The organism is Rhodococcus sp. D-6, assembly GCF_040256695.1.
Taxonomy (GTDB): Bacteria; Actinomycetota; Actinomycetes; order Mycobacteriales; family Mycobacteriaceae; genus Rhodococcus; species Rhodococcus pyridinivorans.
In genome coordinates this window covers 171,555-401,012 of sequence record NZ_CP132970.1, presented here as the reverse complement: position 1 = coordinate 401,012, position 229,458 = coordinate 171,555, and the positions used below count along the sequence as shown (strand labels likewise).

Here is a 229,458-nt window from a genome sequence, read left to right as displayed (position 1 = left end):
GGCGATGTACGTGTGCCGTGGCCTCCGGATCTCGTCGGGATGTTGCTTCGACGTTTCTCGATACCGAGCCGGGGATCGCACATCGCCGCGCCCTGGAAGTGTGTGCGCTCGCCCGGGTGACCACCGAGGCCCTGCTGCGTGACGCCCTCGAGCTCACCGATGCACACGCCGAGTTCGAATGGCTCCGTGAGCTGTCGTTCGTCGAAGCAGGGCCGGACGGATTGTTTCCCCACGATCTGGCACGCGATGTCCTCGACGCCGATCTGCGCTGGCGCGATCCCGATGCCTACCGGTACACCTTCCACCGCGTGTGGAAGGGCATTCGCCGCGGTCTCGATTCTGCAGGAGAATGCGAACAGCAGCAGGCCATCGTGGACCTGAAATTCGTGTTCCGCAATCTCCCCGGTGTGCTGTCGCCGGTGGATTGGCAGTCGTGGGGAAGCGCGCAACCCGAACGTGCGGAGCAGGCCGATCACTCCGCGATCGTCGATCTCGTGCGGACGTCGGAGGGAGACGAATCCGCGGTGCACGCGCGACGATGGCTCGAGCGACAACCCGAGGGTTTCTTCGTGTTGCGCGACACCGACGGATCGATACGTGGTGTGCTCGGTCTGTTGGAACTCTCGCGAGCGTCACCCGAGGATGTCCGTGCCGACCCGGCGACGCGAGCCGCGTGGGATTTCGCCCGGCGGACAGCGCCTTCCCGTCCCGGCGAGTGTGTCGCGATCACACGCATCGTCATCGACCGCGCTGACTACCAGAATCCTTCTCCGACAATGAACTCGGTTCCGGTGCTCACCTTCCAGCGCTATTTCACCCTGCCGCATCTGTCGTGGGACTTCCTGGCGCTGGCGGAGCCCGACCGGTGGAACGAGTACTTCGCGGTCGCAGATCTCCCCCGTGCCGAAGGAGCGGATTTCACGGTCGGCGATCGTCACTACGGACTGTTCGCTCACGACTTCCGCCGTCGGGATGTCGACGAGTGGCTCACCGTCGTAACCGATCGTGCTCTGGCTCAGGGGCACAGCGGTCCCGAGCCCACGATGTCCCTGCCTCTCGCGCTGTCGGAGAGAGAATTCGCGGAGGCGGTCCGAAATGCGCTGCACGACCTCCGTCGGCCCGATCTCCTCTCTCGTAATCCCCTGTTGCACACGAGGGTCCTCCACAAACGGTCCTCTCCCGACGATCCCGATCCGGTGGTGCTGCGCGCGCTCCTTCGTGAGGCGATCGATTCCTTGGCGAGCGACCCTCGGGACGACAAGCTCTTCCGCGCGGTGGACCGCACGTACGTGCGCGGCGCAGCAACACAGGAAGCAGCGGCAGCCAGACTCGGGCTGCCGTTCAGTACGTACCGCCGACATCTGACCCGCGGCGTCACCCGCGTCGTCGGATGGCTGTGGGATCTGGAGGTGTACGGCGAGGCACCGTCCGGCCGTGAGCACATGTGAGCAGGTTCCGGCCTGTCGACCGAGCACCTTCCGCAGCGACGATCGATTCCGAGGAGGAGGTGTGATCATGTCGATCGGAGAGCGCGCCGTGGTTCTCGGCGCGAGCATGAGCGGATTGTCGGCGGCCCGTGTCCTGTCGGACAGGTTCGCCGAGGTGACGGTGATCGATCGTGACCGGCTGCCGTCCACGGACGAACCACGCCGTGGGGTGCCCCAGGGACGGCACATCCACGTGCTGATCTCACGGGGACAGCAACTCCTCGAGGAGATGTTCCCCGGGTTGTCACAGGAGCTGACCGCTGCAGGCGTTCCCACCCTCGACCACCTGGGCGACGTACGGTGGATTCTCAGTGGTCACCGGATTCGTCAGGGGCCGAGCGGTCTTCGAGTACTGGCAGCCGGCCGTTCGCTGCTGGAGCGCCGGATTCGTGACCGTGTGGCCGCGTTGGCGAACGTCGAGATCGTCGAACGGTGTGATGCCGCGGGTCTCGTCGCGACCGCGGACCGCAGCCGGGTGGTCGGTGCGCGGATCATCCGCCATGCCGACGGAAGCGCCGAGCAGGTGCTCGATGCCGACCTCGTCGTCGATGCGACCGGACGCGGATCCCGCGCCTCCGAATGGCTCGGGAGACAGGGCTGCCCGCAGCCCCGGGTCGACACCGTCGAACTCGATGTCGGCTACGCCACCGCGGTGTTCCGTGCGTCTTCGGTTGCACTCGGCAGCGACCGGGGCATCGTCATGGCGCCCACGCCCGAACATCCACGCGGTGCCGCCCTGCTCACCCTCGAATCAGATCGGTGCATGGTGGCCCTGATCGGGGTCCGCGGCGAAACCGTGCCGGCGACCCGGAGGGACTATCTCGAATTCGCACGGTCCCTGAGGTACCCGGACGTGTACGACGCGATCGCGGATGCCGAATGGGTCGAGGATGTCGTCCGGTATCGCTTCCGGGCGAGCACGTGGCATCGCTACGACCTTCTCGACCGATTTCCCGACGGATTCCTCGTCCTCGGCGACGCGTTCTGCAGTTTCGATCCGATCTATGCCCAGGGGATGACGGTCGCCGCCCTCGAAGCCACCGCAATGGGCCGCCTCCTCAACGACCACGGGCCGTCCGCTGCCGTTCAGCGGAAGCTCGCACGTGTCGTCGACGATGCCTGGGCGATGTCCACCGGTGGCGATCTCGCGTTCCCCGGTGTCGAGGGCCGGCGGGATCCGAAGACGAGGATCGGCAATGCATACGTACCGATGGTGCACGCGGCAGCCGCATACGACACGAAGGTGGGCACAGCGTTCGCCCGGGTGTCCGGACTGCTGGATCCCCCATCGGCATTGATGCGCCCAGGAATCATGGCACGTGTTGTCCGACAGAACATTTCGCATTCGGTCGCGTGGCCGTGGCGCCGAGCCGACGGATCCGCGATGCCGCCTCGCCGGTCGTCTCCGGGACCCGCCGGTCCGGCGGCACGATCTTCGTCCCTCTCGCGGGCCGGGCGCATGCACACGTAGTCGTCGGAGTGGGTATGCATCGTCCGTGACGAAGAAGACGCGCGATCGCAGGAAACCGGGGCGGCAACGGCACCGGCCGCCGAGCACCGCGCCCCCACCGCCGGCGCGATACGTCGAGGATCCGACGCTGCCGGCGGCCTGGCTCGTCGACATCGACGGAACGCTCGCGCACATGAGCGACCGGAGTCCCTTCCACTGGCACAGGGTGGGCGAGGACACCGTCTCCCCGGCGGTCGAGGCCGCGGTGCGCGCGTTCGCCGCCGCACCCGACAGGGCTGTGATCGTGCTGCTCTCGGGACGCGACGGCGTGTGCCGACCGGAAACCGAGGAGTGGCTCGCCCGGCACGACATCCCCTACGACGAGCTGTACATGCGTCCGGCCGGCGACAACCGGAAGGATTCGATCGTCAAGGCCGAGCTGTTCGACCGTCACATCCGGCACCGCTATCGCATCATCGCGGTGCTCGACGATCGCGATCAGGTGGTGCGCATGTGGCGACGGATGGGACTGGTGTGCTTCCAGGTCGCCGAGGGCGACTTCTGACGAGCACCGGCGCATACCCGGTTCTCGAACGATGTTTCAATCATGCTGGGACACTTCGGCACTCAGCGTGGACGGTGGAACGAACGGGGCCGCGCCGAGATCGACACGCCGAGTCCCGCACCCGACACAGCGCACGTACAGCACCTGTCCGATCGACGTGGCGTGGCTCGACTCCACACTCCATGCGTGTTCGTGAGGACGGGTCGAGGTCGGGCATTCCTGTGGGTTCCGAGCTTCGATGGCGGCCATGCCCACCACCATGATGTAATGCCCTTATGCATCTCAACCCTTACGGCGAGTATGCGGTCCTCCTCGCGGCCTCACTGGCCGGCGACTGGCCCGACGATCGGGCCGGCATCATGGCCCGTACCCGCGAGGTGGGCATGACCATGGACTTCCCGACCGCGCCCGACGACCATCCACGCACCCGTGAGGTCATAGACGACTGGCTCGCCGTCGTCGACGCGTCCGACCCCAGGGAACGTGCGCGCCTGCTCAACGAGCAGATGGCCGCCGCAGCGGCTTATCCCCGGCTGACCGATCACGACGGCGAGGGGTGGCACCTGCACTACCGCGACGAGGTCCAACCGCTCCCCGACGTACTGCGCGCGGTGATCAGCGTCGGCACGGCACTGCACCTCACCACTCGTGGAATGCACCGCCTCCACCGGTGCGCCGCAGCGGACATCCCGACCAACCCGTGCTCGGCCGTGGTCGTCGACATCACCCGCAACGGCCGCCAGCAGTACTGCTCCGTGCGCTGCGCGAACCGCGCTGCAGTGCGCCGGCACCGAGCGCGAGCGGCCCACCAGCGTCGACCCGCATAGCCCGAGTAGCACATCGCAATCGGGAACGGGCCTGTCCCCCACGTTCCCGCGAACCCGACGGGTTGGGAAGCTGGACCGCAGACACCCCACCGATCCGGAGGCCCCGAGAACCATGGCTGCTCGTTCCACCACCCGCCCGCCGAGGATCGACGCCCCGGACCTCGGCGTCCTCACCGACGCGGACGGCGACGAGTTGCTCGCGCACGGAATCTTCGAGAACAGCCGCTACACCGACACCGACCTGACGGGTCGTGATCTGGCCGGGATCATCCTGTCCGAATGTTCGCTCGTCGCACCGATCGTCGCCGACAGCGACCTCACGAGCGCACGCCTGCGAGATACTCTGGTCGAGCGCATGCAGGCACCGAATCTGTTCGCGCCGCGCAGCGGCCTGCACCGCGTGCACATCCGGGACAACCGGCTCGGTGCGCTGGACCTCCTCGACGCGGATCTGCGCAGCGTCACGATCGCGGATTCGAAACTCGGCCTGGTCAATCTGCGGGCCGCCACGGGACGCGACGTGCTCTTCCGCGGCTGCATCCTCGACGAACTGGATCTGGGAAGCGGCACGTTCACCCGCGTCGCCTTCGAGGACTGTTCCGTCGGCGTCCTCGACGTCGACCGCGCAACCCTCGACCAGGTGGATCTGCGCGCCTGCGGATCGACACGATCCGCAACATGGGCGGGATGAAGGGCGCGACGATCGACGCCCACCAGGCCGTAGCCCTGGCAGGGCAGTTCGCCTCCCACCTGGGCCTGCGCATCGAGGACCTCCCCTGAGCACTGCGTCTCAGCGGTCGGTCAGATCCCGCACCTCCGCGTAACGCTCCCGCACGTGCGGGGCCGGGTCGGCTTCGTAGTGGCGGCTCGGTTCGGGTTCCCAGGTGGGAGGCTCGTCGCCTCCGCGCAGCACCCACGCCGCCTGCCTGGCGGCGCCCCGCGCCACATACTCCCCCGGTTCGGGAACGTCGACAGGCATGCCCAGCACCGCCGGCGCCATCTCGCACACCGCCTGCGAGCGCGCCCCACCGCCGACGAGCAGCACCCGCCGGACCTCGGTGCCCTGCGCCCGGATGTGGTCGATGCCGTCGGCCAGCGAACACAGCAGGCCCTCGAACGCCGCGCGGGCGACATGCGCGGGCGTCGCCGTTCCGAGCCGCAGCCCGTGCAGGGCGCCCGTCGCGCCGGGACGGTTCGGGGTACGCTCCCCTTCCAGATACGGGACCAGCACGAGTCCGTCGCTGCCCGCCGGCGCCGAGAATGCGAGCCGCGTGAGCTCGGTGTGGTCGACCCCGAGCATCGTCGCGGTGGCGTCCAGTACCCGGGCCCCGTTGAGCGTGCACACCAGTGGCAGATGCCGGCCGGTCGCGTCGGCGAATCCCGCGACGTAACCGTCCGCATCGCGTGCCGGTGTCGTGGACACGGCGCACACCACGCCCGACGTGCCGATCGAGACGACCACGTCGCCCTCACGGACGTCGAGGGCCAGCGCACTCGCCGCATTGTCGCCGGCTCCCGGACCGAGCAGGGCACCGGCGACCGTCTCCCCGACACTCTCGGCCGGCCCGGCGACCCGAGGGAGGAATGGGCTCGGCCGGCGCAGGGCCTGTTCGAGCAGATCGTGTCGGTAGGTGTCGGTGGATGCGTCGAAGTAGCCGGTGCCGCTCGCGTCACTGCGATCGGTGGCGAGCCGGTCGAGGTCGCGGTCGGTGCGCATCGTCCACGTCAGCCAGTCGTGCGGCAGGCACAACGCCGCCGTGCGGTCGGCATTGCCGGGTTCGTGGTCGGCGAGCCAGCGTGCCTTCGCGACGGTGATCGCGGCGAGCGGGACCACCCCCACGGCCTCGGCCCACGCGCCCGCGCCACCGGCCTCGTCGACGAGATCGGTCGCTGCCGCTGCGGATCTCGTGTCGTTCCACAACAACGCGTCGCGGACCACGTCGCCGCGCTCGTCGAGGCACACCATGCCGTGCTGCTGCGCTCCCACCGAGATCGCCGAGACGTCGTCGAGTCCGCCCGCTTCCGAACACGCCCGCTCGAAGGCAGCACGCCACTCCAGCGGGTCGACCGCGGTGCCGGACGGATGGGGAGCGCGACCCTCGCGCACGACGGCCCCGGTGTCGGCGTCGCACACGACGACCTTGCAGGACTGGGTGGACGAATCGATCCCGGCGACGAGCGTCATCGCGCCGCCTCCCGGGCCGCGGTGCGGTCGGCCAGCGTGGGCAGGTCGGCACCGGCGCGGGCCACCGTCAGACCGGACGTCCACGCGGCGATGTCGAACACATCGCGCACATCGTCGATCCCAATGCCACGCAGCCGTTCCCGACGGTCGGCCCCGAGGAGACCGCAGGTCCACAATCCGTCGAGCAGACCGGTGGTGAAGGCGTCGCCGGCGCCGACCGTGTCGACCACCTCGACCCGCACGGCGGGTACCTCGACAGTCCCGGCCGCGCACAGCGCCACCGCACCTTGTTCTCCACGGGTCACCGCAACGATCGCCGGCCCTCGCGAGAGCCAATCCCGCGCGGTGTCGAGGGGATCACGATCGGGCGCGAACCACGTCAGGTCCTCGTCGCTGGCCTTGACCACGTCGGCGAGCGAGACCAGACGTTCGATCCGTTCCCGTCCGCGCGCCGGGTCGTCGATCAGCGCCGGTCGGACGTTCGGATCGAAGCTCACCGTGGATGTTCCCGCCTGCTGCGCAACGAGTTCGGCGACGAGATCGCAGCCGGGTTCGAGCACCGTCGCGATGGACCCGGTGTGCACGAGCACGGCGTCCACCGACGGCGGCGGCTCGACAGGATCCCAGACGATGTCGAATTCGTACGTCGCGGAACCCTTCTCGTCGATCTCTGCCTGCGCGGTCGCCGTGCGCTCGGCTGCTGCGCTCCCCGGCGTCAGCGACACCCCGGAGGCCGCGAGGTGATCGACGATCCGCCGTCCGCGGGCGTCGGTGCCGACGCGTGTCGTGAACTGCACGGGCCGGCCGAGCCGGCCCAGACCGAGCGCGACGTTGAGCGGACTCCCGCCCACGTGCTCGACGGGTTCGGCGCCGCCGCGGTGGACGATGTCGACGAGGGCTTCTCCGACGACGAGGGCGTGGCCGTTCATTCCGGCTCCCCCGGAATTTCCTTCAGGGTGGCGCGTGCGCCGTCGCTGTGCAGGGCGTTGAGCGCCCAGGTGTAGGCGTCGACGAAACGGTGGTTCTGCGCGAGATCACCGAAGACCTCGGCGTTCTCGATGAAGGCGGTGGGATGCGTGAGTTGTCCTCGCGCGATCGGGACGAGCGTGTCGGCGAGCCGGTCGACCACCTCGATCGGTTGTCCCTGTTCGTCGATACCTTCGGCATAGCGCGCCCACGAAGCGACGATCGCCGCGGACAACCGCACGTGCCCATTGGCGGCAAGGTTCTCCCGGATCACGGGCACCAGCCACTTCGGAATGCGATCGGACGACTCGGCGCACAGGCGTGCGATCGTGTCCCGGATCTCGGGGTTCGCGAACCTCTCGATCAGGGTGGTCTTGTACTCGTCGAGATCGATGCCCGGCACCGGTTTCAGGGTCGGTGTCGCTTCGGTGTCCATGTACGCACGGACGAATCCGGCGAGGAGCGGATCCTGCGCGGCCTCGTGGACGAGGCGGTATCCCATGAGATACGCGAAATAGCAGAGTCCCTGGTGACCGGCGTTGAGCAGACGCAACTTCATCAGCTCGTAGGGAGCGACGTCGTCGACGATCTGGACTCCCGCATCCTCGAAGGGCGGTCGCCCGTCGGCGAAGTCCTCCTCGAGCACCCAGGAGGTGAAGGGTTCGGCGGCGACCGGCCAGCGGTCCTGCACGTCGAAGCGTTCGGAGAGCGCCGAGACCACCTCGTCGGTGGTCACCGGGGTGATCCGGTCGACCATCGAGTTGGGGAAACGGACGTGCTCGGTGATCCATTCTGCGAGATCAGGATTCAGAAGGCGCGCGTATTCGGTGAAGACGCGACGCGCGACGGTTCCGTTGCCCTCGATGTTGTCGCACGACATCACCGTCGGAGCGCGCAGCCCCCGCTCCCGGCGCCGGGCGAGAGCCTCGGTGACGAGACCGAAGACGGTGGCCGGGGGTTCGCCGGACCGCAGATCGTGTTGCACGGCCGGATCGTCGACGTCGAACTCACCGGTGTCGTGACGGATGTTGTAACCGCCCTCGGTGACGGTCAGCGAGATGATCCGGGTGGTCGGGGCCGCGAGGAGCTCGATGACCGCCTCGGGATCGTCTGGGGCGTAACGATAGTCGACGATGGAGCCGATCACCCGCGGCTCCCAGGTGCCGTCGGGGTGGGTGAGCACCAGCGTGTACAGGTGGTCCTGGACGGCGAGCGCCTCCTGCATACGGCGATCACCGGGGAGCACCCCGACGCCGCAGATACCCCATTCCTTTGCCTTCCCCTGTTCGAGGAGCCGGTCTACGTACATCGCCTGGTGCGCGCGGTGGAATCCGCCCACACCGAAGTGCACGATGCCGACGGAGACGTCGTCCCGACGGTAGGTCGGGACGGGCACACCCAACTCGGGAAGCGTCTGCTCGTTCACGTGCATGGATCTTCAGTCCTTTCCCGCCGGATCGGTCACGTCCACGACGGCCTTGATGTTTCCGGGTGTCCGATCGGATTCGAGTGCGTCGGCGGTCTTGTCGAGGGGGAACCGGGCGGTGACCATCGAGTCGAGATCGACCCGTCCCGCCCCGAGGAGCGCGAGCGCGGTCGGCCACGTGTTCGCGTAGCGGAACACGCCGGTCAGGATCAGTTCGCGGTTCTGGACCCACTGCACCGGCAGGGTCATCGTCTCGGCGCCGGATCCGACGAGGACGACAGTGCCGCCGGGACGGACCGCGCGGATGCCCGAATCGACGGCGGAGGGGGCGCCGGACGCGTCGACGTAGGCGTCCACACGCAGGGCCGACGGGTCGTCGACGCGGGGATCGAGCGCAGCGCTCGCCCCGAACGACAGTGCGGTCTCGCGTCGTCGCTCGTCGAGGTCGGTGACGACGACCTCGACCGCACCGAAGGCGCGCGCGACCTGTGCGACGACGATGCCGACGGGCCCGGCACCGGTGACGAGGACTCGTGAGCCGGCGGTGACACGGGCCTTCCGGACGGCCGCGATACCGACCGACAGCGGCTCGCACAGGGCGGCGGCATCGTCGGACACCATGTCCGGAACGGGATGCGCGAAGGCCGCCCCGATGGTGACGTACTCGCACAGCGCGCCGTCGACGGGCGGTGTGGCGTAGAAGCGCATGTGCGGGCACAGGTTGTAGTCGCCGCGGCGCGTCTCCTCGGTGAGCGGGTCGGGGCGTTGCGGTTCGATCGAGACCCGCTCGCCGATCCGGCTCTGCGGAACACCGTCCCCGACCGCGACCACGACCCCGGACGCCTCGTGGCCGAGCACGATCGGATCGGTCACGACGAACTCGCCGATACGTCCTTCGCGGTAGTAGTGCGCGTCCGAACCGCACACCCCTACGGTGGTCACCCGGACGAGGACGTCGCCGGGCTCCGGTGCAGGTAGTGGCCTTTCCTGCATCTCGATGCGGCCCGGTTCGAGAAGTACGGCGGCACGCATCGTGTCCGGGAGCGGCGGGCGAACTGTTGTGTGGGTCACACTGTGATGCTAACGTACTGAGCAGATGCACGCACCCCTGAGCAGATGCTCACGAAGCGTCCGAATACTGCTCACACCAAGGAGAGCTCGTGACCGCCCCCGGCCCCACCAACATCCCCGACACGGAGAGCCCGGTATCCACCGATGATCTCCGTCTCGCCGTGCGGGCCGCGACGCTCTACTACCTCGACGGACTCACGCAGGCCGAGGTGGCGCAGCGTCTCGGCGTCTCCCGTCCCACCGCCGGCCGGCTCGTCGCGCGCGCTCGCGCCCAGGGCCTGGTGCGCATCGAGGTCACCGTGCCACCCGCCTGGCGCGACGACCTGCACGCCGAGACCGAACGGGCACTCGAGGAGCGCTACGGGCTCGTCGAGGCCGTGGTGGTCGGGCGCCGGGTCGACGACGCGGGTCCGATCGAGGACTCCGCAAGCTTCACCGCCCTCGGGCGCGCCGCCGCCGGCCTGCTCACCCGCCGTCTCCGCCCCTCCGACACCCTCGGATTCACGTGGGGTCCGGAGACCGTCGCCGTGGCACAGGCCATCCCGTCGGGTGTCGCCAGTTGCGCCACGATCGTCCAACTCGACGGCTCCCTCTCCACGAGCACCTACCAGACCGGCACCGAGTTCGTCCTCGGCCGCTGCGCCGAACAGCTTCGGGCGCAACCGCTCCGGCTTCCCACACCGCTGTACGCCGATCCGTCCACGGTCGCGTCGATGCGCGCCGACTCGTTGATCTCCCGCACGCTCGAGGTCGGGCGCCGCGCGGAGGCGATGATCTTCGGTGTGGGCGCCGTGTCGACCTCGACCACCCTGTTCGAGGGCAGCTTCCTCGACACCACGATGCTCCACGAACTCGACGGCCTCGGTGCGGTCGGTGAGATCGGCGGCCGGTTCTTCCGTGCCGACGGCACCGCCGTGCACGGCGAACTCGAAAGCCGCACCATGTCGGTACCTCTCGACGACGTCCGCGACTGCCCCGCCACGATTCTCGTCACCGGCGGACAGTCCAAGCACCGCGCTGTACTCGGCGCTCTCCGAGGCGGTCTCGCGAACATGCTCGTCTGCGACATCGCGTGCGCCCAGTACCTGCTCGACCATCCCGACCAACGCCCTCGAGAACGGCACCCCGAAGGACGAGGCACCACCGAAATGAGGTAGACCATCGTGCCTACAGCAAGAAGATCCATCCGCGCGGCCGCGGCAGGAGCCGTGGCCCTGAGCGTCGCACTGACCGGTTGTGCCGGTGCAGGATCAATCGGTACGTCCGGCCGCACCGTCACCATCGCGATGGTGTCGAACTCCCAGATGCAGGACGCACAGCAACTCGCGTCGCAGTTCGAGGCCGAGAACCCGGAGATCGACCTGAAGTTCGTCACCCTCTCCGAGAACCAGGCCCGCGCCAAGATCACCGCGTCCACGGCGATGGGCGGTGGCGAGTTCGACGTCGTGATGATCAGCAACTACGAGACTCCCCAGTGGGCGGAGTACGGCTGGCTCACGAATCTGTCACCGTACATCGAGCAGACCGACGGCTACGACGCCGACGACATCATTCCCTCGCTGCGCGAAGCACTCTCGTACGAGGGCGATCTGTACTCGGTGCCCTTCTACGGCGAATCGTCGTTCCTCATGTATCGCAAGGACCTGTTCGAACAGGCCGGCATCACGCTGTCCGACCCGCCGACCTGGACCGAGGTCGCCGAGGCCGCAGCGCAACTCGACAGCCCCGACATCAACGGCATCTGCCTGCGCGGCAAGCCCGGCTGGGGTGAGCTGCTCGCACCGCTCGACACCGTCATCAACACCTTCGGCGGACGGTGGTTCGACGAGAACTGGAACGCACAGCTGAACAGTCCCGAGGTACGCGAAGCGGTGCAGTTCTATGTCGACCTCGTCCGCGAGTACGGTCAGCCCGGTGCCGCGACGAGCGGATTCAGCGAGTGCGCCACGCAACTCGCGCAGGGCCGGGTCGCCATGTGGTACGACTCCACCTCCGCCGTCTCGACCCTCGAGGATCCCGCGTCGAGCAACGTCGTCGGGAAGATCGGCTACGCGGCCGCGCCCGTCCAGGAGAAGGGCCCCTCGGGCTGGCTCTACACCTGGTCGCTCGGCATCCCCGCGAGCAGCGAACACACCGAGGACGCCTGGAAGTTCATCTCGTGGATGACCGACCAGCAGTACCTGCGCACCGTCGGCGAGCAACTCGGCTGGGAGCGGGTGCCGCCGGGCAGCCGACTGTCGACCTACGAGATCCCCGAATACGCCGAGGCTGCCGCGGCCTACGGCCCGATCACCCTCGAATCCATCGAGGGAGCCGACCAGCAGAACCCCACGGTCGACCCCGTCCCGTACACGGGCATCCAGTTCGTGGCCATCCCCGAGTTCCAGGATCTCGGCACCCGGGTCAGCCAGCAGATCAGCGCCGCCATCGCCGGACGGCAGAGCGTCGAGGACGCCCTCGACCAGGCACAGAAGTACGCCGAGGCCGTCGGCGCGACCTACCGGGAGAAGACGTCATGACCGCACCTGCAGCGCAGCGTCCCGCACCGGACGCCGACGAGCGCATCCGCGCCGTACGGGAAGCGAAGGAGGAGCAGATCTCCCGCGCCGAGGGATGGCGCCGGCGCGGCCCCCTGCTCCCGGCCCTGATCTTCACGATCGTTGTCACACAGATCCCGTTCCTGTTCACGCTGTACTACTCGACCCAGTCCTGGAACCTCGTCAGCCCCGGCTCCCGCCGGTTCGTCGGACTCCAGAACTACGTCGACGTCTTCCAGGACAGCCAGTTCTGGCAGGTCACCCTGAACACGGTGATCCTCATCGTCGGCACGGTCCTGATCTCCGTGATACTCGGGCTGCTTCTTGCGCTCCTGCTCGACCGGGCGTTCCTCGGCCGCGGTATCGCACGGACCCTGCTCATCACGCCGTTCCTCGTCACCCCGGTCGCCAGTGCACTGATCTGGAAGACGTCGATGTTCGATCCCGTTTTCGGCATCGTCAACTTCGTTCTCTCCCCCTTCGAATTGGGAGAGGTGGACTGGATCAGCCGGTTCCCGCTCCCGGCCGTGATGGTCGCGCTGGTGTGGCAGTGGACGCCGTTCATGATGCTGCTCATCCTCGCCGGCCTGCAGTCGATGCCCCGCGACATCCTCGAGGCCGGCCGCGTCGACGGCGCCGGAGCCTTCGCACTGTTCCGCGAACTGACGCTGCCGCATCTGCGCCGGTTCATCGAACTCGGCACCGTTCTCGGCGCGATCTACCTGGTGAACACGTTCGACGCGATCTACATGATGACCCAGGGCGGACCCGGCACGGCCAGCTCCAACCTGCCGTTCTACATCTACCAGCGCGCGTTCCTCGGCTTCGACATCGGCCAGGCCGCGGCAATGGGTGTCGTGGTCGTCATCGGCACGATCGTCATCGCCACCTTCGCGCTGCGCCTGATCTTCACATCGTTCACCGGCAAGGAGGAAGCGGCATGAGCACCACGGCCACGCAGCCGCAGGCTTCGGACACCACGGCACCCACCGGCCGTGTCATGCGCACGGCCCGGAAGCGCAAGAACCGCAAGTTCAATCCCTGGGGTGTGGTCGCGTGGATCGCCGCCATCGGATTCTTCTTCCCGGTCTTCTGGATGGTGCTCACCGCCTTCAAGCAGGAGGCCGACGCCTACTCCGACCCACCGAAGTTCTTCTTCACTCCCACCCTCGACCAGTTCCGGGCGGTGTTCGAGACCGGAGTGGGCACGGCCCTGCTCAACTCGGCCTTCGCCACGATCGTCTCGACGGTGCTGGTCCTGCTGCTCGGCGTGCCGGCGGCCTTCGCGCTGTCGCTGCGGCCGGTGAAGAAGACCAAGGACGTGCTGTTCTTCTTCATCAGCACGAAGATGCTGCCCATCGTCGCGGCGATCATCCCGCTGTACGTGATCGTCGCGAACGTCGGCCTGCTCGACAACATCTGGGCCCTGATCATCCTGTACACGGCGATGAACCTGCCCATCGCGGTGTGGATGATGCGGTCGTTCTTCCTCGAGGTCCCCGGCGAGCTGCTCGAGGCGGCGAGCATGGACGGCGCGAGCCTGTGGACGGCGGTGCGCGAGCTGATCCTGCCGCTCGTCTCCCCCGGCATCGCTGCGACCGCCCTGATCTGCGTGATCTTCTCGTGGAACGAGTTCTTCTTCGCCGTCAACCTGACCGCTGTTCAGGCGCAGACAATTCCCGTCTTCCTCGTCGGCTTCATCACCGGTGAGGGCCTGTACTGGGCCCGGCTGTCCGCCGCCGCGACGATGGCGGCGCTGCCCGTCGTGCTCGCGGGCTGGCTCGCCCAGAACAAGCTCGTGCGCGGCCTGTCGTTCGGCGCCATCAAGTAGACCCGATTCCTTTTACCAGCAAGGACTTCCATCATGGCCGACATCACCTACCGCAACGCCTCGTGCATCTACGAGAACTCCGACACCTTTGCGGTCGATTCGCTGAACCTCGACATCGAGGACGGTGAGTTCGTGGTCCTCGTCGGACCGTCCGGATCCGGCAAGAGCACCGCGCTGCGCATGCTCGCCGGGCTCGAGGACATCGACGAGGGGTCGATCTCCATCGGCGGCAAGGACATGACCGGTGTGCCGTCGAAGGACCGCGACATCGCGATGGTCTTCCAGAACTACGCGCTGTACCCGAACAAGACGGTCGCCGAGAACATGGGCTTCGCTCTGAAGATGCGCGGTGTGAGCGCTGACGAGCGGCGCCGCAAGGTCGAGGAAGCGGCGAAGATCCTGGACCTGACCCAGTTCCTCGACCGCAAGCCCGCCAAGCTGTCCGGTGGTCAGCGCCAGCGCGTCGCGATGGGACGCGCGATCGTGCGCGAGCCACAGGTGTTCTGCATGGACGAGCCGTTGTCGAACCTCGATGCGAAGCTGCGCGTGCAGACTCGCACCGAGATCGCGGCGCTGCAACGCCGTCTCGGCACCACCACCGTCTACGTCACCCACGACCAGGTCGAGGCGATGACGATGGGCGATCGCGTCGCCGTCCTGAAGAACGGAGTGCTGCAGCAGTTCTCCAGCCCCACCGAACTCTACGACCGTCCCGCCAACGCGTTCGTCGCCGGTTTCATCGGCTCACCGTCGATGAACCTGCTCCGCGCGAAGGTCGTCGACGACGGAGTCGTCGTGGGCAGCACCGTCATCCCCGTCGAACGCGACCGCATCGCGCGACTGCACTCCGCAGGCATCGAGGAGGTCACCGCCGGGATCCGGCCGGAGGACTTCGAGATCGCCGACGAGGGCGTCGAAGCCGTCGTCGAACTCGTCGAGGAACTCGGCAGCGAGTCGTACCTGTACACGCGGGTGCCCGGCACCGGCAATCAGGTGGTCGCGCGGGCCCTCGTCCGCACCCCCGCACGCCTCGCCGACACCGTGCACCTGCGCAAGCGCGAAGGTACGGTGCACCTGTTCCACGTCGACACCGGAGAGCGAGTGGGCGACTGACCCGGCGACGGAAGGATCCTCAGTGGGCGAGCAGAAGGAACGGATGCTGGCCGGCGAACTCTACATCGCCGACGACCCCGAACTCGCCGCCGACGCGCTGCGGGCGGCGCTGCTGACCGAGAAGTACAACGCGTCGAGTGCAGCGGATACGGATGCGCGTCGCGCACTCCTCGAGGAGTTGTTCGACTCGATCGGTGACGACGTGGAGATCCGGCCGCCACTGCAGGTGGACTACGGGTATCGGATCACCGTGGGGGACGGCACATTCGTCAACTTCGGCGCGATCATGCTCGACGTCGCGCCGATCACGATCGGCTCGGACGTGCAGCTCGGCCCGAACGTGCAACTCCTCACCCCCACTCATCCCCTCGATCCCGATCTCCGCCGCGCGAAGTGGGAATCGGCGCAACCCATCACGATCGGCGACAACGTGTGGCTCGGCGGTGGCGCAATCGTCGGACCGGGCGTCACGATCGGCGAGAACACGGTCGTGGGAGCCGGCGCGGTGGTTACCCGCGACCTGCCGCCGAACGTCGTGGCGACGGGCGTACCTGCTCGGGTGACGCGCCGGCTCTGAGCCGATCGAAGCCACCGCCTCCGAGTCGATCGGAGCGGAACTTGCGTCGATCCCGACGCTCGCTATGCTGCCCCGCATGATCAGTCGCCGCGCACGCCTCGTCAGCTTCGTCGTCGTCGCGGGTGCGGCACTCGTCACGGCAGGGTGTTCGCGCAGCGTTGAGGGTGAGGCCACCGCATCCGAAGCACCCCCCGAGCCGTCGAGCACCACGGCGACCTCGTCGGCGCCGACCACGACCGCGACCACCACGGCCGCACCGAAGCCGGTCGACCCCGACGACTACGCGGCGACCAGCGAGGGCGTGTACTACTTCGCCTCGCCGGGCGGGCAGTTCGGATGCGCCATCCTCGTCCACACCGCCCCCCTGACGGGCTGCCAGGGCACGATGCCGGCGAGTGCACCCCGGGTCCCCGGCAGCGGCGCGCCCGACGTGCTGGTGCCCGCGAACGCCCTGATGCTCGAAGGGGACGGCCCCGGAGAGTGGGTCAACATCGGCGACATCGCGTTCACGGATCTCGGAGGTGCCCCGAATACACTGCCCCACGGCAGCACTCTCACCGTTGATCCGTTCACGTGCACCGTCGACGAGAAGACCGCTGTCACGTGCGAGACGGACACCCATGGCTTCACCGTGTCGGAGACCGGTGGCGAGGTGTGGTGACCGCATCGGCGATCAAGGAGCGCGGTCAGGGCAGGTCGTCCCGCGCCATCGGCATCATGAAATCGCCGATCTCGTCCCGCATCCACCACTGGCGCGTCGCGCGTCGTTCGGCGCGCGTGGCGAAGCGGTAGCGGAACAGGCGGGCCCGCACCAGACGGGGCGGTTCGTCCGGGAACGGGTTGTGCCGGAGCAACTTCACGGTGGCCGGATCGTTCTCCAGCAGTTTTCCCGCGAACCGCGGGAACCACCCCGCGGCGTAGTCGCGCGAGATCCCCGCGAACCACATCAACCAGTCCAGACGCAGGTGGTACGGCGCGTACTGACGAGGCCTGCGATACACGTCGCCCGGTTTGCCCTTGAACTCGTACTCGCGCCACTCCGTCGCCGGTGTCACCACCGCATCGGTGGTGCCTTCGACGATCACTTCCCGCCGGGTGCGTGTGACGGTGCCGAACGCGCCGTAGGTGTTCACGAAGTGCCACTTGTTGAACGAGGCGTTCATCGCCTGCCGATGCGACATCAGATTCGACACCGGCCAGTAGCTGAGCACCGCGACCAGCACGGTCAGCGCCACCACGGCGACGGTGAACGCGATCGGTGTCGGACCGTAGGTCGTGGTGGAGTCGATCAGCAACCCGTAGAAGCTGTCGGGCACCACCGACAGCGCGATGACGATGGTGATCCAGTTGAGCCACGCGAAATTGCCGCTCGTCACCAGCCACAACTGCGTGACGATCATGATCAGTGCGGCGATCCCGGCGACCGGTTGCGGCAGGAACAATCCGAACGGCACGACGAGCTGGGTGAAGTGGTTACCCGCCACCTCCACCTTGTGCAGCGGCCGCGGGATCAGGTGGAAGTAGCGGCTGAGCGGGCCGGGCATCGGCTGGGTTTCGTGGTGGTAGTACAGGCACGTCAGATCGCGCCAGCACCGGTCGCCACGCATCTTGATCAGTCCGGCACCGAACTCCAGGCGAAACAGCAACCAGCGCAGCAGGATCAGCACGAGCAGCGGGGGCGCGGTATCGGCGTTGCCCAGGAAGATCGCGAGCACACCGCCCTCGAGCAGCAGCGACTCCCAGCCGAACGAGTACCAGACCTGGCCGACGTTGACGATCGACAGGTACAGCAGCCACATCACGAACCACACGAGCATGCAGACCACGAGCGGCAACTGCTCGGTGACACCGAGCACCGTCACCACCGACAACACGAGACCCACCGCGGCAACCGCGGTGAACAGAGCGTCGGAGTATCTCCAGTGGAACAGGCTCGGCGACTGCCGGAACGATGTGAGCGCCAGGAAGCGCGGGGCGGGAAGGATGCCGCGTTCGCCGATCAGCGCCCGGAACTGCAGCAGGGCCGCGAGGAAAGCCACGGCGTACAGCACCGCGAGTCCACGGGTGACCAGCAGCCGCCCGATCGTGTACCCGTCCGCGTCCAACCAGTCCATCGCTCGGCTCGTTCGTCGTCTGTCGTGCGCGCCATCTCGAGCATGCCACGTCCGGTTCGCCGACGGAGACAGTGTTGCGACGATGGGTCGACGGGATCGGGCCTCGTCCTCACTCGATACAGGTGCGGAGACCGACCGGCTACACGCGGATCTCCCGCCGCAGCCCACTCGCTCGGAGCACCTGCCGTGCCACGCCCGCGCGTACCGCATCCTCGGTCCCGATGATCCGCACGTGCGACCGCGCACGCGTGATCGCGGTGTACAGCAGTTCGCGGGTGAGCAGCGCCGATCCGGAATCGGGCAGCACCACCGAGACGGTGCCGTACTGACTGCCCTGGCTGCGGTGGATCGTCATCGCGTAGACGGTGCTCACCGCCGGGAGCTGACTCGGGCGCAGTTCGAACGGCGTCTCGCCGCGTGCGAACGCCGCGACGAGTTCGTCGCCGCGCCGCACGACCACGCCGGTGTCGCCGTTGTAGATCTGCATGTCGTGGTCGTTCGCGGTGACGAGCAACGGTCGGCCCGGATACCAGCTCTCGGGATCGAGTCGCTGCCCCGCGGCCTCCCCGATCCACTCGGCGGCCTGCCGCGCCCACCACTGCACGCCGGCCGGGCCGTCGCGGTGCGCGCACAGCAACCGATGTTCCTCGAACCGCTTCAGCGCCGTCTCGACGTCCCCCGTCTCGGCGGACTTGGTGACCTCGGCGGCGGAGCGGACGATGTCGTCGCGTAGGGCGTCGAGGTCGGAGGGGGCCACGAACGAGACCTCCGGGTCGCCCCTGCGCAGGATGTCGAGCACCTCGTCGCCGGCGCCCTTACGGACGGCCACCGCCAGCTCGGCGATCGCACCACCGAAGCGGCGGCCGCGACTCAGCCGCACGACACCGCCACCGAGCCGGGCGCGTTGGGCCGGAGTGAAGGCCGCCTCGGCGGGGTCGTCGGCGGCCGCCACATCGCGGGCGACGACCCGTTCGAAGACCGGATCGAGGGTGCCGCTGACCGGGCGCCCCACGAGGTCGGCAAGCACCGCACCGGCGTCGACCGAGGCGAGCTGGTCGGGGTCGCCCACGAGGACGAGCCGGGTGTCGGGCCGCACCGCCTCGAGCAGGCGGCACATCATCGTCAGCGACACCATCGACGTCTCGTCGACGACGATCACGTCGTACGGCAGGTGGTTGCCCGCGTGGTAGCGGAAGCGGGTGCGGCCGCGCTGCCAGCCGAGCATCCGGTGCACGGTCATGGCGGTGAGATTCGGCGGCAGACCCAGCTCGGTCTCCTGCTCGCGCACCGATTCCTGGAGGCGCGCAGCGGCCTTGCCGGTGGGAGCGGCCAGGCCGATGCGCAGTTCGTGTCCGTACAGGCGGGTGAGCAGCGCGAGGATCCGCGCCACGGTGTGGGTCTTGCCGGTGCCCGGCCCGCCCGCGATCACCGTGGTCGGTCGGGTGGCGGCGAGTGCCGCCGCGACGCGCTGACGATCGGGTGCCGGCGCGGGCCGGGAGGGATCGTCGGGATGGTGGAACAGCTCGTCGAGTGTCGTCGCGATGCGCTCCTCGTCGAGGTCGGGGAACGTCGCCGTGCGCTCGGCGAGCACCCGGCGGATCGTCTGCTCCTGCCGGAAGTACCGGTCGAGATACAGCAGCGGACCTTCCGCGGTATCGACGAGACGCAGCGGACGCAGAGGTCCGCGGTCGCCACCGACCACGAGGGGGCTGCGACGCAGCGCCGCGAGCACGTCCTCGTCGCGAGGCCACGGCAGGCTCGCGGGGTCGACGACGGGATGGCCGTCCGCGTCCTCGTCGACCGTGACCTCGCGGAAACGGGTGAGGTCGAGGCACACCGACCCGGATCGCACGGCACGCACTGCCAGCGCGGTGGCGAGATGCACGTGCGGGTCGTCCTCGCCGCCGAGCGCCGCGAGTCGCAGGGCGACGTGCACGTCGGCGGCGGAGAGTGCGCCCACCTCGTTGAACTGCCGCAGAGCGCCCTTGCCGCGCTGGGCGATCCGAACGTCGGTCATGGACTCGATCACGAAATCATGGCCTTTCCGGCGAGGAGGTCGGACAGGTCGGTGACGAGATCGGCCGGCGGATGCCAGTCGAACACGCCGCTGCCGGGTGGACTGTCCGGTCCGGCCATGCCGCGGACGAACAGGTACTGCACACCACCGAGGTGGACGTGCGGGTCGTAGTCGCGCATCCGCCACCGCAGATAACGGTGCAGGGCAACGGAATAGAGCAGAGCCTGCATCGGATAGTGCGCGCGGAGCATCTCCGCCGCCATCGACTCGCGGGTGTAGTGGGCGGTGGTCAGTTCGTCGACGGGCGCGAGCCGGTTGGTCTTGTAGTCGACGACGACGAATCGCGGACCGTCGGTGCGCAGCACGGCGTCGATACTGCCGTTGAGGTAACCCCGCAGCGGCACGGACTCGAGGGTGCGCACCAGATCGGCGTAGGTCGCCATCGGATCGTCGGCGGGCAGGTGCCGGCGCAGCAACCCACCGACCGCGTCGAGGGTGACGGTGACGGGCACCGGGCTGTCGCCTCCGGTGAGCGGCAACTCGAAGTCGAGTTCGGAGAGCCGGTCGGACGGCGTGAAGTCGGCGAGGGTCCGGCCGAGTGGCCCGAGCGGGGTGCGCATCACCGGGAGCAACGCCGCCGCGAGCTGGACGGGGTCGATCGGCGACATCTGGCGTCGCACCGTCTCGTGGCAGCAGTCGAGCAGTTCGGCCTCGAGGTCGGCGGCGGAGGTGTCGACGACCTCGAGGACGGCGTGCACCAGCGTGCCGAAGATCGTGCCGCCGGGCAGTCCGTTCATCGGTGACGGAATGCCTTCGCGCGCCGCTTCCGGTGCGCTCAGCGGAGGCTCGGCAGGCTCGTCGGTCGTCACCGGTTCCTCCACCTCACCGCTCACCACGGGCGCATCGTGCACCGAGGCGGTGAGCGCCGAATAGGAGGTCCTGCGCCAGTTCTCGTCGACGACCCGATCGAAGCGCGCGGCGGCGAGTGGGCCGGTCTCCACGCGGGGGCGGGTCCAGCGCAACACCGGAATCGGGTGCGGCCCGACCGCTTCGGCGGCGATGACCCCGTCGGCGCGCGCGGCCCACCGGTCGAATTCCTCGGCCATGGCCTCGTCGTGGCCGATCCGGCCTTCCGCGGAGACCTCTGCCGAACCGGGATCGCGGGCGAACAGCAACCGGTGCAGCGGAGACCGCGAGGTGGGGGTGGACGGCGCCCACCAGAGGGTGAGCGCACACTGCGCGCGCGTCACCGCCACGTACAGCAGGCGCAGTTCCTCTCCCGCCTCCTCGAGTTCGTGCTGACGCCGCCGCGCGACATAACCGGGACCGCTCTTGCCGCCCACATCGAGGATGCGTCGGCCGTTCTCGTGCAGCAGCAGCTTGTCGGGCTCGGGGTTCTTCGCGGCATCCCACCCGTACGGGACGTGGACGACGGGGAATTCGAGTCCCTTGCTGCCGTGCACGGTGAGGATCTGGACCGCCGCGGCGTCGCTGTCGAGGCGCCGGATCCGGTCGGCTCCACCTCGGTCGGGGTCGTTGATGCGATCCTCGAGCCAGCGGGTGAGTGCGGCCAGCCCCAGCGACTGTGCCGAGGCGACGTCCTCGAGCAGCTGTGCGACGTGCCGGATGTCTGTGAGGGTGCGTTCCCCGGACGGCTGATCGAGGAGGCGGGCCTCGACCGAACCGAAGGACGCGAGGCGTTCGAAGACGGCGGCGAAGCCGGTGCGGGCGTAGACGTCGTTCAGTTCGCGGAGCAGTCCGCCGACCTCCACGACCAGCGCTTCGCCCTCCGAATCGATGTCGGTCATCGTGCGGCCGAGCAGCGGGGTGAGCGCGGCGAGCCGGACGCGATCGGCGCGATGGGGCTGCTCGAGCGCATAGAGAACCCACAGCCAGTGCTGTGCGGACGGTGTGGCGAACACACTCGTGCCCCCGGCGACCACGCACGGCACGTTCGCCTTCGTCAGCGCGTCGTGGACGAGCGTCACCTGTTTGTGTTTGCGCACGAGGACCGCGATGTGCCCGGGTTGCACACGCTCGGGCCCGGAACCGAGGTCGACGGTGACGTTCTCGTCGTCGAGCAGGCGCACGATGTCGGCCGCCACGTCGCGAGCGACCCGCCCACGTAAGCCGTCGAGGTTCTGCGGGAAACCCCAGTCGTTGAGCGGACCGGCACCGGCGCGGGGCAGGTGACGCACCCGCAGGGACGCGATACCCGAAAGCCGGGAATCGGCGGCTGCCGCCTTCACCGGGTTCACCACGATGCGGGGATCACCGAGAGCCGCACCGAGATGGACGTGTTCGAGCGCCCGGACGAGATCGCCGTCGCTACGCCAATTGGTGGTCAGCTCGCAGTAGGTGTCGGATTCGGAGACGGCGTCGAGATAGCTGAGCACCTCCGCGCCGCGGAAGGCGTAGATCGCCTGTTTCGGGTCGCCGACGAGCACGAGCGTGCTGTGCCCGTGGAACGCCCGGCGCAGGATCTCCCACTGCTTGGGGTCGGTGTCCTGGAACTCGTCGACGAGGACGACGGAGAAGCGCGCACGCATCCGCCGGCAGGCGGCGTCGCCGTGCTCCGGATCGCCGAGCACCGCGTGCAGTAGGGACAACTGGTCGTCGAAGTCGCGCAGTCCGAGCCGGCGCTTGCGCCGTTCGACCTCCTCGCGGACCGCACGCGCGAATTCCACACGCTCGCCTGCCGCGGTGCCGTCGGCGTCGTTCGGTGCGAGTTCGGCCTGCGGGTCGAAGATCGCCTCCTTCGCGGCGACGGCCGCCTCGGCGTAGGTGATGGGGGCCTGTCCCCTGCCGTAGCGCCGCAGGTAGAGATCGTCGACGACCTCCACCCGCAGGTCGTCGACGTCCTCGACGACCGTGACGTCGGGTTCGCGTTCACCGGCGATCCCGAGTTCGTCGAGCATGCGGCGGCAGAAGCCGTGCGTGGTGGAAATGGTGCCGGAGTCGAAGTCGGACAACGCCTGTCGTAGGCGGGCCCGCCGCGCGTCGACGTCCTCGCTCGCGAGATGACGGACGAGCATGTCGGTGCTCGCCCGCGCACTCTCGGGATCGGCGAGGGCGGTGGCGACCTGCGCGAACCGGTTCCGGGTACGTTCGCGCAGTTCCTGCGTCGCAGCCCGGCTGAAGGTGACGAGCAGCAGATCCGACAGGTGGGCGCGCCCTTCGGCGACGAACCGGGTGGCGAGCCCGACGATCGCGTACGTCTTCCCCGTTCCCGCGCTGGCCTCGAGAACGGTGGTGCCGCTCGGGAGCCGGCCGAGCAGATCGAAGCCTGCCGGCGGCGGACCGCCCGCGGCGCGCGGATCGGTGATGGCGGTATCGGGCACGCTGCGTCCTTCTCTCACGGGCGTCCCTGGTTCTCGGAGGCGAGCAGGGGTTCCCACAACCGTCGGGCGAGCACACCGAAACGGGTGGGGTCGTCGAACCAGCCGGCCTCGACACCCTCCGGTGCGTCGGCGGTGAGCTGCCCGAACGTGACGTCGGGCCCGTACAGATACTGCACGTGACGGTCCTTGCCGTCGCCGAACGCGCCACCGAACGCCTTCCCGGCGGCCGACAGTGCCATCTCCACGGAATCACCGCGGTGGCGGCGATCGGCGTACTCGGCCGACGCGTCCGTCACGAGCGGCAGCGGCCGGCACAGTCCACGATCGCGCAGATCGACGAGTGCGGCGAGCAGCGCGACGGGATCGGCGGGAGCCAGAAGGGTCGAGCGCCAGGCCGGATACGAGCGCGAACGGCTGCGCCCGGTGGTCACCGCACGCCACTGTCCGGGATGACCCGAGGCGACGACGGCGAGCAACCGGATCCATGCTTCAAGCCGGTGTTTCGGGGACAGCTTGGAATAGGTGCTGCGGGCCAGTACCTCGCCGTGTACACCTCCGACGGTGCCGGTGAGCCGACGACCGTCGCCGAGATCGACGCGGATGTCGACGGTGCGGGCCTGCCCGGTGTGCACACCGGCGCAGGCGTGCACGAGGCGGTCGACGTTGTCGCTCACCGCGTCGAGGGTCCTGCGGCCGAGCGCGAACGGCGGGAGCGTGCCGCGACGCCATTCCGCGTCCTGGAAGGCACCCGCGGACATGCCCGCCAATCGCGCTTCGAGCATGCGGTCGCCCAGTTGCCACTGAGCGAGACCGTCGAGTTCGACGTCGAGTGCGTCGGCGATGCCCTCGTCGGTGTCGGGGATCCGCAGACCGAGTCGCTGCCGGAGGAATCCCTGCGTCGGATGTGTCAGGAAGGAAACGAGTTCGTCGAGATCGACATCGGTGCGTGCCGGGGCCGGAAGGTCGTCGACGAGGAGCGCACCCGACCGGTCGCGCTCCACCGAACCTCCTTGTCCGGCACGGGCTCCCGCGAGTGCGGTGACACCGAACCCGAACGGGTCGTCGGCCCGGAAATTGCGCGGATCGAAGGGCTGCAGGGGATGTCGCCGCACGATGCGCTCGTCGTCGACGTCGACTCCCGTCATCGTCGACACCACGTCGCGCACCTCGGTGAGCGGAATCGCCGGTGGGCGCAGTGCTCCGGTGACGGCGTCGGCGCCGGTGTGGAACAACAGCACACGCTCCTCCGCGGCCATCAGCGCGTCGAGCAGCAGCTGCCGGTCCTCGCTGCGCGGATCACGCTCTCCCACACAGGGATTCTGGGTCAGGACATCGTCGCCGTCGATGTGGGCCGTGCGAGGGAAGACGTCGTCGTCGAGACCGAGGAGAACTACCACGCGATGGGGCACCGAGCGCATCGGCACCATCGTGCACACGGTCAGTTCGCCGGTACGGAAGTTCGAGCGCGACGGACGCCCGGCGAGCCGGGAGGAGAGCATGGACCGGACGTCGCTCAGGGACAACTGCGTGTCGCCGGCGTGCTCGACGGCGTCGCCGATCTCGCGCCGCGCGCGGGTGAGCTGCCATGTATCGGCGGCGGGAACGTCGGCGAGCAGATCGATGCCGTAACCGAGTTCGTCCGACCACCGCCCCGCCGGGTGCGGGCCGCGCAGCCGGAGCAGCACCACCGTCAGCCGGTCGATGAACTCGGCGAACCGCCCGGCGAGGTCGATGTCGTTGCTGTCGACGTCGTCGAGGGGCAGCGACAGGGACAGCCACTCCCCGTCCGCGCCGTCTGCGGCGACACCGAGCAGGATACGGTCGAGTGCCGCACCGAAAGTGTTCTGCATGAAGTCGCCGAGGCCGAAACTCTTGCGCTGCCACGGGCCGAGACCCCAACGGGCACCGGTCTCGGTGGTCCACTCCTGCATGCGCTCGAGTTGATCGTCGTCGAATCCGAACTTGCGGCGCACCGGGGCGGAGGCGGCGAGATCGAGGACTTCGCTGGCGGTGACCCGGCCGTCGGCGAGCGCGAGCAGTTCGGACACCACCGCAAGGATCGGATCGGTGCGGCGCAGGCCGCGATCGGCGAGACGGACCCGCAGCGTGTGGCCGGGATGCTCGCCGACCCCGGCACCGAAGGCGGCATGGACGAGCGGCGCGTACGTCTCGACGTCGGGGCACATGACGACGACGTCGCGCGGTTCGAGCGTGGGGTCATCGCGGAACAGGTGCAGCAGGCACTCTCGGAGCACCTCGACCTGCCGGGTGGGGCCGTGGCAGGCATGGATCATCACGGTCCCGTCGGGCGCGGCCGATCCGTTTGCGGGGGCGCGGTCGTCGCGGAGATCGGCCTGCAACCGGCCGAGGAGCGTCGCCGGCGGCCGGGGTGAGGGATGCGGAAGGTCGGTGCACTCGAGGCCGGAGAGCCGGCTCTGAAGTTCGCGCACGTCGCGGCCGAGCGCGGCCAGCAGCGGGTGCTGCACCCCGAGAGCGCTGTGGTCGTCGGCGCGACGCATCGACTCCGGACGCCGGGTCAGTCCGTCCCACATCACCGGGCTCGGATGCGGAAGCCAGATGTGCACGTCGCGGTGGTGCCCGAGCGCGGTCAGCACCTCGACGAGGACGGTGTCGAGGCGGGTGGGACCGAAGATCGAGAGTCGTTCGGGCAGGTCGACGACGTCGGGGTCGTCTCGCAGCCGGCCGCACAGTTCGTCGAGTCGCTGCGACGGGCTGTCGACGCCGATGCGGGCGCGCAGCCGTCGCCACACCTCGGCTTGCCAACGCAGATGGTCGTCGAGAGGCGCACCCGTGCCGTCGGTGTCGTTCCCCGCCGCCCACTGGGAGATCATCCCGGGGCGCTGGAGTCCGTAACTGCGGAGAAGGCCGGTGAGATGCGCTGCGGTGGCGTACCGGCGTCCGGCCCGGTGGTCGTCGGCGCCGTGACCGAGATGCCGCGCGAGGGTGGCGCACCACGGTTCGCCGACGCACTCGTCGATCACCCCGAGCAGCGACCACAACATGCGGGAGGGATGCCACGGATCGTCGTCGGCGGTGATGCCGGAGGCCGCGGCGAGCGCTTCGTCGACGAGGCGGGACGGGGACGGGAAATCGATGTTGGCGGCCACCCCGTCGCCGGCGGAGGAACCGAGCATTCCCGACAACCGCTGGGTGAGCCATCTTTCGACACCGCGTGCGGGCACCGCGACGACCTCCCGCGCGAACGGATCGTCGAGGGGCTCGGCGAGCACCTCGGCCAGCGCATCCGCCAGGATGCCGGTGCGCTCGGCACGGTGCAGTATCAGCACGCGTCGCTCCCCCTCGTCGTCGCTCGTTCCCGTCCGGTACGGCTTATCACACCGCCCGGACAGGCGACTGCGTCGCAGGTCGCGAGTGCTCCGTGCCGGAGGTTGCGGGCGCTGCGTGCGACGGACGAGCTACAGGACGGGACGAACCCCGCCGGGAGAGACGCCGAAGACCGCCATCGATCGCGTACCCGCGATCGAGACGACGTCCCCGGCACGAAGTGGAGTACGGGGACTGCGGACCTGGCGATGATTGACGCGGACGAGACCTTCCATGAGCAGCGCCGCCGCTTCACCGCCCGAGCCGGCCAGTCCGCTCTCCTGGAGGAAACCGAACAGGGAGTCGCGCACGAGTGCCTCCATGACACCTACGGTCCCCTCCGGAGGCGACGATGCCTCCTCACACGGGGTCCGTGCGGGTGCACATCCGATGAACACACGGCGAACACCGGCGGCCGGGATTCAGGTCTCGGTCGAGATGTCGAACAACGACAACTGGTTCCTCGTCATCTCGGCAGTGATATCCGCGCGGTAGCGCTCCCCCAGATTCTGTGCGACATGGGCAGGGCAACCGAGTTCGCTGCCGATCTGCTCCCAGGTGTATCCGGCCTCGCGGCGTTCCCACGCGTAGCCGCCGTCCTCGTCCCACGGCATCGACATGATCCGATGGTGTCCTGGGTCACACCCCTCTTCAACGACCTGACCCGGTGTGTCGCCGACGAATCCGGCGGGAACGACGATGCCGCCGTACCTCGGAAGAGGAACGACGGCATCAGACCAGATGATCCGTCGATCGGAAGCCGATCGATCGGGCGCCCCTGCGAATCAGTTCTCCGTGAGCCACTTGTCGAGGTCGGTCCGATCGTTCTGGACGATGTTCTCGACGAGCTGGACGATCAGGCCCTCGATCTGCCCACCGACGACGGGAACCTTGACGGTGGCCTCGCCACGCACCTCGATCTCGGTACCGCCGTCCGCGTTGCCACGAAGCTCCGAACGGGCCGCGATCGTGATCGGCAGCCCCGACGTGCTGCCGGCGAGGGTTCCCTGCGCCGTACCGTCCCCGAGTCCGCCCCATTCGTCGGTGCGCTCGATGATCAGAGGTCCTCGCACCACGCCCCGGACGACCGCGGGCAGCGCGGAGGTGTCGATCTGGTCGGAGACCTTCGCGCGGAAGGTCCCGGGACCGGAGCCGACCTCGAGCTGCGCCACGCCGGTCTGGCTCGCAGCCAGTCGGCTGTTCCAGAAGTCCTCGCTGGTCAAAGCGCCGTGGACGCGTTCGACGCTGTGGTCGAGCGTGGACGTGAAAACGAATTCCTTGGACATGACCGGAGACGATATCCTCCCGCTCGGATCTGGACGAAACGGGCCTACCGGTGTCGTTCTGCCACGTCAGAGAACAGCGACGAGGGTCGCCGCCGCTCCTCCGACGACACCCGCCAGAGCGAGCCCGGCCGCCAGGGATCCTGCGACCACCGCGGCGGCTGCGAATCCGCAGACGGCGAGGACGACGAACATCAGCATGCCCGCGATCGGGTGCTCGAGCAGGGCCGGCATCTCCTCTGTCGCCGGAGGTTCCACCTCCCTCGACGCCGCGGCGGCCGACGGCGGGGCCTCGACGGACCGCGCGCCGATCGTCTGCGCCGGAATGTCGGCCGACTGCGACGGAGCAACCGTCGCCGGAGCGGTGATCACGTCCGTGGGCATGACGGGTGCTGCCGTGGTCATCGTGTCGTCCCCGCTTTCCTTTGTGCTGCTTGCGGCCGTCTCACGGTCGCCGATCACCTGAGGAGTCAGGCGGACCGCGTCTCGTCCCGGCCTCGATCTCTCACGTCAAGGTGTGCTCCGAAGTTTCCCCGCGAGTCACCGGCTCAAACCGAGACCCCGTGCGACTCGCGTGCGCCGAGTGGTCACTGCAGCAACGAACCCGACCAGAGGGTGTGTTATGGATCACATAGACGTTAGCAGTTACGGGGGTCGGGTAGCCGACAGTTGTCACGTCATTTCTCGATGGATGTGAATTCGTCGGTAGATCACCGACTCTTCCAGTGCGAAGGAGGCGAACGCACGATGACCGAGAACCGAACTCCCGCGTTGCTCACCCAGTTGCGCACTCTCCACGAACTGACCCATGCAGAGACCCAGGTCGCCGAAACGCGTGTCGCGCAGGCCCGAACCGAAGCGGTACGCAAGGAGCTGACCGAGAACGCCGAGAACTGCCGCATCCGTGCGGTGGCGATCGAAGAGGCGATCCGCGATCTGGGCGGACTTCCCGATGTGGTCGGGCCGTTCATCGGCCGCGCCGCCATCATGGTGAAGACCCTCACCGAGCAGGCGCAGCCGTTCGACGAAGCACTGCTGTCGGACCTCGCCCTCGAACATCAGCTCCTCGACCGTGCCCGCTACGTGAAGGCACTGGCCATCGCGGGCGGACACAAGTCGATCGTGTCGCTGGCGGACCGTCTGATCACGGCTCACACGGCGACGGTCGAGTGGCTCACCACCGTCATCGCGGAGGAGGCGCTCGGTGGTCCTGCCGCTCTGCGTCGCACTCCCCTGCAGGCCGCGGCCGGCGCAGCGGTGCGCCTGGTCAACACGCCGGTCACCTGGTCGGCGCGCAGCATCGATCGAGCGATCGATGTCGCCCGCTCGACGCGTCCCCGCATCGAGTCGCTGCTCTCGCGCGGCGCGCATGCCGGTGACGTCGCAGCCAAGACCATCGGTGCCTCGCGCGATGCGGCTCTCGAGACGGCCGAGCGCGTGAGCCGTCGTGAAGGCGCCGACGGCACCGCCGACGCTCTACACAAGGCACGCAGCGCCTCGGGTGTCCTCACCGAGGAGGAGTTGCCGATCCGGAACTACGACGATCTCACCGTCCCGAAGGCCGTGGCGGCGGTCAAGGAACTGACCGAGCCCGCGGACATCCGGGCGATCGTCGCCTACGAGGAAGCGCACAAGGCACGACACGGTGTTATCTCCGCGGCCCAGACCCGTCTGGCCGCCATCGCGCAGGAGGTGGTCGGCATCTGATCCGCCGCACCCCAGTCACGTCACACGATCGCCGGGTCCCTCGTGGGCCCGGCGATCGTCGTCACTGTCGCGGGCCCGGCGACCCATCGTCACTGTCGCGGGCCCGGCGACCCATCGTCACTGTCGCGGGCCCGGCGACCCATCGTCACTGTCGCGGACCCGGCGACCGCCGTCACTGTCGCGGACCCGGCGACCCATCGTCACCGCCGGTGTCGGTCCCGCTCACAGCGGGTACCCGGCCTCTGCGTTCATCAGAGAGGACACACCATGACCCGCATCCTGTTCGTCGTCAGCTCCGCCGATCATTGGACATTGCAGGACGGCACCCGCCATCCCACGGGCTTCTGGGCGGAGGAACTCGTCGAGCCGTACACCGTCTTCGACGAAGCCGGCTACGACATCACCGTTGCCACTCCGGGCGGCCGCACGCCCGTCGTGGACCAGGCCAGCCTCGAACCCGACGCCGCAGGCGGTGAGGACCGCGTGGCCGAGTTGAAGTCGTCGCTCGAGAAGCTGCAGCCGGTGCTCACCGGTGCGGCGGTGCTCGAGGACCAGCGGGCCGAGGACTTCGACCTGCTGTTCGTGCCCGGTGGCCACGCCCCGATGGAGGATCTGGCCGTCGACGAGCGGTTCGGTGAACTCGTCCGGCACTTCGTCGAGGCCGACAAAGTGGTCGCGATGGTGTGCCACGCCCCGGCTGCCCTGCTTCCCGCCCACGAGTCCGGCGGTCGCTGGTTGTTCGAGGGTTACAGCCTGACGGCGTTCACGAACGTCGAGGAGGTCCAGGCGGGACTGGCCGACAAGGCACCCTGGTTGCTGCAGGACCGCCTGCAGGAGGCCGGGGCCGTCTTCTCGTCCACGGACGCCTGGCAGCCGCACGTGGTGGTCGACCGCGTCCTGTACACGGGCCAGAACCCGGCCTCCTCGCGGCCGCTCGCCGAACGCGTCGTCGCCGAGATCCCCGCGCGCGCTACGTCGTGACCTTGCGGACGAAATCGATCGTCCGCTCGAGCGCGGCACGCGCATCCGGTGTCGACAGATCGAACTGGTACTCGTGTGCCAGTTCCGGTGTGTGGTCGTCCGGATAGAACATCGCATCCACCTGCACACCCAGTCCGGTGAGCCGCTGCGCGAGCCTCTCGGACTGGGTGGCGGTGAGCGGATCGGCGTTGCCACCGGAGATGTAGGTGGCCGGGAAGTTCTCGGTGACCGAGTTCAATACCGACATCTGGCCCGCCGCATCCGAAGTGGCGAACTCCCGGGCGCCGGTGTAGGCCCACATCGCCTGCTCCACGCCCCATCCGGTCAGCCCGCCGCTCCCACCGATCGCGGACAGGTCGTAGATGCCGCAGTTGAGCACGACACCGCGAACGTTCTCCCGAGTGAACGCCGGGTCGACACCGAGGGTCGCGGCGTAGTCGGGGTCGGTGATCGCCGCGGCGATCTGCGCGGACAGTTGCGCCCCGGCCGAGTCACCGGCGAGCACGATCCGCTCGGTGTCGATGTGCAGTTCGTCGGCGTGCTCGAGCAGGTAGCGCTGTGCATCGACGAGTTGCCGCACCGGGGTCGGATAGCGGTGGCCCGGTGCGAGCGAGTAGCCGACCGACACCACGGTGAATCCGGCGGCCGCGAGACGCCTGTAGTAGCCCGCGTAGTTGGTGCGGTTACCCGACAACCACGCGCCACCGTGCGTCCACACGATCGTCGGCAGCGCCTCGGTGGTCCCCGGCGGTGTGTACACGTCGAGATAGGCGTCCGGGTCGTCCTCCCGATAGTGGAGGTCGGCGACGAAGTCCGTCTCCGGAGCGTGCACCGCGAGCTTCGCGGTCTGCTCCCGCGCGTCGCGTTCGAACACCTTCCGCACCACCAGTGATCCCGGCACGGGGGTGAGGACGAACGCCGCCGCCACGACGACGAGCACCACGACGAAGACGATCAGGATCCATCGACCGACGCGCCGACGCGGCGCTCTGTCCGTACTGCCCTCCGACACCTGTCACTCCTACCCGGGTCACGACGCGCCCGGGCGGATCCGGACCGAACGATCATGTCAAACAGTGCGGCGGGATGCGGGTTCTCGGGCGGGGCGTCCGCGCCGCGGACCGTCAGGGTTGTTCGCTCAGCGCCTGCAATCGGGTCTCCTTGAGGTCGAGGCGGCGCTGGGCCGCACCGAGCGTCTGCGAACTGTAGGTACCGCGCGCCCGGCCCTCGAGCAGGGCCCCGCGTTCGGCCGCGATGGTGAGCAGCCGCAGTGGTCACGACGACGAGAAGGACCCCGAGTCCGCTGATGGCCTTGAAGTTCCGGCGGAAGTCCTGGGCCGGCATGCTCAGCGCGGCCGAGTACAGCCGCGATGCTCACGGTGCCGGCGATGCCGACCACTGCCATGAGGGCCAGTTCCATTCGGATCATTGTGCTCGCTCATGTCCCTTCGGCCGCGGAGCGGTGCACGTGGTGTTCGTCGTGCGTAGACGGATATCGCGGGCTTTCTCGTTGAATGAGAAGAATCGATCCTACGAGCCGTCATCGCTCCCACACTCGTGGAACACATCGGTGTCCCACGCGCGCGGGACGGCGACGACCACGCTGAGGAGAACCCTATGGCCTTGCTCGACGAAGCCCTGTGGACGGGAAAGATCCATCTCGACGGCTGGCGCCCCGGCAACGGCGGCACCACGAAGGTCACCAACCCCGCGACCGGGGAACAGATCGCCGAGATCGGCCTGGCCGACCCCGATGACGTCTACGCCGCCGCCCGCGCCGCCGCCGCCGCGCAGAAGTCCTGGGCCGCCACGGCGCCGTCCGAGCGTGCGGAGATCCTTCGTCGCGCCGGCGAGAAGTTCCGTGAGCACGCCGACGAACTCATCGGCTGGGGACTCCGCGAGGCCGGGTCCATTCCGGACAAGGCCGCCATGGAGGTGTTCGGTTCCGCCACCGAGTGCTTCGAGGCGTCGGCGCTGCCCACCCATCCGCACGGTGAGTACCTGCCCTCGGACAACGGTCACTGGTCCATCGCGCGCCGCCTGCCCGCCGGCGTCGTCTCGGTGATCGCGCCGTTCAACTTCCCGTTGCTGCTCGCGATGCGCTCGGTTGCCCCGGCTCTCGCCCTCGGCAATGCGGTGCTGCTCAAGCCGGATCCGCGGACCACCGTCATCGGTGGTGTCGCCGTGGCCCGGATCTTCGAGGAGGCCGGACTACCCGCCGGTGTGCTGCAGGTGCTACCCGGTGGGGGTGACGTCGGCGCCGCGACCGTCGATGCTCCCGAGGTGCGGGTGGTCTCGTTCACCGGATCCACCGCCGCCGGACGCCACGTCGGCAAGGCCGGCGCGGAACATCTCAAGCGCACCCACCTCGAACTCGGCGGCAACAACGCGATGATCGTGCTCCCCGGCGCCGACGTCGATCTCGCTGCCGGTGTCGGAGCGATGGGATCGTTCTTCCACCAGGGCCAGATCTGCATGACCACCGGCCGGCACCTGGTGCACGAGTCCGTCTACGACGACTACGTGCGCGCCCTCGCCGCGAAGGCGGATGCGCTCGTCGTCGGCGATCCCGCAGGCGGCCCGGTTCACCTGGGCCCGATCATCGACGAGCGTCAGCTGGCGAACATCGACACGATCGTGCAGGACACCGTCGCCGCGGGCGGCACTCTCGCTGCCGGAGGCACGCACGAGGGGTTGTTCTACCGGCCCACCGTCCTGACCGATCTGACCACCGAGATGCCCGCCTGGGGCCAGGAGATCTTCGGTCCCGTCGCGCCGGTGCTGAAGTTCTCCGACTCGGACGAGGCCGTCGAACTGGCCAATGCGTCCGAGTACGGCCTGTCGGTGAGCATCGTCGGCGACGTGGGACAAGCGATGAAGATCGCCGACCGGATCCACTCGGGCAAGATCCACATCAACGAGATGACCGTCGCCGACGAGGCCAACGCTCCCTTCGGCGGGGTCGGGGCATCCGGTACCGGTTCCCGTTTCGGCGGTCCGGCCGCGAACATCGAGGCGTTCACCGAGACCCAGTGGGTCACGGTGCGTCCCGACATCGCGCCCTACCCGTTCTGACGCAGATCGCGAATCGGCCGGGCGAGCGTGTGCTCGCCCGGCCGTTCTCGTATGCCCGACAGGACTATTCGGCGAAGGTGAGTCCGCGGGCGGCTCGTTCCTCCACCGCCGCGGCCGTCTCCTCCGCGATCAGGTCGGCGTTCACGGCCGCCCCTGTCATCACGCCGGCGCCTGCAGCGACCACGACCACCGCGGAGAGATCGGCGGAGTTGCCCGCCGCCCACACGCCGGGCAGAGCGGTCTTCCCCGTCGGATCGGTCTCGATGAGGGTCCCCACGGGATGGTCGGTGACCGTTCCGCCGAGCTGCTCGTACAGGTCGGCGCGGGCGACGAAACGCGGTGCGACCACCACGGCGTCGACCTCGACCTCGGTGCCGTCCTCGAGCACCACGGCACGGACCTCCTCGCCGGCCGCTCGCAGTTCCGCGACGGTGCCGTCGACGATCCGCACGTCGCGCGCCTCGAGCTGGTCGCGGGCCTCGCTCTCCAGGGCGGGCGCCGAGTGGGTGAAGAAGGCGACGTCGTCGCTGAGCTGACGGAACAACAGGGTCTGGTGCACGCTCATCGGCCCCGACGAGATCACGCCGACGCGCCGGTCCCGAACCTCCCAGCCGTGACAGTACGGGCAGTGCAGGACACTCTTCCCCCACAGTTCGCGGACTCCGGGCAGGTCGTGCAGCTCGTCGACCAGTCCCGTCGCGAGGATCAGTCGACGTGCCTGCACGGTGGTGCCGCCGGAGAGACCGATCTCGAATCCCGTGTCGCTGCGACGAGCGGATTCTGCTCGTGCGGACAGGATTTCGGCGCCGTATCCGGCGGCCTCCTTCCGTCCGAGAGCCAGCAGTTCGGTCGGCGCGATGCCTTCGTGTCCGATCACGTTGTGCGCGGCCGCGGCAGGGGCGTTGCGCGGTTCTCCGGCATCGACGACAAGCACCGAGCGGCGTGAGCGTGCCAGCGCTGTGGCGGCACTCAGTCCGGCGGAGCCGCCGCCGATCACGACGACGTCGTAACCGTCCTGTGTGGGGTTCTCCTGGGTGTTCATCGGTTCTCCTCCTTGATTGCCTGTGCGATCCACACGGTTCGGGATCCACGCACCACCAGATCTGCCCGGTGCAGCACCGAGTCGGGACCGTCGCCGACGAGTCGATCGAGCGTGTCGAGATCCTCGTCGGACACGGCGTTGTCGAGGCCGGTCCGCATCCGGCTCAGCACCGCGTGGGCGTATCGGCGTGCGGTGTCGTCGACGTCGGCACCGAGTTCGTCGCGGCGCATCTCGACCATCCCGAACCCGGCGCGACGCAGGTTGTCGCTCCAGTCGGGCCACCTGTTCCACCCTCGGGACGCCGCGGCCTCGTGACATCTCGCTTCGAGTCCCGGTGTACCGATACCGATGTCGTCGGGCAGGAATCGTGGTTGCGACTCCATCTCGGTGACGACCACCGTCCCCCCGGGTGCCATCGCCTCGGCGAGTTGCCGGAGCGTTGCATCCGGATCCTCGATGTGGTGCAGGGACAGCGCCGCCCAGGCGAGGTCGATCGCACCGACTGCCGGAAGTCCTGCATCGAGGTCGGCCTCGACGGTCCGGATCCGATCACCGAACCCGTTGTACGCGGCGGTCTTCCGGAGTCGTTCGAGCATCCCGGCGGACCGGTCGAGAGCGACGAGCTGCGCGTGGGGGAACCGGCGCGCCAGGGCGAGTGTGCCTGTTCCTGTGCCGGCGCCGATGTCGACGACGGTGCGCGGTTCGCGCTCGAGCTGTCCGGCGACCCGGTCGAGCAACGACTCGAAGTAGGGCCGGTTCATCGCGGCGTCGAGGTCGAGCACCTCGGCCATCGACTCGTCGTGCGCGTGGTCGTGCGGTGCGTGGTGGGCGTGGTGGTGCATGACTCCACGTTAGGACGCGTCATCCAGTTTCGGCATACACTATTGCCTATGGAGCAAGAATCGTCCGATCTGGACCAACTCATCCGTCAGCGCATCCGCAGCCTGCGGCTCGCGCGGGGGTGGACCCTCGACACTCTCGCAGGCCGGTGCCACATCAGCCCGTCCAACCTGAGCCGCATCGAGACGGGCCGTCGCAGGATCGCACTCGACCAGCTCGTTCCCATCGCGCGGGCACTCGACACCACGATCGACCAGCTCGTCGAATCCGGCGAGGACCAGGACGTGGTGATCAGGCCCCAGGCGTGCGACACCCCGGGGTACACGACCTGGCTGTTGTCGCGGGAACGATCACTGGGCGGCGTCACCATCGCCAAGATGCGGATCACGAAGCAGGAGCCGGTGCCGGCCGACACGCTCCCCGTGCACCCGGGGCACGAATGGTTCACCGTCCTGACCGGCACCGCCCGGCTCCAACTCGGCGAACGGACGATCCTCATCCAGGAGGGCAACGCCGCCGAGTTCTCGACGATGACACCGCACGCCATCAGCGCGCACGACGGACCGGTGGAGATCCTCACGATCCTCGATCAGAACGGGGAGCGTGCGCACCTGCGCAACCCCGCATCGCACTGAAAGGGCCGGGTTCGCCCGTCAGGCGTACAGGCGATCGACGAACGCGCCGAGATTCTCGCGGACGCGCTCGGCCTTCTCCTCCGGCTCGAGATCCTCGCGGTACCGGCTGCCCAGTGCGGGCTTCTTCTTGCCGCGCGCGTACAGCGAGCACTGCAGGTCGATGCACATGTAGGTTCCGACCGCGTTGCCCGCTCGACCCGCATCGCCGACCTTGTTCGCCGTCATCAAAGCGATGCCACCCCGGGTGTGGGTGGTGAGGCAGATCGTGCACATCTGCGTCTTGCCCGAGCCCTGCTGTTCGAACCGCATGGCGACACCCACGAGTTCGCCGTCGCGGGGGACCACGATGTAGCCGCGACCGGGGAACGACGGGTCGGTCCAGCCGAGGAAGTCGAGTTCGTCCCACGGCCGGTCGTCGAGATCGCGCGGCACCGGAAGCCGCTTCGCATCACCCTTGGAGCAGTTGACGAAGGATGTTCGAATGTCCCGTTCGGTGAGCGGGTCCATGGCGGGGACCACCTTTCGTTCGCATATGTACCGATCCGAGGACGGTACGCGCACCGCTCACACCGGGCAAACGATTTTCGCGGCCCTCACGCCGACGAACGCGGTGCTCCGATACCCGGATCGATCGTCACCGGACCGGATGCGGTGGGCGCGACCGGGAAGTCGAAGATCGCCGTCGGAAGATACACCGTGGCACACGAATTCGGGATGTCCACGACACCCGACAAACGTCCCTCGATGGGTGCAGCCCCGAGCAGGAGATACGCCTGCTCGGGGCTGTAGCCGAATTTCGTCAGATAGTCGATGGCGTGCAGACACGCCCGCTGGTACGCCAATTGCGAATCCAGATACCGCTGTTCGCCGTCGAGCGTCACGGACGTGCCGGAGAACGCGAGCCACTCGGAATACTGCGGGTCGGTGTTGCCCGGCATGAAGATGGCGTTCTCGCTCACCCCATAGGTCTCCATACCGCCGGGGATCAGATCGACGCGCAGGTCGATGAACCCGCCCATTTCGATGGCACCGCAGAAGGTGATCTCGCCGTCACCCTGCGAGAAGTGCAGGTCGCCGACCGACAGATTCGCGCCGTCGACGAAGACCGGATAGAAGATCCGGCTTCCCTTCGTGAGGTTCTTGATGTCCTGGTTGCCGCCGTTCTCCCGCGGTGGAGCGGTGCGCGCCGCTTCGGCCGCGACCCGGTCGAAATCGGCGCCCGACAGGCTGCCGAGAATCGCGCCGTTCGGCTCGGGCGGCAGCGCCAGCGCCGGCTCGCGGTCGGGATCCGTCGCGATCAAAGCAGCTTCCCGAGTGTTCCACGTCGACAGCAGTTCGTGCGACGGCGCCGTCCCCATCAGGCCGGGATGCACGATGCCGGTGAACGACACGTGGGGCACGTGGCGGCTCGTCGTCTTCTGCCCGGAGAAGTCCCAGATCGCCTTGTAGGCGTCGGGGAACTGGTCGGTGAGGAATCCCCCGCCGTTCGTCTTCGCGAAGATGCCCGTGTAGCCCCAGCCCTGCCCGGCGAGCGGACCCGAGTCCTCCTGCGGAATCGGGCCGAGGTCGAGGATGTCGACGATCAGCAGGTCGCCGGGCTTGGCACCCTCCACCGCGAACGGTCCCGACAACGCGTGCACGATGTGCAGCGGGGCATTGCGGATGTCGTCGGCGGAGTCGTCGTTGTGGATCTCGCCGTCGAACCATTCGCGGCGGTGCACGCGGAAGGAATCCCCCGGTTTCAGCATCGCGACGGGCGGGATGTCCGGGTGCCAACGGTTGTGGCCGATCTTGTCCTGATCGGTGAACCGGCGGGTCGAATCGAGCGGGAACACGACGTCGGGCACGGGACCTCCTGGAGCGGTGTCTGATTACGGGCGGTGTCGGATCACGGGCGGGGCAACGTTCGATGTCGGGGATCGGTCGTGACCGGCCGCGACGGACGCCTCGACACGCCTGGGAGGGAACCCGAGACGACGTCGGGCTCGGAAGCGGTACGGGCCGTCGCGTCGTGCAGGCGCATCGCTGCCGAATCTCCCCGACCGAGACGCGGTGGGGTGAGAGAGCGACGAGACTGTTGCTCGCACCGCGGGCACGGAGCCGATGCGGAGACTTCGCTCATGGGAACGGAGACGTCGAAGGGCCCGCAGTCGGCACATCGGAACTCGTACAGCGGCATCTGCATCGCCTCTCGCGCGTCGGTGCACCGACCATAACGGACCGAGCGGAAACCCGCGTGTCTACTCCGAATCTTCCTGCAGTCCGGATCTATTCGGTGACGCGCTCCCGTTTCGTCAGCACCAGCGGTTCACCTTCGGTGATCGCGATCGTGTGTTCGCTGTGCGCGGTACGCGAGCCGTCGGCGGAGCGGATGGTCCAGCCGTCCGGGTCGTAGACGATCTTGTCCGTCCCCGCCGCGAACCACGGTTCGAGGGCGAGCGTCAAGCCGGGACGCAGCACGAGCCCACGCCCCTTACGCCCGGCGTTCGCCACGTGCGGATCCTCGTGCATGGTGCGGCCGAGACCGTGACCACCGAATTCGGTGTTGACGGGGTAGCCGTACTCGGCGGCGACGGCGCCGATCGCCGCGGAGATGTCGCCCAGGCGGTTGCCGGGGAGCGCGACGGCGATACCCGCGGCCAGCGCCACCTCGGTCGCCTCGACGAGATGCCGGTCCTCGGGACGCTCCGCGCCGACGATGATGCTGCGCGCCGAATCGGCGACCCAGCCGTCGATCGAGACCGCGATGTCCATGCTGAGCAGGTCGCCGTCCCGGAGCACGTAGTCGTGCGGGAGTCCGTGCAGCACTGCGTCGTTGACGGACAGGCAGATGACGTTGCGGAACGGTCCGCTCCCGAACGACGGCGCGTAATCCCAGTAGCACGAGACCGCGCCACGTTCCTCGATCATGTCCCGTGCGCGCTGTTCGAGGTCGAGCAGGTTCACGCCGGGACGGGCGCGGCCCGTCAGGTCGTCGAGCAACTCGGCGATGAACGTACCGGTCACATCCATTGCCGCGATCTCACCGGGGGTCTTCAGTTCCAACACGTGGGCACTCCTCAGGATCACGAGACGGTATTTAAATACCACCCTATCGCGACGATCGGTATTTTCATACCGACGCGGTTAGACTGCGGGTCATGGTGCGACTCCCCCTGACCCCGGAACAGCTGGCCGCCGGCAAACGCCTGGGTGGACGGCTGCGCGATGCCCGAGGCAGCAGGACGCTCACCGAGGTGGCTCAGGCCGCCGACATCTCGCCGGAGACCCTTCGGAAGATCGAGACCGGACGACTGGCGACGCCGGCCTTCGCGACGATCGCCGCCCTCGCACGGGTGCTGCCCGTCTCCCTCGACGATCTGGCCGAACTGACCCTTCCCTGTGACGACCTGCAGCAAACCGGGTGATCCCACCCCGCATGACGTAACAGCAGCAGACATCGGCAGCGATATCAGGAGGCGTAACACCGCGACAGCGAAGGGACCCGAATGTCGATGCAGCCTCCGCCGGACGGATACGGCTACGGCTACGGCGCTCCCCCGCCACCCTGGCCCACCCCGACCCCGCCGCGACGACCGAAGTGGCCGTGGCTCGTGGGCGGTGCCCTGCTCGTCGCCGTCGTCGCCGCAGTCGCCGCCCTGGTCGTCGTCCTGACCCGCTCGTCCGATCCGGGATCGGAGAGCGCCGTCGCCGCGAGCCCGTCCCCGTCGACCGTGACGGTCACCGTGTCGCCGTCCGCAGCCCCGCAGACCGAGGCGGATCCGCCCACCCCGCGAGCGCAGACGAGCCGGCCTGCCACCCCGAGCGGCTTCCCGACCAACGGCACCCTGAAGGTCGGAGTCGACATCACCCCCGGCGAATACGCGCTACGCCCGACGGATTCGCTCGGCGGCTACTGGGAACGGCTGTCGTGCCTCACGGGCGACTTCGAGTGCATCACGGCCAACAGCATCGTGCAGGGCAACAGCTACGTCACCGTGCTGCCGGGCGACCTGGCCCTGCGGATCGAGGATCTCGAACTCACAGCAACCGGCAATCCCGCGCCCGCGACCGGACCCGCACGTCCACTACCGCCCGTGTCGGCCTCCGAGGACACCGACCCCCAGGGTTTCGTCGGCATCCCCGAGGCGCGGTGCAACCACACGAATCCCGCCGTCGCCATCGGCCAGACGGCCGACTCGCTCGTCGTGGTGTGCGAGACCGGGGCCGGCCGGTACTACTACAAGGGCGTTCGTACGAACGACGGTGCGGCGATCGAGATCGACGACCCCGTGCCCTCGGGCGACGGTTTCACCGCCACGAACGCCGGTGTGCAGTACAGCATCTCGTCGCGTGCTCTCGTCATCTCCGAGGGGTCGACGGTGCTCGCCGAGGAGCCGATGCTGCAGTACTGGTCGCAGTGATCGGCGGTACCGGTGATCACCGGGGACGCGAGGCCGCCCGCCCCGCGCCGCTCTGCCACACACCGTGCACCCCGCTCGGCCCGATGCCTCGATCAAGAGCGAGCAGCAGGACGGCACATCCGATTCCCGACAGCACCAGGCTCGTGCCGAACAGCGCGGGATAACCGAACACGTCTCCGACCACACCGGCGGTGAAGCCCGCGATGCCCTGCACCACGACGATCGCGCACGCGAGCAGGGTGTAGTCGCTGCCGGCGTGGTCCCTGTCCGCGGCGTCCATCATGAGCGTGAACACCGCGACCGTCGCGGCGCCGCCGAGGACGTGTTCGGCCAGGCTCGCGGAGACGATGAGCCCGAACCCGCCGTAGCCGAGCGACGCGACGACGTACAAGGCGAGGCTCGCCGTCTGGGTCACGCCACCGATCAGCAGGGCTTGCCGACGACCGCGACGGATGCACAGCCACCCACCGAGGGCGGCACCGCCGAGAGCGCCTGCCGAGGACAGCACACCCTTGACCAGCGCGATCTGCCCGAGGGTGAGTCCCGAGTCGGACATGAACGGACCGACCATCGCCGAGCCCATCGAGTCACCGAACTTGAAGCCGCCGATGAGCAGGATGAACGCGAGCATCCCGGGGCGGCGCAGACGCGTCCACCACGCGACCGTCATGCGGGTCGCGCTTCGCGGTTCCCGATCCGTCGTGGCCGGTCGCTCCGTGCGCGGCAGTCGCCACACCGGGATCGTCGTCAGCACCAGCAGGAATGCCATCGCGAGGAACAGGCTGCGCCAACCGGCGAGGGAGAACACCCACAGCAGCGCTCCCCCGCCGACGATCATGCCGATGCGATACGCGCCGACCTGGATGCCGTTCCCCAGCCCGCGCTGTGTCGGTCCGAGCAGTTGCACGGCCAGACCGTCGGTCGCGACGTCCTGCGTTGCCGAGAGGGCGTTGACCACCGCGATGCCGACGAGCAGCCACCGCAGCGTCGACGACAGGTCGAGGCACGCCAGGATCAACGACACCGCCGACGCCGCGAGCTGGAGCGAGAGCAACCACTGCCGCCGGGTCCCGTAGTGGTCGACGTACGGCGCCCACAGGAACTTCAGCCCCCACGGCGCGAAGAGCACACCCGTCGCGCTGATCGCGATCAGCGAGAAACCGGACTCGCGGAGCACCACCGGAAGCGCTTGGGTGAAGAACCCGTACGGCAGACCCTGCGCGAAGTACAGGGCGGCCAGCAGCGCGAGCGTGCCGGTCGGGATGCCGAGCCGGGCCGGTGCAGTCATGCGGACATGGTGGCAGAACGGTGTCGGCCGTCCCCGACGAGCATCTGTGAACCGCGCCTCGCTCTCCGATCGCGCCACCGCCGATCACCCGAGGCGCAGCTCACGTTGCAGCCGATGGGAGGATGGTGCCCGTGCCGATGCCCTCACCCTTGCCCGTCAGGAACGGGGTCGGGCCCACGCGACTGCGTGTTCCGACCTCCGGTCCGTGGTCGACGGTCGCCGAGTACGTCGTCGCACGCTTCGACCATCTCGACGCCGACGATCTCTACCGCCGCTTCGACGACGGCGAGATCGTGGGCATCGACGGAGAACCGATCGGTCGCAGCACCGAACTCCGAGAGCACCGGTTCGTCTGGTACTACCGCGATCTGCCCGTCGAGGAACCGGTGCCGTTCCACGAGGAGATCCTGTATGCCGACGACGACCTCGTCGTGGTCGACAAACCGCACTTCCTCCCGACCACTCCGGGCGGGCGCTACCTGCGCGAGTCGGCGCTCGTCCGGTTGCGCACCCGCCTCGACAACCCGGATCTGACACCGATCCACCGGCTCGACCGGGCGACCGCCGGACTCGTGATGTTCTCGGCCCGGCCCGAGACACGCGGCGCCTACCAGTCGCTGTTCGAGAAGCGCCGGGTCTCCAAGGTGTACGAGGCGGTGTCCGCACTGCCGGCGGAGTGGGATCCGGCAGCGCCGGAGATCGCCGGACGTCCGGTACCTGTGCTGTACCGCAATCACATCGAGGCGCGGCGCGGTGAGTTGCGCGTCGTCGTCGACGACACCCGCGAACCCAACTCGGAGACGCTGATCGAGGTGCTCGGATCCGGGATGAGTAGGTCGGGACGGGCCGTTCTGCACACCCTGCTGCGCCCGCATACGGGTCGGATGCATCAGCTGCGAGTACACCTGGCGGCGCTCGGTATCGGGATCCGCGGCGACCACTGGTATCCCGTCCTGCTGCCCGAGACACCGGACGACCATTCGCTCCCCCTCCAATTGCTCGCGCGGGAACTCGAATTCGTCGACCCCTTGTCGGGGGCTGAGCGTCGCTTCTCCACCCGACGCACCCTGGCCGAAGCACCGACCTCGCAGGACTGAGTGCGCCCGAGTGGATCCTGCTCGATCCTCCGAAAACTCCGACATGCCCGGCTTCACGAAATACGCTGGTAGGCATGACCAAGGTCGTCGACGGTTACCTCCGGTCGCCACTGTCGGGCATCGCACCGTGGATCCTCATGTCCGTCCTGTCGGCCCCGGGACGGTTCGAGGAAGCGGTGTGTTTCGCTCTCGGTCTCGTCCTGCTGACGATGTGGGTGGGCACGCGACGCGGCGTCAAGGTCCACGCCATCGACGTGTTCGGCGCGGCGTTCTTCGTCGTGCTGGCCGCGGTGGGCCTCATCGCGTCGGACGGGGTCATCGACTGGATGGAGATCTGGGCCGGTGAACTCACCAACATCGCGCTCGCGGTGTTCGTCTTCGCCACCCTGATCGCGCGCAGGCCGTTCACACTCCCCTACGCGAAAGAGGAAACGCCCCAGGAATACTGGACGTCTCCTCTGTTCATGAAGATCAATTACCTGATCTCCGCGGTCTGGGCCGGTGCGTTCACCTTCTCCGCCATCGTCGGATTCATCGGCGACGCCGTGATGCGCGACCCGGGCAACTTCTGGACCGGCTGGGTGCTCCAGCTCGCGGCGACCATCTTCGCGGTTTCCTTCACCGAGTTCTATCCGGACTACGCCGGTGCGAAGTTCGCGGCGGCGCAGGGCGAGTCCGAACCCGCCCCGTCGCTCCTGAAACTGATCGACTGGATACCGACGTTCGTGCTGGTCGCGGGCATCTTCGGGTGGGTCACCGACTCCATACCGGACGCGGTCGGGATCGGCATGATCGTCGTCGGCATCATCGGAAGCACCGTGATCGGCAGACTCTCGTCGAAGACCGAGAAGGCCTCGAAGACATAGCGGACTCGGGAGCAGCAATTCGGTCGATCGGCGGACGGGGCCATTCGAGCCGGTGAGAATGGGGCGAACCCGACCGGCACCCGAAGGAGACCCTTGCGGCGCCCTCGAACGGCTGCGGCGATCCGGCAGGCGCTGGCGTGACCTCGGCGCACCCTACGAACGTGCCCGGGTACGAGTGCTGCAGGGTCGATGCTGCGCCGCACTCGGCGACGACGATGAGGCCCGCCTCGAATTCGACTCGGCAGCATCGATATTCCACGGCCTGCACGCGTTGCCGGATCTACGTGAGCTCCGCGTTCCCGAACTCGCCGACGCACCGAACGGACTGACGCCCCGGGAGGTCCAAGTGTTGCGCGCCGTCGCCACCGGCAGGACGAAATCGAGCCATCGCCCACGAGTTCGTCATCAGCGAAAAGACGGTAGCCCGGCACCCGAGCAACATATTCACCAAGCTCGACGTGTCCTCACGAGCAGCGGCGACGGCCTATGCGTACGAGCATCGCCTGCTCTGACTGGTAGAACCGCCCATACGCCGCCACCTTCGATTGCACGCTCCTCCCGACGCGGCCGACGGACCGCAGTAGCTAACGTCGTCGGTGTAGTTCCCTCACTTCGGGGAGTCGTCATGACCGTCCACAGCGCACCCCAACAGATCGACACCGTCGTCATCGGCGCAGGTCAGGCGGGCCTGTCCGCCGACTACCATCTGGCTCGTCGCGGCCGTCCGTTCCTCATCGTCGACACGAACCGACGCATCGGCGACAACTGGCGCTGCCATTGGAACTCGCTGCGCCTGTACAGTCCCGCCGGCTACGACGGACTGCCCAGCATGCCGTTCCCGGGCGACCCCACACCGCTCCCCCACCAAGGACGAGCTCGCTGACTACCTGGAGTCCTACGCCTCCCGATTCGACCTGCCCGTATTCGGTACAGGACACGCTACACGTCGAAGCGGAACTCCACCGCGTCGCCGTCGGCCACGACGTAGTCCTCGGCCATCGAGTCGGCCGACGTCAGAGCGCCCGCTCGAGTCCAGCCTGGGTGCAGCCGTAGCCGAGCCGCGCGCCGAACGCTCGGGCCTGCTCGTCGGCCGGGTCTATGGCGATCTGTGCGAGCGTGGCACCCCGGTTCCGGCCGTGATCGTGGGCCCACTCGAGCATGGCTGTGCCGATGCCTCGGGAACGTTCGGACGAGGCGACCCGGATTCCTTCGACGAGCAGGCGGGTGGCACCGCCACGGAACAGACCCGGCACGATCGTCAATTGCATTGTGCCGACGATCCGGCCGACCTCGTCGCGTACCACCGCAAGATAGTGCGAAGGGTCGCGAGCGACGGCGTCGTAGGCCTCTTCGTAACGGGCGAGTTCCACACCGTCGCAGGCGCTCTGCTCGTCGCCGGAGAGCAACCCGACGATCGCCGGTACGTCGGGTCGGCCGGCACGTTGCACCCGATAAGTCCTGTCGCCCAAGCGGATCAGCCCACCGACCGATTCACGGGCGCGTGCCTGCAGCCGGGCGACGAGCAGGTCCAGCCAGCCACCGACGTGCCGCCGGGCCTCGACGGTGTCGGGATAGCGGCACCGCAGGTGCAGTCCCGAGTCGTCGAGGATGAACCACAACATCACCCCATCGGTGCGGATGGTCGCGCCGACGTACTGTGCCTCGAGGCCCGTGGCGTCGACCCGGACAGGAAGCCTGCGCAGGTCCAGCCAGGAGATCGCGAACATGCCCGGGGCTTCCGGCATCCCACCCCACGGGCGCAGGATGTCCTCGAGCGGCCAGGATCCGAGCCGGACCGCCTCCTTGACCGCGTCCGCGGCCGCACGAGGTTCGGGGACGGACGATTCGAGCACCGAGTTGGTGATGAACCAGCCGACGGAGTCGTGCCAGGTGGCGTCGTACCGGCTGTGCACCGGGAACACCGCCCGTAACGGGGATCCGGCCAGTTCGAGGGTCACCTCGGTCATGGCCACGACCACCAACGCGAGAGTGGAGACCCCGTCGTCCTTGGCCTGGGCGGAGAAGGCGGCGCTGTCGTCGACGTCGAGCACGTCGCGCACCTCCACGCGTTCGCGTTGGAGGCTCGCCACTCCGAGGGAGAGCGGGAAGCGCGGCATCACGTCGCCGCTGGCAGCGAGCACCTCTGCCCAGCGCTCGTGGACCTCGGCGGGTGCGGCCGGACGGTCCTGCAGTGCCCGGGTGTGTTCCGCGAAGGCCGGTGTCGGCGGCAGGGACGGTTCCCGTCCCGCGCGCACGGCGGCGAGGGCGGCGAGCAGGTCGCGGGCGATCACCAGCATGGACCACATGTCGACGTGCGAGTGATCGGCGGCGACCACGACGGTCGGTTCCGTGGCGGTCTCGAGCACGCACAACCGGTGCGACGGCCGGTTGTAGGGCGAACATGCGCTGTCGAGGACGTCCCGGAGGGCGTCGTTGACGGCCTGACCGGGGCCGATCGGATGTTCGACCCAGCCGCCCGGGCGGATCTCGGCCTCGTGCAGGCGCGGCTCACCGTCGTCGCCGTGGGTGAACACCGAGCGTAGAGTGCCGTGCCGCGCGATCACGGCCAGCCATGCGGTCGCGAGGTCGTCGGGCGAGACCGGCTCGAACAGACGGAAGGACAGAGCCATCCAGGAGCCGGGACGATCACCCGCGCCGACGTGCCGCCGCTGGTCGAACGACACGGGAAGCGCCCGGCCGAGCCCCGCGACGGTGACGTCGTAACCGAGCAGTCGGCCGAACGGCAGGCGCAGGTGCGCCACATTTGTCAGCCGCATGCCGGGTATCCTAGGCGCCTTCTCCAGCAACTGCTTTCCGACATCGGGAGACGACGTGCCGACCTTCAGTGTGCCGGGGGCCGAACTCGACGTGGAGCTGAGCGACGAGGGTGGCCACCCGGTCGTCCAGCTCCACGGACTGACCTCGAGCCGCCACCGCGACCGCCTCATGGACCTCGACCTGGGCCGCGGGCTCAGCGGCACCCGGCTGCTGCGCTACGACGCGCGGGGGCACGGCCACTCGACCGGGCGTGCGGTGCCGGAGGACTACCGCTGGCCGGTGCTCGCCGACGACCTGCTGCAGCTGCTCGACCACTACTTCCCCGGCGAACGGGTCCACGGGGTCGGACCGTCGATGGGCACCGGGACCCTGTTGCACGCGGCGGTGAAAGATCCGGAGCGCTTCAGCAGCCTCACACTGCTGGTGCCGGCGACCGCTTGGGCCACCCGCGCCGCGAAGGCCGCCGAGTACCGGGCCGCCGCCGATCTCATCGAGCAGCAGGGACTGGCGGCGTTCCTCACACGTGACCTGAATGCACCACGACCACCGGCCACCGTCGACGCGCCCGACACAGTCCCCGACGTCACCGAGGAACTGCTGCCTTCGTTGTTCCGGGGCGCCGCACTGAGCGACCTGCCCGATCCGGAGGCCGTGTCCGGCATCGACATTCCGGTGACGGTGCTGGCATGGATCGACGACCCCGCCCATCCGATGTCCACAGCGGAGGCGCTGATGGGTCTGCTCCCCCACGCGAATCTGGAGATCGCGTACACCCCGGCCGATCTCGCGCAGTGGCCGAGCATCCTCTGCGAGGACGTCGCCCGGCACGGTTGATTCCGTCGGCAGGCCGGACAGTTCCTACCGCGGCTACGGAATGGGGAGCGCCGAAACGATTTCGGTGTTCCCGACCTCGATATACGGGGTCGAGAACACCGAAATGCGGATGGCTACGGAGGACCGCCCCGATGTCGTCCGTCAGACGTTGAAGCGGAACTCCACCACGTCGCCGTCAGCCATGACATAGTCCTTGCCCTCCATGCGGACCTTGCCCTTGGCCTTCGCCTCGGCCATCGAACCGGCCGCGTCGAGGTCGGCGAACGAGACGATCTCGGCCTTGATGAAGCCGCGCTCGAAGTCGGTGTGGATCACGCCGGCCGCCTTGGGAGCGGTGTCGCCCTTTCGGATGGTCCAGGCTCGCGATTCCTTCGGACCCGCCGTCAGGTAGGTCTGCAGACCGAGAGTGTGGAAACCGGCGCGCGCGAGTTGCTTCAGACCGGCCTCGGTCTGACCGATGGATTCGAGCAGCTCCATCGCCTCGTCCTCGTCGAGCTCGAGGAGCTCGGACTCGACCTTGGCGTCGAGGAAGACGGCGTCGGCCGGTGCGACGGCCTTGCGCAGCTCTTCCTTACGCTCCTCGTTGGTGAGGACGGCTTCGTCGGCGTTGAAGACGTACAGGAACGGCTTGGCGGTGAGCAGGTGCAGGTCGCGCAGCAGCTCGCCCTTCACCTCGGCTTGGGCGGAGAAGATGGTGCGGCCGTCCTCGAGGATCGCCTGCGCCTTCTTCGTCTCCTCCAGCTGGGCGACGAGTTCCTTGTTCTTCCGGGACTCCTTCTCGAGCCGCGGCAGCGCCCGCTCGATCGTCTCCAGGTCGGCGAGGATCAGCTCGGTCGCGATGACCTCGATGTCGGCCATCGGGTCGACCTTGCCCTCGACGTGGACCACGTCGGGATCGTCGAACACGCGCACGACCTGGCAGATGGCGTCCGCCTCACGGATGTTGGCGAGGAACTTGTTGCCCATGCCCTCACCGGCGGAGGCCCCCTTGACGATGCCGGCGATGTCGACGAACGACACCGTGGCCGGGAGGATGCGCTCGGAACCGAAGATCTCGGCGAGCCGGTTCAGTCGCGGATCGGGCAGTTCGACGACGCCGACATTGGGCTCGATGGTGGCGAACGGATAGTTCGCTGCCAGCACATCGTTCTTGGTCAGCGCATTGAACAGCGTCGACTTGCCGACGTTGGGAAGACCGACGATTCCGAGGGTAAGGCTCACGGAATCGGTATTCTACGCGGCCGTCCGCCGCTCATTTCACCCGCACGCCACCCGCACCAGTTGCGCGATGCGCGCTGCCTGGTCCTCGTCGGGCACGGTCGATCCGTTGGCCGCGACTTCCTGAACCTTCGCGTTCACTTCCTGGTCGGATGCACCATCGTCGAGGAGAGGGCAGGTCTCGGTGACGATGGACTCGATGTCCTGCGTCTCCCGGTCGGCCGACAGCTGCGGGTAACCGGTGCGGAAGGCCGCGACGAAGACATCGAGCTTCGCCTTGTCGAAGATGTCGCCGGCCCGCTCGGCCGCGCTGGACGCGACGCTCTGCACCGACGAGATGGCGCCCTCTGCCTGCTCCTGAACGCTCGTGACCGCGACATCCGCCGAGGAGCGCACGTCCTCGTCGCTGGGAGTGTCGTCGGAGCTGCACGCGGTGAGCGCGAAGGCGGCGGCGATCGCCACAGTCGCAGCGGACACACGCAGGCGTCGGGTCGTGCTCGTTCGGTTCGTCACGTTTCGAGAATGCCACGGCAGGGGACCCTTCAGCGCCGTTTCCGGCGTGTCGTCCGGACCACGCGCGGCGCTCGGTGACCGTAGATTGGCGACTGTCGATCGGTATCGAGCTCGATACATGTCGGAAGGACCGTCGTTGACCGAATCGAAGACCGCGCCCAGCGCAAACAGCAGTGGGAAGCCGTCGGCTGAACCCGACCGCGGGAGCCTGCTGGGCACGGGCGGAATCTGGCTCGCCAAGTGGTCGGCCTGCCTGGTCGTCATCGCCGCCGGTGCGGTGGTGATCGGCTGGATCATCGAGAAGATGTGGGTGATCGTGCTGCCGGTCGCCCTCGCGATCGTCGTCTCCACCATCCTGTGGCCCCCCACCCGCTTCATGACCAAACGCGGCGTTCCTCCGGCTGCTGCGGCCGGCCTGACCCTCGTGATGTTCTTCGCGATCGTCGGCGGCATCATCGCCGGCATCGTCCCGTCGGTGGTCTCCCAGATGCCCGACCTGGCCAACAAGGCCACCGAAGGCATCAACACCGTGCAGGAATGGGTGAAGGGACCCCCGATCAACCTGCGCGACGAACAACTCGACAACGCCGTCCACGCGGTGGTCGAACGAGTGCAGGGCAGTGCTGCCACCATCGCGGGCGGTGTCTTCTCCGGTGTGAGCACGGCGGGCTCGCTGCTCGTCACACTCGCTCTCGTCCTCGTGCTGACCTTCTTCTTCATCAAGGACGGCCCGCGCTTCGTGCCGTGGCTGCACCGCGTGAGCGGTGGCCGCGCCGGACGTCACCTCGAAGCGGTACTCGGCCGCATGTGGGACACGCTGGGCGGGTTCATCCGCACGCAGGCCCTCGTGAGCTTCATCGACGCCCTCTTCATCGGTATCGGCCTGCTGATCCTCGGAGTCCCGCTCGCACCCGTCCTGGCGATCCTCACCTTCATCGGCGGGTTCATTCCCATCGTCGGTGCGTTCGTCGCGGGTGCGTTGGCAGTCCTCGTGGCGCTGGTCGCCAACGGTTTCACGACCGCGATCATCGTGCTGGTCCTCATCATCGCGGTGCAGCAGATCGAGGGGAACGTGCTGCAACCGGTGCTGCAGTCGCGGTCGATGAACCTGCATGCGGCCGTGGTGCTGCTCGCGGTGACGGCCGGCTCGTCGCTGTTCGGGATCGTCGGTGCGTTCCTGGCGGTGCCGGTCGCGGCGGTGGCCGCGGTGGTCATCCGCTACATCGGCGAACAGATCGACGAGCGCGCCAGTGAAGGCGAGGACGACGAGACGAAGGCACTCCCGGCTCCGGGCGACACCTCGGTGCCCGATCCGAAGCCGGCCTCTCCGGCACCGGCCGCCTCCGAGGACTGAGGGGCGGTCAGCTCGCGACGCGGACGGTCGATCCCGAGCGACCACGGATGACGTGTAGCCTGCTCGGGATCCGCTGCCGCATCTCGTCGACGTGACTGACCACGCCCACCACGCGGCCTCCCGCGCGCAGTTCGTCGAGCACCCCCATGACCGCTTCGAGGGCGTCGGCGTCGAGTGAACCGAACCCTTCGTCGATGAACATCGTGTCGAGCACGAGCCCGCCGGCCTCGGCGGCGACGACGTCGGCGAGGCCGAGGGCAAGGGCGAGGGACGCCTGGAAGGACTCGCCGCCCGACAGTGTCTTCGTCGATCGCACGGCGCCGGTGTACTCGTCGTGGATGTCGAGACCGAGACCGCCGCGACGCCCCCTGCTTTCGGCCGCGTCGGAGTGCACGAACTCGTAGCGACCGCCGGACATCCTGCGCAGGCGTTCGGAGGCGGCGTCGGCGACCTCCTCGAGTCGCGCCGCGAGCACGTACGAGCGCAACGACATCTTCTTGTCGTTCGACCCCATTCCGGCGACGACGTCGGCGAGCGCGGAGAGTTCGGCGTGTTCGTCGAGCAGCGGGACGAGTTCGGCGCAGGCACGCTCGAGTCGCCGGGAGTAGTTCTCGATGTCGAGGTGCCGGCGCTCGGCCTCGGTGGCCGCGCTCAGGGCGGCCTCGACCGCCGCGGCACCGTCGTCCACCGCTGCGCGCGCGGCCGTCACGTCAGCGACCTCGTCGCCGGTGAGGGCCGCGATCGCCGGGTCGTTCAGCGTGGAGGTAGCCACCGCGCGTTCGTCGTCGGCGGCGCGCAGGACGCGGTCGATCTCGGCGAGCCGCTCGGGTGTCCGGACAGCTGCGCGGGCGCTGTCGAGGTCGGTGAAGCCCGCCTCCGCGGCTGCGGTGCGGGCGGCGGCGGCGCGTTCGTCGGCGGCCGTGCGCGCCTGCAGGGCGGCGGTGCGGGCGTCGAGCAGCGCGGTGGCGGCGGCGGACAGTGCCGCGACCGTCCTCCGTCGCGGGGCGAGCAGGTCGAGGTCGCCGACGGCCTCGACGATGCGCTCGCGGATCTCCGTGATCTCGGCCGCGCGGACCGCGTCCTCGCGGGCGAGTTCGGACAGTTCGGCGTCGAGCCGCTTCTCCTGTTCGGCCAGCACCGTGTCGAGTTTGCGCAGGTCCTCGACTGTCGCGCGCAGATGGTCGAGCCGACCGGCGACGGTGGCGGCCTCGTTGTGGGCGCGGACCGCCTCGGCGTGGGCGGTGGTGAGTTCGGCGAGTTCGGCGTCGCCGCAACGCTGTCGGAGGACGGCGACGATCCCGGAGAGTTCGGTGACGGCCTCGCGTGCTTCGCTCAGCGCGGTGGCGGCGCGTTGCTCGGCGGCGTGGGCGCGTTCCTCGTCTGCCTTCGTCGCAGTGTCGGGAGCCGGGCGCGCGGGCTCGGGATGTTCGGTGGAACCGCAGACCATGCACGGTTCGCCGTCGGTGAGACGCGCGGCGAGTTCGGCTGCCATTCCGTCGATCCGGCGCTGCCGGACGTCGAGGTGCGCGTCGCGTGCGTCGTTGTATTCGGAGTGCAGTTGCAGTACCCGGGCTTCGAGCCGTTCGAGTTCGTTTCGGCGCGAAGCGAGTTCGGTGGCGGCGTCGAGCGCGTCGGCGGCACGGTCGCGTGCGGTGGACAGGCCGGGGAGCATCGCGGCTGCGCGTTCGGCCTCGGCGACCGCATCAGCAGCGGCGGTCGATCGTTCGGGCAGCGCGGCGCGCTCGTCGATCACCTGCCGACGCTCGTCGGTGAGGGCACGGCGACGTCCGGCGAACTTCTCGCGTTCGTTCTCGAGCTCGGTGAGACGACGACGGCGATCGAGTAGGACGTCGAGTCGCGCTGCCTCCGAGGACCATTCCTCGCATCGAGGTCGGATGATGTCGCGGTCGGCGGCGGACGACATCGGCCCGACAGCCTGGAGGAGTTCGCGTCCTTCGTCGTCGTTGCGGAGCGGCGCGGCGGCCGTCTCGGCGCGCGCCACGGCGGCATCGGCCTCGCGCGCGAGGCGGGCGGCCTCCCGATCGACGACCGCGACGCTCACCGCGCGATGCGCGGCGTCGCGTTCGGCTGTCACGGCGACGCGCTGCGTCTGCGTCTGCTCGAGTTCGGCAAGGATGTTCAGGGCGTCGCGGCGGCGGCGGAGTCGGTCGGCGAGAGCGACGGTCTCGTCGAGCCTGCGCCGGTTGACCTCGTCGACGGCGCGGACTCGTGCAAGCGCTGCGGCGGCGTCGTCGCGGCTCTCGGCGGCCTCGGCGAGCAGGCGGCCCGCCCATTCCACCGGATCGGCGTCGGCTCCCGCCTCGATCCCGGCCGACGCGGCCACCTTCGCCGCGAGCACTTCGACCTTCTTCTGTTGCTCGGCAAGCAGTTTCGTTCCGGCACCGCGCCGATCGCGGAACCACTGCTCGACGTCGCCGAAACGGGTGGTGTCGAACAGACGTTCGAGCAGCCTGCCGCGCTCCTCGCTGTTCGCACGCAGGAACCGGGCGAAGTCGCCCTGCGGAAGGAGCACCACCTGGAAGAACTGTTCGGCGCTCATCCCGAGCAACGACTTGACGACGTCGCCGATCTCCTGGGCGCGGGACAGGTTCTCCCCCGACCCGTCGAGCCAGGTGAGATTCGCCTTGGCCTGCTGCTTGATCGTGCCGGTGCCGCGCTTCTTCGGGCGTTCGAACTCGGGGCTGCGTTCGATGGCCAGACGGCGACCCGCGATGGTCGCCTCGAGCCGGACCGTCGGCACAGCACCCACCCGTGCGTGGTCGGACAGCAACCGGCGCCCCTCGGAGCGAGCACCGGGGACGGTGCCGTAGAGCGCGAACGCGACCGCGTCGAGGATCGACGTCTTGCCCGCGCCCGTCTGCCCGTGCAGTAGGAACAACCCATCGGCGCCGAGCTCGTCGAAGTCGATCTCGACGGTGTCGGCGAACGGACCGAAGGCCGTGATCTCGAGGTGGTGCAGTCTCATGCCGGCACGTCCGTCCGCCACTGCGTGTCGGTCTCGTCGCCGATGCCACGACGACGGTCGACCTCCCTCAACGCTTCGTCGATCCAGCCGCACTCGCGTTCGGACGGCTCGGAACGCACATCGGTGAGGAACGACGCGGCGATGTCGCGATCACTGCGCCCGCGCACCTTGTCGCGGTAGCTGCCCTCCGTGGACCCGGCCGGTCGCTGCCATTCGACGTGCACGGCGTACGGGAACCGCTCCTGCAGGCGACGCATGGCGTCGAGCGGGCGGATCGCGTCGGTCAGCACCGCGGAGACGTAGTGCTCCTCGACGGCGGCATGCGCCGGATCGGCGAGCAGATCGTCCAGTTCGCCTTCGAGACGAGTCAATTCGCGGATCACCGGGAGATCGACCCGCTCGACGGACGCCGCACCCGAGGCGTCGAGGTCGACGACGAAGACCGCCTTGCGGTGCGAGCGCTCACCGAAGGAGTACGGCAACGGCGATCCCGAGTACCGGACCGTCTCGCTCACCGTCTGCGGGGAATGCAGGTGACCGAGCGCGACGTAGTCGACACCGTCGAACGACGACGCGGCGACCGTCTCGACCCCGCCGACGGAGATGGACCGCTCGGAGTCGCTGGGCTCGCCACCGACGACGAAGGCGTGCGCCAGGACGACCGTGCGGCCGTGCCGATCCGCGACATCGGCGCGCACGCGTTCCATCGCCGCGTCGAGGATCTGCTGGTGCGAACGGGCCTCGGGCACGCCGAGCTCGGCGCGGGTGATCTCGGGTTCGAGATACGGGATGCCGTAGAAGCGGACCGGGCCGTGCTCGTCGTGCAGGACGACAGGGCTGTCGATCTGAGATACGCGGGTGATCAGGTGCAGACCCCCGTGCGCGGCGAAGGCAGCGCCGGCACCGAGCCGGACCGGCGAGTCGTGGTTGCCGGAGGTGGCGACGATGATCGCCCCTGCCTCACGGATGGCCTCGAGGCCGGCGTTGCACACGGCGACCGCGTCGGAACTCGGGATCGACCGGTCGTACACGTCGCCCGGCACGACCACCACGTCGATCCGGCGTTCGGCCACCAGATCGGCGATGGCCCGCAGCGCACGCGCCTGGTCGGCGAGCAGGTCGACACCGTGGAAGGTGCGGCCGATGTGCCAGTCGGAGGTGTGCAGGATCCGCATGGGACAGACGGTAGAGGAGAGGACCGACATCCCCGGATGTCGGGTGGATGTCGCATCGATGAGGCATCATCCGCCACATGACAGCACTCACGGCACTCGGCCTGCTCGTCGCGCTCGGTCTCGGGGTGGTGCTCGGCTGGCTGTTGCGGGCCACCCGCGACGGCGAACGCGCAGCCCGTGCCGAGGCGCAGCTGGCAGCCCTGCGGGACAACGAGGAGCAGCTGCGTCAGTCGCTGGCAGCGGTGAGCGAGGATGCCGCGCGCCGGCAGTCCGGTGCCATCGGCGACCAGGTCTCGCGGCTCGTCGGCCCGTTGAACGAGGCCGTGGGTGCGCTGGCCCGGCAGGTCGAACACGTCGAACGCAACCGCGTGCACGCCTACGCCGGGCTGAGCGAGCAGGTCGAGGGCATGCACCGCGCGTCGCAGCTGCTGTCCACGCGCACCCAGCAGCTGGTCACCGCGCTGCGTGCGCCGCAGATCCGCGGACGATGGGGCGAGATCCAGCTCGAACGCGTCGTCGAGCTCGCCGGGATGGTCCGGCACTGCGACTTCGACACCCAGGTGAGCAAGGACGGGGTGCGCCCCGACCTGCTCGTCTACCTCGCCGGTGGCAAACAGATCGTCGTCGACGCGAAGGTGCCCTTCGCCGCCTATCTGGATGCCGCCGAGGCCGAGGAGCCCGACCAGCGCGACCGGCACCTCACGCGCCACGCACGCCAACTGCGCACCCACATCGACCAACTGGCGGCGAAGGCCTACTGGGAGTCGTTCGACCCGACGCCCGAGTTCGTCGTGTTGTTCGTCCCCGGCGATCCGTTCCTCGATGCCGCGCTCGGCGCCGATCCCGATCTGCTCGAGCACGCCTTCGCCCGGAACGTCATCCTCGCCACACCGACCACGCTCGTCGCGCTGCTGCGCACGATCGCGCACACCTGGCGGCAGGAGGCGCTCTCCCGCGACGCCGCGACCATCCACCGATTGGGCCGTGAACTGTACCAACGGCTCGGTGTGGTCGGTTCCCACCTCGATCGGCTCGGCAACCAGCTCGGCAAGGCCGTCGATTCGTTCAACATGACGGTCTCGTCGATGGACACCCGGGTGGGCGTGACGGCCCGCAAGCTCCACGACCTGGAAATATTCGACGGTGAGGTGCCCGAGGTGCAGCGTGTCGACGCTTGGCCGCGACGCAGCACTCTGGCAGAAAGAGCAGTGGCGGACGGTCCTGTCGACGAAGCGAGCTGACATCGCCACGCTAATGTCTACGTTGTGTCTGCAACCCAACGTGCACGTTCGGCGGTGCCGCTCGACATGCGGTCGTTGGTGCCTACGGTGCCCGGTGTGCCCTGGTGGGGTGCCGTGGCGATCGCAGCCGGAACGACGCTTCTCGGGGTGCTGCTCGACAGCGCACGCGGGAACGAGCTGACCTCTGCGTTCACTGTCTTCTACGTGCTCGGCTGCGTCGCGGCCGTGGTGGCGGTGCGCTATCGCGGACTGTTCACGGCCATGGCCCAGCCGCCTCTGCTGCTGGTCCTCGCGGTGCCGATCGGTCAGGAGATCGTCTCCTCCGCCAGCACCGGCGGATTGAAGGATCTCGCGCTCAACGTCGCCTATCCGCTGGTGAACCGCTTCCCGGCGATGCTGGTGGCGACACTCCTGGCACTGGCCATCGGCGGTTTCCGGATCTTCGTGACCCGACAGAACACGGGAGTACGTGCCCGTGCGCCGCGAGAGCGGTCGAAGCCGCGGGCAGCGAAGACCGGAACCGCGAAGGACCGCCCCGCTCGCGCCGCGGGCGACCGGCCGACCCGCGCTGCGAACGACCGGCCGACCAGGCGTGCGGGCCGGGGGCGACCGGCGACGGCCACCCCTGCGGATGCACCTCGCACCGCTTCGGGCCGCGGGACGCCGGCCGCGAAGGCGTCGGTCCGGGAGGTCGCCGACACCCGATCCCGTCGCCGCGTCCGTCCCGAATCCCCGGCCGCCGAGCAGCCCGCTCCCCGGCGTGCCCGCGCTCCCCGACCTGCGGACCCGGTGCAGCCGGAGGTCCGCGAGCCGCGGCGCCGTCCGGCACCCGAGCCGGACACCGGTCGACCGGCGCCCTCCCCCGCACCCACGCAGGGCTACGAGCCGCCGCGCGTGCGGTACCGCGACCGCTACGAGGACTGACCCACACGACGAAGACGACCGGTCACGTGCCGATTCACGGCGGTGACCGGTCGTCTTCGCTCTACGGAACTACCCGGTTCAGCGACGCGACGCGCGCAGTTCGCGCGGCAGAGCGAACACCAGGGTCTCGTTGGCGGTCGTCACCGACTGCACGTCGTGGAAACCGCGCTCGTCGAGGAACTGGACGACGCCCTGAACGAGGATCTCGGGGACCGACGCGCCGGAGGTGATGCCGACGGTCTCGACACCCTCGAGCCAGGCCGGATCGATCTCCTTGGCGTAGTCGACCAGGTGCGCTGCCCGGGCACCCGCACCGAGGGCGACCTCGACGAGCCGCACGGAGTTCGACGAGTTCCGCGACCCCACGACGATCACCAGATCGCACTCGGGCGCCATCGCCTTCACCGCGACCTGGCGGTTCTGCGTGGCGTAGCAGATGTCGTCGCTCGGCGGATCCTGCAGCTGTGGGAACTTCTGGCGCAGACGCTGCACGGTCTGCATCGTCTCGTCGACGCTCAGGGTGGTCTGGGACAGCCAGATGACCTTCGACGGATCGCGCACGGTCACCGAATCGACGGCGTCGGGACCGTCGACGAGCTGCACATGGTCGGGGGCCTCACCTGCGGTGCCCTCGACCTCCTCGTGGCCCTCGTGACCGATGAGCAGGATGTCGAAGTCGTCGCGGGCGAAGCGCTTGGCCTCCTGGTGGACCTTCGTCACCAGCGGGCAGGTCGCGTCGATGGTGCGCAGCTGCCGGGCAGCGGCCGATTCGTGGACCGCGGGCGACACACCGTGCGCCGAGAACACGAGCACGGCACCCTCGGGCACCTCGTCGGTCTCGTCGACGAACACCACGCCGCGGTCGGCGAGCGTGTCGACGACGTGGCGGTTGTGCACGATCTCCTTGCGGACGTAGATCGGCGCACCGTACTTGTCGAGCGCCTTCTCGACGGTCTCGACGGCGCGGTCGACGCCGGCGCAGTAGCCGCGCGGCTCGGCGAGCAGGACGCGCTTTCCGGAGGTGGAGAGACCGGCGGACCGTGTGATCCCGACTTCGAGAGGAACAGGCGCAGACATACCTCCAGAGTACGGGGCGCGTCGGAGTGTGGCTTTCCAGCTCGCAGCCGACGTGCTCCCCGGCTACCAATCACGCCGATCATCGGGCAGTCTTGGGGCATGATCCGTCCACCGTTCCTGGCACGGGTGGCTGCCGGCGTTGCTGTCACCGCGTACGAAGAGACCCTCAAGCTGCCGAGCACAGCCGTTTCGTTGCCGATGACGACGGTGAGCCAGATCCTGCAGACGACGATGCGAGTGCAGCAGGTCATGACCTCGTTCGCCATCAAGGGCGACCAGTTCTTCGAGATCTTCGGAGCGGAGCCCGCCGAGACCGCGCAGTGGGCGACCTTCGACGACGACGGCTCGACCCCTTCGGACGAGACCGCGACCTCGACGAACAGCGCCGCGAACGGCGCTCCCGGCCGGTTCGCCCTGTACTCGATCCCGCCGGCCACCGAAGCCGACGCACCCGTGGCCGAGCAGGCCGCACCGGTAAAGGCCGGCACCGCGACGACGAAGGGGCCCGCGAAGAAGACGGCAGCCGAGAAGTCTGCTCCGAAGAAGGCCGCCGCGAAGTCCGCAGACGCCGAGGTCACGAAGATCGGCGAGACCACGGACACGAAGGTCGCCTCCGACGATCGTTCCGAGATCGTCGAATACCTCGACTACGACTCGCTGACCCTCGCCCAACTGCGTGCCCGCCTGCGCGCACTGTCGGTGGACGAGCTCACAGCGGTGCTCGAATACGAGAATGCTCACGCCGCGCGTACTCCGTTCGTGACGATGCTGTCGAACCGGATCACGAGCGCGCGTAACAAGTGACGGCCGGACAGAACGCGGCACGCCCGAACTCCGCGGAGCAGCCCTGGCCCGTCCGCACCGTGGCGCAGAAGGTCGCCGGGTGGATCGACAAGCTCGGCACCATCTGGGTCGAAGGGCAGATCACGCAGATCAACGCCCGCCCCGGGACGCGGACGGCGTTTTTGACCCTGCGCGACCCGTCGGTGGACATGTCCCTGCAGGTGACCTGTTCACCCCAGTTGTTGCAGCAATCGGGGGTGCCGCTCACCGAGGGCAGCCGCGTGATCATGTTCGGGAAGATGACCTTCTGGCCCGGCCGCGGCAGCCTGGCGCTGCGAGTCACGGAGATCCGGGCCGTCGGTATCGGTGAACTGCTCGCGCGGCTCGAACGACTGCGTGCGTTGCTCGCGGCCGAGGGACTGTTCGACCCGCGGTTGAAGCGCCCCCTCCCCTTCCTGCCGCGCCGCGTCGGTCTGGTCACCAGCCGCGGCAGCGCGGCCGAACGCGACGTGCTGTCGGTCGCGCAGCGTCGCTGGCCGGCCGTGCAGTTCGACGTCCGCCACGCGACGGTGCAGGGCCCGACCGCGGTCACGCAACTCATCGACGCCATCGAAGCACTCGACAAGGACCCGGACGTCGACGTGATCGTCCTCGCCCGCGGCGGCGGCAGCGTCGAGGATCTGCTGCCCTTCTCCGACGAGGCGCTGTGCCGCGCGATCGCCGCGTGTACGACGCCCGTGGTCAGCGCGATCGGCCACGAGCCCGACAGTCCGCTCTGTGATCACGTCGCCGACCTGCGGGCCGCGACCCCGACCGACGCCGCGAAGCGCGTCGTACCCGATGCGGTTGCCGAACTCGATCTCGTCGACGAACTGAGAGCACGGTCGGCGGCGGCGCTGCGCAACTGGGTCCGGCGCGAGGAACACGTGATCGCACAGTTGCGCGACCGTCCCGTCCTGGCCGATCCGTTCCGCGATCTCGACCGGCGGAACGAGGAGATCGAGCGGTTGCAGCACGCGGCACGACGCGACGTCACGCGATTGATCTCGTCGCAATCGTCGACGCTCGAACACCTGCGGGCACGGTTGGCGACCCTCGGGCCCGCGGCGACCCTGGCGCGTGGCTACGCCGTGGTCCAGCGGATCGTGCCGGACAGCGCCCCCGAAGTGGTACGCACACTCGACGAGATGCCCATCGGCACCCAGCTGCGAGTGCGCGTGGCGGACGGCGCGGCCCGCGCCGCCGTCATGGGACACGAACGACAAGGAAGATCAGGACAGTGACGAACGCGGGAACCGACGACGCCAACGCCGATGTGCGGGAGTTCGGCTACGAGCGAGCTCGGGACGAACTCGTCAACGTCGTGAAGATGCTCGAGCAGGGCGGACTCGACCTCGACGACTCGTTGCAGCTGTGGGAGCGCGGCGAGGCACTCGCGCAGCGCTGCGAGGAACATCTTGCCGGCGCCCGCGAACGTGTCGAGCAGGCGCTCTCCCTCGCGGACGACGAGGACGAAGACGACGAGTACGAGGACGAGGACGAGGACGAGGACTGACCTCGACCGAGCTCACGATCAGGGCTCGGTCGCTCCGACCCGGATCAGGGTTCGAGGGGCTCGGCCCTGCCCGCGGCGGTGGCCAGGGTCGTGAACTCGGCCTCGTCGCCGGAGCCACCGATCAGGATGCGCACGTCGCCGAAGTCCGACACCCAGAGCGCTTCGACGCCCTCGCCGCCGTAGACCACCCAGTCGTGGCCCTCGACGGACCTGGTGTCGGTGGCGGTGCGGGCACCTCCGGCGACGAATCGCACCAGTTCGTCCTCACCGGCATCCGATTGGGTGAAGCGCACGTAGCGACCTGCGGGAGTGATGAAACCGACGGTGCTCGAATCGCCGCCCTGGTTACCGGAAACGATGCTGCGGCTACCGGAGTTGGGCTGCCAGTCCTCGGGCACCTCGGGGTGGCGGATCGGGAATCCGAGTTCCGCCGCGTCGTATTTCAGGCCGGCATCGATGTCGAAGCTCGGCACGGGACCCGCCGTGGGTCCGCCGGGCTTGAACTCGCACTGGCTGGCGATCGCCGCGATGAAGAGGATCAGCACGAGCAGCGGGATCAGCGACCACGCCATATCTCGACCGTCTTGCAGGATGCGAGGTTTCTTGGATGCCACCCGTCCAGTCTGACAGCTACGAAACGGGCAGGTTCAGGCCGGGCGGGTCCGACAGCCCACACCATCGGCCGTGATGAGACAATAGCCACGCGACACACACGGATCGTGCGGGCGCCCTCGGCGCCCGCTCCCTCTGCCGGCGCAACCCGCGTCGACCGAAAAGTCTCCAGGAGGCAGTAGCCCATGACGGCCAGCACCCCACGCCGCGAAGCTCCGGACCGCAACCTCGCGCTCGAACTGGTCCGCGTCACCGAGGCCGCGGCGATGGCGGCCGGCCGGTGGGTCGGACGCGGCGACAAGGAAGGTGGCGACGGCGCCGCCGTCGACGCGATGCGGCACATGGTCAGCTCCGTGTCGATGCAGGGTGTCGTCGTGATCGGTGAGGGCGAGAAGGACGAAGCGCCCATGCTGTACAACGGCGAGGAGGTCGGCAACGGCGACGGTCCGCTGTGCGACGTCGCGGTCGACCCGATCGACGGCACGACCCTCATGTCGAAGGGCGCTCCCGGCGCGATCGCGGTGCTCGCCGTGGCCGAGCGGGGCGCGATGTTCGATCCGTCCGCCGTGTTCTACATGGAGAAGATCGCCGTCGGTCCCGAGGCCGCCGACGTCATCGACATCACCGCCCCGATCGCGGAGAACATCCGCCGTGTCGCGAAGGCGAAGAACATCGCGCACGCCGACCTGACCGTGACGATCCTCGACCGTCCGCGCCACGCGCAGATCATCAGGGAGGTGCGCGAGGCGGGTGCCCGCATCCGTTTGATCTCCGACGGCGACGTCGCCGGCGCGATTGCCGCTGCACGTCCGGGTTCGGGTGTCGACATGCTGCTCGGCATCGGCGGTACCCCCGAGGGCATCATCGCCGCGGCCGCGATGCGCTGCATGGGTGGTGCGCTGCAGGGTCGCCTGGCACCGAAGGACGACGCCGAGCGCCAGAAGGCGATCGACGCCGGACACGATCTCGACCGTGTCCTCACCACCACCGATCTCGTCACCGGCGAGAACATCTTCTTCTGCGCGACCGGCGTCACCGACGGTGAGCTGCTCCGCGGCGTCCGCTACTCCGCCGGGGGCGCGGAGACGCAGTCGATCGTGATGCGCAGCAAGTCGGGCACGGTCCGCATGATCGAGGCGTACCACCGCCTGCAGAAGCTCAGCGAGTTCTCGTCCATCGACTTCCACGGTGTCGCCGGCTCCCCGCCGCCCATGCCCTGATCATCACTGCCCTGATCATCACTGCCCTGATCATCACTGCCCTGATCGTCACCGATCCTTCCGAGGAGGGGCACTGCACCGAGTTCTGGTGCAGTGCCCCTCCTCGTTCGTTCCGGCGGCATAACGTGGAGGACATGACCGACACCGAACAGTCTTCTCAGCAGTTCCGTATCGAACGCGACACGATGGGCGAGGTCCAGGTTCCGGTCGACGCCTTGTGGCGCGCCCAGACGCAGCGCGCCGTGGAGAACTTCCCGATCTCGGGCCGTGGACTCGAACGCGCACAGATCCGAGCGCTGGGTCTGCTCAAGAGCGCCTGCGCCCGGGTGAACAAGGACCTGGGTCTGCTCGACCCCGACAAGGCCGACGCGATCGTCGCGGCCGCCGATGCCATCGCCGCGGGTGAGTACGACGACCAGTTCCCGATCGACGTCTTCCAGACCGGTTCGGGCACGAGCTCGAACATGAACACCAACGAGGTCATCGCGTCGCTCGCCGCGAAGGCCGGCGTCACGGTCCACCCCAACGACGACGTCAACATGTCGCAGTCGTCGAACGACACTTTCCCCACCGCGACGCATGTCGCCGCGACCGAGGCGACGGTGAAGGATCTGATCCCCGCCCTCGAGCACCTGCACGGTGCCCTCGACGAGAAGGCGAAGGAGTGGCGCACGGTCGTCAAGTCGGGTCGTACGCACCTGATGGATGCGGTCCCGGTGACCCTGGGCCAGGAGTTCGGTGGGTACGCCCGCCAGATCGAGGCCGGGATCGAACGTCTCCGCGCAACCCTCCCCCGCCTCGGCGAACTGCCGATCGGCGGTACCGCGGTGGGCACGGGCCTCAACGCACCGGCGGATTTCGGGGCGCGTGTCGTGGCCGTGCTCGTCGAGACCACGGGGCTCGACGAGTTGCAGGGGGCCCGCAACAGTTTCGAGGCTCAGGCCGCGCGTGACGCTCTGGTCGAGGTGTCCGGGGCGCTGCGCACCGTCGCCGTGTCGCTGACGAAGATCGCCAACGACATCCGCTGGATGGGGTCCGGTCCGCTCACGGGTCTGGCCGAGATCCAGCTCCCCGATCTGCAGCCCGGTAGTTCGATCATGCCGGGCAAGGTCAATCCCGTTCTTCCCGAAGCGGTTACGCAGGTCGCCGCACAGGTGGTGGGCAACGACACCACTGTGGCGTGGAGCGGCGCGGCCGGGGCGTTCGAACTCAACGTCTACATCCCGGTGATGGCCCGCAACGTCCTCGAGTCGATTCGTTTGCTCGCCAACGTCTCCCGACTGTTCGCCGATCGCTGCATCACCGGGCTGGTCGCGAACGTCGAACATCTGCGCACACTGGCGGAGTCGTCGCCGTCGATCGTCACTCCCCTCAACTCCGCGATCGGATACGAGGAGGCGGCCGCCGTCGCCAAGGAGGCGCTGAAGGAGAAGAAGACGATCCGTCAGACCGTCGTGGACCGCGGCCTCGTCGGCGACCGCCTGAGCGAGGAGGAACTGGACCGCCGCCTCGACGTCCTGGCGATGACGCGGGTGGACGAGGAGTCCTGACCCGCAGGGTCCCGGCCGGCCCCCGCCTGCAGCCGCTACGAATTTCACCATCCGCTACAGCAACTCGGAATGTGCTGTAGCGGATGGTGAAAACGTGAGCGGATAGCGAGGGCTCAGCGAGTCGGGGAGTCACCTCATTCCTGGACCACCTCGGTCCCGGTGCCGGGCGCCCACGTGATGTAACCGAACTGGAAGTTGCTTCGCGCACCGTCGGGGGTCTGTTCCTCGTCGGTGATCGGGAAGCCCAGGTCGCCACCGGCACCACCCGCGGCCTCCCAGGCCGTGCGGATCTCACCCCACACGATGTGGGAATCGGTGTCGGGGCTCCACGCGATGATGCCGCCCTCGAACTCCGCGACGTAACCGTCGCCGACTTCCTCCTGCTGGCCGGTCGCGGCGCCGAGCGGGCTGGACGCACCGCCGACCTCGTCGTACTTCTGCAGGATCGGTCCGCTGAGTTCGACCTGCTCGCCGTCCGGTCCCGGCACCGCACTGGACCGATCCGCCGCGGGCTCGTCGGCCTCGGGCGAATCGTCGCCCTGCGTGATCGATTCGACGGCGCTCTCCGCCCCGGATGCCACGCTCTCCGCGGCGGACTGGACCGCGCTGGTCGCGCTGCCCACCGTGTCCTCCGCGGATTGGTCGTCGCTGCAACCGGCGACCACCAGTCCGATCGCCGCTGCGGCCGCCACCAACGCTGCTCTGCGTCGGGGAATTCGATTCATCGGTTCGCTCCTGTCACTGAGAGGACGGGTACCTGATTTCAGGGTGCCCGACTCCTCGGCGACACAACCCGGTTTCCGGTGATTCCGTGCCGTGCACCAATCCGCCCCACCCCCGGCATCCTGCCGTTACCATGCGACGCAGCCGACGCCGAGGAGAACGATGAGCACACAGACCGCCACCGCGCAGGACGCCGTCGCCACGGTGACCGACTTCCTGGAGGCAACGGCCGCGGAGGACATCGACCGCGCCGCCTCGCTGATCACCGACGACATCGCGTGGCACAACACCTGGCTCCCCACCATCCGCGGCGGTTCCCGGGTCCGGAAGATCCTCGCCGGTCTCGCGCGACCTTCGGTGGGCTTCGGCGTCGTCGTCCACCACATCGCGGCCGACGGCGACATCGTGCTCACCGAACGCACCGACATCCTGCGCTTCGGGCCGGTGAGCATCGAGTTCTGGGTGTGCGGCACCTTCGAGTTGCGCGACGGACGGATCGCCGTGTGGGACGACCACTTCGACGTCCTCACCTTCCTTCGCGGAACCGTCGTGGGCGTCCTGCGTGCCGTCCTGCGTCGCTCCTGACGATCCTCACCCCACCGCTCCCCCCAGGGCGCCCGCATAGAATCCGTTCGTCGCCGAACCGTTCGGCGACGGATCAGCAGGGAGCGATGACATGTCCGACGCCGAGCACACTCCGGGATTCACGACGGGTCTGGAGATCCGGCGCGAAGTGATGGGTGACGACTTCGTCGAGCGGGCGTTCGAACGTTCCCGCGGCACCGACTCCGAGGCGATGCAGGAGTTCGTGACCGAGCACGCCTGGGGTGCCGTGTGGTCGCGTCCCGGCCTGGACCGGCGCAGCCGCAGCCTGCTCAACCTCGGCATGCTCATCGCGCTGCGCGCCGAGAACGAGCTGCGCGGACACGTCCGCGGTGCCCTGCGAAACGGGCTCGGCCGCACGGAGATCGTCGAATCCGTCATCCACTGCTCGGCGTACTGCGGCGCTCCCGCCGGACTCGCTGCGATGCGCGTGGTCCAGGAAGTGCTCGAGGCCGAACTCGGCCCCCTCTCCGAGGGCACCGATGCCTCCGACGAGGTCTGACGACGACGGCGCGCCCGGCGGATGCCGGACGCGCCGTTCGATCATGCTCGGGTGTCAGGCGCCCGGAGCGAACTCCTCGAGCATCTCCGTCACGAGTGCTGCGATCGGCGACCGTTCACTGCGGGTGAGCGTGACGTGCGCGAACAGCGGATGTCCCTTGAGCTTCTCGATGACCGCCGCGACACCGTCGTGCCGGCCGACACGCAGGTTGTCGCGCTGGGCGACGTCGTGGGTGAGCACGACGCGCGATCCCGCACCGAGCCGCGACAGGACGGTGAGCAGCACGTTGCGTTCGAGCGACTGCGCCTCGTCGACGACGACGAACGAATCGTGCAGCGACCGGCCGCGAATGTGCGTGAGCGGCAGCACTTCCAGCATTCCGCGGCTGAGCACCTCCTCGAGCACCGCCGGGCTGGCGAGTCCTTCGAGGGTGTCGAAGACCGCTTGGCCCCACGGATTCATCTTCTCGGCCTCGGTACCCGGCAGGTAGCCGAGTTCCTGCCCGCCCACCGCGTAGAGCGGCCGGAAGACGACCACCTTGCGGTGGGTTCGTCTTTCCAGGACGGCCTCGAGTCCCGCCGTCAGTGCCAGCGCGGACTTTCCGGTTCCGGCCTTGCCGCCGAGGGAGACGATGCCGACGGATTCGTCGAGCAGCAGGTCGAGGGCGACGCGCTGTTCGGCGGAGCGCCCGTGCAGTCCGAACGCCTCCCGGTCGCCGCGGACGAGCTGCACCCGCTTGTCGGCGGTGACCCGGCCGAGTGCGCTGGACGAACCACCGAGGAGTCTGATCCCCGTGTGGCACGGCAGATCCCGCGCGTCGTCGATGTCGACGATGCCCTCGGTGAACATCTCGTCGATGAGGGTCCGGTCGACCTCGAGTTCGGTCATGCCCGTCCATCCCGAGATCACCACGTCCTGGGCGTGGTACTCGTCGGCGTCGAGGCCGACGGCACCGGCCTTGACGCGCAACGGGATGTCCTTGCTGACGAGCACCACGTCGCGTCCCTCGGTGGCCAGGTTCAGGGCGCACGCGAGGATGCGGGAGTCGTTGGTGTCGGTGCGGAATCCCGCGGGCAGGACCATGGGGTCGGTGTGATTGAGCTCCACGTGGAGGGTGCCACCCTCGTCCCCGATAGGGATGGGCTGGTCGAGGCGTCCGTGCCGCTGCCGCAGGTCGTCGAGCAGGCGCAGCGATTCGCGAGCGAACCAGCCGAGTTCGTGGTGGTGCCGTTTCCCTTCGAGTTCGCCGATCACGACCAGCGGAAGGACGACTTCGTGCTCGGCGAACCTGGTGACCGCCCAAGGGTCGGAGAGCAACACTGAAGTGTCCAGCACGTAGGTGCGTACAGCGGATTCTTTCGCAGCGGCGGTACCGGAGGCGTGGCCGGAGCGGGTGGGGACGGAGCGTGTTGCGTTCACGTGGGGCTCCTCGGCCCGGACGGCACCGTCCGGACGTATTCGGTGGGCCGGTGGGTCCCCGGTGTCGTCACGACCACGGAGGCCCGGTGCCGGCCCCCTCGCTCGGACTGTGTCAGCCACACGATCAGGGACCTCCCGTGTAGACGGCACCTGCGCCGCCTACACCCCCGACGCTAACCCCGATACGGACGATTCGCTCGATGGTGGAGCATGCGTGTCGGTGAAGTTTGCGTAAACGTCGTCTCGGGAGTGTTTGTGCGCCTCAGAGGTATGCACGAACGTCGTGGATCCGACCCCGCTCGACGGGTCCGATCCACCGAAATTCTGATTCGGGTCAGCGCAGCGACGCGGTGAGTTCTTCGGTCTCGCGGTCGCGGCGACGCGCTGACGCGGTGATCGACTCGATCAGCGCGTCCGTGGTCTCGACCCGGCCGACCCGCTTGGCGACGTACTGGAGCGCCATGAGGTGCTCGTCGCGGGAGAAGTCGGCGGTGGCGTCGAGGGCCATGAACGGCGCGACGTCGCTCATGAAGGCGTCGGCGGCGCTGAGCATACAGCCCATGTGTGCGTAGACGCCGGTGACGATGAGCTGGTCGCGGCCGTTGTGCGCGAGCAGCTGACGGAAGTCGGTGCGCTGGAACGCCGAGTAGCGCCACTTGGTGACCTGGATGTCGTCCGGGCCGGGGGTCAGTTCGTCGATGACCTCGGTGTCGCGGCCGGTGCTCAGCCCGACGCCCCAGAAGTCGGCAAGGATGCCGCGACGCGACGGATGCTGGTCGCCGGGCTGCATCGTGTAGACGACGGGGATACCGGCGGCCAGGCACGCCTCGCGGAGGCGGACGATGTTGGGCACCACGGTCGCGAGGGGTTCGGCATCGCGCCGGTAGGCGTCGATGAAGTACTTCTGCATGTCGTGGATCAGCAGTGCACAGCGGGACGTGTCGATCGTCCAGTCCACCCGAGCGGCGGGAATCTCGTCGCTGGTAGGCAACTCGTACGGATCGATGCTCGGGATGGCCATGCGACTTCCTTCTGCTGTTCGGGGTACGCGTGCGGGCACCGACAGTGTCGGCATGCGTAGGCTACCCTAACCAGCCCTACGGTGGGATGTCTCGACCCCTGATACGCCGACCGGCCCGCACCGGAGATCGGTGCGGGCCGGTCGGCGACAGCAGGAAGCCGTCAGATCAGACGCCAGTCCTCGAGGCCCTCGTACAGCGGCACGGACTGTGCCAGGGCGCTCACGCGGGTCCGCAGCGACTCGGCGTCGGCGCCACCGACGAGCGTCTGCGCGATGATCTCGGCGACCTCGGTGAACTGCTCGTCGCCGAAACCGCGGGTCGCGAGCGCCGGGGTGCCGATGCGCAGGCCCGAGGTGACCATCGGGGGACGCGGATCGAACGGCACGGCGTTGCGGTTGACGGTGATGCCGACCTCGTGGAGGGCGTCCTCACCCTGCTGGCCGTCGAGCTGCGAGTTGCGCAGGTCGACCAGGACCAGGTGCACGTCGGTGCCACCGGTGAGCACCGAGATGCCCTTGTCGGCGACGTCGGACTGCGACAGGCGGTCGGCGATGATCCGGGCACCGGAGAGGGTGCGCCGCTGGCGGTCCTTGAACTCGTCGCTCGCGGCGATCTTCAGCGCGACGGCCTTCGCGGCGATCGCGTGCATGAGCGGTCCGCCCTGCTGGCCGGGGAAGACGGCCGAGTTGATCTTCTTCGCCCATTCCTGCTTGGCGAGGATCAGGCCGGAACGCGGGCCACCGAGGGTCTTGTGCACGGTGGTGGAGACGACGTCGGCGTAGGGCACCGGCGACGGGTGCAGGCCTGCGGCGACCAGACCGGCGAAGTGCGCCATGTCGACCCACAGGTAGGCACCGACCTCGTCGGCGATGGAGCGGAAGGCGGCGAAGTCCTCGTGGCGCGGGTAGGCGGACCAGCCGGCGACGATGACCTTCGGCTTCTCGCGCAGCGCGATGTCGCGGACCTCGTCCATGTCGATGCGGTGGTCGTCCTTGCTGACCCCGTAGGACGCGACGTCGTACAGCTTGCCGGAGAAGTTGAGCTTCATGCCGTGCGTGAGGTGGCCGCCGTGCGCGAGGTCGAGACCGAGCAGCTTCTCGCCGGGGGTCATCAGCGCCATGAGCACCGCCGCGTTCGCCTGCGCACCCGAGTGCGGCTGCACGTTCGCGAAATCGGCGCCGAAGAGCTCCTTGGCGCGGTTACGGGCGAGGTCCTCGACGACGTCGACGTTCTCGCAGCCGCCGTAGTAGCGACGACCGGGGTAACCCTCGGCGTACTTGTTGGTCAGGACGCTGCCCTGGGCCTGGAGGACGGCGCGCGGCACGAAGTTCTCCGACGCGATCATCTCGAGCGTGTCGCGCTGACGCGACAACTCGCCGGCCATGGCCTCGGCGACCTCGGGATCGAGGTCGTTCAGTGCGGCAGTGTTCACGTCGGCGCCGGGCGCAGCGGTCATCGAGGTTTCTCCAAGCAGAGGACGTCAGGGATACGTCCTCCAGTCTACGAAGGCCGTCCACCGCTCCGGAAGCCGGTCCCCGAGCGACCTGCGGTTCACCGCAGGCTGCTGGGCACCAGGGGTTCGTCGAGCAGGCGCCGGAAACGGTCGGCGCGCTCGGCTCCGGCCGGAACCTGCCCGAGCCAGCTGCCGAGGAGCCGGTAGCCCTCCACATAGGTGCTGATATAGGCGCGCCACAACGGCGACGACAGGAACCGCAGCGACTGCCGGGCACGTTCGGGGCTCGACAGCGACCAGCGCTGCAGGAATTCGACCACGTCGTCGTGACTGCGCCTGCGGTCGTGGAGCAGCAACGCGGCGTCCTGACGCACCGGCAGCAACTGCTCGGACGCCTCGGCCAGTTCCTCGGCGAGTTCGCCGTCGAACCGGAGCCCGAGATCGGCGTAGATCTCCTGCGCCCACTTCCCCCAGCCCGGGCCGACGATCGCTTCGAGCGCGAGATCGGCGAGGCCTTCGGCCATGAGGCACTGCGGGGTGTTGACGAGGAACAGCGTCTGCTCGGCCTGCCCGGCGGCGACGAGACCGGCCTCCTTGCGGCAATGCTCGGTGTGGTGCCCCGGATACGCCTCGTGCGCGATGAGCCGCGGCAGGTGCGCCATGGTCTGTTCGAGATCGGAGTTGATCGCGACCCGCGAACGGTAGTCACCGAGGTAGTAGTTGAAACCCGACCACGGCTTGTCGCCGACGACCTCGTACTCGACACGTTCGGTGTCGGGCAACGGGTAGACCGCCCGCACCTTCTCCCGTAGAGCGCTCGAGAACGCGTCGACGCATTCGGCGAGACGATCGGCGGGGATCACATCGGACCTGCGGTGGGCCTGCATCCGTTCGGTGAGCGATCCGGTGCCGGGCAGCAACGCATCGAGGCGACGGTGCGCGTCGCGGTAGGTGTCCTCGTCGCCGGGCGCGATGCGGACGTCGAAGTACGCCTCGACCTCGTCGACGAAACCGATCTCCTCCCCCGCGAACTTGCGGGCCGAGCAGTCGAGGGCGCGCAGATGCACGTCGAGGAAACGGGTGCGCTCGTCGGACAGTGCCGCACCGGGAAGTTCGTCCCGCAGGCGTCGCGCGGTGTGTGATAGATCACGGGGATCGGGGGTCGGAGCGTTCTCGACCTTCCGCCGCAGCGCGGGATCGCCGGTGTAGGCGTCGACGAACCCGTCCTCGAGCCGATCGAAAGCCAGGCCCAGCAGCAGATATTCGTTCACGAAGTCGTCGGCTCCCATACCGGCCGAGCGTAGTCGCTCGTCGGCGACCCGACACGGGAGAACCCGCCGGGGCGGGGACCCCGGGGAGGCATCCGCCTGTGTCAGCGAGCACAATCCGTTACATGGACATGCAACGCCGCATCCGCCGCGCCACCGGGAAGCCGTGCCGATGGCTCGTCTGAACGAACCGAGCCCGTATGTCGAGTTCGACCGCAAGCAGTGGCGGACGCTGCGGAAGTCGACTCCCCTCGTCCTCACCGAGGACGAACTCATCGGGCTTCGGGGCCTGGGCGAGCAGATCGACCTCGCGGAGGTCGCGGAGGTGTATCTCCCCCTCGCCCGGTTGATCCACCTGCAGGTCGCAGCGAAGCAGCGGTTGTTCGCCGCGACCGCGACCTTCCTCGGGGAGAAGCATCCCGACCAGCAGGTGCCGTTCGTGATCGGTGTGGCCGGTTCGGTGGCGGTCGGCAAGTCCACCACGGCCCGTGTGCTGCAGGCGTTGCTGGCACGCTGGGACCATCACCCGCGGGTGGATCTCGTGACCACCGACGGGTTCCTCTACCCCACCAAGGAACTGGTGCGGCGCAACATCATGCACCGCAAGGGTTTTCCCGAGAGCTACGACCGGCGCAAACTGCTGCGGTTCGTCACCGAGGTCAAGTCGGGAGCGAAAGAGGTTGCGGCGCCGATCTACTCCCACATCTCGTACGACATCATCCCGGGTCAGTACCACATCGTGCGGCAGCCGGACATCCTCATCATCGAGGGCCTGAACGTGCTGCAGACCGGTCCGCGGTTGATGGTCTCCGACCTGTTCGACTTCTCGATCTACGTCGACGCGCGTATCGAGGACATCGAGAAGTGGTACGTGGAACGCTTTCTCGCGCTGCGTAAGACGTCCTTCGCGGATCCCGAGGCGCACTTCCACCACTACGCGAACCTGTCGGACCGGGACGCGATGAGTGCCGCGAAGGAGATCTGGCACTCGATCAACCTGCCGAACCTGGTGGAGAACATCCTGCCGACGCGTCCCCGCGCGACCCTGGTCCTGCGCAAGGACTCGGATCACGCCATCAACCGGCTCCGGTTGCGCAAGCTCTGACGCGCCCCGCCGCTCGGCCCTGTTCCAGGCGCCGAACCGGCGGGTGCCGTCAGGCGCCGAACCGGCGGTGCCGTCAGGCGCCGAACCGGCGGTGCCGGGCGGCGTAGTCGCGCAGCGCGCGCAGGAAGTCGACCCGGCGGAACTCGGGCCAGTACGCCTCGGTGAACCAGATCTCCGAGTAGGCGGACTGCCAGAGCAGGAATCCGGACAGTCGCTGCTCGCCGGAGGTACGGATCACGAGGTCCGGATCGGGTTGACCGGACGTGTAGAGGTGGCTGTCGACACCGTCGACCGTCACGGACTCGACGAGCTCTTCGCCACGCAACCCCTGCGCGTAGCGCACCCGCAGGAGCGACTGCACCGCGTCGACGATCTCCTGGCGACCGCCGTACCCGACGGCGACGTTGACGTGCGTGCCCGTCCGGCCCGCGGTGCCGGCCGCGGCCTCGTGCAGCCGCTTGGCGTGGTCGGCCGGGAGCAGGTCGGTGGTGCCGACGATCTTCACGCCCCAGTTCTGGCCGGGCGCGGAGATCTCCTCCACCACGTCGGAGATGATCTCGAGCAGAGCATCGAGTTCCTCCGGGTCGCGACGGAGGTTCTCGGTGGACAGCAGGTAGATCGTCGCCGTCTCGATACCGGCCGCGTCGCACCAGCTCAGCAGCTCGGCGATCTTCTTGGCACCTTCGCGGTGACCGTGACTGACGTCGGTGAAGCCGTTCTCGCGCGCCCAACGCCGATTGCCGTCGCACATGACCGCGACGTGTCGCGGATGCCGTGCTCCGTCGAGTTCCTTCAGCAGCCTGCGCTCGTAGAGCCGGTACAGCAGTCCGCGGACGCTCACCCCGTCATCACCACGCGAGTCACATTACGCCCAGGCGTACGGACGGTCGCGTCGGTGGTCACAGAGTCTCCCGGAGCGCCCTCACGGGCTGTAACGTGACGACGGAACAAACCTACGGGTGCGTAGGTTACTGATCGGTACCGAGAGGAGCGCACGCATGACGGCATTCGGCCTCGAGGAACTACCCGTCAAACCGCGGATGCGCGGATGGATCCACGCCTGGGCCTTCGGTGTGGCCGTCATCGCCGGCGTCGCCCTCGTCTCGGCCGCCGCCTTCCTCGCCGACCGCCCGGACGCAGTACTCCCCGCGACGATCTACAGCCTCACCGTGTGCGGTGTGTTCGGCGTCAGCGCGCTCTACCACCGCCTGAACTGGGGGCCCCGGTCCCGCGTGTGGATGAAGCGCGCCGACCATTCGATGATCTTCGTGTTCATCGCCGGCAGCTACACCCCGTTCGCGACACTCGCCCTGCCCCCGGAGTCCGGGCGACCGCTGCTGATCGTCGTGTGGGCGGGCGCGCTGGCGGGCGTGGCCCTGAAGATGCTGTGGCCTACGGCGCCGCGCTGGGTCGGTGTGCCGCTGTATCTGCTGCTCGGATGGGCCATCGTGCCCGTTGCCGGACAGCTGGTCGCCGAGGTCGGTCTCGCTCCCATGCTGCTCCTGCTGGTCGGAGGGCTGTTCTACAGCGGAGGAGCGATCCTCTACGCGACCCGCTGGCCCGATCCGTGGCCCGCGACCTTCGGGCACCACGAGTTCTTCCACGCGGCCACGGTCATCGCGGCACTGTGTCACGCGATAGCGGTGTGGCTCGTGATTCTCGGTTGAAACCTCACCGACCGCTTCGTGCAACTTCTCACACCACCTGAAGCATCCGGCACCCGTTTGTAGACTCGCGGGGGATGTCTATTCCGTTGCTCGCCTTCGAACTGACCGAGACCAACAGGGACTGGCTGATCCACCGGCCGCTCGCGATCGTGAGTTACATCGTCGTCGCGATCGTGCTCCGCTTCGTCCTCCACCGACTGATCGACCGCATGACGAAGCCGCGTGAGAAATCCGGCAAGCCCCGCCGATCGTTCCTCGCACCGCTGCAGGAACGCGCCGAACGCGCCATCGGTGATCCCTACGCGCGCGAACGCCGGATCCAGCGTGCCCAGACGATCGGCTCGGTATTCAAGTCCGGTGTGTCGGTCGTCGTGCTCGTCTGGGTGGTGCTGCAGACGCTCGACACGCTCGGCTTCAACGTCGCGCCGTTCATCGCCTCGGCCGGTATCGCCGGCGTTGCTCTTGGTTTCGGTGCGCAGAACCTCGTGCGGGACTTCATCTCGGGCATGTTCATGCTGCTCGAGGACCAGTACGGTGTGGGCGACGTGGTGGACCTCGGCGACGCGGTGGGCACCGTCGAGTCGGTCGGCCTGCGCGTGACGACCGTCCGCGACATCGACGGCACCCTGTGGTTCTGCCGCAACGGCGAGATCCTGCGCGTCGGCAACATGAGCCAGGGCCACGCGGTCTCCGTGATCGACGTACCCATCGCACCGACCTCCAATGTCGACCGCGCCTGCCAGATCGCCCTGCGGGCCGTACTCGACGGCGTCGAACGCGAGGACATCGCACCCGACATCCTGGAGAAGCCCGAACTGCTCGGGGTCAACTCCGTGACGGCGGGTACGGTGACGCTGCGGCTGACCGTGCGCGTGCGCGCCGGCAAGCAGTGGGCGATCCGCCGCAGTCTCACCCGCGCGGTGCTCGAGGCGTTCGATCAGAACGGCATCGAGTCGCCGAACGTCGCGGTCGCAGCCGCCGTGAGCAGCTAGACCCTCGAAGTAGAGGACCGAGCGCACCGATTCACCGCCCCTGGCACCGCCTGGCCCCGACGAGTCAGAGCGCGGCGAGCACCTCGCGCAGATCCGTCTCCGTCGTCACCGGCCGATCGCACACGAAGCCCCGGCACACGTAGGCCGCGGATGCTCCGTCGACGAGCGGCCGACCATCGAGCAGCGGCGACGAGTCGGGTTCGCCGCCCACCACGATCGCTCCCCCCGGTGCGAGCCGGCGCGCGAGGTCGAGGAGTGCGCCGCCACCCGCGACGGCGACCTGCAGCGGACCGCGCACCGACGCCTCGGCCACGGTCAGCCAGTGCCCTCCGGCACGCGGCGCTTTCTCGAGCAGGATCGAGGCCGCCGACAGCGACAGCGCGGCGGCATCGGCGTAGCGCGGGTCGTCGTGCACCAGCGCGGACAGACCGAGCAACGCCTCGGCGATCAGCGACGCCCCCGACGGCGTCGCCCCGTCGACCGGATCGCGCGGCCGGGCGACCAGCGATTCGGCGTCGTGCGCGGTGTCGAACCAGCTCCCGGGACGTTCCGGATCCGCGAACTGCGTGAGCGCGACGTCGGCGAGTTCTCGCGCGCGCTCGACCCAGCTCCGATCCCCGGTCCCCTGATGGACGGCGAGCAGCGCGGTGACGAGTGCTCCGTAGTCCTCGAGCACGCCCACCGGAGATCCGACGACACCTCCGAGCGACGCGCGGCGCAGTCGTCCATCGACGAGGTGCCGGTCGAGCAGGAACCGCGCGCACCTCGCCGCCGCGTCGATCCAGGCGGGTTCGCCCAGTGCGATGCCGGCCTCTGCCAGTGCAGTGATCGCGAAGCCGTTCCACGCGGTGACGACCTTGTCGTCGCGTCCGGGTTGCGCGCGATCCTGCCGGGCCGCGAACAGGCGTGCCCGCACGTCGGCGAGACGGGCCGGATCGTCGGGCTCGTCGAGCAGCTGCAACACCGAGGTGCCGTGTTCGAAGGTGCCGCCGGGAGTGACGGTGAAGGCCTCCGCGGCCCACCGGCCGTCGTCCGCGCCGAGCACCTCGACGAGCTGATCGGGGGTCCACACGTAGGTCAGGCCCTCGACCCCGTCCGTGTCGGCGTCGAGCGCCGAGGCGAATCCGCCGTCGGTGGTGAGCAGGTCGCGCAGCAGGAATTCGGCGGTCTCCCGGGTGACCCGCGTCGGCAGTTCCGCGCCGGTCACCCGCGCGAGGTGCGCGTACAGCCGTAGGAGCAGCGCGTTGTCGTAGAGCATCTTCTCGAAGTGCGGCACCGTCCAGGCGGCGTCGACGCTGTAGCGGGCGAAACCGCCACCGAGCTGGTCGTAGATCCCACCTCGCGCCATCGCGTCGGTCGTGCGCTCGACGAGACCGAGCGTGTCGGCGGAGCGCGTGCGCTCGTATCCGCGCAGCAGGCCCTCGAGCAGGTTGGACGGCGGGAACTTGGGTGCGCCCCCGAAGCCGCCGTGTTCGCGATCCTCGTCGGTGGCGATCGCAGCGGCCGCCGCGTCGAGCAGGACCGCCTCGACAGCGGCCTCCCCGACGGGCAGTCCCCCGCTGCTGCGACGGAGTTCGGTGGCCACGGCGTCGGCGGCCTGCGAGACCTCATCGCGCCGGTTGTGCCAGGTCTGGGTGATGGCCTCGAGAAGTTGGACGAAGGACGGCATGCCGCCGCGCGGCGTGTTCGGGTAATACGTGCCGCAGTAGAAAGGCGAGCCGTCGGGGGTGAGGAAGCAGGTCATCGGCCATCCGCCCTGACCGGCCATGGCGACGGTCGCGTTCATGTAGACCGCGTCGATGTCCGGCCGTTCCTCACGGTCGACCTTGATGCACACGAAGTTCTCGTTCATGACAGCGGCCGTGGCCTCGTCCTCGAACGACTCGTGTGCCATGACGTGACACCAGTGGCAGGCCGCGTACCCGATCGACAGCAGGATCGGCACGTCGCGCTCGCGCGCCTCCGCGAGCGCGTCGTCGCCCCATTCCTGCCAGTGGACCGGATTGTCGGCGTGCTGCCTCAGATAAGGGCTCAGGGCGTCGGCCAGTCGGTTCGCCATGCCCCCACGCTACGGAAGGAGCACCGCCGGTGACGGCCGGTCGTCAGCTTCCCTTGGTGGGTTCCGGACGTTCCGGACCGGTGGCCTTCGTGCCGCCGGCCTTCTCCTCGGCTCCGCCGGGCATCGCACCCGGCAGCGTGCCGTCGTCCACGGCCTGGTCGGGTTCGGGATGCTCCGGCTGGAAGTTCTCGGGCAGCTTCTTCAGCCGCTTGTTCATGTTCCAGATCAGCAGAGCGGTCGCGACCAGCAGGACCACCACGATGGCCAGTCCGAGCGGAGACGCCTTGCCGAACTCGGGGCCGGTCGGCTCCTGGGCCAGAATCTCGACGGCCAGAACATCGACCGCGAGCGTGCCTATCGTCATTCGCCCTGTCCGTCCTCGATGCCCGCGAACAGATCCGTCTCGGGAAGTACCGTGCTCACGCGGGTCTTGGCCAACTCGAACTCCTCGGTCGGCCACACCTTCTGCTGGATGTCCAACGGCACCGCGAAGAAGGATCCGTTGGGGTCGATCTGGGTGGCGTGGGCCCGCAGCGCGTCGTCGCGCTTCGGGAAGTAGTCGCCACAGGTGATCTGGGTGGTCACGCGCCCCATGATGTCGCCCTGCTCGGTGCGCCACTTGTTGAGCCACTGCTCCATCGGGAACGGCTCCCCGCGACGCTCGTACTCCTCGCGGAACAGCTCGAGCCGCTTACGGATGAAACCGTGCGAGTAGTAGAGCTTGCTCACCGCCCAGGGCTCGCCCAGCTCGGGATGGAAATCCGGATCCGCGGCCGCTTCGTAGGCCGCGACCGACACCTCGTGGCACCGGATGTGGTCGGGATGCGGGTAGCCACCGTTCTCGTCGTAGGTGGTCATGACGTGGGGGCGGAACTCGCGCACCGACTGCACGAGCCGGCGGACCGGTTCGTCGAGCGGGATCGCAGCGAAGCAGCCCTCCGGCAGCGGAGGCTTGGGGTCGCCCTCGGGCAGTCCGGAGTCGACGAAGCCGAGCCACTGGTGCCGCACCCCGAGGATGCGGGCGGCCTCGGCCATCTCCTCCTGACGCACCTCGCTCATGCGTTCGCGAATGCCGGGCACATCCATGGCGGGGTTCAGGATGTCGCCGCGCTCTCCGCCCGTGAGCGTGACCACCAGAACCTCGTGCCCCTCGGCCGAGTACCGGGCCATCGTGGCCGCGCCCTTGCTCGACTCGTCGTCGGGATGGGCGTGCACGGCCATGAGCCGTAGTCCGCTCACGTGTATTCCTCCACCTCACGTCGTCTGCTTCGCCGGAACCGACCCTGCGCCCGCGTCGCGGTCGCTACGGATCCGTCCTCTATAGTTCCACCTGATAATTCCGACGTCAGCCGTGACCCTGCGGCGACGCCCGATCCATCGTTCCGCTGTGAAAGCAAAGTGATGAGCAACACCCTGCCCACCGACCGGTACCCCTCCTCCCGGTACCCCGGGCCCCGCGTGTCGACACGCGGCAAGCGCTGGGGTTTCACCATCGCCGGTCTGCTCGCCGGGCTCGTCGTGGCGTTCGTGCTGTTCCAGAACAACTCGGCTCCGATCGAGTCGGAGGTCCTCGCCTTCGAGATCATCGACGACAGCACCATCGACATCCAGCTCAAGGTCACGCGGGACGATCCGTCCGAGGATGCCGTCTGCATCATCCGGGCGCGGTCGAAGGACGGCAGCGAGACCGGACGGCGCGAGGTCCTCATCCCGGCGTCCGATTCGCAGACGGTCGTGCTGACATCCACGGTCAAGACGTCACAACGCCCCGGAATGGGCGATACCTACGGCTGCAGCACCGAAGCTCCCGACTACCTCCGCGCACCCTAGGAATCTACCGCGACCAGCGGCTTCCTGCGCTTTTCCGGAGCAGCGACGATAGTGATGCTAAAATAGCCGGATACACGGTTCCACCCTTTGGGGCCGTGTATTGCTGCATAAGAGCATCAACAGACAGTACGACTTCCGTTCAGCCTGACAACCAGGGGGGACGACGGGGGTCGTGCTGTCGCGGTCGTTGCATGTGCACGACTTGTCCACGGAGCCGGGGGCTCCAACCCGAAGGAAGTGATCGAGGATGACCGAGACCCAGGTGACCTGGCTGACGCAGGAGTCGTACGACCGACTCAAGGCCGAGCTGGACCAGCTCATCGCGAATCGTCCTGTCATCGCCGCCGAGATCAACGAGCGTCGCGAGGAAGGCGACCTCAAGGAGAACGGCGGCTACCACGCGGCCCGCGAGGAGCAGGGCCAGCAGGAAGCCCGTATCCGTCAGCTCCAGGAGCTGCTGGGCACCGCCAAGGTCGGCGTCGCTCCGACCGAGTCGGGCGTGGCCCTCCCCGGTTCCGTCGTCACCGTCTACTACGCCGGCGACGAGACCGACACGGAGACGTTCTTGATCGCGACCCGCGAAGAAGGTGCCCGCAACAGCGAGCTCGAGACCTACTCCCCCAGCTCGCCCCTCGGTGGCGCCCTGATCGACGCGAAGGTCGGCGAAACCCGCGAGTACACGCTGCCCAACGGCAACACCATGAAGGTGACACTGGTGAGCGCGGAACCTTACCGCGGCTGATCGCCGAGTGCCGCACCGCGGCAGTCCCCTCCGCAGCCGAAAGGCCCGACCGGATTCTCTCGGTCGGGCCTTTCGCGTGTTCACGGCAGGTGTCAGAAGATGCGCCGCGCCTTCATGTCGGGGAAGACCGGCCCCACCCGCACGACGTCGCCGGTGGTGGGTGCGTGCACCATCTGCCCGCCACCGATGTAGATGGCGACGTGACCGGGTCCGCCGGCCTGCCAGTTGCCGAACAGCAGGTCGCCGGGGCGCGCCGCGTACAGCGGCACCTCGGTGCCGATGTGCCACTGTGTCTCGGACGTGCGCGGCAGCGTGATGCCCGTCGCGGCGAAGACCGCGTACGACGTCAGGCCGGAGCAGTCGAAACCGCCGCCGGACGGCCCGTTGATATTGCCGCCACCCCATACGTACGGCAGGCCGAGGTACTTGAAGGCAAGGTCGACGATGCGATTACCGACGTCGCCGGCTCCGCCTCCGATGCCCAGACCCAGGAACGGCGAGAGCATGCGGGCGAAGACGTGCTCGGTCGCGCGGATCTTCGCGACGTAGGGCTTCGTCTGGTTCTCGTAGTCGGGATGACCGGACGGCATGCCACCCGAGCGCTTCACCGCGCCGACGCCGGCGTTGTAGGCCGCGAGGGTCAGATCGAGGGTGTCGCCCTCGACCAGTCCGCGCTTCTTCCAGTCGTCGATGAGCTTGTAGTTGTCGCACAGGAGGTTGCCCGACGCCATGACCGGGTCGGCGATGCCGAGGACGTCGGCCTTGCCGTCACCGTCGGCGTCCTTGCCGTACTGGTCCCATGTGCCGGGCATGAACTGTCCCGGGCCGCGGGCGCCGACCGGCGAGACCGGCGCGGTCGGGCCGTACCGGAAACCGTTCTCGGCGGAGTAGAGGGCCGCGAGGACCGGCGCGGAGACCCCTTCGCACAGTTCGCCGGCCTTCTTCAGCCACGGCGCGAACACTGCGATCGCACCGATGGGTGCGAGTCGCGTTCCGGGAAGGATCGCCGGGATCGACGGCAACGTGATCCCGGTGCCCGGGATCGTGGGACCGGGTTGCGGGTTCCCGACCACACCGGTCGCCGGGGGTTGGACCGGTATTCCGAAGGGCCCGGGACGCGCGGCCGGCGGTTCGGGCGCCAGAGCGGGCGGAGCTGCTTGCGGATCGGCGGGGTGCAGGGCCGCGGCCGCATCCTCGGGCAGATGCGGCTCGATCGCTCCCGCGACCGCCGTCGTCGCATCCGCGACTGCCTGTTGTGCTCCCTGCTGCATCGGTTCCGGCAAGGACGCGACGAGATTCGCCACATCCGTGTCGGCGTTCTCGGCAGTTGCCTCGAACGACTCGATCGCCCCGTTGATCTGATCCTTGATCTCTGCTGGTAGGTCCACGCCCTGAACGAGCGCACTTGCTGCCGTAGCCACTGCCACGATGACCGCAGACGGGTCCACCGACATCCGCTACCCCCACATCCATCCATCAACCGCTCTCACCGTAACTGTGAGGTCGATCACCAGTGCGGCTTCCGGATGTTCTTATCACATATATTCAGGAACACGTTCTAGTACTGGGACCAGTGGGACCGGTGCTTCCTGAGGGTCCGGAGTTACGGTTCCGGATAGAAGTCTGCGGCGTCCGGCTGGGTCAGGACGTCCATGATGTCCACCGGATCGACCGCGTCCTCGTCCAGCAGCGTGACGAGCGTGTCCCGCTGATCCTTCGTCACCGGTTCGCAGCCGCCGGGCATCACCCACCGGTCCTCCCCCACCGGCATCACACGGGCGCACAGCAACGTCCCGGCGGGCACCTCACCCGCGAGCCAGGGCGCGGACACCTCCACCACCCGATCGCTACGGACGTCGCGCAGCGTGAGCGACTCCTCCGGCGCACTCGCCTCGACCTCGAAGACCGAACGCTCGACCGCCAGCCACGAGCGGGCGAGCTCGGCCTCGTCCTCGGGCAGCAACTCACCGCGACGCTCGACGAAATCCGCGAAGGCGCCGGCATCGAAGAGCAGGACGTCCTCGACGAGAGGATCGGCGACGGCCTCGGCCACCGCGTCGTCGTCCCCGTAGCCGGAACGCGCCTCCGCCAGCGCGACCCGCTGTTCGGCCCATCCGGGTTCGAGGGCGTGCATGGCCGCCTTCATGTACAGCCAGTCGGAGCGTTCCTCGAGCGAGTGCTCGGCGCGCCCGAGATGGCACGCCTTGTACTTGCGGCCCGACCCGCACCAGCAGCGGTCGTTGCGGCCGAGTCCCGGGACCTCCTTCGGCCGGTACCGTTCGAGCACTTCGTGGAGGGGATGTTCGTCGCCGCCCGGCACCCGGGCGAGCAGAGACAGCCCCCGTATCGCGTCCCCGCGATCGGAAGCGAAGCGCGCGAGGTCGAACAACGGGAGGTCGAAGGCGGAGTCGAGGTCGGCCGAGCGCTCGTAGTGCCGTTCGGCTTCCGTGAGGCGTCCGGTCGATTCGGCCGCGCGACCGGCGATCCAGTGCGCTGCCCCCGCCGCACGTCGCGGCGCATGGTCGAGCAGCCACAGCGCGGCCTGTTCGATCGCCTCGGGCGCGAGCTTCTCCCCCACCAGTTCGTCGTAGACGGTCTCGGCGATCTCGGGATCGGACAGCACCGAGTACAGACCGGATTTTCCCACGGCGAAACGCTCGTCGAGTTCGGCGTCGTCGCCGCGTTCGAGGGCTTCGACCAGCGACGCGAACAGGGCCACGCCGGGCACGGCGTCGACGGGGATCCCGAGCTGTTCGGCATAGATCTCGAACATTGCCCGGTCGGAGTATCCGTCGAAGTCGAAACCGTTCGGTGCCACCAGGTCTCCGCTGCGGACCAGACCGGCTCCGGCGAGCAAGTCCCCGAGCGGCAGGGACGGCGCGGAGAACGCGTCCGGTACATCGGCGAGCACGTCGAGGAAGGCGCCCCCGAGGCTCGCCACCTGCTGGCGGGCGATGGTCTGTTCGAGCGCGTGCACGAATTCGGCCTCACTACTTCGGACTTCGTCGTCGACCGGAGCGAACGACAAGCGACCGTCCCGCACGGTGAGTGCGAGCAGGTCTCCCGCCTCGTGACCCGACAGGGCTCCTTCGGGAAAGACGATCGTCTCCTTGCGGACGATCTCATCCGAATCCGGATCGTTTTGCGTGGCAGCAGCTTCGAATCCACCGGGCTGCACGAGATCGAACTCGTCGTCCTCGGAGACGAGCAGCAGGAGCGGTTCGATGTCGTCGACCGGGATCGCGTGCCGGTCGAGTTCGTCCGCGGTGAGGCGGTGTGTGAGCATCCTGCCCTCGAACAGCGCATCCGTCGCCGCGACACGGTCGTCGGACAACCACATCAACAGCGGATGCGGTTCCGACTGTTCGAGATCGATCATCACTTGCTCGGCCGAGCCGAATCCGTGCTCCTCGAGATGATCGGCCACCTCGTCGATCGTCATGGGTCCATGGCGCCGTACCGTGTCGAGCACGGTGTCCCACAGGGCGGATTCGGGATGTTCGCTGTCCGTCACCACGTGATCGTACGGCGCCCGGCAGTGCTTCCGGGGGCTATGCGGTTCCTTCCGCACGTCGCCGTCGATGTTTTCCCGATCGACACGAGAAGAAGGCGTCCTTCGGGACGCCTTCTTCTCCTGTCTTCTACGACCGGTGTGTCAGCCGAGCGCCTGTTCGACGTCGGCGAGCAGGTCGGCGGCATCCTCGATACCCACCGACAGCCGGACGAGATCCTCGGGGACCTCGAGCAGCGACCCGGCGGTGGAGGCGTGGGTCATCGCACCCGGATGCTCGATGAGCGACTCCACACCACCGAGCGACTCGGCGAGGGTGAAGATCTCGGTGCGCTTGCAGAAGTCCAGCGCGGCCTGGCGGCCACCGGCGAGGCGCACGGAAATCATGCCACCGAAGCGACGCATCTGCTTGGCCGCGTACTCGTGGCCCGGATGCGATTCGAGACCCGGGTACAGCACCTTGGTCACGGCGGAATGTCCCGACAGGAAGTCGACGAGCTTCTCGGCGTTGTCGGAGTGCTTCTCCATCCGCACCGCGAGCGTCTTGATGCCGCGCAGCGTGAGGAAGGCGTCGAACGGGCCCGGCACGGCGCCCGCACCGTTCTGCAGGAACGCGAAGGCGGCGTCGAGCTCTTCGTCGTTCGTCACCAGCGCGCCACCGACGACGTCGGAGTGACCACCGATGTACTTGGTGGTCGAATGCAGCACGACGTCGGCACCGAAGGTGAGCGGCTGCTGCAGGTACGGCGACGCGAAGGTGTTGTCGACGACGAGCTTGGCACCACCCTCGTGCGCGATGTCGGCGAGCGCCGAGATGTCGCCGATGTTGAGCAGCGGGTTGGTGGGCGTCTCCACCCACACGAGCTTGGTGTTCGGGCGCACGGCCGCGCGCACCTCGTCGGCGTCGTTGATCGCGGCCGGGGTGTACTCGATCCCCCACTGCGTGAACACCTTGTCGATGAGACGGAAGGTGCCGCCGTACGCGTCGTTGGGGATGACGAGGTGGTCGCCCGGACGCAGCACCGAACGGAGCAGGCAGTCGGTAGCGGCCATGCCCGAGCCGAACGCCCGGCCGTAGGTGCCGTTCTCGAGCGCGGCGAGGTTCGCCTCGAGGGGACGACGGGTGGGGTTGCCGGTGCGGGCGTACTCGAAGCCGTTGCGCATCTCGCCGACGCCGTCCTGGGCGAAGGTCGACGACGCGTAGATCGGCACGTTGACGGCACCGGTCTGGGGGTCGGGCTCGTACCCGGCGTGGATGGCGCGGGTCGCGAAACCGTGCTGGTTCTGGTCTGTCATGAAGATCTGTGTCCTATCGGCCTTGAGAGATGAATCCGAGCAGGTCGTGGCGGGTGATGACACCGACGGGCTTGCCGTCGTCGATCACCATGAGCGCGTCGGTGTCGCCGAACGCCTTCGTGGCGGAGTCGATCGACTCGCCCACGCCGATGTTCGGCAGCGGCGGGCTCATGTGCTTCTCGACCGGATCGGCGAGATTCGCGCGACCTTCGAAGACGGCGCTGAGCAGTTCGCGCTCGCTGACCGAACCAGCCACCTCACCTGCGGTGACGGGCGGTTCGGCACCCACGACCGGCATCTGCGAGACGCCGTACTCCCGAAGGATCTCGATGGCGTCGCGCACCGTCTCGGACGGGTGGGTGTGCACGAGGTCGGGCAGGTCGCCGCTCTTGCCGCGCAGCACGTCGCCGACGGTGGAGTCGTCGGGCTTGCCGTCGAGCGGCGCGCGGAGGAAGCCGTAGCTGGCCATCCACTTGTCGTTGAAGATCTTCGACATGTAGCCGCGACCACCGTCGGGCAGCAGCACGACAACGACCGCGTCGGGACCCTCGCGCTCGGCAACCTGCAGTGCGGCGACGACGGCCATGCCGCAGGAGCCACCGACGAGCAGGCCTTCCTCGCGGGCGAGGCGACGGGTCATCTCGAACGAGTCGGCGTCGGAGACGGCGATGATCTCGTCGGGGATCGACGGGTCGTAGGCCGAGGGCCAGAAGTCCTCACCGACACCTTCGACGAGGTACGGCCGGCCGGTGCCGCCCGAGTACACCGAGCCCTCGGGGTCGACGCCGACGACCTTCACCGCACCGTTGGAGACCTCCTTGAGGTACCGGCCGGTACCCGAGATGGTGCCGCCGGTGCCGACGCCAGCGACGAAGTGCGTGATCTTGCCGTCGGTGTCGTTCCAGATCTCCGGGCCGGTGGTCTCGTAGTGGCTCGCCGGGCCCCCCGGATTGGAGTACTGGTTGGGCTTCCAGCCACCGGGGAGCTCACGGGCGAGACGGTCGGAGACGCTGTAGTAGCTGTCGGGGTGCTCCGGCGGGACCGCGGTCGGGCACACGACCACCTCGGCACCGTAGGCCCGCAGCACGTTGCGCTTGTCCTCGCCGACCTTGTCGGGGCACACGAACACGCACTTGTAGCCGCGCTGCTGCGCGACCAGGGCCAGGCCGATGCCGGTGTTGCCGGAGGTGGGCTCGACGATCGTCCCGCCCGGCTTCAGTTCGCCCGACGCTTCGGCCGCATCGATCATCTTCACCGCGATACGGTCCTTGGAGCTGCCGCCGGGATTGAGGTATTCGATCTTCGCCGCTACGAGCCCCGATCCGGGTTTCACCACCGTGTTGAGCTTGACGAGGGGGGTGTTTCCGATGAGGTCGATGACGGAATCCGCAATGCGCATGACTCCATGTTCCCACGTCGTGGCTTTCCGACAGGGTGAAGGTGTACACCCCTGGGAAAACACCCCCTGGGAAACGACGAAGACCCCGGACCGTGGTCCGGGGTCTTCATGGCGTACTGCTAGTCGTTCTGGAAGTAGCTGAGCAGTCGCAGGATCTCTACGTACAGCCACACCAGGGTGACGGTCAGGCCGAGGGCGACGCCCCAGGCGGCCTTCTCGGGGGCCTGTGCGCGGATCAGCTGATCGGCGGAGTCGAAGTCCAGCAGGAAGCTGAACGCCGCGATGCCGATGCACACGAGGCTGAAGATGATGGCGATCGGGCCGCCGTCGCGCAGGCCCAGGCCACCGTCGATGAAGAAGCCGGCGACGAGGTTGCCCAGCGCCAGGACCAGGACACCGACGAGGGCGCCGACGATCATGCGGGTCAGGCGCGGCGTGACGCGGATGGCGCCGGTGCGGTACACGACGAGCATGCCGAAGAACACGCCGAAGGTACCGAGGACGGCCTGCGCGATCAGAGTCGCGCCGCCGGCGCCACCGAACGTGATGTCGGTGAACATGAACGACAGCGCGCCGAGGAAGAAGCCTTCCGCCACCGCGTAGGCGAGGACGATCGCCGGGTTGTCCATCTTGCGGCCGAACGTCGCGACCAGCACCAGGACGAGGCCGATCAGACCGCCGCCGATGACGAACGGAGCTGCCAGGCCGACGTTGGAGTTGACCAGGACGTAGGAGATGAGTGCCGAGACGGCGAGCACGCCGAGCGTGATGCCGGTCTTGGTGACGACGTCGTCGATCGTCATGGTCCGCTGGTCGGTGGGACGTGCCCACGGATCCGTCTGGGGCTGACCGAATTGCTGGGTGGCCTGCGCGGCGCCCGCCGTCGCAGAGCCGAACGTGGCGTATCCGCCGCCCTCTTGCTTGGGCAGGTTGCGGAACACCGGGTTACTGGTGGTGCGCACCGTGCACTTCCCTTCTCGTGGTCGCTTCTGTCCGTTCAACGAGGCAGTAACCTCACGAGTTCCCGTTTCGTCGAGAAAGCTCGGACTAATCGGACTCTACCGGCTCCGTACCGACCTGGTCACCGTGAACTTGCGGTTGCGGCCCTCGACGCGGGTCGACCCGACGATGCCCGACAGCGCGGGGCGGTAGTCGAGGTGGCGGTTGTAGACCGTCCACATCTGTCCTCCCGGGCGGAGGATCCGGGCTGCGGCGTCGAACATCTTGTGGGCCGCGCCGGTGTGCACGGCGGCGCCGATGTGGAAGGGCGGATTACACACCACGAGGTCGACCGACCCGGCGGCGATCGAACTCGCGGCGTCGTCGCGGAGCGTGTCGATCCGGTCGGCGAGCCCGTTCGCGGCGGCCGTCTCCGCGGCGGAGGCGACGGCGGCGGCGGAGTGATCGGTCGCGATCACGCGAACGTCGGGCAGTTGCCGGGCGAGCATCGCGGCGAGGATGCCGGTGCCGCAGCCGAGGTCCACCGCGATCTGCTCGTCCGTGTCGTTACGGGGGAAGTCGAGACGGGGGAAGAAGTCGAGGAGGAAACGGGTACCGATGTCGAGGCGCGGGCCGGCGAAGGCGGCCCCGTGCGCGACGACGGTGAGGCCGAGTTCGTCGAGCCTCTCACGGACGGGATACGAGGCCGGTCCGGGCGTTGCTCGGCGCGCGGTGAGCACACGCGACTTCTGCCGTCCCCGCGACGCGCGGACCTCTGCGAAGGACGCAGCGAGGACGTCGTTCATCGCAAGGCTGATGTGCTTGTCGCGGCCACCGGCGAATACGACGACCTCGGGGTCGGCGTGGCGGGCCACGGTCTCGGCGATCTCGGTGAGCGCCGACAGCGAACGGGGAAGACGCAGCAGTACCACTCGGGCACCGGCGAGCAGGTCCGCGTCGAGTCCGCAGGAACGGTAGCGGTCGGTGAGATCCTCACGCTCGGCGTTCGCAGCCAGGGCGCGTTCGGCCACCACCGAGTCCTGATGCACCCGGATCCGCTCCGCGCCGAACCGGACGGCCGCACCCAGGGTCAGGGCGCCGTACTGGTCGTCGACGACCACGATCGTGCCCGGCGCTGCGGATTCCAGTGCGGGCGCGGCTTCGTCGAGGAGCAGGCGATCGGCCCCGTCGACGGCGAACAGGTTGGGCGCTTCCACATCCGGGAAGCGCCTCAACCTGTCGTACAACTCGTCGATCACCACTCGACCGTCAGCACTCGCCCTTTCCGGCGTTCTCGATGGCACGCAGGGTGTCGGCCTGCTCCTCTTCGCTGAGATCCTGCCAGGCCGGGAGCTGCTGCTGGGCGTCGGCGACGGCCTGGGCCGCTGCCGCGCGGTCCTGGCCCCACTCCTCGAGCTCGTCGAGGTAGGGCAGCAGAGCCTCGCAGTTCTCCTCGTAGCTCTTACCGAGTTCGACGCTGGTGCCCGAGGTGCCGGCCTCCGCCGAAGCCGAGGTGCTCGTCGTGGTGGTGGTCTCCTCGGCCGAGTCGGATCCGTCCGAGGATCCACACGCCGCCGCAAGCAGGACCACACCTGCACCGAACAGCGCCGCGAGAGTCTTCTTCATCTATGTCCCACTTCTGGTCGCAGTGTCGTTTCGTCCGTTCCCGGTGAGGCACCGTGGTCCGGCCGGACCACGTTAGAACAGGGGCGACGCACGATCTGCGGCGGGCGTGCACATTTCGAGACTATCCTGGGGAAACGGCTTCCCGAGGTGATTGCGCCGATGACCGAGAACGATCCGGCCGCCACTCAGCGCGCGCCGATTGTCGACGTCGCAGAGACGGACATCGTGCGCGCGCTGCACGATGCCGGTTTCACCGACGCCGTGGAGATCGGCCGCGGCGGCTTCGGTGTGGTCTACCGCTGCCGGCAGGCCGAACTCGACCGCGACGTCGCGGTGAAAGTGCTGCGCCGCTCCCCCGAACCCGCCGATCTCGAACGCTTCCTACGCGAGCAACGCGCGATGGGGCGGCTCTCCGGCCACCCCAACATCGTCACCGTGCTGCAGGCCGGCGCGACGGACACGGGCCTGCCCTATCTGGTGATGCACTATCACCCGCACGACTCTCTCGACACCCGCATCCGGCGGCACGGACCGATCGCCTGGCCGGAGGCGGTCCGGATCGGGGTGAAGGTCGCCGGTGCACTCGAGACGGCGCATCGTTCCGACGTCCTGCACCGCGACATCAAGCCCGGCAACATCCTGCTCACCGAGTACGGCGAACCGCAGCTGACGGATTTCGGTATCGCCCGCGTCGGCGGCGGCTTCCGCACCACTGCCGGTGAGATCACCGGTTCCCCCGCGTTCACGGCACCGGAGGTGCTGCGCGGTCATGCCCCGACTCCGGCCGCCGACGTCTACGGCCTCTCCGCGACCCTGTTCGCGGCGATCACCGGTCACGCCGCCTTCGAGCGGAAGGAGGGCGAGAAGATCGTCGCGCAGTTCGTGCGCATCACCTCCGAGCCCGTCCCCGACCTGCGCGGCGAGGGCATCCCCGACGATGTGTGCGAGGCCCTCGAGCGCGGCATGGCGACCGATGCCGAGGACCGGCCGCAGACGGCCGCCGAGTTCGGCGATCTGCTCCGCGACGTCCAGCGCGCCCACAACCTGCCCATCGACGAGATGGCGCTGCCCGGGTCACCGCCGTCCGGCCCGCTCCCGCCGCGTTCGGCGCCACCGCTCACCGGACCGGCCTCGACGGTCTCCGGCCGGTCGTCCACGGTCTCGGGACGCACCGGTCCGTCCACCGCACCGTCGACCAGGTTCCGGCCGCCCTCGACCTCACGTCCCCTGATCGAACGCAGCCGTCTGATCTCGTTCCTGCGGGCAGGCGGACGACGCCGTCTCGTCGCCATCCACGCCCCCACCGGCTTCGGTAAGTCCACCCTCGCGACGCAGTGGCGCAACGTACTCGCCGCCGAGGGAGTGCTGGTCGCGTGGTTGACGGTGGACAGCGACGACAACAACGTCCTGTGGTTCCTCGCGCACCTCGTCGAGGCCATGAAGCAGATCCGGCCGGTCCTCGCGCGCGAACTGGGCCAGATCCTCGACGCGCACGGCGACGAGGCCGAACGGTACGTACTGTGCACGCTCATCGACGAGTTGCACCGCACCGACACCGCGGCGACGCTGGTGATCGACGACTGGCACCGCGTCACGTCGACGGAGACCGTCGCTGCCCTCGAGTTCCTGCTCGACCGCGGATGCCATCACCTGCAGCTCGTGGTGACGAGCCGCAACCGATCCGGACTTCCGCTCAGCCGCATGCGTGTTCGCGACGAGCTGGTCGAGATCGATTCGACGGCATTGCGGTTCGGGGTGGACGAATCGAACGCCTTCTTGCGCGACATCGGCGGGATAGACCTCGGCCCCGAGGACGTGGAGGATCTCACCCACACCACGGAGGGCTGGGCCGCAGCCCTGCAGCTTGCGTCGTTGTCGTTGCGCGACAGCGACGATCCGTCGTGGCTCATCGAGAACATCACCGGTCGGCACCACGCGATCGGTGAGTTCCTCGCCGACAACGTGCTGGCCGGTCTCGAACCCCGGATGTACGAATTCCTCCTCGCGACGAGCATCACCGAATCGATCAGCGGCAGCCTCGCCGCGGCGCTCACGGGCGATCCGCGCAGCCAGGCGATGCTCGAGGAGGCGGAGGAACGCGACCTGTTCCTGCGGCACGTCGACGACGAACGCGTGTGGTTCCGCTATCACCACCTGTTCCTCGACTTCCTGCGTCGACGTCTCGAACGCGACCATCCCGAGAAGGTCGCGGACCTGAATCGCACCGCCGCCGACTGGTTCGCCCGCAACCGCATGCTGCAGGAGGCCGTCGACCACGCCCTCGCCGCCAACGACACCGACTTCGCCGTCGACCTGCTCGCCGACGACGGCATGTACCTGATGGAGCACGGGCACATCGCCACGCTGCTCGCCCTGATCGACAAACTGCCGCCGCGGGCCGTCGCAAACGATCCGCGCCTGCTGCTCACGCAGGCCTGGGCGAACAGTGCGCTGCTGCGGTTGGACCGATGCCGCAGAACCCTCGCGGCAGTACGGGAACTGCTCGACCGTGGGGTGACGGACAGCTACGACGTCGAAGCACTCCACATCGAGGCGGATGCCGTCGAGGCGTCGATCCTGATGAACTCCGACCGCATCGACGGCATCTACGAACTCATCGCGCCGTGCCTGGAGAATCCGACCTCCGTGCACCCGTGGGTGGTGGCGGCCGCAGCCGACTTCGCCTCGTACGCCGACATCTTCCGCTTCGACTTCACCTCAGCGATCCGGCGGCAGGAATGGGCGGAGCCCTACCACCGCGAGACCCGCGGACCGTTCGCGTCGATCTACGGTCAGTGCCTGTGCGGCATCGCCGCGAACGAACGACTCGATGTCGCCTCGGCCGAGAAGTACTTCCGCACAGCGCTGCGCCGAGCGCGACGAAACGGCGGAATCCACACCCACGGAGGGCGTCTCGCCGCTGCCATGCTCGGAGAGCTGCTCTACGAACAGGGACGGACCGCCGAGGCCGAAGCACTGCTCGACGAGAGCAACCTGCTCGGAATAGAAGGCGGTGGAACGGATTTCCTCATCGCTCGCTTCGGTATCGCTGCGCGCCTGAAGATGTTGCAGGGCAACCGGGAGGAAGCCGTCGCCCTGCTCGCCGAAGGACTGCGGGTCGCGGCGCTGCACGACCTGCCGCGCCTGCGGGCACGCATCGAGAACGAACGGGTCCGGCTCGGAATCGCCACTCCAGGCCACTCGACGCGCACGATGCCGGAGAACACCACACCCCACCCCGACGGAACCGTCGAGATCACCCTCCAGATCGAGGACTCCACCGCGATCCGGCTGCTCAGCGAGAACGGGGAGCCCGAGGCGGCGGAACAGGCCGTCGAATGGGCGCGGATGTGGGTACAGCGCACCACCTCGCGTCCCCGCGCCCACCTGCAGGCCCACCGTCTGCTCGCCTCCTGCCTGCACGCGGCCGGACGCATCGAGGAGGCCGAGGAGACCCTGGCCGTCGTGGTCGACGCGTGCGCGGCGCGCGGAATGGTGCGCTATCTGACCGACGGCGGGCCACACGTGATCGCCACGCTCACCTCGATGCGGGTACGGATCGAACAGGGTCTGCGGCCTGACGATCGGCCACGGATCGACCTCGGGTTCGTCGACGAGGTGCTGCGATTGGTGGACACCGAGCATCGTCCTGTCGTGTGAGCCCGGTCGTGACGGGAACGTGGTGTGAAGCCCGCCGATTTCGGGGACACTGCCGAGGTGACGGACCGATACGACAACTCCATCCGGACCCGGCGGTGGGCCCACGGGAAACTCGTCGACGAAGGTTTCCCGCTCTCAGCCGTCTCGGAGCATCTCGCCGATCCCGAGGCCCTCGTCTGGGTGGATCTGTGGAATCCCGAGCACACGGCTCTGCTCGAACTCGCCGAGGAATGGAACCTCGACCCGCACGCCGTCGAGGATTCGCTCGCACACGGCGAGCGCACGAAGGCCACCCGCTACGCCACCCATACCTTCCTCACGGTCTACGCGACACACCTGTTTCCGGATTCCGAGGACGAGAATCAGGCGCACGAGTCCCGGCTCCGCACCACCCGGATCTCCGCCTTCGTCCTGCCCCGCGGCGTCGTCACCGTTCGCCGCGGCACTCCGTTCGACATCGACGAGGCGGTGCGCAGGTGGGACGAGAACACCGACCTGCTGCAGTACGGACCGGGTGCGCTGATCCACGGCCTGCTCGACACGGTCGTCGACGGGCAGTTCGAGACCATCCAGGAACTCGACGACGCCGCCGAGGACCTCGAGGACTGCCTCTTCGAGGACGGCGCCTCCACCCGGCAGATCCAGCGACGCGTCTACCGGCTCCGCAAGGAACTCGTGCAGCTCCGGCGGGTCGTGCTGCCGATGCGCGAGGTCGTCAATGCCGTCCTGCGGACCCGCGCCGAGAGCAACCACCACCCCGAACTCGACAGTTCCTACAACGACCTCTACGACCACGTGATGCGTGCTGCGGAGTGGACCGATTCACTGCGCGAGATGGTGAACACCGTCTTCGAGACGAACCTGTCGCTGCAGGACGCGCGCCTGAACATCGTCATGAAGAAACTGACGGGATGGGCCGCGATCATCGCCGTCCCCACGGCCGTCACCGGTTGGTACGGCATGAACGTGCCCTATCCCGGGGTAGGCGAGGCCTGGGGACTGATGAGTGGGGTCGGGATCATGGTCGTGTCGGCGATCGTGCTCTACGTGCTCTTCAAGCGCCGCGACTGGTTGTGAACCCCGCGTTGCTCGGTGAACGACTCTGTTCAGAGGAAAACTACGAGCAGCACGACGATCACGACGACCACCGCGACGGCTGCGATCACCGCACTCGCCGAACGCCGGCGCTGCACCGGCCCGTCGCGGACGAGTTCGGGATCGGCGTCGGGCGCGTCCCCGATCGGGTCGTTGTTCTCGGGACCGGAGTTGGTGGGATGCGACATCGGTCTCCTCCTGGCTGCCTGTGTCGAAGTCTGACACGGACGAGCCGGTCGTGTTCGGTTTCAGGCTGTTCGGGTGGGGTACTCCGTCAGAGCAACGTTCGATGACACAGGAGGACCCCATGGCCGACTTCGTCGACAAGGCAAAGCACAAGGCAGAAGAAGCGGGCGGCAAGATCAAGGAGAACACCGGTCAGGCGACCGGCGATCGTGATCTCGAAGCCGAGGGTCGCGGTGACCAGGCCTCCAGCGGTCTGAAGCAGGCAGGCGACAAGGTCTCGGATGCCGTCGAGAACGTCAAGGACGCTTTCAAGAAGTAGCCCTTGAACTGCGCGGTGCCGGTAGTTACGACTACCGGCACCGCGCTGTCGAGGTGCTCGGCACCGCACTGTCGAGGTGCTCGGCACCGCGCTGTGTCGGTGCGTGCAGCACCCCGCTCTCACGGGGTGCTGCCGGGACTACTTCGAGGAGGTGCCTTCGGTGTCGTCGAAGAAGTGCCAGGTACCGTCCTGCTCGTTCTGCGCCTCCATACGCCAGCCGAGTTCGCTGTTGTCGGCGCGCTGGTCGACGAACCAGGCGTGCGCGTCGTCCGCGCTCTCGATTTCCTTGGTATCCACGACGTTCCCGGTCGGGTCGATCACTCTGTAGGTAGCCATGCCGAGTGTCTTCCCACGCGACTCGCCGGTCAAACGTCGCGCGAACCTTCTGGTGTAGGGTGGAGACATCGTTCGGCTCGCACATGATGAGCAACCTCGCACCACAGTGCCCGAAGGTTCCGAACCGGACGTGAGAGTTCCCCGCCGCGTGTACCGCGGCCCCTCTTCTTCGCACTGCCCCACGGCCGGGGTCTACCCGGCCGCACCCGAAAGGACGGCCATGAGCCAGAACAAAGAATTCGACGGACCCCTCTTCCTCGCGCCCACCACTCCGGAGACCGACGCCGAGACCGAACCCGTCACCGCTGTTGCCGAGGTGAGCGGCCCCCACGACTACACCTCGATCTTCTCCGCGCGCGGCGCCTGATCCCGCCTCATCCGACTGTGAAGCTACCGACTCGGTCGGCTGCGAAGTCGGCGAGCGTCTGCGATACCTGCTCGGGCCGCCCGTCGTTCTGATCAGCGGCCGCAGTGAGTACATCGATGTGCTTGTATCCGGGCAGCACCCACCTGCGTTCGTTCGGATGATCCTTCTCCGGCAACGGGATCCCGCCGCTCGCCACCAGCGTCACCACAGGATTGCGCGCGACACCGTCGCGGTGGAGATGCCCTTCGAAGCGGGTCGCCGATGCGAGGTCGAACGGAAGCCTCGACGGGAAGTACCACTCGGTGAAATCCAGTGGTGGCTCCGACAGATTCCGCGCCAGCTCCGCGATCGACGTCACCTCGCTCCCCCGATCGGTGTACCGCGCCTCGTCGGGTGACGACGCCCCAGTGCCCACCTCGTCGTAGTCGAGCCACCGGTAGACGACTCCCGGATCCGCGAACACCGCCGGCGACGCCTTGAGCGCATCGCCGAAGAATCCCGACCCGAGCACCTCCGGCGTGGCGGGAACAGGAAACAGCTTGTCGCGCACGGGCGCCCCGGTAATGAATCCGACGCTCACCTGCAGGAACCCCAGCGGTTGCGAATTGTCGTCGAGGATCGCGCCGAGCACCGCCTCGTTGGTCGCGTTCAACGTCCGCACATCCGGGTCGCCCGTCGCGAACATCGCGTAGTCCCCAGACAACAGAGTGCGCAACGTCCAGTCGATGTTCGGGTTGTCGGGCATGCGCGGGACAATGCCGTCGGTGCTGTCCGGGTCCAGTCGCGCGGCGAGTCCGGTGAGTGCGAGCAGATTCGTCGTCTCGGGATTGATGACCGTGGGAAGTGCCAGCACCGGCGATGCCGTCGAGATGGAGCCGAAGAACGCATCGAGTGGCGCCGAGACCGCTTCGGGCAGATCCGGGAGGGCACTCTGCCCGGGGGAGGGCGCTCCCGCCTCGATCACCGTATCGAGCGCAAAGTACCCGCCGCACTGGTTGTAACCGGCGTCGCCCGTGGTGGCGGGATCTCCGTCGAAGTCCCATTCCGCGAAGTAGCCGGTGATGAAACCACCGAGAGAATGTCCGCCGCACAACACTTTCCGTTTCCGCAGTTCCGGGTCGGAGAGTTCGTGACGCAGCAGGTCGTACTGGTCGCGCAGCGTCTGCTCGATGCCGACATGCGAGAGCCACGCGACGTCGGCGCCGCTCGCGTGGCCGGCGAATCGTCGCCCGTCCACTTCGGCACCGCGGAAGTAGTAGTCGGTCGCGGTGTCGAGCGAACCCGTCCGCAGTGCCGCCCGGGTACCGGTGTGGTCCTCGAGGCAGTTCGATCGCCGGTCGAGTGCCCAGAACTCGACGTGGGCACCACGGGCCGCGGCCGCGACGACGGTGTTGCGCGCGACGCTCTCGAATGCACCCGCTCCCTCGAAGATCCCGGGCTGGGCGACGAGGATCCGGTCGGCGTCGGCCGAACTCTCCGGTCCGTCGGCCGACCGCCACCGCAGATACGACAACCGGTCGCACGCGGCGGGTCGCGGTCCCGCTTCCGCCGGCAGCGGTGCGGGTATCGACACTACGGACCCGAGCACCTCGCCGGCCAGCGGCGCCGACGAGTCATACGGCATTTCGGTGCGTCCGCTCGTCTCCGCCGACACCACCGATGCCGTCAGGACACTTCCCATCACCGCCGCAGCCATCGCGGCGCCCATCATTGCGCGCATCCCATCCCCCGATCGGTTCGTGCGTATTGAACACCGTTGCGGGAGTCGGGTCTACGGAAACAACAGAAGAACGGACCCGTCGGAGTTCACCGACGGCCCTTCATCGTCCGCGCAAGGGAGAGACATGCGCAGAGCGACGGTCCCTGCCGTTCGGGGGAGGTGGCAGGGACCATCACTCGAAGAGTCGCGATCTTCGATCCTTCCGTTGCGGGTGAAATGTGAGGGTGACATCCTGACCTGGGCATTTCCGTAACTTCGGGTCACATCTTCCGTTCTGCTCCCGTCCCGGCGGCCCCAGGAGGGCATGGTGCTAGGGTCGCCCGTGACACGGGGTGCTCCGCACGAGCGGGGCTGAGATCACACCCGTCGAACCTGACCAGGTAATGCTGACGAAGGGATGTCCCGACATGACCACGCCTGTACCCACATCGATCCGTCCCCTGCCCGCGCAGTGAAGGCGCGGCGGACTCTCGCCGGACTGCTCACTCTCGTCGCCGCACTCTCCGCGGTCGTCGGGTGCTCGTCCGATTCCGGGAGCGACACCATCCGATTCGCGTTGGACTGGACGCCCAACACCAATCACACCGGCCTGTACGTGGCGCAGCAGGAAGGTCTGTTCGCCGATGCGGGTCTCGACGTCGAGATCCTGCCATACAACAACGCGACCCCCGACACCCTCGTCGACGCGGGTAGCGCCGAGTTCGGAATCTCCACGCACGCCACATCGACCATCGCCAGAGCCGCCGGGTCCCGGACCGTCGCGGTCCTCGCACCGCTGCAGCACTGGGCGACGGGGATCGCCGTGCGGGCCGACAACGCCGAGATCACGCGGCCGGCGGATCTCGACGGCAAGATCTTCGCGGGCTTCGCCAACCCTGGTGAGGACGAGATGCTCGCCGAAGTGATCCGCAACGACGGTGGCCGCGGTGAGTTCGAGAACGTGACGCTCGGGACGTCGTCGTACGAGGCCGTCTACTCGTCGACCGCCGACTTCACCGTGTCGTACCTGGCATGGGAGGGTCTCGAGGCCGAGCACCGCGGCCTGCCCATGCGGTACTTCGGCTTCACCGACTACGGCTTCCCCGACGCGTACGCGATCGTCGTCGACGGCAACGAGGACTGGATGACGGAGAACCCGGAGCAGGCACGCGCTTTCGTGCAGGCGCTGCACCAGGGTTACCGGATCGCCGCCGACGACCCCGATCGTGGAGCCCGGGCTCTGCTCGAGGCGAACCCCGGGGCCTTCCCCGACGAGGAACTCGTCTACGAGAGCCAGCGCATGCTCGCCGCCGAGTACATGCGTGACGCCTCCGGCGCCGTCGGAGTCCTCGACGCCGGGAAATGGTCGGGCTATGCCCGGTTCCTGTACGAGAACGGCGTGCTGTCCGGACCCGACGGCAGCCCGTTGACGACCGAGCCGGACTGGTCGACCTATGTCACCGATGACTACCTCGAAGACCGATAGCATCGGCCGCGCACGTCGGCTCCTTCCCGCGCTGCTCATCGCCGGGGCTCTGGTCGCGATCTGGCAGTCGTACGTCGTGGTGAGCGGTGTCCGCCCGCAGGTGTTGCCCTCCCCCGCACGCGTTCTCACGCAGGGGTGGTCTCATCGCGTCGACATCGCCGGGCACGCCTGGTCCACTCTGCAGGTCACGATGGTCGGGTTCGCCGTGTCGCTGGCACTGGCGTGGGCCCTCGCGATCGTCGTAGACTTCTCGCCTTGGTTGCGGCGGGCCCTCGTGCCGTTGTTCGTGGTGTCGCAGACCCTGCCGATCATCGCGATCGCGCCGTTGATGATCATCTGGTTCGGTTTCGGACTGCTACCGAAGATCCTCGTCATCGCGCTGGTGACGTTCTTCCCCGTCGCGATCGGGCTGCTCGAAGGGTTCGCGGCGGCCGACCGGGAGGCGGGCGCGTTGCTACGCAGTATGGGCGCGTCGCGGTGGCAGCAGTTCCGTTACGTGCGCCTGCCATCCGCGCTCCCCCGCTTCTTCACCGCCCTGCGGATCGGCATCACCTACGCCGTCGTGGGTGCGGTGTTCGCCGAATACGTCGGCGCGACATCCGGTCTGGGCATCTACATGAGCACGCAGAAGAACTCGTTCCGCACCGATCTCGTGCTCGCTGCCGTAGTGGTGACCGCTGCTCTGTCACTCCTGCTGTACGCGCTGACGTTCGTCGTCGAACGGATGGTCGCGCCGTGGGCGCTCACGAGGGGTGAGAGATGAATGCGGTGACGGTGGCCTCGGTCCACAAGTCGTACGGCGACCGGGCGGTGATCGACGGCATCGACTGTGCTGTGGAGCCCGGCGAGTTCGTGTCCCTCATCGGGCCGAGTGGGTGCGGCAAGTCGACGCTGTTCTCGATCGTCGCGGGACTCGAGCAACCCGACACCGGAGAGGTTCTCGTCGGCGACTCCCCCGCGGCACCCGGGCAGGTCGCGCTGATGCCGCAGAAGGACCTGCTGTTCCCGTGGCGGACGGTGCTCGACAACTGCACACTCGGGCTCGAGGTGCACGGTGTACAGCGATCCGACGCTCGTGCCCGCGCCCGCGAACTGCTGCCGACCTTCGGCCTGGCCGGCTTCGAGGACGCTGCGCCGCACCAACTGTCGGGCGGTATGCGTCAACGCGCGTCGCTCGCACGCACGGTGCTGCAGGGACGCGACGTGCTCCTGCTCGACGAACCGTTCGGCGCACTGGATTCGCTCACCCGCACCGAGATGCAACTGTGGTTGCAGCAGGTGTGGCAGCAGCATCGGTGGACGGTGCTGATGGTGACGCACGACGTCCGCGAGGCAGTGTTGCTGTCCGATCGGGTCGTCGTCCTCGGTCCGCGACCGACGCGGGTGCAGCACGAGGTGCGTGTGCACCTGCCCCGACCTCGAACCCTGGAGACGTGCGTGTCGAGCGAGTTCGTGGCGCTCGAACACGAGCTCATGGAGGTCCTGCACCGGTCACGACACGAGGAGCAGCAGAGGTTGCCCTCGGGATAGTCGCCGGTCGCTCTGCCCACCGGCGGTGCATCCGCTACAAAGTTCGCCGTCCGCTACAGAAATTGCCGTAGCGGATGGCGAGAACCGTAGCGGATGTGTCCGACGAGGCGGGGTCTGGCTGTCACCGGCGGGGGTTCGGGCGTCGGGGAAGGACTCGCCCGCTACGGCGCGTCGCATCCGGAACCGACGCGATCGCGGTGCACACCGACGTACGCGACGCCGACTCCGTCGACGCGTTCTTCGCGACCGTCTACGACACCCTCGGCCCGGCCACCCTGGCGATCAACAACGTGGGCGTCGACCAGTTCGGCTACCTGTGGGAGGTTCCCGCCGAGGATTGGCAGCGCGTTCTCGACATCAACGTCACGGGTGTGTTCAACGGCGTGCGGGCCGTCGTCCCGCGCATGGCGGAGGCCGGGGTTCCGGCACACATCTGGAATCTGTCGTCCATCGGCGGGATCGGAGCAGCCCCGCGTCAGGCCCCCTACATCGTGTCGAAGCACTCGACGCTCGCCCTGACCGAGTGCCTGAAGCTGGAGGCCGAGGCGGCGGGATACGACATCACCGTCGCGGCGGTTCTGCCCGGCGCGGTGGTCAGCAGGATCTTCGAGCGGGCCGGCGGGGATTCGGAAGCCGGTGCGCTCGAACGCGAGGCGATTTTCAAGGTCGGCGAGACCGCCATGCCCGCGCTCGAGGCAGCGGAGCGGATCTTCGCGCAGGCGGCCGACGGTGCGTTCTACCTGTCGACGCATCCGGAGATGACCGGCTACCTGATGAACGGCCGCGCCGAGCAGCTCCAGGCCCGGAGCGCTCCGCAATTACCTGCGGAGGCGTAGCGCACCTCCGAGCTGTGGTCATCCATCCGCTACAAGAATCGCCATCCGCTACGGCAATTGCTGTAGCGGATGGCAAGCGATGTAGCGAATGGATCGGGACGATCCCGGACCTGTGCCCCCAGTGGGACTCGAACCCACACTTGGCGGATTTTAAGTCCGCTGCCTCTGCCAATTGGGCTATAGGGGCGTGGGGATCACATTAGCGTTCACGACTGTCCACCACCGCGCCGGGGCGCGAGGTTCTTGAAGTACCGTGCGACGGGACGGCGTTCGTATCCTGTCCCCTCGTAGACGGAGGCCGGTACAGCCCGAGGACGGGACGCCACGCCCGGAGGGAGAGATCGAGTACGTCACTTCGTCGTTCGGCCGTGCAAGGTTCGATCCTCATTGCTCCTCGACCTCCTCGGATCCGACTTCGAATGTGCTCCTCGCCCGGGCTGTAACGCACCTCGATTTCCGGCCGACATCCTGCGGGGAGACAAGTACACAGCGGACAGCCGGGTGGTGAACCGGGCACGAAGAGAAGGACCATGGATGCGCTTCACGACCGCACGCCCACTGACCGGGCGACTCGCCACCGCAGTAGCCGCCATGGCCCTGGCAGCGACGCCGAGCCTGGTGGCCGCACCCTCCGCACAGGCCGAAGGCATCGTCTACCCCGCGTCCGTGAACGACTCCTTCTACAGCACCCCCGACGACATCGCCGATCGGCAGCCCGGTGACGTCCTTGCCACGCGCGTCCTTCCGCCGCCGCTCGGATTTCCCGGCACCGACGCCGTCCAGTTGAAGTTCCGGTCGACGAACTCCGCCGGCGAACCGATCTCCGCAGTGACCACCGTGCTGTCCCCTCAGGGTGGGGCGCCGGGTCGTCCGCTCGTCTCGTACCAAGCCATCATCAACGCACTCGGGCTCGAATGCGCGCCGTCGACGGCGCTGTACGCACCGAACCCGCTGCGAGGGATCCGGGAGTCTCCCGGCCTGCTCATCGCGATCCAGCGCGGCTGGTCGCTGGCCGTTCCCGATCATCTCGGACCGAACAGCGCCTACGGCGCCGCGAAGGTCGGCGGGCAGATCACCCTCGACGGCATCCGGGCCGCGCAACGCTACGCACCGCTCGAACTCGCCGACAGCCCGGTCGGCATCGCCGGCTACTCCGGCGGCGGGATGGCGACAGCGATGGCCGCAGCACTCGCCCCGACCTACGCGCCCGAGATCCCGATCGTCGGCTCCGCCTACGGTGGCGTCCCGATGGACATCGGCGAGATGGCCCGGGAACTCGGCGAATCCGCGCATCCCGCCTTCGGATTGGCGATGGCGGCCGCCCTCGGCCTCGAACGTGAGTACCCGGACCGCATGCCGGTCAGCGAGCAGCTCAACGGTGCGGGGCGGGAACTGCGCGACCGCATCGCCAACGCGTGCACCAACGAAATCCTGCTCGCCGGTGCCGGTCGCAGCATGGCCGACGTCGCCGACGCGGCAGCGGGCCTTGCCCTGCTCGACAGCCCGACCGTGCAGGAGGTGCTGATGGAGAACAGCGTCGAGAAGGTCCCGACGGTGCCGAATGCCCCGGTGTACGAGTGGCATTCACCGACCGACGTGCTGATTCCTCTCGATGCGATCTCCACGACGCTGCGCAGGTACTGCGACGCCGGGGTGGCGGTGCGGACCGAACTCGTGCCGAGCCCGGATCACATCACTGCCGCCGTGATCGGCTTGCCGGGTGCGCTGGACTTCCTCGACGGCCGATTCGCCGGCGTTGCGCCGTCGTCAGATTGCGGGACGGTATGAACACCGCTCGGAGCGTGACTGGACGACAATTCCGTCGGACGTTCGCGGTCGGCGGCATGTCGCTTGCCCTGCTCGCGGTTCTTCCGGGCACGGCGTCCGCGCACCACCAGGAGTTCGTTCCCCTGCCGACCACATACTCGTTGGGGCGGGACCACTCGGTACCGTGCAGCGGGCAGCTGACCGGCCACGTGTTCGCCCCGCACCATCGACCGGGAACGATCCTCATCGATCTGTCCTGGTCGACGTTCTTCGGCGGTTCGTGCACCATCACCGCATTCGTCAACCACTGGGGAAGCAAGAGGAACGGCGTACGCGCCCTCGAGCTGACGTCGGCTCCCGGCGAACCCGCGCACGCTCCCAGCGGACAGATCAGTATCGACATCGGTTCCGGCGATGCGGGAATGACAGTGACCACGGACGGCCTCAACACGACCTATCTCGACCCCGCCCGGTTCACCACTCGTTTCACGGTGCCCTGACGGGATTTCCGGTCGTCACAATCGTTTCCGCTCGATCCGGCCAGGACATGCATCAGGCCCGCCTCGAATGACGAGGCGGGCCTGATGGTGTCTCGGATCCCCTGGGGGGACGGGAGATCGAATCAGATCACGGTGATACCGGTGGCCTGGGGACCCTTGGCATCCTGGCCGATCTCGAAGCGCACGCGCTGGTTCTCGTCGAGGCTGCGGTAGCCGCCCGACTGGATCTCCGAGTAGTGCGGATCAAAGAACTAGCGGGCGACGGACAGGGCGATGCCGTCGAGGATGTCGTGCTCGCTCACCACCAGCTCGGTGATGCCGGCTCGGCGGCCGAGTTCCTCGGCGAGGACCGTGGTGATGATCGAGCCGCCGCCGATGACGTCGACGCGGCCGGGATGCATCGGGCCGAGCGCCGCGCGCTTCTCGCGGGTCGCGGCGACGAGACCGTCGCACACCTCGCGCAGACGGTCGAACGGCACCGACGACAGGTGGATCTTCTCGGAGTCGTACTCGTCGAGTTCGAGGGCGAGCGCCGCAAGGGTGGTCATGGTGCCCGCGACACCCACCCAGGTGCGGGCCTGCTCGACCGGCACCCGCTCGAGCGCTTCGCGGATCTTGTCCGCCGCGACCTCCCGTGCCGCAGCGACCTGCTCGGCGGTCGGTGGGTCGTCGTGCAGGCACCGCTCGGTCAGCCGGACGCAGCCGATGTCGGTGGAGTAGGCGGCGTGCACACCGTCGGCGTCGCCGAGAACTACCTCGGTGGATCCGCCACCGAGATCGACGACGACGAACGGCCCACGCGCGGAGTCGAGTTCGCCGACAGCGCCGGCGAAGGACAGACGCGCCTCCTCGTCGCCGGTGATGACCTCTGCCTCGGCTCCGGGGATCACGGCACCGAGCACCTCGCGGGTCATCGCGAAGAAGTCCTCACGGTTGCTGGCGTCGCGCGTGGCCGAGGTGGCGACCATGCGGACCGCGGTGGCGCCGGTCTCGCGGATCAGGTCGGCGTACTCCACCAGCGCGACCCGCGTGCGTTCGATCGCCTCGGGTGCGAGACGCCCGGTGGCGTCGACGCCCTGCCCGAGCCGCACGACCTTCATGAGGCGGGTGACGTCGGTGAGCGTGCCGTCCTCCGCGATGTCGGCGATCAGAAGACGGATGGAGTTGGTGCCGCAGTCGATTCCCGCGACCCTCACTGTTCTTCTCCACGCAGCTCGGCGTAGGTGGGCCAGTCGGCGGGGATCGCCGTGCCACGCAGACCGGCGTCGGCGGCGAGTGCGACGGATTCGTCGCCGAGCGGGTTGACGCCCGGTCCCTTCGCGAGCGAATGAGCGATCAGCACGTGCAGGCACTTGACGCGCTCGGGCATGCCGCCGCCGGTGAAGTCGGTGCCGAGCGACTCGATCGCGTCGCGTTCGGCCAGGTACGACTCGTGGGCGCGCAGGTAGCCCGCAGCCAGTTCCTCGTCGGTGCCGAGACGCTCGGTCATCTCCTTCATGACCCCGGCCGATTCCTGCCGGCTCGCTTCGGCTGTGAGTCGCGGGTCGGTGAGGTAGTACAGCGTCGGGAAGGGCGTGCCGTCGGGCAGCTTGGGCGCGGTCTTCACCACTCCGGGCGCACCGTCGGGGCAACGGTAGGCGATGGCCAGGACGCCGCGGGGTTCGCGCCCGAGCTGGGCGGCGACGGCGTCGAGGTCTTCTTGCGTGACGTGATCGGTCACCCGGGGACATCTCCTGGTTCTGGGGGTGCCACAGGCATCTGCTGCGGCACGGGTTCGGGCTCGGGTTCGGGTGCCGGTTCTGAGACCGACAACCACAGGTCGCTGTACCAGGCGCCGGTCGTCGGCCGCTCGGGTTCGCGCTCCTCGCGTTCGGGCGGGGCGTCGCCCGGGAGTTGCACCTGGTAGGGAATATCGCCGGGGACGACGAACCGCAGTCGCTCGCGGGCCTGGGCGCGGACCCAGGCCGGGTCCTCCATGCGGGCCTTCTGCTCTTCGAGGGCCGCGATCTCCTGTTCGAGCTGCACGCGTTCAGCGGCGAGCTGCTCGGCTTCGGAACGCTGGCTCACGTAGGTGCGCAGCGGCACCGCGAGGGTGAGGGCGAGACCGCACACGACGAGGGCGAGCACCACGGCGCGGCCGGTGGACAGGCCCAGGACGGTGCGTTCGGTGCGGGGGCGGCGGGAGTCGCGGGGCGCGCCGACCCGGGTGGGGCGGGCTCGCCCCGAACCACCGGGGCGGCCGCGACCGGGCGACGAATGAACGGGGTCCTCGCGGCCGGCCGGCCGCGCACCCGCGTTCTCGGCCGAGTGTTCGGCCGGGGCGGTAGATCCCGTGGGCCGGACCCGGCCCGGACGCCGGACGCCCGACACACCCTCGGTGCGGGTGCGCCTCGCTCCGGGACGGGATCTACCGCGCTGACTCATGCCGGCGATCAGCCCTCGACGGAGAACCGCGGGAAGGCGAGCTCGCCGGCGTAGCGAGCGACGTCACCGAGGGACTCCTCGATGCGCAGCAGCTGGTTGTACTTGGCGACACGCTCGGAGCGGGCGGGCGCGCCGGTCTTGATCTGTCCGCTACCGACGGCGACGGCGAGATCGGCGATGGTGGTGTCCTCGGTCTCGCCGGACCGGTGGCTCATCATCGTCTTGTAGCCGTTACGGTGCGCGAGATCGACGGCGTCGAGCGTCTCGGTGAGGGTGCCGATCTGGTTGACCTTCACGAGCAGCGCGTTCGCGGCGCCCTTGACGATGCCGTCCTCGAGGCGCTCGGGGTTGGTGACGAACAGGTCGTCGCCGACGAGCTGGATCCTGTCGCCGATCTCCTCGGTGAGCGCGACCCAGCCCTCCCAGTCGTCCTCGCTGAGCGGATCCTCGATGGAGACCAGCGGGTACTGGCCGAGCAGCTCGGCGTAGAAGGCGCCCATCTCGGCGGCCGTCCGGTTCTGGCCCTCGAACTTGTAGCCGGTGCCCTCGGTGTAGAACTCGGTGGCCGCGACGTCCAGCGCGAGCGCGACATCGCTGCCCAGCTTCAGGCCGGTCTTACCGATGGCCTCGCTGATCAGGTCGAGCGCGGCCTTGGTGCCCGCGACGTCGGGGGCGAAGCCGCCCTCGTCGCCGAGGCCGGTGGCCAAGCCCTTGCTCTTGAGCACGGACTTGAGGGAGTGGTAGACCTCGGCACCCCAGCGGAGGGATTCCTTGAAGGTCGGGGCGCCGATCGGGGCGACCATGAACTCCTGGACGTCGACGCCCGTGTCGGCGTGGGCGCCACCGTTGAGGATGTTCATCATCGGAACGGGAAGGATGTGGGCGTTCGGGCCTCCGACGTAACGGAACAGCTCGAGTCCGGACGACTCCGCACCGGCCTTCGCCACGGCGAGCGACGCGCCGAGCAGGGCGTTCGCGCCGAGGCGGCCCTTGTCGGGGGTGCCGTCGGCGTCGAGGAGGGCCTGGTCGACGGTGCGCTGCTCGGTGGCGTCGAGGCCGATGATGGCCGGGCCGATCTCGGCGAGGACGGCCTCGACGGCCTTCTCGACGCCCTTGCCGAGGTAACGGTCGCCGCCGTCACGCAGCTCGACGGCCTCGTGCTCGCCGGTGGAGGCGCCCGACGGCACTGCAGCGCGGGCGAAACTTCCGTCCTCGAGCAGCACTTCGACCTCGACCGTGGGGTTGCCACGGGAGTCGAGGATTTCGCGGGCTCCTACCTGCTCAATGATGGCCACTGGCTGATTCTCCTTCGATGGACTGTCACGCTGCGGTGTCTGCACGCTGGGGACAGCCTAACGGTCGCGACCTGCGTGTGAGGTACAGGCGCGCTCGAGGCCCGGCGCGGTACTGCCTACGGCCGCACTCCCACGCCGTAGGCGGCGGCGCGGTCGCGGACGAGCATCAGGTATTCGGTGGAGCGGTTGTAAGCCATCAGGGCGTTCGTCCAGCCCTCCGCGGTGGTCAGGTCGCCTCCGCGGTCGCACAGATAGCGGCCTGCGGTCAGGGCCGCGTCGTCGATGTTGTCGGGGTCGGCGATGCCGTCGCCGTTCGCGTCGACGCCCCACCGTTCCCAGGTCTCGGGGATGAACTGCATCGGCCCGACCGCCCGGTCGAGCACCGGGTCGCCGTCGAGGCGGCCACCGTCGGTGTCGCGGATCTCGGCGTTGCCCCGGGTGCCGTCGAGCGGGACACCCCGGATGGGCGGTGAGACGCTGCCGTCGGATCCGAGGGAGGCGCCGCCGAACCGTCCGTGGCTGCTCTCCACGTTGCCGATGCCGGCGAGGGTCGTCCACGACAGGCCGCAGTCGGGGGTGCCGACGGCCAGGACGGCCGCCGCGTGCCCGTACGCCTCGAGTGCGGTGGTGGGGATGCCCAGTTCGCGGGACTGTGATTCGGCCCAGTCGGCGAGCTGTGCTGCTGTGCGGCCGGGACCGTTCACGTCGATGGGCGGAACGGGCAGACCGGGTGCCGGCGGGACGCCGTCGGGGATCTCGACGGACGGTCGCCGGGGTGAGTGCAGAGCGGACTCGACCGCCACGAAGACGACGGCGACGAGTGCACTGAGCAGGACCACCGGCCACAGCCAGCGTCGGGGTTCTCGATCGGACGGCACCCTTCCATCTTCCACACGGGAGGAAGAGCAGGCCGGCGCCGACAGTCCCCCGAAGACCGCCGGCACCGGTCGGGAAGGTGGAGTCCGCGAGGGGACGGACTCCCCCGGAGATTCCCGAGACGCACCGTTGCGCTCAGCACGAGTCGACGAGAACCCTGCGTCGGAGCCCGGAGCATCCTGCCGTCAAAAACATACCTTAAGATTTTTTATAGCACAATAACCAACTTTTAGAACGGTTCCCGGCATCGCCGTGCCATGGACCTTCTTGCCCCTACCCCACCTTCCGGACTCCAGGACAGCCGGATCCTGCCGGCACGGAGCATCCCCACGAGTCGATCCGGGGTCGCGGGCCGACTCAGCAAAAATCCTTGAGCGCGCACACAACCCAGATCCAGAAGTTCTCTCACCGCTCCTGTCGACTCGACTCCTTCCGCAACGACTCGAAGTCCGAACGACGAGGCCAGACCCACTATCGAATCGACGATGACCCGATCTTCCTCGCTGTGATCGAGATTCTGCACGAAGCCCCGGTCGATCTTCAGAGTGTCCACGGGGAGGGACTTCAGATGCCCCAGCGAACTGTATCCCGTACCGAAATCGTCGATCGCGACCCGGACTCCGAGCCTCTCGAGCCGTCGCAGGGTGTCCCTCGTCCGTTGGAGGTCACCGACAACGACGTTCTCGGTGATCTCCAAGCACAACTCCGAACCTTCCAGATCGTAGCGTCGAAGGACGGACTTCACCGTCGCATCGAAATCCAGCGACACCAATTGGACCGGTGAAACGTTGACGCTCATGGTGATTCGCAGTCCCGGAATCTCACGTTTCCATCCCGCCAGTTGCGCGCATGCACGCGTGATGACCCATTCGCCGAGTTCGCCGGCAAGATTCGTGGATTCGGCGACCTCGACGAACTCTCCCGGCTGGAGAAGCCCCAGCGGCGAGTGGTTCCACCTCACCAAAGCTTCGACGCCGAGAATCATGCCCGTACGGAGGTCGATCTCCGGCTGATACTCCAAGGTCAGGTGATCATCGTCGATCGATGTCCGCAGGTTCATCTCGATGATGGTGCGCCGGTCCCCTTTCTCGTTCATGTCGTCGGTGAACACGCCGACACCGTTGCCACCCTGGCGCTTGACCACCATCATCGCCTGGTCGGCACGGCTGAGCAGGGTCGCCGAACCTACCTGCCCCGGAGTTCCGAGTGCCACGCCGACACTGACACCTCGGCCGACGGTCTGACCGCCGAGCGCGACGGATGCCCCCACCACCTCCTGCAGCACTTCCGCCCGTTTCGTCGCCTCCGCCGGCGACGAAGGACCGGACAGTACGACCACGAACTCGTCGCCACCGAGCCTGGCGACGAGATCGTCGGACTCACTTCCCTCGGAGAGGCGATCGGCGATACGGCAGAGATACGAATCGGCGGCCTTGTGCCCGAGGAAATCGTTCAACGCCTTGAGCCTGTCGAGGTCGAGGAACAACACTCCCACGGGACCGGGAGCGCCGTCCTCCAGCCGTTTGTCGAGATACTCGAACAATGCGCGCCGGCTCGCCAGGCCGGTGAGCGAGTCATGGTAGGCCGCCCGCCGGAGATCCTCCTCTGCACGGATGCGTGCCTGTACCTGAGCGAGCAGCGCCGCGATGAGCGTCAGGGCGTTGACCTCTTCCTCGCTCCACGGCCGCGTCGTCTGTTTCACCAGCCCCAATGTGCCTGTCGTGATCCGGCCGGACACGAGCGGGACCGCCGCCAACGACACACCGGACATCCCGGAGGCGGCGAACACCCGGTCGGCATAACCCTGCGTGTCCTTCCCCGCCTGCAGACCGTTCGTATCGTTCCCCTCGGTCAACAACGGTTCCTTCATGTCCTGGGCTGCGGCCATGACGGGGTCTGCACTGTGGAAGTAGACCACTCCCAAAGGATCCGGATCCGGTACGTGTTCGCGGGGTGGCCACTCCGCCACCAGAATCGTCGCGCCGATGTCATGGTCGTTGTAGCGGAGGAAGCACGTATCGACGCCGAGGAACTCGACCAGATCGCGCAGCACGAGACGGACGACCCGGTCGTGGGATGCAGCATCTGCGGGCATGAGCCGCGCCGCAATCCGGGTGACCAGACTTTCGAGGGTCCTCTTGCCATCGGGCATGATGTCTCCGTCGTCGGGTCACCGCAGGAGAAGTCCGTCGGCGCGCAGGACACGATCGGCGCGACGCCTGCTACGGACCGGGCCCGCAGTCGTCCGACCGATACGCAACAAGAGGGCGATCCCATCGTCCTCGTCCACCTGCAGCATATCGGCGAAGTTCCGCTGCAACGTCTGTAGAACGTCGGAATGGTCACGGCTCAATCGCTCGAGGTCGGCTCGCGTATCGGCATACAGGAAGATCGGAGATACGGGCTGAACGGCCAAGCCGACCGCCTGGGCCGCGATCCACACACTCTCGACGGTCGCACCGGCACGGATGTAGTCCGCCCCCGAGCGCCTGTCGGTGAACACTGCGACGAGTCCCGCGCTTCCCAGCACTCGGTCGCGGGTCATCTTCCCGAGACCGCCCCCGAGCCCCCACTCGCCGAGCCGGTCGAGAGCATCGTGCCGCAGTACGACCTCGAGCATGGCCGACTCCGCTGTGTCGAGTCCGAGAGAGACCACCTCGATTCCGCTTTCCGGGTGGGAGTCGCCCGGCCATCGCAGTTCGCCGATCATCTCGGTCCGGAGCGGCCTGTCCAGATACCGCACGCGGTCCGACTCCGACAAGATCTCTGCGATCGCGGCGAGATCGTTGCTGCCTGTGAGGATCCGGATGCGTCCGTCGACGAGATCGGCGGCTGCGTGCATCGCTTCGAGCTCGCCGTGCGTGATCGTGTGATCATCACTGGGGAATCTGTTGGTGGCGCGGGCGAGCATCGGTCCGTAGAACGCCGCGAATTCGTGATCCGAACCGGTTCCCAGCTCCAGCCGGGCGAGCGGAATGCCCGGCCGAGCTTCGTCAGGACCATCGACCACCGTATGCGGACCCAGAATCCCGTGGGCGGCTGCGGCCACTCGAGCATTATGGAGGGCGGCTCCGAGCGCAACGCAACTGCCTCGGCGATACAGATCCATCAGTACCGGTTCGGGTTCGGTGGCGAGCGCGAAGGTCAGCCGTGTCGGTTCGACGACGATCGTCCACGGCTGCGAATTTCCTCCGGACGGTGCCCGGGTCGCGGCGTCGACGACGGCAGCGACCGAGTCCGACCAGGTGTTCTCGTTCGGCTGTGTTGTCTCCGGCTCCGTTGGGACCGGAAACTGTGGCTCGGGCACAGTGAGACGAAGGTCGAGGTCGACTCGGCACCGACCGGAAGCGACGGAACCGCCGAGGACGATCCCGCGCACCGCAGTCGCGACAGTGACGCCACCGAGGCCGACGTCTGCACCGAGTTGCGGCCACGCTTCCAGCGATTCCCCTACCTCGAGAAGTGAGGCTGCAAGCCGTTCGGAGATCTGCTTCGCGTCGAGCAATCTCAGTACGTACGGGACTTTGTCCCGATTCGACAGCGTTCTCAACGTCTCCGGATCGAGGTCGCCGAGCAACCCGTGAAACGGTTGCTGTTCGCCATCGAGATCGAACCGCTCGACGTCGAGCAGCCCACGATCGCTGGTGTGCATCACGACGGGAACTCGTCGTCGTGCCGCGCACGTCCGGATCGACAACTTCACATCGAACGAATCGCACTCGTCGATCACCAGGTCGAGTCCTTCGAAGAAGTCCTCGACCGACTCGGGCGTCACCCCCTCCGTCCACACCTCGACCGGCAGGTAGGGGTCCAGCTCTGCGATGCGCCGCGCGGCGATCACAGCCTTGTTCACCCCGAGGTCCAGGACCGAGGCGGGAATCCTGTTCAGGTTGGACAGTTCCAGGATGTCGTGGTCGGCGAGCCGCAGTACACCGCAGGCACCTTCCAACGCCAAGGTGTACGCCACCGTGTGCCCTACACTCAGTCCGACCACCCCGACGGCGGCGGATCGGAGACGTGCCTGTTCCTCCGCCGTGATCTTGTTGCGGTTACGGTCGAGCCGGAGACGGTCGAAACCGGCAGGACCGAGGACCCGGACCGCTACCTCGCGCCAGGGGTAGTAGGCCCACCGAGCGGCTTCGTCGTGGATATATTCGCCTGGCGCGCCGTCGTTATCGACGCCGGACCCGAGCGCCGCCAGACCCGCGAGCTGTTCGTCGAGTCGATCCTCCAGGGTGATTCCCCGGCCCTGCAGTCGTTCGAACTCGACCATGTCCTCGTCGCAATCCTCCGCCAGGAGAACTGCCTCGAAACGCGGTTCGCGGACGTTCACGGCACCCCCCCCGTTCGATTCTCTCCGATCGTCGATCCTCCGATGCGACCGTGAGAGGTTCCACCACCCCGGGATCGTGCGGGAAGACAGGAGTTTCTCGATTTCTCTGCTCCTTCTGGACGCATCGCAACACGCGAGATCCCACAACAACATCCGTGTGCGATAACGGTCATCCGGATACGGAGTGGGAGGAACGTCATCCACGACGCAAGCCTCCGCACGCCGCCACATCCCCAACGCGTTGTCCGCAGCTGTCCCGAGGAGGAACCTGGCGCCGAGCAGTTCCATGAAGTAGGTCGCCGTGCGCGCCACTCCCGCACTCAGTTCGTGACGCCGCGGAACGTCGTCGGCCACCCAACCCGTCTTGGCCTCGACGAGACCATGGGGAATACAAGGCTCGAGGATGCGGGCGATCTCCGCCCGAGCGGCCGGATCCGTCCATTCGACGAACGGATGCGACTCGGTCACGCTCGTATACGGACCGAGAGCGCGTGATCCGCCGTGCACGGTGCCGTCGACAGCGACCGCAACGAAGAACAACGCTGTCGACGTTCCGTCGCGGATCAGGTCGTATTCGAGAGCGACTTCGACGTCGAAACGCCGGTAGGCGTCATATGCACCATCGAGGAACTGCGACCACAAACCCGGTTCACTCTCCGGTGAGGCGGCGACGAAGTGATATCCCGAGTCTTCGTCCCAGAAATGGAGCGTGTGGTGCGCGAACAACGGTTGGGGATCCACGACGACCTTTCCCCCCGGCGTCCCACCGAGCGCCCCCGACACGGATGCGCGCTCGGTGGCCGGGCGTTCTCAGAACACCGAGATGTACAACTCGGGTTCGCCCCGCTCCGGTATGTAGGCCACTTCCTGGTCGTATGTGCGTGAGATGGCGCCTTCTTTCTCCGCCATCTCCACTTGGCGCCAGAGATCCTTGTAGGGATCCGGCGACGGACCGTCGGGCACGAAGCGGGCGGCGTACCGCTCTCCGAGCCGGACCATCGAATCTCCGATCACAAGATCGTCCGGATCATCCAGGCGATACCCGAAGACCGCGGACCACCCTGCCCGCGGATGGCAGACGAATACGGCGACGAGGTCTCGGATCTTCCGGGAACGCAACCGTTCCAGCGTGAAATCGGTCAAACTGCCCGATTCCCCGAAGACACCCGGTTCGGCGCCTGGGACCACCAGCCCACCCATGAGGCAGGGCCCCACCTTCACGACGGTGAAAGTCATCACTCCTCCCCGCGTCCCGGAACGACGATCGCGACGTACAGGTCGATTCCGAATGCGTGGGGATAGGACTCGAAATCCCCGGTGAAGGCTCGGATGATCCTCCCCTCCGCTTCGGCATCCCATATCTGCCGCCACAGGTCGTCGAAGATATCGGTGAAGCGGCTCCCCACCACCGAGAACTTCGCATAGGTGCCGGCAGGGACACGGGAGATGACGTAGCCGGGGGGTACGTCATCGATCGACTCGCAGCAGAACCCTACTGTCTGTGTGTAGTAGGACCCTATGTCCTCCGCGTGATCGGTGTACGCGGTCGCGAACGGTCCGGACGTGTCTCCGTTGAGCACAGCCGACCACGCGATTTCGAGGTGTGGATCACGAAGTTTGCCGAGGGCTCGCCGCGGACTTCGAACGGGCACACCGGCCACCAGAGTTTCGCGACGTTCCACGATTTGAAACGACATCGGGCAGAACCTCCAAACGCGACTACATCGTCCCCCCCTGCTTCGCGTGCACTGCCCGACACCGGCACATCGAATGGGACGAGTACGAGCCTAAGGGGTGAAACGGATGGTTTCAAAGGTTCTGCAAAACCAACATAAGGTCTTTTTTTAGCTTGTTTCCCTTCTCCAGGTATGGTTTATTTGGGGCATCGATTTCGGGGCTCGAGATCGGACACGCTCTTCCCACCGAGGGGGCACCTGCATGAAGTGCCGTCTGTGCAGTTCGGACCGCCTGACCAGCATCCTGGACCTCGGAGCCACTCCCCCGTGTGAACGATTCCTCACGGCCGAGCAGCTCGACCTCCCGGAATGCACATATCCACTCCACCTGCGCCTGTGCGAGGACTGCCTACTGCTGCAGATACCCGCGTTGATCACGCCGGAGGACACCTTCACCGAGTACGCCTACTTCTCCTCGTTCTCGCAGTCGTGGGTCGATCACGCTCGAAGCTTCGTGCACGACGCACTGGGAAGCGGACGGCTCCGGCCCGACTCGACCCTCGTCGAGGTCGCGAGCAACGACGGTTACCTCCTCCGTCACGCGGTGGACGCCGGCATCCGGTGCCTGGGCATCGAACCGTCGGTCAATGTCGGGGAGGCCGCCAAGGCAGCCGGCGTACCGACCCACACCGGTTTCCTCGATATCGAACTGGCCGAACATATTCGGACGGAACACGGCCCGGCGGATCTCGTCGTCGCGAACAACGTCTACGCTCACGTACCCGACCTCGTCGGATTCACGCGTGCGCTGCGCCTGCTCATGGCCGAGGACGGCTGGCTCAGCGTCGAGGTCCACCACGCCCTGAACCTGGTGGCACTCGGGCAGTTCGACACGATCTATCACGAGCACTTCCAGTACTACACGGTGCTGTCGGCCGCGCGAGCGCTGGCGTCCGGGGGCCTCCGGATCGTCGACGTGGAACTGCTCGACACCCACGGGGGTTCGATCCGTGTGTGGGCGCGGCCCGAACGGGCAGCACAGGACCCGAGTCCGCGCGTCGCCGAGGTTCTCGAGATCGAAAGGCGCGCAGGGCTACACGATCCCACCGGATACTTCCGGCTCGAACCGCTCGCACGCACCTCACGCCTCGATCTGCTGCGCTTCCTCCTCCAGTGCCGGAACGAAGGCCTCTCGGTCGTCGGCTACGGAGCACCCGGCAAGGGCAACACGCTGCTCAACTACTGTGGCATCCGACCGGATCTCTTGTCCTATACCGTCGATCGGAATCCGTACAAGCACGGACGTTTCACGCCGGGGACGCGGATCCCGATCGAGCCCGTCGAGCGGATCGCCCAGGACCGGCCGGACGTCGTCCTCGCGTTGCCCTGGAACCTCGAGCCCGAACTGACCCGCCAGCTCGCGTATATCGCGGAGTGGAAGGGACGCCTCGTCCTGCCACTCCCCACCATTCACACGACCATCGGCGAACCCGAACTGTCCTGGAGGACAACATCATGAAGGTTGTACTGTTCTGCGGTGGCTACGGCATGCGCATGCGTAACGATCGGAACGACCAGATTCCCAAGCCCATGCAGATGGTAGGCCCCCGGCCGATCCTGTGGCATATCATGCGGTACTACGCGCACTTCGGTCACAAGGAGTTCATCCTGTGCCTGGGGTACGGAGCGTCCGAGATCAAGAATTTCTTCCTCGACTACCACGAGGAGCAATCGAACGATTTCATCCTCCACGACAACACCGTCGACTGCCTCAGCACCGACATCAGCGACTGGCGGATCACTTTCGTCGACACCGGACTCGAGTCGGCGATCGGTGAACGTCTCCGCCGTGTCCGCCGGCACCTCGAGGGAGACGAGTACTTCCTCGCCAACTACGCGGACGTCCTCACCGACGCCCCGCTCGACGAGATGATCGATCGTTACCATCGGTCGGGCGCTACGGCCTCGATGTTGGTCGTACCTCCGCAGTCGTCGTTCCATTGCGTCGACGTAGCGGAGAACGGCGAGATCAAGGAAATCGTTCCTGTGAGCAGGTTCCCCATCTGGGAGAACGGCGGGTACTTCGTCCTGAGCCAGGCGATCTTCGATCTCCTTCCCCCCGGCGGCGATCTGGTGGCCGACGTCTGCGGCGCACTCGCCGGTCAGGGCCGGTTGTACGGCTATCGGCACAGTGGGTTCTGGAAACCGGCGGACACGTTCAAGGAACGTGCGGAACTGGACGACAACTACGCTCGTGGCATCCACCCCTGGACCGTATGGGAGTCGGCCCGCCCGGCGGTGACCCCGTGATCGAGTTGCACACGGGCGACATCCGGGAGATTGCGGTCCTGGGGGCGCACTGTGACGACATCGCGATCGGCCTCGGGGGCACGCTGCTGACCCTCGCCGCCCAGGCACCCGGTTCCGTGCGCGTTCACGCGTTCGTGCTCTCCGGCGAGGATTCGGCACGCGAGATCGAGGAGCGGCACGCGCTGAAGGCGCTCTGTCCCGGAGCCGAGCTCGAGATCACCGTCCTCGACATCCCCGACGGTCGCGCACCCGGCTACTGGGAGGCGATCAAGTTCGCCCTCGAGGCCTTCCGGCACACGTGCACGCCGGACGTGGTTTTCGCACCGCACCGAGGGGACGCCCACCAGGATCATCGACTGCTTGCCGAGTTGGTTCCCACCGTGTTCCGCGACCATCTCATTCTCGGTTACGAAATCATCAAGTGGGAGAACGACACTCCTCGGCCCGCGATCTACCATGCGCTCCCCCGCAAGGTCGCGGAAGAGAAAACACGAATCCTGCTCAAGTACTACCCGTCCCAGATCGAGCACGACTGGTTCGACGAACAGGCGTTCCTCGGCCTGTCCCGGCTTCGCGGCGTGCAGTGCCGGCGCCCACACGCCGAGGCGTTCGTGCTGGAGAAGGCCGTCGTCCATTTCGGAAAGGCGTGACATGCGCGTACTCGTCACCGGCCATCAGGGCTACCTCGGATCGGTCATGGTTCCTGTGCTCCGCTCGTACGGCCACCACGTGACCGGGCTGGACTCCGGCCTGTTCGCCGATTGCCTCCTCGGCCCCGCTCCCGACGATCCACCCACCTTGCGCCTCGACCTGCGCGACGTCGACGTCTCTCAGCTCGCGGGTTTCGACGCGGTAATCCATCTCGCGGCGCTGTCGAACGATCCGCTCGGCTTCCTCGAACCGCGAATCACCTACGAAATCAACCATCAGGCCTCCGTTCGGCTTGCTCGGTGTGCCAAGGCAGCAGGCGTACGCCGGTTCCTCTATGCCTCGACGTGTTCGGTCTACGGTTCGGCCGGCGACGAACTTGTCGACGAGAGCGCCCCTTTGCGCCCTGTCACTCCGTATGCGGAGAGCAAAGTGCGCGTCGAAGACGACGTCGCTGCCATGGCCGACTCCGGTTTCTCCCCTGTATTCCTGCGCAATGCGACAGCATTCGGGTACTCACCGCGCCTTCGCGCCGACATCGTCCTGAACAACCTTGTCGGATCGGCGTTTCTCACCGGCGAGGTCCGCGTCCTGTCGGACGGAACGCCATGGCGTCCCCTCGTGCACGCACAGGACATCGCTGAGGCTTTCGCCCATGCTCTCGTCGCACCCGCCGACCGGATCCACTGCTCGGCCTTCAACATCGGCAGTGAGGTCAACAACGTCACGGTCGCTCGAATCGCCCAGGCCGTGGCAGAGATCGTTCCCGGCTCCACAGTCACCGTCACCGGCGAGAGCGGCCCGGACCCGCGGTCCTACCGCGTCGACTTCTCCAGGGTTCGCCACGTCTTCGAAGGGTACGAGGCCAGGTGGACGGTACGCGACGGCGCCGCCGAGTTGTACGACGCTTATCGGAGGTACGGCCTGACCGGCGACGCATTCGCTACGCGCTTCACGCGGCTCGCCCGCCTGAATCGACTCCAGGAGATCGGTGAACTGGACTCGACGATGCGCTTCCAGCGGATCGGAGTCCCGGATGCCTGAAGTACTCGCACACGAATCACAGTGCCGCAAGAAGATCACGCCAACTTCCCGCTGCGGCATCGCGTGCGCTGAGCACGGTGAGCGGCAGCGGCCACGCGATCGCGAGATCCGGGTCGTCATAACGCACCGCGATATCCTCCGCGGGATCGTGCTCCCGATCGATGCGATAACACACATCCGCGGTGTCCGTGAGTACTTGGAATCCGTGGAGGAAACCCGGCGGGACGAACAGGTGCGCAAACTCGACGTCATCGAGCCGGAACACCTGCTGACGACCGAACGTGGGCGAATCGCGACGAACGTCGACAAGCACGTCGTGCACGGCTCCGTGAGCACATCGCACCAGTTTCGCCTCCCCACGGCCGGTGCGGCCGTGCATGCCTCGCACCACCCCTCGTACCGATCGCGACTGGGAATCCTGGAGAAGATCGCACGACCGCACGCCGGTCGGCCCGACCTCCGCGTCGAAGAGCCGTGCGTCGAACGTGCGGGTGAACAGACCCCGATCGTCCCGGAAGGGTTCGGGACGGAACACCCGTACGTCGCACAAGTCGGCGGTGTCGGCACGCATCAGTCGATTGTCGCGCATCGTGTCCCCGGACGATGCCCGAATCGCCTGCGCGAGGTACCGACATGACAGCCTGTCGCGGCTGCGGCGGAACGGGCCTCGAGCGAGTTCTCGATCTCGGCGTGATGCCCGCAGCAGACCATTTCCCTCCGGACCGTACCCCTGTCACCGCCGCCGAGACGTCGCACCCGTTGGCAATGGCCATGTGCAGCGACTGTGGCCTCTCCCAGCTCGTCGACGACGACACCGTCCCGGACGAACCGCGCGGTGTCGAGCCACAGGCATTGCGCGACCAGGCCGCCGACGCCGTCCGGAAGGTCGCCGATGCCGGTTGGCTCACCGGCGGGACCGTCACCGAGTTCGGTAGTCCGCATGGCGGCACCTGGCTGCCTCTGCTCGCCGATCGGGGCTACGAAATTGTTCCCGCCGGGCAGCGAGCGTCTCTTGCGGTGGACAGCTTCGGGATCATGCACGCCCCGGACCAGAGGGCCGCCTTCCGGCAGCGCGCTGCCGCTCTCACCGCGGACGGCGTTCTGCTGCTTCAGTTCCACACGTTCACAGCGATACTCGCGCACCGGCAGTGGACTGCCCTACGGCACGGTCATTTCGCCTACTACTCGCTGACCACTGCACGGCGCCTTCTCGCCCACGCCGGCCTGCATGTGGCCGACGCGTGGACGTTCGATCTCTACGGTGGCACCGTCCTCGTCGCCGCGACTCCCACCGTGCCCCGGACACTGCCGCTCTCGGTACGACAGATTCTCGCCCACGAGAGGGAGGCCGGCATCACCGACCCCACCGCCGCGCGTGCACTGCAGGACACGGCTGACGGCCAGTCCGTCGCGCTGAGAACATTGCTCACAACGATGAATCGTCGCGGATGCAGCGTGTACGCCTACGGTGCCGCATCCCGAGCAGTCTCATTGTTCGCCCGCGCTCGCCTGAACCGGCGTCTCGTCGCAGGCGTCGCGGACGCGTCTCCCGCAAAGCAAGGGCGACGCATGCCGGGTACCGATATTCCGATCATTTCACCGGAACAACTTCTGCGTCGTCGACCCGATCATGTGCTTCTGACTCTGCCCGACCTGCTGATCGAGGTGCAGGAACACTATCCGGAACTGGAAGGTCGATGGAGCACGCTCGGCGATCTGATGGGGACGAGCACCCTTCCCCCCTCGGGACCTGCACGGATGAGCATCGGATTCGGGAGACCGTCGTGACCACCAACACGCGTCGTGCCCGACAGGTCGCGCCTCTCCGGCCCTCACCGGTCTTCGACGAGGCCACCCTCTCTATTTCCCAGTCGCCTACTCCGACACCACATCCGCGGCGCCATCTCGGCTCACGGATTCGGGCGCACATCACTCTGTCCACACCGATCTCGGATCTCGCCGTCCTTTCGGGGACGCTTGCGCTCACCGGGGCCGACAGGCCACTCCCCACCGCGACGACCCTCGTCCTGCTCATGGCGATGATGGGAGCCTATCGCTCCCACCTGACCCTTTCGGTGCTCGACGATCTGCCCCGGATACTCGCCGCAGTCACCTTGGCCGGGGTGATCACAGCACTCATGTTCCAGCCATATGGTTCGTCTTTCGGAGCCGTCAGGCTGACTGCGCTCGCGTTCACCGCGTCGACGGTGTCCCGAATCGGCACGTACGCAATGGAACGGCACGTACGACGCAATTCACGACGACGTCGACGGACAGTGATCGTGGGGGGTGGCGACATCGCCGGGATGCTGGCGGAGGAGATAGTCGGCGAACCGGCCTGCGGCCTCGAGTTGGTCGGTCTGCTCGACGACGACCCCAGGCCCGACACCGTGCGCCGGGTCGACGTGCCGGTCCTGCCGTTGAGCGGAAGGCTACGGGAGTTTCTCAGCGCCAACAGGATCGAAACAGCCATTCTCGCCTTCTCGTTCACTCGCGACTGCGATATGTTGAAGATCGTCCGCAAGTGCGACCGTCTCGATTGCGAGATATACCTCGTCCCCCGGCTGTGGGAGATCACGGCGGTGAGCGGCGACATGGAACGCATCGGGGCGATGCCCCTCATGCGGGTGCGCCGAGCGGCTCACCGTTCCCTGAGGTGGAAGATCAAGCTGTGGACGAGTCGGGTCTTCAGCGCCGTCATCCTGGTAGCGCTGACACCACTGCTGGTACTCACCGCGGTGGCGGTGTGGTTCTCGGATCGGTCGGCTCCGATACTGTTTCGACAACGGCGAGTGGGCTTGGACGGACGAGAGTTCGACCTGTTGAAGTTCCGCACGCTGAAACCGTTGGACGAGAACGAATCCGCAACGAACTGGTGTATCGCACAGGATGCCCGGCTCGGTCGCCTCGGCAAGATCCTGCGCGCGACGTCGTTCGACGAACTACCACAGCTGTGGAACATCGTCCGCGGTGACATGACTCTTGTCGGACCGAGACCGGAGCGACCGCACTTCGTTCACCGGTTCGGTGAGACTATTCCGAACTATTCTGCGCGACATCGTGTTCCGTCCGGACTGACCGGATGGGCGGCAGTGAACGGGCTACGTGGCGACACCTCGATCGCTGCTCGCGCCCGCTACGACAATTTCTACATAGAGAACTGGGGATTGTGGTTCGACATCAAGATCCTGTTGCGCACCGTGTCCGCGGTGATCACGATGAAGGGGCGATGATGCACACAGCCGGTTCAGCGCACCGTACCGGTCGCCGAGTGGTCAGCCACGCAGCACCGCGAGCAGCCCACGGGACCGTACCGACACACGTTCCAGCGCTGCGCGCGCCAGACGAGCGTCGCCGGCGATCACGTCTCCGAAGGAAACCAAGTCCGGGTAATCCCTTGCGATTCGGTGATGGAAGCGCATCATGTCCGTCAACTTGCTGAACGACGACGTTCGACTGCACAGGTTGAACGTCGAGTCCCGCCATGCAGCCACCCGTTCCGGCATACCGAAGAACATTCCGAATGTCGCAACGCGAGCGAACAGGTCCACGTCCATGGGGAACACCAGGTCACCACGGAAGCCCCCTACCCGGTCGAAGTGCTCACGACGAAATATCGCGGCCGCCGTGGGACCGAAGTCGGCCGGTCCGCGCCGCACGATTGTGCCGATCAGGGCGCGAGGCGTGTGCAGGCCCTCCAGTCCCGGTATGCCCAAGCCGCTCTCCCGGATCTCGCCGGCCTCGTCGATGACATCGAATCGGGCCGACGTGAGGGCGATCGTGGGGTCGACCATCACCTTCTCCTGCGCCTCGATCGATCCCGGACGGAGCACATCGTCTGCGCACACGATCTTCACGAGCTCGCCGGTGGACAGGGCGACCGCCTTGTTCCAGTTGTCACCGATCGACAGCACCTCGTCGTTACGGACCACCCGGAGGCGCGGGTCGTCGAAGGAACGTGCGATATCTGCGGTACCGTCCCGGGTCGCATTGTCGAGCACCAGGACGTCGAGGTCGGCATCCTGCTCGAGGATCGAATGCAGAGTCGCCTCGAGCGTCCGGGCAGCGTTGTACGCCGGGACACAGATCGAGATCGTGGCGGACATGAGAACCCTCCGTGACGTTCGAGTTCCGTCGCCGGAGGGGTTCCACCACCCGGACGACCGATCGCGGGAAGTACCGACTCGAGCCTGTGTGGGAGAGTACCCGCATTTCGGCAGGGACCGCAGCGCATCCTCACGGGGTCGGCTGCTGGACGAGAACACCGGCACGGAGCAGTCGACGACAGCGGTCGGGCCGTGACTTCCCCCGCCTGCGGTCCCGCCGACGCACTCCGTGTCCATATGACCGGATCCGAGTGGTTCACTGCGGTTCCGGGCGGATTGAACCGGTATTTCACCGATCTCTACCGAACCCTGCGCCGGCGTCCGGACGTCGACGTCTCGGCGGCTGCCTTCGGCAACCCCGAAGTCGATGGGCACAGCTGGGGACCCATCGGCGGATCCACCCTTCGTCGTGCCTGGACCGCCTTCCGGGACCACACCGTGTTGCCACGGGAGGCGATCATCGATCGCCACTTCGGCCTCTACGGTCGCCCCGCTCGCGGTCGCCAGGGCCGACATCCACTCGTGGTGCATTTTCACGGCCCCTGGGCAGCCGAGAGCCTGATGGCAGGTTCGGGGAGGACAGCCGCATACTCGAAGTACCTGATCGAGCGGATCCGATACGCGGACGCGGACCGATATGTTGTGCTGTCGAAACACTTTCGGGATGTGCTCACGCATTCGTATCGTGTTCCGGAAGAACGCATCCGGATCGTTCCCCCCGGAGTCGATCTCGATCGTTTCCGAACTTCGGAGGTCCCCGCCTCGTCGGGTGCTGTGCTGTGCGTTCGGCGCCTCGAACGGCGAATGGGTGTGCACCTCCTGCTCCGTGCCTGGCCTGACGTTCTTGCTGCGCATCCCGACGCGCGCCTCGTGATCGTCGGCACCGGCAGCGAGGAAGCGGCGCTGCGCACGCAAGCCGCCGGCTCCGGAGTGGGCAGTTCCGTCACCTTCGAAGGTCACGTCGACGACGTCCGGCTGAGCCGCCTGTACGAAGAGGCGGCGGTGACGGTCGTCCCTTCGGTAGCACTCGAAGGCTTCGGGCTGATCGCGCTCGAATCGCTGGCGGCCGGTCGCGTGCCGGTCGTCACGGACTGTGGCGGACTACCCGACGCAGTGCGGGGACTCGATCCGTCACTGATCGTTCCCGCCGGCGATCCCGAAGCGCTGGCAGACCGGATCGCAACGGCTCTCTCGGGGCGGGCGCCGGGGCGGCAGCAGTGCCGTGCGCACGCAGAGACGTTCTCGTGGGGTACGGCGGCAGAACGACACGTCGCGTTGTACAAGGAGCTGACGTCGTGACCAAGATCCTTTTCGTCACCCACACGGCCGCTCCGTCCGGCGCGGAGATCGCTACGGCCCGACTGGCACTCGCGTTGCGGGATCTCGGCATCGACGTCGCCGTAGCGTACGCGCAGGACGGTCCGATGGCCCAGCGGATGCGCGCGGACGGATTCGACACTCGGATCCTGTCCCGCACGTTCGACAGCAGGAAGATGACGATCACCGACCCCCGCCTCACCCGATTGTTCGCGGGGGCGTTCCGCTTGGTCCGAGTCGGCTGGGATCTCGGTGACGTCGCTACGAACACCGGGGCCACGGTGCTCATCGCCGAGAGCTCCAAGGCCTTGATCATGGGGGCCGTGGCAGCGTGGCGGGCGAAGCTCCCCCTCGTCTGGCACGTGCACGACCGGGTCTCCACGGAATACTTCGGACGCGTACTCGCTCCGGTCGTACGCATCCTGGGACGAGTCCTCAGCCGGGGCTACATCGCCAACAGCAGATCCACGATGTCGTCGCTCTTCCCCCGCCGGCGCGCCCTCGTGGCATATCCCGGAGTAGACCTCACACCGGCCACCCCTCATCCCGAGCAACACGATCCGGCGGGGACGATCGTCACGGTTGTCGGACGACTCACGCCGTGGAAGGGTCAGGACGTATTCCTGCGGGCCGCGGCGGATACGACGGTGCGGCCCTCGCGCATCTATCTCGTCGGCGGCACCTTCTTCGGTGAAGAGTCCTACCGCGAGCATCTCGAACGACTTTCCGCAGAGCTCGATCTTCCGGTGACCTTCACGGGCCACGTCGAAGACCCCGAAGAATACATGCGACGTGCCGATATCCTCGTGCACTGCTCAGTCCTTGCCGAACCGTTCGGTCAGGTCGTCGTGGAGGGCATGCGGGCCGGATGCGCGGTGATCGCTTCTCGGCCGGGCGGCCCTGCCGAGATCGTCGAGTCGGGCGTGAACGGACTGCTCGTGGACGCCGGCAACCGACGCGCACTCACCGCGGCGTTGGACACGCTCATTCGTGACCGCGAACTTCGCTGTCGCCTCGCTGCTGCCGGCAGGCAGCGGGCCGGATGCTTCGATATCACCGAGTCCGCGCGGGCGGTCGCACGTTTCCTGGGTACGGTCGGTGCGCCCTCCGCGAGGAGGTGAGCACCTCGTGAGCGAAGAACGCCGGATGACGCGTGCTGTCACTCTCGTACGGGACATCGGATTGGTCAGCTTCGGTAAGTACGGCCAGTATCTCGTCACGGCTGTGACCCTGCCCTTGATCGCCCGCGTCCTCGGTCCCGAGGGTCTGGGCCTGCTGGCGATCGGGATGTCGGCCTACTTCATCGGATCACTGCTCGTCGATCTGGGAATCACTCAATTCCTGGCAGCGAAGGTTCCCACCAGCGATGTCAATCAGATCCGCGGCGACTACCTCGCCATTCGTGTGACGGTGCTCGTCACGCTGGGCGCCGCACTCCTCGCCGGATCGACGGTCGAAGTCGATCCTCACATCCACATGATCCTGCTCGGTCTGTTCGCGGGCGGCTTCTGGTCGATCTCCGAGGACTGGATCCTCATCGGACAGGGCCGATTCGTGGCCTCCACGCTCTACCAGGGGGTCGGCCGACTCGCCTATCTTGCCTTGTTGTTGCTGGTATTGCCTCGTTATCCGAGCGCATCCGTCGCCATGCTGTGCATGCTCACATCGTCGATCCTCACCGTCGCGCTCACCTGGTGGGATTCGCTCCACAAGTACGGGCGTCCGGCCCGGCCGTGCCGGGTCGTGCCCACCGTGCGCATGGCCGCCCCCGTATTCACGTCTCGCCTCCTGGTGGTCAGTTACGGTCAGGGAGCTGCAGCCATCTACTCTTCCGTGCTCGACGCCGCGTCCCTGGGTTTGTATTCGGCCGGTGACCGACTCGTGCGCGCCGTGCAGTCCATGCTCGATCCGATCGGCTTCGCTCTGCTGCCACGGATGGCGCGCAGCAGTGACGACGAACGATTCTGGCGGCGCGCAGGCCTCGCCATGCTTGTCTGCGTGGGCATCGCTGTCGTCGCGACCGCGGCGCTGTGGGTCGCCGCGCCGCTCATCGTGCGGCTCGTGTTCGGAAGCGAATTCGTTCATGCCGTCCCACTCCTGCGCGTAGAGGCACTCATACTTCCCGCCACGGCTCTGAGTTCGCTCGTCACCACAGCTGTCCTGCCGGTACGCGAAGACACCTCCGGTGTACTGATCGGCTCCATCGTCGGTACCTGCGTCGCTGCTCTTGCGCTCTACGTGGCGTTCCGGACCCACTCCGTGTGGGCGCTCGTCTACGGCACTGTGGCATGCGAGTTCAGCGTTGCGTTGTGGTACCTCCTCCGGACCAGGCATCTCGTGCTGCAGGAGAGGCGTACCCGGCCCTCCGACGAGAACGTCGACGAGATCGGCGTCCCCACCTGCAAGGGAGAGAAACGATGAGGATCCTCTTCGTCGGCGACGACTGGGTGGGTAGCAACGCCCGCTCGCTGGCCGACGGATTCCGTCAGGCGGGGCACGACGTGGTCGTCGTGGACACCACTGCCGTGACCCTACCCACCCGATTCTCGCCACCGTGGTTCTACTCGAAGGTGCGCCGGCAACGCGCTCCGTGGGACCTCGGGTCCGTACATCGCCGGATCGAATCGGTTGCTACCACCCTGTCTCCCGATGTGCTGTTCTGTTTCCGGACAGTGCATCTCGACCAGATCCGATTGCTCGATACGCCTGCCCGTCTGCACGTGCACTACAGCCCCGACGACGCGTCGAACCCGTACAACACGACGCCGGATTATCTTCGGCACGAACACGAGTGGGATCTCGTGGTCACCACCAAACGGCACAACGTCCCGGAACTCGCCACCCGAGGAGCCGCCGTGAAATTCGTGCTGAGCGCCTATGATCCCGCCTGGCACCGCCTTTCGGCACGTCGGGACCCACAGCGGTACCTACTCGGTTTCGTCGGCAACTGCCGTCCCGATCGCCGTTCCGCCGTTCTCGCCCTGGCCGGACGTTACGGGGAGAGGATGCTCGTCCATGGCCCCGGTTGGAGACGCGTGCCCGAATTGCGTCACACCCACGCCATGGTGCGTGGCCCGGTGTACGGGGAACATTTCTCCACCGCGATCGCATCGGTGACGGCGAATCTGGTTCTCCTCAACTCCGACAATCGGGACACGCACACCTGCCGCACCTTCGAGGTGCCGGCCGCGGGCGGATTGTTCGTCGGGCAACGCACCGACGAGCATGCCGCCCTTCTCACCGAGGGCCGGGAATGTCTGCTGTTCTCCGCGGTGGACGAGCTGCACGAGATCCTCCGGTGGTGTGACCGTCGTCCTGAGCGTGCGCGAGCCGTCGCCGAGGCCGGACACCGCCGCATCGTGACCGGCAACCATCGGTACGTCGACCGCGCACGCGAGATCGTCGCCGCACTCGAGGGCAGGGACGCGCAGGGATCGTCGACGTCGGGCACGGTCGGATCCGGGACAGGGAAGGGTACGCCGTGAACTCTCCCGACATCCAGCTCGCCCTGGTGAGCACGGCTCTGATCGCGATCGTCGTAGCGGCCGCCTTCATCCCCGGCGTCGCGAGGGTGTTCTTGATCGCGCAGGCCGTCTATTGGGCCCTGTCCTACGTCGCACGCCCTCTGGTGCTGTTGACAGTGCAGCCGCAACCGCGATACGCGGACAACATCGCCGATCCGCGCCTCGCTGCGATCGGCTACGACCGCGGCATCTCGGAAGTTCTGCAGCCGGTGGCATTCGGCCTGTGGGTATACGCCGGTGCCGTAGTGGCCTATGTGATCTGGACTCACCGCCGCCCCCGGACCACTCCCTCCCGGCAATCCACCGCCGACTTCGTTCCCACTCTTGCAACCGTGTACGCGATAGGCATCGTCGGGCGCGCTGTCATGTACCTCACGGGATCGACCGGTCAAGCCGGAGACGTTCAGAGCGCCGATCCTGTTCTCGGCTTCGTCGCACAACTCGCCACGGTCGGCGCGGTCGGGCTGATCATCTTCATCCGGCCCACGGACCGAAGAACGACATTCGTCCTGCTCGCTGCGCTGCTCACGATCGAGTTGTTGTGGACGGTGGCAGTCGAGTCGAAGACACCCGTCATGAGTGCCGCCATGGCCGTGGCCGTCCGGTTCGCCTTACACGGCTGGTCCCGTCTGCGAGTCGTGGGCATCGTCCTGATCTCGGCTGTGGGTATCGGCGCGTTCGGGTGGCTGCAGTCGATCAAACAACCCGACTACGTACGAGCAGAGGCGTTGCCACGGGATTCGGCCTATCCTCCGTCGGTACAGCCGTATCTGAGCATCCTGCGGCGATTCGATCTGCTCGAAGCTGCTACGGACAGTTATTACATGGTCATGCGTCCGTGGATGACTCCTCTGGAAGTCGCCCAGCACGGTCTCCAGAGCTTGATTCCCGCACAGCTCCTCGGCGCCGAGAAGCTACGATCCGGGACCGCCTGGGCCGTCGAGGTGCGGGGGTCGTCCATGGATATGAGCCGGATCTCGGTTTCCCTCGCCGACGGAAACATCAACGAGGGATTCGTCATCGCCGGATACCCGGGTGTCGCCGTCGGTGTGCTGTTCACCCTCGGGTTGCTCCTGCTCGGCGTGCGGGCGTTGCAGGCCCGACACATCGTCGTGGTGGCCCTGGGACTGGCGATTACGGCATCCCCGATCCTTTTCGAACGGGGGTTCCTCGGCAGCATGGAGGTGATCGGCAAATCCCTCCAGCTCGTCGTGTTGGTCTGGCTCGTCGACATGACCGTTCGCGAATACCGCAAACGCACCACCTCCACGGCAGCCACAGCTCCGTCAACACACACGTCCAGCGCAGTCGTCGGGGAATGAGAAGAGGGGTGCAACCATGGCATTGAGTGACTACTTGGGAATCGTGCGCCGCAGGTGGCACATCATTCTCGCGACGGCCCTCGCCTGCGCGGCCCTTGCCTGGGCATACACGTCCACAATCCCGACCGTCTACGTGTCGACGACCCGCATGTATGTATCGATGGCGACCGGCACATCGGTCAACGACTCCTATCAGGGCGGCCTCGCAGCGCAACAGCGCATCACGTCGTATCCGTATGTCGCGACGGGGGCCACCGTCGCCGAGCGAGTCGCCGACCGGCTCGGCTCGACCATCTCACCGAGCGAACTGCAGGGCAAGGTGTCGGCGACGTTCCCGCCGGCCACCACCCTGCTCGAGATCTCGGTGACCGACTCCACTCCCGAAACGGCACGTCAGCTTTCCCGTGCCGTTTCGGACGAATTCGCGCAGCTCGTCGCAGAGATGGAAACGACCGTGGTCGGTGCGGCGCCGGCCGCCCGCGTGTCTGTCGTCGATCCGGCCACATTGCCCACCGAACCCATCGGCCCGAACGCGAAACGCAATCTCGCACTCGGCATCATCGCCGGACTCGGCCTCGGCTTCCTGCTCGCCTTCTTCCGGGACAAGCTCGATCCGACGGTCCGCACCCCGGATCAGCTCGCCCGTTCCGCGGGCGTGCCGGTCCTGGGTACGATCTCATCTCACAGCATCGACGCGACGAGAGATGTGGGGCGGCTGCGCGCACACATCACCGCAGCACGCCAGGGCCGGGATCGGCTGGTGGTCATGTTCACGAGTTTCACCGAGGAGTCCGACCCGCGCGTCGCCACGCGGCTCGCCAAGGCATTGGCGGACACGGGCGCTCGGGTCGCTCTGATCGATGCCGACACGTCCGGCGAGGGCGTCACTCGACTTCTCGATATGCAGTCGGTACCCGGAGTCGCCGAATGGCTGCGGGACGAGTACCCGCCACTGACCGAATTTCCCGTCCGGTCGGAGTCGGGGGTTTCGATCGTCCCACTCGGCGCCGCCGACGAGCGCACGTCGGACCTGCTGACAACGGATCGGTTCGCCGGCCTTCTCTCGGCGCTGGAGGATCGCTTCGACTACATTCTCGTGGTCGCCGCTCCGGTGCTCACGGACTCTGCCGCGCTCGATATCTCGACGCATTGCGACGCATCGATCGCCGTGGTTCGACTCGGCACCACGAAAGCGCCCCGGGTGCAAGCCGCTGCGGATGTCTTCGGCGCGTCCGGAGCAAGACTCCTCGGGGCCGTTACGACCGACACGGCACGTACTCGCCGATCCGTTCGAGCCAGAAAGCGCCGGAGTTCCCGGTCGGCAGCGGATCTCGGACTCGCGTATTCCCCCTAGCGTCCCTCCAGGCGGACGAGAATGGCCGATATGGTGTTCAACCGGCGAAAAATGCTCGCCGCGTCGTTCGGCGCCGCGGCAGCACTTCCCCTGGCCTGCTCGCCGCGGGCACCGGTCCCCGATGTCGAACGGGAGGTTCCCGAGGTGTCGAGCGTGTCGCAGCGACGCAACGTCCGTGACTTCGGTGCTGTGGGTGACGGTACGGCAGACGACACCGAAGCAATCGCCCGTGCGGCCTCCGCGGGCGACGGGCCCGCTGTCCTGTACCTCCCGGCCGGCTACTACCGCGTCACCGCCTGGCCCGATCTGCCGGACTTCTCCACGGTGACCGGGGACGGCGGCGACGTCACCATCGTGTTCTACGAAGGGGGCGGACCGCTGATCTCGCTTCGTGATCGGCACCGTGTCCGCTTCGCACGTCTCGGTGTCTATCTGACGGGTCCGGAAGCCGTCGCCGTGTCACTGTCCGGTTCGTTCCGGTGTTCGTTCGATTCGGTGGTCCTGCGAGGAAGCCATCTCAGTGAGAACTTCCCGCTCTACCGCGCCCAGCAGGGCGTGGTCCTGGAAGGGAACACGGGCGGAACCACCTTCGTCGACTGCGACATCAACAATTTCGGAATCGGGATGGTCACCTCGTGTATCCAGAACTATCTGACGGCCTCGAAACTGACGAACAATTACATCGGGGTCCTGGGCACCGGAAACGATCACAACGCCGGGTTGTCCCTGACCGATGTCGAATTCGTGTCCGACAACGATCCGAGGACGACCGACCGGCACATCCGCATCGACGGTGCCGCCAACAACTGGTGGCTGACCAACGTGTGGTTCGAAGGGGCGGACACCGCTCTGTCCGTCGGTGAACGCGGCCGCGGCGGGCCCTCCCAACTGGGCTTGGTCAACTGCAAGATCGCAGCCCGGAGCGTGTGTCTGGATCTGATCTACTGCCGCCAGCCCTATCTCGCCAACGTGCGCTTCGATCCGGACACCGAGGTGTTTCCGACCGAACTGCGCATCGACCCGGAAGGGTGCCCGGAAGGCACCGCGGTCAATCTCGTTTCGAGCGCGTCCACCGACATCGACCTCGCCACTTTCCCCGAGGATTGGAACGTCGTCGGGCGCGGCGTCCTCTCGGGTGGGACCTTCGTAGGGCCCGTGGTGACCCGCGCGGTCGACGACGGAGATCTGTTGCGAGCCGAGAACAGCGACGGCGAAACGCTGTCCGCGATCCTCGCCGACGGATCGTGGCTGTCGGATCGGCCCGGGTCGGGTCCGATCCTCCGGGACGACGACGGACGGTACTGGCGATTGCGGGTCACCACGAAGGGCACGGTGGAAACGGAACCACTCGGTGATCGGCGCCCCGCCGGATGACACCTCCGGTCGACCGTGTCATCTCGTCACCTGATCGACGACATCTCGCATCCGTTCCCGGAACATGCGCCGGGAGAAGGTCTCCGCCTGCGATCGGATCCTCCCGGGATCGTAATTCCTCCCGTCGAAATCCCTCATCGCGGTGGCGAAGTTGTCGACCAGTTCCGCATCGGTGCCGCCGGACACGTGCAGCCCGGTCGATCCGGGTAGAACGGTGTCGAGAGCTCCGCCCGCGCCCAGGGCGATCACCGGTGTGCCGCAGGCCATCGCCTCGACAGGCACGATCCCGAAGTCCTCGAGACCGGGCATCACCACTGCACGACAGCGTCGGTACATGTCGACCAGCTGCCTGTGCGGAACGCGTCCGAGGAAGGCCACCGTCTCCCCTGCGATCTTCCGGCAGTGCTCCGTACTGCGACCGTCACCCACGACCACGAGACGCGTCCCCGCAGTGTTCGCCGCCCGAATCGCCAGGTCCGGCCGCTTGTACGGAACGAGGCGTCCCGCGAGCAGGAAGAAGTCCTCCCGCGGCACACCGCTGTCGGGGGTGAATGCTTCGGTGTCGACCGGTGGGTGGACGACCACGGAGTCGCGGTTCCACCACCGGCGGATGCGGTCGGCGACGGTGGTGGAGTTCGCCACGATACGAGACAACCGGGGCGCGGCAGCAAGTTCGGCACGCCGCGCGGATACGGCGAGCAACCCGAGTGCGACTCCTCCCGGACGACCACCGCCCTCGCCCTCACGCAACGATGCGTCCCATGCCCACCGTGCCGGACTGTGCACATATGCGATCGTCGGTGCCGTCGTGGCGAAGACCGCCTGGCTTGCGAAGGCATGGTGGCTGATGACGACGATATCGGCGCGGTCGAGCTTCATGCTTCGAAAGCTTCTCGCCATCAAGGGAAGAAGAGGGGCGTACGAACGTTCCCCCGATAGGTGGTAGAGCCCGTCGAGCCACGTCGTGTCGATCCGTGTGCGCAGCCGGGACGGGATACCGGACGGTCGGGCGATCGGGACGTGGACCCTCGCCTGCGGCCACTGCACCGCCATTTGTTCGACGACCTGCTCCGAGCCTGCGATCTCGGTGAACCGTTCGTGGACCAGGGCGACGCGACGCGCGCTCACGGCACTCGACGGTGGGTAGCGGGCGGCGGTGGAATGTCGCTGTCGGGCCGGATCATGTGTCGCCTCTTTCGATTCGGTCCCCGTCCCTTGTACGGACGCTATCACCGGAGGACGCGACCGGACGGATGTTCGGACCGTCGTGCGGCGTTCGTCCCGTTCGGTCCGGTTCCCGTCCGGCCGATTCGGCCGTTCCGACCGAATCCTTCCCGTCCCGGCGAGTACGCTGGATCCACACCCTCCACCGCCGGTGGTCGCCGTTTCATTGTCCGCCCCGTCGGAGTCGCCCAGCAGAGGTGAACGCATGAAGCGTCCCAGGCCGTTCGTGGTGCTCACCACGGCGGGAAGACTGTATACCCGCCCCCTGCGCCACCGGCTCCGGTGCAAGCAGGGTTACAGCCTGTGTGTGCGACTGGGTCCCGTCGAGGTGTCGGGGCATCGCCTCGTCCTCCGGTCACCCCGTCTGTCGGACTGGTCTCGCTGGCAAGCACTCCGGATCCGCGACCGGCGGTTCATCGAACCGTTCTGGACCTCGTCCTCGCTTCCCTGGGAGGAACGCCACAGCGAGCAGGCATGGGTCGACGAGTACCTGCACGCCCGCAGCGAGGCCCGGGCAGGACGTGCCCTGCCCTTGGTCATCGAGGTGGACGGCCTGTTCGCCGGACAGTTCAATCTCGAACATATCGACCGGTGGGCGGGTCTGGCAGAGGCGGGGGTATGGATCGATTCGACCCTCGCCGGCAAGGGTGTCGCCCTGGCCGCCGCCCGGATGCTCGCCGACTACGGGTTCGGTCCCCTCGGGCTGCACCGCATCACCGCACCCGTGTGCGTGGGAAACGTTCCTGCGGCGCACTGTGCCGAGCAGACCGGGATGCGCCGGGAGGGCACCATGGTCGGCTATCTCGATGTGGGCGGCTCCCGGAAGGATCACCACCTCTGGGCCATCACCGCGGAGATGTGGGCGGCGGAGAAGGATCGGATTGCGGATCGCGCCGCGCGCTGACCGGCAGCTCCACGAGGTCGCCGATGCGGTCGAAGACCGCACGGCTCGCGCGGATCTGCCGCTCCGCGCGCGTGAGCAGCTCACTACGCATGTCCGGCGCGTCGGCCCAGACCTTTCCGATCACCGCACGGAGGCGGTCCGGCATTCCGTCCTCGTCCAGCCGGACGGTCTCGATTCCGGTACCGAACATGGAGCTCAATCCGGCGAACTTGTCGTCGTAGTAACGCGATGTCGAGAGCCCTACGACCGAGATCCCTTGCGACAGCGCGAAGACGGCCACGTGGTAGGCACCGGTGACGATCATTCGGCACCGCCCCACCCGGTGCGAGAGTGCCCGTGCGCCGGCGAACCTGCCGAGCGGCGGGATCGTCCCCGAATACTCGGCGAGCAGTGGCATCGTCGACCTTCGGTCCTCTGCGTCGTGTTCGGACACGATCAGCGGGACGAGGTGGGCGGCATGGGCAGCGGCCTTCTCGCGCACCGCACGTCCCACCGCGTCGCTGATCGCGGCACCGACCGGGGAATACTCGGCCACTCGCAGACATACGCCGAGATCCGTACCGAGTTCCGCTCGCCGCGTGGAGTAACCGAGTTCCACCGCGTCGTCCCCCGTCACCACGACGCGGTCCGCAGGGACACCCAGGGAGTGCAGCAGTTCCGGTCCGCGCAGGTCTTCGCGGAGCCCGATCAGATCCACTCGCGGCAGAACCTGCGCGGCCCGCTCGAGCAGGTCGGGCGCGGTGAGCGGACCGAACCCCTGTCCCGTCATCGCGGTGGGAATTCCCAGATCTGCGGCCCGCTCGAGCAATGTCAGGGTCCGTTCCGTCTGGAACCGGTCGATGTCGGTCATGTATCCGCCTCCGATCGCAACCACCACGGAAGCGGTGGCCACTGCATCCGGCACCGTCCGGTCTTCGTCCGCTGTTCCCCTCACATGCCGCACCCGCCGGGTGATTCGGCCGGGCACAGCGACCGCAGCGTCCCAAGCATTCATCGGAGCACCCGCGATCCCGGGGCCCAGCAGGCTTGCCGGCCCCGGCCGTCGGCGTCGGCGCGGCCAACTTCCACCCCGTTGGTAGCAGATCGCGTCGACACGCGGTTCATAGGCTCGCAGCAACGCGGGCGCCGAGGTCAGCACCCCGATCCGGGCGTGCGGCCATCGCTCGGCGAACCGCCGTACGGTCTCGTCGAGAATTGCGAGGTCGCCCTTGTTGTTGAGCCAGTACTCCCCGTTCTCGAGGAGAACGCGAACCTCACACGAAGCACCGCCGATCGGAGAGAGGACGCGATTCGTCATGTCGGCACCTTCGGGCACTCGCGAACTTCGGACGGTCGGAGAAATATCTGACTGTCGGACCGAATTGTCCGGTCCGACAAGGAAGGACGATCCGTACCGAACAATACCCGATTCTGTGAGCGCCCGTCTCCCGCGGACGACGAGCGGAGAGATACGGAGACAGGAAACGTCGAATTCACTCGTTCCCCACGAGGTTCGACAGTGCTGATGACACAATCGGATTCTCGACGATTCTTCGAGCGGTGGAGTTCGCTCATGACGCACCCGTCCGAACATCACGGTCGATCCTTCGCTCGATCGGCCGAACTTCAGGCACGCCTTCACGATCTCGTCCCCGGCGGCGCTCATACCTACGCCCGAGGGTCGGACCAATACCCCGAGTTCATCACCCCCGTGCTCGAACGAGGAGCAGGTGCCCGAGTATGGGATGCCGACGGCAACGACTACGTCGAGTACGGCATGGGACTACGCTCGGTCACTCTGGGGCACGGTTATCGACCCGTCGTCGATGCCGTCACCGCCGCCGTGACGAACGGGACCAACTTCACTCGGCCGACGACCCTCGAACTCGCCGCCGCCGAGGACTTCCTCGCCCTCGTACCCGCCGCAGACATGGTGAAGTTCGCGAAGAACGGGTCCGATGCGACCACTGCCGCGGTACGACTGGCACGTGCGGTCACCGGTCGTCGGCACGTCGTGGCATGCGATCAGCCCTTCTTCTCGGTCGACGACTGGTTCATCGGAACGACGGCCATGAAGTCCGGGATCCCGGACGAGACCTGTGAACACACACATCGGTTCCGGTACAACGACCTCGGCTCTCTCGAGCGGGCATTGTCGGCACAGCCGACGGCCTGCGTGATCCTCGAGGCCGCGACGGCCCTCGCCGAACCGGCTCCCGGTTTTCTCGAAGGTGTACGCCGATTGTGCGATCACCACGGTGCGCTGCTGATCTTCGACGAGATGATCACGGGCTTCCGCTGGTCCGAACACGGAGCACAGGGCGTGTACGGCATCCGCCCGGACCTGTCGTGCTGGGGCAAGGCCATGGGGAACGGTTTCCCCGTCGCCGCCCTGGCAGGCCGGCGCGAATTCATGGAGCTCGGTGGTCTGCGCACCGACAGCGACCGCGTGTTCCTCTTGTCGACCACGCACGGACCCGAATCGGGGGGGCTGGCCGCCTTCCGCGCGGTGGTGCGCGCGTACGCCACCGAGGATCCGATCGGACGGATGGAGGCGGCCGGTCGCAGGCTCGCGGATGCGGTGAATGCGGCGGCGTCCGATCTCGGCGTCGAACGGTACGTCCAGGTGCTCGGGCGGCCCTCCTGCCTGATCTTCGTCACCCGCGATCCGGATCTGCAGCCGTCACAGCAGTTCCGCACGCTGTTCCTGCAGGAGATGCTCACGCGCGGAGTGCTCGGTCAATCGTTCGTCATCTCGGCAGCGCACACCGACACCGACGTGGACGAGACCGTCGAGGCAGCGCGCGAGGCCATGTCGGTATACCGCCGAGCCCTGGACGCGGGCGGGGTCGCCGGACTCCTCCGAGGCCGGCCCGTCGCTCCAGCGCTACGCGCCCGCGCGGAGCCGAGGCGCCTCGACGACGCATCCACCGGATTTCACTTCTCCCAGTAACGTTCCCACGCATCGGTATCCAGGGCGCCGTAGGGCACGCCGTCGGCATGGGCCGCTTTCTCTGCCGCCCGCACGGCCGCCACGAAATGCATTGTGGCACTGCGCAGCGCGCTCTCCGCATCACCGTCCCCGGTGACTCGTACCAACCGCAACTCGGCCGGGACGAGATGTGCGGGAAGGCCGGCCCGAGTGGCACGCTCGATCACCTTGTCCGTCAAGGAGAGTGCGGGCTGCGCCATCGCGATCCCGTCGAGACACGACGCCCGGGCCTTCTCCGCCTTCTTCGCGATCTCCCACGCCGCCTCCTGTTCCGCGACGTCGAGCGGACCGGTGTGCCCGTTGGTCAGGTGCGGGCTGCGCGCGGCCAGCTTGGCGACGAGCGTCGCCGCCACGTCGTCGACCGTGAACTGCCCGTTCGCCTCGGCGATCCGGGAGTGGAACAGCACCTGCAGCAGCAGGTCGCCGAGTTCCTCACGGAGCTCGTCCGGATCACCCGACTCGACGGCGTCGAGAACCTCGTAGGTCTCCTCGATCAGATAGCGGCGCAGACTCTCGTGGGTCTGGGTGACCTCCCATCCCCCGAACGACCACAGTCTGTCCATCACGGCCGCCGCCTCGGCGAGAGCGGTGTAGTCGGTCATGCATTCACCGTCGCCGCGCTGTTCAGGTCCACCGAGCCCTGCGGCTTGCCGTCGAGGGCGAGCAGGAAGTCGGCGATGTACTGCAGCAGCGCCACATCGCGCACCCGATCCGATCCCACCCCGCCGGTCCGCGGGATCGGCAGTTGCACGAGACCGCTCGTCGCGCGGTACTGCGCTCCCGGGTACAACCGCTTGAGCCGCATCTGCTTCGAGTCGGGCAGCTCCATCGGCGAGATCCGGATCTGGGTGCCGGTGACCGCGACCTCCTCGAGGCCGTACTCGCGGCACAGCAACCGCAACCGGCCGACGGACACGAGCCGCTGCACCTCATCGGGCAGCGGACCGTAACGGTCGACGAGTTCGTCGACGACCGTGGCGATCGCGGCGTCGTCGTTCGCGGCGGCGAGCTTGCGGTACGCCTCGAGGCGCAGCCGGTCGGATGCGACGTAGTCGGCCGGGATGTGCGCGTCGACGGGAAGGTCGATCCGCACCTCCTTGGGCGCTTCGTCGGTGGTGACCGTGCGGCCGTCGGCCGCGGCCCGGTATGCCTCGACGGCCTCGCCGACGAGCCGCACGTACAGGTCGAAGCCCACGCCGGCGACGTGGCCGGACTGTTCGGCACCGAGAACGTTACCGGCGCCGCGGATCTCGAGGTCCTTCATGGCCACGGCCATACCCGCGCCGAGATCGGAGTTCTGCGAGATCGTGGCGAGTCGGTCGTAGGCGGTCTCCGTCAGCGGCTTCTCCGCCGGGTACAGGAAGTACGCGTAGCCGCGCTCACGCGAACGCCCGACGCGGCCGCGCAACTGGTGCAGCTGCGACAGACCGAGCGAATCCGCACGTTCGACGATGAGCGTGTTGGCGTTCGAGATGTCGAGGCCGGTCTCGACGATCGTCGTGCACACCAGCACGTCGAACTCGCGCTGCCAGAAGCCCTGCACCGTCTTCTCGAGCGTCTCCTCGTTCATCTGCCCGTGCGCGACCGCGACCCGCGCCTCGGGGACGAGATCGCGGAGTCGCTTGGCGGCCTTGTCGATCGAGCTCACCCGGTTGTGGACGTAGAAGACCTGGCCGTCGCGAAGCAGCTCCCGGCGGATCGCCGCGGCGACCTGCTTGTCGTTGTACGCACCCACATAGGTGAGGATCGGGTGCCGCTCCTCGGGCGGGGTGAGGATGGTCGACATCTCGCGGATCCCGGCCATGCTCATCTCGAGGGTTCGCGGGATCGGTGTGGCCGACATCGTGAGCACGTCGACGTGCGTGCGCAGCGCCTTGATGTGTTCCTTGTGCTCGACGCCGAAACGCTGCTCCTCGTCGACGATCACGAGACCGAGGTCCTTCCAGCGGATCCCGGTCTGGAGCAGGCGGTGGGTGCCGACGACGATGTCGACGGTGCCGTCGGCCATGCCCTCGGTGATCGCGCGCGAATCGGATACGTCGGTGAATCGGCTCAGCCCCTTCACCGTCACGGGGAAGGCCGCCATCCGCTCGGTGAAGGTCTGCAGGTGCTGCTGCGCGAGCAGGGTCGTGGGGACGAGCACCGCGACCTGCTTGCCGTCCTGCACGGCCTTGAAGGCCGCACGCACCGCGATCTCGGTCTTGCCGTAGCCGACGTCGCCGATCACGACGCGGTCCATCGGCACCGCCTTCTCCATATCGGCCTTGACCTCGGAGATCACCGTGAGCTGGTCCTGTGTCTCCGTGAAGGGGAAGGCGTCCTCCATCTCCTTCTGCCACGGCGAGTCGGGCGCGAAGGCATGGCCGGGCGAGGCCTGCCGCGCCGCGTACAGCCGCACGAGCTCGCCGGCGATCTCGCGAACCGCCTTGCGCGCCTTGCGCTTGGTGTTGGCCCAGTCGGATCCGCCGAGCTTGCTGACGGACGGCAGCTCACCGCCGACGTACCGAGAGAGCTGGTCGAGCTGCTCCATCGGCACGAACAGCTTGTCGCCGGGCTGGCCCCGCTTGCCCGGCGCGTACTCGATGACGAGATACTCGCGGCGGGCACCACCGACCGTGCGCTCGACCATCTCGACGAACTTGCCGATGCCGTGCTGGTCGTGGACGACGAAGTCACCGGCGTTCAGGGCGAGCGGGTCGACCTGGTTGCGACGCTTGACGGGAGTCTTGCGGCCCTCGGTGACCACGCGGTTACCGGTGAGGTCGGCCTCGGTGACGACCACCAGCCCCGGCACCACGTTGTCGTCGTTGCCGGGGAGGACGACGCCCTCGTGCAGGCAACCGCGCATGACGCCGACCTGCCCGCGCACCGGTTCGGTGCCCGGTTCGAGCTTCGCGGCGGGGACCTCGTTCTCCTTCAGCCGCTCGAGGATGCGCTGTCCGGTGCCCGCACCGGCGACGACGATCACCGCGCGACCCCCCGTGGTGACGTGGGCGCGCAGGTTCACGAACAGCATCGACAGCAGGTCCTCGGAGCCGCGGACCTCGGGGGCCGGCTGCACGTCGAGGACGAGTTCGGTGTCGGCACCGGAGGCGAGCGGGCTGAGCGTCCACCACGGTCTGCCCGCGGCCTGCGCGGCCTCGCGCACCTGACGCAGCGACCGGTAGGCCGACGCGCCGAGATCGAGCTTCCGGCCGTCCACCCCGTTGAGGTTCGAGGTGTCGAGCGGCGCCGCACCACCGATCGAGGCGGCCGTCCACGACGCCTCGAGGAACTCCTGCCCGGTGCGGGCGAGATCGCTCGCACGGGTGCGGACCTTCTCCGGGTCGCAGATCAGCACGTGCGCCCCGGCGGGCAGAACGTCGGTGAGCAACTGCAACTCGCCGGGCTGCAGCACCGGCAGCAACGCTTCCATGCCCTCGACGGGGATGCCGCCGGCCATCTTGTCGAGCATCTCGACGAGCGCCGCATCGGCCGGGTTGTCCTCGGCGAGCTGCGCGGCGCGGGCCTTGACCTCGTCGGTGAGCAGCAGTTCGCGGCACGGCGGCGCGACGAGCACCGGCACGTCGACCTCGGAGATCGAACGCTGGTCGGCGACGGAGAAGCAGCGAAGTTCGGTGACCTCGTCGCCCCAGAACTCGACGCGGACCGGATGGTCGGCGGTGGGCGGGAAGACGTCGAGGATGCCGCCGCGCACCGCGAACTCACCGCGCTTGCCGACCATGTCGACGCGGGTGTACGCCAGTTCGACGAGTCGCTCGACGAGTTCCTCGAAGTCGTGTTCGGTGCCGACCCGCAGCGTGACGGGGTCGATCTCGCCGAGTCCGGGAGCCATCGGCTGCACCAGCGACCGCACGGTGGCGACGACGACCCGCAGTGCGGGCCCGAGATCGCGATCGTCGGGACGCGCGAGGCGACGCAGGACGTGCAGGCGACGGCCGACCGTGTCGGCGCTCGGCGACAGGCGCTCGTGCGGCAAGGTCTCCCACGAGGGGAACTGCGTGACGCCCTCGCCGAACATCTCGGTGAGTTCGGCGGTGAGATCGTCGGCCTCGCGTCCGGTGGCGGTGACCACGAGCAGAGGTGTCTTCTCGGCCAGCGCCGCCGCGACGAACGGCCGCGCGGCGGGTGGGGCGACGATCTCCTGTTCGGCGGAACCGGCGAGCTCGCCGATCCTGCGCAGTCTGTCGTCGGCCAGCGCGATCCGCGCCAATCCGGACAGTGGGACAGCGGCCGGGGGCACAGCAGACAAGGAAGGCGCTCCTGAGTGTGGGACGAGAACCTTGTCGAGTCTATTCCGCTGTTCCCCGCGCGTCACCGCGCCGGGGCGTGAAACGCGCTACCGCGCCGGGGGCGCGAGGAGGTCGGCGCTGTTTGCACCGAGGTCGCGCGCGGCCCACTCGGCCAGCCGTGCGAACAGTTCGTCGTCGTCCGCCTCGCGCCGGGTGTCATCGTCGGCGAGCCAGCGACGGCGCACCATTCTCAGCAGTGCCGCGCGGGTGCGGACGGGATCGGCGTCGAGCGCGAAGGTGACGAAAGCGTCGGGTGTCCACGCTTCGATACCCGATCGTTCCAGTGCCCCGGTGAGCTCGGGGTCGGCGGTGACGACGGCGTCGGCGTGGCACAGCAGCGCCACCGAGGTCACGTGTGCCTCCCTCGGTCCCGTCACGTGCGGCACCTCGCGGAGCACGGTGGTGGGCCAGACCACCCGGGCGTCGGGGAAGGCGCGGTCGAGTTCGGCGAAGAGGAAGTCGCGGGCGGGACGCAGCAGTTCCTGCGGCAGTCGGCGGTCCACTTCCGCGATGATTCCGTCGCTCCAGAAGGGTTGGTAGAGGCCGTCTTCGGTAAGGGCGAGCGCCACATCGCGCAGGCGGGGGCGGGCGAGGACCGTCGCATCGAGCACCACTCGAACCGGCATCGTCACCCTTCGTCGAACCGTCGGAACGGACCGTACCGTGCTGCCGCGGCGGGCCGCGTCATGCTGTCAGAACGGGTCGTACAGTCCTTCGCGCCGCGTGAGATCGGCGAGTCCGTCGAGGACCGTCGTGACCACCTCCGCCTGCTGCTTCGCGAGGTCGAGGACGTCGGAGCGCGACACCCGCCGGTGCAGGCCGTGGAAGTCGGCGGAGAGTGCGCCCGTGTCGACCAGGCGCGCGACGTGCCGGCGGGAGCAGCCGAGGACGTCGGCGGCCTGGGCGATGGTGAGCAACGACGGCACGACACCGATCGTCACGGCGGTGTCGGACCCGAACCGGTCGAGCAGACCCGCCAGCGCCGCGGGGGCCTCCTCGGCGGAGAACGGCCCGAAGGTCACGACTGCAGCCGCAGACGGCGCTCCACGAACTGCCGGAAGTATTCGAGCTTGTTCGCCGGCACCAGCGCGGGCAGGATCATCTGCCACATCGCACCGGTCTGCTCTGCGAGCCGTTCGGTCGCCTTGAGAGCGTTCGCCATGATCCGGGCGCCCATCGCCTGTTCGAGCAGCAGCAGGGAGACCGCGTGGACGTCGACGTCCTCGACGAGGTCGCCCTCGTCGGCGGCCCGGGCCGCGAGCTCCTGCAGGTTGTTCTGCCAGATCTCGTAGGGCCGGTGCTCGGTGCCCTGGTAGTCGCCGATCTCGACCAGCAGCCGGAACATCGCCCGCACCACGGAATCGGTCTCGGACATGTCGACGTGCAGGACCGACAGGTCGATCAGTGTCTCGAGCGCCGGGGAACGGCGGTCCATCTTGGACTCGGCGGCGGCCTCGAAGCGGAGATAGCCGGAGTCGATCACCCCGCGCGCCAGTTCTTCCTTCGAACCGAAGTGGAAGTACAGCGCACCCTTGGTGACGCCGGCCTCCTCGATAATGTCGCCCAGGTTCGCGTCCGCGTACCCGTCGCGCACGAAGATCGTCGCTGCGCCCTGCAGCACCGATTCGCGTGTCACCTCTGCGCGTACTTGTCGTCCCACCACAGCCTGCCTTCTCACGGGTATCCCAACGATAACGCCACTTACCTGAAAGTAGAGAGCAGACGGTCCCGGAAACGAGAGGACTATTCGGAAACCGGGGGTTCCCCGAGCTTCGGGTCCGCTTCCAGACCGATGAGGCCGTTCCAGCACAGGTTCACGAGGTGGGCCGCGACGTCCTCCTTCGACGGAGTGCGGCGGTCGAGCCACCACGTCGCAGTGGTGGCGACCATGCCGACGAGAGCCTGGGCGTAGAGCGGAGCGAACTCCGGGTTGAGCCCCCGCCGGGAGAAGTCGCCGGTCAACAGCTTCCCCACCTGACGCATCGCCTCGTTGAGCAGACTCGAATAGGTGCCTTCCTCGGCGGACATCGGCGAGTCGCGCACGAGGATGCGGAAGCCGTCGGTGCGCTCCTCTATGTAGGTGAGCAGAGCGAGCGCGGCCCGCTCGACGCGGATCCTCGACCGGTTGCGGGTGAGGCTCTCGGTGACCATCGACATCAGCACGGTCATCTCGCGGTCCACGACCACCGCGTAGAGACCTTCCTTACCGCCGAAGTGCTCGTAGACGACCGGCTTGGAGACCTGCGCCCGCTGGGCTATCTCCTCGATGGAGGTGCCCTCGTAGCCGCGCTCGGCGAACAGGGCGCGACCGATTTCGATGAGCTGTTCCCGACGCTGCGTGCCCGTCATCCGGATCCGCGGAGTGCGCTCGGTTCGCTTCTGCGACGCCTGCGACACAGGTCCTCCTTCGGCGGCGGGACGTACTCGAACGTTCGACAGCCTATCCATTCCCGATCGCGCCACCCCAGGTTCGACGTCGACGCCGTCTCGTGCGAGGATCAGGGGCGCACGCCCGCCGGTTCCGCCGCGGGGGTGTGGCAATCCGCCGTGGTGTAATCGGCAGCACCTCTGATTTTGGTTCAGATAGTTCAGGTTCGAGTCCTGGCGGCGGAGCGGGAACCGTCCCGGGGAGCCTCAGCGCTTCCCCGGTGTACGCACGGACCGGCGTACAGAAACGTGTCGAGGGAGCTACATGCAGGTGCAGACCGCGATCGTCGTGCTGGCAGCCGGAGCAGGAACAAGGATGCGGTCGAAGACACCGAAGGTGTTGCACACCCTCGGTGGACGCACGATGCTCGCTCACTCCCTGTACGCCGCCGCCGCACTCGGACCCGCCCATCTCGTCACCGTCGTCGGGCACCGCCGCGAGGAGGTCTCCGCCGAGGTGAGCGCCGTCGCCGCGGATCTCGACCGCGAGATCCGGGTGACCGTCCAGGAGGAACAGCTCGGCACCGGCCACGCCGTGGAGTGCGGCCTCGGTGCCCTCCCCGACGACTTCGACGGCACGGTCGTCGTCACCGCCGGCGACGTCCCGCTGCTCCGCTCCGACACCCTGCAGGAACTGCTCGACGCGCACCTCGACACCGAACCTGCCGCCGTCACCGTCCTCACCACGACGGTGTCCGAGCCGACCGGCTACGGACGCATCGTGCGCACCACCGACGGCGACGTCGCCGGGATCGTCGAGGAGAAGGACGCCTCGCCGACGCAGCGCGCGATCCAGGAGATCAACACGGGCGTGTACGCCTTCGACGCGGCCGCGCTGCGATCCGCGCTCGGCAAGCTGAGCGCCGACAACTCGCAGGGCGAGCTGTACCTGACCGACGTCGTGAAGATCGCCCGCAACGAGGGCCACACCGTCCGCGGACTCCACACCGACGACGCGGTGCAGGTCTCCGGCGTCAACGACCGCGTCCAGCTCGCCGCACTGACCACCGAACTCAACCGGCGCCTGCTCGAGCACTGGATGCGCGAGGGTGTCACGGTGATCGACCCGGCTTCGACGTGGATCGACGTCGACGTCGTGCTCGGCGCCGACGTCACCATCCACCCGGGTGTGCAGTTGCGCGGCCGCACGGTGATCGCCGACGACGCGGAGGTCGGCCCCGACACGACGCTGACCGACGTGCAGGTCGGCGCCGGCGCCACCGTGGTGCGCACCCACGGCTCCGACGCCGTGATCGGCGCGGAGGCCACCGTCGGCCCGTTCACCTACCTGCGCCCCGGCACCGAACTCGGCGCGTGCGGCAAGCTCGGTGCCTTCGTCGAGACGAAGAACGCGCAGATCGGAGCGCATTCGAAGGTCCCCCACCTCACTTATGTCGGCGACGCGGAGATCGGCGAGCACTCCAACATCGGGGCATCGAGCGTGTTCGTCAACTACGACGGGGTGAAGAAGTACCGTACGGTCGTCGGATCGCATGTCCGGACCGGGTCGGACACTATGTTCGTCGCTCCCCTCACGGTGGGCGACGGCGCCTACACGGGCGCCGGAACAGTACTCCGTCGCGACGTTCCTCCGGGGGCGCTGGCGGTGTCGGGTACGCCACAGCGCAATATTGACGGGTGGGTCCAGCGAAATCGCGCCGGTACCCCCGCTGCCGAGGCAGCATCGAGAGCACAGCAGCCGCACGACCACGATCGCCAGAAGGACGGCCAGAACCAGTGACCAATTGGATCGACAACCAGAAGAACTTGATGCTCTTCTCCGGCCGGGCCCATCCCGAGCTGGCAGAGCAGGTCGCGAAGGAACTGGGCGTCCCCCTCACCCCGCAGACGGCACGGGACTTCGCGAACGGTGAGACGTTCGTGCGTTTCGAGGAGTCGGTGCGCGGTTCGGATGCCTTCGTGCTGCAGAGCCATCCGTTCCCGCTGAACCAGTGGGTCATGGAGCAGCTCATCATGATCGACGCGCTCAAGCGTGGTTCGGCCAAGCGCATCACCGCGATCCTGCCGTTCTACCCCTACGCCCGTCAGGACAAGAAGCACCGCGGCCGCGAGCCCATCTCCGCCCGCCTGATCGCCGATCTACTCAAGACCGCCGGCGCCGACCGCATCATCACGGTCGACCTGCACACCGATCAGATCCAGGGCTTCTTCGACGGTCCGGTCGACCACATGCACGCACAGGGCCAGCTCGCCGAGTACATCCGCGGCAAGTACGGCGTCGAGAACATCGCCGTGGTCTCCCCCGACTCCGGTCGCGTGCGGGTGGCCGAGAAGTGGGCCGACACCCTCGGTGGCGCGCCGCTGGCGTTCATCCACAAGACCCGCGACCCGCTGGTGCCCAACCAGGTCAAGTCGAACCGCGTGGTCGGTGAGGTCGAGGGCCGCACCTGCATCCTGATCGACGACATGATCGACACCGGTGGCACCATCGCCGGCGCCGTGAAGATCCTCAAGGAGGCCGGCGCGGGCGACGTCATCATCGCCGCCACCCACGGTGTGCTCTCCGACCCGGCCGCCGAGCGCCTCGCTTCGTGCGGCGCCAAGGAGGTCATCGTCACCAACACGCTGCCGATCCCGCCGGAGAAGCAGTTCGACTGCCTCACCGTGCTGTCGATCGCTCCGCTGCTCGCGCAGACGATCCGCGAGGTCTTCGAGAACGGCTCGGTCACCTCGCTGTTCAACGGGGTCGCCTGACCTTCCGCTCGACGACGGGGCAGACTTGTCCGGGTGTTCACCGGATTTCCCGTCGCGGCCCTCGACTTCTACGACGATCTCGAGGCCGACAACAGCAAAGCATTCTGGGCCGCGCACAAGGCCGTCTACGACGACTGCGTGCGCGGCCCGATGCTTGCCCTACTTGCGGAACTCGAGGAGGAGTTCGGGGAGGGCAAGGCCTTCCGCCCGTACCGCGACGTGCGGTTCAGCAAGGACAAGCTGCCGTACAAGACCCACCAGGGCGGATTCGCCTCCGTCGCGCAGAGCGTCGGCTACTACGTCGAGATCAACGCCGCCGGATTGCGGGTCGCCGCCGGCCTGTTCCACGGCTCGTCCGATCAGATCGCCGGTTACCGGACCGGGGTCGATCACGACCGTCGCGGCCCCGAGCTCGGGAGGATCGTGCGCAAGCTCGAACGCGCGGGATACGAGATCGGCGGCGACCGGTTGAAGTCCCGGCCGCGCGGCGTGGACGTCGATCATCCCCGCATCGAACTCATGCGTCACCGGTCGCTGTGGGCCGGTCGCACCGAGATCTCCCCGCCGTGGATCGACAGTCCGCGCACCCTCGAGGAGGTGCGTTCGGCGTGGCGTGAGTTCCGGCCGCTGGTGCGCTGGCTCACCGCTGCTACCACAACGTGATCCGGCAGACCGGGTGGTATGGAAATGCTGTGTGGCGCAATGGTTTGAAGGACGCGCCGGGACGGGGATGATCTTCGTCACGCCGCGTGAAATCGTCGCAGGTCGTGCGAGACCCCCCTCCCCTGCGTAACTCGGCTTTCACCTAAAGTGGCACCTCGTGACCGACGCGCAAACTCTCGAAGCCCCTACGGAAAACGCGACAATCCGAACGGTCCGACGATGGTCGCCGGGTGCGTGCGTCTGGTGCGGCGACACCGACTCTGTCGAGGTCTTCCGCAACGAACCTCGCTGTGCCACATGCCGTAAGCACGAAGCCGTCATCGACGAGGCCCGCAAGTTCATGGGCATGTACGGCCTGCGCCCCATCGGCGGCACCCTGCAGTCCGACGACGAGGAGGAATACGAGCACCGCCTCGCCGCCCGCGAGGCCCGCCGCGCCCTCAACGACATCCGTCTCGCCGAGCAGCCCGACCCGGCGCTCGTGCGCAAGGCCTTGCGTCCCCGCGCCGCCGCGATCACGGAGGGCCACACCGGTTCCTCCGCGCAGACGTCGACGCGTCCGGCCTCCGCGACCCGCAGCTCGTCCGCTTCGGCCAAGCCGGCGAAGTCCGCGGCTCCGGTCCGGACGGGCGCCGTGGACGTCGAGGAGATCCAGACCCGGGCCCTCGCGCTGCTCGATCAGCTCTCCGCGATCGACGCGCAGCTCGCGCTCGTCGCCGAGCAGAACGGCCTCGCCGCCCGCGCCCGCCGCAGCGATCTGGAGAAGCAGAAGGCGACGATCCTGCGCACCCTCGCCGCACTCGAGAAGGCACGTCTGAGCGCATCCGGCAGCTAGTCGCCGGCTCACACCACCGCAGCCCCGTCCCGCTCCGTCGAGTCCGCTCGACGGTCCGGTGCCGGGGCTGCCGTCGTTACCGCACGTCACGACGGTTGTCGTTACCGCACCTCACGACAACGGACCAGGTAGTCTGTGATCGACCAAGAGCCTGTCGGGGGCACTGCTCGGGCCTTCCCGCCTGTGCAGATCCGGGCTGAAGCCTTCCGAAGGAGTGCGCGTGAGTGTTTCCGACTCCCCTCGCGTCGGTGCACCCGCGTGGCGTTCCTTGTCCTCGGCTCTGGCGCGACCCCGATTGTTCGCGTGTCTCGACCGGTGCTCCACGCTGACGGTGATCGACGCTCCCCCGGGTTTCGGCAAGCGGACGCTCGTCGCGGGATGGCTCCATCGGGGCGGCGCACCCGACCACACGATCGTCTGGGTTCCCGAACTCACGGCGTCCGGCGACGGCGACCTGCCCGAGCATGTGCTCGCGGTCCTCGCCGATCACCCGGCCGTCGAGGTCGCCGGCGGCGGTCCCGACGATTCCCCGTTCGAGCGCGTGGTCCGTACCTTCCGCGATCTGGGGTCGCCCTGCCTGCTCGTGCTCGCCTGTGTGTCGCCGCAGAACTCGGCCGAGGTGCTCGAAGCAACCCTTCGGCTGCTCGACCGGTGCCCCCTGCTCGATGCGATCGTCTGCCTGCCGGGAAACAGCACCGACATGACCGAGGTCGTCCTCCGCGGGATCGACTCCACGTACGTCCCGGCGGCCGATCTCGCGTTCACCATCGAGGAGACGGCGACACTGCTGTGTGACGCCGGACCGGAGCGCTCCGACAGCGAGTGCGAGGTCGTGTGTCGCGTGCTCGGTGGTGTGCCCACCCTGGTCTCGGCGGCCGCGGCCGTCGCCCGGAGCCGGCCCCAGCGCCTGATCGACTCCCGTGGACTGCCGACCCCGGCCTTGGCCCGCCTCGTGCGGACGTATGTGGAGAGCCGGCTCGACGAACTCGACGACGCGCACCGCGAGTTCGCGTTCTCGGTCGCCGCTGCCCACAGCGTCACCGCCGAGCGGGCGGCCGAACTGACGGGCGCGGCGGACCCCGAGGCCGCACTCGCGACGCTCGCCGCGGCCGGCCTCCTGACGGATTCGCCCTTCGACGATCCCCGGACGTGGCGGTGGCCCGACGCCGTCCGCTCGTGCGTGCTCGACATCTCCCGCCGAGAGCAACCCGGACGTGTCGACGCCCTGCTCGTCGAACTCGCCCGGGCCCATCGCGACGCCGGCAGGCCCGCCGAGGCGTCGATCTATGCCGTCGAGGCCGGCGACTGGGAGACCGCCGTGGCGATCGTCGAGGAATCCTGGGCGCGCATGGTCGACAGTTCCTTCGACGTTCTCGTCAAGGTGCTCCGGCAGATCCCCGACCAGGAGCTCGGCGACCATCCGTCGGTCCAGGCAGGTCGCGCGCTGTTCACACAGATGCTCGACGAACATTCGATCCTGCACGCCTCCCTGCCCGCGGATCCCGACGAACTCACCGAGCTCGGGAAGACACCCGGCGCCGCGCAGGCCCTCTACGTCGCGACGGTGCAGACCCTGACCCTGCGGGTCTCGGGCGAATTCGGTGAGGCCGCGCGGTTGACGCTGCTATTGCGTCCGCTCGTCGATTCGATCCTCGAACACCGGCCCGACGATCTCGGTCCGCAACTGCCGCTGCTGCGCGTGCAGTGGGCGATCACGCTCCAGCTCGCCGGATATCTGACCGAGTCCACCACCGTCTTCCGCCGCGCCTACCGCGGTGCGTACGCCGTGAACATCGCCTTCGTCATCCAGAACGCCGCGGGCAGCTCGGCGCTGAACTGGGCGGTGACGGGCGACAATCCGCGCGCCCGGGAATGGCTGCGCATCGAGAGCAACGCCGAGCCCACCGAGGGTCGCTGGGGCGAGATGGTCAAGGTGGGTGGTCGCGTGGCGTCCGCGCTCGTCCACCTCGACTCGCTCGAGCTCGACCGTGCCGTTGGATATCTCGACGAGCTCGGTGTCCCGCGGGTTTCGGAGGAACTCTGGGGATTCGTCGCCTACGGCCGGGCCTACTACAACCTGGCGGCGGGCAACGCCTACGACGGACTCACCGAACTGCACCGGCTCATCGCTTCACACCATGATCTGTTCGACCGCGGCGCGTTCTCGCGCATCCTGCTCGGGGCCGCCGAGATCGACCTGCAGCTGGCGCTCGGCAACGGCAACCTCGCGCGCGCCCTCGCCGAGGAGTCGCCGCAGACCCATCCGATGCTCGTGGTGACGAACGCGCGTGTCGAACTGTTCACCGGTCATCCGGAGATCGCGCTCAAGAAGCTCAAGCGTGTTCCGTGGACGGAGTGCGGCTTCCCGCGCGCACATGTCGAGGCGTTGCTCATCGAGGCGAGCGCCCACCTCGATCTCGACAAGAAGGACGCCGCGGTCCGCAGCTGGCAGCGGGCCTGCACGCTCGCCGAGGCCCTCGGCAACCGCCGCGCCTTCACCACTCTGGCCGAGGGTGTCGCCGGGCGTCTCGCGGAGCCCGGCGGTCTCACCGTCCCGGACGAGGCGATCGGGTCCGTCTTCACCGAACCGGTCACCCATGTCGAACTGTCCCGGCGGGAGACAGACGTGCTGGAGTTGCTGGCGCTGGGATCGACGCACGCCGACATCGCGAAGAAGTTGTTCGTCTCGCACAACACGATCAAGACCCAGTTGCGCAGCATCTACCGCAAGCTCGGCGTGCACACGCGGGTGGAAGCCATCGGCCGGGCGCGCGATCTCAGGCTGCTGCCGGTCCGCCGGTCGCTGTAGCCGAACGCGCACGCATCCGGGCGGTGAGCCGAAGATCGAGCGCCCACACGACACCCGCGAGCGCCGCCAGTCCGACACCGAGCACACACACCGCGGTCCACCCGCCGGCGCTCCACGCCATCGTGCCGAGCGCCGAACCGGACGCCGCACCGATGAAGTAGCCCGTCATGTAGACGGAATTGACGCGCGAGCGGGCGTCGGGGTCGAGGGCGTACACGATGTTCTGGTTGGTGATGTGCACGAGGTTGAGCGCGAGGTCGACGACGAGCATCCCGACGACGAACCACACCAGCGAGCTCGCACCCGCCGCGAGCGCCGCCCACGACGCGATCAGCGTGAACACTCCCACCGCCGTGGTCGGCGGTCCGTAACCGCGGTCGACGAGCCGGCCCGCCGCGGTCGCGGCGAACGCACCGGCCACCCCGGCCAGCCCGACGAGCCCGATCTGCAGGTCGTCGAGGCCGAAGGGCGGGTCGGACAGCAGGAACGCCATCGTCGAGAACAGCGCGCCCACCGAGGCGAAACCCAGCCCGCCGAGCAGGGTCCGGGTGCGCAGGCGAGGATGCGTGACGATCAACGTCCCGAGTGATCGCAGCGTGCTTCCGTAACCCTGACGGACCACCGGTGGCGTCGCCGGCAGCACCCGCCACAACGCGAGCGCCACGATCACCATCGCGACCGCGCTCACCCGGTAGACCGTCGTCCAGCTGTCGCCGAGTTCGGCGAGGATGCCCGCGACGCTCCGGGCCACGAGGATCCCGACGAGCAGCCCGCTCATCACGGTGCCGACCGCGCGACCCCTCGATTCCGGCGTCGCGAGGGTCGCCGCGAACGGCACCAGCACCTGCGCGGCCACCGAGAACAGACCGGCGACAGCGGTGCCCACCACGAGCACCCCGATGTTCGGCGCGAATCCGCTCAGCCCCTGCCCCGCCGCCGCGGCCAGCATGAGCATCACCGCCAGCCGCCGCTGCGGGAACATGTCGCCGAGCGGCACGAGGAACAGCAGGCCGAGAGCATAGGCGACCTGCGCGACCGTCACGGTGGAGGCGGCGGCCGATCGGGAGGTGTCCAGTGCTTCGGCGATCGAGTCGAGCAGCGGTTGGTTGAAGTAGTTGCCACCCACGCACAGACCCGTCGCCACGGCCATGAGCAACAGGACCGGGGTCGTCAGGACGGGACGGGAGGACGCCATGTCCTCCAGCGTCCCGTGTGGGCGCGGCGGAAGTCGAATCGGCTCGTCGGCCGCCTTTCGAGGACTACTCCCGGGATGCGGCGAGCAGGACGAACCGTCCGTCCGGATCCACCCATTCGTGCCGGACCACGAATCCCGCGTCGGCGAGTTCCTGCGAGATTCCGACGAGGCGGAACTTCGCGGAGATCTCGGTCCGGATCTGCTCACCCTCGGCGAAGGAGATCTGCAGGTCGAGGCCCGGGATCGTCACGTCCATCGCCTCGGTCGCCTCGAGGCGCATCTCGATCCACTCGTTCTCCGGGTCCCAGACGGCGCGGTGCACGAACCGGGCGGGATCGAAGTCGGCGCCGAGCCGGTCGTTGAGCACCCGCAGGACGTTCCGGTCGAACTCCGCCGTCACGCCGGCCGCGTCGTCGTAGGCGGCGATCAGGGTGTCGCGGTCGATGACGAGACCGGCGCCGAGGAGCAGCCACTCGCCGGGATGGAGGATCGCGGCCGTCCCGGCGAGGAACTGTGCGCGTTCGCTCGGGACGAGATTGCCGATCGTGCCGCCGAGGAACGCGATCGCGCGTTTCCCGCCGGCCGGCAGATGCGTGAGCGAATCGGTGAAGTCGCCGACAACCCCGTGCACCGTCAGGTTCGGATACTCCGCCGCCAGCCGGGTGACGGCCGACCGCAACGCCGGTTCGGAGACGTCCTGCGGCACGTAGGTGTGGAGATACGGTTCGAGGGCGTCGAGCAGCACGTGCGTCTTCTCGGACGACCCGGAGCCGAGTTCGACGAGCATCTCGGGGCGGGCGGCATCGGCGAAGTCGGCGGCGTGCTGTCGCAGCAGTGCGAATTCGGTGCGTGTCGGATAGTACTCGGGCAGTCGCGTGATCTCGTCGAACAGTTCGCTGCCCCGCGCGTCGTACAGCCAGGTCGGCGACAGGTACTTGGGATCGGACGTGAGTCCGCGCCGTGCGTCCTCGCGCAGTTTGGCGTCGAGGTCCTCGGGGCGCAGATGCACGTCGACGATCACGGTGAACCGACCTCCAGTGGTGAGACGATGAGTTTGCCCGGCATCGCGGCGACGAGATGCCGGTCGGGTACGGGTTTCCAGCGGCTGTCGTCGTCGAACGGTTCGGACGCCACGATCGCGACCTGCTCGTCGACGAACGTCCACAGCGAGTGGTACCAGGCGGTGGCCCAGATCCCGGATTCGTTGCACAGCAACATGTTCAACCGTGATTCCGGTGCGAGTTCCAGCACGTCGTGGACGAGTGAGATCAGCGCCGGCTCGGGATCGGCCGAGCGCAGGCGCGACTGGAGCAGGAGCCACAGCGTGGCAGCATCGGTCGGTGATTCGAGCTGCAGCAGTTCGGCGACGGGAAGCGCGCCGGCGAGGGTGACGAGCGATCCCGGCCAGCCCCGGACGACACCGTTGAGACTGAACGCCCACCGGCCGTCGGAGAAGGGCGCGGCCGCCGACCGTTCGACGGGCATCCCCTCGGTGGCCGAGCGGGTCGCGGCGACGACGGTGCGCGACCGTATCGATGTCAAGCCTTCACCGACGAAGGGATCGGACCAGATCGGCAACGCCGACCGGTAGCGCCCGAAGATGCCCTCGGCACTCCACCATCCGACACCGAATCCGTCGGCGTTGATCGTGCCTCCCCCACGCATGTCGGTGGGCGCCCACGACTGGCGGAGCAGCGAGTTGGTTCCGGTGGACAGCAGTGCCGCGACGTTCGTCTCCGGCCCGATGTACGCCAGATGTCTACACATCGCCCGTCCCGTACGCGACGCGGAGCCCGGAGAAGATCTGACGGCGGATCGGCAGATCCCAGTTGCGGAAGGTTCCGCGGCACGCGACCTCGTCGGTTCCGAACGAGCCTCCGCGCAGAACCCGGTGTCCGTCGCCGAAGAAGACCTCCGAGTACTCGCGGTACGGGAACGCGCGGAAGCCCGGATAACCGGTGAACGGTGTGGACGTCCACTCCCAGACGTCGCCGATCAGCTGGTGCACCCCGAGCGGTGACGCTCCCTGCGGATACGCGCCGACGACGGCGGGACCGAGATGACGCTGACCGAGATTCGCGTGGTCGGGACCGGGATCCTCGTCGCCCCACGGGAATCGGCGGCTGAGCCCGGTGGCCGGATCCCAGCGTGCCGCCTTCTCCCATTCGGCCTCGGTCGGAAGACGTCCACCGGCCCAGCGGGCGAACGCCTCCGCCTCGTGGAAGCACACGTGCACGACCGGCTCGTCCGGGTGCAGCGGCATCGTGCGGCCGAAGGCCGTTCGGCTCCATCCGGTTTCGTCGCGACTCCAGAACTGCGGGGCCTCGAGACGGGCGTCGAGGCGGTGCTGCCAACCTGCCTCGCTCCACAGTTCGGGCCGCTCGTACCCGCCGTCCTCGACGAACCCGAGGTAACGGCGGTTGGTGACGGGCACCGCGTCGAGTTCGAACTCCGGCACCTCGACGACGTGTGCCGGGCGCTCGTTGTCGAGGGCCCACGGATCGGTGGACGTGCCCATCTCGAATGCACCGGCGGGGATCCGGACACGTTCGGTGTCGCGGACGGTTCCGGTGCGCGGCGCTTCCGGCGCGTCGAGCAAGGGTGGACCCTGCCGTAACTGGTGCGTCGCGAGCATCGTCTCGCCGTGCTGCTGTTCGTGCTGCGCGACCATCGCGAAGACGAAGCCCTCGCGGGTCAGATCGTCGTCGAATGCACTGTCTTCGAGCACATCCCAGGTGAGCTCGCGGACGGCACGCGCGTAACGGCGGGCGGCGTCGGGGTCGAGCAGCGGCAGCCCCGTGCGGGTCGCGCGGGGATGCCGGAACGCGTCGTAGAGATCGTCGATGTCGCCGCGAACCGCAGGGCGCCTGCCCGCGACCCGCACGAGCCAGCGCTCCTCCTGGTTGGCGATGTGCGCGAGATCCCACACCAGCGGGCTCATCAACGGCGAATGTTGTGCGGTGAGATCCTGTTCCGGCACGGAGGCGAGTACCTCGGTGCGGGCACGCGCCCGCTCGAGGTGCCGCCTGAGCGCAACACGAGCAGGTGTCACCGCACCTCCTCACCCGGCGCCAGACCGCGCAGGCACCGTGCCGCGGCCGCGTCGAGCGCCGCGGTGAACCGCATGTCGCGGGAGGACTCCGCCGCGAGCGAGAGCAAACCCGCTGCGGCAGCACGCAATTCGAGCGAGGCGAGACCGACGCGGGCCGCCTCGGACCACTGGTCGCGCACCGGCGCGGCGATCGCGCACGCCTCCGCGGAGACCTCGGGCGCCGACAGCAACGCCTCGAGAGCCGCGACGGGCACCTGCCACGACTCGGCCGGCTGGGCGTCGAGATAACGCACCTCGAGATGCCCGCACGGACGAACAGGCGGGAACAGCGTCGTCATGTGGTAGTCGAGGTCGTCGATGGTGGGTCGACGGTGGATGTCGGCGTCGAGCTCGCCCGCGAGCCACGCCGCGAAGGTGGCGCCGGGCGGTGCGTACCATTCGGGCATTTCCGAACGCACGCAGGTCAGCGGTGCGTCGAGCACCCATGCGGGGTAGTCGGCGGGATGGTCGACGTGACCGAGGGCGGGATCGAGTTCGAGCCACGTGCGCATCCGCTGCGACGCCCAGTCGCCCTCCGGAGCACCTCGCAGCCGGGGCGAGCACGCGAAGGCCGCGATCATCGCCGGGCCGATGGCGTGGAGCAACTCCCAGCGCTGCACCACCTCTGCCTCGTCGCGTCCCGCGTCGACGGAAACCTGTATGGACGCAGTGCTGTTCATCATCAACCGGCCCATCGGGCCGATCCGGTCGTAGCGGAGTTCCATCGCTCCGTAGCGCGGGGTGCGCAGCAGACGGTGGGGAGGTCGCACCTCGTCGGCGGCGCGGTCGAGCATGGTCACCGACCGGCGGGCCAGCAACGCCCGGAGCATGCGGAGGTCGGCCGTGAGCCGATCGCACACCTGCCGTGCCGAAGTGCACGGCACGCTCGACAGCTCGATCTGACCACCCGGCTCGACGCTGACCGCGCTGCCCGACGGCAGGGGACGGGCCGACGACGACGGCGCCACCGTGCGCGGCGCGTGGGGCCCGAGGGCCTCGACGAGCCTCGTGAGTTCGGGACGCGATTCGGTGCCGTCGGCCCGCGCGGTGAGCCATTCGAGCTCGACCCCGATCAGCCTGGGGATTCCCAGCCGGAATGCCCTGCTGCGGACGTGGTCCTCCGCTGCTGCTCGGGAGCCGAGTTCCTTGCGGGCACGGGAGGCTGCGGCATCGACTGCCATTGCCATTCGTCCACCCCCTCGGCCGGTGCGCCAGGTCTGCGGTCGAGACTAACCCGCCGGGGGACACGACGCGCGGATAACGCACCGGTGCGTGCGCGAACGCACTCCACCGGGCAGGCTCGACCCCGACGATACGGACGACGGAGGAGGTGAGCGGCCCGTGCTGGACCTCCAGGCGGCCCGACGCGACACACCGGGATGCTTCGACCGGGTCTTCCTCGACAGCGCCGGCTCGTCGCTGCCCCCGGCACCGGTGCTCGAGACGATGCTCGCGCACCTGCGCCGCGAGGCCGAGATCGGCGGGTACGTGGCGGCCGACGAACGGCTCGACGACCTGACGGCCGTGAAGACCTCGCTCGGCCGCCTGTTCGACGTGCCGGAGACCTCCCTCGCGCTGTCCGACGGCGCCTCGCGGGCGTGGACGTCCTTCTTCTACGCGGTGCCGCTGCGACCCGGCGACCGCATCCTGATCTCGCAGGCCGAATACGCCGCGAACGCGATCGCCGCGCTGCAGCGCGCGCGGGCGACCGGCGCCACCGTCGAGGTCGTTCCGTCCGATCCGTCCGGCCGCGTCGACGTCGAGGCGCTCGAGGGGATGCTCGACGAACGGGTGCGGCTGGTGTCCGTCGTGCACGCCCCCACCAACGGCGGGCTGGTCAACCCGGTGCGGGAGATCGCCGACGCCGCGCACGCGGTCGGGGCGCTCGTGCTGCTCGACGCGTGCCAGTCGGTGGGGCAGCTGCCGGTGAGCGTGCCCGAACTCGATGTCGACGCGCTGTCGGGCACCGGGCGCAAGTGGCTCCGCGGGCCGCGCGGCACCGGTTTCCTCTACGTGCGGCCGCGCCTGGTGAGCGAACTCGAACCGGCCGTTCTCGACCTGCACAGCGCCTCGTGGACCTCGGCCGACAGCTACGAACTCGCTCCGGACGCCACCCGCTTCGAGATGTGGGAGGCCGGAGTGGCGGCCCGGCTCGGGCTCGGCGCGGCCGTGGACTATCTCCTCGATCTGGGTGTCGACGCCGTGGCCGAGGCGGTGGCCTACCGGGCCGGGCACGTGCGCGAGGGGCTCGCGGGCATCGACGGCGTCACCGTCACCGACCTCGGCGAGCAGCGCAGCGGCATCGTCTCGTTCACCGTGGACGGCCGCGACCCGCGGGAGGTCCGCGACGCCCTGGCCGAGCGGTCCGTGACGGTCACGGTCAGCAGCCGCAGTTCGACGCTGCTGGACATGACCTCGCGCGACCTGCAGTCGGTGGTGCGGGCGTCGCCGCACTACTTCGTCTCCCCCGCCGACGTCGACAGGTTCCTCGCCTCGGTGCACGACATCGCCCGGTCGTGAAGCTCACGCGCGTCGACGACAGGGCTGTTTGTCCCTGATCGACGTCGTCCGGTAAAGTGGTTCGAGTTGTCTCGGCGAGGGTGAACCGCAATATCGCTGGATCACCGTGATCGACGCGGCTGCGACGGAAGCAATGTGCTCCCCGGTCGCACGTGTCGGATCCGTTCGTTCGAGAACACCCGACCACCAAGTGCCACCAGCGTAGGAGCCGTCACATCATGTCCGACGAGAATCGTCTCGTAGCCAGCGTCCGCACCGAGTTCGGCAAGGGTGCCGCACGCCGCGCCCGTCGCGCCGGCCAGGTCCCCGCCGTCCTCTACGGCCACGGCACCGAGCCCCGGCACCTCGCCCTCCCCGACCTCGAGTTCGCAGCCGTGCTGCGTAACCACGGCACCAACGCCATCCTCACCCTCGACGTCGACGGCGAGGATCAGCTCGCGCTGACCAAGTCGGTCGTCGTCCACCCCATCCGTCGCTACATCGAGCACGCCGACCTGCTCGTCGTGAAGAAGGGCGAGAAGGTCACCGTCGAGGTGCCCGTCGTCCTCTCCGGTGAGGCCGGCTCCGGCACGCTGGTGGTCAACGAGGTCAACACGATCAAGCTCGAGGCCGACGCCCTGAACATCCCCGAGGAGATCACCGTCTCGATCGAGGGCGCCGAGGCCGGCACCCAGATCCTGGCCGGTGGCGTCGAGCTGCCCGCCGGCGCGACCCTGCAGGACGATCCCGAGCTGCTGCTCGTGAACATCGTCGAGGCTCCCTCCGCCGACGCCCTGGAAGGCGCCGAGGGCGAAGAGACCGCAGAAGAGGCCTCCGAGGAGGCCTGAGCCTTCACCGGCTCCCTGTGAAGTCACTCGTGCGGCGCGTCATCCCTTCGGGGTGGCGCGCCGCACGTCGTTCGAATGCACGGAAGGATCAGTTCGTGGGCGACGACGCCGCGCTCGTGGTCGGTCTCGGCAACCCCGGCCCGAAGTACGAGAACACCCGGCACAACATCGGATTCATGGTGGCCGACGTGCTGGCCGGACGCGTCGGCGGCAAGTTCTCCGCGCACAAGCGCAGCAACGCCGACATCGTGCAGGCCCGGCTCGACGGGCGGCAGGTGATCATCGCGAAGCCGCGCACCTACATGAACCTGTCCGGCGGTCCGGTCGCCTCCCTGGCCAAGTTCTTCTCGGTCGATCCCTCGAACGTGATCGTCCTACACGACGAACTCGACCTGGACTTCGGCACGATTCGGCTCAAGCTCGGCGGTGGCGAGAACGGGCACAACGGCCTGCGGTCGACCTCGTCGGCGCTCGGCACCAAGGACTACCTGCGGGTCCGGATGGGCATCGGCCGCCCTCCCGGCCGCCAGGATCCCGCCGACTTCGTGCTCAAGCCGTTCTCGGCGACCGAACGCAAGGAACTCGACGTGTGGTGCGAGGAAGGCGCCGACGCCGTCGAACTGCTGCTGAGGCTCGGCCTCGAGGGCGCCCAGAACCGCATCCACTGACCGCCCGCCTCCGCCGAGGCCGGCGCGGTCGCAGCGGCGTCGCGTGGCGCGGTGGTCAGGCCCGCGTCAGCAGTGCCAGCGAGGTGCCGCGACGCAGCTTGCCCGAGGAGGTCTTCGGGATGCTGCCGGGACCGAGTACCGCGACCGTGCGGGGCCGCACGCCCACCTCGGCGACCACCGCGTGCACGACGTCGTGTTCGATGCGGCGCACCTCGTCGGGGTGGTCGAAGAGTTTGGTCTCCACGGCCACCGCGAACGATTCGCGCTTGTCCCCCGCGTCGAGCCGGATGGCGACGGCGTTGCCGGGACGCACCCCGTCGACGGTCCCCGCCGCTCGCTCGATGTCGGTGGGATAAATGTTGCGGCCGCCCATGATGATGACGTCCTTCACCCGGCCGCACACCACGACGAGACCTTCCTCGGTGAAGTAACCCACGTCGCCGGTGTCGAGCCAGCCGTCGGCGTCCTGCGCGGGTACGGGTCCGTCCACGGTGAGATAGCCATGCGTGACGGCCTCGCCGCGCAACTGGATGATGCCCACGCCGCGGGGTGGCAGCACCTGTCCGTCACGGCCGACGACCCGGCCCTCGAGACCGGCCACGAGACGGCCGAGGGTGGGCATGCGGCGCGTGTGGGTGCGGTTGGTCGGCACGGCCATCCCGCCGGCCTCGAGCAGGTCGGGGTCCACCACGTCGAGCACCATCCCGCGTCCCGGATCGGGGACCGACACCGCGAGCGTGGTCTCGGCCATCCCGTAGGAGGGCGCGAGGGCGGACGGGTCGAGACCGAAGCGCTCCCCGGCCTCCGCGAGGGCCTCCATCGTGTCGGGATCGACCGGCTCGGCGCCGTTCCACATCCAGCGCATCGACGACAGGTCGAGCGCGCCGTCCGGCGCCTGCGACAACTTCCGGGCCAGCAACGAGTACGCGAAATTCGGTGCTGCGGTGAGCGTTCCGTGGTACTTGCTGATCAGCTCCGCCCACAGGATCGGAGAGCGCAGGAAGTCCAGCGGCGTGACCGACACGACCTCGGCGCCCACCTGCATGGGGACGCTGAGGAAGGCCACCATGCCCATGTCGTGGAACAGCGGCAGCCAGCTGATCATGACGTCGTCGTCGAGCGAGAACTTGACGCGGTCCATCATCGCCGTCGCGTTGGCGTAGAAGTTGCCGTGCGTGATCCGCACCGCCTTCGGCGAGCCGGTGGACCCGGACGTCAGCTGCTGGAGCACGATGTCGGACTCCGCCGTGTCGACGGGATCGACGGGCCTCCCCTCCCGCATCCGCTCCACGGTGACGACGGAGATGCCCCGCTCGCGCAGCAGCGGCTCCGCGATCTCGAAGGGTGCGCCGAGCACGACGGCGCGGGCGTCGATCATCCGCAGGACCACCTCGGTGTCGCGCGACCACATCTGCAGGTCGGTGCGCGGCGTGGGCTGGTGCAGCATCGTCACGCTTCCGCCGCGCATCCACACGGCCTGGCAGACCGGTGCGATGTCCACCGGTTGTCCTGCGAGGACACCCACCGCGTCGCCGGGTCCGATACCCGCCGCGGCCAGTGCGCCGGCCATGCGGCGGGCCTGCCGGTGGATCTCTCCCCAGTTCTGCCGCAACGGCGTATCCGGTTCGCCGGTGACCAGAGCCCCGGTGTCCGACTCCGCCGTCGCGTACATCTCCTCGGTGAACCTGCTCACGACCCGCTCCTCGTCCGGTGGTGCACGACCTCGATCAAGATCCGGTAGTTGCACATCAGCGTGCGCCGTCGAGTGGTCGGTATGGGGCGGCCTCGGGGAAACGTGATCGAATCTGGCGGAAATCGACACCGAATCGCCGAGTAACATGGACGAGTTGGCGGCGATAGCGCCCCTACTCCCTGCCCCCTTCGAGAGGTTTTTCCCGTTGAGCACCCCGCACGCTTCGGCCGACAGTCAATCCACCGGCACGACGGAGCCTGCGCAGTCCTCCGGCACAGCGAAGCCCGGGGCCGCGAAGGAGGTCAGAGCCGAAGCCGAGCGCAGACGCACCTTCGCCGTCATCTCCCACCCCGACGCCGGTAAGTCGACGCTCACCGAGGCGCTCGCCCTGCACGCGAAGGTCATCTCCGAGGCCGGCGCGGTCCACGGCAAGGCCGGCCGCAAGTCGACGGTCTCCGACTGGATGGAGATGGAGAAGGCCCGCGGCATCTCCGTCAGCTCCACGGCCCTGCAGTTCAACTACACCCGCTCGGACGTCGCGGGCACCGACGACGAGGTCGTCAACGTCGTCAATCTCGTCGACACCCCCGGTCACTCCGACTTCTCGGAGGACACCTACCGCGTCCTCACCGCCGTCGACGCCGCCGTCATGCTCATCGACGCGGCGAAGGGTCTCGAGCCGCAGACCCTGAAGCTGTTCCAGGTGTGCCGCCACCGAGGCATCCCCGTGGTCACCGTCATCAACAAGTGGGACCGACCGGGCCGGACGCCGCTGGAACTGCTCGACGAGATCGACGAGCGCATCGGCCTGATGCCGACTCCCCTGTTCTGGCCCGTGGGCATCGCCGGCGACTTCCGCGGTCTGCTGCGTCGCGGCGAGGACGGAGACGCGGCCGAGTACATCAAGTTCACCCGCACGGCCGGTGGCGCCAAGATCGCGCCCGAGGAGCATCTGTCCCCCGCCGAGGCGCTCGCCCTCGAGGGCGACACCTGGGTCGAGGCCGCCGAGGAGTCCGAACTGCTGTCGTCCAACGGCCAGGATCACGATCAGGAATTGTTCCTCGCCGGGCAGACCTCGCCGGTGATCTTCGCGTCGGCGATGCTCAACTTCGGTGTGCGGCAGATCCTCGACACCTTGGTCACGCTCGCACCGCCACCGCGTGCCCGTCTCGCCATCGACGAGACCGCTCGCGAGGTCGACGATCCGTTCAGCGCCGTCGTGTTCAAGGTGCAGGCCGGCATGGACACCGCCCACCGCGACCGGCTCGCGTTCATGCGTGTCGTCTCGGGTGTGTTCGAGCGCGGCATGGTCGTCACGCACGCGCAGACCGGTAAGCCCTTCGCCACCAAGTACGCGCTGACGGTCTTCGGCCGCGAACGTTCCACGGTGGAGAACGCCTATCCCGGCGACGTCGTCGGCCTGGTCAACGCCACCGCGCTGGCGCCGGGGCATACCCTCTACGTCGACAAGAAGGTGGAGTTCCCGCCCATTCCGTCGTTCGCGCCCGAGCACTTCGCGATCCTGCGGGCCGAGAGCGCCTCGAAGTACAAGCAGTTCCGCAAGGCCGTGGACCAGCTCGATTCCGAGGGCGTCGTGCAGATCCTCCGCAACGACGTCCGCGGCGACGCGTCGCCGGTGATGGCGGCCGTGGGTCCGATGCAGTTCGAGGTGGTCGCGGCGCGGATGAAGGCCGAGTACAACGTCGACCCGAAGATCGAGCATCTCGGCTACTCGCTCGCGCGTCGCACCGATGCGGCTTCGGCCGACGAACTGAACCGCCAGCGCGGCGTCGAGGTGTTCACCCGGTCGGACGGCGTGCTCCTCGCTCTCGTCAGCGACAAGTGGCGGCTGCAGTACATCCTCAAGGAGTTGCCGGAGCTGACTCTCGAACCGTTGGTCGCGGCGACCGACTGAGCGTCCCGGCGACGCCGGACGGGTAGTGCGTCCAGCGGATTTTACTGATACTTTCCCTTTCGTCGATCCGACGTATTCGGGTGGAATCAGGAGTTGTGTCGATGAACGACGACGTACCGGCCGCAGCCGGTGAGGACCTGTCGTCCGGTGGGACGGCGGATACGAGCAGGCGATCCGGACGCGCGAAGCGCTCGGGCACCTTCGTCTACCCGCTGCCGAGCACTCCTCTTCCGAGCAGTACCCCGCTGACGAGCACGCCGGATCCCGGAACACACCGCATGAGCGTGGGGGATGCATCGTCGCTCGAAGGTGACCCGGCCGGCGGGGTGGGCGCCGGCAATTCCGAGGAAGGAACGACCCTGGTGAGCAGCACCGGCACGAACGGCTCCGCGAGTGGGCCCGCCACCACCACGACGACCCCGACGGCCACCGAGAGCCTGGGCACGATCACCGCACCGGGTCCGGTCCCGTCACGGCGCAATTCGATGGGCGTGGCGTCGGTGCGTATCGCCGCGCGACTCGCACAGAACGAACTGACCTCCCGCGACTCCCGCAGCACCGGAGCGCACGGCGACCCGCGTAGCACCGGATCGCACGGCGACCCGCGTAGCACCGGATCGCACGGCGACCCGATAGCGGACAACGATGAACTGCTCACGCTGCTCGGCGAGTACCTGCTGGCCGGTGGACTCGAGAAGCCCGAGATCCACGCGACCCTCGGTGGGCAGCCGATCGTCGTCGACCTGCAGGTACCGCAGCGTCACGCCCGGTAGAGGTCACGCCCGGTAGAGACGGGCAGGTCGCGGGTTATCCGTCGCCGAACAGTGCGGCGATCGCCGCCGGATCGACGTCCTCGAGCGTCGCGGGCGACCACTGCGGGTCGCGGGTCTTGTCGACGAGCACGGCGCGCACACCTTCGATGAAGTCCGGCGTCGCGGCGACGCGCACGGCGACGTCGAGTTCGCGGGCGAAGCATTCCTCGAGCGTGCTCTCGGCACCGCGTCGCATCAGTTCGGCCGTGGCCCACACGCTCGTCGGCGACAACGACCGCAGGGCCGTGCGAGTCTGCTCGGCCCACTCGGCGTCGATGTCGGCGAGGCTGTCGAGGCGGGTCACCATGTCGAGCACCGTACCGTCGCCGAACACCGTCTCGATGTCGGGGAAACGCTGCGCCAGGGAGGATTCGGGGGTCGGTTCGACGAACTCGTCGAGGGCGTCGCGCCACTGCCCGGCGCGGATGCGGTCGGCGAAGTCGTCGATGCGGGCACTGGGCACGTAATGCGTGGCCAGGCCGACGGCCAGCGCGTCGCCGGCATCGATGCGGGCGCCGGTGAGTCCGAGATACATCCCCACCGCATCGCACCGCGCGGTGGTGCCGCGCAGGCGCGGGAGGAAGTGGCTCGACCCGATGTCGGGAACGAACCCGATGGCCGTCTCGGGCATGGCCATCGTGGTCTTCTCGGTGGTGACGCGCACCGCGCCGTGCACCGAGATACCGAGCCCACCGCCCATCGTGACGCCGTCGAGGACCGCGAGATACGGCTTCGGGTAGGTGGCGACCAGCTCGTCGAGGCGGTACTCGTCGGCGAAGTACTCGCGGACGGTGTCGAAGCGCCCCTCGAGGGCCAGCTCGCGCACCGGCTTGACGTCGCCACCGGCGCAGAACGCGCGGTCGGACGTGCTGGTGACGAGCACGGCCGTGACGGCCGGGTCGTCGCGCCAGGCGAGAAGCGACGAGCGGATGTCGCGGATCATCGACCGGTCGAGCGCGTTGAGCGCACCGGGACGGTCGAGTTGCACTTCGCCGACTCCGTTGGCGACGCGTGTGCGGATGAAGGACTCGTTCACGGGCGGGAGCCTACCGGTCGCGGGCGACTCGTCCCGGCCACGCGACACGTCACGGATGAAGTTCCTCGGTGACCCACCGGTCCCCCGCACGCCGGTAGCGATACCGCAGGTGCCGCCGGCCGGGATCCGCCTGCCAGAACTCCACGGCCTCAGCGGCGACGCACCACGCCGTCCAGTGCGGCGAGACGAGGTCCGGATCGTGTTCGAGCGCGGTCAGGCGTTCCCGTACGAGGTCGTCGTACTCGGCGGAATCGGTGAGGACCTCGCTCTGGTGTCCCGTGGATGCGACGGCACGGGCGAAGACCGATCGTTCCCGGAAGTCGCGGGCACACACCTCGGGTGGGCCGGCCAGGACGGGTCCGCGCACGCGTACCTGCCGGCCGAGTTCGCGCCAGTACACGGTGAGCGCGGCGGCCGGTGTCGCGTCGAGCTGGCGGCCCTTCGGGGAACGGTCGTCGCCGGAGAACCACCAGCCGTCGTCGGTGACGTCCTTGATCAGCAGCATGCGCGCGTCGGGCGTCCCGGACGGGTCGACGGTCGACAGGGTCGCTGCGTGCGGCTCGGCGACGCCGGCCTCGGCCGCCTCGGTGAGCCAGCGGAGGAAGGTCTCCTGCGGCGTCGCGGCCGGTGCGAACGGCGGCGCGGACGCCGTGAGGGTGGGCAGGGCCCGGATCCAGCCGCGGGTATCGGGAAACTCACTGCGACGCGCGATCTCACTCATCGCCGCATGGTACCGATTCGGGAGCTCACTCCCGAGGTGGCGGCAGCTTGCCGGTCAGGGGGCCGACGAGCATCCAGCGATGCCCGAAGGGGTCGAGCAGGGTGGCGTTGCGATGACCGTGGGCCTCGTTGATCCACCTCTCGACCGAACCGCCGGCCAGACGGGCGCGGGTGAGCACGGTGTCGGTGTCGGCCACCTCGAGCATCAGGCTCACCGAGACCGCCCCCTCCTGCGGCGCCGTGAGTCCGAGTTCGGGGAATTCGTCTGCGAGATAGATCATTCCGCTGGGGAACCGCAGTTCGGCGTGCCCGACGCGACCGTCGTCCATGACGACCGGTTCGGCGGTCAGCGAGGCTCCGAAGACCCGGGTGTACCACTCGATCGCCTCGTGGGCCCGCGGCACCGTCAGATAGGGCAGCGCCCCCGGACGGGGAAAATCGCCGGAACCCTCCGAGACCATCTCGTCGTTCCCGCTCAGGACGCTTTCGGTTGCTGCAGCAGCGCCCATCGATTGGTCGTCAACCGGACCGAAGGCGAGTCGCCCATGCATGTGACCGTCTCCCAGTTGCGTTGATATCCGGTGCGGCTGATCCGCCAGCATCCGTCGTCGCCGAGGCTGTACCGATCGTGATAGTAGGCCGAGCCGCGCAACATCATCCCGTCCTCGGGGATGATCACGGTGTCGGACAGCAACCACACCCCGGTGGCGCTGCGGCCGTCGTCGGCGATGTCGATCTCGGGATGGGAACAGGTGTGCTCCGTGATCAAGCGCGTTCCCAGCGTGTTCTCGAGGAAACCTATGAAGGCGTCGCGTGAGTCGAAAACGAGATGCTCCCCGTAGACGGCGTGTGCGTCGGGGGTGAGGGTGTTCGCCAGCTCGTCCCAGTCCTTCGTGTCGAGCGCTCGCGCATAACGGTATTTGAGCCGCGTGATCTCCGCTACCGCCTGCACATCCATCGTCGGCCTCCCATTGGCGCCCCCCTGCGAGTATTCGCATTCCAGGCTAGCCCGGACGACCGGCGCAGACGGCCGGAATCACACTGTTACCAGGCAGCATTCGATCGCGATTCGGTCACGGGAGGGCGTGCCGGTCACGACTCGGGACGACGCAGCGCGCGGATGGTCGCGTCGACGACGAGTTCGGCGTAGTCGTCGTCTACGTTCTGATCCGGGGTGGCCAACGCGAAGAGGGCATGACTGAGCACGGTGCCGGTGACCATTTCGAGCAGCAGCGTCGCCGAGGTGTCGGCGGGGAGTTCGCCGCGCTCGACGGCGCGGTGCACGATCGTGCGCGCCGCGAGCACGCGGCTGCGGTTGAGGGTGTGGATCAGCCGGGCGAGCAGTTCGGGGTTGGCACGGGCGTCGAGCGCGACGCGCAGGCTCACCAGGCCGGGGGTGGTCCGGTAACCGCGCAACAGCTGCCGGGCGAGTTCGACGAGATCGGATCGGAGCGCGCCGGTGTCGATGGGCACGGGCAGCGGGCTGCGCGCTTCGAGGGCCTGGACCAGCAGGTCGTCCTTGCTCGACCACCGGCGGTAGAGGGCGGCGCGCCCCACCCGCGCGCGTCGTCCGACCGCGTCGAGCGTGAAACCACGCCAGCTCGTCTCGGAGTACACCTCGAGCACGGCGTCGAACACGCGGTCCTCCAGGTCGGCGTCGCGGGGGCGTCCGCGGCGGCGCGGTGCGGGTGCTTCGGTCACGTCGGGAAAGTGTGCCAGACCACTCCTCGATTTACAGACTGAAATCGTCCGCATTAAGCTGGCGGCGTCCTCCTCCCCCCAAGAGCAGACCGAAGGAACGCCATGACCGACCCCACTCGGGTTCCCGTCGTGATCGGCGTCGGCGACCTGCGCTCCGGCCGTGCCGGTGCGCCCGCCGACCCGCGTGAACCGCTCGACCTCATCCACGAGGCCACCCTCGCCGCGATCGCCGACTCCGGCGCCGATCTCGCCACGCGGATCGACACCATCCACGCGATCAAGACCGCGAGCTGGAACTACGACGACCTGCCGGGCCTGCTCGCCGAACGTCTCGGCGCGACGCCCGAGCACACGTCGACCACGCCGATCGGCGGCCACTGGCCGGCGGCCCTGCTCGATCGCATCGGCCACGACATCGCCGCGGGCACCAGCACCGTCGCGCTGCTCGTCGGCGGCGAGGCGCAGGCCTCGGCGACCAACTCGTACAAGGCCGGAACGGATCCGGTCACGCTGGGATGGACCACCGCCCCGGGCGGCCCCGCGCCTATCAGCAACAAGGACCTCGGCAGCCCCGCGATGCAGCGCGCCGGGATGATCGTCCCCACGCGGGTCTACCCGCTGTTCGAGAACCGGCTCAGCCACGATCTCGGGCACTCGCGCGAGAAGTCGCTCGACTGGTCGGCGACGCTGTACGCCGCCTTCTCCGAGTTCGCCGCCGAGAACCCGGCGTCCTGGAACCCCGAGCGCCGCACCGCCGACGACATCCGCACCATCGCCGGCAAGAACCGCCTCGTCACCGACCCGTACCCGCTGATGGTCAACGCGATGCCGTTCGTCGACCAGGCCGCTGCCGTGGTCGTCACCTCGCTCGCCGTGGCCCGCGAATTCGGTGTCCCCGACGACCACCTGCTCTACGTGTGGGGCGGCGCCGGCGCGACCGAGCCCTCGGACGTGCTCGCCCGCGGCGACTTCGGACGCTCCGCCGCACTCGACGATGCGCTGCGGCGCACGCTGTCGGCGAGCGACCTGCGTCCCGGCGACTTCGACATCATCGACGCATACAGCTGCTTCCCCGTGGTCCCGAAGCTGCTCATCGAGCAGCTCGGCCTCCCCCGCGACACCGTCCCGTCGGTGACCGGCGGCCACTCCTTCTTCGGCGGCCCGCTCAACAGCTACACGCTGCACTCGGTGGTGTCGGTGGCCAAGCGGCTGCGCCAGGACGGCGAGCTCGCCCTCGTGCACGGCAACGGTGGCTACCTGACCTACCAGCACGTCGTGGTCCTCGGCTGCGCGCCGCACACCGACGGTTACGTCGGCGACCCCGAGCACGTGCTGCTCGAGCCGTCCGCGCCGGAGACAGCCACCGATTACAGCGGCGAGGTCCAGATCGTCACCGCCACGGCCGAATTCGGTCGCGACGGCAACCCGTCGATCGGTTTCCTCGTCGGCCTCACCCCCGACGGCCGGCGTGTCTCCGGCCAGACCGACGCCACCGGCGCCGCAGTCCTCGCCGCCGGAGCCGACATCGTCGGCGAGACCGTCCACGTCACCGACGACGGCGGCATTCTCACCGTCACCCGCATCGAACACCTGTGCCCCGAGGAGTACCGGTCGTGAGCGAACCCGTCGTTCACGTCGAGAAGCGCGAGCACGTCCTGCTCGTCACCATCAACCGCCCCAAGGCGGCCAACAGCATCAACGCCGACGTGCACCAGGCACTCGGTGAGGCCTGGGACCGCGCCGAAGAGGACCGCGACGTGCGCGTCGTGGTGCTCACCGGCGCAGGCGGCGCCGTCTTCTGCGGCGGCGCCGACCTCGAGGCCCTCGGCACCGAAGGACCGGACGGCGTCACCCCGCCCGAAACCGCCCACTGGGGCTTCGCCGGTGTCGTCAAGCACCACATCTCCAAGCCCGTCATCGCCGCGGTCAACGGCACCGCGCTCGGTGGTGGCACCGAACTCGCCCTCGCGAGCGATCTCGTCGTCGCATCCGAAACCGCCGAATTCGGTCTGCCCGAGGTGCACCGCGGCCTGATCGCCGGTGCCGGCGGCGTGTTCCGCATCGGCCAGGCCATCCCCCGCGCCGTCGCGATGGAACTCGTCCTGACGGGCAAGCCGATGTCGTCCGCCGACGCGCTGCGCTGGGGCCTCGTCAACCGGGTCGTCCCACAGGACGAGGTCCTCGACACCGCTCTCGCTCTCGCCGCCGACATCGCGAAGGGCGCCCCGCTCGCCGTGCAGGCCAGCAAGACCGTCGCCCGCGGCATCATCGACGGCAACGTCCCCGCCGAGGACCTGCCCTGGGAACTCACCGACAAAGCCCTCGCACGTCTCACCACCAGCGCCGACACCCTCGAAGGCGTCATGGCCTTCATACAGAAGCGCGAACCCGTCTGGAAGGGCGAATAGGCATGACCACCACCGAAGTGATCCGCTGGGACACCGACGAACAGAAGGCACTTCGTCAACTCGTCGCCGACTTCACCCGCAAGGAGATCGTCCCCCACCTCGACGAATGGGAGCGCGCCGGCGAGATCCCGCCCGAACTGCATCGCAAGACCGCCGACGCGGGCCTGATCGGCGCCTCCGTCGCAGAGGAGCACGGCGGGTCGGGCGGCACCGCCCTCGACATGCTCGCGATCCTCGAAGAGATCATCCTCGCCGGTGGTTCGTCGGGCCTGATCTCGGCGCTGTTCAGCCACGGCATCGCCACCCCGCACATCGTCTCGTCGGGCAACACGACCTGATCGAGCGGTTCGCGCGTCCCGCGCTCAGCGCTGCTTCGACCTGACCGTAGGCCTCTGCCCGAATCAGGAGGAGGAAATGTGCGACTTTCCTTGCGGAAGCGCATATTTCCTCCCCCTACTCGTGTCAGTCACGCGCACGGAGCATCTCCAGGGCGACGACGACCACCACGGCGATCACGACGTGCATCAGCGTCAGGGCGACGGTGCTCGGCGTGTCGAAGTCCGCGGAGATCGTGCCCTGGATCGTCGCCAGCGGCAGCAACGCCCCGACGACCTGGGCGATCCGCGCGAAACCGTTCCACCACAGGGTGAGCAGGGCCGCGACGGCGAGACCGACGGTGAGCGGGACGACGGACATGAGCACCACGCCACCGGGCGCCGCGCTCACCACCTCACCGGCGTCGGTGTGTTCGAACGAGCCACCCGCGATGAGCCCGACGGCCCACAGCGCGAGGTCGATCACCAGTGCGGTCACGACGGACGCGGCGACCACCACGGCGGAACGCGCGAGCCGGGACTGCGGGAGATGCGTAGAGGTACCGGATGTTTCGGTGACGGACATGGATCCTCCTGATGGGCGTTCCTTCTGACGACGCCCATCCTGCGACCTCGAGCCGACTCGAGGTCAAGAGGATTCAGTCGAGATCTTCGGCGAGCTCCATCCATTGCTCCTCGGCCGCTTCCTTCTCCGCGACCACCTCACGCAACTGCGCGTCGAGTTTCTGCAGCCGGTCAGGATCGGTCGCCGCCTCCGCGAGGTCGTGGTGCAGCTTCTCCTCCTTCTCGGTCAGCTTCGCGACGAGACGCTCCAGGCGCGACAGTTCCTTGCGCGCGGTGCGTTCGGCGGCACCGTCGCGCTTCTTCGGCTGCTCGGCGGCGTCACCGGTCTTCGAGACGGTCGACGCCACCGACGGCACGTCGCCGTCGCCCATGGCCGCGCGCCGGCGCAGGTACTCCTCGATGCCACCGGGAAGGTTCGTCAGGCGGCCGTCGCCGAACAGGGCCCACGTCGAATCACAGATGCGTTCGACGAGATACCGGTCGTGGCTGATGACCACGAGGGTTCCGGCCCAGCCGTCGAGCAGGTCCTCGAGCTGCTGGAGGGTGTCGATGTCGAGGTCGTTGGTGGGCTCGTCGAGGAGCAGCACGTTCGGTTCGGCCATGAGCACGCGCGTGAGCTGCAACCGGCGACGCTCACCACCGGACAGGTCGCCGACGGGGGTGCGCTGCCGCGCCGGTGTGAAGCCCAGACGTTCGGCGAGCTGACCGGCGGAGATCTCCTTGTCGCCCAGTGTGATCCGCTCGGCGACGTCCTTGACGGCGTCGAGCACCCGCATGTCGGTGGGCAGGTCGTCGAGTTCCTGCCGCAGCCAGCCGATCTCGACGGTCTGCCCCTGGACGCGACGTCCCTGCGCCGGTTCGAGTTCGCCCGCGAGCGTGCGCAGCAGGGTCGTCTTGCCCGAACCGTTGACGCCGACGAGACCGATCCGCTCGCCCGGACCGAGACGCCAGGTGAGGTCGCGGACCAGTTCGCGCCCGTCCGGGGTGGTGAGGGTGGCGTCCTCGAGTTCGATGACGACGCGGCCCAGGCGGCGCTTCGCGAACGATGCCAGCGCCACCGAGTCGCGCGGCGGCGGCACGTTCGCGATCAGCGCTTCGGCGGCCTCGATGCGGTACTTCGGCTTGGACGTGCGGGCCGGAGCTCCGCGACGCAGCCACGCGAGTTCCTTGCGCGCGAGATTGCGGCGGCGTTCTTCCATCGCGTCGGCCTGGCGGGCACGCTCGGCGCGCGCGAAGATCCAGTCGTTGTAGCCGCCCTCGTAGCTCTCGACCCGGCCGTTCACGACCTCCCAGGTGCGCGTCGCGACGGTATCGAGGAACCAGCGGTCGTGGGTGACGACGACGAGCGCGCTGCGCCGCGACAGCAGGTGCTCGGCGAGCCACTGCACGCCTTCGACGTCGAGATGGTTCGTGGGCTCGTCGAGGACGAGCAGGTCGAGATCCTGCACGAGGGCTGCGGCGAGGGCGACCCGGCGACGCTCACCACCGGACAGACCGTCGACGACCGCGTCGAGACCGAGATTGTCGATGCCGATACCGGTGAGCACCGAGCGGATGCGCGCATCACCGGCCCACTCGTGCTCGGCCACATCGAGCGGCCCGAGGACCACCTCGCCGACGGTCGAGCCCTCCGGCAGACCGCCGCGCTGCGTCACGACGGCCATGCGCAGACCGTTCACGCGGCTCACCCGGCCCGAATCGGGCTCCTCGATGCCGGCGAGCACCTCGAGCATCGTCGTCTTGCCGCCGCCGTTGAGGCCGACGACACCGATCCGCTCCCCCTCGTTCACGCCGAGGGACACCGAGTCGAGTAACGGCTTGATGCCGAACGACTTCGAGACCTGTTCGAGGTTGATGAGATTCGCCACGTGGAGGAACGCCTTCCGAGAATTGCGGGGATGTACTACAGGATCAGGAGTGTGCGGGATCGGCGTCGCCGACGACACGGGCTCCGGGCACCGGACCGGAGGCGATCCGCACCGTACGGCACACACCGGCACCGGCGAGTTCGGCACTCACGGTGACGGCGGCGTGCTGGTCCTCGACGAGGAACGCGCAGGTGGGGCCGGAACCGGAGACGATGCCCGCCAGGGCCCCGGCCTCGACACCCGCCCGGAGCGTGCGTCGCAGCATCGGGTCGAGGGACAGGGCCGCGGCCTGCAGGTCGTTGCCGAGCAGCGGCGCGAGCTGGTGGGCGTCGCCGGAGCCGAGCGCGGAGAGCACGGCATCCGCGCTGCCGATGCGCTGAGGTTCTCCCTCGGCACGCAGCCGGTCGAGTTCACGGAAGACGACCGGCGTGGACAGGCCCCCCTTCGCGAGGGCCAGTACCCAGTGGAAGGTGCCGCGGGTGAGGACGGGGACGAGGCGCTCGCCCCGCCCTGTTCCGATCGCCGTTCCGCCGTGGAGGCAGAACGGCACGTCGCTGCCGAGGCGGACGGCGAGATCCGCGAGGTCCTCCCGGGGCGCCCCGATGCCCCACAGTGTGTCGAGCGCGACCAGCGTCGCGGCAGCGTCGGCGCTGCCACCGGCCATTCCGCCGGCCACGGGGATGCCCTTGTCGATCGTGATCGCCACGTCGGGTGTACGTGCGGCCCGTTCCGCCATCATCTCGGCGGCGCGCCACGCCAGGTTCGTCGAATCGGTAGGCACCGACTCGGCGCCCGCGCCGCGCACCGTCACGCTCAGGGTGTCGGCCGGGACCACCGACACCTCGTCGTACAGGGACAGAGCCTGGAAGACGGTGTGCAGGTCGTGGTAGCCGTCAGGACGGAGGTCACCCACCGCGAGATGCAGGTTGACCTTGGACGGGACCCTCACTGTCACGGGGGTCGGCACGACGGAAAGCACGAGTACAGAGCTTACTCGGGATACGGATGCTTCCCGACCGCCGCGGCCACGCTCTACGATCGATCGACTCTGAACACTCTGGAGGAAATGTGACTCGTTCCGTACGTAATGCGGTCGCCGTCTGCGCCGTCGCCGTGGCGGCCACCATGGGAACCGCCGGCGTCGCCTCGGCCGAACCGGCTCCGCCGCGCGTCTGCTCGCTCGGCGACCTGGTCCTGCGCTCGCTGAATCTCGTGGACTGCGTGACCCCTCCCACGGGCTCCGCCGGAATGGCGACCGGCTCCGCCGACTCGGCGGGCTCGTCGACCGGTTCGTCGAACTTGGGCATCACCGGTTACGGGGCAATGATCGGCTGACCGGACGAACGAATCCGGGCCGGCACCCTGAGGTGCCGGCCCGGATTCGGAGAATTATCGGTATCAGCCGATGACGTTCACGCCGGTGGCCTGCGGGCCCTTCTGGCCCTGGCCGATCTCGAAGCTCACGCGCTGGTTCTCCTCGAGGGTGCGGAAGCCGCGGCCCTGGATCTCGGAGAAGTGCACGAAGACGTCAGCGGAGCCGTCCGAGGGAGCGATGAAGCCGAAGCCCTTTTCGCCGTTGAACCACTTCACAGTACCTTCAGCCATGTTGCTGTCCTTCACTTGCAGGCAGAACGGATGTAGACGTTCTGTCTCGTCGGGAGTCGGTTTCGGCCCCCGGGTCTGTCACTACACGGCTGAAACGATTCCATCGTGGCTATCGCATCCGCTCGCAACCAGAAATGTGCGAGGGGTAAACCACGAACACACTACCTAACGACCGAAGACAACTTAACCACACATCGCATCCGACCGCCAGGAAGAGTGACCGGGATCACTCCACCCCTGCGAGCCGCACGAAGGCTGCGGCGTCGAGCTTCTCCCCGCGGGTCGACGGCTCGATACCGGCCGCCAGCAGGCGCCTCTCGGCCTCCGCGGGCGAACCTGCCCATCCACTCAACGCTGCGCGCAACGTCTTTCGCCGTTGAGCGAAGGCCGCGTCGACGACGGCGAAGACCCGGGCGCGTGTCCGGGCGTCGGTGGGCCACGGTGGCTCCGCATAGCGGTCGACACGCACGAGGCCCGATTCCACCTGGGGAACGGGCCAGAAGACCGCACGCCCGACGGCGCCGGCCCTGCGGACGTCGCCGAAGAACCGCGCCTTCACGCTGGGTACGCCGTAGATCTTACCGCCCGGTTCTGCTGCGAGCCGATCGGCGACCTCGGCCTGCACCATCACGAGAGCGGTTCGCAGAGTAGGGAATTCAGAGAGAAGGTGCAGCAGCACCGGCACCGCGACGTTGTAGGGCAGGTTCGCGACCAGCGCGGTGGGCGTGACGGGAAGATCCTTCGGCAGCACCTTCATCGCGTCCATGTGCACGACGTCGAAGCGGTCGGCGAGCTGCGGGGCCCGCTCCCGCACGGTAACGGGAATACGCTGCGCGAGAACGGGATCGAGCTCGACAGCGACCACACGGTCGACGACGTCGAGCAGGGCGAGGGTGAGCGAACCCAGGCCCGGCCCGACCTCGAGCACGACATCCTCAGGGCCGACCCCGGCGACGTTGACGATGCGGCGCACCGTGTTCGCGTCGTGCACGAAGTTCTGGCCGAGCTGCTTCGTCGGGCGCACCCCGAACTCCTCCGCGAGTGCGCGGACCTCGGCGGGCCCGAGCAGCGCGGCGAGGCCGCGCGGAGAAGCCGGGGTGGCCCTCGGAGTGGTTTCGGGATCGTCTGCTGACACGTGGTGAACCTAGCGCACTCGGGAGCAGGTCACACCGCGCACACCCGCGCCGGTCAGCGCAGACCGAGCTTGCTGGTGCAGGATGGCCAGGCGCCCCAGCCCTGGGCCGCCTGGACCTTCTCCGCGACGGCGATCTGCTGCTCGCGCGTCGCGAGATCGGCACGCGGCGCGTACTGGGTGCCGCCGAAGCCGGCCCACGTCTGCTGCGTGAACTGCAGGCCACCGTAGAAACCGTTGCCGGTGTTGATCGCCCAGTTGCCGGTCGCCTCGCACTGCGCGAGAGCGTCCCAGGTGGAGCCGCGACCGGAGGCCGGCACGGCGGGCTTCGGCTTGGTGCCGACGCGGACCACGACGGGCCGCGGCTCGGCGAGGACCTTCGAAGCGGTCTCGGCGCGTCCGACCTCGACACCGTTGACGGTGTGAACGTCGAAGGTCACCGACCGCTCGCCCGGAGCACCCGGGTCGCTCACGGCGGACTCACCCTCGAGCATGTTCGGATCGTCCACGCGGTTCTCCGGCGGGGCGATCGGCAGGTTCTCGGTCCGCGACTCGGTCCGGTCGCGGGTGACCACGACCTCCATGCCCTCCGCGAGTTCCGCGTCGAGGGCAGGGGTGACGCTGTCGGCCTGCTCGAGCTTCGCGCCCTGGGCCTCGAGGAACTCGGCGACCGTCGGCGCTGCGACGCGCACCTCGGCGGCGGGCGCGCCGTTGTCGGCGAAGCGCACCGTCTTGGGGTTGACGACCTCGAGATCGGCACCGTCGAGCGGGAGGCGGTGCGAACGGGAGGCGGAGACGTAGGCGTCGTCGGAGAGGCGGAACTGGTCGAGCGCCTCGTCGACGGTCAGCGCGGTGGTCCACACCGAGCGCTCCTCACCGTCGACGGTGAGGCGCAGCTCGCGAGCCTGTCGCAGGACGATGGTGTCGCCGTCGGAGACGGACGAGTCCACGGCCGGGGCCACGACGTCGTTCTCGTCGACGGTGTAGCCGGCTGCGGCCAGGATGTCGCCGACGTTGGAGTTCATCGTGCCGAAGGCACGCTGCTCACCGTCGACGTCGAGGACGACGTCCTTGTGCTGAACCACAGCAGTGGCGCCACCGGCACCGAGGGTGACGAAGACGGCGGCGACCACCGAGTAGAACACCGGCGACTTGAGGCGATTGATCTTGGTGAAAGGTGACACGATTATTTCCAGACGGACGACAACTGTGATCACAGCACGGTAACGAGACGGCATTGTTATCGCAACTTCATCGCCTTTACCTGCACAGATCATGATTTCTGTCAGATCACGACGCACGTCACAGATATCGGATCGATATTAGATCGATCATTTTCAAATGTCCGAAATCGCCATTTTCGATCGACACTCGGAAGAAGAAATTCCTCGCGATTCGGGCGGCAAGGACATGGACTCCGTGAGGTAGCCGAGGAGCGCGCGCAGCTGTGCCCTGCCCCATGCGGGGGCGTTCGAGGTGCCGATGCCCACAGGCTCGGACGGAGCGGCCGGCTTCGCGGGCGCAGCGGTTTCCGGGACCGCCTACCGATGGTCGCGGTTGCCGGTGATCGGCTTCGTCAGCGTCCGGCCGACCCGCTGGGAATCGGGAGATCGGCGGATCCGCTCGGTACGGGGAACTGCGGAATCGTCACAGCCGGGGTGGTGCCCGTGCGGGCCATCACGTCCATCAGGACGGCGTGCATGGCCGCGACCTGCACCGGGTCGAAGTTCGCGAGATCGAGCGGGTTCGCGCGGTTGCGCGTCTCGAGCGGATCGTCGTGCAGGTCGTAGAGCTCGAACTGCGGCAGCGCGCGTCCCGACGGATCGAAGTACATCGCGTACTTCCACCTGTCCTGCCGGACGGCACGAATGTGGTTGGGCTGCTTCACCGTCGTCTGCCCATTGGCCGCGGCGGCGTTCTCGTCGTCGAAGGTGAACAGGACGGTGTCCTGCACCTGTGGCGGCGTGCCACCGGACGACGCGCCCTCGATGACGGGCGTGAGGTCGACGCCCTTGAACGTCCACGCCGAACGGTCTGGCACGGCGGCCATCGTCGCGAGGGTGGGCATGACGTCGATCAGCGACGCGAGCGCGTCGGTGGAGACCGGCCTCGGGAACATCACCGGATTGCTCACCACGAGAGGGACGTTGAGCGTCTCCTCGTAGGCGTTGAAGGCCTTCTGACGGAGTCCGCCGTGGGAGAGCCCCATCTCACCGTGGTCGGCCACCCGGAAGACGACGGTGCGTTCGCGCATGCCCGAAACCGATTCCAGCGCATCGAGAACCGTCCCGATGTGCTGGTCGACGACCTTGTGCATGTAGGCGTACAGGTTGACGTACTGCCGTGCCGCTTCGGGACCGACGAGCGGACCGAGCGCACCTGCGAGCAGCAGGAGCAGTTCGGCCTGGGCGGTGGGCTTGAAGTTGCGGAGCAGGTCCTCGTCGATGGTGGGCGGCAGGTCGATTCCCTGCTCGAAGGCTTCGGGTGCGAAGGCCCCGTAGTTGTTGCAGTCGCCGTCGACCTGATCCCAAGTCTTCGGGTACGAGAGGATGTCGTGGGGATTGGCGAACGACACGATGAGCGCGAACGGTCTGTCGTCGGAGGCGCTGCGCGACCGCAGGAATTCGGCGGCGTCGGAGGCGATCTTGCCGTCGCGGTCGGCGCAGCCACCCCCGAAGTTCTCGGGTGCTGTGTCCTGCCCCGCCTCCGGGGGCTCCCACCCCGCGAAGCCGTACCGCGCGATGTCGTCGGGCGACGGGTCGCCGCCGTCGGCGCCCTTGCTCATGTGCCATTTGCCGCGGTAGTGGACGTCGTATCCGGCGGAGAGCAGCATCTTCGCCATGTTCTGGCCGTCCACCGGCAGCACGGGTTCGGTGGGCGAGAGCGTGCCCCCCTCGGTGAGGGTGCTCACCACCCCGTGCTGGGCGGGATAGAGGCCGGTGAAGAACGTGCTGCGACTGGGCGAGCACATCGCGGCGTTGCAGAACGACCGCGTGAAAGTCAGCCCGGTGTCGGCCAGACGCTGCCGGTTGGGCAAGTTGTTGCGCGCCCAGTCGGCCGGCCAGTGCATCGGCTGGCGCTCCTGGTCGGTCATGATGATGAGGATGTTGGGACGCTGCGGTGTCCGAGGCTGTGCCGCAGATGATCCGGCGCCCACGAGGCCGGCAGCGAGGAGCGCACCCGCGCCCACGAGGAAGGTCCGTCGATTGACATTCCACGTGGTGTCGCGACGCGGAACAGCCTGCTGCACGGTCATATCGGTCCTGTCGGAGAGATCCGTGAACGCGTATGTCGTGCAGGAGAATAACAAGACATATGCGTTGAGCGCACGTCATCGGACGGAAGAGGCGCTGAGGACGATCGGGGGAAGTCGTCCACAGCGCCGCGGAACCGCAGGTCAGGCCGTGCGCAGGAGCGGAACCTTCCGCGCGAGGAATCGGTCGACGCTGAACGCTCCCGCACCGACCGCGGCGAGTAGGAGGGCCCCTGCGCCGAGCGCGGCCACGAGTTCGAAACCGCCGTCGCCGACGTAGATTCCGTTCTCCACGTGCACGATGAAGAACGCGCCGAGCATGAGCAGGAACAGCAGGACGCCGAAGACGGGGACGAGCACACCGAGGATGAGCGCGAGACCGCCGAGGATCTCGATCCAGGTGGCGACGAACGCCGAGACGGCCGGGGCGGGCACGCCCATTCCTTCGAAGCCGGCCTTGGTGCCTTCGTATCCCCACGAATTGAACTTCTGCAGTCCGTGCGCGAGGAAGATGACGCCGAGTACGAGTCGGGCCACGAGGATGCCGAGGTCGCGGACGAGAGGGGTCTTCATGTCGAGCCTTTCGGGTAGGAGGCCGGAGAGCCCCACTTAGTTGAAGCGACAACTAAGGTAGCAACCCTTGGTTGTAGCTTCAACCAGACTTCTGCGCCGGTTCCGGACGGGTACCGGCGAACGCCTCCCCCAGCAACCGTCGCACGCCCACCTCCGTGACCTCCCGGGGATTCGGATACGGCTTCGCCGTCGCCAGTCGTGCCGCCTCGTCCAGATCGGACTCCCGGAACCCCAGTTCCTCGAGACTCGTCGGCCCACCGGCCGCCGCCACGAGGTCGTAGACGCCCGCGGACGCCGAATCCGTGCCGAGCGCCTGCGCGACCCGCACCATGACGTGCGGTACCGACGGTTCGTTGTAGGCGAGCGCGTGGGGCAGCACGACGGTGTGCGTGGCGGCATGCGGCAGGTCGAACGAGCCGCCCAGCACGTGACAGAGCTTGTGGTGCAGCCCCATTCCTGCCGAGGCGAGACAGGTTCCGGAGAGCCACGCCGCGAGCAGCAGATCCGAACGCCCCTCGGGATCGGCCGAATCCGCACCGAGCGCCGGGATACCCCGGGCGATCGCGGCCACGGCCTCGAGCGCGAGGGCGTCGACGATCGGATTGGCCTGTTCGGAGTAGAGGGCCTCGACCGCGTGGGCCATCGCGTTGATCGCGCTGGTCACCGCCAACGGAATGGGCATCGAGGTGGTGAACTCGACGTCGTAGATCACGGTCTCGGGAAGGATGTCGGGCGACGAACGCGTGGTCTTCACCCCGTCGGCGGTCTCACCGAGAACGGGCGTCACCTCCGACCCGGCGTAGGTCGTCGGGAGGATCACCTGATCGATCCCCGTGCGGAGTGCCAGTGCCTTGGCCAGTCCTGTGGTGGAGCCGCCACCCACCACGACGACCGCATCGACGTCGTGCTCGGTGACCCGGCCGAGGACCCGTTCGGTCACCTCGACCGGCGTGTGCATCACCGCGCCGTCGAAACGCGCGACCTGCAGATCGCCGAGATACTTCTCGACCAGTTCCGCCTGGTGCCGCACGTGCTCGCCGGCGAGCAGCAAAACGCGGGAACGATCGAGTCGACGTACTTCGTCCGCGACCCGCGAGGCGGTACCGGGGCCGAAGATCACACGTACCGGATGAGAGTTGTAGACGAAGGAGCGCATGCCCGTATTCTCACGACGGGAGTGGGGACGCGCGTGCCCTTTACGAAAGTCCGTACACCCGCTCGGCGTTCGCGGTGGTGGCCGCCGCCAGTTCCTCGGCGTCCTCGCCCCGCACCTCGGCGAGCGCGCGCACGGTGTACGGCAGGCAGTACGACTCGTTCGGCGCGCCCCGGAAGGGATGCGGGGTCAGGAACGGCGCGTCGGTCTCCACCAGCACCAGCTCACGGGGCACGAGCGGCGCCGCTTCACGCAGGGCCTTCGCGTTCTTGAAACTCACGGTGCCCGAGAAGCTCAGCAGGTATCCGGCGTCGACGCAGCGGCGGGCCATGTCGGCATCCGACGAGAAGCAGTGGAAGATCACCTTCTCGGGTGCGCCCTCGTCGTGCAGGACACGCAGCAGGTCGGCGTCGGCCTCGCGGTTGTGGATCATCAGCGGCTTGCCGAGTCGCTTCGCGAGGTCGATGTGCCAGCGGAAGCCCTCCTCCTGCTCGGCCGGTTCGGCGCACCCGTCGAGCTTGCCGGGCCAGTAGAGGTCGAGGCCGGTCTCCCCCACCGCGACGCAGCGCGGGTCGGCGGCGAGTTTCTCGATCTCGGCGCGGGTAGCGTCGTCGAGACTGTTCGCGCGGGTGGGATGGATGGCGACGGCCGCGTGGACGCGGTCGTCCCAGTGCGCAGCCCGCACGGCGAAACGCGCCGCCTCGAGATCGTCGGCGACGGTGACGATGCGTCCGACCCCCACCGCGGCGGCACGATCGACGATCGCGGAGGTCGTCGCGGCGTCCTCGGCACCGCACGCGTCGAGGTGCGTGTGGGCGTCGACGAGGGGACTCAACGGCTGCGGGGCTTCGGGGGCGGGACGGGCTGCGCTCACGCCCTATAAACTACTGGCCACCATGACTGCGCCTGATTCCTCCCGCCCGGCTGCCGGCGATCCCACCCGCCCGCCGTTCTACGTCACGACCGCGATCGCGTACCCGAACGGCGCCCCGCACATCGGGCACGCCTACGAGTACATCTCGACCGACGCGATCGCGCGGTTCAAGCGTCTCGACGGCTTCGACGTGCGCTTCCTGACCGGCACCGACGAGCACGGCCTGAAGATGCAGCAGACCGCCGCGAAGGAAGGCATCCCGGTCACCGAACTCGCGTCCCGCAACTCGGACGTGTTCGAGGCCATGGACAAGCGGCTGAACATCTCGTACGACCGGTTCATCCGCACCACGGACGCCGATCACCTCGAGGCGAGCAAGGCGATCTGGCAGCGCATGGTCGACTCGGGCGACATCTACCTCGACACCTACGCGGGGTGGTACTCGGTCCGCGACGAGGCGTTCTACACCGACGGCGAGACCACCCTGCTCGAAGACGGCTCGCGGATCTCCACCGACACCGGCACCCCCGTGGAGTGGACCGAGGAGTCCACCTACTTCTTCCGGCTGTCGGCTTATCAGGACAAGCTGCTCGAGCTCTACGAGAAGCAGCCCGACTTCATCGCCCCGGCCACCCGCCGCAACGAGATCGTCAGCTTCGTCTCCGGCGGCCTGAAGGACCTGTCGATCTCCCGCACCACCTTCGACTGGGGTGTGCCGGTCCCCGATCACCCCGATCACGTCATGTACGTGTGGGTCGACGCGCTGACCAACTACCTCACCGGCGCCGGCTTCCCCGACACCGAATCGGAGTCCTACCGCCGCTACTGGCCCGCCGACCTGCACATCATCGGCAAGGACATCACGCGGTTCCACACCGTCTACTGGCCGGCCTTCCTCATGTCGGCGGGGCTCGAACTGCCGAAGCGGGTCTTCGTCCACGGCTTCCTGTTCAACAAGGGCGAGAAGATGTCGAAGTCGGTCGGCAACGTCGTCGACCCGCTCGAGATGGTCGACCGGTACGGCCTCGACCAGCTGCGCTTCTTCCTGCTCCGCGAGATCTCCTACGGCCAGGACGGCAGCTACAGCCACGAGGCGATCGTCACCCGCATCAACGCCGATCTCGCCAACGACCTCGGCAACCTCGCGCAGCGCTCCCTGACGATGGTCGCGAAGAATCTCGAGGGCACCGTGCCCACGCCGGGCGAGTTCACCGCCGACGACGAGGCGATGCTCGCCCAGGCCGACGCGCTGCTCGCGAAGGTGCGCGCCGAGTTCGACGCGCAGGCCCTGCACCTCGGTCTCGAAGCGATCTGGCACGTCCTCGGCGAGACCAACCGTTACTTCTCGGCGCAGCAGCCGTGGGTGCTGCGCAAGACCGATCCCGAGCGGATGGCGACGGTCCTGTACGTCACGCTCGAGGTCGTTCGGATCGTGGGTCTGCTCGTCCAGCCGGTGATGCCCGATGCCGCCGCGAACATCCTCGATCTCCTCGGTCAGACACCCGAGGCACGGCAGTTCGACGCCGTCGCGACCCGCCTGGCTCCGGGCACGACCCTGCCCGCCCCGGCACCGGTGTTCCCGCGCTACGTCGACGAGGACTGAGCGTCCGATCCGGCGACGGAGAGCTTTCACCTGCGTGTTCTCCGTCGCCGCGCAAACCTGTCGGTGCCGTGCGCCACACTGCGGCGCATGCGCAGCGATAGAACACATGTTCGATCCGATGGCCTGAACGAGCACTCTCTGCTCGCCGAGCTGGGCGGTGCCTACGAGCGGGGATGGCAGCCCGCCGACGTGCTCCACGTGACGGCCCGCTCGGGTGGTCCCTCCGATGTCGCACTGACGGCGGCCACGATGCTGTTCGACGCGCAGATCCGGCGCGCGGCCGAACGCGCCCCCGTCGAGTGGGTACGGCAGCTCGACGAGATCACCCGCCGGCACCCGCGTCCGGCCCACGCCGCCGGAGCCCCGACCCTGGCCGACGGTCTGTTCCGCGCGTTCCCCGACGTCACCCGCTTCGAGATCGAAGGGCTCGCCTTCACCTGGAAGTACCTGCCGTCCTTCGCGATCCTCACACCCCCGCCGTCGCGATGGCCGTCCGTCCGGTCCGGCGACCCGTCTGCGCCCGCCCCGCCCGATACCCGGATCCTCGAACGCATCCGGGCACTGCTGTCGAAGGCCGAGTCCACCGACTTCCCCGACGAGGCCGAAGCGCTCACCGCGAAGGCGCAGGAACTCGTCTCGCGTCACGCCGTGGGTGCGGCGCTGCTGGCCGGACCCGACTCCGGCACAGACCCGGTCGTCGGCCGGCGCATCCACCTCGACAGCCCGTACATCCGCGAGAAGGTCCTGCTCCTCACCGCCATCGGCGACGCGAACCGCGTGCGCACGGTGTGGTTCACCCGGGTGCAGATCGCGACGATCGTCGGTACCGCCACCGACCTGCAGCAGGCCGAGATGCTGTACACCTCGCTGCTCGTGCAGGCCGGACGGGCCGTGCAGGCGGCCGGAACGGCGGGGCGGCGCGGATCGTCCGCGACCTCCTTCCGCCGCGCCTTCCTCACCGGCTACGCGCACCGGATCGGCGAACGTCTCCGCGAGGCGGACGTCCGGGCCACCGCCCACGCCGCCGCCGACGCGCAGATGCCCATCACGAAACTCGCACCCATCCTCGCCAGACGCTCCGACGCCGTCGACACCGAGTTCCGGCGGTTGTTCCCCGTCACCCGCGACTCGCGTAGCCGCGGGGTCGACGCCGACGGCTTCCACGCCGGTCGGGATGCGGCCGAGACCGCCTCGCTGACAACGGAATTCCGCACGGTCGGTCGCTGACCGGATCGATCACCGACGAGGTCGACAGCAGGAGACGGGCGTCACAGGAATTCGCGGTGGCGCCGTGTCACATCCCTGCCACGAGCGGTGTCCTATCGGTGACACCACTTCCGACAAGCGAAGGGAACAGAGCGATGACGACGCAATTCCATGTGGTGGTCGTAGGGGCGGGCTACGCCGGAGTGATGGCTGCGAACCGCTTGCTCGCCGAACACCCCGAGGTGGCGGTCACCGTCGTGAACCCGCGACCGGTCTTCGTCGAACGCGTCCGGCTCCACCAGGTGGCGGCCGGATCCGGAACCGCCACACACGAACTGTCCGATCTCCTGCACCCGCGGGTGACGCTGCACGTCGGCACGGCCGTACGGATCGAGCCCTACGCGGTGTCCCTCGCCGACGGCACGGTCCTGCCATGCGACGCGGTGGTCTACGCCGTCGGCAGCACCACGGGCTCCGGCGCGATCCCCGGTGCGGAGAAGGCGTTCTCCGTCGCCGACCTCGACTCCGCCACTGCCCTGCGCGACGCGCTCCTCGAGGCGGACGATCACGCCTCCGTCGTCGTGGTCGGTGGCGGGCTCACCGGTCTCGAGACCGTCACCGAACTCGCACAGTCGCATCCGCGGCACACCCTCGTCCTCGTCGGCGATCCGGGAGCGGCCCTTCCTGTGAACACGCAGCGTTACATCCGCCACCGGCTCGACGAACTGGGCGTTCAGGTCCGGTCGGGAACGCGGGTCGCCCGCATCGACGACGGCTCGGTCGTCCTCGACGACGGCTCCGAGATCCCCGCGACCCTCGTGGTCCGCACGGCCGGTTTCTCCGTGCCCGACCTGGCCCGTCGCAGCGGCCTGCCGGTCGACGACGACGGTCGTCTCCGGGTGCGCGACACCCTGCAGGCGGTCGACGGCTCGCCGGTCGTCGGCGTGGGCGACGCAGTGGTGGTGGACGGCAACGACCACCTGCGCATGAGCTGCCAGGCGGCGATGCCGCTCGGCATCCACGGCGCCGACACGGTGTGGCAGTTGTTGCAGGGACGCGAGCCGGCACCGCTCTCGCTCGGTTTCGTCACGACCTGCATCTCTCTCGGCCGCGATCGCGGCGTCGTGCAGTTGTCGGCACGCGACGACACCCCGTCGAGGTGGGCCCTGCGCGGTCGGCTCGCAGCACCGGTGAAGGAAGCCGTCGTTCGTGGGACCATCCACACCATGCAACTCCAGGCGCGCGGACGTGCCCTGCCGTCCCGACGCGGACCGGACACCGCCGCACGCGAGAAGGCTCACGTATGACCGGCGACGACGTCTTCACCGAGCATCGGGGACTGCTGTTCTCGATCGCCTACGAGATCACCGGCAGTGTCGCCGACAGCGAGGACGTCCTGCAGGAGAGTTACATCCGCTGGGCCCGCACCGACACCGGCAGCGTCGACAATCCGCGGGCCTACGCGGCGCAGATCGTGACGCGTCAGGCGCTGAACTCGCTGCGCTCGGCGCAACGCCGCCGGGAGGACTACGTCGGGCCGTGGTTGCCCGAGCCGATGCTCACCGCCCCCGACGCAGCCGCCGAGGTCGAACTCGCCGAGTCGGTGTCGACCGCGATGCTGTTGGTGCTCGAGACATTGACGCCCGTCGAACGCGCGGTTTTCGTGATGCGCGAGGTGTTCGGTTTCGAGTACGGGCGCATCGCCGAGACGGTCGACCGTACCGAGAGTGCCGTCCGGCAGATCGCGCACCGCGCCCGCGAGCACGTCCATGCCCGGCAGCGACGCTTCACTCCCGCGGGCGACGAGACCGACCGGGTGGTCGCGGCGTTCCTCACCGCGGCCACCACCGGCGACCTCGACGGACTGCTGTCGCTGCTGGCTCCCGACGTGCGGTACCTCGCCGACGGTGGCGGCAAGGTCACTGCGGCCCGAGTTCCGGTCTTCGGCTCCGCGAAGGTCGCCGGCCTGTTCCTCGGACTGGTCCGGCATCCGCTGCCCGACATGACCATCGAGCCGGCCGTGGTGAACTCGATGCCCGGTTTCCTCGTCTACTCGGCAGGTGTCCTCGACATGGTGCTGCACCTCGAGATCGACGACCACCTGATCACCGGCGTCTACGTGGTCCGCAATCCCGACAAGCTCACGCATCTCCGGGCTCGTCCCGATGCTTCCGACCAGACATGACAAGCTGACGCCATGCGGATGGAACGACTCGGCCGCGGCGGCACCGTCGATCGCGTGCTCGGTGCACTCGCAGAACGCGCCAGGATCCTCGCGATCCCCGCCCCGGCGGCACTGTCGGGTGAATGGTTCGGGGCGGCGGCCGTGCTCGTCCCGTCCGTGTCCGTCGAATCCGTCCCACCGGCAGAGGTCTTCTCCCTCCCCGCGGACGCTCCCGGGCCCGGCGGTGCCGATCGGCGCTTCCAGCGCAATGACGACCGGCCGCTCATCGGAGGCGGGCGCATCGGTTATCTCGCCTACCCGGATCGCATCCCGGACCGGCCCGCGCTGCCCCTCGCCGCGAGCGGGTGGACCGACACTGTCCTGCGTCTCGACGCCGACGGGTGCTGGTGGTACGAGACCCTCGGTACCGCACCCTGCCCCGACGATCTCGCCGCGGCAGTCCTCGATTCACCGTCGACCGCCGCCCCGCCGACGAACGCCACAGAGTCGACGAACGCCACGGACTGGCACATCGACTGGACACCACCGCCTCGCGACGAGCACCGCCGCGGCGTCGAACACTGTCTCGACGCGATCCGCGCCGGCGAGGTGTACCAGGCGTGCGTGTGCACGCGGTTCACGGGCAGATGGGACGGCGATCCGCTGGCGTTCTTCGCCGACGGGATCTCCCGGACTGACCCTCCGCGCGCCGCCTACCTGCAGGGATCGTGGGGTGCGGTCGCGTCGCTCTCGCCCGAACTGTTCGTCTCCCTCCACGGCGACACGCTGCGGTCGAGTCCGATCAAGGGCACCCTCCCCCTCTCCGCCGACCCCGCCGGGCTACGGGCATCGGTCAAGGACGTCGCCGAGAACGTGATGATCGTCGATCTCGTCCGCAACGATCTCGGCCGCGTCGCCGAGACCGGTTCGGTGCGGGTCGAGGATCTTCTGACCGTGCGTCCCGCACCCGGCGTGTGGCATCTGGTGTCCACCGTCGCGGCGGAGCGGCGACCGGGTGTGACGGTCGCCGATGTGCTCGACGCGGCGTTCCCGCCCGCATCGGTGACGGGCTGCCCGAAACTCCGCGCCCGGACGCTGCTCACCAGGTGGGAGGGTTCCGCGCGAGGTGTCTACTGCGGCACCGTCGGCATGTCGAGTCCGATCGCCGGCACCGAACTGAACGTCGCGATCCGCACCGTCGAGTTCGGGCACGACGACAGCGGCAACGGCGTGTGCGCACTCGGTGTGGGAGGCGGCATCACCATCGACTCCGATCCCGACGCGGAATGGCAGGAATGCCTCGACAAGGCTGCCAGCATCCTTGCGCTCGGCGACGCGCGGGCAGCCGTTCAGCACACCTCGTCGGGAGGCGACGGCAACTCGTAACGGTCGAGGACCTCCTCGAGTCGCACCGAGGTGGAACGGCAGATGCGGGCTACGACGGCATCGGCGTCGAGCCCCCATGTGCGGAGCAGACCGTCGCCACCGGCGGCGACGATGGTGCTGTCGGGCGCGAAGGTCACCTGCCATCGTCCCGTTCCCATGTCGGTGACCGGGCCACCGATCTCGTGCATGCCGCCCGGGTCGGCGACGTCCCACAGACGGACAGTGCCGTCGTCGCTGCCGCTGACCGCGCGGGTGCCGTCGAGGGTGATGGAGACGGAGTAGACCGTGCCGGTGTGGCCGCTCAACCGGGTCTCGCGGGCGACGAAGTCACCGGACTCGGTGCGGTCCCAGACCACCACGTCGTGGTCGTCCCCGCCGGTCACCAGCACGTCGCTCGACCCGCCGAAGGCCACGGTGTTCACGCCGGTTGCGTGCCCGTCCGAGACGTTCACCCGTGTCGGGGAGCGCGGATCGGTCACGTTCCAGGCGTAGATCTCGCTGTCGGCGCTCGTGACCACGAGACTTCGGCCGTCGGGGCTGATGGCAGCACTGCGCACGAGATTCTTCGGTCCCGTCAGCGGCTGGCCCCACGGCACCGGTTCGGCGGGATCCGCGATGTCCCACAACTGCACCGTGGAGTCGTCGGCGCCGGTCACGAGGGTCGTGCCGTCGGGTCCGAACGCCAGGGCGGAGGTGAACCTCGTGTCGAGCGGCACCGGATCGCCGAACGGCTTCGGTGTTGCCGGATCGCGCACGTCCCACAATTGCACGCTGCCGCCGGAGGTCGGTGCCGTGGCCAGGATCGTGCCCGAGGGCGAGAGCGCGCACACGTACGCACCGCCGAGCGGGCGCGGCAACGCGATCCCACCGGCGCGGTTCCAGTCGCCGCCTTGACCGACCCGCCAGAGCGTGACATCCGGTCCGTAGCTGCCGGTCGCGACGAGGGCTCCGGCACGATCGATCGCCGGCCTGGTCAGCGCTCCGTCGGCGACCGCCATCCGGGTCTGCGGCATCGTCCACACCCGGACGTTGGAATCCTGTCCGCCGGTGACGACGGTGGTCCCGGTCGGGCTCACCGCGAGCGTCGGGACACCGCCTCCGTGCCCGGTCAGCGGCGGGCCGATCTCGTCGAGGGTTCGTGTCGACGGGTCGACGTCCCACAGTTTCGCGGTGCCGTCCCAGGACGCGCTCGCCAGTGTGCGTCCGTCGGGGAGGAACGCGATGTTCCAGACACCGCCGGTGTGGGCGTTCGTCGGCACCCCCAGCGGGCGGGCCGCGCGCGGATCGGTGGTGTCGAACAGGTGCAGCACACCGTCGTCGCTGCTCGCCGCGAGGATCGTGCCGTCGCCGTTGAAGCTCACCGAATGGGCCACGTCGCCGAAACCGGTGAGCGGCTCACCGAGCGGCACCGGCCGCGAGGGCGTGCTCACGTCCCATAGCCGGACGGTGCGGTCGTCGCTCGACGTGGCGAGGACCTGCCCACCGGGACGGAAGGCCACCGTCCGCACACCACCGTCGTGCTCGTCGACCAAGGTGACGGGGAACCGGCCCGATCCGGGATCCGAGGTGTCGACGAGTGCGACGTGCCCGTCGTCGTAGGGCACGGCGAGCACCCGCCCGTTGGGTGAGTACCGCACGTTGTGCACGGCGCCGTCGGCGTAGACCTGCCGGTCGAGCACCACGCGCGGCGCGGCACGATCGGACGCGTCGTAGATCCACACACCGCCGTCACCTGCCCCGATCGCGAGGAAACGGCCGTCGGGGCTGAACGAGACGGACGCCATGTACTTCGACGACAACCGCAACGGCTCGCCCACGGCGGACGGTTCGTCGCCGTCGAGTGCCCACAGGCGGACGGTGCCGTCATCGCTCGCCGACGCGAGGGTGGCCCCGTCGGGGGAGACGACGACGCCGTAGACCGGCCCGGTGTGTCCGCTCAGTGTGTAGGCGAGGGGCACGGCCTGGCTGGCGATGAGCCTCGAGTACGCGACCGGGCTGTCGGGCTGGAGTTCGGCCGCGACGAGCGCCAGGTTCGCCGAGATCGTGGAGTCCTTGTCCCGCAGGGAGTCGGACAGCGCGACGATCTGCTGGAACTGCGCGGTGCTCCGTGCCGTCTCGGCCCGGCTCTTCGCGTCCCAGGCCAGTCCGGTCATGACGAACGCGATGATCGTGGACAGCGCCATCGCGGTGATGCCGACCCGCCGGGTCCGGGTCTCGCGGGCGATCTGCCGGCGGGAGGCGTCGAGGAAGGCCACCGCGGTGGGGCTGAGCGCGACCGGCCCGCGCCGGCCCTCGGGAGTGCCCGCCATGGCGAGGTGCGGATTCTGCTCGGACACGACGTCCATGCGTCCGCGCTGGTAGAGCAGCTCGCGGTTGCGTCCGGAGCCGAGCCAGGTCGACGCGTCGGCCTCGATCTGCTGTCGCAGGGCGGCACCGGCGCGGTCCTGCTGGATCCAGGACTTGAGTCGGGGCCACGCGTCGATCACCGCATCGTGGATGAGTTCGACATAGTCGGCGTCGACGACGAGCACACGTGCCGACACGAAATGGTCGAGGACGCGCTTCGACGCGTCGCGATCCTCCCCGCCGACCGCGAGCAGTTCGTTCAGCGACCGCGCGATCTTGACGTCCGTGCCGGTCGTGGTGACGTACACCAGGTGGACGAGCATCGAGCGGGCACGGGCACGGTCGGAATCGTCGGCGAGACTCTCCCACGCTCGTTCGGCGCCGGCGGCGACGGATCCGCGGACCCCGCCGGTCGCGCGGTAGGCGGCGACGGTGAGCGTGCCCCCGCTGCGCTTGTCCCACAGGGAATCGAGCAGGTGGGACAGCAGGGGAAGCTCGGTGCCGCTGATCTCACCGTCGGCCAGTCCGGTGAGGTCGTGGAGGATGAGGTCGACGAGACCTGGTTCGAGGCGGACACCCACGAGTTTGGCGGGCGCGGTGATGACCTCGACGAGATCGTCGCGGTCGAGGGGCTGGACGGTCTTGGTCCGCCGTTCGAGGGCCCGGGCGAGCACGGGAGTGGCCACTGCCTGGTCGTAGAAGTCCGACCTCATCGTCGCGACGACGAGTGCGGGCGCGTCGCCGTCCGAACCGGTCGACGCCGTCTCGATCAGGGTGAGGAACTCGGTGCGCAGAGCGACGTCGCTGCACTGGGTGAACAGTTCCTCGATCTGGTCGACGACGATCAGCAGCAAGGACGACGACGTACGGGAGGTCGCGGCACGCAGGGCCGCGTGGACGGCGGTGTGGTCGGCGGGGTCGCCGACGTCGGTCAGTTCGGGGAGCGCGTCGACGAGTCGTGCCACCGGGTCGGTGCCGGGGGTGAGGACCACCGGGTGGCAGTCCGGCGCGGAACACAGCTGGGGAATGAGACCGGCCTGTACGAGCGAGGACTTGCCGACGCCCGAGGCACCGGTCACCACGACCGGGCCCTGCCCGTGGGAGGCCGTCACCACGTCGGCGAGGGTCCGCACACTCTGGGCGCGCCCGAAGAACAACCGGGCGTCGTTCTGACGGTAGGAGGCGAGTCCCTTGTAAGGGCGGATCCCGGGCGGCACCGATACCGATGCCGATTCCTTGGTGCGCGGAGCGTTCGCCTGGCCGCGCGCGGCCTTCCACCAGTTCTCCCACTGCTTCAGGGAGTACAGACCGGGGGCCGGCGGTTCGGCGTTGAGCTCCCGCGCCGCGCGGATGAGGACCACGAGCACCGGATGCACCGACTCGAAGTTGGCCGGCATCCGGTTGCCGCTGCGCCAGTCGCTGACCCGCTGTACGGAGACGGTCCGGTCGCTGCCCACCGCCCGGGCGACGGTCGCGGCATCCGAGACGACCTTCTTGAGGGCGGGACGACCGGCTGCGGCGAACAGCATGCGCAACTGGTCGGCGAAGAACTGACGCTGCGCCGAACCAGGCTTTCCGCCGGTCTCTGACATCCGTTCCGCGCCCTTCGTGCTCCCGTTCCCCGCCTGCAAACATCCGCTGCGGAAAAATTCCTCACCACGTCTGAGCAGGGATGATACCGGTTCCGCGCCGGTCGGTATTCTTCGTCCCCATCAAAGACGGGGAAGAGTGGTGACCACGCAAGGTTCGGCCTTGCAGTGTGGGGCGGGGGCCTCCACGCCGATAGGGACTGACGAGGGGTAGTTCCGGGTCGGCGTGGAGGCATGCTCCACATACGTTCGGCCCCGCATCACGCGGGGCCCTTCGCGTATCCCCGGCCTACTTCACGACGTCGGGATCGTCCGTCGCGACGGGGCCGTTCAACAGATACGGATCGCGATCCAGGTAGGCCTTCGTCTCCCGCGCGATCAGTCCCGACAGCACCAGCAGACCGATCAGGTTCGGCAGGGCCATGAGGCCGTTCATCACGTCCGAGAAGTTCCAGACCACCTCGAGCTGGGTGGTGGCACCGATGAACACCACGATCACGAAGATCGCGCGGTAGGGCACCACGCCGCGGCGACCGACGAGACGCTCGACGCACCGCTCGCCGTAGTACGACCAGCCGAGGATCGTCGAGAAGGCGAAGAAGACGACCGAGATGGCAACGATCCAGTGACCCCAGTCCCCACCGAGGCCGTCGGCGAAGCCGGCCGATGTCATCGCGGCGCCCTGCTCGCCGGACTCCCAGGCTCCGGTCGTGACGATGACCAGACCGGTGAAGGTGACGACGATGATCGTGTCGATGAACGTCTGGGTCATCGACACCAGGCCCTGACGCACCGGGTGGGTGGTCTGGGCGGCCGCGGCGGCGATCGCCGCGCTGCCCATGCCCGACTCGTTCGAGAAGATGCCGCGCGCCACGCCGTAACGCAGAGCGATCATGAAGACCGATCCGATGAAGCCACCGGTGGCCGCCGTGCCGGTGAAGGCATCGGTGAAGATGAGCGCGAAGGCATCGGGGATCTGCGTGAAGTTGACCGCGAGGACGATGATGCCGGCGCCGACGTAGAGGAGGATCATCGCGGGCACGAAGCCGGCGGTGACCCTGCCGATGGACTTGATGCCGCCGAGCAGGACTGCCGCGGCGAGCACGGTCATCACGATGCCACTGAGCCAGGTCGGCACACCGAAGGTGCCGTCGAGCTGGGTAGCGACGGTGTTGGCCTGGGTCATGTTGCCGATGCCGAAGCTGGCGAGCACGGCGAACACCGCGAACAGCAGACTCAGGACGAGACCGGCCTTGTTGGGGATGGCGCGGGCGAGGTAGTACTGCGGACCACCGCTCTGCTCACCCTTGGCGTCGGTCGTGCGGTACTTCACGCCGAGGAACGCCTCGGAGTACTTGCTGGCCATGCCGACCAGGCCGGTGACCCACATCCAGAACAGCGCGCCGGGCCCGCCGAAGTAGATCGCGGTGCCGACACCGGCGATGTTGCCCACGCCCACCGTCGCGGCGAGCGCGGTGGTCAGTGCCTGATACTGGGAGATGTCGCCTTCGGTGGCGCCTTCGTCGTGGCGGGTGATCAGACCCAGCCGCAGTGCGGGCCACAGCTTGCGGAACTGGATGCCCTTCAGCCGAATCGTGAGCACGAGGCCCGTGCCCAACAGCAGCGGGATGAGCAGGTACGGCCCCCACACCACCCCGCCCACCTCGACGAGGAAATCGTTCACCGAATCCATCCGCGTCCTCCTGATCGTCCGAAGTCCCCGACAGCGTCCGACCGGCCGGTGCCGGTGACGTCTGCGCTCGGGACCCGGCAGAGTCTAGGCTTCCGTGGCACGCAGTGTCCCCGGACCCCACGGCGCGTCCGATATGCGTTCTTCTCGATCGGTGGGCGGCAGGCCGCGTCAGTCGCGACGCGCTTCCAGCACCGCGTCAGTCGCGACGCGCTTCCAGCACCGCGTCAGTCGCGACGCGCTTCCAGCACCGCGTCGTACAGTTCGCGCTTCGAGACCGTCGCACCGGACGACGTCGACGCCGCTTCGGCGACGACGGCGCAGGCGTCCTTCAGCCGCATCCCGTCCTCGACTTTCCGTTCCACCTCGTCGACGAGGTCGACGGGGTCGGTGGCCACGGCAACCGCCCCTTCGAGCACCACGGTGATCTCACCGCGCGCGCCCTCGACGGCCCACTCGGCGAGTTCGGCGAGCGTGCCGCGGCGCACTTCCTCGTAGGTCTTGGTGAGTTCGCGGCAGACGGCGGCGCGACGGTCACCGCCGAGCACGTCGACGGCGTCGGCCAGACAGGCCGCGAGCCGGTGCGGTGCCTCGAAGAACACCACGGCGCGAGGCTCCTGGACGAGCGTGCCGAAATACGCGCGTCGCCGGCCCGGCTTGCGGGGTGGGAACCCGTCGAAGCAGAACCGCTCGACCGGCAGGCCCGACAGGGCGAGGGCGGTGGTCACGGCGGACGGACCGGGCAGGCAGGTCACCGGCAGACCGGCCTCGACGCACGCCGCGACGAGCCGATAGCCGGGATCGCTCACCGACGGCATGCCCGCGTCGGTGACGAGCAGGACGGTGCGGCCCTCCTCGATGTCGGTGACCAGGCCCGGCAGTCGCGACACCTCGACCTGATCGTAGAAACTCACGACCCGCCCGGTGATGGTGACGCCGAGCGCCGCGGCGAGTGCCTTGGTGCGCCGGGTGTCCTCGGCGGCGATGACGTCGGCGGTGCCGAGAGCGTCGCGGAGACGCGCCGAGGCGTCACCGATATCTCCCATCGGAGTGGCGGCCAGCACGAGCCGGCCCTCTCCCGGATTCGCGCCGTGGACCGGTTTGGCTGCCTGCATACGGCTCAGCCTACGATCGGAACGTGACCGTGACGGACCGCAGCCCTTCACAGGCCCCCGGCCGTGGTCCGTCGGCAGCGCAGGATCGTCGCCTCATCGGTCCCGGCCCGTTGGTGCCCGGACCCGAGCCCCTTCCGGGAGATCGGGCGCGCGGCTGGATCGTCACCGCCTTCGTCACGGCGCTCGCCGCGATCACGCGGTTCACGATGCTCAACTACCCCACCGATGCGAAGACGCCGGTGTTCGACGAGAAGCACTACGCACCGCAGGGCTGGCAGGTGCTCACCGGCGGCTGGATCGAGGACAATCCCGGCTACGGGCTCGTCGTGCATCCGCCCGTCGGCAAACAGATGATCGCGCTCGGCGAGGCACTGTTCGGATACACCGCGTGGGGTTGGCGTTTCTCGGCCGCTGCGGCCGGCGTCGTGCTCGTCCTGCTGGTCGTGCGGATCGTGCGGCGGCTGACCCGCTCGACGATGCTCGGCGCGATCGCCGGTCTGCTGCTCGTCGTCGACGGGGTGACCTTCGTGTCGTCCCGCCTCGGCATGCTCGACATCTTCCAGGCGGTCTTCGTCGTCGCGGCCTTCGGATGCCTGATCGTCGATCGCGACGATGTGCGTTCCCGCATGGCGAAGGTGCACGCCGAGGGCCGTGTCCTCGACAGTGTGTGGGGTCCGCGTTTCGGGGTGCGCTGGTGGCGCTTCGGTGCGGGCATCCTGCTGGGTCTCGCGGTGGGCACCAAGTGGTCGGGCCTGTACTTCATCGCGTTCTTCGGGCTGATGTCCGTGGCCTTCGACCTCGCGACGCGTCGCGCGTACCGGGTGCAGCGACCGTGGATCGGGACGGCCCTGCGCGACATCGGCCCGGCACTGTATGCCCTCGTGCTCGTCCCGCTCGGGGTGTACCTGTCGACCTACTGGGCGTGGTTCACGAGCGAGACCGGCGTCTACCGTCACGCGGTCGGCTCGCGGATCGGCCACGACGGGATGTTCTCGTTCGTGCCCGACGCGCTGCGGTCACTCTGGTACTACAGCGCGAGCGTCCTGGAGTTCCACTCCGGCCTGACGAACTCGGCCGGCAACCAGCATCCCTGGGAGTCGAAGCCGTGGACGTGGCCGATGGGCCTGCGGCCGATGCTGTACTACTTCGCCGACGGCGAGCGGATCAGCGGATGCGACGCCGAGCAGTGCGTCAAGGCCGTGATGTTGATCGGAACGCCGGCGCTGTGGTGGGTGTCGGTGCCGGTGCTCGGATGGGGACTGTGGCAGCTGCTCGTCCGCCGCGACTGGCGGTGGGCCGCGGTGCTCACCGGATACGGTGCGGGGATCCTCCCGTGGTTCGCGAGCCTCGACCGGCAGATGTACTACTTCTACGCGGTGCCGATGGCGCCGTTCCTGGTGATGGGTGTCGCGCTGGTGCTCGGCGACATCCTCGGGTCGCCGCATGCCTCGACGGAACGACGGACGACCGGGCTGCTCGTGGTGTGCCTGTACGTCGGGCTCGTCATCGCGAACTTCGTGTGGTTGTGGCCGATTCTCACGGCGCTGCCGATCACCCCGGAGCACTGGAACGACCAGCTATGGCTCCCCAGCTGGCGCTGAGCGGAGCGCAGTCGCTCGTCCCGAGGAGAGCTCAGTTGGGTTCGTCGAGCACGCTGCCCTCGGCCAGCTCGACGTCGCGGTCCCTGTCGGAGCCGTAGCGGATGCCGTCGAAGCGGCGCGCGAATCGCTCGTCGACGACCGTGAGGAAGACCTTGAGTCGTTGGAGCAGCTCGGACAGGTGGCGGGGCACGAACGGATCGCCGAGCAGGTCGACGGTGGCGACAAGCCGGTCCTCGACGAGCACCACCTTGATGTGCGGCCACGTCCGGTTCAGTTCGGTGAGCTCGGCGAGCGCGTGGGTGCGACCGCCGGTGGGCGCGGCTCCCGGGGTGTCGTCCTCGGGGATCGCGTGCAGCAGCGGTGCCCACAGCCGGATGCTGCCGTCGTCGTCGATCACGACGAAGACCACATGGGAGTCGAGGACGACGACGAAGTCGCCGTCGGCGTCGACCGGCACAGGGCGGCCGAGGGCGTGCGCGAGCGCATCGCTCACGCGTTCGCGGAGGTCGCCGAGGGCTGAGGGCGGGTGTGCCTGTAAGAAGGCCGGATGCGGCACCTTCCCGCGACCGCGCAGCACCGACACGATGTGCCGGGCGAGCGTGTCGGCCTCGGACACGGGCCTGGTGACCGGCTCGGATCCGGTGACCTCGATCGTGGCGTGTCCCCCGGCGCTCGCGAGCACCCGCACGCAGGCCGCGGGCCCCGAGGCGGTCTCGGCGTGCAGTTCGAAGGCGTCGGGTCCGGCGAGTTCGGAGATGCGCCGGGCCAGTTGCGAGGCGTAACGGGACCAATCGCGGTCGAGGGCCTCGTCGAATCGGTCGGTGTCGGTCACGCGCACTCCTCTCGAAGAGCAACTGCCGGGCAGGCGACACCGTACTCGGGGTGGGCGACAACTCACCGCAGGCACGCGGCGTCGTGTGTCACCCGTGATGCCGTCGTCCGACCGCCGCCCACACCGCGACTCGCGATCCGCGTTCGAGGATGTCGACGATCGCGAATCCTGCCCGTGCGAGAACGGTGCTCACGGTCATCGAGACGGTTCCGGTGTCCTCCCCCGGTCCTGCCCCGTCGATCACCCACAGTTGTCCGTCGTCGGTCAGCAGCGGCGCGAGGGCGGCCGCGGCGGCGGTGTCCTCGCGGAGGTCGGGGATGTCGAGTGCGTAGATGCGGTCGAACTTCTCCCGCTGCGCGAACTCGTGGGCGCGGGTCACCGAGGGTGCCACGCGCACGCGGCCGTGGGGACCGACGTTCTCGGCGACCACGGCGGAGGCGGGCCCGGCTTCGATCGCGAGGACGGACGTGCCCGGACGCGCATCGAGGACGTCGAGCAGGAACTCGACGTCCTCGATGTGGGACCGCTCGGTCATTCGACCTTGCGCAGTGTCCGTTTCCTGCGCCCGCCCGTGATCAGGGGGTCGCGCTGCAGATCCCGGTACAGCGACACGCACAGACCGATCATCACGAGGAGGAAGGGAGCTGCCGCGATGATCGTCATCGTCTGCAGGGCGTTGAGGGCTTCCTCGCCGCCGCTCCACAGCAGCAGGGCCGCGACACCGCCGGTGAGTCCGCCCCAGAAGACCACGACGCCGCGATTCGGCGCGAGGGTGCCGCGTTGACTGAGGCTGCCCATCACCATCGACGCGGAGTCCGCTCCGGAGATGAAGAAGATGGCGATGAGGAGCATCGCGACGACCGTGGCGATGCCGGTGAGCGGGAGGTTGCCGAGCACCCCGAACAGCTGTCCTTCGACGCTGTCGGCACCCGCGATGTCCAGGCCGTCCAGCTGCTGTCCGATACCGGCGCCGCCGAACACCGAGAACCAGATGAGGCTGACGAGGCTCGGGACGAGGATGACACCGACGATGAACTCGCGGATGGTGCGGCCGCGGCTGATCCGGGCGAGGAACATGCCGACGAAGGGCGCCCACGAGACCCACCACGCCCAGTAGAAGATCGTCCAGCTCGACAGCCACTCACCTGCGGCCTCGTTGGAGGCGGCCGTGCGCGCCGACATGCGGGCGAACTCCGCGGCGTAGGCACCGAGGGTGGTGGGCACGAGGTTGAGGATGAAGACGGTGGGTCCGAGCACGAACACGAAGATCGCCAGGATCGCGGCGAGCACCATGTTGATGTTCGACAGATATTGGATGCCCTTGGCGACACCCGTGACCGCGGAGGCGATGAACGCGAGCGTGAGCAGTGCGACGATCGCGACGAGCAGCATCACTCCGGCCGTCTCGAGCCAGCCGGTGACCTCGAAGCCCGAGCCGATCTGCAGCGCGCCCAGGCCGAGCGACGCCGCGGTGCCGAACAGGGTCGCGAACAGGGCGAGGATGTCGATGACCTTGCCGAGCGGACCTTCGGCCCGGCGTCCCAGCAGCGGGATGAACGCCGAGCTGATGAGCTGCTTGCGACCCCTGCGGAAGGTGCCGTAGGCGATGGCCAGACCCACCACGGCGTAGATCGCCCAGGGATGCAGGCTCCAGTGGAACATCGAGGTCGCCATCGCGACGCCGGTGCCGCCGGTGCTGCCCGGTGGCGGCTCGACGAAGTGCGAGAGCGGTTCGGCGACACCGAAGAACATCAAGCCGATGCCCATGCCGGCGGCGAACATCATCGAGATCCAGCTGACGGTGCGGAACTCCGGCTTCTCGTCGTCCTTGCCGAGCGGAATGCGGCCGTATCGGCTCACCGCCAGCCAGAGCGCGAAGAATACGAATCCGCTCGCCGTGAGCACGAACAACCAACCGAACTCGACGACGATCCAGTCGAGGATGTTCCCGGTAACGGTCCCGAAATTGTCGGTGGCGGCCAGGCCCCACACCACGATCGCCGCGACCAGCGCGGCAGCGACTCCGAAGACCACTTTGTCGGTCTGCGGCGGATGCGCCGCGGACGCGGCTACTTCAGAAGCACGGGCGCCCGAGACCTCGTCGATCTCCTCGGACCCGGGCCGATCACCAGGGACATTCATGCGAACAAACCTTGCAAGTTTCGGGCGCCTGCGGAGCGGAATCGTCGAACCCGAGAAAATCATCACATTCCGGACGCGCCGTGCATTCTCTGCACGAACCCGAAGATCGGCAAGTCAACCCGCGCGCAGGGCGGCCGAGACGAACTCGAGGATCTCCTCGTCGGACATCCCGAGTGCCCTCACCTCGGTGACGTACTCGTTGGTGGATCGCTGGGCCCGCGTGCGGGTGGGATCGCCCGTGTCGGCGACGAACGTCCCCGCCCGCCCCCGGGCCTCGAGCACACCCACCTTCTCGAGTTCCCGGTAGGTCTTGGCGACCGTGTTCGGAGCGATGCCGAGGGTGTCGGCGAGGCCCCGGACGGTGGGCAGCTTGGTACCAGCGATCAGCTCACCATCGTGGACCAGGTCGACGATGCGTCGCCGCAGTTGCTCGAACGGCGGGACAGGCGAGTCTGGATCGATGGCGAGGTCGAGCATTCTCGCAGGTTATCAGCGCTCGGTGACCTTGACGGGCGCTTCGGCCGAGGGCACCTCGGCAGGGGCGTGGTTGTAACTCCCGGTCTCGAGCAGGTCGCGGATCTGGATGAGCAGATCGGTCTCGCTCAGCGGCTCGTCCTCGGGCTCCTTCTCCGGCGCGAAGCGGGCCTTGGCCGCGTTGACCGGCACGATGAGCACGAAGTAGACGACGGCCGCGATGATCAAGAAGTTGATCGCCGCGGAGATGACGGCGCCCAGGTTGACGAAGGTCGCGTCGTTCGACGAGAGCAGGCTGAAGCCGAAGCCCATCTCATTGTCGCCACCCACTGCAGCGACCAGCGGGTTCACGATGTGATCGGTGAACGCCGTGACGATGGACGTGAACGCCGCGCCGACGACCACTGCGACGGCGAGTTCGACGACATTTCCGCGCAGCAGGAAATCCTTGAAACCTTTGAGCATCGTGCTCCGTGCCTTTTCTGGTGAGAATTCGAAAAACTTCAGTGCGCGGAGATCGTAGTAACGCTGCCCACCGGCTTCAACAGGGACGAATCGGGCAACACGGCGGCGGGTGGCAGCGGGTTACGGATTGCGCCGGGGCAGAATCGGGCCATGGCAACCACGGCGACGATCTATCACAACCCGCGCTGCAGCACGTCACGCAACACTCTGGCGTTGCTGAAGGAGAACGGACTCGAACCCACGGTCATCAAATATCTCGAGACTCCGCCCTCCCGAGACGAACTGCAGGCGCTGCTCGATGCGGCAGGTCTCACACCGAGTCGAGCGATCCGGAAGAAGGAATCGCTCTACAAGGAGCTGAACCTGGCCGAGGCGTCCGAGGACGAACTGCTCGATGCGATGGTCGCGAATCCGATCCTCATCGAGCGTCCGCTGGTCGTCACCGACAAGGGCACCGTGCTCGCGCGTCCGGTCGACAAGGTGCGCGAGATCCTCTGACGAGGAGTTACAGGACCGCCCGCGAGAGCGGGCACGACATGCATCGTGGACCGCCGCGGCCGGAACCGAGTTCCGACCCGGCGATCCGCAGTACCTCGATCCCCGAATCCTCGAGGCGGGTGTTCGTCTCGACATTGCGTTCGTAGGCGACGACGACGCCGGGCGCCACGGCCAGCGTGTTGTTCCCGTCGTCCCACTGCTCACGCTCGGCGACAACGGAATCCAGACCGGTGTCGATGACACGCAGTTTCTCGATCCCCATCGCGTCGGCGGCGGCCTCGAGGAAGGGGCGCGGCCCCGAGATCTGCACCGCGCCGTTCTCGCGGTGGATGGCGAACGCCTGGAGGCTGTCCCGGATCGCCGGGTACATCACCACCGCGTCGACGTCGACCATTGTGCACACGGTGTCGAGGTGCATCGACGCCCGGCGCTGCTCGATCGGGACCGCCAACACGGTGTGCGCGAGTTCGTCATCGAAGACACTGCGCGCCAACGCTTCCGCACCGGCCGGACTCGTCCTCTCCCCCACCCCCACGGCGACGACGCCGGGCGCGAGGAGCAACACGTCGCCACCCTCGACGGGCGCGGTGTGCGATTCGTACGCGCGTCGCACGTGGAGGAATTGCGGGTGAAAGGCGTAGATGAGGTCGGTGAGGCTGGTCTCGCGCCGGCGCGCGGGCAGCGCCAGATTGGGGATCGCCACGCGCGAGCCGATCCAGAAGGACGAATCGCGCGTGAAGAGCAGGTTCGGCAGCGGTGCGATCGCGAAATCGGAACCGTGGTGCATCAGCCGCACGAGGGACGGGGCAGCGCCGTTGCCCACCGCGGGCAGTTCGTCGAAGGTCATGCCCGCGATGAGGATCCGGGCGAGCTCGGCAGCGGGCAGGGCACGCAGATGGCCCGTCAGCTCCTCCGCGAGCGCATAACCGAGACGCTGTGCGTCGACGGCCGACGACACGCTTTGCACCCGCGCGGCGCCACTGGCCTCGAGTGTCTCGGTGAGCAGGTCGGCCAGCAGGAACACCTCCACCCCGCGGCTGCGCAGCAGCTCGACGAAGGCGTCGTGTTCCTCCTGGGCGCGCGCCACCCACGGCAGGGCGTCGAAGAGCAGCTGGTCGTTGTTGCGGGGCGTGAGGCGTTCGAGTTCGGCACCGGGCCGGTGCAGCATCACGGCGCGGAGTTCACCGACTTCGGACTCGACACCCCAGCGATGACTCATATGCTCACGGTATCGCGCAGGACGGCGGCATCCGGGTCAGGCGCGTCGAATACGGCGGCAACGATTGCGAAGAACACACCGAGAACACGAGGGAGATTTCATGGCCGACGACCCGCTCGGGTGCCTGGCACCGTTCGCCGGGCGCTGGACCGGAGGTGGCGACGGCCACTACCGCACCATCGACGACTTCGCGTACGACGAGACGATCGAGTTCGCCACCATTCCCGGAAAGCCCTTCCTGATGTACGTCAGCCGTACGCGGCACCGCACGGAGGGACGCCCGTTGCACACCGAGAACGGCTACCTGCGCCGCAGCGGCGACGACGTCGAACTGCTCGTCTCGCAGCCCACCGGGTTCGTCGAGATCCAGCGGGCCCGGCCGGAGGGCGGCGTGCTGGACTTCACCACCCTCACCCTGGAGCGCTCACCCGACGCCAAGCCCGTGCACGAGGTCCGGCGGCGTTTCGAGGTCGACGGCGACGTGCTGGTCTACGACTTCTGGATGGCCCACGCCGACACCCCTCTGACGCATCATCTGCACGCCGAGCTGCACCGCGCGCCGGATTGATTCAGGTGGTTCCGGCCCCGCCGAGCGGTGTCGGATCCACTGAATCATGTCGCGCCGAATTTCATTTGGTGCCGACGACGCGACGGAAGTAGTCGTTGGCGGCCTGCATGACGAGGTTGTAAGGCGGCGCGAACTTACGCGCCCACCAGTAACCGAACCGGGTGTCGAAGGACGTGTAGACCATGAAGCGGTTCTTCAGGATGCCGGTGACGATGCGCTCGGCCACCTTCTCGGGAGTCGCGGCGTGGCGGACGAACCGTTGGGTGAGTTTGCGGACCTCGGGACGATCACGGTCGACGCCGACGATCTGCACGGTGTCGACGAGCGGTGTACGCACGGCCCCCGGGACGACCAGCGAGACACCGATGCCGTCGCGCTTGAGGTCGAACCGCAGCACCTCCGACACTCCCCGCAGACCGAACTTGCTTGCGCTGTAGGCGGCGTGCCACGGCAGGGCGAGCAGCCCGGCGGCCGAGGAGACGTTGACGATGTGCCCGCCGCGACCGGCCTCGATCATGGCCGGCACGAAGTTCTCGATGACGTGGATGGGCCCCATGAGGTTGACGTCCACCATGAGCTTCCAGTGCTCGTGCTGCAGCCGGTCGACGGTGCCCCACACCGACACTCCGGCGACGTTGGCGACGATGTCGAGAGACCCGCACGCCTCGTGCACGTCGCGGGCGAAGGCGGTGACGGCCTCGTAGTCGGAGATGTCGAGGGCGGCCGAGTGCAGCACGGTGCCGCCGCGTTCACGAACGCTGCGGACGACCTCGTCGAGGGCCTCCTCCTGCAGGTCGGTGAGCACCAGCCGGGCCCCGCGATCGGAGGCCGCATGGGCCAGGGCGCGGCCGATTCCGCTGGCCGCGCCGGTCACAAGGAATTTGGTTCCGCGCAGGTCGGTGATCGCCATGGCGACACCCTAGCCTCGCCGTGACGACTCGACGCTCCGGCGCGCCACGGACGAGCCGGATGCGCCGGAGCGAAGCGACTTGTGTGTCCGAGCGAAGCGACCTGTGTGTCCGAGCGAAGCGACCTGTGAGCCGGAGTGTTGGGCTCCGGCGGATGGAAACTCAGAGCCGCTGGGCCATCTCCTCCTGGTATTGCCGAATCGTGCGCTCGATCATCTCGACATCGTCGTGGCGATTCTCGCTGCGCGCGAGGTCGGCGCGCTCGCGCAGTACCCGGATCGCCCGACGCAACTCGTCGTCACTCATCCTGTGGTCCATGCCACACAGTCTGCCGGGTTCGGCGTGGACCCGCCAGCGAATGGCCCTGCATACGACGAAAGCCCCGCCGAGGGCGGGGCTTTCAGGGGTGGAGCTGAGGGGAATCGAACCCCTGACCTCTTCGATGCGAACGAAGCGCGCTACCAACTGCGCCACAGCCCCGTAGGTTCCGAGGGAACCGACTCGCAAACTCTAGCAAACCACCCCGTCCATCACGAAATCGGAGTGTCGGCGCAGGTGACGGGCGATTTCACGGCCTGCTCCGAAGCCGGGTCGGGGCCCGCACAGATTCGGTGCGGGCCCCGCCGTAAGCGTCGCAGGACGATCATTCCCCCACTGCGCGGGGAACGACGTAGTCGCCGGACTCGTCGTCGCCGTCGCTCGCTCGGACGTCGTAGCCGTGGTCGATGCCGTAGTCGTCCTCGTAGCGATCGAGGTGCTCGAACTCCGGATCCTCGTCGTCGACCTCGAGGACCACGGCCCCCGGGCGACGCAGACGCTGCGGAACGTCGTCGTGGCCGCCGCGGGCCCCCGCGCGGGACCGTTGCAGTCGCGCGAGGCGACGCCGCCGGATCTCCTGCTCGAGATGCACCTGGCGCCGCAGGTAGAACAGATAGGCGACGAGGGCCACGGCCGCGAGACCGGCGAGCCACCACATGACCGACGAGACGATCAGGGCGAGCGCCGAGGTCATGATCGCGGCGATCAGCAGGCCGAGGACGGCCCGCTGCCGGAATTCGTATCGTGCGGCGCTGGCGACCGCATCGGCATGCGGGTCGAATCCGCCGCGGCCCCGGCGTTGCGGTGCGTGTGCGCGCACGGGCTCACGATCGGGTGCTGCTTCGTGGTGGACGTCGGCCTCGTCGGAATCGATCTCCGGCCTGTCGTCGAGTTCAGTGTTCATGCGGTCCTCCGCGGGGGTGCGGTGCGTGCGGTCACGACTCGGACGCCAATGAGGATCGCTGCGGTGCCCGGCGGCCGGCCCTCGAGGGGTGATCGGCTCGTCGTCTCCGCGGTGCAGAACTCGAGTTGCGAGCGCGGCGTCGGTCGTCTGCCGGATTCGAGGACGCTTCGTGACCAGCATGGGAACCAGAACGAACAACCACACGGCAACGAGCCCGATCCACAGAAGCGAGTTCGGCATCCGGTGGTCCTCCCTCCAGTCGTCGCCCTACCAGCCCGTCGACGCCACCGACCTACATGAGGCTAACGGCATCACCGCGTTTACCTGTACAGAAACGCCGACTCGATCGACAACAGACGTCACTCGAGTCACGCGAAACCAATTGACACTTTCTTCACTCTAATCACAGAGATCCCACACGCGCTGGGGATTGTTACTCGAGTTGCGAGTAACCTGCGTTACATAGCGGACGAACCCGACTCGAGACGGAAAGCGATCAGGACCAGGTCGCGCGACCGGCACGGACGAGGCGATCCGAGACCGAGCCCGGCACCTCCTCGACCGTCATCGCGACCAGCAGATGGTCGCGGAACCGGCCCTGGACGTCGAGGTAGCGCTTCAGCAGACCTTCCTCGCGGAAGCCGGCCTTGCGCAGCACCGCGCGGCTGGCCTCGTTCTCCGGGCGCACGGTGGCCTCGACGCGGTGCAGCCCGACCGGGCCGAAGCAGTGGTCGAGGCCCAGGGCGACGGCGGCGGTCGCGACACCGAGGCCGTTGACCTCCTTCTCCACCCAATAGCCGATCCAGGCCGAGCGCAACGCTCCGCGCACGATGTTGCCCACCGTCAGCTGCCCGCAGAATCTGCCGTCCAGCTCGATTGCCATCGGCAGCATCAGGCCCTTGTGGGCCTCCGAGCGCAGACTCCGGTAGAGCCCGGGCCACACCGAGATGTGGTGCCGCATGTCCCACGGCGCCTCACCGGTCGGCTCCCACGGCTCGAGATGCGCGCGATCTCGCAGACGCAGACGGCTCCACGCCGCGGCGTCGCGCAGTCGGATCGATCGGACGGTCACCACGCCCCCTGCCACCCGCAGCGGCCCGAGCTCCGCCGGCCAGCCGGGATGACGGGACATCAACCACGCTGCCCGAGGAACGCCACGTCCACCGGGTCTCCCGTGCGGATTTCGGAGACCTCGGGATCGACGATGACGAGACAGTTCGCCTCGGCGAGGGTGGCGAGCAGATGCGACGACGAACCCGCGGCGCCGCCGAGCGCCTGCACGAGATAGTCGCCCGTCGTTTCGTCGCGCATGAGCTGGCCGCGCAGGAAACCCTTGCGATCGGGGATCGAGGTGATGGGGGCGACCGTGCGTGCCGAGACCATGCGGCGCATCGGCTGGCGACGGCCGAGCGCGATGCGGATCAGCGGGCGGACCATCACCTCGAAGACGACGAGCGCGCTCACCGGATTGGCGGGCAGCAGGAAGGTCGGCACCTCGTCGCGGCCGAGACGTCCGAAGCCCTGGACCGAGCCCGGATGCATCGCGATCCGCTCGACGCCCATCTCGCCGAGATCGGACAGCGCCTCGCGGACCTCCTCGAGCGCGCCGCCGCCCACGGCCCCGGCGATCACGACGATCTCGGCGCGGATCAGCTGACCCTCGACGACCTCGCGCAGCCGCTTCGGGTCGGTACTGGCGATCCCGACCCGGTTGACGTCGGCTCCGGCGTCACGCGCGGCCGCGGCCAGCGCGTAGGAGTTGACGTCGTAGACCTGTCCCGGCCCCGGGGTGCGGTCGACGTCGACGAGTTCGCCGCCGACGGAGATGACCGACAGTCGCGGGCGCGGATGGACGAGCACCTTGTCGCGGCCGACCGCGGCGAGCAGACCTACCTGGGCGGCCCCGATGATCGTCCCGGCCCGCACTGCGATGTCGCCGGGCTGGACGTCGTCGCCGGTGCGGCGCACGTAGTCGCCGGACCGCACCGGTTCGAGCACCTTGATGCGCGCGGCACCGCCGTCGGTGTTGTCGAGCGGCAGCACCGCGTCGGCGAGCGTCGGCAGCGGCGCACCGGTGTCGACGCGCACCGCCTGACGGGGCTGGAGACGGATCGGCTGACGCGAACCGGCACGCACCTCGCCCACGACCGGCAGCGTCACCTCGGCGGGCGCGGACCCGCCGTCGGTCTCGGCCGGGGCTTGGAGGTCGACGCTGCGCACGGCGTAGCCATCGATCGCCGCCTGGTCGAATCCGGGTAGGGGTCGCTCGGTGACCACTTCCTCCGCGCACAGCAGACCCTGCGCCTCGGAAATGGCCACCCGGACCGGCCGGGGTGCGACTGCCGCCGCCGTGACCCTGGCCTGCTGATCCTCAACCGACCGCATACCGCTTCTCGTCCTCCAGCCCGTCCTGCAGTCAGCGCTTCAAGCGCTCGATGAGCCACTCGCGCAGCGAGGGCCCGTACTCTTCCGTGTTCAACGCCGAGTCAACCGCAGCGCGCAGATAGCCCCCGGGATTTCCGAGGTCGTGTCGGGTGCCGCGGTGCACCACCACGTGAACGGGGTGGCCCTCGGAGATGAGCAGGGCGATCGCGTCGGTGAGCTGCAACTCTCCACCGGCGCCGGGCTCGATGCGACGCAGTGCGTCGAAGATCGCCCGGTCGAGCAGGTATCGGCCGGCGGCGGCGAAGGTCGACGGTGCGTCCTCTACGGCCGGCTTCTCGACCATGCCGAGTACCTTGAGCACGTCGGGGTTGGCGGCGTCCGGCACGACCTCGACGTCGAAGACGCCGTACGCGCTGACCTGTTCCTTGGGCACGTCGATCGCGCACAGCACAGAACCGCCACGCTTGGCGCGGACGCGCTGCATCGTCTCGAGCACGCCGACCGGCAGCACGAGGTCGTCGGGCAGCAGCACGGCGATCGCGTCCTCGTCGGGATCGAGCGCCTCTTCGGCGCACGCCACGGCGTGACCGAGGCCGAGCGGCTTCTCCTGGACCACGGACTCGACCTCGAGCAGCCCCTGGGCCTTGCGGACCTTGGCGAGGAGCTCGTACTTGCCCTTCTCCTCGAGCTTGGACTCGAGGACGAGGTCCTCGACGAAGTGCGCGACCACGCCGTCCTTGCCCGGCGCCGTCACGATGAGAAGGCGTTCGGCGCCCGACTCCGCGGCTTCACCCGCCACGAGCTCGATGCCGGGCGTGTCGACCACCGGCAGGAGTTCCTTCGGAACCGTCTTGGTCGCGGGAAGGAACCGCGTCCCCATACCTGCTGCGGGGACAACCGCGGTCTTGAAATGCCGCGTGCCTCCGGTCGTACTGTTCGTCATAGACTCCCACCCTAAACTTCGGCCACCGAGGACGGTGGTTCGGCGATCGTAAGGCGCAGACATGCCCCCACCCCCGAAAGCGGTCTGGCGTGACCGCATTCTTACAGCTCGGCGCGAGCTGAGTGCTGCGAGGCGCAGAATCGAGGACACCGCGCTCGCCACGGTGGCCTCGACGCTGGCCCCGGCGGGGTCGGTGGTGTGCGCATATGTGCCCGTGGGTTCGGAGCCCGGATCGATCGCGCTCCTCGACGCTCTGACCGAGGCCGGAACGACGGTGCTCGTCCCGGTCACGCGCACCGGCGAACCGTTGTCGTGGGCCCGCTACATGGGCGAGAAGACGCTGATGGCGGCCGATTTCGGGCTGCGCGAGCCGGGTGGTGAGATCTTCCCGCCCGAGGCGGTGGCGAAGGCTCACACGGTGCTCGTCCCGGCCCTGGCGGTGGACGCGCGGGGCGTGCGGCTCGGCCGCGGCGCCGGCTTCTACGACCGCACCTTGCACCTCGCCTCACCCGAGGCCGTGATCATCGCGGTGGTCCGCGATGAAGAGCTCGTCGACGAACTCCCCGAGGACCCCCACGACATCCGTATGGGATGGGCGCTGACACCCGGGAAAGGGCTGGTCCGGCTCGGTAGCGGCGACCGTGCGGAACAACACACTCCCTAGCGCTGTTGGCACTGTCGGCGGTAGAGTGCCAAAACTGCAGTACGACGAATACTGCGGTTCGACGAACTGGCGGAGGATCAACCGGTGCCCACCTACTCATATGCCTGCACGGCCTGCGACAACAAGTTCGACATCGTGCAGTCCTTCAGTGACGACTCGCTGACCGAATGCCCGCAGTGCGAGGGCAAGCTGCGCAAGCTCTTCAACTCGGTCGGCATCGTGTTCAAGGGCAGCGGCTTCTACCGCACCGACTCCCGCAGCGGAAGCACCGCCAGCGAATCCGCGGCGACGAACTCGAGCAGCTCCTCGTCGAGCGACACCAGCTCGTCGTCGAGCAGTTCGTCGTCGAGCAGTTCGTCGTCGAGCAGCGCCTCTTCTGCACCCGCTGCCGCCGCGAGCTGACTTTCCGGGACTTTCTTTGTCCACAGGTGGTCGAGTCATCCACAGACCGCCGCTTCCGAGGACTCATCGGGGCCGACAGGGCATCCCCACCTTCTAGGTTCGGGGCATGCCCGTCGGCCCTTTCTCGTTCCTCCAGCGTGCGCGCGCGCATCCGCACCACTCGCGCTCCTCTGCGGGTGCCTCGCTGCAGCCCACCCTCCCCGACCGGTTCGTCGAACTCCTCCGCCCCGGCTGGTCGCGCATCGTCCGGGCGCGCCGGATCGCGGCCGGACTCCTTGCCGTCCTCGCGGTGATCCTCGCGCTGCGCGGTGACCCCGACACCGATCGTGTGGGTGTCGTCGTCGCGGCTCACGATCTCGCGCCCGGGCACACCCTCACGGCCGACGATGTCGCGCACGTGGAGCGCGATCGGTCCATTGTGGTCGCCGGGACCCTGCACGACGTCGACGACGCCGTGGGCCACACTCTCGCCGGCCCTGTGCCGGCCGGTGAACCCCTCGTGGACACCCGCCTTCTCGGTCCTCGTCTCGCCGCAGTCGCCACCGGCTCCACCGAGGCCCGCGTAGTGCCCATCCGGCTCGCCGATGCCGGGGTGAGCGAACTGCTCCGTGAGGGCGACCGCGTCGACGTCCTCACTGTCGCGGACAGCCCCGACGGCCTCCTACCCGGTGCGCACGTCCTCGCCCGGGGTGCGGTGGTGGTGCTGGCCGAATCCGACAGGCCGGCGCGGGATCGGAACGAGCGGGTCGTGCTGGTCGCGCTGGAGCCCGAACCTGCCACGGCGGTCGCGGCGGCGTCACTCGTCAGCGCTCTGACCGTCACACTGCACTGAGCATCCGCTCGTTTCCCCAGCGCAATCGCCACCCGGAACCGACCTCGCGGTTTATCGTGTGAACGTCCGTGTGACCTACCTCATGTGCGCGGCTCCGGCGGACAGGCCGCGAAAAGGAGCACACCATGCTGAAGGGCTTCAAGGACTTCATACTCAGGGGCAACGTCCTCGATCTCGCCGTCGCGGTCGTGGTCGGTGCGGCATTCACCGCTATCGTCACCGCCTTCACCGCGAACATCATCGAGCCGCTCATCAGCGCGGTGGGCGGCGACAACGAGATGGGCTGGGGCTTCGAGATCGTGAGCGGCAACCCGGAGACCTTCGTGAACATCGGCGCGGTGATCTCCGCGATCATCAACTTCATCATCATCGCCGCGGTCGTGTACTTCGTGCTCATCGTCCCCGCCAACGCGGCGAAGAAGAAGTTCGTCACCGAACCGGAGGACAAGCAGGCCAGCGCCGAGGACCTGCTCATCCAGATCCGCGACATCCTCGAGGCACAGGCCGGCCAGGCTACTCAGGGCGCTCACGCCAAACCCAACCCGGGCATCGAGTAGGTGGTCGACGACGAAAAGACCGGGCCCGCTCGAGATTCGAGCGAGCCCGGTCTTGTCGTGCTGTGTTCGGCCTGAGCCGGACGTCTACTTAGACGGTCCAGGGAGCACCGTAGGTGGTGACGTTGTCGCCGTTGGCCGTGATGGCGCGGACGAACGGACGGACCTGGACAGCGCCGAGGACGCCGGAGGCCGTGCCGTGGACGTTGGAGAACTGAACGGTCTTGAAATCACCGTCGAACTCGCCCTCGGCGACGACGAGCTCCTCGATGCCCGGAGCCGGGGTCAGCTCGAGCTCGGCGTAGGCCTGCGGGAGGATGTCGGTGACAGTGGCTTCGACCGAGTCGCTGATGCTCAGCTCGAGACCCGGGGTGGAGTAGGTGACGCCGATGGCGCCGTCGATGCTGCCGGCCCACGCGAACTGGTAGCCGAACTGGAAGGTGGTGCCCTCGGCGTCGGCTGCGTCCTCGCCGAGGAGGTTCACGGTGCCGCGGCCGTTGTGGAAGAACTCGCGGTTGAACGGGCTGCCACCGAGGGCCGGAACACCCTGGATGAAGGTGTCTTCCTGGGTCACGACGACCTCGAGGCCGTCGGAGACGATGCGGTTCTGGTCGTTGACCTCGGCCGAAGCGGCGCCCGAGGCACCGAGCACCAGACCGAGGACGGCGGCACCGGCGACGGTGGCGTTACGAGCGGCCTTGAAGCCACGCGACTTGATTCCCATGATTACTCCGTTTGTGGTGGTGGGGATTTCTTGCGGGATGGCGCGGAGCAGGACTAGAGGGTCCAGACCTGGCCGTAGGTGGTGACGTTGTCGCCGTTCTCGGTGATCACACGGACGAACGGGCGGACGGAGACAGGACCGACCACGCCGGTGGCGGCACCGTGGACGTTGGCGATCTGGACTTCCTTGTAGTCGCCGTCGAACTGCCCCTCGGCGACAACAAGTTCCTCGATGCCAGGAGCAGGTGTCAGTTCGATACCCGCAGTCAATTGGGGAAGGATGCTTTTGACCGTCAACGTGTCCACAACCTCCGGGCTAGATTCACCCGTAGGCGTGTACAACTCCTTGCCTTCGGCGTCCTTCTTCGGCACCGCCTTCGAAGCGTCTTCGATCTTGTTTCCGTCGTAGTCGACCAAATCGCCCTTCTTGACGACCTTGCCGTTAGCGTCCACGTACTCGCCGTCCTGCTCGGAGCGATTCGGGATCATCTTGTACTGAGGTACCAGCTTCTCCGCAGATTTCAGAGACGCGTCGGGACTGGTCCAGTTAAACCCAATTGAACCGTCGATGGCGGCCGACCACGCGACCTGGTAGCCGAACTGGAAGGTCGAACCCTCGAAGTCCGCCGCCTCGGGGCCGACGATGTTGGCGATGCCGCGGCCGTTGTGGAACCACTCACGGCTCAGCGGGCTGCCGCCGATCGGGGGCACACCGTTGATGAAGGTGTCCTCCTGCGTGACGATGACCTCGTGGCCGTTGGAGACGATCCGGTTCTGGTCGTTGACCTCGGCACCTGCGGCGCCGGCCGATCCGAGAACCAGACCGGCCACAGCAGCTGCTGCCACCGTGGCGTTGCGGGTGGCCCGGAAGCCACGTCGCGTCTGAATCTTCATGAATGCCTCATCCGTTCTCTGCGTGCCGGGTTGCGCACCGCGTCCGACAACAAGTGGTCGCCCTGTCGCCCGCGGGCCGCTGTCCACAGCGAACACACCGGCGGATCACCCGTCGGTGTGTCGGTACGTCCATCGTCCGCACGGTTTTGCTTTACCGATTCGTGACCGAGCCCAGGCCGTGAAGCCTGGGCTCGACCGGTTTGAACCTGAGAGGGAGATTAGACCGTGACCATTCCTGGAGCAACGCCTAGCTTTCGTAACGCTCCGGTATAGGCGCGGTGCAGGCCACACGCCCAGCGATTCATCGAAGCAGGCAAATCGGACGCATTTCGAGGTGGAATATGTAACCCGGGATTACACGTACATGACCCGCCCACCGCCACATCGGCGCAGGTAGAAGCCACATATTCAGTGCACCCGGAGTGCAAGACGAAATGCCTTCTGTGACTGGAAACACAGATCCAATAGATCGCGCGGACCAGATGGAGATGAACGGACCGTTGCGGCGACGTTTCGTTGCGGTCGACAACGGGTTGGAATCCGGTTGAGCGCAACTCGACATCAGTGATACAGATCACCCACCGGAATGGTGCGGAGGCACCTGCCTGCGCAGCCATTCATCCGAGTCGCCACCGCCGGAGCCGTTCTCGCCGCGTTCGTCGCGTGTCGTCTCGGGAAGTACATCCCCGAAGATGCGCGCCAGCCGTGCCCGGTCGATCCGGGCACGGCTCTGCTGCTGCTCGCCGGTCACCTCGTCGTGCGAGGGATCACGGTCGTCGGACACGGCGTCGTCACTCCTCCATCCAGGACAACTCTTCGATGACGTGTGCGGCGAGAGGCAACAACGTCGCCATCCCGTCGCGGATGGCGGGACGCGACGACGCGAGGTTCACCACGAGCGTCGATCCGGAGACTCCCACGAGACCGCGGGAGAGGCCGGCGTCGACGGCGCCCGACGCCAGGCCCGACGAACGCAGCGCCTCGGCGATGCCGCGGATCTCGTGATCGAGTACGTCCTCGGTCGCGTCGGGAGTCACGTCGCGCGGGGTGACACCGGTGCCACCGACGGAGATCACCAGGTCGACGCCGCCGATCACTGCGGTATTGAGTGCATTTCGGATCTCGACCTCGTCGGCAGCGACCGTGACGACACCGTCGACGGCGAAGCCACCTTCGACGAGAAGCTCCGTGACGAGCGGACCCGCGGAGTCCGGACTGTCGCCGTGGGAGACGCGATCGTCGACGACGACGACGAGTGCGCGGCCTTTTCTGGGAGCTTCGAGTTCCATGAGGTCCACGGTAGTTTGCGGCTCGAAAGCATGCGGCTCTTGTACCGGAATGTGAGCTATGTCCATGTCGTTCCTCATCGTCCGGCCGAATCCGACGCAGTCACCACGTCGACTGTGGTCTCGTTGCCGTCGGGCGTCTTGTAGGTGATCTTCACGGTGTCCCCCGGCGCGCGGGAGCGGATCGCGGCGATGAGCGAGTCGCCGTCGGTCACGACCCGATCGTCGACCCGGACGATGATCGCGTTGTCGGGGATTCCGGCTCGGTCGGCCGGCCCGTCGGGCACGACCTCCACGACGCGCGCACCGTAGGCGTCGTCCCGGGACGGAACCTGGACACCGATGATCGCGTGCGTCGCCTTACCCGTGTCGACGAGTTCCTGCGCGACACGCCGGGCCTGTTCGACGGGGATCGCGAAACCGAGGCCGATCGAACCCGACTGTCCGCCGGCCGTGGCGATCGCGGTGTTGATGCCGACGAGGCGGCCTTCCATGTCGACCAGCGCACCGCCGGAGTTGCCGGGGTTGATCGCCGCGTCGGTCTGGATCGCGTCGATGACCGACGCCTGATTGGCGTTGTCCCCGCTCGTGGACACGGGCCGGTTGAGTGCGGACACGATGCCCGCCGTCACGGTGCTCTGCAGTCCGAGCGGTGATCCGACGGCCACGACCTCCTGGCCTACCGCGAGATTCTCCGAACTACCGAGTTCGATGGGAGTGAGATCGGTGCGCCCTTCGGTCCGGATGACAGCGATGTCCGACACCGCATCCGCACCGACGACCGTCGCCGGCGCGGTGGACCCGTCCGAGAAGAAGACCGTCAGTTGCGCCCCCTGACCTCCACCCGCCACGACGTGGTTGTTGGTGAGGATCAATCCGTCCGACGACAGGACCACGCCCGACCCTTCACCCGCGCCGGTGCGTCCTGCGACCTCGATCCGCACGACGCTCGGCACGACCTTGTCGGCGACGGCCTGCACGCTGCCCTCGGGGGCAGCGGCGACCGACTGGGTATCGGGCTTCGGAGCGTCGAGGGAGTTGACGACCGGTCCGGACGAATCGCGCACCGACCACGCGCCGACCGCGCCACCGATGCCGCCGCTCACCAGCGCGAGCGCGATGGCCCCCACGGCGAGGGCGGAGCGACCCGGCATCCGGCCGGATCCTGCGGTCGGTGGCGGAGGTGCCGACTGCTGGGGTGTGCGCGGGTAGGGGCCGGTGTATCCGCCGGGGCCGTACGGATGGGGTTGCGGTTGCGGTGCTCCCGCGCCGCGGGTGGGGTCCTCACTCATTCGTCACTTCACCTTCGTCCGCCGGGGCCACCGGACGCATACGGGTCGACGTCGGCGTGCGGTGGCCGATGATGCGGGGTGCGTCGAGCACCTCCGCGCTTCTTCGTCCAGCATGGACCGGGCAGCTGAGAGTCGCCTCAGAAGTACCCGCGATTCTGCTGTCGAATTCATTCGATCTCGGTGGGGTGTGTCTCTCCGTCGAGGGCCGGTGTGCCGGGCAGCACGATGCGGATCAGCGCGCCGCCCCGATCCGACCGTTCGACGGCGATCGTCCCGCCGTGCTTCGTGACCATCTGTCGCACGATGGCCAGTCCCAGGCCGGATCCCGGCATCGACCGCGCGGTCGTCGCCCGGTAGAACCGTTCGAACACCAGTTCGCGTTCCTCCTCCGGGATCCCCGGGCCGGCGTCGTCGACGGTCAGCTCCATCAGACCGCTGGCGATCTGTCGCATGTTCACGACGACGTCTTCCCCCGCCGGGCTCCACTTGGCCGCATTGTCGAGGACGTTGACCACGGCGCGGGTGAGTCCGGCCTGGTCGCCGAAGACGAACCACTGCTCGGTGGTGGCCCGGAACTCGATGTCGGTACGCCGTCGACGCGCACGTTCGAGACTGCGGTCCACCACCTCGGCGACGTCGACGACCTCGAAGACCGTCTCCGGCGCATCCTCACGAGCGAGGTCGACGAGATCGCCGACGAGCGTCGACAACTCCTCGATCTGGCCGATGACGTCGGCCCGCAGCTCGGCCATGTCCTCGTCGGGCAGGCTCGGTGCACCGGGACGGCTCGCGGCGATGAGCAGTTCCATGTTGGTGCGCAGCGAGGTCAGGGGTGTCTTCAGTTCGTGGCCGGCGTCGGCGACCAGCCGGCTCTGCCGTTCTCGCGACTCGGCGAGCGCACGCAGCATCATGTTGAAGCTCTCGGTGAGGCGGGCGAGCTCGTCGTGCCCGGTCACCCGGATGGGCCGCAGGTCGTCGGTGCGCGCGACCCGCTCGGCGGCGGCGGTGAGCCGGGCGACGGGACGCAGACCGGTGCGGCCGACGGTCGCGCCGACGGCGGCGGCGAGCACCACCCCGCACCCGCCGACGATGAACAGCACACTCGCCAGGCGGTTGAGGATCTCGACGGTGGGACGCAGTCGCTGCGCGATCACGACCGTGCTGCCGTCGGGCATGCGCTGGGCCAGTACGCGCTGCTGGGCGACGGTGCGCAGCGACGACTCCCGGTCGCCCTCGGCCACCGCCAGTTCGGGTTCGCCGATGGGCACCGACGAGCCCGGCGGCACGTACCTACCGAGATCCGGGTAGATCAGGGCAACGCTGATGTCGGAGCTGTAGAGCTGGGCCCCACCGATGTAGCGCGGGTCGTAGGTGATGAGGGTGCTCGACTCGACGAGCGCGGCGGCCCGCGCCCGCAACTGGGTGTCGACCTCCGAGTACAACGCCCGCGAGACCACGGCGTAGGCCGCGATGGAGGTGACGGCGACGGCGAGCGCCACTGCGCCGGCCGCGAGAAGCGTGACGCGGATGCGCAGCGGCACCGAGCGGGTCAGGAGAAGAGGTGGTCGCATCAGGTCGCTCACGGCGGGGTCTCGCGCAGCACGTACCCGACGCCGCGCACCGTGTGGATCAGGCGCGGTTCCCCACCGGCCTCGGTCTTGCGTCGCAGATACCCCACGTAGACCTCGAGGGCGTTGCCGGAGGTGGGGAAGTCGTAACCCCACACCTCCTCGAGGATGCGGCTGCGCGTGAGGACCCTCCTCGGGTTTGCCATGAGCATCTCCATCAGGGAGAACTCGGTGCGGGTGAGGCTGATCGGCCGGTCGCCGCGAATGACCTCGCGGGTCGCAGGGTCGAGGCTGAGGTCGGCGAACCGCAGCACCTCGTCGGCGGACGAGTCCGGGTCGGGCGCGGCACGACGCAGCAGCGCCCGCAGTCGCGCGAGCAGTTCCTCGAGCGCGAACGGTTTCGGCAGGTAGTCGTCGGCCCCCGCGTCGAGACCCGCGACCCGCTCCGAGACGGAGTCGCGCGCCGTGAGGACGAGGATCGGCAGGTCGTCGCCGGTGCTGCGGAGCCGGCGGCACACTTCGAGGCCGTCGACGCGCGGCATCATGACGTCGAGCACCATCGCATCCGGACGCGACGTCGCGACCTGTTCGAGGGCGTCCTGCCCGTCCGTCGCGAGGTCGACCGTGTATCCGTTGAAGCTCAGTGACCGGCGCAGCGACTCCCGCACTGCACGGTCGTCGTCGACCACCAGAATGCGCATGATCACCATTGTGGCCTGCGCCTACTGAGAGCGCGCTGAGAACCCGCGGTGGCCGGCGGGCTCTACGACTCAGTCGGTCCGCGGGTCGACCTCACCCCTGTGCACGGCCTCGACGAGCCTGCGGGGCACCTTCACGGTCGTTCCGTCGACCGTGATCGGCACGAGATCGGGGACCTTCGCCGTCCACTGCGACCGGCGGTGACGGGTGTTGGAGCGGGACTTCCTGCGTTTGGGGACTGCCATGTCGTTCTCCTTCGAGGTCGGGACGTGCGGGATCAGGGTCGGCGCCGGCCGTACTTGCGTTCGAACTTCTCGACGCGACCGGCGGTGTCGAGCAGGCGGGCGGCGCCCGTCCAGAACGGATGCGAGTCGCTCGTGACGTCGACGACGATGAGCGGGTAGGTAAGGCCGTCCGACCAGACGGTCGTGCGTTCGGATGTCGCGGTGGAGCGGGTCAGGAAGGTGGCGCCGGTGTTGGCGTCCTGGAAGACCACGGGGTGGTAGTCGGGATGCAGGCCTGATTTCATCGGTGTCCTTCTCTCTCGTTGTCGCGGCGGTCTGCCGGGAGGTCGTCACAAGGGTCTTCGTGGAATCGGCCGAAGGGGTCGCGCCAGGTCGGCCACAGATCGGGGCGGGCGAACTCGTCGTCTGTCACGACCGCCGCGCGCAGCGTGCGGTCGATGAGTTCCGAGTCGGCGTCGTGGACGAGGACGACGATGCTCGTGTCCCGGTCGCCGTAGCGTTCGTCCCAGCGCAGCGACGCCATCGCGCGGCGTTCCGCCGGGATCTCGCGCTGCTGATCGGGAGTCATCGACGCGAGCCATGGCCCCGCGTGAGCGACCCGCAGTCCTCCACCGGCTGATTCGACGAGCAGCGCATTGTCGGGTTGGGTGGCGACCCACAGTCGCCCGCGGGCGCGCACGACGCCGTCGAGCAGCACGTCGATCGCGTGGTGGAGACGTTCCGGATGGAACGGCCGGTCGGCGGAGAACTCGACGAGGCGGATTCCGCAGTCGTCGTCGAGAGGCGGTTGACCTCGTAGGAGAGGCGAGTGCGCCCCGTCGATCGCCCCCCGACGGGCGGTGGCGGGTATCTCCCGGAGGAGCCGCTCGACGTCCGGTTCCCCCGCCCACGCGATCGGCGCGTCCGGGGCGAGTCGGGTGAGTACCGCGTGCAGGCGCGCCTGCTGCCAGCCGTCCGCTCCGGGGAGCACCACCAGCGCATCGGCGAACTCGACCTGGCCGACGACGACCTGCGCCAGGGTGCGGTCGTCGTCGACACGCTCGTTCAGTTCGTCGTCGCCCGTCGCGTCCTCGAGCCAGGTTGCGGCGTCGAGGCAGGTCACGACGCCGTCCACCCGGACATCGAGGGACGCGGGTCCGTCGACACGACCGACGATCCCGCTCACCACGACATGTTCGACTGCCCAGCACAATGCCTCGGGTTCGAGTTGCGGGTCGAGGTGCAGCACGATCCGGTCGACGCTGCTGTAGTCGCGCATGCGGCGCAGAAGCGGCAGCAGATCCTCGCGCAGTGTGCAGGAGACGCACCCGTGCGCGAGTTCGAGGATCTCGGTGCGTTCATCCTCGACGGTGAGCACGGAGCGGCGGAGTACGCCCTGGTCGAGACCGGACAGGTCATGGTGGACGACCGCGGTGCCCGGACGCAGTAGTGACCGCGCGGCCTGCGCAGTCCGTCCGCGCCATCCGCAGACGATGACGAGCGGCGTCCTGATGTCCACAGCATTCCTTTCGATAACGATTGTCATTAACGATGTCGAAGCGTACAGTTGGCGGCGCACTTTGTCGAAAATGATTGTCGTTACCTACGAAAGGAGCCGACGTGTCGGCCACGTGCCAACTCACCGGACGGCGACCCGGTTTCGGGAGATCCGTATCGCACTCCCATGTCCGCACCAGCCGGCGGTGGAACCCGAACATCCAGCGCAGAACCTATTTCGTACCCTCGCTCGGACGCCGGGTCGCGCTGAACCTGTCCACCAAGGGCATCAAGATCGTCGACCGCGACGGCATCGAGAGCGTTGTCGCCCGTCTGCGTGCCCGCGGGGAGAAGTTCTGATGGCAGCACGCAGCGAGATCCGGCCCGTCGTCAAGCTTCGCTCGACCGCCGGGACCGGCTACACCTACGTCACCCGGAAGAACCGCCGGAACGATCCCGACCGTCTCGTCCTGCGCAAGTACGACCCCGTGCTGCGCAGACACGTCGACTTCCGCGAGGAGAAGTAGTCGTGGCGAAGAAATCGAAGATCGCACGCAACGAGCAACGGAAGGCGATCGTGGCCCGGTACGCCGAGCGCCGCGAGGAACTGAAGGAGGTCGTGCGCCGACCGTCGTCCTCGCCCGAAGAGCGCAACGAAGCCCAGCGGGCACTGCAGCGTCTACCCCGCGACGCCAGTCCGGTACGATTGCGCAATCGAGACGCTGCGGACGGCCGCCCGCGCGGCCACCTGCGAAAGTTCGGGCTCTCACGAGTGCGTGTGCGTGAACTCGCCCACCGCGGGGAACTACCCGGCGTCCACAAGTCGAGCTGGTGAGGAGCGAGATATGGCAGTCAAGCGAGGACCGTCGAAGAAGTCGCGTGCCGTAGAGGGACGCAAGCCCAAGAAGAACCCCCTCTTCGCGGCGAAGATCGAGTACGTCGACTACAAGGACGTCAATCTGCTCCGCACCTTCATCTCCGACCGCGGCAAGATCCGCAGCCGTCGCGTCACGGGCCTGACCCCGCAGCAGCAGCGTCAGGTGGCCGTCGCGGTGAAGAACGCCCGTGAGATGGCCTTGCTCCCCTACGTCAGCAGCAAGTAGGTCGTAGCTTCCGACGCCGCCTCTCCCCATCGGGAGGGGCGGCGTCGTCGTATGTGCACCCGAGACCGGTGTTGTTTTCGAAGATCGGCCGAGAATCACAAATAACACCGGTCTCGACGCTCGCTGCGGTCCGATGGCGGGACGACACTCCGGGGTCCTTAGACTAGGCAACCGTGTCGGGTGTGATCGCGGGGTTCAGTGTCATCTTCGTGATCATCGCCATCGGCTTCACGCTGGGGCGCCTGGGCACCCTCGGGCACGAGGCGCAGACGGTGCTCAGCCGGCTCGTCTTCTTCGTCGCCACCCCCGCGCTGCTGTTCGACGTGCTCGCGACGTCCGACCTGTCGGTGATCTTCTCGCCCAATCTCTACATCGCAGCGGCCACGGCGTTCGCCGTCGCGATCGTGCACTTCGTCGTCGCGAAGCTCTGGCTGCGACGTGCGGTTCCCGAGGCGACCATCGGCGCGCTGTGCGCCGGCTACGTCAACTCCGCGAACCTCGGCATCCCCATTGCGGTCTTCGTGCTCGGCGACGCGTCGTTCGTCGCGCCCCTGTTGTTGTTCCAGATCGTCGTGCTCTCCCCCATCGCGCTGACGATGCTCGACCTGTCGACGATGCGCGCCGGGGTCTCGCTCCTCGACACCCTGCTCGCGCCGTTCAAGAACCCCATCGTCCTGGCCGCCGCGGCCGGACTCGCCATCGCGATCAGCGGGTGGACGCCTCCCGAGGCGTTGCTGCAGCCGTTCCATCTGCTCGGCGGCGCGTCGGTGCCCGGTGCGCTGCTCGCGTTCGGATTGTCGCTGCAGGGCGTCCGGGTGCTCGAGAAGGGGACGAGCCCGCGCCGCGACATCGCGCTCGCCTCGGTGCTCAAGATCCTCGCCCAGCCGGTGCTCGCGTATCTGATGGGGCGTTTCGTGTTCGGCCTCGACGGCCATGCGCTGTTCGCCGTCGTGGTGGTCGCCGCGCTACCCACCGCGCAGAACGTGTTCGTCTACGCGAGCGCTTACGGTCGCGGCACGGTGCTCGCCCGCGACGCCGCCCTCGTCACCACCCTCGCCTCCATCCCTGCGATCGGCGTGACCGCCGCCCTGCTGGCGTGATGAACACGCGACACGGGAATACCGTGGGAACCATGCGTTCCGTCGTCCGTGCTTGCCGGGGAATCACCGTCCTCGCGATGTGCCTGCTCATCGCGGCCTGCGGATCGAGTTCGGGTACACCGGACGTCCCCGCGCTGCCCGAGGAACCGGTTCCGGCAGGGGCGACGGCGTTCTCGGCGCGACCCGACATCGTCGATGCGCATCCGCTGACGATCCTGTCGTGGTCGCGAGTGAGCGACGACCGGATCGCCCTGCACTTCGAGACGGGCACCCCCGAGTGCTTCGGCGTCGACGCGACCGTCACCGAAACGGACGACACGGTGACGGTGACGCTCCTCGGCGGCACGCTGCCGGAGATGCAGGACCGCATGTGCATCATGGTCGCCGTCGTCGGCGCCCTCGAGGTCTCCTTGCAGTCGCCACTCGGCGACCGGGTCGTGACCGCCGGCGCCTGACATATGCCGCATCCTCCGCGTCACTGGCTGCTGTATCTGTGCTTGTCCACGGCCCTGTTGCACGCGGCATTCCAGTCGATCCGTGTCCTGGTCTCCTACCGGATCCTCGCGCTGGGCGGTGACGCGACGACCATCGGTGCCGTCACCGCGCTCTACGCCATCGTTCCGCTGATCGCGGCGGTGCGGATGGGACGTGTCGTGGACCGCGGGCACACGACCGCCATTCTGCGTTCGGGCATCGTCGTCACCACGGTCGGTGCCGGGTTGATCGCTCTCAGTTCGGGATTGTTCGTGCTCGCCGCCGGCAACGTCGTGCTCGGTCTCGGACAGTTGCTCGTCACGGTGTCGGGGCAGGCATTCGTGTCGATCCTGTCGCCGCCGGGGCAACTGGATCGCGGGTTCGCCGGTCTCACGCTGGGTGTGTCGGTCGGTCAGGCCGTCGGTGTGCCCGTCGCCGGCGTGATCGCCGCGACCACCGGCGACGGCAACGGCTCCGTCGAGACCACTGGAGCGTTGCTGGTCATGACGGTGTTTTCGCTGCTCTCCCTGCCGCTGGTGCTGGGGCTCCGCGAGCCGCCCGGCTCCGGTCGCACCGCGGAGGACGGCGCGCCGCAGTCGATCCTGTCGATGCTCGCGACGAAGGGCATGAAGCCCGCAATGCTGTCGAGCCTGGTGGTCCTCGCCTCGGTCGACCTGGTCGTGGCCTACCTGCCGTTGCTCGGTGAGCAGTTCGGGTTCGGTGTGCTTCTGGTGTCGATCCTGCTCACCGCCCGCACCGTGACGTCGATCGTCTCGCGTGCTCTGCTGCCGTGGGCGTTGCGCCGGATTCCGCGCAGGTGGCTGCTCGTCTCCGCGACCGCCGGGACCATCGTGCCGGTCGCGCTGCTGCCGCTCGTGCCGAATCCCTGGGTCATCGGCGCGTTGCTGGCCGTGTGCGGAATGTTCTGGGGCGTCGGCCAACCCCTGACGATGACGTGGGTGGTCGAACTCGTCGCACCGGCCGACCGCGCGTCGGCGCTGGCGGTGCGATTGACCGGCAACCGTCTCGGGCAGGTCGCGGTGCCCATGGTGGCCGGCGCGATCGCCGGGGTCGCCGGTGTCGCGTCGATCTTCTGGGTGACCGCCGCCCTGCTGTCCGCCGCAGCGACGACCACGTGGCGGTCGGTGCGCCACTGAGTTCCCGGGGCGCCTCGCGCCGAGTTCCTACGACCGCCGACGGGCCCGCACGTAGTCGGCGACGACCGCCGCCCCGAGACCGTCGACATCGGGCGCGACCACTCGTCCCCCGACGCGACGCGCCAGCACGTCGACGACCCGCGCGAGCCCCGGATCGCTGCCGAGCCGGAAGATCGTGACCTGGGCGCCGAGCCGCGCGATGTGGTCGAGTTCGCGCACCGTCAGCCCCAGAGTGCGTGCGCTCGGCGGGTAGTCGAAGGCCGCGAAGCCGTCCGGTTCGAGGTGAGCGGTGGGTTCACCGTCGGTGACGACGAAGACCACCGGCTGCGCGTTGGGATGTCGACGCAGGTGACGACCCGCGAGCATCAGGGCGTGGTGCAGATTGGTGCCCTGCTCGTAGACGCCGTCGAGCCCGGCGAGTTCGGGCGCCGACACCACCCGGGCGTGCCGACCGAACGCGATGAGCTGCAACGCATCCCCGCGGAAGCGCGTGGACACGAGATGGTTGAGCGCGAGGGCCGTGCGTTTCATCGGCACCCAGCGACCGTCCATGACCATCGAGAACGACGTGTCGACGAGCAGCGCGACCGCCGCCTGCGTCCGCTGCTCGGTCTCGATCACCTCGACGTCCTGCACCGACATCCGCACCGGCAGACCGGGACTGCGCAGGGTCGCGTTGGTGAGGGTCCGTACGACGTCCCACGGTTCGGTGTCGCCGAACTCCCATGCTTTCGACGCGCCGGTCGGTTCGCCGAGCACACCCACCCGCCGCGACTCGCGTTGCCCGGTGCGCGACGAGATGCGGTTGACGACGTCGCGCAGCGCCGCTTCGCCGAGCCGGCGCATGGCCTTGGGCGACAGTCGCCACTGCCCGTCGGCACCACGGTCGAAGAAGCCCTGTCGCTGCAGTTCTTTCTCGAGTTCGGCGAGGGTGCGTGCATCGGCCGCGGCCTCGGGTCCGAGATGACGGGCGAGCGCGTCGAGGTCGATGTCGTCGAGGGACGCCCCGGCGTACTGCTGCGACAGCTGCTCGGCGAGCTGGTCGAGTTCGGACAACTCCTGCAGCGCCGAGGTGGCCTCGCCGAGACCCATGCCCTGTTCGCCGCGCACCTGCTCGGAGCCGGTCCAGTCCTCGCCGGGACGCGCGGCCCGCAGGTGGCCGTCGAGACGGTCGAGCTGGCTCATCAGATCCGGGGATCCGAACGCCTGCTGTGCGAGAGCGTCGAGTTCGTCGCGCTGCTCGGGGGTGAGGGAGTTGCGCAGCCGCTGCGCCGCCGCGGCCCGCTGTGCGAGGGAGTCGAGCAGTTCCTCGACGTTCTGCGGGTTCTCCGGGAAGAACTCGCCGTGCTGGGCCATGAACTGCTCGAAGTCCTCCTCGGTGTCCTCACCGCGGGAGTGCTTGTCGAGCAGGTCGTTGAGGTCCTCGAGCATCTCCGAGATGCGTTGCCGGTCCTCGTCGGTGGCCCCCTCGAGCGCCTGCTTCATCCCGGAGAAGCGCTGGTCGAGCATCTCCCGGCCGAGCAGGTCGCGGATCTTCTCGTAATCCTGTCGGGCCTGCGCGCTGCGCCAGTCGTAGTCGGCGAGTTCCTGCACGGCCTGCGCCGTCGACGGCGGCAGTTCCTCGATCCGCATCTCGGCGAACCGCGCGTCGTCGTCGAGGGCCCGGGCCAGTTCTTTGCGTTCCTCGAGCACGGCGCGATCGAGAAGCTCGCGCACCTCCTGGAGGGTGCCGTCGAGGTTGGTGCGGTCGAGCAGCTGCCGTCGACGCCGATTCGCCTGCGCGGCAAGCTTGTCGAGGCCACGCATACCGTCGTGACCGCGGCGCAGCAACTCCCGCAGGGCGCGCTTGGGTGAGGCGCCGGCCATGACGTCGTCGCCGATCGCGGCGAGCGCGTCGCGCAGGTCCACCGGTGGGGCGAGCGGATCGCCCCCGGTATACGGACCGTAGCGGGCGGACCTGCTCATCGGGAGTACACCGCCGAGCCGTCGTCGCCGGTGTCCTTGGCGATGCGCCGTGCCAGATACAGACCTTCGAGGGCGAGTTCCACTGCCGCAGCGCGACTTCCGGTGTCGGTGGCACCGAGCCGTTCGGCGACGGCATCGAGCACAGGCAGTTCGGGGAGTTCGTCGAGCAGCACCTTCGCGGTGATCCGCTCACCGGTGACCACCGGCTCGCCCTGCTCGACGGCGGAGACGAGCGGCCCGAGATCGACGCCCGCGAGTCGCGAGCGGGCCGTTTCGGCCGTCGCGCGCCGGAGGAGATGATCGAGGATCTCGAATTCCCTTCCCTCCTCGCCGGATTCGAACTCGACCTTGCCTCGGAGCACCTCCACGACGGTGCCGAGATCGACGGGACGCGCGACCGGATCGTCCTCGCCGAGGACCGCACCGCGATGCAGGGCCGCGGCCGAGACGGTCTCGGCGCCGGCGACGGCGAACCGTGCAGAGACACCCGAACGCTGGTCGACGGACGTCGATTCGCGCAGCAGCCGGGTGAACCGTGCCAGGATCTCGAGCAGATAGTCGGGGACGCGGGCCTGCAGATGCGCCTCCTGCTCGATGACGGCGATCTCGTCCTCGAGTCGCGTCGGGTAGTGCGTGCGGATCTCCGCTCCGAAGCGGTCCTTGAGCGGAGTGATGATGCGGCCGCGATTCGTGTAGTCCTCGGGGTTCGCACTCGCCACGAGCAACACGTCGAGGGGCAGGCGCAACGTGTAACCGCGCACCTGGATGTCGCGTTCCTCCATGACGTTGAGCAGCGACACCTGGATGCGTTCGGCCAGGTCGGGCAGTTCGTTGACGGCGACGATGCCGCGGTGCGCGCGGGGCACGAGACCGAAGTGGATCGTCTCCGGATCACCGAGGCTGCGGCCCTCGGCGACCTTCACGGGGTCGACGTCGCCGACGAGGTCGGCAACCGAAGTGTCGGGCGTCGCGAGCTTCTCGGCGTACCGCTCGCTGCGGTGCCGCCACGCGACGGGCAGGTCGTCGCCGAGTTCGGCGGCCCGGCGGATCGACGCCGGGGTGATGGGCTCGTAGGGATGCTCGCCGAGCTCCGAACCGGCGATGACCGGGGTCCATTCGTCGAGCAGCAGCGGCAGGGTACGTAGCAGGCGGGTCTTGCCCTGACCGCGTTCGCCGAGCAGGACCACGTCGTGACCGGCGATGAGGGCGCGTTCGAGCTGCGGGACGACGGTGTCCTCGAAACCGAGGATGCCGGGCCACGGATCGGTACCGTCGCGCAGCGCAGCGAGCAGGTTGTGCCGGATCTCGTCCTTGACGGACCGTTGCACGTGGCCGGAGGCGCGGAGCTCGCCGACCGTGGAGGGGCGCGGTGTGGGTGACGTCACCTCACCCAAGGTACGACCGAACCGCCGTTTCGGCATCCGCGATCCCGCGACCGGTCCGCCTACACTCGCCGCATGGACACCTGGATCCTGGCGGCCCTGCTCGGGCTGGGGCTCGCGGCCGCCACCGGGCTGCGCACCTTCCTGCCGCTGCTGCTCCTGTCGGCCGCGGTCCACTTCGAACTCTTCGGGGTCGTCCTCAACGAATCGATGCAGTGGCTCGGGTGCACCTCGGCGCTCGTCGCCCTGACGATCGCCACCGCCGTGGAGGTCGTCGCCGACCTCGTGCCGCTCGTGGACAACGCACTGTCCGCCCTCGGCACGGTGACCCGGCCGGTCGCGGGTGCGCTTGCGGCGTGGGCGGCCTTCGCGAGTCTCGATCCCGCGATGGCGGCACTCGCGGGCATCGTCATCGGCGCCCCGACCGCCCTGGCGGTGAGCACGGCGCAGACGGGCACGCGGGTCGCGAGTACCGCGACCACCGCCGGTTTCGGCAACCCGGTGCTGTCGATCGTCGAGAGCGTCGCCTCGTTCGTCACGTCGCTGATCGCGCTGCTCGCTCCCCTGCTCGTCGTCCCGCTGCTGGCGCTGTTCGGATGGCTCGGCGTACGGGGCTACCGTCGGGTACGCCGGGCCCGTTCGTCACGCACGAAACCGACGCCACACCGCGGCGCCCTCGACACGGGCCGGTCCGGCGACTTCTGATAGACACATGACATGTCGGACACCGAGATCACCTTTTCCAGCGGCGACGTGACCCTGCACGGCAGCCTGCGGGTACCCGTCTCCATGAGGGGTCCGGTGCCCGCCGTGCTGCTGCTCGCCGGCAGCGGTCCCACCGACCGCAACGGCGACAGCGCACTGCTCCCCGGATCGATCGGCACCCTGCGGCATCTCGCCGACGTGCTCGAACGCAAGGGATTCGCGAGTCTGCGCTACGACAAGCTCGGCAGCGGTGTGACCGCGCTCGGCCCGTACAGCGTCGAGGACGTCGCCGATCTCGGTTTCTCGACATTCATCGACGGCGCCGCCGATGCGCTCGCCTTCCTCGGTTCGCAGCGCGGGGTCGACCCGGAGCGGCTCTACGTCGTCGGGCACAGCGAGGGCGCGCTGATCGCGCTGTCGCTCGCCCAGGACAACGACTCGATCGCCGGACTCGGCCTGCTCGAACCGCTCGCCGTGCGCCTGCTCGACCTGCTGACCGCCCAGATCGACGCACAGCTCGACGCCGTCGTCGCCGCGGGACAACTTCCCGTCCAGATCGCCGATGAACTGCGGGTCGCGCTCACCGGCGCGGTCGAGTCGCTCCGCGCCGACGGCACCCTCAGCGACACTCTCCCCGAGCCGCTGCGCAACGCCGGGCTCGTCCCCACCAACGCGAAGGCACTCGCCGAGGAGGACGCGCTCGATCCGCGGATGCTCGCCGCACAGGTCGCCGGCGACCTGCCGGTGCTCACCGCGGTCTCGTCCAAGGACATCCAGGTGCGGGTCGAGGACGTCGACGCGCTCGACGCGGCACTCGTCCACACCCGTCTGACGTCGCTGCGCATGACGCGCACCAACCACGTGCTCAAGGACATCGGCGACCAGCAGTCGACGGGCGCCGACTACGTCGCCGACCTGCCCTTCTCCGACGAGTTCACGTCCGGTTTCGAGGCGTGGCTCGACAAGCTGAGGGGCTGATCGGCCCACCCCCACGCACGGACGACGCGGAAATAACAAATGTCCATTCCGCGTTGTTCGTGTATGGTCATCCGTTAACCAACTGGTTCACATGAGAAAGGTACGGTCCGATGCGATACAAGCACATGTACGTAGCCGGTTGTTCCGTACCGTTTTCTCACTTCTTCTTCCACTTCGCGGCGGAGCGATCCCGAGAATAGAAGTCACACGACGACTCGTTCTCGGGCACTCGGGGCACATACGCCCCGGGTGCCCTTTCTCTATCCCCGACCGCGACCCGTACAAGATCACCTCGACAGGAGAAACACCATGAAACTGAGAATCGAATCCGGCGGCACCGTGTCGACCGAACTGCCCGACGACCTCACCGGTCACGCCATCACCATCGACCTGAGCCGGGTCGGCGGTACCGAGAGCGGCGCCGCCTCCGCGGATCTCATCCGCGAGCTGCTCGACCGCGGCGCTGCCAAGCTCGTCATCTCCGAGGGGCGCGGCAAGCGCACCGTCGAACCCACCGCGCACGACAACGGCACCCACGCGCACGCCGCCTGAGCGACGATGCGCGTGGGTGCCGCGCGTGTGTGTTCGTGACTAGTGCGCGAAGTGCCGCGCGCCGGTGAGGTACAGCGTCACGCCGGCCTCGCGAGCGGCCTCGATGACCTCGTTGTCGCGCACCGAGCCACCCGGCTGCACGATCGCCTTCACGCCGGCCTCGGTCAGCACCTGTAGACCGTCGGCGAACGGGAAGAAGGCATCCGACGCGGCCACCGACCCGGCGACACGATCACCCGCACGGGTGACGGCGAGTCGCGCCGAGTCGACGCGGTTGACCTGACCCATACCGACACCGACGGTCGCGCCGCCCGAGGCCAGCAGGATCGCGTTGGACTTCACTGCACGGCATGCGCGCCAGGCGAATTCGAGATCGCGCAGCGTGGCCTCGTCGGCCGCCTCGCCGCACGCGAGCTGCCAGTTGGCGGTGGAGTCGCCGTCCGCGGTGAGCACGTCGCGCTCCTGCAGGAGCAGCCCGCCGGAGATCTGACGGATCTCGACCGGAGCCGACTTCGGCGAATCGGCGCGCAGGATGCGGATGTTCTTCTTGCGGGAGAGCACGTCGACAGCCCCGTCGGCGTACGACGGGGCGATGATCACCTCGGTGAAGATCTCGGCGACCTGCTCCGCCATCTCGACGCTCACCTCACGGTTGGCGGCGATGACGCCACCGAAGGCCGAGACCGGATCGCACTCGTGCGCGTTGCGGTGCGCGGTGGCGATGTCGTCGGCGATCGCGATGCCACACGGATTGGCGTGCTTGATGATCGCGACGCACGGCTCGCTGTGGTCGTGCGCGGCGCGCCAGGCGGCGTCGGCGTCCTGGTAGTTGTTGTAGGACATCTCCTTGCCGTGGAACTGCTCGGCCTGCGCGAGCCCCGGCTCACCGGCCTCGTTCACGTACAGGGCCGCGGCCTGGTGCGGGTTCTCGCCGTAGCGAAGGACATTCGCGCGGGTCCAGGTAGCGCCGGTCCACGCCGGGAACTGCGACTCGTCGCCCTCGGGCGCCGCGTAACCGCTGTTCATCCAGCTCGCCACCGCGACGTCGTAGGCGGCGGTGTGCTGGAACGCCTGCGCGGCAAGACGCTTTCGCTGCTCGAGGGTGAAACCGCCACCCTCGACGGCGGCGAGCACGTCACCGTAGGCGGCCGGGTCGACGACGACCGCGACCGACGGGTGGTTCTTCGCCGCGGCACGCACCATCGACGGGCCACCGATGTCGATCTGCTCGACGCACTCGTCGGGGCTCGCACCCGAGGCGACCGTCTGCGTGAACGGGTAGAGGTTCACGACGACGAGTTCGAACGCCTCGATGCCCAGATCGGCGATCTGATCGAGGTGGTCCTGCTTGCGGGTGTCGGCGAGGATGCCGGCGTGCACGCGCGGGTGCAGGGTCTTCACCCGGCCCTCGAGGCACTCGGGGAAGCCGGTCAGTTCCTCGACCTTCGTCACCGGCACGCCTGCGTCGGCGATGGTCTTGGCCGTGGAGCCGGTCGAGACCAGCTCGACACCTGCCGCGTGGAGCCCTGTCGCCAGCTCCACCAGCCCGCTCTTGTCGTACACGCTGACCAGCGCGCGGCGCACAGTCTTACGTTCGGTCACCGGGGATCACGGCCTTTCGTCCATCGGAAACAACTCCACGGGTGGCGACGGCGGCGACCATCTCGGCCAGCAGCCGCCGCTCCACAACCTTGATGCGCTCGTGCAGGGTGTCCTCGTCGTCGTCGTCGAGCACCTGCACGGCTTCCTGCGCGAGGATCGGTCCGGTGTCGACTCCCCCGTCGACGAGATGCACCGTCGAACCGGTGACCTTGACGCCGTAGGCCAGGGCGTCGGCGACGGCGTGCGCGCCGGGGAACGACGGCAGCAGCGCGGGATGAGTGTTGATGATGCGGCCGGCGAACCGTTCCAGGAACGCCGAACCCAGGATCTTCATGAAGCCTGCGGACACCACGAGGTCGGGTTCGTGGGCGGCGACCGCGTCGGTCAGCGCGCGGTCCCACGCGGTGCGGTCCTCGAAGTCGCGCAACGCGACGCGGAACGAGGGGATCCCCTCGTCGGCGGCGTGCCCTTCGGCGGGGCATTCGCGGTCGACACCGACAGCGACGACTGTCGCGGGATATCCGTCGGTCCGGGTGGCGTCGAGCAGCGAACGCAAGAGGCTGCCCGTGCCCGAAGCGAGGACGACGAGCCGCGCCGGCGCGGTGGGCGGCAGCTGGTCACGCGAGGCAGTCAGGGTCCACTCCTGTGAAGTCGAGGCGGGTCGGCCGATCGACCGGCCGTAGGAGAGCCTAGTCGGCGCCCTTTTCGGCCTCGTTCGCGACCTCCTTGTCGGGCTCGTCGTCGTCCTCGGCGTCATCCTCGTCGACGACCTCGACCACCTCGGCGTCGATGACGTCGTCGGCGTCCGCATCCTCTTCGAGGTTCTCCGCGTCGTCCTCGGCAGCCTCGTCCTCGTCGACTGCAGCGGCTTCGTCCCCGTCGACTTCTGCGACCTCGCGCTCGGCGGCGGTGGTGTCCTCTGCCACAGGAGCTTCGAGTGCCGAGGTCTCGCTCTCGGCCGCCTCGAGTTCTCCGTCGGCTCCTGCATCAGCGGCGTCGTCGGCCTCGGCCGCGTCCGCCGCATCCTCCGAGGTCTCCTCGTCCACCTCGGTGTCGGCGCGCAGTGCCACCGCGGCCAATCGTCCTTCGCGCCACACGAGCAGCTGCGCCGTGATGATGCCGAGCAGGCCCGACCAGGCGAAGACGAGGATGCCGGCGAGCCACCAGTTGGCGCCGACCGTGCCGAAGACGCCGAGCGGGCCGCCCGCGACCCAGGTCGCCAGCGCCGTGACGAGTCCGGCGCCCGCTGCGGCAGCGAGCACCGTCCATGAAGCGTCGGCGCTGCCCACCGGGGCACCGTCGGCCTTCGCCTGCAGGGTTCGCTGCGCGGCGAAACGTCCGAGCAGCGCACCGATCGTCGCCGGAACGGCCAGCAGCACCGGCCAGAACGCTGCGGCCGGACCCGAGGGGACCGCCGCGAGCACCGGCAGCGCCGGGAGGTCACCGCCCGTCGCCTCGAACAGGCTCAGGTGGATGTCGCCGAAGTGCACGGTGCTGCCCGCCAGAACGGCCGCGGCACCGATGATGACGTTGGGCAGGTACAGGATCGACATCACCGTCAGCCCCAGCACGCCGGTCCAGTGATGCCCGCGCGCGAGCAGTTCACCGACGACGTTCCACGACCACAGCAGTCCGGCGACGACCGCCACCCCACCGAGGGCGAACATCCCCAGCAGCACCCGCAGTGCCGGACGGAAGGCGAGCACGAGCCAATCGGGAGCCGAGTAGTAGCGCACCAGCGGCTTCCACACACGGGAGCCGATACCGATGAGAGCCGCGACCAGGTAGATGCCGGTGACCCACGCGAGCGCGGCAGCTGCATTCGGAGGCGTCACCGGCAGCACGCTCGCCGCATCCTGCAACACGATCAGCGACGCCGCGGTCACCAGTAGCGGGCCGGCGAGGACGGCGACGGTGATGCGCGAGACATCCTGACGGTCGAGGGCGTACCCACTGTTCTCGACGAGCGCGTCGGCCGCGGACGCACACCCGCGCGCCGCCTGCCACACCAGGACCGCGGTGGGCAGCAGCGGCAGCACACCGAGCGACGTGCCGTCGATCGTAAGCGTCACCTGGTGCAGTGCGAGCCACGTGCCGGCGATCGCAGCGTAGATGCCGGTGAGGTCGCTGTTGGCGACGACCATCGTCGTCACCACGATGGTGGCCACGACGGCGAGCGTCACCGCCGGAACGCGGGCCGCGGTGCCGAGCAGGATGCGAAACCGCTCCGGGTCCAGGCTGTCGTCGTCGGTTGGAACGTGCCGGGTGGACCGGCCGAGCGTCGAAGTCATCGGTTCGAGAGTGTCACCGACACGGCGATCGTGGTGTCAGGCGCGCCGATCACCGCTGGTCGTCCGGTGCGCGGAAGGCCTGCGTGGCGTCCTGGTCGCCGGTCGCAGTGGTCCCGGTCTCCTCGCGACGTTCCGTGCCCGTCGTGTCGTCATCGGACACTGTGCCGTCCGCCCGGGTGGCTGGGCCGTCCGCCCGGGTGTCGGTGTGGTCCGTCGAGTCCTGAGCGCCGTGCGGTTCCTGGACCGGGTACTGCTGGGTCGGCTGCGCACCCGTGTACTGCTGGCCGGCGCCGTACTGCTGGGCACCGGAATACTGTGCTCCCCCGCCGTACTGCTGAGCGCCCGGGAACTGCTGAGCGCCCGGGAACTGCTGAGCGCCCGGGAACTGCTGGGAACCGGGGAACTGCTGGGCTCCGCTGTACTGCTGCCCGCCGTACTGCTGGGCGCCCGGATACTGCTGGGACCCGCCGTACTGCTGCGACCCCGAATACTGCTGCGCGCCGGAGTACTCCCCCGACGTCTGCTGTCCGGGATACGCCTGGTGTCCGGGATGCGGCGCACCGAACTGGGACTGCCCGCCGACGGCTCCCTGCTGCGAGCCGTAGGGCTGGCCGTATCCCTGCGGACCGTAAATCTGCGGCGAACCGGAGCCCTGGGGCTCACCGGTTCCCGCACCGGGCCCGAATCCCTGGTACTGCCCGGCGCTCTGCGGCGACCCGAAGGAACTCCGCTCACCCGACCGGCCGGACACGAGGATGCCGAGGCCGAACAGCAATGCGACGAGCGCCAGCGCGAACTGCAGGAAACCGAGGACGAGGATCGTCACGCCGCCCCACGCGATCCCGGTGTCCTCGGGCAGATGGAAGAGCTGGAACAGGGATGTCACGAAACCGACGCCCGACGCCGCGACGGCCACCGCACGCAGGTCCTGGCCGGGGAGCAGCGA

General features: G+C 68.2%; 216 protein-coding genes, 3 tRNA genes, 2 pseudogenes and 1 riboswitch (2 of these 222 running past the window's edge). Of the genes and pseudogenes, 101 read left to right on the top strand and 120 right to left on the bottom strand.

What is annotated here, in order from left to right:
* The 6 genes from RBB84_RS01975 to RBB84_RS01950 all read left to right on the top strand — a co-directional run.
* Window positions 1–120: the end of an ATP-binding protein gene (locus tag RBB84_RS01975; protein WP_331712445.1), read on the top strand. 675 nt of this gene lie to the left of the window's left edge; only the last 120 of its 795 coding nucleotides appear in the window; the start codon falls outside the window, past its left edge; its stop codon occupies window positions 118–120.
* Entirely contained in the window at window positions 117–1,448 is a 1,332-nt protein-coding gene (locus RBB84_RS01970) for an ATP-binding protein (protein WP_331712444.1), read from the top strand. Before RBB84_RS01975 ends, RBB84_RS01970 begins: the two co-directional genes overlap by 4 nt.
* A gap of 67 nt (window positions 1,449–1,515) precedes the next feature.
* Complete coding sequence (locus RBB84_RS01965; RefSeq protein ID WP_231911961.1) at window positions 1,516–2,958, top strand: FAD-dependent monooxygenase; 1,443 nt, start codon at window positions 1,516–1,518, stop codon at window positions 2,956–2,958.
* Window positions 2,959–2,983: 25 nt separating this feature from the next.
* Window positions 2,984–3,502 carry a 5'-hydroxy kinase gene (locus tag RBB84_RS01960; RefSeq protein WP_024103319.1) on the top strand — a complete coding sequence of 173 codons (519 nt, stop codon included), beginning with the start codon at window positions 2,984–2,986 and terminating at the stop codon, window positions 3,500–3,502.
* Window positions 3,503–3,777: 275 nt separating this feature from the next.
* Window positions 3,778–4,329 (top strand): CGNR zinc finger domain-containing protein, encoded by a 552-nt coding sequence (locus RBB84_RS01955; protein ID WP_064255793.1) that lies wholly within the window; start codon window positions 3,778–3,780, stop codon window positions 4,327–4,329.
* Between the two features lie 112 nt (window positions 4,330–4,441).
* On the top strand, window positions 4,442–5,020 hold the full coding sequence (locus tag RBB84_RS01950; RefSeq protein ID WP_231911960.1) for a pentapeptide repeat-containing protein: 579 nt from the start codon (window positions 4,442–4,444) through the stop codon (window positions 5,018–5,020).
* Between the two features lie 99 nt (window positions 5,021–5,119).
* On the opposite strand, the gene RBB84_RS01945 is transcribed toward RBB84_RS01950, so the two are convergent.
* From RBB84_RS01945 to RBB84_RS01930, 4 genes are read right to left on the bottom strand one after another with little or no spacing between them, the layout of a single operon-like run.
* Window positions 5,120–6,514, bottom strand: coding sequence for an FGGY-family carbohydrate kinase (locus RBB84_RS01945; protein ID WP_024103316.1), 1,395 nt, complete (start codon window positions 6,512–6,514; stop codon window positions 5,120–5,122).
* Window positions 6,511–7,443: a carbohydrate kinase gene (locus RBB84_RS01940; RefSeq protein WP_006550635.1), complete on the bottom strand. Its 933-nt coding sequence runs from the start codon at window positions 7,441–7,443 to the stop codon at window positions 6,511–6,513. Before RBB84_RS01940 ends, RBB84_RS01945 begins: the two co-directional genes overlap by 4 nt.
* Window positions 7,440–8,912 (bottom strand): mannitol dehydrogenase family protein, encoded by a 1,473-nt coding sequence (locus tag RBB84_RS01935; RefSeq protein ID WP_064255792.1) that lies wholly within the window; start codon window positions 8,910–8,912, stop codon window positions 7,440–7,442. The genes RBB84_RS01940 and RBB84_RS01935 overlap by 4 nt, the downstream gene beginning before the upstream one ends.
* Before the next feature lie 6 nt (window positions 8,913–8,918).
* On the bottom strand, window positions 8,919–9,938 hold the full coding sequence (locus RBB84_RS01930) for an NAD(P)-dependent alcohol dehydrogenase (RefSeq protein ID WP_064255791.1): 1,020 nt from the start codon (window positions 9,936–9,938) through the stop codon (window positions 8,919–8,921).
* Window positions 9,939–10,066: 128 nt separating this feature from the next.
* Here RBB84_RS01930 and RBB84_RS01925 point away from each other — a divergent pair, with 128 nt between their 5' ends.
* The 7 genes from RBB84_RS01925 to RBB84_RS01895 all read left to right on the top strand — a co-directional run bounded on the left by RBB84_RS01925 (window position 10,067) and on the right by RBB84_RS01895 (window position 16,696).
* Window positions 10,067–11,134: a sugar-binding domain-containing protein gene (locus RBB84_RS01925; protein WP_024103314.1), complete on the top strand. Its 1,068-nt coding sequence runs from the start codon at window positions 10,067–10,069 to the stop codon at window positions 11,132–11,134.
* A 51-nt stretch (window positions 11,135–11,185) separates the two neighbouring features.
* Window positions 11,186–12,496, top strand: coding sequence for a sugar ABC transporter substrate-binding protein (locus RBB84_RS01920; protein WP_197481805.1), 1,311 nt, complete (start codon window positions 11,186–11,188; stop codon window positions 12,494–12,496).
* Window positions 12,493–13,458 carry a sugar ABC transporter permease gene (locus tag RBB84_RS01915; RefSeq protein ID WP_064255790.1) on the top strand — a complete coding sequence of 322 codons (966 nt, stop codon included), beginning with the start codon at window positions 12,493–12,495 and terminating at the stop codon, window positions 13,456–13,458. The genes RBB84_RS01920 and RBB84_RS01915 overlap by 4 nt, the downstream gene beginning before the upstream one ends.
* A complete protein-coding gene (locus tag RBB84_RS01910; RefSeq protein ID WP_006550641.1) occupies window positions 13,455–14,345 on the top strand; it encodes a carbohydrate ABC transporter permease in 891 nt (296 codons plus the stop codon). The genes RBB84_RS01915 and RBB84_RS01910 overlap by 4 nt, the downstream gene beginning before the upstream one ends.
* 33 nt (window positions 14,346–14,378) lie before the next feature.
* Window positions 14,379–15,458: a sn-glycerol-3-phosphate ABC transporter ATP-binding protein UgpC gene (gene ugpC, locus RBB84_RS01905; RefSeq protein ID WP_016693896.1), complete on the top strand. Its 1,080-nt coding sequence runs from the start codon at window positions 14,379–14,381 to the stop codon at window positions 15,456–15,458.
* A gap of 22 nt (window positions 15,459–15,480) precedes the next feature.
* Window positions 15,481–16,035 carry a sugar O-acetyltransferase gene (locus RBB84_RS01900; protein ID WP_064255789.1) on the top strand — a complete coding sequence of 185 codons (555 nt, stop codon included), beginning with the start codon at window positions 15,481–15,483 and terminating at the stop codon, window positions 16,033–16,035.
* Between the two features lie 76 nt (window positions 16,036–16,111).
* Complete coding sequence (locus tag RBB84_RS01895) at window positions 16,112–16,696, top strand: hypothetical protein (protein WP_231911959.1); 585 nt, start codon at window positions 16,112–16,114, stop codon at window positions 16,694–16,696.
* A 25-nt stretch (window positions 16,697–16,721) separates the two neighbouring features.
* Here the strand turns inward: RBB84_RS01895 and RBB84_RS01890 are convergent, their stop codons facing one another.
* From RBB84_RS01890 to RBB84_RS01855, 8 genes are all read right to left on the bottom strand, one after another.
* The gene (locus tag RBB84_RS01890) at window positions 16,722–18,149 is read right to left on the bottom strand and encodes a lipase maturation factor family protein (protein ID WP_019287997.1); all 1,428 of its coding nucleotides are present in this window, start codon (window positions 18,147–18,149) and stop codon (window positions 16,722–16,724) included.
* 139 nt (window positions 18,150–18,288) lie between these two features.
* Entirely contained in the window at window positions 18,289–20,166 is a 1,878-nt protein-coding gene (gene recD, locus RBB84_RS01885) for an exodeoxyribonuclease V subunit alpha (RefSeq protein WP_064255810.1), read from the bottom strand.
* Between the two features lie 8 nt (window positions 20,167–20,174).
* The gene (locus RBB84_RS01880) at window positions 20,175–23,507 is read right to left on the bottom strand and encodes a UvrD-helicase domain-containing protein (protein ID WP_064255787.1); all 3,333 of its coding nucleotides are present in this window, start codon (window positions 23,505–23,507) and stop codon (window positions 20,175–20,177) included.
* 14 nt (window positions 23,508–23,521) lie between these two features.
* Window positions 23,522–26,815 carry an exodeoxyribonuclease V subunit gamma gene (recC, locus tag RBB84_RS01875; RefSeq protein WP_064255786.1) on the bottom strand — a complete coding sequence of 1,098 codons (3,294 nt, stop codon included), beginning with the start codon at window positions 26,813–26,815 and terminating at the stop codon, window positions 23,522–23,524.
* 129 nt (window positions 26,816–26,944) lie between these two features.
* Entirely contained in the window at window positions 26,945–27,175 is a 231-nt protein-coding gene (locus RBB84_RS01870) for an RNA-binding S4 domain-containing protein (RefSeq protein ID WP_019287993.1), read from the bottom strand.
* A 99-nt stretch (window positions 27,176–27,274) separates the two neighbouring features.
* Window positions 27,275–27,472, bottom strand: a complete 198-nt coding sequence (locus RBB84_RS01865; protein WP_019287992.1) for a hypothetical protein — start codon at window positions 27,470–27,472, stop codon at window positions 27,275–27,277.
* Between the two features lie 165 nt (window positions 27,473–27,637).
* Window positions 27,638–28,138 (bottom strand): DUF2505 domain-containing protein, encoded by a 501-nt coding sequence (locus RBB84_RS01860; protein ID WP_033097261.1) that lies wholly within the window; start codon window positions 28,136–28,138, stop codon window positions 27,638–27,640.
* A gap of 66 nt (window positions 28,139–28,204) precedes the next feature.
* Window positions 28,205–28,540 (bottom strand): hypothetical protein, encoded by a 336-nt coding sequence (locus tag RBB84_RS01855; protein ID WP_064255809.1) that lies wholly within the window; start codon window positions 28,538–28,540, stop codon window positions 28,205–28,207.
* 342 nt (window positions 28,541–28,882) lie between these two features.
* On the opposite strand from RBB84_RS01855, the gene RBB84_RS01850 reads away from it, so the two are divergent.
* On the top strand, window positions 28,883–29,842 hold the full coding sequence (locus RBB84_RS01850; protein WP_006550653.1) for a hypothetical protein: 960 nt from the start codon (window positions 28,883–28,885) through the stop codon (window positions 29,840–29,842).
* A 267-nt stretch (window positions 29,843–30,109) separates the two neighbouring features.
* Complete coding sequence (locus tag RBB84_RS01845; RefSeq protein ID WP_033097260.1) at window positions 30,110–30,823, top strand: type 1 glutamine amidotransferase domain-containing protein; 714 nt, start codon at window positions 30,110–30,112, stop codon at window positions 30,821–30,823.
* On the opposite strand, the gene RBB84_RS01840 is transcribed toward RBB84_RS01845, so the two are convergent.
* Window positions 30,813–31,835: an alpha/beta hydrolase gene (locus tag RBB84_RS01840; protein ID WP_064255785.1), complete on the bottom strand. Its 1,023-nt coding sequence runs from the start codon at window positions 31,833–31,835 to the stop codon at window positions 30,813–30,815. The genes RBB84_RS01845 and RBB84_RS01840 overlap by 11 nt on opposite strands.
* A gap of 605 nt (window positions 31,836–32,440) precedes the next feature.
* Between RBB84_RS01840 and RBB84_RS01835 the strand changes: the two genes are divergently transcribed.
* Window positions 32,441–33,898 (top strand): benzaldehyde dehydrogenase, encoded by a 1,458-nt coding sequence (locus tag RBB84_RS01835; protein WP_024103299.1) that lies wholly within the window; start codon window positions 32,441–32,443, stop codon window positions 33,896–33,898.
* Between the two features lie 64 nt (window positions 33,899–33,962).
* On the opposite strand, the gene RBB84_RS01830 is transcribed toward RBB84_RS01835, so the two are convergent.
* Together RBB84_RS01830 and RBB84_RS01825 are read right to left on the bottom strand one after the other, a co-directional pair.
* Window positions 33,963–34,940 (bottom strand): NAD(P)/FAD-dependent oxidoreductase, encoded by a 978-nt coding sequence (locus tag RBB84_RS01830; RefSeq protein WP_064255784.1) that lies wholly within the window; start codon window positions 34,938–34,940, stop codon window positions 33,963–33,965.
* Window positions 34,937–35,782, bottom strand: a complete 846-nt coding sequence (locus RBB84_RS01825) for a class I SAM-dependent methyltransferase (protein WP_019287985.1) — start codon at window positions 35,780–35,782, stop codon at window positions 34,937–34,939. The genes RBB84_RS01830 and RBB84_RS01825 overlap by 4 nt, the downstream gene beginning before the upstream one ends.
* A 48-nt stretch (window positions 35,783–35,830) precedes the next feature.
* Between RBB84_RS01825 and RBB84_RS01820 the strand changes: the two genes are divergently transcribed.
* On the top strand, window positions 35,831–36,415 hold the full coding sequence (locus RBB84_RS01820) for an XRE family transcriptional regulator (RefSeq protein ID WP_019287984.1): 585 nt from the start codon (window positions 35,831–35,833) through the stop codon (window positions 36,413–36,415).
* Between the two features lie 18 nt (window positions 36,416–36,433).
* Here RBB84_RS01820 and RBB84_RS01815 read toward each other — a convergent pair whose 3' ends face one another.
* From RBB84_RS01815 to map, 4 genes are all read right to left on the bottom strand, one after another.
* Window positions 36,434–36,922: an FBP domain-containing protein gene (locus RBB84_RS01815; RefSeq protein ID WP_006550660.1), complete on the bottom strand. Its 489-nt coding sequence runs from the start codon at window positions 36,920–36,922 to the stop codon at window positions 36,434–36,436.
* A gap of 86 nt (window positions 36,923–37,008) precedes the next feature.
* Window positions 37,009–38,262 carry a formamidase gene (gene fmdA / locus RBB84_RS01810; protein WP_350247085.1) on the bottom strand — a complete coding sequence of 418 codons (1,254 nt, stop codon included), beginning with the start codon at window positions 38,260–38,262 and terminating at the stop codon, window positions 37,009–37,011.
* Window positions 38,263–38,303: 41 nt separating this feature from the next.
* Window positions 38,304–38,594, bottom strand: coding sequence for a zinc ribbon domain-containing protein (locus RBB84_RS01805; protein WP_072740540.1), 291 nt, complete (start codon window positions 38,592–38,594; stop codon window positions 38,304–38,306).
* An 89-nt stretch (window positions 38,595–38,683) separates the two neighbouring features.
* Complete coding sequence (map, locus tag RBB84_RS01800) at window positions 38,684–39,463, bottom strand: type I methionyl aminopeptidase (protein WP_019287982.1); 780 nt, start codon at window positions 39,461–39,463, stop codon at window positions 38,684–38,686.
* A 92-nt stretch (window positions 39,464–39,555) separates the two neighbouring features.
* Here map and RBB84_RS01795 point away from each other — a divergent pair, with 92 nt between their 5' ends.
* Window positions 39,556–39,822, top strand: a complete 267-nt coding sequence (locus RBB84_RS01795; RefSeq protein WP_006550664.1) for a helix-turn-helix transcriptional regulator — start codon at window positions 39,556–39,558, stop codon at window positions 39,820–39,822.
* 81 nt (window positions 39,823–39,903) lie between these two features.
* A complete protein-coding gene (locus RBB84_RS01790; RefSeq protein WP_138842094.1) occupies window positions 39,904–40,818 on the top strand; it encodes a hypothetical protein in 915 nt (304 codons plus the stop codon).
* 16 nt (window positions 40,819–40,834) lie between these two features.
* Here the strand turns inward: RBB84_RS01790 and RBB84_RS01785 are convergent, their stop codons facing one another.
* On the bottom strand, window positions 40,835–42,106 hold the full coding sequence (locus RBB84_RS01785; RefSeq protein WP_064255782.1) for an MFS transporter: 1,272 nt from the start codon (window positions 42,104–42,106) through the stop codon (window positions 40,835–40,837).
* A 122-nt stretch (window positions 42,107–42,228) separates the two neighbouring features.
* On the opposite strand from RBB84_RS01785, the gene RBB84_RS01780 reads away from it, so the two are divergent.
* From RBB84_RS01780 to RBB84_RS01765, 4 genes and pseudogenes are all read left to right on the top strand, one after another.
* Window positions 42,229–43,203, top strand: coding sequence for a pseudouridine synthase (locus RBB84_RS01780; protein ID WP_064255781.1), 975 nt, complete (start codon window positions 42,229–42,231; stop codon window positions 43,201–43,203).
* Window positions 43,204–43,277: 74 nt separating this feature from the next.
* Window positions 43,278–44,069: a hypothetical protein gene (locus tag RBB84_RS01775; protein WP_064255780.1), complete on the top strand. Its 792-nt coding sequence runs from the start codon at window positions 43,278–43,280 to the stop codon at window positions 44,067–44,069.
* Window positions 44,070–44,455: 386 nt separating this feature from the next.
* The gene (locus RBB84_RS01770) at window positions 44,456–44,581 is read left to right on the top strand and encodes a LuxR C-terminal-related transcriptional regulator (protein ID WP_313906263.1); all 126 of its coding nucleotides are present in this window, start codon (window positions 44,456–44,458) and stop codon (window positions 44,579–44,581) included.
* A gap of 113 nt (window positions 44,582–44,694) precedes the next feature.
* Window positions 44,695–44,992 (top strand): annotated as a pseudogene (locus RBB84_RS01765) (NAD(P)-binding protein); the annotation flags it as partial.
* Window positions 44,993–45,082: 90 nt separating this feature from the next.
* Here the strand turns inward: RBB84_RS01765 and RBB84_RS01760 are convergent.
* Window positions 45,083–46,846 (bottom strand): GNAT family N-acetyltransferase, encoded by a 1,764-nt coding sequence (locus RBB84_RS01760; RefSeq protein WP_064255779.1) that lies wholly within the window; start codon window positions 46,844–46,846, stop codon window positions 45,083–45,085.
* Window positions 46,847–46,901: 55 nt separating this feature from the next.
* On the opposite strand from RBB84_RS01760, the gene RBB84_RS01755 reads away from it, so the two are divergent.
* Complete coding sequence (locus tag RBB84_RS01755) at window positions 46,902–47,681, top strand: alpha/beta hydrolase (RefSeq protein ID WP_064255778.1); 780 nt, start codon at window positions 46,902–46,904, stop codon at window positions 47,679–47,681.
* A 141-nt stretch (window positions 47,682–47,822) separates the two neighbouring features.
* Here the strand turns inward: RBB84_RS01755 and ychF are convergent, their stop codons facing one another.
* Together ychF and RBB84_RS01745 are read right to left on the bottom strand one after the other, a co-directional pair.
* Window positions 47,823–48,902, bottom strand: a complete 1,080-nt coding sequence (gene ychF / locus RBB84_RS01750) for a redox-regulated ATPase YchF (protein ID WP_016693933.1) — start codon at window positions 48,900–48,902, stop codon at window positions 47,823–47,825.
* A 36-nt stretch (window positions 48,903–48,938) separates the two neighbouring features.
* Entirely contained in the window at window positions 48,939–49,376 is a 438-nt protein-coding gene (locus RBB84_RS01745; RefSeq protein WP_082920984.1) for a hypothetical protein, read from the bottom strand.
* A 172-nt stretch (window positions 49,377–49,548) separates the two neighbouring features.
* Between RBB84_RS01745 and RBB84_RS01740 the strand changes: the two genes are divergently transcribed.
* Window positions 49,549–50,766, top strand: coding sequence for an AI-2E family transporter (locus RBB84_RS01740; protein ID WP_051424955.1), 1,218 nt, complete (start codon window positions 49,549–49,551; stop codon window positions 50,764–50,766).
* A gap of 7 nt (window positions 50,767–50,773) precedes the next feature.
* Here RBB84_RS01740 and RBB84_RS01735 read toward each other — a convergent pair whose 3' ends face one another.
* Both RBB84_RS01735 and RBB84_RS01730 read right to left on the bottom strand, forming a co-directional pair.
* Entirely contained in the window at window positions 50,774–53,752 is a 2,979-nt protein-coding gene (locus RBB84_RS01735; protein ID WP_064255807.1) for an SMC family ATPase, read from the bottom strand.
* A complete protein-coding gene (locus RBB84_RS01730) occupies window positions 53,749–54,927 on the bottom strand; it encodes an exonuclease SbcCD subunit D (RefSeq protein ID WP_064255806.1) in 1,179 nt (392 codons plus the stop codon). Before RBB84_RS01730 ends, RBB84_RS01735 begins: the two co-directional genes overlap by 4 nt.
* Before the next feature lie 77 nt (window positions 54,928–55,004).
* Here RBB84_RS01730 and RBB84_RS01725 point away from each other — a divergent pair, with 77 nt between their 5' ends.
* Window positions 55,005–56,168, top strand: a complete 1,164-nt coding sequence (locus RBB84_RS01725) for a DNA recombination protein RmuC (RefSeq protein ID WP_064255777.1) — start codon at window positions 55,005–55,007, stop codon at window positions 56,166–56,168.
* A gap of 24 nt (window positions 56,169–56,192) precedes the next feature.
* Window positions 56,193–57,092, top strand: coding sequence for a DUF6542 domain-containing protein (locus RBB84_RS01720; protein WP_024103284.1), 900 nt, complete (start codon window positions 56,193–56,195; stop codon window positions 57,090–57,092).
* Between the two features lie 78 nt (window positions 57,093–57,170).
* Here RBB84_RS01720 and RBB84_RS01715 read toward each other — a convergent pair whose 3' ends face one another.
* Window positions 57,171–58,169 (bottom strand): 4-hydroxy-3-methylbut-2-enyl diphosphate reductase, encoded by a 999-nt coding sequence (locus tag RBB84_RS01715; protein WP_006553909.1) that lies wholly within the window; start codon window positions 58,167–58,169, stop codon window positions 57,171–57,173.
* Between the two features lie 99 nt (window positions 58,170–58,268).
* Here RBB84_RS01715 and RBB84_RS01710 point away from each other — a divergent pair, with 99 nt between their 5' ends.
* From RBB84_RS01710 to RBB84_RS01700, 3 genes are read left to right on the top strand one after another with little or no spacing between them, the layout of a single operon-like run.
* On the top strand, window positions 58,269–58,973 hold the full coding sequence (locus RBB84_RS01710) for a lipid droplet-associated protein (RefSeq protein WP_006553908.1): 705 nt from the start codon (window positions 58,269–58,271) through the stop codon (window positions 58,971–58,973).
* On the top strand, window positions 58,970–60,235 hold the full coding sequence (gene xseA, locus RBB84_RS01705; RefSeq protein WP_064255776.1) for an exodeoxyribonuclease VII large subunit: 1,266 nt from the start codon (window positions 58,970–58,972) through the stop codon (window positions 60,233–60,235). The genes RBB84_RS01710 and xseA overlap by 4 nt, the downstream gene beginning before the upstream one ends.
* Window positions 60,232–60,507, top strand: a complete 276-nt coding sequence (locus RBB84_RS01700) for an exodeoxyribonuclease VII small subunit (protein WP_064255775.1) — start codon at window positions 60,232–60,234, stop codon at window positions 60,505–60,507. The genes xseA and RBB84_RS01700 overlap by 4 nt, the downstream gene beginning before the upstream one ends.
* Window positions 60,508–60,551: 44 nt before the next feature.
* On the opposite strand, the gene RBB84_RS01695 is transcribed toward RBB84_RS01700, so the two are convergent.
* Complete coding sequence (locus RBB84_RS01695) at window positions 60,552–61,121, bottom strand: DUF4245 domain-containing protein (protein ID WP_024103281.1); 570 nt, start codon at window positions 61,119–61,121, stop codon at window positions 60,552–60,554.
* Between the two features lie 183 nt (window positions 61,122–61,304).
* Between RBB84_RS01695 and glpX the strand changes: the two genes are divergently transcribed.
* Window positions 61,305–62,339 carry a class II fructose-bisphosphatase gene (gene glpX, locus RBB84_RS01690; RefSeq protein ID WP_006553904.1) on the top strand — a complete coding sequence of 345 codons (1,035 nt, stop codon included), beginning with the start codon at window positions 61,305–61,307 and terminating at the stop codon, window positions 62,337–62,339.
* 134 nt (window positions 62,340–62,473) lie between these two features.
* Window positions 62,474–63,889, top strand: a complete 1,416-nt coding sequence (locus RBB84_RS01685; protein ID WP_024103280.1) for a class II fumarate hydratase — start codon at window positions 62,474–62,476, stop codon at window positions 63,887–63,889.
* A gap of 134 nt (window positions 63,890–64,023) precedes the next feature.
* Here the strand turns inward: RBB84_RS01685 and RBB84_RS01680 are convergent, their stop codons facing one another.
* Window positions 64,024–64,614 carry an esterase gene (locus tag RBB84_RS01680; protein ID WP_231911958.1) on the bottom strand — a complete coding sequence of 197 codons (591 nt, stop codon included), beginning with the start codon at window positions 64,612–64,614 and terminating at the stop codon, window positions 64,024–64,026.
* A 160-nt stretch (window positions 64,615–64,774) separates the two neighbouring features.
* On the opposite strand from RBB84_RS01680, the gene RBB84_RS01675 reads away from it, so the two are divergent.
* Entirely contained in the window at window positions 64,775–65,197 is a 423-nt protein-coding gene (locus RBB84_RS01675) for a limonene-1,2-epoxide hydrolase family protein (RefSeq protein WP_024103278.1), read from the top strand.
* A 91-nt stretch (window positions 65,198–65,288) separates the two neighbouring features.
* Window positions 65,289–65,717 carry a carboxymuconolactone decarboxylase family protein gene (locus tag RBB84_RS01670; RefSeq protein WP_024103277.1) on the top strand — a complete coding sequence of 143 codons (429 nt, stop codon included), beginning with the start codon at window positions 65,289–65,291 and terminating at the stop codon, window positions 65,715–65,717.
* A 54-nt stretch (window positions 65,718–65,771) separates the two neighbouring features.
* On the opposite strand, the gene RBB84_RS01665 is transcribed toward RBB84_RS01670, so the two are convergent.
* From RBB84_RS01665 to RBB84_RS01650, 4 genes are all read right to left on the bottom strand, one after another.
* Window positions 65,772–67,136 (bottom strand): PhoH family protein, encoded by a 1,365-nt coding sequence (locus RBB84_RS01665; protein WP_024103276.1) that lies wholly within the window; start codon window positions 67,134–67,136, stop codon window positions 65,772–65,774.
* A gap of 334 nt (window positions 67,137–67,470) precedes the next feature.
* Complete coding sequence (locus RBB84_RS01660) at window positions 67,471–68,157, bottom strand: isochorismatase family protein (RefSeq protein ID WP_039584592.1); 687 nt, start codon at window positions 68,155–68,157, stop codon at window positions 67,471–67,473.
* A 161-nt stretch (window positions 68,158–68,318) separates the two neighbouring features.
* A complete protein-coding gene (gene glyA, locus RBB84_RS01655; protein ID WP_006553887.1) occupies window positions 68,319–69,614 on the bottom strand; it encodes a serine hydroxymethyltransferase in 1,296 nt (431 codons plus the stop codon).
* Window positions 69,615–69,709: 95 nt separating this feature from the next.
* Window positions 69,710–70,900 carry a hypothetical protein gene (locus tag RBB84_RS01650; RefSeq protein ID WP_064255773.1) on the bottom strand — a complete coding sequence of 397 codons (1,191 nt, stop codon included), beginning with the start codon at window positions 70,898–70,900 and terminating at the stop codon, window positions 69,710–69,712.
* A 151-nt stretch (window positions 70,901–71,051) separates the two neighbouring features.
* Between RBB84_RS01650 and coaA the strand changes: the two genes are divergently transcribed.
* Window positions 71,052–71,984 (top strand): type I pantothenate kinase, encoded by a 933-nt coding sequence (gene coaA, locus RBB84_RS01645; protein ID WP_006553885.1) that lies wholly within the window; start codon window positions 71,052–71,054, stop codon window positions 71,982–71,984.
* A 73-nt stretch (window positions 71,985–72,057) separates the two neighbouring features.
* Here coaA and RBB84_RS01640 read toward each other — a convergent pair whose 3' ends face one another.
* On the bottom strand, window positions 72,058–72,825 hold the full coding sequence (locus RBB84_RS01640) for an isoprenyl transferase (protein WP_006553884.1): 768 nt from the start codon (window positions 72,823–72,825) through the stop codon (window positions 72,058–72,060).
* Window positions 72,826–72,982: 157 nt separating this feature from the next.
* Between RBB84_RS01640 and RBB84_RS01635 the strand changes: the two genes are divergently transcribed.
* Window positions 72,983–73,651 (top strand): hemolysin III family protein, encoded by a 669-nt coding sequence (locus tag RBB84_RS01635; RefSeq protein WP_024103272.1) that lies wholly within the window; start codon window positions 72,983–72,985, stop codon window positions 73,649–73,651.
* A gap of 74 nt (window positions 73,652–73,725) precedes the next feature.
* The gene (locus RBB84_RS01630; protein ID WP_064255772.1) at window positions 73,726–74,643 is read left to right on the top strand and encodes a mechanosensitive ion channel family protein; all 918 of its coding nucleotides are present in this window, start codon (window positions 73,726–73,728) and stop codon (window positions 74,641–74,643) included.
* Window positions 74,644–74,707: 64 nt separating this feature from the next.
* Here the strand turns inward: RBB84_RS01630 and RBB84_RS01625 are convergent, their stop codons facing one another.
* From RBB84_RS01625 to mca, 3 genes are read right to left on the bottom strand one after another with little or no spacing between them, the layout of a single operon-like run.
* A complete protein-coding gene (locus tag RBB84_RS01625; RefSeq protein ID WP_064255771.1) occupies window positions 74,708–76,702 on the bottom strand; it encodes a thioredoxin domain-containing protein in 1,995 nt (664 codons plus the stop codon).
* 43 nt (window positions 76,703–76,745) lie between these two features.
* The gene (locus RBB84_RS01620; protein ID WP_006553881.1) at window positions 76,746–77,066 is read right to left on the bottom strand and encodes a hypothetical protein; all 321 of its coding nucleotides are present in this window, start codon (window positions 77,064–77,066) and stop codon (window positions 76,746–76,748) included.
* Window positions 77,063–77,941, bottom strand: a complete 879-nt coding sequence (gene mca, locus RBB84_RS01615; protein ID WP_064255770.1) for a mycothiol conjugate amidase Mca — start codon at window positions 77,939–77,941, stop codon at window positions 77,063–77,065. Before mca ends, RBB84_RS01620 begins: the two co-directional genes overlap by 4 nt.
* Window positions 77,942–78,103: 162 nt before the next feature.
* Between mca and RBB84_RS01610 the strand changes: the two genes are divergently transcribed.
* Entirely contained in the window at window positions 78,104–78,532 is a 429-nt protein-coding gene (locus tag RBB84_RS01610) for a DUF4307 domain-containing protein (protein ID WP_039584586.1), read from the top strand.
* A 247-nt stretch (window positions 78,533–78,779) separates the two neighbouring features.
* Entirely contained in the window at window positions 78,780–79,274 is a 495-nt protein-coding gene (gene greA / locus RBB84_RS01605; protein WP_006553878.1) for a transcription elongation factor GreA, read from the top strand.
* 92 nt (window positions 79,275–79,366) lie between these two features.
* On the opposite strand, the gene RBB84_RS01600 is transcribed toward greA, so the two are convergent.
* From RBB84_RS01600 to RBB84_RS01570, 7 genes are all read right to left on the bottom strand, one after another.
* Window positions 79,367–80,728, bottom strand: a complete 1,362-nt coding sequence (locus RBB84_RS01600; RefSeq protein ID WP_064255769.1) for a bifunctional lytic transglycosylase/C40 family peptidase — start codon at window positions 80,726–80,728, stop codon at window positions 79,367–79,369.
* 149 nt (window positions 80,729–80,877) lie between these two features.
* Window positions 80,878–82,788 carry an SEC-C metal-binding domain-containing protein gene (locus tag RBB84_RS01595; protein ID WP_231911957.1) on the bottom strand — a complete coding sequence of 637 codons (1,911 nt, stop codon included), beginning with the start codon at window positions 82,786–82,788 and terminating at the stop codon, window positions 80,878–80,880.
* A 141-nt stretch (window positions 82,789–82,929) separates the two neighbouring features.
* Window positions 82,930–84,081: a cystathionine gamma-synthase gene (locus RBB84_RS01590; RefSeq protein ID WP_019288736.1), complete on the bottom strand. Its 1,152-nt coding sequence runs from the start codon at window positions 84,079–84,081 to the stop codon at window positions 82,930–82,932.
* Window positions 84,082–84,094: 13 nt separating this feature from the next.
* Entirely contained in the window at window positions 84,095–85,480 is a 1,386-nt protein-coding gene (locus tag RBB84_RS01585; RefSeq protein WP_006553874.1) for a cystathionine beta-synthase, read from the bottom strand.
* Window positions 85,481–85,599: 119 nt separating this feature from the next.
* The gene (locus tag RBB84_RS01580) at window positions 85,600–86,442 is read right to left on the bottom strand and encodes a Bax inhibitor-1/YccA family protein (protein WP_006553873.1); all 843 of its coding nucleotides are present in this window, start codon (window positions 86,440–86,442) and stop codon (window positions 85,600–85,602) included.
* 96 nt (window positions 86,443–86,538) lie between these two features.
* Window positions 86,539–87,681 (bottom strand): methyltransferase, encoded by a 1,143-nt coding sequence (locus RBB84_RS01575; RefSeq protein ID WP_064255768.1) that lies wholly within the window; start codon window positions 87,679–87,681, stop codon window positions 86,539–86,541.
* 7 nt (window positions 87,682–87,688) lie between these two features.
* A complete protein-coding gene (locus RBB84_RS01570; protein WP_024103262.1) occupies window positions 87,689–88,045 on the bottom strand; it encodes a hypothetical protein in 357 nt (118 codons plus the stop codon).
* Between the two features lie 159 nt (window positions 88,046–88,204).
* Here RBB84_RS01570 and RBB84_RS01565 point away from each other — a divergent pair, with 159 nt between their 5' ends.
* Together RBB84_RS01565 and RBB84_RS01560 are read left to right on the top strand one after the other, a co-directional pair.
* Window positions 88,205–91,705 (top strand): serine/threonine-protein kinase, encoded by a 3,501-nt coding sequence (locus RBB84_RS01565; protein WP_064255805.1) that lies wholly within the window; start codon window positions 88,205–88,207, stop codon window positions 91,703–91,705.
* A 57-nt stretch (window positions 91,706–91,762) separates the two neighbouring features.
* Window positions 91,763–92,782, top strand: a complete 1,020-nt coding sequence (locus RBB84_RS01560; RefSeq protein WP_037216292.1) for a magnesium transporter CorA family protein — start codon at window positions 91,763–91,765, stop codon at window positions 92,780–92,782.
* Between the two features lie 29 nt (window positions 92,783–92,811).
* Here RBB84_RS01560 and RBB84_RS01555 read toward each other — a convergent pair whose 3' ends face one another.
* Window positions 92,812–92,988, bottom strand: coding sequence for a hypothetical protein (locus RBB84_RS01555; RefSeq protein ID WP_024103259.1), 177 nt, complete (start codon window positions 92,986–92,988; stop codon window positions 92,812–92,814).
* Window positions 92,989–93,107: 119 nt separating this feature from the next.
* Here RBB84_RS01555 and RBB84_RS01550 point away from each other — a divergent pair, with 119 nt between their 5' ends.
* Window positions 93,108–93,305 carry a CsbD family protein gene (locus RBB84_RS01550; protein ID WP_019288742.1) on the top strand — a complete coding sequence of 66 codons (198 nt, stop codon included), beginning with the start codon at window positions 93,108–93,110 and terminating at the stop codon, window positions 93,303–93,305.
* A 138-nt stretch (window positions 93,306–93,443) separates the two neighbouring features.
* On the opposite strand, the gene RBB84_RS01545 is transcribed toward RBB84_RS01550, so the two are convergent.
* Window positions 93,444–93,641 carry a hypothetical protein gene (locus tag RBB84_RS01545; RefSeq protein ID WP_006553868.1) on the bottom strand — a complete coding sequence of 66 codons (198 nt, stop codon included), beginning with the start codon at window positions 93,639–93,641 and terminating at the stop codon, window positions 93,444–93,446.
* Window positions 93,642–93,861: 220 nt separating this feature from the next.
* Here RBB84_RS01545 and RBB84_RS01540 point away from each other — a divergent pair, with 220 nt between their 5' ends.
* Entirely contained in the window at window positions 93,862–94,008 is a 147-nt protein-coding gene (locus tag RBB84_RS01540) for a hypothetical protein (protein WP_019288743.1), read from the top strand.
* 7 nt (window positions 94,009–94,015) lie between these two features.
* Here RBB84_RS01540 and RBB84_RS01535 read toward each other — a convergent pair whose 3' ends face one another.
* Entirely contained in the window at window positions 94,016–95,728 is a 1,713-nt protein-coding gene (locus RBB84_RS01535) for a hypothetical protein (RefSeq protein WP_231911956.1), read from the bottom strand.
* Between the two features lie 318 nt (window positions 95,729–96,046).
* Window positions 96,047–96,143: riboswitch (TPP riboswitch) on the top strand.
* Window positions 96,144–96,179: 36 nt separating this feature from the next.
* Here RBB84_RS01535 and RBB84_RS01530 point away from each other — a divergent pair.
* From RBB84_RS01530 to RBB84_RS01515, 4 genes are all read left to right on the top strand, one after another.
* Window positions 96,180–97,193 (top strand): ABC transporter substrate-binding protein, encoded by a 1,014-nt coding sequence (locus RBB84_RS01530; protein ID WP_064255766.1) that lies wholly within the window; start codon window positions 96,180–96,182, stop codon window positions 97,191–97,193.
* On the top strand, window positions 97,171–97,956 hold the full coding sequence (locus RBB84_RS01525) for an ABC transporter permease (protein WP_019288745.1): 786 nt from the start codon (window positions 97,171–97,173) through the stop codon (window positions 97,954–97,956). The genes RBB84_RS01530 and RBB84_RS01525 overlap by 23 nt, the downstream gene beginning before the upstream one ends.
* On the top strand, window positions 97,953–98,723 hold the full coding sequence (locus tag RBB84_RS01520; RefSeq protein ID WP_064255765.1) for an ABC transporter ATP-binding protein: 771 nt from the start codon (window positions 97,953–97,955) through the stop codon (window positions 98,721–98,723). The genes RBB84_RS01525 and RBB84_RS01520 overlap by 4 nt, the downstream gene beginning before the upstream one ends.
* A gap of 74 nt (window positions 98,724–98,797) precedes the next feature.
* Window positions 98,798–99,559 carry an SDR family oxidoreductase gene (locus RBB84_RS01515; RefSeq protein ID WP_331712443.1) on the top strand — a complete coding sequence of 254 codons (762 nt, stop codon included), beginning with the start codon at window positions 98,798–98,800 and terminating at the stop codon, window positions 99,557–99,559.
* A 113-nt stretch (window positions 99,560–99,672) separates the two neighbouring features.
* Here the strand turns inward: RBB84_RS01515 and RBB84_RS01510 are convergent.
* Window positions 99,673–99,746: transfer RNA gene (locus tag RBB84_RS01510), tRNA-Leu, on the bottom strand.
* 347 nt (window positions 99,747–100,093) lie between these two features.
* Between RBB84_RS01510 and RBB84_RS01505 the strand changes: the two genes are divergently transcribed.
* Window positions 100,094–101,347, top strand: coding sequence for a lipase family protein (locus tag RBB84_RS01505; RefSeq protein WP_064255764.1), 1,254 nt, complete (start codon window positions 100,094–100,096; stop codon window positions 101,345–101,347).
* A 14-nt stretch (window positions 101,348–101,361) separates the two neighbouring features.
* Window positions 101,362–101,826: a hypothetical protein gene (locus tag RBB84_RS01500; protein WP_156666058.1), complete on the top strand. Its 465-nt coding sequence runs from the start codon at window positions 101,362–101,364 to the stop codon at window positions 101,824–101,826.
* A 122-nt stretch (window positions 101,827–101,948) separates the two neighbouring features.
* Here RBB84_RS01500 and RBB84_RS01495 read toward each other — a convergent pair.
* The 10 genes and pseudogenes from RBB84_RS01495 to RBB84_RS01450 all read right to left on the bottom strand — a co-directional run.
* Window positions 101,949–102,065 (bottom strand): annotated as a pseudogene (locus RBB84_RS01495) (cold shock domain-containing protein); the annotation flags it as partial.
* A 12-nt stretch (window positions 102,066–102,077) separates the two neighbouring features.
* On the bottom strand, window positions 102,078–103,022 hold the full coding sequence (locus RBB84_RS01490; protein WP_064255762.1) for a Ppx/GppA phosphatase family protein: 945 nt from the start codon (window positions 103,020–103,022) through the stop codon (window positions 102,078–102,080).
* A complete protein-coding gene (locus tag RBB84_RS01485) occupies window positions 103,019–103,546 on the bottom strand; it encodes a DUF501 domain-containing protein (protein WP_006553860.1) in 528 nt (175 codons plus the stop codon). Before RBB84_RS01485 ends, RBB84_RS01490 begins: the two co-directional genes overlap by 4 nt.
* Window positions 103,543–104,250, bottom strand: coding sequence for a septum formation initiator family protein (locus RBB84_RS01480; protein WP_064255761.1), 708 nt, complete (start codon window positions 104,248–104,250; stop codon window positions 103,543–103,545). Before RBB84_RS01480 ends, RBB84_RS01485 begins: the two co-directional genes overlap by 4 nt.
* An 8-nt stretch (window positions 104,251–104,258) precedes the next feature.
* Window positions 104,259–105,545 carry a phosphopyruvate hydratase gene (gene eno, locus RBB84_RS01475; protein WP_024103250.1) on the bottom strand — a complete coding sequence of 429 codons (1,287 nt, stop codon included), beginning with the start codon at window positions 105,543–105,545 and terminating at the stop codon, window positions 104,259–104,261.
* Window positions 105,546–105,661: 116 nt separating this feature from the next.
* Entirely contained in the window at window positions 105,662–106,384 is a 723-nt protein-coding gene (locus RBB84_RS01470; RefSeq protein ID WP_041803566.1) for a lytic murein transglycosylase, read from the bottom strand.
* A 266-nt stretch (window positions 106,385–106,650) separates the two neighbouring features.
* The gene (locus tag RBB84_RS01465) at window positions 106,651–108,573 is read right to left on the bottom strand and encodes an EAL domain-containing protein (protein ID WP_064255760.1); all 1,923 of its coding nucleotides are present in this window, start codon (window positions 108,571–108,573) and stop codon (window positions 106,651–106,653) included.
* An 18-nt stretch (window positions 108,574–108,591) separates the two neighbouring features.
* Complete coding sequence (locus RBB84_RS01460; protein WP_331712442.1) at window positions 108,592–111,495, bottom strand: Rv1355c family protein; 2,904 nt, start codon at window positions 111,493–111,495, stop codon at window positions 108,592–108,594.
* 69 nt (window positions 111,496–111,564) lie between these two features.
* Window positions 111,565–111,990: a hypothetical protein gene (locus tag RBB84_RS01455; RefSeq protein ID WP_016934842.1), complete on the bottom strand. Its 426-nt coding sequence runs from the start codon at window positions 111,988–111,990 to the stop codon at window positions 111,565–111,567.
* Window positions 111,990–112,451, bottom strand: a complete 462-nt coding sequence (locus RBB84_RS01450) for an effector binding domain-containing protein (protein ID WP_064064626.1) — start codon at window positions 112,449–112,451, stop codon at window positions 111,990–111,992. The genes RBB84_RS01455 and RBB84_RS01450 overlap by 1 nt, the downstream gene beginning before the upstream one ends.
* A 241-nt stretch (window positions 112,452–112,692) precedes the next feature.
* Between RBB84_RS01450 and RBB84_RS01445 the strand changes: the two genes are divergently transcribed.
* Genes RBB84_RS01445 through RBB84_RS01430 form a run of 4 tightly spaced genes read left to right on the top strand, consistent with a single transcriptional unit; the run spans window position 112,693 to window position 116,432 of the window.
* The gene (locus RBB84_RS01445; RefSeq protein ID WP_064255759.1) at window positions 112,693–113,949 is read left to right on the top strand and encodes a class I SAM-dependent methyltransferase; all 1,257 of its coding nucleotides are present in this window, start codon (window positions 112,693–112,695) and stop codon (window positions 113,947–113,949) included.
* Window positions 113,946–114,740: a hypothetical protein gene (locus tag RBB84_RS01440; RefSeq protein WP_064064628.1), complete on the top strand. Its 795-nt coding sequence runs from the start codon at window positions 113,946–113,948 to the stop codon at window positions 114,738–114,740. Before RBB84_RS01445 ends, RBB84_RS01440 begins: the two co-directional genes overlap by 4 nt.
* Entirely contained in the window at window positions 114,707–115,390 is a 684-nt protein-coding gene (locus RBB84_RS01435; protein ID WP_064064712.1) for a PIG-L family deacetylase, read from the top strand. Before RBB84_RS01440 ends, RBB84_RS01435 begins: the two co-directional genes overlap by 34 nt.
* Before the next feature lies 1 nt (window position 115,391).
* Window positions 115,392–116,432, top strand: coding sequence for an SDR family oxidoreductase (locus tag RBB84_RS01430; RefSeq protein ID WP_064255758.1), 1,041 nt, complete (start codon window positions 115,392–115,394; stop codon window positions 116,430–116,432).
* Between the two features lie 16 nt (window positions 116,433–116,448).
* On the opposite strand, the gene rfbC is transcribed toward RBB84_RS01430, so the two are convergent.
* Window positions 116,449–117,003: a dTDP-4-dehydrorhamnose 3,5-epimerase gene (gene rfbC / locus RBB84_RS01425; RefSeq protein WP_026002887.1), complete on the bottom strand. Its 555-nt coding sequence runs from the start codon at window positions 117,001–117,003 to the stop codon at window positions 116,449–116,451.
* Between the two features lie 62 nt (window positions 117,004–117,065).
* On the opposite strand from rfbC, the gene RBB84_RS01420 reads away from it, so the two are divergent.
* Window positions 117,066–118,220, top strand: coding sequence for a class I SAM-dependent methyltransferase (locus RBB84_RS01420; protein ID WP_231911953.1), 1,155 nt, complete (start codon window positions 117,066–117,068; stop codon window positions 118,218–118,220).
* Complete coding sequence (locus RBB84_RS01415) at window positions 118,217–119,665, top strand: sugar transferase (RefSeq protein WP_064255756.1); 1,449 nt, start codon at window positions 118,217–118,219, stop codon at window positions 119,663–119,665. Before RBB84_RS01420 ends, RBB84_RS01415 begins: the two co-directional genes overlap by 4 nt.
* 42 nt (window positions 119,666–119,707) lie before the next feature.
* Here RBB84_RS01415 and RBB84_RS01410 read toward each other — a convergent pair whose 3' ends face one another.
* Complete coding sequence (locus RBB84_RS01410) at window positions 119,708–120,538, bottom strand: glycosyltransferase (RefSeq protein WP_064255755.1); 831 nt, start codon at window positions 120,536–120,538, stop codon at window positions 119,708–119,710.
* A gap of 237 nt (window positions 120,539–120,775) precedes the next feature.
* Here RBB84_RS01410 and RBB84_RS01405 point away from each other — a divergent pair, with 237 nt between their 5' ends.
* The 7 genes from RBB84_RS01405 to RBB84_RS01375 are packed head-to-tail and all read left to right on the top strand — an operon-like array spanning window position 120,776 to window position 129,429.
* On the top strand, window positions 120,776–121,837 hold the full coding sequence (locus RBB84_RS01405; protein ID WP_064255754.1) for a glycosyltransferase family 4 protein: 1,062 nt from the start codon (window positions 120,776–120,778) through the stop codon (window positions 121,835–121,837).
* Window positions 121,834–122,976 (top strand): glycosyltransferase family 4 protein, encoded by a 1,143-nt coding sequence (locus RBB84_RS01400; protein ID WP_064255753.1) that lies wholly within the window; start codon window positions 121,834–121,836, stop codon window positions 122,974–122,976. Before RBB84_RS01405 ends, RBB84_RS01400 begins: the two co-directional genes overlap by 4 nt.
* A gap of 25 nt (window positions 122,977–123,001) precedes the next feature.
* Window positions 123,002–124,276, top strand: coding sequence for an oligosaccharide flippase family protein (locus RBB84_RS01395; protein ID WP_197481804.1), 1,275 nt, complete (start codon window positions 123,002–123,004; stop codon window positions 124,274–124,276).
* Window positions 124,273–125,340 (top strand): glycosyltransferase, encoded by a 1,068-nt coding sequence (locus RBB84_RS01390; RefSeq protein WP_064255752.1) that lies wholly within the window; start codon window positions 124,273–124,275, stop codon window positions 125,338–125,340. The genes RBB84_RS01395 and RBB84_RS01390 overlap by 4 nt, the downstream gene beginning before the upstream one ends.
* Window positions 125,337–126,701, top strand: coding sequence for a hypothetical protein (locus RBB84_RS01385; RefSeq protein ID WP_064255751.1), 1,365 nt, complete (start codon window positions 125,337–125,339; stop codon window positions 126,699–126,701). Before RBB84_RS01390 ends, RBB84_RS01385 begins: the two co-directional genes overlap by 4 nt.
* 16 nt (window positions 126,702–126,717) lie before the next feature.
* Window positions 126,718–128,055: a polysaccharide biosynthesis tyrosine autokinase gene (locus tag RBB84_RS01380; RefSeq protein ID WP_064255750.1), complete on the top strand. Its 1,338-nt coding sequence runs from the start codon at window positions 126,718–126,720 to the stop codon at window positions 128,053–128,055.
* 21 nt (window positions 128,056–128,076) lie between these two features.
* Window positions 128,077–129,429 carry a glycosyl hydrolase family 28-related protein gene (locus tag RBB84_RS01375; protein ID WP_064064639.1) on the top strand — a complete coding sequence of 451 codons (1,353 nt, stop codon included), beginning with the start codon at window positions 128,077–128,079 and terminating at the stop codon, window positions 129,427–129,429.
* Between the two features lie 18 nt (window positions 129,430–129,447).
* Here RBB84_RS01375 and RBB84_RS01370 read toward each other — a convergent pair whose 3' ends face one another.
* Window positions 129,448–130,557, bottom strand: a complete 1,110-nt coding sequence (locus tag RBB84_RS01370; protein WP_064255749.1) for a glycosyltransferase — start codon at window positions 130,555–130,557, stop codon at window positions 129,448–129,450.
* A gap of 301 nt (window positions 130,558–130,858) precedes the next feature.
* Between RBB84_RS01370 and RBB84_RS01365 the strand changes: the two genes are divergently transcribed.
* Window positions 130,859–131,557 (top strand): GNAT family protein, encoded by a 699-nt coding sequence (locus RBB84_RS01365; RefSeq protein ID WP_082920976.1) that lies wholly within the window; start codon window positions 130,859–130,861, stop codon window positions 131,555–131,557.
* Here RBB84_RS01365 and RBB84_RS01360 read toward each other — a convergent pair.
* On the bottom strand, window positions 131,499–132,854 hold the full coding sequence (locus RBB84_RS01360) for a polysaccharide pyruvyl transferase family protein (protein WP_064255802.1): 1,356 nt from the start codon (window positions 132,852–132,854) through the stop codon (window positions 131,499–131,501). The genes RBB84_RS01365 and RBB84_RS01360 overlap by 59 nt on opposite strands.
* Window positions 132,855–133,109: 255 nt before the next feature.
* Here RBB84_RS01360 and RBB84_RS01355 point away from each other — a divergent pair, with 255 nt between their 5' ends.
* Window positions 133,110–134,489, top strand: a complete 1,380-nt coding sequence (locus RBB84_RS01355; RefSeq protein WP_064255748.1) for a glutamate-1-semialdehyde 2,1-aminomutase — start codon at window positions 133,110–133,112, stop codon at window positions 134,487–134,489.
* Here RBB84_RS01355 and RBB84_RS01350 read toward each other — a convergent pair.
* The 6 genes from RBB84_RS01350 to RBB84_RS01325 all read right to left on the bottom strand — a co-directional run bounded on the left by RBB84_RS01350 (window position 134,474) and on the right by RBB84_RS01325 (window position 141,169).
* Window positions 134,474–135,130 (bottom strand): MazG family protein, encoded by a 657-nt coding sequence (locus tag RBB84_RS01350; RefSeq protein WP_064255747.1) that lies wholly within the window; start codon window positions 135,128–135,130, stop codon window positions 134,474–134,476. The two genes, RBB84_RS01355 and RBB84_RS01350, sit on opposite strands and share 16 nt — an antisense overlap.
* Complete coding sequence (mfd, locus tag RBB84_RS01345; protein ID WP_064255746.1) at window positions 135,127–138,780, bottom strand: transcription-repair coupling factor; 3,654 nt, start codon at window positions 138,778–138,780, stop codon at window positions 135,127–135,129. Before mfd ends, RBB84_RS01350 begins: the two co-directional genes overlap by 4 nt.
* 87 nt (window positions 138,781–138,867) lie before the next feature.
* Window positions 138,868–139,446, bottom strand: a complete 579-nt coding sequence (locus tag RBB84_RS01340) for a PIN domain-containing protein (RefSeq protein ID WP_039584602.1) — start codon at window positions 139,444–139,446, stop codon at window positions 138,868–138,870.
* Between the two features lie 66 nt (window positions 139,447–139,512).
* Window positions 139,513–139,842: a helix-turn-helix domain-containing protein gene (locus tag RBB84_RS01335; RefSeq protein WP_024103234.1), complete on the bottom strand. Its 330-nt coding sequence runs from the start codon at window positions 139,840–139,842 to the stop codon at window positions 139,513–139,515.
* Entirely contained in the window at window positions 139,839–140,456 is a 618-nt protein-coding gene (locus RBB84_RS01330) for a ScbR family autoregulator-binding transcription factor (protein ID WP_006553850.1), read from the bottom strand. The genes RBB84_RS01335 and RBB84_RS01330 overlap by 4 nt, the downstream gene beginning before the upstream one ends.
* A 107-nt stretch (window positions 140,457–140,563) precedes the next feature.
* The gene (locus RBB84_RS01325; protein ID WP_024103232.1) at window positions 140,564–141,169 is read right to left on the bottom strand and encodes a TetR/AcrR family transcriptional regulator; all 606 of its coding nucleotides are present in this window, start codon (window positions 141,167–141,169) and stop codon (window positions 140,564–140,566) included.
* A gap of 192 nt (window positions 141,170–141,361) precedes the next feature.
* Here RBB84_RS01325 and RBB84_RS01320 point away from each other — a divergent pair.
* The 6 genes from RBB84_RS01320 to RBB84_RS01295 all read left to right on the top strand — a co-directional run bounded on the left by RBB84_RS01320 (window position 141,362) and on the right by RBB84_RS01295 (window position 148,269).
* Window positions 141,362–141,433 (top strand) — tRNA-Gln (locus RBB84_RS01320).
* Between the two features lie 79 nt (window positions 141,434–141,512).
* A complete protein-coding gene (gene glmU / locus RBB84_RS01315; RefSeq protein WP_064255745.1) occupies window positions 141,513–142,988 on the top strand; it encodes a bifunctional UDP-N-acetylglucosamine diphosphorylase/glucosamine-1-phosphate N-acetyltransferase GlmU in 1,476 nt (491 codons plus the stop codon).
* 29 nt (window positions 142,989–143,017) lie between these two features.
* Complete coding sequence (locus RBB84_RS01310; RefSeq protein ID WP_052227218.1) at window positions 143,018–143,962, top strand: ribose-phosphate diphosphokinase; 945 nt, start codon at window positions 143,018–143,020, stop codon at window positions 143,960–143,962.
* Between the two features lie 33 nt (window positions 143,963–143,995).
* On the top strand, window positions 143,996–144,625 hold the full coding sequence (locus RBB84_RS01305) for a DUF2461 domain-containing protein (RefSeq protein ID WP_006553846.1): 630 nt from the start codon (window positions 143,996–143,998) through the stop codon (window positions 144,623–144,625).
* A gap of 157 nt (window positions 144,626–144,782) precedes the next feature.
* A complete protein-coding gene (locus RBB84_RS01300) occupies window positions 144,783–145,460 on the top strand; it encodes a hypothetical protein (protein WP_006553845.1) in 678 nt (225 codons plus the stop codon).
* 220 nt (window positions 145,461–145,680) lie between these two features.
* Window positions 145,681–148,269 (top strand): LuxR C-terminal-related transcriptional regulator, encoded by a 2,589-nt coding sequence (locus tag RBB84_RS01295; RefSeq protein ID WP_064255800.1) that lies wholly within the window; start codon window positions 145,681–145,683, stop codon window positions 148,267–148,269.
* On the opposite strand, the gene RBB84_RS01290 is transcribed toward RBB84_RS01295, so the two are convergent.
* The 5 genes from RBB84_RS01290 to egtA all read right to left on the bottom strand — a co-directional run bounded on the left by RBB84_RS01290 (window position 148,238) and on the right by egtA (window position 153,742).
* Window positions 148,238–149,464, bottom strand: a complete 1,227-nt coding sequence (locus RBB84_RS01290) for an MFS transporter (protein WP_019288756.1) — start codon at window positions 149,462–149,464, stop codon at window positions 148,238–148,240. The two genes, RBB84_RS01295 and RBB84_RS01290, sit on opposite strands and share 32 nt — an antisense overlap.
* A gap of 64 nt (window positions 149,465–149,528) precedes the next feature.
* Complete coding sequence (gene egtD / locus RBB84_RS01285; protein ID WP_006553842.1) at window positions 149,529–150,485, bottom strand: L-histidine N(alpha)-methyltransferase; 957 nt, start codon at window positions 150,483–150,485, stop codon at window positions 149,529–149,531.
* Entirely contained in the window at window positions 150,482–151,231 is a 750-nt protein-coding gene (gene egtC, locus RBB84_RS01280) for an ergothioneine biosynthesis protein EgtC (protein ID WP_064255744.1), read from the bottom strand. Before egtC ends, egtD begins: the two co-directional genes overlap by 4 nt.
* Complete coding sequence (egtB, locus tag RBB84_RS01275; protein ID WP_039584572.1) at window positions 151,224–152,516, bottom strand: ergothioneine biosynthesis protein EgtB; 1,293 nt, start codon at window positions 152,514–152,516, stop codon at window positions 151,224–151,226. The genes egtC and egtB overlap by 8 nt, the downstream gene beginning before the upstream one ends.
* Window positions 152,513–153,742, bottom strand: a complete 1,230-nt coding sequence (egtA, locus tag RBB84_RS01270) for an ergothioneine biosynthesis glutamate--cysteine ligase EgtA (RefSeq protein ID WP_024103226.1) — start codon at window positions 153,740–153,742, stop codon at window positions 152,513–152,515. The genes egtB and egtA overlap by 4 nt, the downstream gene beginning before the upstream one ends.
* Before the next feature lie 154 nt (window positions 153,743–153,896).
* Between egtA and RBB84_RS01265 the strand changes: the two genes are divergently transcribed.
* From RBB84_RS01265 to pth, 3 genes are all read left to right on the top strand, one after another.
* Window positions 153,897–155,075, top strand: coding sequence for an aminotransferase class V-fold PLP-dependent enzyme (locus RBB84_RS01265; protein ID WP_006553838.1), 1,179 nt, complete (start codon window positions 153,897–153,899; stop codon window positions 155,073–155,075).
* A 218-nt stretch (window positions 155,076–155,293) separates the two neighbouring features.
* On the top strand, window positions 155,294–155,902 hold the full coding sequence (locus RBB84_RS01260) for a 50S ribosomal protein L25/general stress protein Ctc (RefSeq protein ID WP_006553837.1): 609 nt from the start codon (window positions 155,294–155,296) through the stop codon (window positions 155,900–155,902).
* Window positions 155,903–155,997: 95 nt separating this feature from the next.
* Window positions 155,998–156,570 carry an aminoacyl-tRNA hydrolase gene (pth, locus tag RBB84_RS01255; RefSeq protein ID WP_006553836.1) on the top strand — a complete coding sequence of 191 codons (573 nt, stop codon included), beginning with the start codon at window positions 155,998–156,000 and terminating at the stop codon, window positions 156,568–156,570.
* A 55-nt stretch (window positions 156,571–156,625) separates the two neighbouring features.
* Here pth and RBB84_RS01250 read toward each other — a convergent pair whose 3' ends face one another.
* Window positions 156,626–158,263, bottom strand: a complete 1,638-nt coding sequence (locus RBB84_RS01250) for a fatty acyl-AMP ligase (protein ID WP_006553835.1) — start codon at window positions 158,261–158,263, stop codon at window positions 156,626–156,628.
* A 205-nt stretch (window positions 158,264–158,468) separates the two neighbouring features.
* Here RBB84_RS01250 and RBB84_RS01245 point away from each other — a divergent pair, with 205 nt between their 5' ends.
* Entirely contained in the window at window positions 158,469–160,178 is a 1,710-nt protein-coding gene (locus RBB84_RS01245; protein ID WP_064060585.1) for a peptide chain release factor 3, read from the top strand.
* 95 nt (window positions 160,179–160,273) lie between these two features.
* Window positions 160,274–160,951: a hypothetical protein gene (locus tag RBB84_RS01240; protein WP_064060584.1), complete on the top strand. Its 678-nt coding sequence runs from the start codon at window positions 160,274–160,276 to the stop codon at window positions 160,949–160,951.
* Window positions 160,952–160,985: 34 nt separating this feature from the next.
* Here RBB84_RS01240 and RBB84_RS01235 read toward each other — a convergent pair whose 3' ends face one another.
* The 5 genes from RBB84_RS01235 to RBB84_RS01215 form a co-directional block, all read right to left on the bottom strand.
* Complete coding sequence (locus RBB84_RS01235) at window positions 160,986–162,026, bottom strand: enoyl-CoA hydratase/isomerase family protein (protein WP_019288763.1); 1,041 nt, start codon at window positions 162,024–162,026, stop codon at window positions 160,986–160,988.
* A 49-nt stretch (window positions 162,027–162,075) separates the two neighbouring features.
* The gene (locus RBB84_RS01230; protein ID WP_006553831.1) at window positions 162,076–162,747 is read right to left on the bottom strand and encodes a pyridoxal 5'-phosphate synthase; all 672 of its coding nucleotides are present in this window, start codon (window positions 162,745–162,747) and stop codon (window positions 162,076–162,078) included.
* A 25-nt stretch (window positions 162,748–162,772) separates the two neighbouring features.
* Entirely contained in the window at window positions 162,773–163,207 is a 435-nt protein-coding gene (locus tag RBB84_RS01225) for a VOC family protein (protein ID WP_024103221.1), read from the bottom strand.
* Window positions 163,208–163,221: 14 nt separating this feature from the next.
* Entirely contained in the window at window positions 163,222–163,704 is a 483-nt protein-coding gene (locus RBB84_RS01220; RefSeq protein ID WP_024103220.1) for a nuclear transport factor 2 family protein, read from the bottom strand.
* A gap of 134 nt (window positions 163,705–163,838) precedes the next feature.
* Complete coding sequence (locus RBB84_RS01215) at window positions 163,839–164,447, bottom strand: TetR/AcrR family transcriptional regulator (RefSeq protein ID WP_024103219.1); 609 nt, start codon at window positions 164,445–164,447, stop codon at window positions 163,839–163,841.
* A gap of 102 nt (window positions 164,448–164,549) precedes the next feature.
* Here RBB84_RS01215 and RBB84_RS01210 point away from each other — a divergent pair, with 102 nt between their 5' ends.
* Genes RBB84_RS01210 through RBB84_RS01200 form a run of 3 tightly spaced genes read left to right on the top strand, consistent with a single transcriptional unit; the run spans window position 164,550 to window position 167,193 of the window.
* Window positions 164,550–166,064, top strand: coding sequence for an acetyl-CoA acetyltransferase (locus RBB84_RS01210; protein WP_024103218.1), 1,515 nt, complete (start codon window positions 164,550–164,552; stop codon window positions 166,062–166,064).
* Complete coding sequence (locus RBB84_RS01205) at window positions 166,061–166,855, top strand: enoyl-CoA hydratase-related protein (protein WP_064255743.1); 795 nt, start codon at window positions 166,061–166,063, stop codon at window positions 166,853–166,855. Before RBB84_RS01210 ends, RBB84_RS01205 begins: the two co-directional genes overlap by 4 nt.
* Before the next feature lie 2 nt (window positions 166,856–166,857).
* Window positions 166,858–167,193 (top strand): acyl-CoA dehydrogenase family protein, encoded by a 336-nt coding sequence (locus tag RBB84_RS01200; protein WP_064255742.1) that lies wholly within the window; start codon window positions 166,858–166,860, stop codon window positions 167,191–167,193.
* A gap of 124 nt (window positions 167,194–167,317) precedes the next feature.
* On the opposite strand, the gene RBB84_RS01195 is transcribed toward RBB84_RS01200, so the two are convergent.
* From RBB84_RS01195 to RBB84_RS01185, 3 genes are all read right to left on the bottom strand, one after another.
* Window positions 167,318–167,755, bottom strand: coding sequence for a DUF6069 family protein (locus RBB84_RS01195; RefSeq protein ID WP_024103215.1), 438 nt, complete (start codon window positions 167,753–167,755; stop codon window positions 167,318–167,320).
* 73 nt (window positions 167,756–167,828) lie between these two features.
* Window positions 167,829–169,622, bottom strand: a complete 1,794-nt coding sequence (locus RBB84_RS01190; protein WP_019288771.1) for an ABC-F family ATP-binding cassette domain-containing protein — start codon at window positions 169,620–169,622, stop codon at window positions 167,829–167,831.
* 43 nt (window positions 169,623–169,665) lie between these two features.
* Window positions 169,666–170,601 (bottom strand): 4-(cytidine 5'-diphospho)-2-C-methyl-D-erythritol kinase, encoded by a 936-nt coding sequence (locus RBB84_RS01185; RefSeq protein ID WP_064255741.1) that lies wholly within the window; start codon window positions 170,599–170,601, stop codon window positions 169,666–169,668.
* An 89-nt stretch (window positions 170,602–170,690) separates the two neighbouring features.
* On the opposite strand from RBB84_RS01185, the gene RBB84_RS01180 reads away from it, so the two are divergent.
* A complete protein-coding gene (locus RBB84_RS01180) occupies window positions 170,691–170,957 on the top strand; it encodes a hypothetical protein (protein ID WP_006553821.1) in 267 nt (88 codons plus the stop codon).
* A gap of 63 nt (window positions 170,958–171,020) precedes the next feature.
* Here RBB84_RS01180 and RBB84_RS01175 read toward each other — a convergent pair whose 3' ends face one another.
* The 7 genes from RBB84_RS01175 to RBB84_RS01145 all read right to left on the bottom strand — a co-directional run bounded on the left by RBB84_RS01175 (window position 171,021) and on the right by RBB84_RS01145 (window position 178,212).
* Window positions 171,021–171,227, bottom strand: a complete 207-nt coding sequence (locus RBB84_RS01175) for a cold-shock protein (protein WP_006553820.1) — start codon at window positions 171,225–171,227, stop codon at window positions 171,021–171,023.
* Window positions 171,228–171,453: 226 nt separating this feature from the next.
* Complete coding sequence (gene rsmA / locus RBB84_RS01170; RefSeq protein WP_064255740.1) at window positions 171,454–172,362, bottom strand: 16S rRNA (adenine(1518)-N(6)/adenine(1519)-N(6))-dimethyltransferase RsmA; 909 nt, start codon at window positions 172,360–172,362, stop codon at window positions 171,454–171,456.
* 53 nt (window positions 172,363–172,415) lie between these two features.
* Window positions 172,416–173,543 (bottom strand): resuscitation-promoting factor, encoded by a 1,128-nt coding sequence (locus RBB84_RS01165; protein WP_064255739.1) that lies wholly within the window; start codon window positions 173,541–173,543, stop codon window positions 172,416–172,418.
* Window positions 173,544–173,935: 392 nt separating this feature from the next.
* Window positions 173,936–175,615, bottom strand: coding sequence for a sulfatase-like hydrolase/transferase (locus tag RBB84_RS01160; protein WP_033098246.1), 1,680 nt, complete (start codon window positions 175,613–175,615; stop codon window positions 173,936–173,938).
* 141 nt (window positions 175,616–175,756) lie between these two features.
* Entirely contained in the window at window positions 175,757–176,185 is a 429-nt protein-coding gene (locus RBB84_RS01155; protein ID WP_019288774.1) for a DoxX family protein, read from the bottom strand.
* A 79-nt stretch (window positions 176,186–176,264) separates the two neighbouring features.
* The gene (locus RBB84_RS01150; protein WP_006553815.1) at window positions 176,265–177,341 is read right to left on the bottom strand and encodes a maleylacetate reductase; all 1,077 of its coding nucleotides are present in this window, start codon (window positions 177,339–177,341) and stop codon (window positions 176,265–176,267) included.
* 40 nt (window positions 177,342–177,381) lie between these two features.
* Entirely contained in the window at window positions 177,382–178,212 is an 831-nt protein-coding gene (locus RBB84_RS01145) for a TatD family hydrolase (RefSeq protein WP_060652139.1), read from the bottom strand.
* A gap of 22 nt (window positions 178,213–178,234) precedes the next feature.
* Here RBB84_RS01145 and metG point away from each other — a divergent pair, with 22 nt between their 5' ends.
* The 5 genes from metG to RBB84_RS01120 all read left to right on the top strand — a co-directional run bounded on the left by metG (window position 178,235) and on the right by RBB84_RS01120 (window position 184,571).
* Window positions 178,235–179,815, top strand: coding sequence for a methionine--tRNA ligase (metG, locus tag RBB84_RS01140; protein WP_006553813.1), 1,581 nt, complete (start codon window positions 178,235–178,237; stop codon window positions 179,813–179,815).
* An 87-nt stretch (window positions 179,816–179,902) separates the two neighbouring features.
* A complete protein-coding gene (locus tag RBB84_RS01135; protein ID WP_051121661.1) occupies window positions 179,903–181,042 on the top strand; it encodes a DUF2786 domain-containing protein in 1,140 nt (379 codons plus the stop codon).
* A gap of 134 nt (window positions 181,043–181,176) precedes the next feature.
* Window positions 181,177–182,328: an FAD-dependent oxidoreductase gene (locus tag RBB84_RS01130; protein WP_082920975.1), complete on the top strand. Its 1,152-nt coding sequence runs from the start codon at window positions 181,177–181,179 to the stop codon at window positions 182,326–182,328.
* Window positions 182,325–183,206: an RNA polymerase sigma-70 factor gene (locus RBB84_RS01125; RefSeq protein WP_024103206.1), complete on the top strand. Its 882-nt coding sequence runs from the start codon at window positions 182,325–182,327 to the stop codon at window positions 183,204–183,206. Before RBB84_RS01130 ends, RBB84_RS01125 begins: the two co-directional genes overlap by 4 nt.
* Before the next feature lie 12 nt (window positions 183,207–183,218).
* Window positions 183,219–184,571: an aminodeoxychorismate synthase component I gene (locus RBB84_RS01120; protein ID WP_064255738.1), complete on the top strand. Its 1,353-nt coding sequence runs from the start codon at window positions 183,219–183,221 to the stop codon at window positions 184,569–184,571.
* On the opposite strand, the gene RBB84_RS01115 is transcribed toward RBB84_RS01120, so the two are convergent.
* The 3 genes from RBB84_RS01115 to rsmI form a co-directional block, all read right to left on the bottom strand.
* Window positions 184,535–188,509, bottom strand: a complete 3,975-nt coding sequence (locus RBB84_RS01115) for a hypothetical protein (protein ID WP_064255737.1) — start codon at window positions 188,507–188,509, stop codon at window positions 184,535–184,537. The genes RBB84_RS01120 and RBB84_RS01115 overlap by 37 nt on opposite strands.
* Window positions 188,510–188,795: 286 nt before the next feature.
* Window positions 188,796–190,199, bottom strand: a complete 1,404-nt coding sequence (locus RBB84_RS01110; protein WP_041803560.1) for a sodium:alanine symporter family protein — start codon at window positions 190,197–190,199, stop codon at window positions 188,796–188,798.
* A gap of 224 nt (window positions 190,200–190,423) precedes the next feature.
* Window positions 190,424–191,311, bottom strand: coding sequence for a 16S rRNA (cytidine(1402)-2'-O)-methyltransferase (gene rsmI, locus RBB84_RS01105; protein ID WP_064255736.1), 888 nt, complete (start codon window positions 191,309–191,311; stop codon window positions 190,424–190,426).
* A 95-nt stretch (window positions 191,312–191,406) separates the two neighbouring features.
* Here rsmI and RBB84_RS01100 point away from each other — a divergent pair, with 95 nt between their 5' ends.
* Complete coding sequence (locus tag RBB84_RS01100; RefSeq protein WP_197481803.1) at window positions 191,407–192,912, top strand: phospholipid carrier-dependent glycosyltransferase; 1,506 nt, start codon at window positions 191,407–191,409, stop codon at window positions 192,910–192,912.
* 31 nt (window positions 192,913–192,943) lie between these two features.
* On the opposite strand, the gene RBB84_RS01095 is transcribed toward RBB84_RS01100, so the two are convergent.
* The 5 genes from RBB84_RS01095 to mscL (RBB84_RS01075) all read right to left on the bottom strand — a co-directional run bounded on the left by RBB84_RS01095 (window position 192,944) and on the right by mscL (RBB84_RS01075) (window position 196,825).
* Window positions 192,944–193,744: a hypothetical protein gene (locus RBB84_RS01095; protein ID WP_064255735.1), complete on the bottom strand. Its 801-nt coding sequence runs from the start codon at window positions 193,742–193,744 to the stop codon at window positions 192,944–192,946.
* An 88-nt stretch (window positions 193,745–193,832) separates the two neighbouring features.
* Window positions 193,833–194,279: a hypothetical protein gene (locus RBB84_RS01090; RefSeq protein ID WP_064255734.1), complete on the bottom strand. Its 447-nt coding sequence runs from the start codon at window positions 194,277–194,279 to the stop codon at window positions 193,833–193,835.
* Window positions 194,276–195,886, bottom strand: coding sequence for a BCCT family transporter (locus tag RBB84_RS01085; RefSeq protein ID WP_006553803.1), 1,611 nt, complete (start codon window positions 195,884–195,886; stop codon window positions 194,276–194,278). The genes RBB84_RS01090 and RBB84_RS01085 overlap by 4 nt, the downstream gene beginning before the upstream one ends.
* A 114-nt stretch (window positions 195,887–196,000) precedes the next feature.
* Window positions 196,001–196,363 (bottom strand): GntR family transcriptional regulator, encoded by a 363-nt coding sequence (locus tag RBB84_RS01080; RefSeq protein ID WP_039583790.1) that lies wholly within the window; start codon window positions 196,361–196,363, stop codon window positions 196,001–196,003.
* 12 nt (window positions 196,364–196,375) lie between these two features.
* Window positions 196,376–196,825, bottom strand: coding sequence for a large conductance mechanosensitive channel protein MscL (mscL, locus tag RBB84_RS01075; RefSeq protein WP_064255733.1), 450 nt, complete (start codon window positions 196,823–196,825; stop codon window positions 196,376–196,378).
* Between the two features lie 150 nt (window positions 196,826–196,975).
* On the opposite strand from mscL (RBB84_RS01075), the gene arsC reads away from it, so the two are divergent.
* Window positions 196,976–197,323: an arsenate reductase (glutaredoxin) gene (arsC, locus tag RBB84_RS01070; RefSeq protein ID WP_006553800.1), complete on the top strand. Its 348-nt coding sequence runs from the start codon at window positions 196,976–196,978 to the stop codon at window positions 197,321–197,323.
* Between the two features lie 7 nt (window positions 197,324–197,330).
* On the opposite strand, the gene arcA is transcribed toward arsC, so the two are convergent.
* Complete coding sequence (gene arcA / locus RBB84_RS01065) at window positions 197,331–198,542, bottom strand: arginine deiminase (protein WP_006553799.1); 1,212 nt, start codon at window positions 198,540–198,542, stop codon at window positions 197,331–197,333.
* A gap of 100 nt (window positions 198,543–198,642) precedes the next feature.
* Here arcA and RBB84_RS01060 point away from each other — a divergent pair, with 100 nt between their 5' ends.
* The gene (locus RBB84_RS01060) at window positions 198,643–199,110 is read left to right on the top strand and encodes an FABP family protein (protein ID WP_064255732.1); all 468 of its coding nucleotides are present in this window, start codon (window positions 198,643–198,645) and stop codon (window positions 199,108–199,110) included.
* A 61-nt stretch (window positions 199,111–199,171) separates the two neighbouring features.
* Here RBB84_RS01060 and RBB84_RS01055 read toward each other — a convergent pair whose 3' ends face one another.
* The 7 genes from RBB84_RS01055 to RBB84_RS01025 all read right to left on the bottom strand — a co-directional run bounded on the left by RBB84_RS01055 (window position 199,172) and on the right by RBB84_RS01025 (window position 204,568).
* Window positions 199,172–200,020, bottom strand: coding sequence for an SDR family oxidoreductase (locus RBB84_RS01055; protein WP_024103196.1), 849 nt, complete (start codon window positions 200,018–200,020; stop codon window positions 199,172–199,174).
* A 160-nt stretch (window positions 200,021–200,180) separates the two neighbouring features.
* A complete protein-coding gene (locus RBB84_RS01050; protein ID WP_153811617.1) occupies window positions 200,181–200,324 on the bottom strand; it encodes a hypothetical protein in 144 nt (47 codons plus the stop codon).
* A gap of 101 nt (window positions 200,325–200,425) precedes the next feature.
* Window positions 200,426–200,498 (bottom strand) — tRNA-Ala (locus RBB84_RS01045).
* A 163-nt stretch (window positions 200,499–200,661) separates the two neighbouring features.
* Window positions 200,662–201,480 carry a gephyrin-like molybdotransferase receptor GlpR gene (glpR, locus tag RBB84_RS01040; protein ID WP_024103194.1) on the bottom strand — a complete coding sequence of 273 codons (819 nt, stop codon included), beginning with the start codon at window positions 201,478–201,480 and terminating at the stop codon, window positions 200,662–200,664.
* A gap of 256 nt (window positions 201,481–201,736) precedes the next feature.
* The gene (locus RBB84_RS01035) at window positions 201,737–202,372 is read right to left on the bottom strand and encodes a GNAT family protein (protein ID WP_064255731.1); all 636 of its coding nucleotides are present in this window, start codon (window positions 202,370–202,372) and stop codon (window positions 201,737–201,739) included.
* Window positions 202,372–203,625, bottom strand: a complete 1,254-nt coding sequence (gene glp / locus RBB84_RS01030; RefSeq protein WP_064255730.1) for a gephyrin-like molybdotransferase Glp — start codon at window positions 203,623–203,625, stop codon at window positions 202,372–202,374. Before glp ends, RBB84_RS01035 begins: the two co-directional genes overlap by 1 nt.
* A gap of 31 nt (window positions 203,626–203,656) precedes the next feature.
* Window positions 203,657–204,568 (bottom strand): UTP--glucose-1-phosphate uridylyltransferase, encoded by a 912-nt coding sequence (locus RBB84_RS01025; protein WP_006553794.1) that lies wholly within the window; start codon window positions 204,566–204,568, stop codon window positions 203,657–203,659.
* Window positions 204,569–204,629: 61 nt separating this feature from the next.
* On the opposite strand from RBB84_RS01025, the gene RBB84_RS01020 reads away from it, so the two are divergent.
* The 4 genes from RBB84_RS01020 to mscL (RBB84_RS01005) all read left to right on the top strand — a co-directional run bounded on the left by RBB84_RS01020 (window position 204,630) and on the right by mscL (RBB84_RS01005) (window position 207,023).
* Window positions 204,630–205,232, top strand: a complete 603-nt coding sequence (locus RBB84_RS01020) for a 5-formyltetrahydrofolate cyclo-ligase (RefSeq protein ID WP_064255729.1) — start codon at window positions 204,630–204,632, stop codon at window positions 205,230–205,232.
* 84 nt (window positions 205,233–205,316) lie between these two features.
* The gene (locus tag RBB84_RS01015) at window positions 205,317–205,634 is read left to right on the top strand and encodes an FmdB family zinc ribbon protein (protein WP_064255728.1); all 318 of its coding nucleotides are present in this window, start codon (window positions 205,317–205,319) and stop codon (window positions 205,632–205,634) included.
* Window positions 205,635–205,740: 106 nt separating this feature from the next.
* Window positions 205,741–206,466 (top strand): SAF domain-containing protein, encoded by a 726-nt coding sequence (locus tag RBB84_RS01010; protein WP_064255727.1) that lies wholly within the window; start codon window positions 205,741–205,743, stop codon window positions 206,464–206,466.
* Window positions 206,467–206,591: 125 nt separating this feature from the next.
* On the top strand, window positions 206,592–207,023 hold the full coding sequence (mscL, locus tag RBB84_RS01005) for a large-conductance mechanosensitive channel protein MscL (protein WP_006553790.1): 432 nt from the start codon (window positions 206,592–206,594) through the stop codon (window positions 207,021–207,023).
* 88 nt (window positions 207,024–207,111) lie between these two features.
* Here mscL (RBB84_RS01005) and RBB84_RS01000 read toward each other — a convergent pair whose 3' ends face one another.
* From RBB84_RS01000 to RBB84_RS00955, 10 genes are all read right to left on the bottom strand, one after another.
* Window positions 207,112–207,744 (bottom strand): MspA family porin, encoded by a 633-nt coding sequence (locus RBB84_RS01000; RefSeq protein WP_064255726.1) that lies wholly within the window; start codon window positions 207,742–207,744, stop codon window positions 207,112–207,114.
* A 53-nt stretch (window positions 207,745–207,797) separates the two neighbouring features.
* On the bottom strand, window positions 207,798–208,637 hold the full coding sequence (locus RBB84_RS00995) for an MspA family porin (protein WP_064255725.1): 840 nt from the start codon (window positions 208,635–208,637) through the stop codon (window positions 207,798–207,800).
* A gap of 574 nt (window positions 208,638–209,211) precedes the next feature.
* Window positions 209,212–209,421: a hypothetical protein gene (locus RBB84_RS00990; RefSeq protein ID WP_064255724.1), complete on the bottom strand. Its 210-nt coding sequence runs from the start codon at window positions 209,419–209,421 to the stop codon at window positions 209,212–209,214.
* Between the two features lie 7 nt (window positions 209,422–209,428).
* A complete protein-coding gene (locus RBB84_RS00985; RefSeq protein ID WP_006553786.1) occupies window positions 209,429–209,926 on the bottom strand; it encodes a molybdenum cofactor biosynthesis protein B in 498 nt (165 codons plus the stop codon).
* Window positions 209,927–210,000: 74 nt separating this feature from the next.
* Window positions 210,001–211,215 carry a trypsin-like peptidase domain-containing protein gene (locus tag RBB84_RS00980; protein WP_197481800.1) on the bottom strand — a complete coding sequence of 405 codons (1,215 nt, stop codon included), beginning with the start codon at window positions 211,213–211,215 and terminating at the stop codon, window positions 210,001–210,003.
* 167 nt (window positions 211,216–211,382) lie between these two features.
* Window positions 211,383–212,786: a HAMP domain-containing sensor histidine kinase gene (locus RBB84_RS00975; protein ID WP_064255798.1), complete on the bottom strand. Its 1,404-nt coding sequence runs from the start codon at window positions 212,784–212,786 to the stop codon at window positions 211,383–211,385.
* Window positions 212,787–212,794: 8 nt separating this feature from the next.
* Window positions 212,795–213,484 (bottom strand): response regulator transcription factor, encoded by a 690-nt coding sequence (locus RBB84_RS00970; RefSeq protein WP_064255797.1) that lies wholly within the window; start codon window positions 213,482–213,484, stop codon window positions 212,795–212,797.
* A gap of 69 nt (window positions 213,485–213,553) precedes the next feature.
* Window positions 213,554–213,727 carry a 50S ribosomal protein L32 gene (rpmF, locus tag RBB84_RS00965; RefSeq protein WP_006553782.1) on the bottom strand — a complete coding sequence of 58 codons (174 nt, stop codon included), beginning with the start codon at window positions 213,725–213,727 and terminating at the stop codon, window positions 213,554–213,556.
* Window positions 213,728–213,759: 32 nt separating this feature from the next.
* Entirely contained in the window at window positions 213,760–214,011 is a 252-nt protein-coding gene (locus RBB84_RS00960; protein ID WP_006553781.1) for a type B 50S ribosomal protein L31, read from the bottom strand.
* Window positions 214,008–215,225, bottom strand: a complete 1,218-nt coding sequence (locus RBB84_RS00955) for a GTP-binding protein (RefSeq protein ID WP_033098236.1) — start codon at window positions 215,223–215,225, stop codon at window positions 214,008–214,010. The genes RBB84_RS00960 and RBB84_RS00955 overlap by 4 nt, the downstream gene beginning before the upstream one ends.
* Before the next feature lie 101 nt (window positions 215,226–215,326).
* Here RBB84_RS00955 and rpmB point away from each other — a divergent pair, with 101 nt between their 5' ends.
* The 7 genes from rpmB to RBB84_RS00920 all read left to right on the top strand — a co-directional run bounded on the left by rpmB (window position 215,327) and on the right by RBB84_RS00920 (window position 219,037).
* Complete coding sequence (rpmB, locus tag RBB84_RS00950) at window positions 215,327–215,563, top strand: 50S ribosomal protein L28 (RefSeq protein ID WP_006553779.1); 237 nt, start codon at window positions 215,327–215,329, stop codon at window positions 215,561–215,563.
* On the top strand, window positions 215,563–215,730 hold the full coding sequence (gene rpmG, locus RBB84_RS00945; RefSeq protein WP_006553778.1) for a 50S ribosomal protein L33: 168 nt from the start codon (window positions 215,563–215,565) through the stop codon (window positions 215,728–215,730). Before rpmB ends, rpmG begins: the two co-directional genes overlap by 1 nt.
* 2 nt (window positions 215,731–215,732) lie before the next feature.
* Entirely contained in the window at window positions 215,733–216,038 is a 306-nt protein-coding gene (gene rpsN / locus RBB84_RS00940) for a 30S ribosomal protein S14 (RefSeq protein ID WP_024103180.1), read from the top strand.
* A 10-nt stretch (window positions 216,039–216,048) separates the two neighbouring features.
* Window positions 216,049–216,306 carry a 30S ribosomal protein S18 gene (gene rpsR, locus RBB84_RS00935; protein WP_006553776.1) on the top strand — a complete coding sequence of 86 codons (258 nt, stop codon included), beginning with the start codon at window positions 216,049–216,051 and terminating at the stop codon, window positions 216,304–216,306.
* A gap of 173 nt (window positions 216,307–216,479) precedes the next feature.
* Window positions 216,480–217,406 (top strand): AEC family transporter, encoded by a 927-nt coding sequence (locus RBB84_RS00930; RefSeq protein WP_064061772.1) that lies wholly within the window; start codon window positions 216,480–216,482, stop codon window positions 217,404–217,406.
* A gap of 32 nt (window positions 217,407–217,438) precedes the next feature.
* Complete coding sequence (locus RBB84_RS00925) at window positions 217,439–217,861, top strand: hypothetical protein (protein WP_019288797.1); 423 nt, start codon at window positions 217,439–217,441, stop codon at window positions 217,859–217,861.
* A 3-nt stretch (window positions 217,862–217,864) separates the two neighbouring features.
* Window positions 217,865–219,037: an MFS transporter gene (locus RBB84_RS00920; protein WP_064255723.1), complete on the top strand. Its 1,173-nt coding sequence runs from the start codon at window positions 217,865–217,867 to the stop codon at window positions 219,035–219,037.
* 27 nt (window positions 219,038–219,064) lie between these two features.
* On the opposite strand, the gene RBB84_RS00915 is transcribed toward RBB84_RS00920, so the two are convergent.
* Together RBB84_RS00915 and RBB84_RS00910 are read right to left on the bottom strand one after the other, a co-directional pair.
* Complete coding sequence (locus RBB84_RS00915) at window positions 219,065–221,002, bottom strand: VWA domain-containing protein (protein WP_064255722.1); 1,938 nt, start codon at window positions 221,000–221,002, stop codon at window positions 219,065–219,067.
* A complete protein-coding gene (locus tag RBB84_RS00910) occupies window positions 220,999–222,387 on the bottom strand; it encodes an ATP-binding protein (RefSeq protein WP_024103175.1) in 1,389 nt (462 codons plus the stop codon). The genes RBB84_RS00915 and RBB84_RS00910 overlap by 4 nt, the downstream gene beginning before the upstream one ends.
* 72 nt (window positions 222,388–222,459) lie before the next feature.
* On the opposite strand from RBB84_RS00910, the gene RBB84_RS00905 reads away from it, so the two are divergent.
* From RBB84_RS00905 to RBB84_RS00895, 3 genes are all read left to right on the top strand, one after another.
* Complete coding sequence (locus RBB84_RS00905) at window positions 222,460–223,089, top strand: DUF4126 domain-containing protein (RefSeq protein ID WP_350247037.1); 630 nt, start codon at window positions 222,460–222,462, stop codon at window positions 223,087–223,089.
* Window positions 223,090–223,101: 12 nt separating this feature from the next.
* Complete coding sequence (locus RBB84_RS00900; RefSeq protein WP_024103174.1) at window positions 223,102–224,067, top strand: alpha/beta hydrolase; 966 nt, start codon at window positions 223,102–223,104, stop codon at window positions 224,065–224,067.
* Window positions 224,068–224,376: 309 nt separating this feature from the next.
* Window positions 224,377–224,619 (top strand): hypothetical protein, encoded by a 243-nt coding sequence (locus RBB84_RS00895; protein ID WP_006553768.1) that lies wholly within the window; start codon window positions 224,377–224,379, stop codon window positions 224,617–224,619.
* Between the two features lie 39 nt (window positions 224,620–224,658).
* Here the strand turns inward: RBB84_RS00895 and purH are convergent, their stop codons facing one another.
* The 4 genes in view from purH to RBB84_RS00875 are tightly spaced (at most 55 nt apart) and all read right to left on the bottom strand, a layout consistent with a single transcriptional unit that may run on beyond the window.
* Window positions 224,659–226,221 carry a bifunctional phosphoribosylaminoimidazolecarboxamide formyltransferase/IMP cyclohydrolase gene (gene purH / locus RBB84_RS00890; protein ID WP_064255721.1) on the bottom strand — a complete coding sequence of 521 codons (1,563 nt, stop codon included), beginning with the start codon at window positions 226,219–226,221 and terminating at the stop codon, window positions 224,659–224,661.
* The gene (gene purN / locus RBB84_RS00885; protein WP_024103172.1) at window positions 226,208–226,855 is read right to left on the bottom strand and encodes a phosphoribosylglycinamide formyltransferase; all 648 of its coding nucleotides are present in this window, start codon (window positions 226,853–226,855) and stop codon (window positions 226,208–226,210) included. The genes purH and purN overlap by 14 nt, the downstream gene beginning before the upstream one ends.
* Before the next feature lie 55 nt (window positions 226,856–226,910).
* On the bottom strand, window positions 226,911–228,512 hold the full coding sequence (locus RBB84_RS00880) for a DUF6350 family protein (protein WP_064255720.1): 1,602 nt from the start codon (window positions 228,510–228,512) through the stop codon (window positions 226,911–226,913).
* Between the two features lie 49 nt (window positions 228,513–228,561).
* Window positions 228,562–229,458, bottom strand: the 3' portion of a protein-coding gene (locus tag RBB84_RS00875; RefSeq protein WP_064255719.1) for a DUF5336 domain-containing protein. 216 nt of this gene lie beyond the right edge of the window; the window shows 897 of its 1,113 coding nt (coding positions 217–1,113); the start codon falls outside the window, past its right edge; its stop codon occupies window positions 228,562–228,564.

Excerpts from the sequence above, each read along its gene's own strand:
- rsmI (WP_064255736.1), bottom strand. The coding sequence starts at position 191,311 with ATGCAGGCAGCCAAACCGGTCCACGGCGCGAATCCGGGAGAGGGCCGG.
- RBB84_RS01535 (WP_231911956.1), bottom strand. The coding sequence starts at position 95,728 with ATGCGCGCAATGATGGGCGCCGCGATGGCTGCGGCGGTGATGGGAAGT.
- RBB84_RS01135 (WP_051121661.1), top strand. The coding sequence starts at position 179,903 with ATGCGCAGCGATAGAACACATGTTCGATCCGATGGCCTGAACGAGCAC.
- RBB84_RS01155 (WP_019288774.1), bottom strand. The coding sequence starts at position 176,185 with ATGAAGACCCCTCTCGTCCGCGACCTCGGCATCCTCGTGGCCCGACTC.
- RBB84_RS01355 (WP_064255748.1), top strand. The coding sequence starts at position 133,110 with ATGACGCACCCGTCCGAACATCACGGTCGATCCTTCGCTCGATCGGCC.
- RBB84_RS01410 (WP_064255755.1), bottom strand. The coding sequence starts at position 120,538 with ATGTCCGCCACGATCTCGATCTGTGTCCCGGCGTACAACGCTGCCCGG.
- RBB84_RS01620 (WP_006553881.1), bottom strand. The coding sequence starts at position 77,066 with ATGACGATAGGCACGCTCGCGGTCGATGTTCTGGCCGTCGAGATTCTG.
- greA (WP_006553878.1), top strand. The coding sequence starts at position 78,780 with ATGACCGAGACCCAGGTGACCTGGCTGACGCAGGAGTCGTACGACCGA.
- RBB84_RS01890 (WP_019287997.1), bottom strand. The coding sequence starts at position 18,149 with ATGGACTGGTTGGACGCGGACGGGTACACGATCGGGCGGCTGCTGGTC.
- RBB84_RS01195 (WP_024103215.1), bottom strand. The coding sequence starts at position 167,755 with ATGTCCGTCACCGAAACATCCGGTACCTCTACGCATCTCCCGCAGTCC.
- rfbC (WP_026002887.1), bottom strand. The coding sequence starts at position 117,003 with ATGCGTGCCGACACCGCCGACTTGTGCGACGTACGGGTGTTCCGTCCC.
- RBB84_RS01120 (WP_064255738.1), top strand. The coding sequence starts at position 183,219 with ATGCGGATGGAACGACTCGGCCGCGGCGGCACCGTCGATCGCGTGCTC.
- RBB84_RS01955 (WP_064255793.1), top strand. The coding sequence starts at position 3,778 with ATGCATCTCAACCCTTACGGCGAGTATGCGGTCCTCCTCGCGGCCTCA.
- RBB84_RS01945 (WP_024103316.1), bottom strand. The coding sequence starts at position 6,514 with ATGACGCTCGTCGCCGGGATCGATTCGTCCACCCAGTCCTGCAAGGTC.
- RBB84_RS01825 (WP_019287985.1), bottom strand. The coding sequence starts at position 35,782 with ATGCACCACCACGCCCACCACGCACCGCACGACCACGCGCACGACGAG.
- RBB84_RS01715 (WP_006553909.1), bottom strand. The coding sequence starts at position 58,169 with ATGTCTGCGCCTGTTCCTCTCGAAGTCGGGATCACACGGTCCGCCGGT.
- RBB84_RS01685 (WP_024103280.1), top strand. The coding sequence starts at position 62,474 with ATGACCGACACCGAACAGTCTTCTCAGCAGTTCCGTATCGAACGCGAC.
- RBB84_RS01020 (WP_064255729.1), top strand. The coding sequence starts at position 204,630 with ATGCCCCCACCCCCGAAAGCGGTCTGGCGTGACCGCATTCTTACAGCT.
- RBB84_RS01200 (WP_064255742.1), top strand. The coding sequence starts at position 166,858 with ATGACCACCACCGAAGTGATCCGCTGGGACACCGACGAACAGAAGGCA.
- RBB84_RS01940 (WP_006550635.1), bottom strand. The coding sequence starts at position 7,443 with ATGAACGGCCACGCCCTCGTCGTCGGAGAAGCCCTCGTCGACATCGTC.
- RBB84_RS01930 (WP_064255791.1), bottom strand. The coding sequence starts at position 9,938 with ATGCGTGCCGCCGTACTTCTCGAACCGGGCCGCATCGAGATGCAGGAA.
- RBB84_RS00960 (WP_006553781.1), bottom strand. The coding sequence starts at position 214,011 with ATGAAATCAGGCCTGCATCCCGACTACCACCCCGTGGTCTTCCAGGAC.
- RBB84_RS01780 (WP_064255781.1), top strand. The coding sequence starts at position 42,229 with ATGGTGCCCGTGCCGATGCCCTCACCCTTGCCCGTCAGGAACGGGGTC.
- RBB84_RS01795 (WP_006550664.1), top strand. The coding sequence starts at position 39,556 with ATGGTGCGACTCCCCCTGACCCCGGAACAGCTGGCCGCCGGCAAACGC.
- glpR (WP_024103194.1), bottom strand. The coding sequence starts at position 201,480 with ATGCCGAACTCGCTTCTGTGGATCGGGCTCGTTGCCGTGTGGTTGTTC.
- RBB84_RS01950 (WP_231911960.1), top strand. The coding sequence starts at position 4,442 with ATGGCTGCTCGTTCCACCACCCGCCCGCCGAGGATCGACGCCCCGGAC.
- RBB84_RS01820 (WP_019287984.1), top strand. The coding sequence starts at position 35,831 with ATGGAGCAAGAATCGTCCGATCTGGACCAACTCATCCGTCAGCGCATC.
- RBB84_RS01570 (WP_024103262.1), bottom strand. The coding sequence starts at position 88,045 with ATGAAGAAGACTCTCGCGGCGCTGTTCGGTGCAGGTGTGGTCCTGCTT.
- RBB84_RS00920 (WP_064255723.1), top strand. The coding sequence starts at position 217,865 with ATGCCGCATCCTCCGCGTCACTGGCTGCTGTATCTGTGCTTGTCCACG.
- rpsR (WP_006553776.1), top strand. The coding sequence starts at position 216,049 with ATGGCAGTCAAGCGAGGACCGTCGAAGAAGTCGCGTGCCGTAGAGGGA.
- RBB84_RS01635 (WP_024103272.1), top strand. The coding sequence starts at position 72,983 with ATGACGGCATTCGGCCTCGAGGAACTACCCGTCAAACCGCGGATGCGC.
- RBB84_RS01675 (WP_024103278.1), top strand. The coding sequence starts at position 64,775 with ATGAGCACACAGACCGCCACCGCGCAGGACGCCGTCGCCACGGTGACC.
- egtA (WP_024103226.1), bottom strand. The coding sequence starts at position 153,742 with ATGGCAATGGCAGTCGATGCCGCAGCCTCCCGTGCCCGCAAGGAACTC.
- RBB84_RS01855 (WP_064255809.1), bottom strand. The coding sequence starts at position 28,540 with ATGACCACGGCAGCACCCGTCATGCCCACGGACGTGATCACCGCTCCG.
- ugpC (WP_016693896.1), top strand. The coding sequence starts at position 14,379 with ATGGCCGACATCACCTACCGCAACGCCTCGTGCATCTACGAGAACTCC.
- RBB84_RS01025 (WP_006553794.1), bottom strand. The coding sequence starts at position 204,568 with ATGACGAACAGTACGACCGGAGGCACGCGGCATTTCAAGACCGCGGTT.
- RBB84_RS01860 (WP_033097261.1), bottom strand. The coding sequence starts at position 28,138 with ATGTCCAAGGAATTCGTTTTCACGTCCACGCTCGACCACAGCGTCGAA.
- RBB84_RS01465 (WP_064255760.1), bottom strand. The coding sequence starts at position 108,573 with ATGCCCGATGGCAAGAGGACCCTCGAAAGTCTGGTCACCCGGATTGCG.
- RBB84_RS01540 (WP_019288743.1), top strand. The coding sequence starts at position 93,862 with ATGAGCCAGAACAAAGAATTCGACGGACCCCTCTTCCTCGCGCCCACC.
- RBB84_RS00900 (WP_024103174.1), top strand. The coding sequence starts at position 223,102 with ATGTCGGACACCGAGATCACCTTTTCCAGCGGCGACGTGACCCTGCAC.
- RBB84_RS01365 (WP_082920976.1), top strand. The coding sequence starts at position 130,859 with ATGAAGCGTCCCAGGCCGTTCGTGGTGCTCACCACGGCGGGAAGACTG.
- RBB84_RS01035 (WP_064255731.1), bottom strand. The coding sequence starts at position 202,372 with ATGTCCCGTCATCCCGGCTGGCCGGCGGAGCTCGGGCCGCTGCGGGTG.
- RBB84_RS01910 (WP_006550641.1), top strand. The coding sequence starts at position 13,455 with ATGAGCACCACGGCCACGCAGCCGCAGGCTTCGGACACCACGGCACCC.
- RBB84_RS01965 (WP_231911961.1), top strand. The coding sequence starts at position 1,516 with ATGTCGATCGGAGAGCGCGCCGTGGTTCTCGGCGCGAGCATGAGCGGA.
- RBB84_RS01805 (WP_072740540.1), bottom strand. The coding sequence starts at position 38,594 with ATGCCGCTGTACGAGTTCCGATGTGCCGACTGCGGGCCCTTCGACGTC.
- RBB84_RS00985 (WP_006553786.1), bottom strand. The coding sequence starts at position 209,926 with ATGGAACTCGAAGCTCCCAGAAAAGGCCGCGCACTCGTCGTCGTCGTC.
- mscL (WP_064255733.1), bottom strand. The coding sequence starts at position 196,825 with ATGCTCAAAGGTTTCAAGGATTTCCTGCTGCGCGGAAATGTCGTCGAA.
- glp (WP_064255730.1), bottom strand. The coding sequence starts at position 203,625 with ATGCGGTCGGTTGAGGATCAGCAGGCCAGGGTCACGGCGGCGGCAGTC.
- RBB84_RS01290 (WP_019288756.1), bottom strand. The coding sequence starts at position 149,464 with ATGGCGTCCTCCCGTCCCGTCCTGACGACCCCGGTCCTGTTGCTCATG.
- RBB84_RS01585 (WP_006553874.1), bottom strand. The coding sequence starts at position 85,480 with ATGCGCATTGCGGATTCCGTCATCGACCTCATCGGAAACACCCCCCTC.
- RBB84_RS01610 (WP_039584586.1), top strand. The coding sequence starts at position 78,104 with ATGAGCAACACCCTGCCCACCGACCGGTACCCCTCCTCCCGGTACCCC.
- RBB84_RS01515 (WP_331712443.1), top strand. The coding sequence starts at position 98,798 with ATGGCGAGAACCGTAGCGGATGTGTCCGACGAGGCGGGGTCTGGCTGT.
- RBB84_RS00915 (WP_064255722.1), bottom strand. The coding sequence starts at position 221,002 with ATGAGCAGGTCCGCCCGCTACGGTCCGTATACCGGGGGCGATCCGCTC.
- RBB84_RS01055 (WP_024103196.1), bottom strand. The coding sequence starts at position 200,020 with ATGGCGATCACCGACCTGCGCGGAACCAAATTCCTTGTGACCGGCGCG.
- RBB84_RS01830 (WP_064255784.1), bottom strand. The coding sequence starts at position 34,940 with ATGAACACCCAGGAGAACCCCACACAGGACGGTTACGACGTCGTCGTG.
- RBB84_RS01845 (WP_033097260.1), top strand. The coding sequence starts at position 30,110 with ATGACCCGCATCCTGTTCGTCGTCAGCTCCGCCGATCATTGGACATTG.
- RBB84_RS01150 (WP_006553815.1), bottom strand. The coding sequence starts at position 177,341 with ATGCGCTCCTTCGTCTACAACTCTCATCCGGTACGTGTGATCTTCGGC.
- RBB84_RS00925 (WP_019288797.1), top strand. The coding sequence starts at position 217,439 with ATGCGTTCCGTCGTCCGTGCTTGCCGGGGAATCACCGTCCTCGCGATG.
- RBB84_RS01915 (WP_064255790.1), top strand. The coding sequence starts at position 12,493 with ATGACCGCACCTGCAGCGCAGCGTCCCGCACCGGACGCCGACGAGCGC.
- RBB84_RS01380 (WP_064255750.1), top strand. The coding sequence starts at position 126,718 with ATGGCATTGAGTGACTACTTGGGAATCGTGCGCCGCAGGTGGCACATC.
- RBB84_RS00995 (WP_064255725.1), bottom strand. The coding sequence starts at position 208,637 with ATGAAGATTCAGACGCGACGTGGCTTCCGGGCCACCCGCAACGCCACG.
- RBB84_RS01545 (WP_006553868.1), bottom strand. The coding sequence starts at position 93,641 with ATGGCTACCTACAGAGTGATCGACCCGACCGGGAACGTCGTGGATACC.
- RBB84_RS01130 (WP_082920975.1), top strand. The coding sequence starts at position 181,177 with ATGACGACGCAATTCCATGTGGTGGTCGTAGGGGCGGGCTACGCCGGA.
- RBB84_RS00895 (WP_006553768.1), top strand. The coding sequence starts at position 224,377 with ATGAAACTGAGAATCGAATCCGGCGGCACCGTGTCGACCGAACTGCCC.
- RBB84_RS01325 (WP_024103232.1), bottom strand. The coding sequence starts at position 141,169 with ATGACGGGCACGCAGCGTCGGGAACAGCTCATCGAAATCGGTCGCGCC.
- RBB84_RS01680 (WP_231911958.1), bottom strand. The coding sequence starts at position 64,614 with ATGAATCGAATTCCCCGACGCAGAGCAGCGTTGGTGGCGGCCGCAGCG.
- RBB84_RS01835 (WP_024103299.1), top strand. The coding sequence starts at position 32,441 with ATGGCCTTGCTCGACGAAGCCCTGTGGACGGGAAAGATCCATCTCGAC.
- RBB84_RS01435 (WP_064064712.1), top strand. The coding sequence starts at position 114,707 with ATGGGAGTCGGCCCGCCCGGCGGTGACCCCGTGATCGAGTTGCACACG.
- RBB84_RS01935 (WP_064255792.1), bottom strand. The coding sequence starts at position 8,912 with ATGCACGTGAACGAGCAGACGCTTCCCGAGTTGGGTGTGCCCGTCCCG.
- RBB84_RS01710 (WP_006553908.1), top strand. The coding sequence starts at position 58,269 with ATGATCCGTCCACCGTTCCTGGCACGGGTGGCTGCCGGCGTTGCTGTC.
- RBB84_RS01625 (WP_064255771.1), bottom strand. The coding sequence starts at position 76,702 with ATGGCGAACCGACTGGCCGACGCCCTGAGCCCTTATCTGAGGCAGCAC.
- RBB84_RS01050 (WP_153811617.1), bottom strand. The coding sequence starts at position 200,324 with ATGAGTGACGACGAGTTGCGTCGGGCGATCCGGGTACTGCGCGAGCGC.
- RBB84_RS01090 (WP_064255734.1), bottom strand. The coding sequence starts at position 194,279 with ATGACCGAGCGGTCCCACATCGAGGACGTCGAGTTCCTGCTCGACGTC.
- RBB84_RS01360 (WP_064255802.1), bottom strand. The coding sequence starts at position 132,854 with ATGACGAATCGCGTCCTCTCTCCGATCGGCGGTGCTTCGTGTGAGGTT.
- RBB84_RS01220 (WP_024103220.1), bottom strand. The coding sequence starts at position 163,704 with ATGGATGTGCAGGCGGTAGCGGAGATCACGCGGCTCAAATACCGTTAT.
- RBB84_RS01670 (WP_024103277.1), top strand. The coding sequence starts at position 65,289 with ATGTCCGACGCCGAGCACACTCCGGGATTCACGACGGGTCTGGAGATC.
- RBB84_RS01405 (WP_064255754.1), top strand. The coding sequence starts at position 120,776 with ATGACCGGATCCGAGTGGTTCACTGCGGTTCCGGGCGGATTGAACCGG.
- RBB84_RS01630 (WP_064255772.1), top strand. The coding sequence starts at position 73,726 with ATGTCTATTCCGTTGCTCGCCTTCGAACTGACCGAGACCAACAGGGAC.
- RBB84_RS00975 (WP_064255798.1), bottom strand. The coding sequence starts at position 212,786 with ATGCGACCACCTCTTCTCCTGACCCGCTCGGTGCCGCTGCGCATCCGC.
- RBB84_RS01520 (WP_064255765.1), top strand. The coding sequence starts at position 97,953 with ATGAATGCGGTGACGGTGGCCTCGGTCCACAAGTCGTACGGCGACCGG.
- metG (WP_006553813.1), top strand. The coding sequence starts at position 178,235 with ATGACTGCGCCTGATTCCTCCCGCCCGGCTGCCGGCGATCCCACCCGC.
- mscL (WP_006553790.1), top strand. The coding sequence starts at position 206,592 with ATGCTGAAGGGCTTCAAGGACTTCATACTCAGGGGCAACGTCCTCGAT.
- RBB84_RS01785 (WP_064255782.1), bottom strand. The coding sequence starts at position 42,106 with ATGACTGCACCGGCCCGGCTCGGCATCCCGACCGGCACGCTCGCGCTG.
- RBB84_RS01650 (WP_064255773.1), bottom strand. The coding sequence starts at position 70,900 with ATGGGAGCCGACGACTTCGTGAACGAATATCTGCTGCTGGGCCTGGCT.
- RBB84_RS01850 (WP_006550653.1), top strand. The coding sequence starts at position 28,883 with ATGACCGAGAACCGAACTCCCGCGTTGCTCACCCAGTTGCGCACTCTC.
- RBB84_RS01590 (WP_019288736.1), bottom strand. The coding sequence starts at position 84,081 with ATGACAGACCAGAACCAGCACGGTTTCGCGACCCGCGCCATCCACGCC.
- RBB84_RS01440 (WP_064064628.1), top strand. The coding sequence starts at position 113,946 with ATGAAGGTTGTACTGTTCTGCGGTGGCTACGGCATGCGCATGCGTAAC.
- RBB84_RS01390 (WP_064255752.1), top strand. The coding sequence starts at position 124,273 with ATGAGGATCCTCTTCGTCGGCGACGACTGGGTGGGTAGCAACGCCCGC.
- RBB84_RS01110 (WP_041803560.1), bottom strand. The coding sequence starts at position 190,199 with ATGGATTCGGTGAACGATTTCCTCGTCGAGGTGGGCGGGGTGGTGTGG.
- RBB84_RS01230 (WP_006553831.1), bottom strand. The coding sequence starts at position 162,747 with ATGAGTGAGATCGCGCGTCGCAGTGAGTTTCCCGATACCCGCGGCTGG.
- RBB84_RS01125 (WP_024103206.1), top strand. The coding sequence starts at position 182,325 with ATGACCGGCGACGACGTCTTCACCGAGCATCGGGGACTGCTGTTCTCG.
- rpmF (WP_006553782.1), bottom strand. The coding sequence starts at position 213,727 with ATGGCAGTCCCCAAACGCAGGAAGTCCCGCTCCAACACCCGTCACCGC.
- RBB84_RS01760 (WP_064255779.1), bottom strand. The coding sequence starts at position 46,846 with ATGCGGCTGACAAATGTGGCGCACCTGCGCCTGCCGTTCGGCCGACTG.
- RBB84_RS01550 (WP_019288742.1), top strand. The coding sequence starts at position 93,108 with ATGGCCGACTTCGTCGACAAGGCAAAGCACAAGGCAGAAGAAGCGGGC.
- egtC (WP_064255744.1), bottom strand. The coding sequence starts at position 151,231 with ATGTGTAGACATCTGGCGTACATCGGGCCGGAGACGAACGTCGCGGCA.
- RBB84_RS01450 (WP_064064626.1), bottom strand. The coding sequence starts at position 112,451 with ATGTCGTTTCAAATCGTGGAACGTCGCGAAACTCTGGTGGCCGGTGTG.
- RBB84_RS01895 (WP_231911959.1), top strand. The coding sequence starts at position 16,112 with ATGATCAGTCGCCGCGCACGCCTCGTCAGCTTCGTCGTCGTCGCGGGT.
- RBB84_RS01555 (WP_024103259.1), bottom strand. The coding sequence starts at position 92,988 with ATGTCGCATCCCACCAACTCCGGTCCCGAGAACAACGACCCGATCGGG.
- arsC (WP_006553800.1), top strand. The coding sequence starts at position 196,976 with ATGGCAACCACGGCGACGATCTATCACAACCCGCGCTGCAGCACGTCA.
- RBB84_RS00970 (WP_064255797.1), bottom strand. The coding sequence starts at position 213,484 with ATGCGCATTCTGGTGGTCGACGACGACCGTGCAGTGCGGGAGTCGCTG.
- RBB84_RS01525 (WP_019288745.1), top strand. The coding sequence starts at position 97,171 with ATGACTACCTCGAAGACCGATAGCATCGGCCGCGCACGTCGGCTCCTT.
- coaA (WP_006553885.1), top strand. The coding sequence starts at position 71,052 with ATGGCTCGTCTGAACGAACCGAGCCCGTATGTCGAGTTCGACCGCAAG.
- RBB84_RS01455 (WP_016934842.1), bottom strand. The coding sequence starts at position 111,990 with ATGACTTTCACCGTCGTGAAGGTGGGGCCCTGCCTCATGGGTGGGCTG.
- RBB84_RS01210 (WP_024103218.1), top strand. The coding sequence starts at position 164,550 with ATGACCGACCCCACTCGGGTTCCCGTCGTGATCGGCGTCGGCGACCTG.
- RBB84_RS01730 (WP_064255806.1), bottom strand. The coding sequence starts at position 54,927 with ATGCGGATCCTGCACACCTCCGACTGGCACATCGGCCGCACCTTCCAC.
- RBB84_RS01350 (WP_064255747.1), bottom strand. The coding sequence starts at position 135,130 with ATGACCGACTACACCGCTCTCGCCGAGGCGGCGGCCGTGATGGACAGA.
- RBB84_RS01010 (WP_064255727.1), top strand. The coding sequence starts at position 205,741 with ATGCCCGTCGGCCCTTTCTCGTTCCTCCAGCGTGCGCGCGCGCATCCG.
- RBB84_RS01660 (WP_039584592.1), bottom strand. The coding sequence starts at position 68,157 with ATGGCCATCCCGAGCATCGATCCGTACGAGTTGCCTACCAGCGACGAG.
- glmU (WP_064255745.1), top strand. The coding sequence starts at position 141,513 with ATGCAGGTGCAGACCGCGATCGTCGTGCTGGCAGCCGGAGCAGGAACA.
- RBB84_RS01060 (WP_064255732.1), top strand. The coding sequence starts at position 198,643 with ATGGCCGACGACCCGCTCGGGTGCCTGGCACCGTTCGCCGGGCGCTGG.
- RBB84_RS00980 (WP_197481800.1), bottom strand. The coding sequence starts at position 211,215 with ATGAGTGAGGACCCCACCCGCGGCGCGGGAGCACCGCAACCGCAACCC.
- RBB84_RS01310 (WP_052227218.1), top strand. The coding sequence starts at position 143,018 with ATGCTCTTCTCCGGCCGGGCCCATCCCGAGCTGGCAGAGCAGGTCGCG.
- RBB84_RS01430 (WP_064255758.1), top strand. The coding sequence starts at position 115,392 with ATGCGCGTACTCGTCACCGGCCATCAGGGCTACCTCGGATCGGTCATG.
- RBB84_RS01865 (WP_019287992.1), bottom strand. The coding sequence starts at position 27,472 with ATGTCGATGCCGTGGGACGAGGACGGCGGCTACGCGTGGGAACGCCGC.
- RBB84_RS01565 (WP_064255805.1), top strand. The coding sequence starts at position 88,205 with ATGACCGAGAACGATCCGGCCGCCACTCAGCGCGCGCCGATTGTCGAC.
- RBB84_RS01790 (WP_138842094.1), top strand. The coding sequence starts at position 39,904 with ATGTCGATGCAGCCTCCGCCGGACGGATACGGCTACGGCTACGGCGCT.
- RBB84_RS01445 (WP_064255759.1), top strand. The coding sequence starts at position 112,693 with ATGAAGTGCCGTCTGTGCAGTTCGGACCGCCTGACCAGCATCCTGGAC.
- glyA (WP_006553887.1), bottom strand. The coding sequence starts at position 69,614 with ATGACCGCTGCGCCCGGCGCCGACGTGAACACTGCCGCACTGAACGAC.
- RBB84_RS01225 (WP_024103221.1), bottom strand. The coding sequence starts at position 163,207 with ATGGTCTCGGAGGGTTCCGGCGATTTTCCCCGTCCGGGGGCGCTGCCC.
- RBB84_RS01085 (WP_006553803.1), bottom strand. The coding sequence starts at position 195,886 with ATGAATGTCCCTGGTGATCGGCCCGGGTCCGAGGAGATCGACGAGGTC.
- arcA (WP_006553799.1), bottom strand. The coding sequence starts at position 198,542 with ATGAGTCATCGCTGGGGTGTCGAGTCCGAAGTCGGTGAACTCCGCGCC.
- RBB84_RS01160 (WP_033098246.1), bottom strand. The coding sequence starts at position 175,615 with ATGACCGTGCAGCAGGCTGTTCCGCGTCGCGACACCACGTGGAATGTC.
- RBB84_RS01420 (WP_231911953.1), top strand. The coding sequence starts at position 117,066 with ATGACAGCCTGTCGCGGCTGCGGCGGAACGGGCCTCGAGCGAGTTCTC.
- RBB84_RS01725 (WP_064255777.1), top strand. The coding sequence starts at position 55,005 with ATGACAGCACTCACGGCACTCGGCCTGCTCGTCGCGCTCGGTCTCGGG.
- RBB84_RS01775 (WP_064255780.1), top strand. The coding sequence starts at position 43,278 with ATGACCAAGGTCGTCGACGGTTACCTCCGGTCGCCACTGTCGGGCATC.
- RBB84_RS01340 (WP_039584602.1), bottom strand. The coding sequence starts at position 139,446 with ATGCCGGTTCGAGTGGTGCTCGATGCGACGGTCCTCGCCCGCCCCCGC.
- RBB84_RS01505 (WP_064255764.1), top strand. The coding sequence starts at position 100,094 with ATGCGCTTCACGACCGCACGCCCACTGACCGGGCGACTCGCCACCGCA.
- RBB84_RS01815 (WP_006550660.1), bottom strand. The coding sequence starts at position 36,922 with ATGGACCCGCTCACCGAACGGGACATTCGAACATCCTTCGTCAACTGC.
- RBB84_RS01260 (WP_006553837.1), top strand. The coding sequence starts at position 155,294 with ATGTCCGACGAGAATCGTCTCGTAGCCAGCGTCCGCACCGAGTTCGGC.
- RBB84_RS01870 (WP_019287993.1), bottom strand. The coding sequence starts at position 27,175 with ATGGAGGCACTCGTGCGCGACTCCCTGTTCGGTTTCCTCCAGGAGAGC.
- RBB84_RS01395 (WP_197481804.1), top strand. The coding sequence starts at position 123,002 with ATGACGCGTGCTGTCACTCTCGTACGGGACATCGGATTGGTCAGCTTC.
- RBB84_RS01000 (WP_064255726.1), bottom strand. The coding sequence starts at position 207,744 with ATGGGAATCAAGTCGCGTGGCTTCAAGGCCGCTCGTAACGCCACCGTC.
- RBB84_RS00905 (WP_350247037.1), top strand. The coding sequence starts at position 222,460 with ATGGACACCTGGATCCTGGCGGCCCTGCTCGGGCTGGGGCTCGCGGCC.
- RBB84_RS01115 (WP_064255737.1), bottom strand. The coding sequence starts at position 188,509 with ATGTCAGAGACCGGCGGAAAGCCTGGTTCGGCGCAGCGTCAGTTCTTC.
- glpX (WP_006553904.1), top strand. The coding sequence starts at position 61,305 with ATGACGGCCAGCACCCCACGCCGCGAAGCTCCGGACCGCAACCTCGCG.
- RBB84_RS00880 (WP_064255720.1), bottom strand. The coding sequence starts at position 228,512 with ATGACTTCGACGCTCGGCCGGTCCACCCGGCACGTTCCAACCGACGAC.
- RBB84_RS01375 (WP_064064639.1), top strand. The coding sequence starts at position 128,077 with ATGGCCGATATGGTGTTCAACCGGCGAAAAATGCTCGCCGCGTCGTTC.
- rpmG (WP_006553778.1), top strand. The coding sequence starts at position 215,563 with ATGGCAGCACGCAGCGAGATCCGGCCCGTCGTCAAGCTTCGCTCGACC.
- RBB84_RS01480 (WP_064255761.1), bottom strand. The coding sequence starts at position 104,250 with ATGAGTCAGCGCGGTAGATCCCGTCCCGGAGCGAGGCGCACCCGCACC.
- RBB84_RS01735 (WP_064255807.1), bottom strand. The coding sequence starts at position 53,752 with ATGAGACTGCACCACCTCGAGATCACGGCCTTCGGTCCGTTCGCCGAC.
- RBB84_RS01600 (WP_064255769.1), bottom strand. The coding sequence starts at position 80,728 with ATGTCGGTGGACCCGTCTGCGGTCATCGTGGCAGTGGCTACGGCAGCA.
- RBB84_RS01175 (WP_006553820.1), bottom strand. The coding sequence starts at position 171,227 with ATGGCTGAAGGTACTGTGAAGTGGTTCAACGGCGAAAAGGGCTTCGGC.
- RBB84_RS01080 (WP_039583790.1), bottom strand. The coding sequence starts at position 196,363 with ATGCTCGACCTCGCCATCGATCCAGACTCGCCTGTCCCGCCGTTCGAG.
- recD (WP_064255810.1), bottom strand. The coding sequence starts at position 20,166 with ATGACCGACGTTCGGATCGCCCAGCGCGGCAAGGGCGCTCTGCGGCAG.